This window comes from Solibacillus sp. iso_87 (genome assembly GCF_056173085.1).
Window position 1 is genome coordinate 495,172 of record NZ_CM149656.1, and the last position, 230,686, is coordinate 725,857.

Here is a 230,686-nt window from a genome sequence, read left to right on the forward strand (position 1 = left end):
GAATAATTGCATGGTGATCCGATACTTTAGAATCGTCTACAAACGCTTTAGAAGCTTTAATAGGCTTAGATAATACTTTGTTAGCCAATGAACGATATTCGCCAATAGCACATGCTTTTAAGCGTTCTGGAAGCGTGCTAACGATATCTGAGGATAAATAACGTGAATCCGTACGTGGATAGGTTAATACTTTATGTGATTCATACAGCTTTTGCATGATGTTTAATGTTTCTTTTGCTGAATAGCCGAACATTTTGTTAGCATCACGTTGTAACTCGGTTAAATCATATAAGCCTGGAGAGAATGCTTTCTTGGATTTACTTTCAATATCGATTACTTTAGCATCTTGCTTATCTAATTTATTTATAATCGCATCAATTTTATCCTTTGCGAAGCTACGTGAATTGCAATTTGTATCTTGCCAAGTTAATTTTAATTCTCTTGTTTGTGCTTCAATACCATAATATGTCTGTGCTTTAAAGTTTTTAATTTCATCTTCACGTGCTGCAACCATTGCTACTACTGGAGTCTGAACTCGCCCAGTGTTCAGCTGTGCATTGTATTTGGTAGAGAGCGCACGACTTGAGTTCAGCCCTAAAAACCAGTCAGCTTCGCTACGTGCTACAGCTGCATGATACAAGTCTTCGTACGCTTTGCCCGGTTTTAAATTTGCAAAACCTTCTTTGATTGCTTTATCTGTTACCGATGAAATCCATAAACGTTTAATCGGCTTATTTACTTTTGCACGCTCAATAATCCAACGAGCAACTAGTTCGCCTTCACGGCCGGCGTCTGTCGCAATGATGATTTCATTGACATCATTGCGGGTAAGCTGTGATTTTACCGCATTGAATTGCTTGCTTGTCTGCTTGATTGTTGTTAGTTTCAGACGTTCAGGTAGCATCGGTAAATCAGCTAAATCCCATTTCTTATATTTCTCGTCATAGCTTTCTGGATCTGCCAGTGTTACTAAATGTCCTAATGCCCATGTGACAATATATTTGTCTCCCTCTAAGAATCCATTACCTTTTTTATAGCACTTCAGCACATTCGCAATATCGCGTGCTACAGAAGGTTTTTCTGCTAATACTACACTTTTAACCATATAAACATCCTTTCGAACTTCCTTGTGTTAAATATAGCATATAGCAGTGGTTTTAAAAATTTGTATACCTTAATAAAAGTCTAATCCTGTGATTTATATTGATTAATTAGCAAACATCTAGGGAGGTTATTAATTTAATCTACTCCAACTCTTACCCTTAGGGTTGAATGTATTTTTTTATGATTTCTTTTGAATCTATGTAATTGATTTTTATATTCCAAATATACTCATTATATTCATTTCCAAATTTAATTACTTTGTTCCAAGTTTCTCTAAATGACTCCTTCTCGTCTTTATTAAAATAACAATAAGTTACTTGTGGGTTTATACTTTTTTCCTCTGCAAATCCTAACATAATTGCTCTAAGGATATGATAATCATTTTCTACATTCATCCCAAACATTACAAAATTATTAATAGAATGGCTTTTAAGCTATATGACTCACATAGAGTACTCACATACCCGCGTACGGATTCACGTTATTTATCATCTGATATTGTCAGCACATTGCCGGAGCGTCTTAAAGCATGTGCTGTAGGGGAATATCGTACTTTAGCAAACAAAGTACTAACAAAGCCGATTAAAGCTAACAAATCGTTTGTTGATGATAGTAAGATATCGGATCACCATGCCATTATCCCGACTGAAGAATATGTAAACTTTGCGAACTTCAATGATAAAGAGCGCAAAATTTACGATTTAGTCGTAAAGCGTTTCCTTGCCGTTCTTTTCCCTGCACATGAGTTTGAGCAATTAACGGTTCAAGCCGAAATCGGAAAAGAGAAGTTCATTGCACGCGGTAAAACGGTAATTACCGCCGGGTGGAAAGAAGTGTACTCGAATCGTTTTGATGACGAGGAAACTGCAGAAGATGTAAAGGAACAGCTGTTGCCGCGCCTTGAAAAAGTACAAGTACTGAACGTATCATTGCTAGCCCAAACATCGGGTCAAACAAAACCGCCAGCACGTTTTACAGAGGCGACGATACTAACAGCGATGGAAAATCCTGCGAAATATATGAACACGCAAAATAAAGCACGTGCCGATACTTTAAAATCAACGGGCGGGTTAGGGACTGTTGCGACACGTGCCGATATAATCGATAAACTGTTCAATTCATTCCTTATTGAAAAGCGCGGAAAGGACATTCATATTACGTCAAAAGGCCGCCAGCTGCTGGATTTAGTACCGAATGAACTGAAATCTCCGGAAACGACAGCACAGTGGGAACAAAAGCTTGAGCAAATTGCTAAAGGCAAAGATGTTTTTATTGATGAAATGAAGCAGCATACGAAAGCAATCGTTGCTGATATAAAAAATAGTGATAAAAAGTTCAAGCACGATAATATTTCAACGAAATCCTGCCCTGATTGCGGAAAGCCGATGCTTGAAGTAACCGGGAAAAAAGGCAAAATGCTCGTATGTCAGGACCGTGAGTCTGGTCACCGCAAAAACGTCTCACGCGTAACGAATGCCCGCTGCCCGCAATGTAAGAAAAAGCTGGAGCTGCACGGACAAGGCGATGGCCAGATTTTCGTATGTAAATGCGGTTACCGCGAAAAATTATCCGCATTTGAAGCCCGCCGTAAAAAAGAAGGCGGCGGTAAAGTTGATAAACGCAGTGTTCAAAAATATTTGAAGCAGCAAGAAAAAGAAGCCGAGCCAATTAATAACGCATTTGCAGATTTATTAAAAGGCATGAAGTTTGGTGACTAATCATTTAAATATTTAAATGCAAGATTGGAAAACCGTACTCTAAACAAGTGCGGTTTTCACGTTTTAAAGGGATTATGAAGTTTCTACTATTTAATCAATAAATAGCGTGAGAATGGAATCCATTGAGGTTTCTCCATTCGCAACAGCGTTCACTTTATCAACATATTGCTTATCGATTAAATATTTTAACGGCTGCTCTACTGCATTAAAATATTTGAATGTTTCCCGTGCGATCTCATCCCATTGTTCATAATAGGTTAAATAGTCATTTCCCGTTACTTTTGTTCTTGATGTGCCTTCCTCAGGGATGCACTCAAAATCTTCATCATCACCCAATGTTCCATAATCACATGTTAATTGCTCGCCAGGTTGGATGTCTCTTGCAGCCATTTGAAAATTATAAGCTGTATCAACACAATTTGGATTGAAACTGTGATTCATATATTTCGCGTGATCCCAATGGAGAACATAGATACCGTCAGAATCTAAATACGAATATTTATAGACATCCGCTTTTTGCAAATCACCAAGGCTTTCGATAAATTCCTCTGTCAGCATCAGGTCAAGGTCATCTTTAATCCAGACAATTGTCCCTTTCGGGATTAGTTTTGTTGCAAAGATGCCGACGCCTACCTGCTCACTGACAAACTGAATTTCTGTATCCGGGTGCATCATTTGTTATTCCTCCTTAAAAGTAAACCCATTCAAATGCTATGTTGAGTGGGGGATATGTTATTTCCTTGAAATCATATTGTTTTGATATGTTTATGTTATTACTTTCTATTTGGAATAGGCTTTTGTCTTATTTATAGCGCTATGATGCACGTGAATTTTACTTTGTTTTGCGAATTCCAATTCATTAAAAACCATGTAGAATAATTCCTGTTCTACATGGTTTATTTCATCTATTGCGATTATTGAATTCTCTTTATTCTTTGGTGCAATAATCCATCCGAGCTGTTATTCTCACCATAAACAAAATTCTGCATATAGTAAGCTAAATATTTTCCGTAATTACTTTCCGTCTTCATTAATAACTCATCGACATAATAGGCACCTATAGGAATAGTATCTAAGAGTAAACTTGCGATACCTGCATATATGCCGCACGCTACCTGAAAGTATGTGGCACTCGTGTTGTATTTTTTGAATATATCTTTACTTTTCATCGTGTTATACATATAGATTTCTTTATCTTCGTAAACTAAAAGAACCCCGACAAGATCTTCTCCTTCAACTTCTCCCTCAGCAGGGTCGATTAACGTTTGATTCCAGTTCCAAAGGTCATCCACATCATCTAAATTATTTCGGATTAATTTCGTTGTATGTTCATTGACCCGATAAATAAAGCCCAACTCAAAATCAAATAGTTTTCCTAATGACAGTACTTCTTCATGGGGCATGAGGCATCCGTAAAATTCTCGATCTTTTAACGTAATCTTAAATTCGGTCGCATACACATGATCGTACATGTAGAGTGGAATCTGACCGCGGACAAACATAGGATAGCTTAAAATAGCTTCATCGAGAAAACACTCAACAGACCATGTCGTATATATCGTTTTAGGATCGACAAGGTTTTCGTCTTTATAAAAAGAACTGTCATGCTCAAAAATATAACATGCTAAAGGTGGGGCACTCGTATGATCCTTTAGTAATTTAATCGCCATCCATTGCACGACACCGGGATTCATACCTGAGCCGATAATAGCTCTCGTATTAGTAAAAGCATCTTTCTTTTTTTCGAACCGGGTATACCGTTCGGTAAGCGGAAAACCATATAAGCTTTCGTCTAGATCAACTGCAGTGTTTTCCAAGGCTGAGTTGATATAATAAACGCCAAGCTTATCGCAGCATTCGACCATCTCAATCGTATCAGCCCAGGATACATCAATAACTAGTTTGGTGCTGGTCGACTGTAAATGTTCAGTAAATTGATCAAGGTCATTCAAATCAAATTGAACGGCAATTATTTTATCCTTTAAATTAGGGAACAGTTGATGATAGTAATCCATTGTTTTTTGATTGATATCAATTAAGTAAAGTTTTGAATTAACAATAACTTGATGGATGGGATCATTTTTATCGGCAGCCGAGTGATTTAAAATCGATAAGACCGACTTCGCAACACCCCCCGTACTTCCAAGAATCGTGATTGTATATTCATTTAGTTGGACCACAGCAAAACATCCTTTTCCTGTAATTCCTATAGCGTATGAAATTTTAGTGGTGTGTGCATGTATGAGTAACTAGTTTAAGGGGAATTAATTTTAATTGTCTTCCCCCTAAATGATGAAGCCGTTGCAATCCAGCTTAAAAATGAACCAGCTCTATTGTTTATCATTACTATAAAATGGATATTTGTTTTAAAGAGTACTATTCTTGAACAGAAAAGCATCATTTTCATACAAAGAAATCAAACACTAACAGACCAACAATGTATAAGTGCTTAAACCGAATTGATCAGAGAAAATTACTACATCTTAATAAAAATGTGTACTAAAAATTCAAGTGAGTATAAAATAGGAAAAGTCAGCATTGGGTAATAATGATATATTAAAAAAATATATTGGCAATGGTTTGCGTAGGGAAGTGACTTTATATTTGGGAAGATAAAGAGTTTTTATAGTTGATGGAGTAGGACAATCTACATACCGACTGAAATAAGTTGAAAAAATAGAGGATGTGAAACAATGGATTGGTTTGGCAATATATTGGGTGAAGTAAATACAATATTATATTCATATGTATTAATAATTTTATTAGTAGGGACAGGTATATTTCTAACGTTCAAAACAAAGTTTATTCAATTTCGATTAATTAAAGATATGTTTAAACTTATAACAGAAGCGGCGCCAACAGATAAGTCGGGTAAAAAAGGAATATCTTCTTTCCAGGCTTTTACAATATCTGCGGCTTCACGTATCGGAACAGGTAATATTGCGGGTGTTGCGACGGCAATTGCTCTTGGCGGCCCCGGTGCAATATTTTGGATGTGGATGATTGCGCTCATCGGGGCGGCATCTGCACTAATTGAAAGTACATTAGCGCAAGTATATAAAGTTAAAGATCAAAGTACTGGGTTGTTTCGTGGCGGCCCTGCTTATTATATGGAAAAAGGTTTAAATAAAAGATGGATGGGCATTCTTTTTGCCGTTGTCATTACTATTACTTATGGCTTTATTTTTAATTCCGTCCAGGCAAATACGATTTCCATTGCCTTTGAAGAGAGTTTTGGTGCCAATCGTTTTGTTGTAGGTTTAGTATTGGCTGCTTTAACAGGGATTATTGTTTTCGGTGGGCTAAAAAGAATTGTAAGCTTTACTCAAATAGTTGTTCCTGTTATGGCAATTTTGTATATTGTAATCGCACTTATTGTTGTATTCCTCAATATTTCCGAAATTCCGAGTGTGTTTCTTCTTATCATAAAGTCTGCCTTTGGATTGGAAGAGGCTTTTGCGGGTATGATTGGTGCGGCAATTATGAACGGAATTAAACGCGGATTATTCTCCAATGAAGCAGGGATAGGGTCTGCGCCTAATGCAGCAGCTACTGCAGCTGTTTCCCATCCAGTTAAGCAAGGATTGATTCAAGCTCTTGGTGTATTTATAGACACATTGGTAGTTTGTACTGCAACTGCGGCAATCGTATTATTAGGCGATGCATATCTTCAATCTGATGCAACTTCAGTTAATTTAACGCAAGCCTCTTTAGTTGGAAATTTAGGTGATTGGGCAGGAAGCTTCTTAGCGATCATTGTATTTATGTTTGCCTTTAGTACGGTTATTGGCAATTACTATTATGGTGAATCAAACATTAGTTTTATAAAAGAGTCAAAAATGGGCTTATTAATATTCCGCATATTTGTCGTACTTTTTGTTATGTTTGGTTCAATTGCAAAAGTACAAATTGTATGGGATTTAGCGGATTTATTTATGGCCTTTATGGCAATCATCAACTTAATTGCCATTCTTCAACTTTGGAAAGTAGCCAAACCGGTTGTTAATGATTATTTAAATCAGCGCAAGCAAGGCAAAGATCCAGTCTTCTATAAGAAAAACGTACCTAATATAGGTGAAGTGGAATGCTGGGGAGAAGATGAAGAATTAGAAAGAAAACGTTAAATTAAAGTGGCGCCACGATTAATTGGTTGCGCACGTTACGAAAATATATTGATACTTGAAAAGAACCACCTAATTGTTGATGCTCAACGAATTAGGTGGTTTTCTGAAGAGAGAAAGGTTATATAATCCAAAGAAACATTATTAGATGCGAGTCTAGTTTAACCCGTAAGGCTGTAGACCCTTCGTTTTCACTTGAATACGCCAAACCTCATTTTTTGATGATTCGGTTACGTAGAGGTATCCATCATAAAAAGCTAATTGGTTGCGAATGTTCCTGCATCTTCAGGAAGGCGAATTGTTCCGTATCTAAACCATCGGCGTCAAGCACTACAACTTCTCCAGCTTGGAAATGGGCTACGTACAGATTACCTTCAGCATCTACAGCTAATCCATCCGGACCAATTCCACCTTCAAAACGATCGAAAATAAACGGTGATTCAGGAGAATTTTCAGCATTAACAGAAGGCACAGATAAAATTTGATTTTTATCAAACTCTGAAATATATACACGCTGGCCATTTGCTGAAATTGCGATTCCATTTGGATAAGCAATATTCTATGAGAAGAGGATTGCTTCAGTTTCGCCAGTAGGTAAGTAGAAGACACGACCTGTTGGATGAGTAGCACTAGAACCCATTGGCTCAGTAAAGTAAAGTAAAGTCCGCCTGTTTCATCAAAAACAAGGTCATTTAAACCATTTAAAGGTTTCCTAGCGTAAGAATTGACAACGGTTTTGCGTTCACCAGTAGCGGGATTGTAAAAATAAAGTTCTCCTTTACCATCCGTAATAAATAAGCGACCAACTTTGTGGAACTTTGCCCCAATTGGCATTAATTTATCTTTATCTCCTAATACTGTTTTAACTTTGTCGTCTTTAATAGTTAGGATTTCACCAGTTGTTGGGCTGACTAATCAGATGTTTCCTTTACGATCAAAATTAATACCTTCCATGAATCCACTACCAGTAGCGACCTTTTCCCATTTACTACTCTGATGAATAATTTCAGAAATGTCATGTCTTTCTTCTGCCGGCACTGGTTTTGTTTCATACAATGCCTTTGCACCAGCGAATGTGACCGTTATAAGGGAGAGAACAAGAACCAATATCCATGCAATTGCACCTTTTTTAGACCTCATAAATTAAGCGCTTATATTCTTTGTATCATATCAGTTGTTCACCGGTCTAAATAGCAGAAAAAGTATTCGAATGAAACTAATATAAAGTAGTAATTTTATCTATTTAGAATAGTATTTATTTGTTATACTGAAAATTTGGATTATTATTGATGCGAAAACAATATACTTACTACGTAATAAAGAATTTGATTTAGTAAGCCTGTTTGTTAGATTCCATCTTTATAATGAAATTTGAGAAATAGAATTATCAATTGACTCAAAATATAATTAGAAGGGGGCGACCTTATGCACTCTATACACAAATTAGGGGAAAGTTTTTGGTATATCACTCCAGTATCGTTGACTGACCGTCCGATTTTAGGGGCGGTGGTTGGCAGTAAAAAGACATTAATGATTGATGCAGGTAACTCGGAAGAACATGTGAATTATTTTCTGGAGGAACTTAAAAAAAGGGGGATTTCTGGTCCGGATTTAGTTGTTCTAACGCACTGGCATTGGGACCATATTTTTGGCCTTTCCGCATTATCTGATGCTGTTTCAATTGCGTCTACAGAGACTAAAGCGGAAATGGAGAAGCTTATCCCATTTTCGTGGTCAGATGAAGCAATTGATGCACGAGTAAAGGAAGGCGTAGAAATTGAATTTTGTGCAAAAGCAATTAAGGAAGAATACAAAAATCACCGGAATATTAATATTACTTTGCCGGATATTACAATAGAGAACAGAGCAGAGATAGATCTAGGTGGTGTAACTTGTATCGTACAGCATGTTGGAGGGGACCATGCTGCAGATTCTGTCATTGTATATATAAAAGAAGAGAAGATTCTGTTCCTTGGGGACTGCATTTACCCGAGATTGTATGCCGAAAAAGTACACTATACAATTAGTGAAACTTTACGGGTATTAGATCTATTGGACACATTTGATGCAGAAATTTATATTCCTTCACATCAACATCCAATTTTAAAAGAAGATTTCGATAAAGAAGTTGTTATGCTTAGAACAATTGCGAAATATACAGAGGAATGTAATGGGGATCAGTCGAAAATAGTGAAGAAATACGAAGATTATGTAAAAAGGGAATTTACCGAAGATGAATTGGAAACCATTTCAGATTTTGCAAATGGATTTTAATCGTACACGCGTAGGAGAAATATTTTAAAAAGAACCGCCTAATTGTTGATGGATAACGAATTAGGCGGTTCTTTTTATGGGTACATTAAGAAATGAATCGTAAGTAATTTCTTCTTCTATGTAGCGTATTTAAATTGGCCGTATTTTTAAACAAAAAAATACACCTGCCAAATGCATTGTAAAATATGCTGACACGTGGTAAATTTATATAGATATGCGAAAAATAATATCTATGCGTATATTATCCCTTACTTTAAGTATATATAAAAATTCTTTATTAGTCAACTCTTAAATATTTTCAAGGAGTGAATGTTATGAAAGCAGATTTCCTGAACGAACAAAAGCGATTAAATAGTGTTGTGAACGTAATAAATGATCAAACACTTCAACTGGAATCAGAAACGTTAAAGCTCCGAAATGAAGTAGTAAATACTCGTAAGCATTTTTGGGATGAAATTAAAGTGAATACGGATTCGTTTGATGACTTTTTGGAAACCGTTATTAACTTAAGACAAGAAGCGCAGGCATTAGCTGTTGGTGAAAGTACGCATCATCACGCATCCAAAAGATTAGCTGTCTTGCATCGGATGAAGTCGGTCCCTTATTTTGGACGAATTGATTTTCTTGAAGAAGGTTTTTCAGAGCAGGAGAAAATTTATATTGGAATTTCATCTTTGATGGATGCAAGTGGTGAGGACTTCCTTATTTATGACTGGAGAGCACCGATTTCAAGTGTCTATTATGATTATGAGCCTGGTCCCGCACAGTATACAACGCCTGGGGGCAAGGTTTACGGTGATCTCGAGAAAAAATGGCAATACGTTATTCGTAATGGGAAACTGCAATCTATGTTTGACACAAGTCTCACGATTGGTGATGAAATTTTACAGAAGGTGCTTGGAAAAGGCGCGGATAAGTATATGCAAAGTATCGTAGCAACGATTCAAAAGGATCAAAACCGTATTATTCGCCATGATCAAGGGCGTATGCTCATTGTGCACGGTGCAGCCGGCAGTGGTAAAACTTCTGCTGCATTACAAAGAATCGCATTTCTATTGTATAAATACAGGGATCGTATTAAAGCCGATCAAATTATATTGTTTTCACCAAATGCTATGTTTAATAGCTATGTTTCCAACGTACTTCCGGAGCTTGGGGAAGAAAATATGCAGCAAGTTACATTTCAGGAATATTTGGATCACCGCTTAAGTAAAGATTTTCACTTAGAAAATCCTTTTCACCAATTGGAATATGTGCTGACTGCAGCAAACAGCCCTTCGTATAACGCAAGGATTAAAGGCATTCAATTTAAAGCATCCGTTAAATATGTTGAGGCGATTAAATTATACCGAGAAACTTTGGAAAAATCGGACCTGCTATTTAAGGATATTAAGTTCAGAGGGAAAACGATCATACCAGCTCAGCAATTGTCAGAGAAGTTTTATGGAGAACATATTTCACTGAATTTCCAAAGCAGACTTGAAAAACTGAAAGACTGGCTAATGAATAAAATTAAAGAAATAGAAAAAGTTGAACGTTCTCAGCCATGGGTAGAGGAGGAAATTGAGCTACTAAGCGATGAGACATATCATAAAATTCACAAATATTTAGCGAAGAAAAATGGCTTTGAACGAGAAGAACAGGCAGATTATGAAATGGATCATGATGCGCTTATTCAAGTAGTCGTCCGCCTGAAATTGAAGGCAGTGAGAAAACAAATTCAAACACTCGACTTTATTGATTTAGAAGGCATTTATAAACAGCTTTTTACAGATCCATTATTAATGAAACAGCAATTAAAAGTGGAAGTACCAGATGAGTGGGAAGCGATATGCGAAGACACACTTCAAATAATGGAAGCGGGGACGCTGTATTATGAAGATGCTACACCATTTCTATTTCTGCAGGAATTGATTCAAGGCTTTCAAACGAACCGTTCGATCAAGCACATTCTTATTGATGAAGCGCAGGATTATTCGCCGTTTCAATTTGAATTTCTGAAGCGTTTATTCCCTTCTGCCAAAATGACGGTACTAGGTGACTTTAATCAGGCTATTTTTGCTCATGCAAGTGGAGTAGGAGATTTTCAAATGCTTAACCACCTCTATGGAGAAGAAGAGACGGAAGTTATCAACATGACCCGAAGTTATCGTTCGACGAAGCCGATTATTGAATTTACACGTAGTCTTATTGCAAATGGAGAAAAAATCAGTCCATTTGAGCGTGCTGGTGAGCTGCCGATATTAAACCAAGTGGAAAATCATACACAATTGCACGAGCGCATTATGTCTAACATTTCGAAATTGCAAAGTGAAGGCTATGGCAGTATCGCAGTTATTTGTAAATCAGCAGAAGAAAGTAAGACAGCATTTGAGACGTTATCTAAAATTGATGGAATTAAGCTGATAAAGAGCGGTACAGCGGAATTTGAGCAAGGGGTTGTAGTCATTCCTTCTTATTTAGCGAAGGGGATCGAATTTGAAGCGGTCATCATTTACGACGCATCCGAAAACGTATATGGCGATGAAAGTTTATGCAGAATTTTTTATACAGCCTGCACAAGAGCAATGCATGTGCTGCAACTTTACAGTGTAGGGAAACCGAGTCCTTTTATGCAAAAGGCTTTCAAAGAGAACCTTGTACAACTTGAGTTGAATTCAGACAGCATTAGGTAAACACAGTTGTTTCATTGAAACTTAAAGTAAACGGAGTCCGGGAGTGTACCGGGCTCCGTTTTAATTTTGGGTCTATAATCCATCTTACCTGCTATTTCTTAATAACCGGAATCCACATTTCCCCGTATAACTGACCGTTTTGTTGACCCATTACAACTGCTGCGTTTGGACCTCCTACATAGGCGTAATCTGTTGCTTCTTGTAATACTTGTCCGAAGGCGATCCCTGTAACAGTATTGGCCAGCTCTTCTGCAGTAGAAGCTTCACCTTTAACAACTACGTACTCTCCTTTAGGAAATTGGATGACTCTAGTTGCCTTCGGTAATGTTTCATCAGTCAGAACCCCGGCATAATGCATCATCTTATTATTCACTGCTTCATTCACGATAAAAATATAGTCGTTTGTAGCTACAGCCTTTAATGCATCCAGTCTTCCATCCTCATTGAACGCATGCCAAAAATCGGCCTTTTCTTTATTTATCCCCATATAGTCTGTGTAATCGCTCTTTAGTTCTGTTCCAAAACCTAAAACAACAAAGCTGTCCTTTTCTTCAATCGTGTAATTTGCCATAGTATAAGCCTTCTTTCAATTTTAGTTTAATCAAGATTTGTTTTTTTACTTGATAAGTTTATAATAGCCATAAATCATGTCAAAATATGATACTGTTTTCGGAGGCGCCAATGAAAAAAGTTGAACGGATTAATACAATCATGCGGTATATCAACAACCGTGCCCACTTTACCATTTCTGAAATTATGCAAGAGTTTAATATCTCGCGTTCAACGGCTATACGAGATATTAGAGAAATTGAAGCTATCGGGATGCCGCTTGTCGCTGAAGTTGGAAGAGAAGGGGGTTATAGTGTCCTGCATAATTCTGTGCTCCCCGCTGTTCGCTTTACAGATAATGAGATTAAAGCTCTTTTTATTGCCTTTATGGCAACAAGAAATCAACAACTTCCATATTTAAAAAGTCGTCAGTCGTTAGCTGAGAAACTACTCGGTTTAATTTCAGAAAACCAGCAAGACGACCTTGTGCTATTAAATCAAATATTGCTTTTTGAAGGGACGAACCCTCACAATCCGGATTTGCTGGATTTATCCGATTTACCTGATCCTGTGATAGAAAAGCTTATTCAAACACTTCTGATTGACCGCTATTTAATTATTTCAGTCAAAGAAGGGAAGTTAATAAAAACGTATTCAATTTATCTCTTGCACCTTCATCATAAAAAGGGGAACTGGCTGATAGAAGGCTTTGACGCAGGTGAGGAAAAGAATCGGATTTTTCCTGTCACGCATCTGATCGATGTAAAACCCGACGAGGGGAAAAATAGAATCAGTAAGAAGGAGATTTCGGAAAAGCTTAGTGAACGGAGTAAAGAGAATAACCTTGTACTTGAGCTTGGTCCAAAGGCAATCGCACAGTTCAAAAAATATCATCCTTTAAAACTTTCTATTTCCTATACAAATCCTTACCAAACGACAGCCACTCTAGAGGCTTTTATCAATAATGAAAACAAGGAAGACGTAGTTGAGATAACGAACTGGCTTCTGTTTCTAGGAGCGGATATAACAATTAGAAAATTGCCAGATGAAGTGCTAAAAGGGATACAAGAGAGCGTGTCCGTATATTGCCCATGAAAAACCCACTTAAACCGTATAAGTGGGTTTCATCATTAAATGCTAACTTCAATTCATATCTTTAACATACTGCTCCAAATCAGCGGGAGATTTTAGCTGATTCAGTTCCTTTACGGACTCCGCATCCTCTGATTCATACGAAAAATAAAATTTTGCAGCTCTATCATCCAAATGTTTGAAAATAAATCCATTATAGGAAAGTTTGCGGTCACTTTTCGTCACCTGTTTTTGCAAATCTCCATTAAAGAAGACAATTTCAATGTTGAAGTATTTTAAATTCTGCTCTTTAAAGTGCTGGATCATCTTATAGGCTTTCCCCAGCTGATCGTTTATATTATTGGATGATTCCAGAATAACATTGGCAAAGACAATATTTCCGATACCGTTAGCTTCCTTTTGCAAAATTTCTTCGTACGTGTCGGTATGGTCATATTGTGCTTCGATTTCATCGGGAAACGTCACATTTACCATATAGGAGTAATTTTCAACAGTTCCATAAAGTTCTTCATACAGCAACCCAAATTGCGTGTTCAGTTCATCACGCCAATGCATTTCCAAATACGTATCGTAAAGGGGTTCCATATCCTCACCAACCGAAACCGTAACTTCCAGATCAGGATTCTTCTTTGGATGAGCAATAATATGGTAGTCCCCGAAATCATCGCCCAATGGTTTGGAATAGGTTGATTCATCAATCACAAAGTCTACGCTATACTTTTCTTCAAGAGAAGCTTCAGCGGCATTTTCTGCTTTGAAGCTTATAATCGGGTAGTAAAAATAATCAAAAGAGGCAATCGTGAATATTAAAATAAAGAAGCCTGGAATCGCTAGTAACGCAATCGTTATTATTCGCATCGCTGTTACTCCTAAAACGTATAGCGTGCTACTTGCTCGCCTTCAATAACAAGGCCGTCTATTTCCTGGAAGCCCATTTTTTTATAGATGCGCTTTGCATGCTCATTGTCAGGTTCATAGGAAAGGCTAATCGTTTGATGATGCGGTTCTTTCATTGTTTGAATATCCTCTATAACGAGCTGAACCGCAGCTTTGCCATAACCTTTCCCCTGATATTTTTGGTCGATCATCATTCGGTAAATCCAGTACTCATGGTCATCTTCATCAAGACCATAAAGTGTGAACCCAACCATTTCTTCACCAAAGTAAATCCCTTTCGCATGGAAATTTTCCAGAAAGTTCAGCTGTGCCAGAGACACCGCATTCGTGGCTACAAACTTCACTTGATCCTCCCGTACTTTTAATGAGATCGCTTTTATCCAATTGTCTTTTGTAATTGTTTTTAAATGCAGCATTTCTTATATCCCTCTCCCATGTAAAATGACTTGACGTGCATTGTGCACTAACAATTAATACCATAAAAGGAATTAGAATTAAATGTTGCATATTATCGAATTTAATCCATTTAAAATAAAGTGGAATAACTGCTGAAAGTCCCAAAAATCACTTGTTTAGAGAACTGCGGGTATGTGGATAAGAAGTTTACGATGATTAATCCGTTGTCCAAAACCGGATAGAGGTCGAATAAGAAGCGATCGCCGTACCGGATGGCTGTCAATGCAAGCGGCAATTCGCGCCGGAATACTTCATACCGCCGCATAGCTGTATTAAAATCTTGACATTCTTTGTTAACCATTACATAGGCGTTGTAATATATATAGTACCCATTCGTTTTCCATTCGCCAATTACTTCATCTCTCATATTCTTATTCACTTTGTCCCACGCAAACTGTGTTCCGATTGTTAAAAATAATTCTCCGGTGTCATCAGAATGCGTGAGTGTATGGTGTCTTGAAATAACAGGTTCTGTTGCGGAAACACCATCCCTGTATTCAACGGACAGCCTTTCAGGATTCAATTTGTTCATGTCATTGCTCCAATCTTTTTCTTTATTCATATGCCTTCTTTTTATTGGAGGTGAAGAGGTCGTTACTATGAGTAATTAACGTTTCATCCGAGTATTTCAAATGTCTATATTGCGAAAAATCATGAACATATACTAGGTTAGAGGTCAAACTTAGTAGGGAGGTGAATGATATGCCATTTTTGGGGCAAAATTCTAGAGCGGGGATGTTTCCGCCAAATGGACAACAATTTGGTCCTCCACCGCAAATGGGCAGACAGCAGATGGGAATGCCTCGATCCAATGACTTTTCAAGACCGAGGGAAGCCTTTTATCCGCCATATCCGGTTAATCCTAGACAGGGGCAACAGCAGTTTAATCCTTATCCACAACAGCAGTTCAACCCTTTTCCACAGCAGCAACAACAGCAAGGGTCTCGCTTTAGCGGTCTATCGGATAATTTAAATACAGTGATGGGCCATGTAGGGACATTAACGAATGGAATTAATACAATGAGACAAGTAGGCGCAATGCTGAATCTCTTCAGATAATTAAATATAAAACTCGAAATATCAATTTAGCCTATCAATAGAAAATTATTGATATGCTTTTTTGTTTCTGTAAATAAAAAGACGCTAACCAACGGCTGTTTGCACAGTTGATTAGCATCCTAATTAATTTTTATTATGCTGATGAAGAATTGTTCTCTTTGTACGTTTTTCTCATCCGAATGATGTTCGGGCCGATTTCATTTAATACAATCGCTATGAGGATCAGCACAATTCCGATCCATTGCAAAGGTGTGACCGTTTCGGCCAAAATAATGCTCGCCGATAAAATCGCGACAGGCAGTTCAACAGAAGTTAATATATTCGCCAAACCTCCTGAAATGAGTGGTGCACCGACTGCATAAAACAGTGGCGGCAATACAGCTCCAAACAATGAAACCCCAGCAGCGCTCGTCACCAAGTTTCCTTCAAGGGGAAATACAGCAGGGATGTCCTTCATAAATAGGATAAATACTAAAATCGTTGAACCTGTCACCATTAAAACGGTACGGGTTAATGGATTGACATCAACGGCCACTTTCCCGCTGAAAAAGATAAAGGCAGCATATGTAAAGGCAGATAATATACCCATAACAAACCCTTTAATCGGAAGGCCTTGCATATCGCCAGTTAAAATATTCGATGCGAAAAATACACCGACAAGAATAAGCACAATTGCAAATATAGTAATCGGCGCGGGCTTAATTTTATTGAAAACCCATTCGAACAGAATGCCGATCCAAACGAACTGGAACATTAAAATGATGGCCAGTGAAGCAGGTAAATACTGCATCGCACCATAATAAAAAATACTTGTTAAACCGATAAAACATCCGGTAATCATAATTGGAAGGATGTTCTTTTTAGTCAGCCCCTTCAACCCGCCCCCTTTTAGGAAAGTGATCGACCATAACAGCAGAAAGGAAATGACCATTTGGACAAGATTGATTTGCCCAAGTGAGTAACCGTACCCAAACCCTAATTTAGCGAACACAGGTGTAAAACCAAAGCAACCTGCACCAAGCAGTACAAAGAATACGCCTTTATTTATCTTCATTTCTATAAACCTCCGATAATGCTTGAGAATAACGATTTTATATTAACATATATAACTGGCGGTGGCAGGATTGACGGGATTTGAAGGGAATGAAAAAAATGGGGAAAAACCAAAAGAATGGGTTCTTTTGGTTTTCCTTTCTTTACATTTAAACGTTATATAAAGCGCCGTCAATTGTGAACGAAGAAGAACTTACATAAGAGGCTTCATCTGAGAGTAAGAAAGCAATAACATTTGCTACTTCTTCAGGTTCACCATAGCGTTTCATCGGTACAGCATCATTGTAGGCTGCTTGAGCTGCCTCAGCAGCGCCCGGCGCAACATTTGATTCGATTTTACGCATCATTTGTGTATTGATCACACCTGGATTTACTGTATTTACACGAACATTATACGTTGCTGCTTCTAAAGCGGCTACCTTATTAAGACCCATTACAGCATGTTTAGAGGAATTATATAGTGCCATACTTGGAGAACCAATTAAGCCGGCCACGGATGAAGTATTGACAATAGAACCGGATTTTTGCTCTTTCATCACCGGCAATACATATTTCAAACCGAACAGAACACCTTTTACATTAATGCCATATACAAAGTCGAATTCTTTTTCTGTAATTTCTTCAAGAGGTTTTGCCGGACCTTCAACACCAGCGTTATTCACAAAGCCGTCGATCCGGCCGAATTTCGAGATTGTTTGATCCACATAGTTTTTTACATTGTCTTCTTTTGATACATCTGCTTTTACGATTAAGCTGTTTTCATCTGTAAGTGAGAGTTCTGTTTGAACGGATTTAATCGCGTCTTCGTTTAGATCGACCAATACAACGTTTGCTCTTTCATTAACCAATTTTCTTACAACCTCTTTACCGATACCTCCTGCTGCGCCAGTGACAATGATGATTTTGTTTTCAAATTTCATTTTCTTCATCTCCTATTTCTTTCAAATATTTTTTAAATATTGAATTCCTATAGAAAGTATGGACTTTCTACTATTTCTCAATCGACTAAAAGAAATGAAATTATTGACAACTAAATTTATAATATGGTAAATTTATCTCGAAATAAAGATACTTTAATTTGAAATAAATTACAAGGAAGAGGTAACACAATATGAACTTTGAAGAATTAGTTAAATCTCGACATTCCGCTACGAACTTTATTGAAAATGAACAAATGACAGAAGAGGATTTTAAAAATATATTTGAGCTGACAAAGCTGGCTCCAAGTGCATACAACCTGCAATTTACGAATTACTTAGTTATTACAGATCAAGAGAAGAAGGAAAGAGTAAAAGAATTAAGCTACAACCAATATAAAATCCATACGGCAAGCGGTGTTGTTATTGTTATGGGTAATAAAAACAGCATTGAAATGCCGGAAGTCGAAAAAATCTACAGTCCATTAAAAATGCTGAAGATGATGGATGAAGTCGAATACGATATGACGATGGAATTAATTAAAGGGTATAGTGACGGGTTAAAAAACAATCCGCACGAATTAAATTTAGAACTGATGCGAAATGCAGGGATTCACGCCATGCTCTTTATGATGAGTGCCAAGCATTACGGATTTGATACATGTCCGATGCATGTCCACAATGTTGAGGAATTACGGAAAGAGTTCAATATTCCAAATCATTTAGACCCGGTTATGATGATTACGATTGGGAAAAGCGTAGAGAAAGTGCGCGCACGAGGCTACCGGAAACCGGTCGGTGAATTTGTGAATTTCAATGGATATTAACCAATAAAATTTAGGCGACTGAACATCCAATAAGGGATATTCAGTCGCCTATTATATTTTCCGGTATTCACTCAGGAATCGGATTAATTCCTTCTATTAATTCCTCATGGGGGCGCCCAATTGCGTAGCCTTGTGCATAATGAACGCCAACTGATTGGATGAATTCATATTCTGCCTTTGTTTCAATGCCTTCAGCAATTACTTTTGTTCCCGATTCAACCGCATAATTTAAAATGACTGTTAAAAGCTGCTGCTGTGCTTTATGCTGATCGATATTTTGAATAAGTGAGCGATCCAGTTTAATAAATTCCGGCTTTAAGTAAATTAATGTTTTTAAACTATTGTAGCCTGAACCGACATCATCAACCGCAATCCGATAACCTTGTGACCGGTAGTGGGAAAGGACCCGTGCAAATTCTTCGAAATCTCCGACAGCACTGCGCTCCGTCAGCTCAAATACAACCTGCTCAGGGGAAATATTCAATTTTTCCAGTAAAGCCCTCGTTTCGCCGCTATGATAGTTTTTATCGAGCAAAACATTTGGATGGATATTGATAAACAAAGTGATATCTTTCGTCGTACTGTAATTGAGCAGTTTTTTGTGATAGCGCACGAGTGAAAGATTCCGGCAAAAGCATTCAAACAAAAATACTTTATCCGTTTGCCCAACAAATTCATAGAAAATATCGGCCGTTTGAAAAAGCTTCAGCGCAATAGGGCGGTTCAATGCTTCAAAACCAAATGTCGTATTGTTTCTTACATCATAAATAGGCTGAAAATATGTATTCATTGCCTCCTGTGCAATGATATTCTTCAATGCTATTGACCGGGATAGATGGCGGATCGTTTTGCTCTTTAACAGAAAACGCTGCATCATTTCCTTGAAATCAATTGAATTGTTCGGCTTTGAATTTACGAATGTTTTCATGGAATGCTCCTACCTGTAGTAATGATTCCTAATTTTAAACGAAAATTGTTTCCATACTATAAAGCCAGTGTAAAGATTGTTTTTTTATTATAGGTAATGGGTACTTGAAGTAAAAATAACAGATAGTCCATTTTGTAGATTGAGAGAGCAGAGAAGGTTGGTAGGAAAGTTCTGAATATGAACAATCGGCGAATATCTTCTATATAAAAGGGATATATGTTGGTATATTAATAAAAAATTAATGCAACTTTTACAAAAGGGGTGAAGAAGATGAAGATTAATAGCTTGGCACGAGGCTTTAGTTCAGAGTTAGATGAAAGAAAACGCTCCCAGCTCCGTAAAGAGGCGGGCGAAGCATATAAAAAGCATGCCCAATATACGGATCCAAGTAAAAATCCACTGCTGAAAGTGCTGGAAAACCTTCTTTCCGGTAAAACAGAAAAAGATTTGCTAACACAGGACAATGCCAATCAGACCGAAAATCTTGCAGTGGTAAATGACATCACGTATACACAAACACCAACATTGGATAATGTGCATTTAGCATCAGCTGTCCCTTCATCTCAAGATTTACTTACAGCAGCAAATGTATCAACCTCCATTTTAAACACTCAAAATGAACATACAGAGCAAGTACAATCCGAGGAAGCAATCTCGTTGTCTAACGAAAATCTTTCCTTTACAATACCGGAAAAATTCCAACAAGATTTTGCCCGTAATCCAGACGAGCCAACAGTATTTGGACGAGAGTTGGAAAAGCGTTTATTCCAGCGTTCATTCAATATAGCTGCACAAAAATACAACGCACATATTTCAATGGTGAACAACGGTTACCGTTTGACAGAGGAATCTGTTTTCTCCCAAATTGCATGACACTAAGCCCGCTCATATGGAGTGGGTTTTTTTACATTTAAGAAAATATAAAATTGCATTGAAGCAGCACTTAGCAAATCATTCAGTGGTATAATATTTCCAAAGTTGAGAATATGGAGTGGTCTTTTTGGCGAAGAAGCAAGCAAAAACAAATGCAGTTCGTTTAATTGAGCAGAAAAAAATCGCACATGAAATTTTTGAGTATACGATCAACGACGGGGAAGCGGTTGATGGATTGACCGTTGCCGGCAAAATCGGCCAGCCTGCCCTTCACGTATATAAAACATTGGTCGCGACTGCAGGAAAGGGCAATTACTTTGTTTTCGTCATTCCGGTTGATGCGGAATTGAATTTAAAGGCTGCAGCAAAAGTGGTAGGGCAAAAGAAAATCGAGATGCTCCCTGTAAAGGAGCTGCTTGGCTTAACCGGTTATATTCGCGGAGGCTGTTCGCCGATTGGGATGAAAAAGCTGTTTCCGACAATTATTGAGGAAGCGGCAACTGCACTTGATTATATAATTGTTAGTGCAGGCAAAATCGGGATGCAGATTAAGCTTGCACCGGAAGATTTACAAAGGGCAACGAACGGGCAATTTGCATCGATTGTCTCATCATAGAAAGAAGGATTGTTGTGTCGAAGAAATTTAAATGGCAATGGGGAAGTTTTTTTGTAGGAATGATGATCATGGCGCTTGGTATTACGATGACGATTAAAGGGAATGTTGTCGGAACAGCTCCATGGGATGTTTTCCATATTGGTCTTTACAAGCAAATTGGATTGACGATTGGTTCTTGGTCCATTTTAACGGGTCTGACAATTATTATCGGGACATCGATTTATTTGAAACGCATTCCGAAGCTTGCGACGTTTTTAAATATGCTGTTCATCGGTTCATTTATTGATTTGTTCAACTGGCTCCTGCCAGAGACGAGTATTTTTGTACTGGAACTTGCGTATTTTACAGCCGGATTTTTTGTAATGAGCATTGGCTGTGCACTCTATATTGCGGCAAGTCTTGGCGAAGGTCCGCGTGATACGATTATGATGATTATTGCGAGTAAAGGCTATTCTGTGAAAACAGGGCGTCTCGTAATGGAAGTATTTGCGACAGGTGCCGGATGGCTGCTTGGTGGTCCTGTTGGTTTCGGGACGGTTATTTTAGCGCTAGGCACAGGTTATGTCATTCAGCCTTCACTGTTTTTCTTTAAAAGAAAGCTTGAGGAAATAATCGGAGAGCCGCTTACATAAAATTTTCATTCTCTGTGCTAAAATATAGTGGTAATAGATATCGAAAGGATGAACGCGCATGTCAAACGTATTAAACACCTTTTTAGATGAAAACTTACTGGCACTACAAGCACAAGGTTTATACAACGAAATCGATCCGGTAGAAGGAGCAAACGGTCCGATCATTAAAGTTGGAGGCAAACAGCTTGTAAACCTGTCATCAAACAACTACTTAGGTTTGGCGACGAACGATGAGCTGAAAAAGATTGCTCAGGACACAATCGCCTCATATGGTGTTGGTGCAGGTGCTGTTCGTACAATTAACGGCACGCTCGATCTACACGTAAAACTGGAAGAAACATTAGCGAAATTTAAAGGTACAGAAGCAGCAATTAGCTATCAATCAGGCTTCAATTGTAATATGGCGGCGATTTCTGCTGTTATGGATAAAAATGATGCGATTTTATCGGATGCATTAAACCATGCTTCAATTATTGATGGCTGCCGTTTATCTAAAGCAAAAATTATTCCATTTGCGCATGCGGATATGGATGATTTACGCGCAAAAGCAAAAGACGCAACAGAATCGGGCCTATACAATAAAGTAATGGTCATTACAGATGGTGTTTTCTCGATGGATGGCGATATTGCCAAGCTTCCGGAAATCGTGGAAATCGCAAAAGAATTTGATTTAATCACATATGTAGACGATGCACATGGTTCAGGCGTTACAGGTAAAGGTGCTGGAACAGTGAAGCATTTTGGTCTGCAACACGATATCGACTTCCAAATCGGTACATTGTCAAAAGCAATCGGTGTTGTCGGCGGCTATGTAGCAGGGAAGAAAAATCTGATCGACTGGCTAAAAGTCCGCTCGCGTCCATTTTTATTCTCAACAGCATTACCACCAGGGGATGTTGCGGCGATTACACGCGCGGTAGAGATGATTATGGAATCAACAGAGCTGCATGACAAGCTTTGGGAAAACGGTCAGTATTTAAAAGACGGTCTAGCAAAACTTGGCTTTAATATCGGGGAATCGGAAACACCGATTACACCATGTATTATCGGCGAAGAAAAGCTGACACAACAATTCTCGAAACGCTTGCTTGAAGAAGGTGTGTACGCAAAAGCAATCGTGTTCCCGACAGTACCAAAAGGAACAGGTCGCGTGCGCAATATGCCAACAGCAGCACATACGAAAGAAATGCTCGATGAAGCATTAGCGATTTACGAAAAAGTAGGCCGTGAGTTAGAAGTAATTAAATAAATAACGTAAAGCTCAGCACTGTTTTTAATGGTGCTGAGTTTTTTTGTGTTGCGTTAAGGGTTCAACTTTGGAGCCTTCTATGGCGAATATATTTGGTATTTGGCTAATAAAAAATATAGTTGTCCAATAAATTTCGAAATGGCGATTATATGTACGGAAGTGTCTATTAACTGGGGTAAGATGGCGATTATGCGGTTTAAAGTGACGAATATGCTTTATAAATGGCGATTATCGTTAATAAAATGACAAATATACTTCCCCCATCCAATTCTCAAACTGCTTTTTACAATGAATTGGCGAATAAGCTTAGATTTTTGGCTATTAAAATAAGAAGAATGGCGAATATAAATTTGCCATTCTCCTATACAAAGTTGAAGTGTCTTCATTTTTGACCATCATTCAAATGGCTAAACTCTATTATTTCAAAACCGTCTTCGCAAACAAGCCAAGCTTCGCGACACGCTGTATTGCTTCGCGCAAACGATCTTCCTCGACGAGCAGCCCGACACGAATATAGCCTTCACCATACTCGCCAAACCCATTGCCGGCTGCAACGGCAATATCCGCTCTTTCCAGTAAGAAGTCGGCAAACAGTTCACTCGTATATGGTGCAGGTACAGGCAGCCATGCAAAGAATGAGCCTTTCGGTGCCGTGATTTCCCAGCCGATTTTATGGGCCTCTTCAACGAGTACATTGCGGCGGCGCTCATATAATGCACGCAATTCCTCTACACAAGATTGCTCCTCATTCAGTGCTACTGCTGCTGCATGCTGAATCGCAGGGAACTGGCTGCAAAACAGATGGTCCTGAATAATATTGATCGCTTCAATCATTTTTGCGTTACCAACAGCAAAGCCGATACGCCAGCCTGCCATATTGTACGATTTGGACAATGTATAAAGCTCAATGCCGACTTCTTTTGCACCGGGTGCTTGCAGGAAGCTTGGCGGGTGTTCACCATCAAAGCCTAGTGCCCCGTAAGCGAAGTCATGGGCAACCGCAATGCTATTATCTTTAGCGAACTGTACGGTCTGTTCAAAAAATTCATGTGTTGCGACACCGCCAGTCGGGTTGTTCGGATAGTTTAAATACATCAATTTTGCCCGTTGTTTAATGTCTACGGACAATGTTTTGTAGTCTGGTAAAAAGTGATTTTCCTCTTGAAGCGGCATCGTATCAAACTTTACCTCTGCAAGTGCGACACCGGATAAGTAATCCGGATAACCCGGATCTGGGAGGAGCATATAATCGCCAGGATTCAGGAGTCCAAGCGGAAGTTCGACTAAACCGATTTTCGTTCCGCCAAGAACAGCCACTTCTGTAGCGGGATCAATGTCGACATTATATTCACGTTTATAGAAGTCCGCAGCTGCCTGCTTGAGCTCTGCAATACCACGGAATGGAGAATATTTATGTGTTTGCGGATTATTTGCCGCATTTTGCAGTGCTTCAACAATATGTGCCGGTGTTGGCTGGTCCGGATTTCCCTGACCTAAATTAATCACATCGCGCCCTTCAGCAAGCGCTTCATTTACTTTGTTTACAAGTGCTGCAAAAAACTGTTGGGGTAACTTTTGCAGCTTTTTCGAGAATTCGATCATTCTTTATCACCTCTGAAAAATAGTAAGGTTAATGTTAGTCTAAAACTTCACTTAAGTAAAGTGAAGATTTTGACAACTTGAAGTGAGATGTTACAATGAGTACGAATATGCGAAAATAGATTCGCACGGAATTTTTAAGGCGGTGGCAGTTATGAAAATTGGTTGTATTCAATTAAATGTTGGTTTTGGCAAGGTAGATGAAAACTATGAACGCGCGGAGAAATTTATTCGCGAAGCGGTAGCAGGCGGGGCTGAAATCGTTGTATTACCGGAAATGTGGAATACGGGCTATGCGCTCGAAAAACTGGAAGAGCTGGCAGACGAAAATGGGGAACGTACGAAAGCATTTTTAAGCAGTCTTTCAAAAGAATTGGCGGTACATATTGTAGGTGGATCGGTATCGGTGAAGCGTGATGATAAGTTTTATAATACAATGTACACGTACAATCGCGATGGTGAATTAGTCGGCGAGTACAGTAAAGTGCATTTATTCCGCTTAATGGATGAGCATTTGTATTTGGAATCCGGCAGTGACATGAATCGTTTCGCATTAGGCGATCTTGAAGCAGGCGGAGCGATTTGCTATGATATTCGCTTCCCGGAATGGCTGCGTTCTCATGCGTTGGATGGTGCTAAGGTGCTGTTCGTACCAGCACAATGGCCGACGCCTCGTATCGATCACTGGAAAATATTACTGCAGGCGCGAGCAATTGAAAACCAGTGCTTCGTCGTTGCGGTAAATCGCATTGCCCGTAAAGTGGAAAATTTCAACGGTCAGTCAATGATTATTGGACCATGGGGTGAGATTCTTTGGACAGGTGCAGATGATGAGGAGCTGGCAATTATCGACGTTGATTTTTCAACGGTCGATGAAGTGCGCGGCCGGATCCCTGTATACGAAGATCGCCGTCCGGGTCTTTATGAAAAAGTGATAAAAGAATAAATTTAAGAAGCGCACTAGGGTGATCCCAGTGCGTTTTTTGTTGCTTGCGAAAGGAACCGCCAAATATAAATACTTTTGAGTCCGATTTTGTTTTTTTAGTTAAAATATAGCAGGAGGGGGAGTGCTTATCGGATTTTTGATGTAGATGATTTACTGTTAAATACGGGAGGAGGATTACTTGGCTTCTTTCTTGCTCCTGCTGTGTTAGCCTTATTTCCGTCGAGGCAGAAGATCAATGAAAAAGCAGATGAACTGTTAGCCCATGATAAAGTAAAACCGATGTCTGTGTTATTGGCAGTCATTATTGATTTATTCATTACTAAAATGATCAGCATGATAATTATCAGCTTAACCTATACCAACGTGGTCAGTGTCTTTGTTGTAAATACAGTTGTGTTGTTTGTGTTGTTTTTTGCCGTACCATTGTTTTGGAGGGGAAATACTTTTGGGGCGAAGGTTATGCGATTCCGCTATGAAAGCCGTCTTTCTAAAGCGGAAACAAACAAACGATTGTTTAAACGATTTGTTGGAATTTACGCTATCTACTTTATAACAGGTGTTGCAGGGATTCTGAATAATTTAGCTGTTCCCATGGACGCCCCTTATTACAAAGCATCTGTATTTTTGTCGCTGGGAGCTTGGGGTGTTTATTTTATTTTGACGACTGTGCTTCTCTTTCACATTTTGTTAGTCCTGTTTAGTAAGGGGAAACGTCGTTTCTATTTCGATGAAGCCTCTGATCTATATACAACTAGAAAAAACTAATATAAAACCCGATTTCTTTAATGGAAATCGGGTTTTTCAGATTTAAGCTTGCTGTAAGGTTGGCATAAAACTGTTGTAAGGATGAGCATTTATAGTATACATATCAACAAAATTGATGAGGTGAAGCAAAATGGAACCATTATTAAAAGTAGAAAATATAAAAAAGACATACGGCAAATCAAATGCAGCCTACACGGCATTAGAAAACATTTCATTCGATATTCAGGAGGGAGAGTTTGTAGGGATTATGGGGCCTTCCGGGGCGGGGAAGTCTACTTTGCTTAATTTGCTGGCAACAATTGACTCTCCGACTGAAGGGGAAATATATATGAATAATACGAGTATCCACGATATGAAAGAAGACGTATTAGCAGATTTTAGACGTGAAAATCTCGGCTTCATCTTCCAAGACTATAATTTGTTGGATTCACTCACAGTAAAGGAAAATATACTGTTGCCGCTAGCGATAGCGAAAACGCCAGCTAAACAAATTAATAACTTGGTGACTCGAATTGCCAGTGTATTTGGTATAGGAAATTTAATGGAAAAATATCCGTATCAATTATCTGGAGGGCAAAAGCAAAGAACGGCGGCAGCTAGAGCACTTGTGACGGAACCTGTGATGGTTCTGGCAGACGAGCCAACAGGTGCACTTGATTCCAAGTCAGCGACAGATTTACTGGAAAGCTTAAGTAATTTAAATGAAAACAATAATTCAACGATCCTGATGGTGACACATGATGCATATGCAGCGAGTTTCTGTGGTCGTATTATTTTTATCAAGGATGGTACACTTTCTAAAGAAATTTATCGAAGAGATAAGAGTCGAAAAGCTTTCTTTCAAGAGATTTTGGAAGTCCTTGCAACAATTGGGGGTGAGGTAGATGACGTTATTTAGTCTAGCGAGAAAAAATATTGCACGAAACTTTTCTCAATATTTCTTATACATTGCATCGATGGTTTTTAGTATCGTTATCTACTTTACATTTGTAACATTAAAATATAGCGATACAATTGCCCAAATAACGGATTCCTCCCAAAAATTAGATTCACTGATGAACGGGGCAGCAGTCATCCTACTACTTTTTGTTGCCATATTTATTGCTTATTCAAATTCGTTCTTTATGAAGAAAAGAAAAAAAGAAGTAGCGTTGTATGCATTGCTAGGTGTACGTAACCGCCAAATTGGCTTCATGCTCTTCTTTGAAAATTTATTATTAGGATTGTTTTCATTAGTATTAGGGGTTATTTTTGGATTTCTTTGTTCAAAAGGATTTATGACTATTTTAATCCATTTGATGGGCTATGATGTGATCGCACCTTTTACATTTTCAGATTCGGCAGCCTTGAATACTGCAATAGTGTTTTTGGCGATCTTCTTAGTGACATCAATCCAAGGATATCGCTTAATTTACCAGTTTAAACTAATTGATTTATTCCATGCTTCCAAAGAAGGGGAAGTGATTCCAAAGCCTTCAATGGTGGTAGCTATTTTGGGAGTATTACTAATATCGGTCGGCTATTGGTTGGCGCTTCAAGATATTTTTACTTCCAAAGTGTGGAAAGCAGTCGGTTTTTTAATAATAGCGTTGATTATTTTAACAACAGTTATTGTAGGTACTTTTTTATTGTTCTATAGTGTTACTGGTTTTGTTTTAGCTATGATGAAGAAAAATGAAAAGTGGTTATGGAAAGGTCTTCATTTAATGACGATTTCCCAACTGTTATATCGTATCCGGGGCAATGCACGTACATTGACAGTCATTGCAATATTAAGTGCTACCACTGTAACTGCAGGAGGTGCAGTGTTTGGTCTTTATTACAACATAAACGATCAGGTCGAAACGGCTAATCCGAATACTTTTATGTATGAGACAGATGCAAAAATCAATCAACAAGTCAGCAGTGTGTTGCCTGATGTAAAATACGATGAAAAAATCGAAGCGTTGTCTGTAACCTTTCATACAGAACAGTTAAACTCAGCTTTCAATAATTCCGATAAAAGAATTTATACGATTATCAATGAAAAAACATATAATCGATTAGCAGCAATTCAAAAAAAGGAAAAGATAGATGTTAACAACGCCAATGCTGTGATTTTAGATATTGGGTATGACGAAAGGTTTTCACCTAAATACGAGGGAAAAACAGTTTCAACTGCGAACAACATTATTCTCACATTCCAAAGCTATCAAACACAATCAGTATTAAACTTTGGCACGGCAGGAATTACAGTAGTCGTTTCAAATGAATATTATAAATTGTTAAAAGAAGACGGGGTAGTATTGAACTACCAGGTCATTGGTATAGATAAAGCTTCAACGGAATTATCCGAAAAAGTTGCAAAACATTTACCGGAGGAAGCCCGTTTCTCAAGTGCTCCACAAGACTTGCAAAATGGCATCGAAAGTGTAGGCTCTCTGCTGTTTATCGGGAGTTTCCTTGGCCTAGTGTTTTTAGCGGCAACAGGCAGTATTATTTACTTTAAGGTTTTAACAGAAGCAGAGGAAGATAAGTCCCAATACAATATGCTATATAAAATGGGAGTTAGTCCAAAGGAAATGCGTAAATCCATTGCATCCCAAGTATTTGTCGTCTTTTTTGTTCCGCTGGCAGTAGGGTTATTGCACAGTGCCATTGCTTTAAAAGCTTTCTCTAGTTTACTAATGATAGATTTAGTAAAACCGGTATTGATCTGGATGATTGCCTATACAGCTATCTACGGACTGTATTATCTCTTGACAGTAGCTTCGTACAATCGAATTATTACACAAAATAATAAAACAGAAGGATGATAGAAATGAAGAAATTTTTAATAGTAGTGGGTGTATTGTTTGCATTAGGGGTAGTAAGTATTTTTGCGATTACAAAATTAGACTTTAACCGCATGAACGCTGATAACTATTACTTGCAAATTACGGAGGATGGCATACCGCATGAGGAGAAACTGGATGATGGTTCTGTTATGACTACCTATTCTTATCAACTGGATGCTACAAATGCGGATGGTAAAACAATCCCGCTTGAATTCACAGCACAAAAGAATCTTCGTAAAGACGCTTACTTAAAAATGTTCGTAAAAAAGGAAAATCAAGTGTCGTCATATAATGAAGTGAAGCTAGAAGACATTCCGCAAAAGGCGCAAAAATAATTGAAGTAAAGGAAGGAGGCTGCGACTATTGGAATGGATGGCGAGTGTTCATGCTGACGGTTTTACCTTTCGCACTGCTAAAACACCAGCTGTCGTCTACGCCTTTCGCTACAAGCAAAGCTCCCTACGGGAATGGTGTGATGCCTGAGAATACAGGCTCAGGCAATGCCCGTGGAAAGCGTCCCGGGATGGAAATCAATTCACCTGGGAGCAGAAAAACAGCAATTTTCTCATAAAGAAAATTGCTGTTTTTCGTTTGTTCCCAGACGCTTTTTTTCTATAGAAGTATTGTGATGGTTGTTCCTTTGTTTTCAGAACTCTTCAGGTCAACTGTTCCGTTATGGGCCAAAATAATATCCCGTGCAATCGCCATTCCTAAGCCTGTCCCATGTTTACTAGTAGTATTTGTACCACGATAGTAGCGTTCGAAAACTTGATCTATATCCTTCGAAGGAATGCCTCGACCGTTATCAGTAATTGCGATTTGTGTATGGTATGATGAAAATGGGGATATGCTGCTAGACTTTTCCGGTTGTCCACATTGTGGATAAACACTATCAATTTGTATTTTTACAACGACTTGTTCATCGTTATGCGCAAGTGCATTGTAGATAAAGTTAACAATGGCCCTCTTCCATAATCTTTTATCCACTTTATGCACCGCTTTGTCCACATTAGCCACAAATTCAACATCTCTATCGCTAAATTGTTGATCATTCAAAAGTTCAATCGCTATTTCACGTATAAATGCAACAATATTCACAGCTTCTAAATGCAATGGTAGTTCTTGATTGCGCAAACGCATCGTTAAATTTAGATCATCTAATAAATCACTCATATACTTTGACTGTTTATTAATAACAGTTGTATATTCCTTCAACTCTTGTTGTGTTAAATCGTTGGCATTATCCTGCATCAATTCTGCATATCCGTGAATAGAGGCAAGTGGAGTTTTCATATCATGCGAAACATTGCTAATCCATTCTTCACGCATTTGGTCAAGTTGATTTCGTTCTTTCTCATATTGATCCAGCTTTATCGAGAGTCCATTCATATTGCGAAATACATCTTCATACACACCATTTGGTATCGGCATCTTTTTAAAACGTCTTTCACGCAGCTGTTGGATTCCATCTATTAGAACGTGAAGGGGACCTGTAAGTCTTTTTCCAAAAATAAATCCAACTATTAAGGCGATGATAATATCGACGACTAAAATAAGTAAAAGCAAGATATTAATAGTTTTAAACATTTTTTCATAATCATAAGTGAGTACATAACGTCCTATTTGCTTATTTTTCACTCCAATTAAGTAACTGAAGTTATGGGCCTCTCCAATAAAAACGGTCGTCCCGGCCTCTACTTCCTGATATTTATACGTTTGCACAATTTCAATTGGAGAGTAATCCTTCTGGAGATTTTCAGGGGTATAAAAAGATGCAACTTGTTCCCCATTATTACTCAAAAATTGTATCCAGGCATTCATCTCTCTTAGCTTTTTTAATCCCTCTTCATTGACTGCCGGTTTTTCATTTTTAAGTTCTATATATTGTGAAAAAGTTCGGCTAAAAGTTTCGGTAGAACCTTCACCTGCTTGGGAATTCTTCATTGACTGATAGATAAGCAAGGAGAACAGCAGAATTGTGTTTACAATTCCTACAATTACGACAATTATCACAACAGATCCTAAAAAGCGCCGTGTTAATTTCCACTTCATGTTCCTCACCCTTTGGTATACAGTTTATACCCAAGCCCTTTAACAGTTAATATAAACGAAGGGTTGGAAGGCTCGATCTCGATTTTTTCACGTAAGCGACGGATATGTACCATCACTGTATTATCAGAGCCAAAAAAGTCATCACCCCATACATGCTCAAACAAGGTCTCTTTGCTGAGTATCTGATCAGGATGATGCATAAAACAGCTCATAAGTCCGATTTCTTTTGCTGTGAGTTCGAGCGTTTTTCCATCCTTCTTCAACTCTGTTTCATTAGGGCTAAGCTCAAATGGTCCGATCTTTAAAGGTTTTTTAGGGACCTCTTTTTCTTCTGCAAAACCTGCACGTCTTAACTGTGCCTTCACTCGATAGGCCACCTCTTTCGGGCTGAATGGTTTTGTAATATAATCATCCCCGCCTATTGCTAGCCCCAAAAGCTTATCAATTTCCTCATCTTTAGCCGACAGAAATAAAATGGGAACGTTGGAAACTTCGCGGATTTGTTTGCATAAATCATAGCCTTCTCCATCTGGCAGCATAATATCCAACAATAGAAGTGCAGGATTATAGTACTGAAATTTTGCCCAACCATCTGCCACAGTCCCTGCCGTTACAACATTGACAATACCTTCTTTATGTAAAACTTTCTCTAAGAGACGTGCTAAGTCTTCCTCATCGTCAATGATTAAAATCCACTGTTCACTAGCCATTTTCCCTACCTCCGTAACGGTAATCCTTCTCTCCAGTATTATAGTTTATGGTGTTATTCTTTAGCAAAAGGTAAGATGAGACCACCAAGCGGTATAACAGGTAAAAACGTAAAAACCTGCGAACTACTCGATTCTATTTGAGGATTATCGTTTCTCTTATGAGTAATAAGTGGACCATAGTGAGGATAATCCGTATAAAATTAGGGTTAGTCGATTCGCTAGCGCCGTAAATCCCAAACCGCATTATCCGGCATTCAACGAGTTCGTTCCAAAAGAGGTCATTCAGCGTCGACGATCTGTTACCATTATGTAAACCATATAATAGGAGTTTACATATCAAGCTTAACCTTATATAAAGTTTAGTTTATCCTTATAATAGACAGATTAATTTATGTAAACTATTAAAATTTTTATTTTAAAGGGATAATCATATGATAAGAAAACAAGAAGACCTATACAAGGATTGGTCCACAGATGCCGAAACGGCAAAGACTCGGATCCGCTTAGAGATTTTCCAAGGTATGGTCAATCGCCAAAGCAGGGATTTGGGAAAAGAAAATTATTTTTGCTGGTACAGAGTCTAATACACAATATGGTGGACATCTTGAAGGTGCGCTCTTAGCAGAGGTAAAAGGAAATTTTTATTTTTTATAAAAGGGTAAAATCATATCAATTAAAAAAAGGGATGCATATTATGCCAATTAATTCTTTTGAAAACTATCCGATGAGCTGGAAGCCTTCAATTGTTAAAACTGAAAAGCCTATTTATCAAGCACTTGCAAGGCAATTGGAGAAAGACATACTGAACGGAGTTTTGTTGCCAGGAACAAAACTTCCGCCACAAAGAGAATTGGCGGACTATCTGGATTTAAATCTGAGTACGATTTCAAAAGCTTTTAAAGTATGTGAGTTAAAGGGCTTGTTAAGCGCTTCAGTTGGAATTGGGACGTTCGTCTCTTATGATGCGTTAGCGAATGCCTATTTACTTGAAGATACAAAGCCACAGCATTTAATAGAAATGGGAGCAACACTTCCGGATAATGCTTCCTTCGAGCCATTGTTAATCCAACTGAAAAGTATGCTACAAGAGACAGATTACGAAAAATGGTTTGGATATGGCCGGACAGGCGAAAGTCTTTGGCAAAAGGATGCAGCTATAAAGTTACTCCGAAAAGGTGGATTTGAAACAACTGTTGAACATATTTTATTTGCAAATGGCGCTCAAAATGCAATTGCTGCCACACTAGCAAGTCTCTGTAGGCCTGGTGAACGCATTGGGGTTGATCAGCATACGTACCCAGGCTTAAAAACTGTTGCAGCGATGCTGAATGTACAAATAGTACCGATAAAGTCAGAGAATTATGAAATGAGTCCCATTTCTTTTGAATATGCGTGTAAAAACGAAAATATTAAAGGCATATACTTGATGCCGGATTATCATAATCCGACAGCTTCCATCATGTCGGTCGAGAATCGAAGAAAGATTGCCGGCATTGCCAAAAAGTATAATCAGTTCATTATTGAGGATGGAACTTACCATCTTCTTAATAAAAACCCACTGCCAGCAGTTGCATCATTCGCCCCTGAACAGGTTGTCTATATTGCGGGTTTATCTAAAGCTTTAGCACCAGGATTACGACTAGCCTATGTAGCGGTGCCGAGTCAATATAAGGAGGCAATTTCAAAGGCGCTGTATAATTTAAACATAACAGTTTCCCCTATATTAGCGGAATTGACGGCACGTACGATTGTATCCAACCAATTTGAAGTTTTGATTGAGAATCATCGAAAACAGACCATTCAAAGAAACCAGATTGTAGACCAATATTTGAGTGACTATCAGTGTTTTGGAGTTGAGACGGGAATCTTTCGTTGGCTGCTATTACCAGGCAATATTACTGGTGCAGAATTTGAAACGTTAGCGGAGCAAGAGGGAGTACAAGTATATGCGGCTGAACGTTTTGTAGTTGGAAATAGTTGTCCGGAAAGGGCAGTAAGGATTTCTGTTTGCGCACCAGACACGTCACAGGTGCTTGAACAAGGATTGATTATCCTTAAACGTTTATTAAATGGTCTTACCTAATATTGTTTGCCATACAATTTTTATATTGTATGGCTTTTTTGTGAGTGTTATGATATTCCAAATATTGTAGGAAATTCAATAGTAAAGGTTTTTAGGAAAGCAGGTAGGGATATGGTGAAAAAAGGTCATGTGGAATCGTTGGAAGTACAGACAGATACGCTTAAAAACTACATTCTTTCTCCAGAAAAACAAAAAGAGCTATATAAACGTACATTATTCGTTGTAAGTGTTTCACAAATTTTTGGTGGTGCAGGATTAGCAGCAGGAGTTACGGTGGGGGCGCTTCTTGCACAGCAAATGCTTGGTACAGAAGCCTATGCCGGACTTCCTGCAGCGTTATTTACTTTAGGTTCAGCAGGAGCAGCTTTACTCGTGGGGAGACTTTCGCAATCATCTGGACGTCGGATAGGCCTGGCTACAGGTTTTATGATTGGTGGACTTGGGGCAATAGGGGTCATCATTGCAGCAATGATAAATAGCGTTTTGTTGTTATTTTTATCTTTACTTGTATATGGTTCAGGAACTGCAACTAATTTACAAGCTCGGTATGCAGGAACGGATTTAGCAAATAGTAAACAGAGAGCGACTGCAATTAGTCTTACGATGGTTTTTACAACATTTGGTGCTGTTGCTGGTCCGAATTTAGTAAATGTAATGGGCGATATTGCTCTTTCTATTAGCGTTCCAGCACTTGCTGGACCATTTATTTTAGCAGCAGCAGCATATATTTTAGCAGGTATTGTCCTTTTCTTTATGCTTCGACCAGATCCGTTACTAATTGCAAAAACAATAGAAGAGTCCAACAAAGAACAGCATGAGAAAACACATCCAGCTAATACTGAGCAAGCAGAAAACAAAACAGGCATAATTGTAGGTGCGACAATTATGGTTCTTACTCAAGTTGTAATGGTAGCTATTATGACAATGACACCAGTTCATATGCGACATCATGGACATAGCGTGGGGGAAGTAGGTATTGTTATTGGTTTTCATATAGGTGCCATGTATCTCCCTTCACTGGTTACAGGTATCCTTGTGGATAAACTTGGCCGCACTGCTATGGCGATTGCTTCTGGAACCACGTTGCTTCTGGCGGGTTTAACAGCAGCATTTGCACCAGGAGATTCCATGGTTTTCCTGGTGATTGCACTTTCTTTACTCGGTTTAGGATGGAATTTTGGTTTAATCAGCGGGACTGCACTTATTGTTGATTCAACTACAACTTCTACAAGGGCTAAAACTCAAGGTACGTTGGATGTATTCGTTGCGTTGTCAGGAGCTGCTGGTGGAGCCTTGTCCGGAGTGATTATGGCAGGTTCAAGTTATCTAACTTTATCATTTATTGGCGGGATTCTTTCCTTATTATTAATTCCGATTATGGTATGGTCTCGTAGAAGTCAAGATTAGAATGTATTGTTTATAATAACTCTTTTTTGAGGGGATTTTGCGGAACAAACAATTTTAATCACGGAAGGAGAATACAATAAAAGGCTAGTAAATTTTTGACTGAGGGATGATTTACATTAATAAGGACTTTGAAAAAATATTCAACAGTCTGGCGTAATTCTTGAATTGTACCTTTTTCAGCAATAGGGCCATATTGTTGAATAACATTTTTCTGGTTAGTGATAGAAAAGATGCAGATTTATAACGATAAGAAATTTGCTATACAAGTTTTTATGCAAATTAAAGACCATGCCCAGCAAGTATAAACACCGTTCCATCAACTGTTTGCATCATTTGTATAAAATGCTGCATAACCAATGTCCATAAAAAAATGCACGAAACGTTGAGTTTGAACTGCTCCCTGTCAAGTAGACAGCGGAAATATTAAAAATGACTTACGCGGCTTGAGCTCTGTATTCTAGAGGGCTCAAGCCGTTTAATGTTTCTTGGTAACGTTCATTGTTATAGAACTTGATGTACGTATCAATGGCCTGCTTTAATGCTTCAAACGACTCGAACTTATATAAATAATACTTCTCTACTTTTAAGGTTCCCCAAAATGCTTCAATCGGACCGTTATCGATGCAACGGCCTACTCTAGACATACTGTGAATCATTTCTGATTGATCCATGATCTGCTTAAATTCTTTCGATGTATATTGATAACCACGATCGCTATGTAAAAGAGGGAATTCCTTCTCTTTTAATGTTCGTATAGCGGGTCTTACTGTCTTAAAAACTAGGTCATTATTATTCGAATGTCCCAATACGTAACTCACAATGGACTTATCATAGAGGTCAATAATCGCACTTAAATAAGCCTTTTTCCCACTACCATATTTAAACTCTGTGACGTCTGTACACCACTTCTGATTCGGTTTTTCTGCAGTGAATTCACGTGCTAATACATTTTCAGCCAAGTAATCCGGCTTTACTTTAGGGTACTTTTTCCGGCGACGTCGAATAACCGCCTCCAAACCGCAAATTTGCATCAGGCGATAAATTCGTTTCTTATTCACTTTCTTTAAACCTTCGGTTTTGCGTTTGCGGTTAATCGTCATCGTAATGCGACGATAGCCGTATATGCCATCTACTTGTGTATATAAATGTTGGATAGACTTCACCAGCTGTTTGTTTTCCAGTTCCTGCGCAGTTGGTTGACGATTTAACCATTTGTAGTAAGCTGCTCGGGATACCTTGGCGATTTTACATAATAAAACGATTGATATTTTTTCATTTTTAGCTAGCTCTTGTATTGCTATATAACGGTTTTGAATACGAATTCTACTTAACGACGCCTCCTTTCGATTTCCTCTAACTTTTTTAAAAGTAAATTTTCTGCACGTAATCTTTGATTTTCACGTTCCATCTCTTGAATTTTTAAGCGTAATTCATCCTCTGGTGTTCTTTCTTGTACTGGTTTTGTGCGACCTCGTTGATCTTGAAGTGCTTCTTCACCATTTTGTTCAAATTTACGTACCCATAGGTAGACTTGTTGGTAGGATACCTCATATTGTGCTGCTGTTTCTTGATAATTTTTGTCGTACGCTAGGCAGGCTTTTACAATTTCAATACGTTCTTCTACTGTTGTTTTTCTCCCTTTAGTCATAGTTTGGATCATTCCTTTACCCGTATCATTTAAATTACTATGACTAGTATAGAATTTTAACCAAGTATTGAAAACTGATAAACTACTAATCCCATATTTAGCTAGGATATCGAACTGGGAGTAGTTTCCTGATAAATAATCTTTAATAGCACGTTGTTTCAATTCTTCTGAATATATCTTATTTTTTACAGGACGTATGAGCGCTTCTACTCCACCATATTTATAAATAGCGCGCCAAACTTGTAGGGTTCTCATATTGACTGAAAACATTGTACATACTTTTTGGAGTGTATAGCCTTCTTCTAAATATTGAAGTGCTAATAATTTTATATCTGGTGAAAACGATTTTTTTGACATGAAAAAACTCCCCATTTGATAAACAGATTTTATTTTTTAATCTGTCTACCTAATGGGGAGCATATCAGTTAACAACGTTCGTGCATTTTTATGTGTCCCTAAACTGAAGTGACCCCTAAAAGTTAGACACGGTTATTTCATTTAGGCAGCTTGGGTAAATTGAGTTCGGTATTGCACCGGACTCATTTTTAATTTTGCCTTCATGCGTTTCGTGTTGTAATAATTTATATATTTATCAAGTTCCAATTTAAATTGCTCTACACTTTCAAATTTCTTAAAGTAGAGGAATTCCGACTTCATGATGCCAAAGAAATTCTCCATGACTGAATTATCGTAACAGTTACCTTTACGCGACATACTTTGTACAATGCCTCTTGATTGGAGCTTGTGGCGGTATTGCTTCATTTGATAATGCCAACCTTGATCGGAATGCATTAATAGCTGATGGTCTTCTGGTAAGTGTTCTAACGCCTTTTCTAACATCTCTGAAACTAATGAATAGGTAGGTCTAGAGCCAATTGTATAGGTGATAATTTCTCCGTTAAACAAGTCTAAAACAGGCGATAAATAAAGCTTTTCGCCAAATAATTTAAACTCCGTTATATCCGTTACCCATTTTTCATTTGGTGCTTCTGCAGTGAAATTGCGATTTAAAATATTTGGGGCGATTTCACCAACCGTCCCTTTATACGATTTATATTTTTTCATGCGTACTAAACACTTTAATCCAAGCTCTTTCATGATGCGCTGAACCTTTTTATGATTCACTTTTTGCCCACGATTCTCCAGCTCATCACGAATACGACGGTAGCCGTAACGACCCTCGTGTTCGTCGTAAATCGCTTGAATATCGGCTTTTAAATCAGCGTCTCGATCTGGTCGATTCATCTTCTTCACTAGATTATAATACGTGCTGCGTTTGATTTCTGCGAATGCCACAAGCGCCTTCACCGAGTATTTATGCCTTAATTCATAGATGACCTTTACTTTGTCTTCTTTGGTAATTTTTCCTTGGCTTGAACTAAGGCATTCAACTTTTTTAAATACTCGTTTTCCATGCGTAGACGGTTGATCTCTGCTTGAAGTGCTTCAGGTGAACCTTCTACTGGTGCTTGTTTTGGTTGTTTAGTCGATTCTTTTTTCATGGATAGACGCCCCTTTTTCTTTGGCTGAAGGGCATCTTCTCCTAATCTTTCGAATTGGTTTTTCCAATTCCGTATCGACGAACTAGCTGCTATATTGAAAATCGCTGCCGTTTCGTGTAAGGACGTACCGTGTTCAGTCATATAATTAAGTACGTCTAGTTTAAACGCTTTTGTATAATTTGTATATCGTCTGACAAACACTTCTACGCCGTTATTTTGATATTGTTTTACTAAAGTTAATAAATACCGGTGTGAAATACCAAAATCCGCAGCGACCGTTCTTGAGCTTTCCTTGCCATTTACATATCGTTGAACCGCTGCTAGTTTATCTTCTGGACTCATTCTAGTCATAGAAAAACTGCACCTCCTTGTTAGATGTGTCTAACAAATGGGGTGCAGTTCAAACTTTAATTTGGGAACGTTTATTAGGTTTATTAGGTTTATTAGGTTTATTTTGTATACTTTATAAACCTTTAGTGTTGAAACTTATTTTAAAATTTATCTTATTCAAAAACAGGTTCAATACCTATTTCTTTTAATAAGTATTTTATATGGCTAAGTTTTTCTGCTAAATGTTTTTTAGGGATTAAAATTTCTTCTCTTAATCGTTTAAACATGTTTGGGTTAAATTCAGGAAACCAATCTTCATAATCGATTCCTTCATTTTTTTCAATATTTATTAACACCATATGATAGTTTCGAACATATAAGGAAATTCTTCTTCAATCTGTTCATGATGTTCTAACAATGAATAAACATAATCATTTAAGTGATAAAAACGTATTTGATTCGAGGGATGTGAGCTCCTTTTTTTTCGTTCTTCCCATTCTTTTATTGGCTGAAATACCTGACAATACCCTGTTTCCCAAGTACCTAGCATACAAGTAAATGCAGCGATTGAATATTTTCTAGTTTCAAAATCTGAGTCTCCAAAATATTTAAAATATTCTTCTTGATACCTACCATAATGACCGCTAGCATGAAAATGCCCTATTGCAAAACCTTTCAAGCCACGTTTTGCTTGTTCGATAATGTTATTCGCCATACTCAATCCCCCCATTTATCCGCAAAGGACTTTAACGAATTTTCCGTAATATTTGTTTAGAAACTGTTCATAAGAAATTAAAACATCCCTGTTCAATTAAATAAGAGGTGTTGGTTACCAAAGTGTCATTTGGGAATGTTATTTAACTATGAGATGTATAAGCTATTATCACAAAATCAAACTACGATTTGGTGATTTTCGCCTGTAAAAAACAACATTAATCCCATCAATGAAATTAAGATACCAATATAAAAGGGCCAAGGGTTATCTTCTTTTTCCTTATCAAATGTAAAGTAGGTTAGTATACAAAAAATCAGAGTAATTATGGATAAACCGTATTGCGGGAAAAGGAATGCCAATATACTAAGAACAACCGATATCATACCATACGGATTTTGGATTCGAATATACTTCATTTGTTCCTCAGTTAATTCTATATCTTCGTCTCCCCAAATATTAAATTTTTTCATTTTGTTTAGAAACTCAATTATTTTTTTAAAGATATTCATAATTCTCCTTTAAAATCAATAATAATTCTCATATCTGAAATGATATTAAATAAGTGCATTTTGTTCATAACTAATCTTTCCCTGGAAACCTTATTAACGTTCGTGAAAAGATACTGCATTGTTTGTATTATTCTACCATAAATTATTCGACTATTCTGCCCCGTTGGTTGAAGTAAAACCTTCCCAAACCGAGGATACCACATGAATATGACGAACCCTTATTCCACAATCGGGCGCGTTTCTTCAATATGAAGATCGCGTTTTTCCGTTATAGGGCCATATTGTGGAATAAATCTAAATAATACAAATTTGGATATTTATGTTAAAATTTAAATATGTTTGTGAAGCAATGTACTTAAACTAATGTGGCAGGTTAGTTGAGGATAACAAAAAGGGGAAAAGGAGGAATATTAAAATGATTGAAAATATAAGTCATATTACATTTGTGGTAAAAGACTTAGATAGAACAACAGAATTATATAAAGAATTATTTGAAGCTAAAGAAATAAACTATATTTTTAAATATGGTAGAAATTTCATGGCCATTTCAAACAGGATAGAAGCAGATTGCCATAAGCATTGGGGATTTTGAAAGTTATCGGTAGCGGCACCATAGTAGAGTGGAATGCCAATGATACTTATATTCAAAAAGAAGGTATTAACCACGATTTCGGTGTGTTCAATTCACCTGATGAATTCTTTGAAAAATATCAACAACAATTAACATTTCTAAAAAAATGGATTTATCGGAATATTGGACGTAAACTGATGAATCGTAATGTAGAAAGAATTCGTGCTTAGGTGGATATGTTCCCGTCTACCGATAGTGCCAAAAAACGCAGTGTATATTGGAGAAAAGTAGTAATCACAGTTAATAAGTATCCCACAAAACCAGTTAATAGAAGTTAATCCTTACTCAATTATTGGGCGCAAATCAGCAATAAGGTAGGAGATAATAATTTGACTGATAAGAAACGAAAAATGTTCAAATTTAATCAAGATGATATTTTAGAGATATTAACGGAGCACATTGCCGAAGAAAACGGTTTTGAAACTTGGAAGTTAAAGGCAATATTGTTAGGTTCTCTAGATCAAGATTTAAAACTCATTACAGTTATAGGTGATTTAGATGACGGTGACATAACTGACCTTGATTTGCACGAAATAGACAAGAGTATGGATTATAATGGTTCCCATTCAGAAATGAATGAGAGTTTTTATTTTAACCCTAACGATTATAAGAAATAGGTATTTGCCTTTCTAAACAATAGGGCGCGTTTAAGGAGTGAAAGGGATTTGGATTATCTTGTAATATTCTTTTGTTTTGCTATTACATTACATAATATCGAGGAGGCAATTTGGTTGCCTAAGTGGTCACAGCAGGCTTCAAAGTTTCAAAAATCAGTTACTCCAAGTGAATTTCATTTTGCTGTCATTGTCATAACAATTTTGGCTTATTTATCTGCATTTAGCTATTTATTGATACCAGAATCAGATTTTGCAAAATGGATTTTCATTGGCTTTGTAGGTTCAATGATTTTTAATGCTATTTTCCCACATCTTATTGCAACAGTCCTAATGAAAAGGTATGCACCTGGGCTTTTTACTGGGGTATTACTTAACATTCCGATAAATTCATTAATTATTTATCAAATGTTTGAAGGCGATTTGATTTTATGGAAAGAGTTAATAATTTCAACGTTAGTTATAGGAATTAGTTTATTAGCACTTATTCCATTACTGTTTAAAATCGGTGGAAAAATAGCGCCTTTTACATATATCGATTAAATATTAAGGAGCTTTGAATGATTAGAAAGAGAAAATAAAAGAATATGCCTATAATTACTGTTAAGTTGGCCAAAGGTAGAACATGTGAGCAAAAACAACAATTTGTTGAAGTAATTACAAAAGAAGCAGTAAATAGTTTAAATGTAAAACAAGAATGGGTAACTGTAATATTTGATGAATATGAACGAGAAAATTGGGCTTCGCAACTACATTCACTAAAATTTGGTGACGGTTTCGGCAAAAAGGAATAGAATAAGGATTTCATATTAAAGCAACGGATGCTTTCCTTTAATAACGATCTTCCGCAAAACCAGCTAATAGAAGCTGACCATTATCAATAATAGGGCGCATTTTCAGAGGACGAATGGTACTGCACCCCAAAAGTTAGAGTAAAAAACTACCTTTTGGGGTGAATTTTTATGACTAAATATAATGAAGAATTTAAATTGATGGTGGTTCAAGAATATTTAAGTGGCTCACTAGGATATAGAGCGATAGCGAAAAAATATGGTATCGGTGCTACACCGTTAAGGAAATGGGTACGTGCTTATAAAGCGTTTGGATATAGTGGCCTATCTGTTAAGAAAACGAAGCGGTTTTATTCTGTTCAATTTAAATTAGATGTATTAAGCTATATGAAACGAACAGGTGCTTCCCATCAAGATACCGCGATTCACTTTAACTTGAATGATCCAACTTCAGTTGCAAGTTAGTATCATCGGTTTTTAAAAGAAGGGATAGAGGGCCTGCAAAGAAAACCAAAGGGGCGCCCATCCATGTCTAAGAAACAAAAATTAACAGTGAATAACCAAGAAAAAACAATGGCACTTGAGGAGCAGCTAGAACGCGAAAATGAACTGCTTCGTTTGGAGGTAGCTTATTTAAAAAAGTTGAAGGCTTTTCGGGAGAATCCAGATGCCTTCCTCGAAAAGCACAAGCTGCCATCGCCTTCGAACTTAAACAAGAAGGATTTCGATTAAAAGATATTTTAAAACAAGTGGATATTCCTGAAGCAACGTATCATTATCATATCAAACTGTTGAGGCAAAAAGATCCCGATTTAGAGTGGAAAGCCTTGATTTTAGAGACTTTTGAACAACATAAGGGGCGATATGGCTACCGCCGAATTCATGCGGAATTAAGAGTGCAAGGACACGTAATTAATCATAAAAAGGTACAACGAATTATGAAAAACCTAGGGTTGAAATGTGTAAAATTCATACGTAAATCACGCTATAAATCCTACAAAGGAACAGTTGGAAAAGTCGCTAAAAACCTTTTAAATCGTAGATTCAGAACGCCATATGCCCTTCAAAAATGGTGACTGATGTAAAAGAATTTAAATGTACGGATGATGAAAAATTATATTTAAGTCCAATAATGGACTTATATAATGGTGAAATTATTGGGTTTAGTATGTCAAAACGAACAAGCCTAGATTTTGTTTTATATTCACTTAAACAAGTACTTCCAATCATTCAAAAGCGTGCTGAATATCGGTCAACTATTCACTCAGATCAAGGATGGCATTATCAACATAATACATGGGTGAGAACATTAAGGCAGAACAGGATTTTTCAAAGCATGTCTCGTAAAGCAACATGCTCAGACAATGCGGCCATGGAGAACTTCTTTAGCTTATTAAAACAGGAAATGTATTATGGAGAACAATTAATCTCTTACGAAACATTACAAAAGAAAATAAAAGAGTATATCAATTATTATAATCATGTGCGTATAAAACAAAAATTGGCCGGCATGAGTCCAGTAAATTACCGAAAACATGCCAGCCACTTAGCTGCATAATAAAAACTCTAACTTTAAGGGGTCACTACCTTCTTTAATAAGAAAATCGCGTTTTTCCGTTATGGGCCAGATTGTTGAAGAATGCTTTCATGTATCTTTGAAGAAAATTTAACGATTCCCACTATAATATTATTTTAGTTCAATGTATAATTATGTAATATTTAAAATATTCATTCAAAAGGAAGCGGAGTGATATTATATGAAGTTGGTTTGTGAGTCCGAGAAATTAGATGATTACTTACTTGAAATAAATGAAGTTAATTATTCTCATCCTATAATTAAAGCAAAACTGAAAGAACTTTTTATAGCCACTCAAACGGAGATAGATAAAACAAAAGTAGCTTTTGAATTTGTTCGTGATTCAATATCTCATTCTTGGGATATTCAAGGAAAACGAATTACTTGTAAAGCATCGGAAGTGTTAAAGTATAAAGAAGGAATTTGCTATGCTAAATCAAACCTTTTGGCGTCCCTATTGCGGTCTCAAGGAATACCAACAGGCTTCTGTTATCAGAGATTGATGTTGTTTGACACTCCGGAAAAAGGATATTCGCTTCATGCTTTAAATGCAGTTTATTTAAAATCTCTTAATAAGTGGATACGATTAGATGCCCGTGGAAATAAACTTGGGGTAGATGCACAATTTTCATTAGATGAAGAAAAATTAGCTTTTTCAGTTAATGAGAAATATGATGAGAAGGACTACCCTGTTATTTTTGTAAAGCCGAATTTAAAAACTATAGCTGCTTTAAAAGAGCATACAGATGCATTAGAAATGTATAAACATCATTTGCCTGAAAGCATATAGAATTTCATTAGACAAACTAATTGATGTTGATTGCTATTCAATTATAGGGCGCGTTTATCGAGAAACGCGTCTTTTATATATTACATTAATCGAATAAGAAGAATGTCAATATTGTCAAAAGAACGACAAAAAGAAGAACGTATGTTTTATAATAGTACTAACTACCACTGGAGGTGTAATATTTGAGGCCTGAACTAAAAAGGGAATTGGATGTACAAGATTTTCACAGTTTTTATTGGTTAAAAGAGGAATTACAAACTTTTTGTAGAAAGAACGGGATGAGTGCCTCTGGTTCTAAAATTGAAATTACGGATAGAATAGCAGCATTTCTTCAAACAGGAGAAATACAAAAGCCACTGAAAAAAAGAAAGTCTCCTACAAATGAAGCAATATTAACAGATCTAAATTTAGATACAGTAATAACGGAAAATCACCGTTGTAGTCAAACTGTAAGGGCCTTCCTCAAGTCAGAAATTCCTAAATTTCATTTTTCTACTTATATTCAAAATTATTTTAGAGAAAATGTAGGAAAAACATATCGTGATGTTGTAAATGCATGGTATGAAGAGCAGGAAAGAAAAAAAGACCCGTTGTATAAGAAACAAATAGGCTCACAATTTGAATACAATCAGTTTATCCGAGACTATTTCGCAGATCCAAAAAACAAAGGGAATCATCGAGAAGATGCAATTAAAGCTTGGTATCAAATGAAAAAACTACCGGGTAGCAACAAATACAAAGGCTAAATTACGTACGGTATTATGATATAGCTATTCAGCAAATAATATGATCGTGCGCGATTCTATAAGAAGGATCAGCGCTTGTTTTCCTTTTAGGGCTATTTTAATGAACATAGGAATGTTGCTAAACGGAGGTAACTGAAATGCATAAAAAAAGTATTTTATTCTTATGCCATCTACCTTAATAAATAAGTTCAATTAAAGCAATCGCTTATTCCAAAAACGGGCGCGATTCTTCAATAAGAAGATCGTGTTTTTCCGTTATAAGGCCATATTGTTGAGGAAATCACATATTATATAAAGCAATTCAGATTATGAAGTATTACACTTAACTAACGGTCAGAACAGTGGAAGAATAACTGTTATAATTTAGAGACAGACGATGCTTTGAGAATATTCTAGGGAATAGGAGACCAATAATTAATGAATAAAAAGATAGGTCTATTAGGATTATTGGGGTTATTTTTATTTTTATTCGGTATCTACATATCACAATGGACACTTTTGGGTATAGCGATTGGTATTGGTGGAGGTTATGTTATGGGGCTTAGTTCATTAAAATTATTTAATTAATTATTGAACAAAACCCGCTAAGAGAATCTTATGAGTATTCAACAATCTTGTGCAATTCTATATCAAGGAATTGTGTCTTTTTTAGTTTCCATCTTAATAAATGGTATTACTTATTTGAACCAAAATGTGCAGTACAGAAGGTGCAAGGTGAATAAGTACATCTTGTGTATTAGGGATAAAATAAGGGCACTTACAAGTGCCCGAAAAATATATGGTTATTTACGCTTGTCGTCAATGTCGTTTGTAGTTTTGCCAAATGAAGTAAAAGTTTCATCTACTTCTTTACTGATTTCATCTACTGCTTTATTAATTTCATCAACTACTTTGTCGATTATTTCTGATTGAGGATGATTTTTGTCAATCTTACCGATAATAATATTTTTCCATCGGAAATTTTTTTCCATTACCTTCGCCTCCCAATTAGGAGTATAAAATATAACGCTACGTGAGTTTCAAGGAAATTAATTTCAAAAAGAAATGTTTTTTTCGGAAAGGATTAAGGAGATGGAATTAATCTAGTTACTGAACACTTCGAACATATTATGTTGTAGCTTATTCAACAATCGGGCGCATTCCTAGAAAAAGGGAATCGGCTCCTAGGTGAAGCACTGCATCAAGGGGACATTGTAATTTGGAAAGATGAGAATGACATCATTCAGCATGCTGCTTATTATATTGGAGAAGGGCTCTATTTCAATAAACATGGGCAAACGATGTTTAACCCTTGGAAGATAATTCTAAAAGAGGTACTTTATAAAGAGTGGGAACATCTGACACTTGTGAACTATCGACAATGTAATTAAGCGCTTTTACGGATAAAAAAACAATCAATATAGCGATGCACAGATGGTTAGCTATCAAGTTGCATAAATTGATGGAATACTCTGATAACTATAAGCCCATTACCATTACGGTATTGGGGCTTTTTTTATTTTCCAAAAATTATATGTTGCCAAAATACAAACGTATGTTCTAATATGTATACAAACAAGTGTTCCTGTATAAAATACAGAAAGGGGGAATTCATGTGCCAATAATGAATAAAAATAACTTACAAGTAGTATTAGGAACAGGAGACAAGTATAAAAACTGGTTGCAAAGGCTATTTCCGTCCTGGTGTTATGCAATTTGTAGAATTAGAACCTTTACTTATAGGTCAACGCAAACATATTGGTAATAATGAAAAAATGAAGAGCGATGAAGCTCCAATAACTTTAATTTTCAACAAAGTTGAAAGTTTAGATGTCATGATTAACCAGTTATTAAAATTCGTGAGGTAATGGGAGGAAATCGAGATGCGAGATCAATTAGTTAAAGCCATGCAGCATAACAAAATTGTAAATATGATGTACTTAGCTAAATTTGGCGAGATCACAAAAAGACGTATCAAGATTATCAAAATATCTGGCGATACTTTTCAAGCATACTGTTTTGTAAGAAGAGCTAAACGAACTTTCTTAATAGATAATGTTCTCGCAATTATTCCAGTTGTTAAGAAGGGGCGTGAGGTTGTATGAACTATGAAAGCATGCCCAATCGCAATATCATGTGCATAGACATGAAAAGTTTTTATGCCAGCTGTATAGCTATGCTTGAAGGATTGAATATTTTAAAAGACCCGATTGCAGTTATCGGTAATTTTAATCAACCAGGCAGTGTAGTTCTAGCAGTGTCACCTGCTATGAAAGAACGATTTAAAATAAAAACCGGCAATAGACTTTTTGAAATCCCTAAACACCCAGATATAAAGTTGTTTGAGCCGAAAATGAGTTTTTTTCTCCAAATGTCCATGACAATCACTGAGCTAATTGCCAACTATGTGCCAATTGATGCTATTCATGTTTACAGTGTTGATGAAAGTTTTGTCGATTTAACTGGCACTGAAAAATTATGGGGAACAGCAGAGGAAACGGCAAAAGAAATTCAACGTGCAATCCTTGATCAATTTAATGTGCCAAGCGCTGTTGGTATGGGTCCAAATATGTTAATAGCGAAGCTAGCTCTTGATTTGGAAGCAAAAAAGACCGGCTTTGCAAAATGGACGTATGATGATGTACAAACAAAGTTATGGCGCGTGCATCCTTTATCAGAAATGTGGGGCATCGGAAAACAAATGGAACGTAATCTAAATCATATGGGTATTTACACGGTTGGTGGTCTTGCCAATGCCGATTTAGAATCACTCAAACAGCGTTTTGGAGTTATGGGAAGCCAACTTTTTTATCATGCATGGGGTATAGATTATTCAAAACTTGGCGAACCTTTAGTAAAAAATCCATCGCTAAGCTTCGGTAAAGGCCAAATGCTCATGCGAGATTATCATAATCGTCAGGATATATCAATAGTGCTCCTTGAAATGTGTGAAGATGTGATGAAACGAGCAAGGGATAATGGATTTGTTGGACGTACAATCAGCTTAGGTCTGTCCTATAGTCACAAAGCTATGACCAAAGGGTTTCATCGTTCAAAAACTATTGCGGTACCTACAAATGAAACTCTTGTAATGTATAAAATATGTATTGAGCTGTTAGATGAACATTTTGCAGGAGAGCCAGCTCGGCAGCTCTCTGTTCGTATTTCTAACTTAGAGCGAGAACATAGCATTCAACTAGACCTCTTTGACGAACGTAAGCCACAGCGGCAAATTATCGGTCATACAATGGATGCGATACGTAATCGATTTGGTGCTACATCAATATTACGTGCAGTTTCTTACACAAAAGCTGGTACAGCTATTAAACGAGATCGCTTAGTTGGTGGTCATTTAGCTTAGGAGTGAGTGATTATGATGAACAAAGACAGAGGTGTGATCAAATGGACATCAATGATGCTGCCTGAGCATTTAGAGTTGCTACGAGAATTTAAAAATACAGAATATATAGTTCCACCAAGAGAACTTACCGAATGGGAAATAGACGAATTACAGCAAACAATAGACCACGCGATGAATCAGCAACTAGATGTAAAATTAGATGTGTGGATAGACGGTAAAGTCATATATTTTACAGGGTTAATAAAATCAATCAATTTTAATACAAGTCAACTTATACTAGAAACGCTTCTTAATACAAAACATATTCCTCTACAACTTATTCAATCAGCACAACTGGAAGCTGATTATTATGATTAAAGCTGAAGAAAGACAATTACTACACAAATACTTACTAATAGATCTAGCCGTAAAATCACTACAAATTGATTATCAAAAGGCAGAACAATTTAAGATGAAAGTTGTCTTTCTGCCCTTTATAGATACACTAATAAAGGATTTACGTAAAGAATATATTGAACTTAAAAATCAGCTTGCACAGCAAAGAATAAGGGTGGTAGAGTGGCGAACTGTAGATGAATACTTTAGCGATGTGCAAGTCGCAACTGCAGGGAATGACATAGTGCTCCGTTATGCCAACCAAGCTCTTAAAACCCAAGTTGAAAAATTACTTCTAACCCAAATACACAATTTAAAGCCGAATAAATAAAGCCTTCCACAGATTTTTGTGGAGGGCTTATTTTCAATTAATTTTTAAAGGCGTAATAAAATTACATGGCCAAGATTGGGAATGGAATAACAAAAAAATTCCAAAGTTTTATCGATTTAACCGGAACCGGAAAGTTATGGGGACCGCCTGAAACGGCAAAATACATTCAGCAGCTCGTTTACAATCAATTTGAAATTCCGTGTGCAGTCGGTTTCGGCTCAAATATGCTAATGGCAAAACTGGCGCTCGCTCGACATCGAAGCAAAAAAGACGGTATTTGCAAAATGGACATATAATGATGTACCGGAAAAACTGTGGCCAATCATGCCGCTGTTCAAAAGCGCTTCGGAGTTCTCGGCAATCAAGTTGATCAGCAATTTCAAATGCCGTTGTTTTTCAATACGATATGGATTCACAGAATATTTCACACGTACAAATGTATTGCTCAAAAAGAATATTTTTAACATATTGTTTTTTACAAAAGAACATCCTATAATGAATTTCATGAAAATGTTTGAACGTCAAGTTTTGTGGATGATTCTATGTATTTTCCACAAGGACATTTGTTTTAATAGATGAGAAATAATAGACGGTGTATTCAGCGACTAGAGGCTGAAAATATGTCTTTTAAAGGATAGGGAGGCTTCAGATTGAAGAAAATTATGGTGACCGGTGCTTTAGGTCAAATTGGTTCGGAATTAGTAGAGAAATTACGCCATACGTATGGCACAGATAATGTATTGGCAACAGATATTCGAAAAATTGATCAGCATGAAGGTCCATTTGAAGTATTGGATGTAACAGATGGAAAACGCATGCACACACTTGCCCATGATTTTGGTGCAGACACGATGATACACATGGCTGCATTACTCTCGGCAACAGCAGAAAAAAATCCGGTATTCGCCTGGAATTTAAATATGGGCGGTTTAATGAATGCACTTGAAGTGGCACGTGAACTGGATATGCAGTTTTTCACGCCAAGTTCAATAGGCGCATTCGGTCCTTCTACGCCAAAGGACAATACACCACAAGATACACTGCAACGTCCAACAACGATGTACGGTGTCAATAAAGTAGCAGGTGAGTTATTATGCGATTACTACTACACACGCTTTGGACTGGATACACGCGGTGTCCGTTTCCCGGGGTTGATTTCTTATGTGACGCCACCTGGTGGAGGAACGACGGACTATGCGGTAGATATTTATTATAAAGCTATTGCGGAAGGACGCTACACATCGTATATTGCAGAAGGTACGTATATGGATATGATGTATATGCCAGATGCACTGCAGGCCATTGTTGATTTAATGGAAGCAGACCCGGCAAAGCTTGAGCACCGCAATGCATTTAATATTTCAGCGATGAGCTTTGAGCCGTCTCAAATCGCAGCAGAAATTAAAAAGCATATTCCAAGCTTTACAATGGATTATGAAGTAGACCCGATCCGTCAGGCAATTGCCGACAGCTGGCCAAATGCAATCGACTCATCAGCAGCAATTGAGGAATGGGGCTTTAAAGCAAGCTACGATCTGGAAAAAATGACAGTCGATATGCTGGAAAAACTAAAATTACGACTAGCACAAAACGCGATTTAACTTATAGAAGCGAGTGAAACTCTTGCTGTCGGTAAATTCTTAGAGGCAAAGCTACGTGAAAATGTGAATGAAATTTATCCACAGCTCCAACTATAATTTGAAATGATCGGAACGCTCTGAATAACCGGGCGTTCCTTTTTTATTTTTTTACTAGAATAAAAAGGGAAGATGTGCAAAAATAATGGCAAGTTGATTTCAATTAAAGACGGTGCGGAAATTGCGGATTTTAGTAGCGGACGATGATCATACATTGTGTGAAAACATCGCGAAAATATTGAAGCTCGATTTTTATGTGGTTGATTCCGTATTTGATGGAGCAGAAGCGAAGGATTTAATCGATTACTATCAATATGATCTGCTCGTGCTCGACTGGATGATGCCGCAAGCTTTAGGAATTGAAGTTTGCCGGTATGCACGGAGCAAAGGGTTTGATGGCGGAATTTTAATGCTGACGGCAAAAGATGCAACGGAAAACATTATCGAAGGATTGGATAATGGCGCGGATGACTATATGGTGAAGCCATTTAAAATGGAGGAGCTTCGCGCAAGAGTCCGGGCACTGTTGCGTCGGAAAAACAAAATGGTGGAAGAGGAAATCAGTGTAGGGGCACTGAAGCTTAATAAAAACAAGCGGACCGTATTTATTGAGAATTTCGAAGTAAGCCTGACGAAAAATGAATTTCTGCTGCTCGAATACTTAATTGAAAACAGGGGACAAGTACTGACACATGAACAGATGATCGACTATATTTGGGATATTGATGATAATGCCAATACGAATACGCTGGCTGCGCTCATTCGCCTAGTACGCAAGAAAATCGATATGGAAGATGAGCCGTCCTATATTCAAAGCATTCGCGGACTTGGCTACAAATTGAGGGACAGCAATGTTTAGAAAAATAAAAATGCGCCTCACATGGATGAATGCCATCAGCTACTTTGTTTTTCTTGTGCTGATTTTAACTGTTTTCTATATATCCTTTGCGCATATTTTGAACAAAGTAAATGAAGAAGAGTAAATGAATAACAAAAACGGGAACGCATATTAACTAGCGTTCCCGTTTTTAACTGTATTGCCTTTAAAAAAGCGTTTAATCATCGTCAGGCCAAGATTAAAGAGGAAAATGATCAGCGCAACTCGAAAGAAAGCAACGAAATATTGCCAAACGGTTGTACTTTCAATAAAAAGGTTCGGCATATTATCGACTAATGCGTAAGTAAAATAACCCGCTAGCCCAATAAAAAACAAACCGGCAAAAAAATCCTTTACACTCATCTTTAACCTCCATTTAATATGATGTAATCAAAGGATACCATATAAAGGAAACATAATATATATAGAAGAAGTAGGGTGCAAAGATATGAAAAGAGAAGAGAAGGGGTCCTCCAATTCATCAAGTTGTTGCATCCTCTTAATAAGCGATTAAATCACGGCAGATTTCTTCGTTGCCTGTACAAGCACGTCGATTGTTGCCCAGTCCTGTTCAATGAGTGCCGTAACAATTTTACTGCCGACAATTACTCCATCCGCAATGTCGCCGAAGCTTTTAACATGTTCAGTTGTTGAAATTCCGAAGCCTGCTAACACGGGAATATTGCTCGCTGCTTTCAAGTTTGCAAAATGCCCGGCAAGTTCCGTGGCAAAGCTTGCACGTTCACCGGTAATACCATTTACCGTAACGGCATAGACAAAGCCTTCACTTGCTGCGGCTAACTTTTTGATGCGTTCCGGTGGGCTCATTAATGATACAAGCTGAACTAGTGCAATGCCGTTTTCCTTTAAAGCATCATGCAATAAAACACTTTCTTCAAAAGGCATATCCGGTACAATCAGTCCTTGAACACCACCAAGTTTTGCATCCTCTGCAAATGCTTCAATTCCATAAGCTAAAATCGGGTTTAAGTATGTCATGACAACGAGCGGAATATGGATTTCCTGTGCAAAGCTTTGCAGTTCATCCAGTACTTTTTTCAATGTTACACCGTGAGCAAGTGCACGTTCGCCGGCTTGTTCGATTGTTGGTCCATCCGCTACAGGATCTGTAAATGGAATGCCGACTTCAATTGCGGAAACCCCGATTTGCTGAAGCTTTAATATAGTAGGTTTTAACGTTTCAATCCCGCCATCGCCTGCCATAATATAAGGAACAAATGCTTTATCCCCTGCAGCTAATACGTTTTCAAGCTGTTTTTGCAATGTCATTTCACGCCACCTCCAAGTTTATCCATTAATGTGTGAACATCTTTGTCCCCACGTCCTGATAAGCAAACGACAACAATTTCATCCACAGGTCGGTTCTTGGCAAATTGACTTGCATAGTAAACGGCATGCGCGCTTTCCAATGCAGGCAAAATTCCTTCTGTTTCACATAACAGCTTCACACCTTCAAGAGCCTGTTCATCTGTAACAGAAGGGTAGGCTGCACGACCTGTTTCATGTAAATGGCAGTGTTCTGGTCCAACTCCAGGATAATCAAGTCCCGCTGAAATGGAATGCGCTTCTTGAACAAAACCGTTATCATCCTGTAATAAATACATGAACGCACCGTGAAGGACACCTGTTTTCCCGACATGAATTGCTGCGGCATGTTTGTCTGTATTGACACCTGAACCTGCAGCTTCTACACCATATAATGCGACATCCTGATCTTCCACAAACGGATAGAACATTCCGATTGCATTACTGCCGCCACCGATACAAGCAATAACTGTATCCGGAAGACGTCCTTCCTGCTGTAAAATTTGGGCACGTGTTTCATCCCCGATGACACGTTGGAAATCACGGACAATTGTAGGGAAGGGGTGTGGCCCAAGTGCTGACCCTAAAATGTAATGCGTATCCTCTATATGAGTAACCCAGTGACGCAACGCTTCATTAACCGCATCTTTCAATGTAGCGGAGCCTTTTTCTACGGCAACAACTTTTGTCCCGAGCAGCTCCATACGGAAAACGTTCAATTGCTGCCGGCGCACATCTTCTGCCCCCATGTAAACAATGCATTCCATATCAAGCAATGCACACGCAGTTGCTGTTGCGACACCGTGCTGACCTGCACCTGTTTCAGCAACAATTTTTTTCTTCCCCATACGCTTTGCTAAAAGTGCCTGACCAATCGCATTATTTATTTTATGTGCGCCAGTATGATTTAAATCTTCACGCTTTAAATAGATTTTCGCACCGCCGACTTTTTCCGTTAAACGCTCCGCAAAATAGAGGGGAGTTTCACGTCCGACATATTGCTTTAAATAATAATCAAGTTCTTCCTGAAAAGAGGGATCTTTTTTTGCTTCCTCATATGCAAGCTCCAATTCCTCAAGTGAAGTCATCAATGTCTCGGGCACAAATTGACCGCCGAATCGCCCGAAACGTCCTTTTACTGTCGTCATAAAATCAACTCTCCTTTTGCTGTTTCAATAAAATTCGTAATCGCTGCTGAACTTTTTCGACCATCTACTTCTACACCACTTGAAACATCTACCGCAAATGGCTCGACAAGCATAATCGCAAGTCCAACATTTTCTTCATTTAAACCACCTGCCAAAATGACTTTTTCAAGCGGAATTTTTACCTTATCGAGCAGCATCCAGTCAAAGGACTTTCCGCTCCCTCCACGGAAGTCAGTTCCAGGCGCATCGAACAAATAGTAGTCCACATCATATGTCGCCGCACGTGTCACATCCTCTTCACTACGAATCGAGAACGCTTTAATTGCCGGCAGTCCGATTTCCTGAATATGCTCGGGCGTTTCATCCCCGTGGTACTGGATATAATCGAGTCCGACTTCATTTGCAATTTGCCGAATAGTGGCTGGCTCTTCATTGACAAAAACCCCGACTTTTTTGACCGTACTCGGAATTGCCTTTGCCAGTACCACTGCTTCCTCTACCGTAATGCGTCGTTTACTGGGCGCAAACATAAATCCGATAAAATCAGCACCTGCTTTGACCGCTGTTTCTACATGTTCGATTTCTTTTAAACCGCAAATTTTTACTTTTGTCATCGATTTTCGCCAACCTTTGCTGTTATGTCGATTTGTAGTGCTTTAAGTGAATTTTTGACGTCTTCGCTGCGCATTAATGCTTCGCCGACTAATATTCCTTTTGCGCCAGCATTCGCCACAAACTGTGCATCTTCCGGACCTAAAATTCCGCTTTCACTAATAAATGCTATCGGTAATGGGGGAAGAAGCTGCGCAATTTCAAGTGTCGCTGATAGTGAAACATCGAATGTTTTCAAATTTCGGTTATTCACTCCGATAATGTTTGCTCCAATGGCAAGGGCACGCTTTAATTCATCGGCATCATGTACTTCAACGAGCACTTCTAGCAGTTGTTGTGTCGCATAGGCGTAAAGGGATTTCAGCTGGTCATCTGTTAATGCTGCGACTATCAACAGGACAACCGATGCGCCGGCAGCCTTCGCATAGTCGATCTGCACTTCATGAATGATGAAGTCTTTACATAAAACCGGGATGTTTACAGCATTTGCAACTGCATTTAAATCTGCATAGCTTCCTTTGAAAAATGCGCGTTCTGTCAGTACGGAAATACAAGCAGCACCTGCTTCTTCATATTGTAAAGCTTGCTCAACAGGGTCGACTTCTGTCGCAATATCGCCTTTAGAAGGGGAGGCACGCTTCATTTCCGAAATTACTTGCAATGAATTGGCTGATATCAATGTTTCATATAAAGAAGGACGGACCTTATCAATTTTTAAAAACACAGGCTTTGTCGAAAGCAATTGTGGCAGCTCAGTCTTTTTTTGGTCAATAATACGGTCTAAAATCGTCATTTTACTGGTTCCTCCTGCATTTGTTTTTGGCTATAAGCAACGATATTTTCTAACTTTTCATAAGCGCGTCCGGATAAAATACTGTCCTTTGCCATATCGATACCTTCCTTCATCGTCTCGGCAAGTCCATATGCGAAGAAGCCAATGCCGGCATTTAAAAGAACCGTATCAAAATACACGCTTTGTTTTCCTTTTAGTAAGTCACGCATAATATCCGCATTTTCTGCAGGAGTACCACCACGAATTGCAGAAAGTGGCTGAGCGGCTAAACCGACATCTTCAGCACGTAGTTTAAATGGAATCATGTCTCCGCGGTCTAACAGTACAAAAGTGTTTTCACCATCCAGTGATGCTTCATCCATTCCTTGTGCACCAGATACGACGATTGCACGCTCACGTCCTAACATATGGAGCACTTCCGCATAATCCGTCGTGAAGTTCGGTCGGTTAATGCCGACAAACTGTGTTTTTAGCGGCACAGGGTTTGTTAGGGGACCGACTAAATTAAAAATCGTCGGCTTGCCAATTGCCTGTCGTACTTCACCGATCCGTTTTAATTTCGGATGCATGTTTGGAGCATGTAAGAAGGCGATACCGTGCTGTTTGAGCAATTCGGATGTTTGTTCGATATTTGGCAGAAGCGTAATGCCAAGTGCCTCCAACACATCCGAACTTCCTGAAGCACTCGATACTTTTCGGTTGCCGTGCTTTGCTACTGAAATACCTCCACCTGCCAATACAAACGCGGAAGTCGTACTAATATTGAAGCTTTGAAGTCCATCGCCGCCTGTACCGCAGTTATCAATATAAATGCCTTCGGGTACGTCGACAGCAACTGCATGTGATTTCATAACAGAAGCTAAACCAGCAACTTCATGTGCTGTTTCTCCTTTTGCGCTCATCGCCGTTAAAAATGAGGCGATCTGTTCTTTCGGTGTTTGCTCATTAAAAATAAGCTGTGCCGCCTGCTGCATTTCCTCAAAAACTAAGTGCTCTTTTCGCTCAATCTGTTCAATGTATGGAAGTAAAGACATGTTCATCATCCTTTCAGTAAAGAGTGGAATGGCGCTTCTTCCTCTGCTTCCGAGTGAAGCTGTGCGACATTTCCTTGAATTATTATCGTTTGTTCAGGTGTCGTGAAATCGACCTGACCATTAAAGCCGATATAGCCGATCAAGCCTTGTGCAGGTAATAGCCCTTTCACGACATCGATGGCATGAAGGGGAGGGCTTAATGTACTTGTTGTAACATTTGCAAGATGCTGCACCGAATTTTCTGTACTATAGAGTTCGATTGACGGTGCGTCATTCGTAACGGAAATATTCCCGTTCCTTACTTGCATGTAGTTTGATTTTGATGTGCCGATTACTGTGCAATCATCAAATTCAACATAGTACATATATGGTGCAGTGTGTTCGACGCGCATTTTTCGATAAAGGGAAAGGGCCTCTCCAGTAAATTGTGCGCGATAACGTCCATTTTCCTCTTTTTCGACATGTTGTAATGTATAGGAAAACTGTTCAGGTGTTGGTGTTGTAAACAGCTGTTCAATCAATTGATCAATGTTTGGTTCTACTTGTTCTGCTTCAATATTTGTATGGAAAACAGCGATTTCATCTGTTAAATGATCAAAAATAACGAGTGTATCGTAAACATGAAACTGCAGTTCAGGTAATGGCTTTTGCAATGCGTGAATATATCCAATTCCGCCACCTGTAAACGGATATTCTGTATGTGATGAAATACGCGGCATCACTTGCTTTAATAGTTGGATCAGCTCGCCTTCATATGTGTAGGCTTTATTGGAATGATGGGCATGATCTAAAAGCTGATCATCTGTCCCGATATACGTTTTCCGCGGGTTAACACCGATGAACGAATAGCGTCCATTGCCATCATATTTAGAGGAACTTTCCAATAAAAACTTCCGTTCACCTTGCAGTCGCTGGAAAATAGAAATCGGTGTCAGTAAATCCCCATTTACTTTTTTCATTGATGTGCGAAAATGTTGCTGAACTACCATTTGAAACACTCCTTTTTTGAAATAAACTACGCCTTTACGATTCAGATTATTTAGCAATCTTGTAATTAATTTAAAGCTTTGCTGAATAAAAAAAAACGTCCTCAGCAAAAGAATTAACTTTTGCTGAGGACGATCTGCACCGCGTTGCCACCTCGTTTGAAGCAAACCAAAAAAACCTTGCTTCCACTTAAACCTGATAACGGCAGGATACCGTCCGCCGACTAGCGCCAGCAGCTTTCATAAGGCCCATTCACATTTACCTTTTGGCGTATTTTCACCAGCCATACGCTCTCTGGACAAAACGATAAATGCTACTCTTCTTATTCAACAATTTACTCAACTAAGCTCAACTAAACGAAAACGGTGGTCACGCTCCCGCAACCTGCTACCGTAAATAACATTTGAATTATGCTTTATTCTAACACTGTAAAATGAAATGTCAAACAATTCTAAAATGTTTTCACTAAATAAAAAACCAGCTGACATAAAAAAGTCAGCTGGTGAAAAAATCGATATTAGATTAATTTTTTGAAATCCAATCGTTTATTTAAAGTGTACATAATCGGTGCTCCAACCGCCAATACAACAAATTCGCCAAATGCTACAAACAGCCAAGTTTCCCAGAATGGGAAGCCAAGCACGATATTCAACTGTGCTGCAATGATAAACATTGTAAACGTAAATAGCGTTGTATTAATGATCAGACGAGCCCAAATATTTTTCACAAACTTACAAATGAATATGAAAATTCCCAGTGTAATAATCGTATGTCCGACACCAAATACTAAATCGATTGGACCGATCGAAGACATCAGGAAATTGGAAATAAATACACCTAAAACAACACCTAACATATAGCGCGGATTAAATGCGACTAAATGGTTAAAGATTTCGGCAATACGGAACTGTACTTGCCCAAAGCTAATTGGCGCAACAAGCATTGTGACAGCAATATATAATGCTGCAATAATGGCACTCGCTGCAATAAACTTTACCTTCATATAAAATTCCTCCTAGTTTTTTAACGTGGGATGGTTACGAACCACGCAAAGCAACTGCAATCATAGCAATATTAAAAATAAATGTAAAGATTTATAGGACTTTTTTTTCAATAAAACCTCAAAAAAATTACTAAGTGTAAAAAGTTCAACAAACCGCGTTGCTTAGCGGTTTAAAGTGTATTAACTAAATTCCAAAATAAGGCTCATTACCTAGAATAAATTCAGAACATTCTAAATGTTATTGACTATATAAATATGACGCGGTAATATTATTTCAATACTTCATCCAAATGAAGTTCGGCGCTTTAAATCGATAAAGTTAACTAGGGGGAAATAAGATGAGAAAAAATTTAATGAAGCTGTCCTTTTTACTATTCGGGCTTCTTTTATTATTAGCTGCTTGTGGCGGGGAAGAGAGCGAGACATCTTCGAACGAGACGTCAAATGGCGAGGCTGTAGATACAGCTAAAGCTGATAGCGATAAGACTTTTAAAATCGGAACAACACAAATTGTTGAGCATCCATCATTAGATGCAGCAAAAGAAGGATTTAAAAAAGCAATTGAAGATGCAGGTATTAAAGCAGAATACGTAGACAAATCTGCAAACAACGATAACAGTGCGAACATGACAATCGCCCAGCAGTTAGTCGGGGATAATGTAGATCTGATTTTTGCTAACTCAACACCTTCAGCACAGGCGGCAAAAAGCGCGACTTCTGATATTCCGGTTATCTTTACATCGGTAACGGATGCAGTAGGTGCGGAATTGATCGAGTCAATGGCAACACCTGGTGCTAACGTAACAGGTACGATTGATTTACATCCGGAAACAATGCCGAAAACAGTAGCCTTCCTAAAGGAATTAGGGGCAAAAAATGTAGGGATGGTATATAACGCTGGTGAGCAAAACTCAGTTGCACAAATTGCGGCAGTAAAAGAAATTGCAGCAAAAGAAGGCGTAACGATTGTGGAAGCAGCGGTATCTGCTTCATCTGAAGTACGCCAGGCAGCAGAGTCACTAGTAGGAAAAGTAGATGCATTTTATATTATTACAGATAATACGGTCGTATCGGCACTTGAATCCGTAATCGAGGTAGCAGATGCAAACAAATTACCGCTTATTGTTGGTGAGCTTGATTCAGTAGAGCGCGGCGGTTTAGCAGCATACGGTTTCGAATACTACGATATCGGCTATGAAGCGGGACAAATGGCAGCACAAATTTTATTAGAAGGCAAAACACCTTCAGAAGTTCCAGCAGCGTACCCGGCTAACTTAAAACTAGTAATCAATAAAGCTGCTGCAGAAAACTTAGGCTTGGAAATTAAGCCTGAATGGGAAGCAGAAGTGCAATAGTTCATTTTTATACCAAAAGCAAGTCAGCCTAAACAGGTATAAAATGTTTAGGCTGACTTGCTTAAAACTTTTAAAAAAGTCAGGAGATGATTCGAGATGTTTACAGCTATGTTTGGGTCAGTGGAGCAAGGGATCATCTATGCAATTATGGCACTTGGGGTTTATTTAACATTCCGTGTGCTGGATTTTCCGGATTTAACGGTTGATGGAAGCTTTGTAACGGGGGCAGGTACAGCAGCAATGATGATCGTGCTTGGCTATAACCCGATCCTTGCCACATTGGTCGCAACAGTTGCTGGATTTATTGCTGGATGTATGACTGGGATTTTACACACTAAAGGGAAAATCAATCCTCTGCTTGCAGGGATTTTAATGATGATCGCCCTCTATTCGATTAATCTTCGAATTATGGGATTAAGCTCAGATACCGGTGTAACACGACCAAATATTCCACTATTAAATTCAGAAACAGTTTTTTCGACGTTCGGTTCTTTCTGGTCGAATTTAGGCATTGACTCAGCAATTACGAACCTATTGAAATCAATGGGGTTAGCTTCTGTTCCAGCAACTTGGGGAATTTTAATTTTAATGGTTGTTGTTACGACGATTATTAAACTAGTAGTAGACTGGTTCTTAAAAACAGAAATCGGTCTTGCAATCCGTGCAACAGGTGACAATAAACGAATGATCCGCAGCTTTTCGGCAAATACCGATTCACTAGTCATTTTAGGACTGGGAATTTCAAACGGTATGGTGGCATTATCGGGTGCATTAATTGCCCAGTATACAAAGTTTGCCGATGTCGGATTAGGTATTGGTATGATTGTTGTCGGTTTAGCATCTGTAATTATCGGTGAAGCAATTTTCGGAACAAAGTCGATTGTTCGTGTCACATTTGCAGTTATTGCCGGGGCAATAATTTACCGAATGATTTACGCATTGGCGTTACGTGTAAAATGGCTTGACTCAGGTGATATGAAACTAATTACGGCGGTTATCGTTATTTTAGCGCTAGTAATCCCGCAAATCGTAGGGAAATATAAAGAGAAAAAGAGAAAAGCAAAACGTTTGGAAGAACGTCTCGCATTACAGCAGGCAAAAATAGATATGGAGCAGGGAGGGAAGAGCCTTGCTTAAATTAGATGGCATTAATAAAGTATTTAATGAAGGAACACCCGATGAGAAAATTGCACTGGACAATATTAACTTGCATTTGGCACCAGGTGATTTCGTTACAATTATCGGCAGTAACGGTGCCGGAAAATCGACAATGATGAATATGATTTCAGGAGCATTAACACCAGATTTCGGCTCTGTCGAAATTAACGGCAATGATTTAACCCGCTTGCCAGAATATAAGCGTGCTGTCCATATCGGTCGCGTATTCCAAGATCCGATGGCAGGAACAGCACCAACGATGACAATTGAAGAAAACTTGGCGATTGCCTATTCACGTAACACGAAGCGTTCATTACGATTCGGAGTCGATAAAAAGCGTCGTGAGTTTTTCAAAACGTCATTGGAAAAACTCCATTTGAATTTGGAAAACCGTTTATCGGCTAAAGTCGGATTACTATCAGGCGGGGAACGTCAGGCATTAAGTTTATTAATGGCGACATTTACAAAGCCTTCGATTTTACTGCTTGATGAACATACAGCTGCACTGGATCCATCACGCGCTGAACTTATTACAAAGCTGACAAAAGAGCTTGTCGAGGAAAGCCGACTGACGACACTGATGGTTACGCATAATATGCAGCAGGCCCTCGATTTAGGGAATCGCCTCATTATGATGGATAAAGGGCAAATCATTCTGGAAGTCGGTGAAGACCGTAAACAGGACTTGACGATTCCGGATTTAATGCACGAATTTGAACAAATTCGCGGCGAAAAAATGAATTCAGACCGCGCATTATTAGGATAAATGAAAGTTCCGGACAGATATCGGGCTTCTTTTAATGAGTAAACAATAGCTTGAATTAAAACTTGATTAATTGATTGGAGTGAAGGGGCGAGTGTAGCTGACGATTACGCCTTTCGCTACAAGATTTTCTCTGTGACGAAAGCGTAAGCGACAGTCACAAGCAAGCTTCCTGGGGGATAAGCGTGACGCCTGAGACTAGGAACAAAAGCTAAAAACGCCACGTCCTGTGGCAACGCTTTTGTGACCAACATCGTGTTGGCCTCACGCTCCCGGAAAGCGTCCCCGTAACAGAAATCAATTTTTAGAAGCAAAAGACTCAATTTTCTCTTGGAGAAAATTGAGTCTTTAAATTTTTTAACAATACTATTTACACAAGTAACGCAAACAGCGTACTGTCGTTATTTACTTCTTTATACTCAAAACCGTTTGCACGCATACGTTCAATTAATCCTGCATGGTCTTCGCGGTGTGCAAGCTCAATGCCGACCAATGCTGGACCACTTTCTTTATTGTTCTTCTTCGTATACTCAAATGTTGTAATATCATCGTTCGGCCCAAGCACTTCCGTTAAAAATTGGCGTAATGCTCCTGAACGCTGAGGGAAACTTACAATAAAGTAGTGTAGCAGTCCTTCATAAATTAGCGAGCGCTCTTTTATTTCCTGCATGCGTCCGATATCGTTATTTCCACCAGAAATAATGATGACAACCGATTTTCCGCGAATTTGCTCTGCGTAAAAGTCGAGTGCTGCAACTGACAATGCTCCAGCAGGCTCCGCAATAATTGCATGCTTATTATAAAGATCTAAAATAGTCGTACATACTTTGCCTTCCGGAACGGCGATAATATCATCCAAATAGTGACGGCACACTTCATATGTATCATGTCCAACACATTTAACAGCAGCCCCATCAACGAATTTATCGATCGTATCTAGTGAAACCACTGCTCCGTTTTGGAAAGCAGATTTCATGCTAGCTGCACCGGCTGGCTCAACACCGATAACTTTACTCGAAGGAGATAAGTTTTTAATGTATGAAGAGACACCTGACATTAAGCCGCCACCACCGATACTGCCAAATACATAATCGATCGGTTCTTCGATGTCATTCATAATTTCGACCGCTACTGTACCTTGGCCAGCCATTACGTCTGGATCATCGAATGGATGAATAAAAATGCGGTTCTCCTGTTCACAATAGGCAAGTGCGCTTTCCGCAGAGTCATCAAAAGTATCTCCTGCCAGCACAATTTCAACAAAGCTTCTGCCAAACATCCGTACTTGATCAATCTTTTGTTTCGGTGTTGTTTTCGGCATAAAGATTGTCGCTTTAATTTCCAACTTTGCGCACGCATAGGCAACACCTTGTGCATGGTTGCCAGCACTTGCACAGACGACACCTGAAGCACGAGCCTCAGTTTCGATTTTTTTAATTTTATAATAGGCACCACGTAATTTAAATGAGCGAACATGCTGCAAATCTTCACGCTTAAAGTAAATTTTTGCACCATACTTTTCTGATAAATATTCGTTTAATTGCAGGGGTGTATGTACAACAACGTCTTTTAAAAAATGATGTGCGATTAATACGTTTTCTACTGCAATCGTATTCGGTTGAGTAACTCCCATTTCCATGTAACCTCCGTCATCTGATTAAAGATTATATTATTCTATCATAAATTTATGTCGTAATGGTGTAAAAATTCTGTAAATTATGAAAATTCATCAATACGCCATAATGAAAGCGATTTAATAGAGAAATCTAGCATTTATTCAGACAAGATTTTCTTCAAATTGATAACGCGTACTAAATTTCATTGAAGTGCATATCCATGAGCGGAACAGGTAAAGCTTATGTATGAACCAAGTCGTAAATCACCTCCCAATGTTTAGTTGAAAAACAAAGGGGAAAAATAAATTATTGTGGCAGGACAATTTTGCGGATAGGAAAAAATTATTGGTAACGTCCAAAATTATATTTCAGGAGGAATAGCGATGACTAAAACAGCGATTATTACAGGTGGAGGCAGCGGGTTAGGACAGGCAACTGCAATTCGTATGGCTCAAGAAGGTATTAATATTGCGGTAGTGGATGTCAGTGAAAAAGGAGGAAACGAAACAGTTGAACAAGTAAAAGCACATGGCGTAGATGCTATTTTCATTAAAGCGGATGTATCAAAAGCTGAGGAAGTAAAAAACTATGTGGATGAAACAGTGAAGCATTTTGGTTCGATTGATTACTTCTTTAACAATGCAGGGATTTCCGGCAGCGGTAAATTCTACTTAGATACTACGATTGAGGAAATTGAACAAATTGTCGCCATCAACCTGCTTGGGGCACTTTATGGTGTACGCTATGTGGCGGAAGTAATGCTGAAAAACGGTGGTGGTTCCATTGTGAATACGGCTTCAAGTGCCGGTGTAATTGGACAGGATTCCGTTGTTACATATTCGGCAACGAAACACGGAATTGTCGGTTTAACAAGAAGTATGGTAGCGGAATACGCGAAAGACGGACTGCGCGTGAATGCGATCGCACCAGGGCCGACTGAAACACCAATGGTAAAAGCCTTTTATGAAGCAAATCCGCAAATGAAGGAAAATGCTACAGGCGGAATCCCGCAAAAACGTTTAGGTACACCAGAGGAAGTAGCAGAGCTTGTAACCTTCCTGTTAACTTCAAAAGCAGAGTATATTAATGGGGAAGTTATTCGCATCGACGGCGGCTTCACAAGCACGAAATAATAAAAAATTCCAATGGAGAAGACAAAAATCTTCATAAGAAACGGATATTTTAACGTACAGCGAAAAAACACCATTTTTCTCTCTGGGAGAGAAAAATGGTGTTTTTGGGTTAGGCTCCAGCCCTTTATTGTTTAATTAAAATAAAAGATGCGCAATTGCTGCGATAATTGGAATTGAGATGATTGTACGGACTAAGAAAATCATAAATAAATCCCAAAGCTTTAATGGAAGTTTCGTACCTAAAATCAGTCCGCCCACTTCCGACATGTAGATTAACTGTGTAACCGATACTGTCGCGATGAAGAAGCGTGTCATTTCAGATTCAATGCCGGCACCTAAAACTGAAGGTAACAGCATATCCGCAAAACCGACAATCATCGTTTGTGCAGCTTCACCGGCTTCAGGAATTTGCAGAAGCGCTAAAATCGGCTCAAACGGCATCCCTAGAATACGGAAGAAGCTAGTAAACTCGGCTAACACTAATGCGATTGTTGCGAACGCCATAATAATTGGTGTTACCGCAAACCACATTTCCAGTACATTAATAAATCCGTTTTTAACCATTTTACCTAAGTTACGGTTAGAATCAGCTTTCGATAAAGCATTGTGCAATCCATAGGAGAATACATTATAGCCTTCTTGTACATCTTCACGGTTTGCAGGAACGTGTGAGCCATCAATTAAAGTATCCGCCTTTTGTTTTAACGGATAAATACGAGGCATAATGAATGCTAAAATTAATCCGCAAAGAATGACAGACGCATAAAACTCGATAAAGTAATCACCAATGCCGATTGTTTCAACTACAACTAAACAGAATGTAATCGATACGACCGAGAAAGTTGTCGCGATTGTCGCAGCTTCACGGCCAGTATAATTTTTTTCTTCATATTGCTTGCTTGTAAGCAATACGCCGATTGTGCCATCGCCAACCCAAGAAGCGAGACAGTCAATGGCAGAGCGTCCTGGGATTTTGAATATGGGACGCATAATTTTTACCATCATTGAACCGAAGAACTCGAGTAAACCGAAGTCTGTTAATAAAGGCAACAATAAACCGGCAAATAAAAACAGTACAAACATGAAAGTTACAAGACCGGATGCCGGATCAAGTAGCACACCTGTTGTAACGTCACTTGTTAAACTCTCAGGTCCAATTTGGAAAATGTACATACTTGCAAATACAACTGCAAATACACGCATGATTGTCCAGAACCAGTTTACACGGAATAATGAATCAACGAGTGTACGTTGTTCTTTTTTTTGCGGAATAAACTGCATTACGACAGATCCTGCCGCCGCAATAATAAATACGATGAATGCGAACCAGTGAATGAAGGGCTCCACTTTACCTGCCAAAAAGTTCGCAAGAATCGCAATCGGTACTTTTATGCCGTCTTCTGTACCAATCGGTGTAATAAATAGAAAGACACCAAGTGCAGAAAGGGCAATAAATAGAAACCAAGTATAAGAAGAAAATTTTGTTTTCATATATGATAACCTCTTTGAATGTTAGTTTGAATATTTATACACTATAAAACGTGTTTATTCATTTGTCTACTGTTTTACATAAAGATTAATATTTCTGAAAACTATACCGATTAAAAAATGAATATAATTAGGCACGCGAAAGGTTTAAACGTAATAATCATCATATTTTCGAAGAAATAAGCTAAAATTGAACCGAATAAAAATACAAGAGATGAATAAGAGAAAAAAGGACGCCTGCAAATCCAAAAATATGCAAACGTCCTTGAAATTATAAATATACATTAATCATTGAATGTTACAGTATAAAACCTTTCGTGGCTTAACCAGTTATCTAGTGAGACATCACCGGTATCTACCCGTTTTTCTGCGTCTTGAATCATCCAGGCAGTTTGAGAAGCATGTGCTTTCAAAGCTTTTAACTTATCTGCTTTGACAGACGAGATTTCGATTGTAACATCCGGCTCACCGTTTTTCTCGACTGTGTCATTCGCAAATGCACAAGCTAAAATACGAGGGCGATACTGTTTATCGATACGACGTACTGCTTCGACCACAGCGCGTCCAGTTGCTTCATGATCGGGATGGACAGCAAAGCCAGGTAAAAATGTGAAGATTAGTGATGGATTCAGCTCGACAATCAAATCATTAACGAGCTTGACCATTTTTTCATCGTCTTCAAACTCAACTGTTTTGTCACGTAAACCCATCATACGCAAATCACCGATACCCATTGCCTCACAGGCCTCCACAAGCTCTTTCCGGCGGATTTCGGGCAATGACTCACGCGTTGCGAATGGAGGATTTCCCAAGTTTCGTCCCATCTCGCCTAATGTTAAACAAGCATATGTAACAGGAACTCCCATGTTGTGGTATAAGCGTAATGTACCTGCAACTGAAAATGCTTCATCATCCGGGTGCGGATAAACGACTAAAACGTGACGTTCTTCTTGTAATGTCATATAAGCGACCTCCTTAATAAGCAAATGGCGTTTCGCTGATTTCTAATGCAACCGCCAGCTTTCCAGTATTATCTAAACCAGCCATTAGTAATCGGCCCTGATCGTCCAGTTCAAAATGTGTAATTCCTTGTGCGTAAACCCAGCCATGCGGCATTTTAAGTCCGACACGGTGTGGGGCGTCTCCTACAACTTTTCCTAATTCATAGCGTATTTGTACATTGCGGATAAATGCGCCTGCATTGAAAAAGCCTTCATTGTAATGTGTTGCATAAGAGCCGTTTGTAGTTTCTAGATGAATAAAAACGTCTTTGTTCGCAAAAGAATTAATTAACTCCTGGAGCTCGTTAGTATTTACTTCCTTCATCACTCTTATTAACTCCTTTCGAATCTTTCTATTAATAGTATAGTCAAATATATTCGACTGTGAAACGAAAAAGTCACACAAGAATCGAGTTCTTGTGTGACGTCAAATCAATTACGCCTCAGCGTAATTGCGTCCGGATTCGGCTTTGCGCTGAAGCAAAGACCTCATTACCGAATCTGTGACATCCGCCGGAGGCAAAACTTCTACTTGTAGAAGTTTTATGCATGTAGATAGTTTGGAATTGTTGTAACAGTAATTTCAGGTGCACCGAAACGTGGTTTTGCCCCGTGCATTACTGGTCCAACATGTTCATTTAAAGCCCATCCGTGTTTAATCGCCGCTGAAACGAATTCTTTCGCTTCAATAACCGATTCCTCAACAGAAAGACCATTTGCTAAGTTTGCACAAATACTCGCTGCAAAAGTACAGCCTGCCCCATGATTATAAGTAGAAGAAACTTTTTCTGTTTCTAATAATTTAAATTCTACTCCATTATAGAACAAATCAACGGCTTTATCATGTACTAAGGCTTTTCCACCTTTAATTACAACATTTTTCGCGCCAAGCTCATGGATTTTCACAGCGGCAGCTTGCATTTGCTCGATTGTTTTCGGCGTTGTTGTGCCTGCCAGCTGTCCTGCTTCGAAAAGGTTAGGTGTGACAACTGTTGCATAGGGTAATAAATATTTAATCATTGCTGTCGTGTTGCCAGGGTTCAATACTTCATCTTCGCCTTTGCAGACCATTACAGGATCAATGACGATTTTATCTGTACCGGAAGCTTGAATCGCTTTTGAGGCCGTTTGAATAATTTCTTCAGTTGAAAGCATGCCTGTTTTAATGGCATCGACACCTGTTGAAAGGGCTGTATCGATTTGTTTTTGTAATAATTCTGTCGGTAGTGGTGTGACTGAGTGGCTCCAAGTTTTCGGATCCATTGTCACAACTACTGTCAATGCGACCATTCCGTATGTGCCATGTTCTTGAAAGGCTTTTAAATCGGCCTGCATACCTGCGCCTGCAGAAGTATCAGAACCGGCAATTGTTAAAGTTTTTTTAATTGTCATATAGCATATCTCCTTAAAGTGAAAATTCGAATTATAATTAGGTTAAGTATAACGTCTAGCTGACTATATAAAAATAGTCAGAAAACAAAAAATCTGTAATGCCAGATAAATCACTTGAACTTCTGCAGCAAATTCAATAGGGTTTAAAATGAGGTGGAAATTATGATGGAACAGTTGATGAATAGTTGGAAAGATTTATTGGCTCGAGAAGCAGAGCAGCCGTACTATAAAATTCTTGAAACATTTTTAGAGAGACAATACAAGGAAGAGACAGTTTATCCGCAGCAGGAGAATATTTTCAATGCCCTCCAGTTAACGGATTACGAAAATGTAAAAATAGTCATATTAGGACAAGATCCGTATCATGGTCCGAATCAGGCACATGGATTAAGTTTTTCGGTTGAAAAAGGGCAAAAATTGCCGCCGAGTCTAAAAAATATGATGAAGGAACTGCAGCAGGACATTGGCTGCGAAATCCCGGAACATGGTGACTTAACGTCGTGGGCAAAGCAGGGTGTATTATTATTAAACACCGTTTTAACTGTACAGGCAGGCAAAGCCAATTCCCATAAAGGCCAAGGTTGGGAACAGTTTACGAATGCTATTATTGAACATCTCGCAAAACGTGAACAGCCAATTGTATTTTTATTATGGGGAAAACCGGCGCAAAGTAAACGGATTTTAATTGAACGAATTTCAGATAAACATATTATTTTGCAATCACCACATCCGAGTCCGTTAAGCGCACACCGCGGCTTTTTCGGAAGTAAACCATATTCAAAAGCAAATGAAGCACTCCTGTCTTTAGGTCAACAGCCGATTGAATGGTGCTTAGCGAAGAAATAGGGAAACAAGCTAAACTTTTGCCTAAAAGCATGGTAAAGTATTGATAGAAAGAGAGGGAACGGCAAATGAAAGTAGATTGCTTTAAATGCCAGCATTTTCGTGTGACATGGGATCAGTTTAATCCGCGCGGTTGCACTGCATATGGCTTTAAAACGAAGCAGCTGCCATCTCTCGTTGTAAAACAGTCTTCGGGAATGGACTGCTTAAAATTTGTACCGAAAAATAGAGAAGGTGGGCAAAAGCGATGATTACGTATGAATCGATTGTTAAGCAAATTGAAAAATTGACAACAGAAGCAGCACATGCGTCGACAGAACAACAAGCCCGTGAAAAGCTTGCGGCAATTCGTGCGCTATGTGATGTCGTTTTAGACGAAAAAATCAGTTCGCCAAAACCTGCTTCCATAAATAGCATGAGCACAACGATCTCGTCACCCGTATACACGCAACCGGTCGCAATTCCAACACAAAAGCTCGAAGAAGAAGATGCAAACGGCGACTCATTGTTTGATTTCTAACAGAGAGATACGCCCGTTCGGAATGGAATCCCCCTATTATAGGGATGAAATCTGTAATAGAAAAAGAAAGAGGTAAAAGAAATGAAAAGTTCGATTATATCTGGCGCAATTCACGGTTTTTTAGCAGTTGCCTTAGGCGCCTTTGCAGCACATGCACTGGAAGATATGCTCGATGATTATAGTGCCGGCATTTGGGATACAGCAATCCAGTATCAAATGTTTCATGCAACAGCACTTATTTTGGTCGGTATTTTAATGTCAAAAGCTATTTTCGGTGAAGTGAAGCAGTTAAAAATAGCGACGTTCTGCTTTAATGCAGGTATTATAATCTTCGCGGGAAGCCTAATGGTATTAGCCTTAACAGGTATCGGTGTACTAGGTGCCATTACTCCTATCGGTGGTGTATTCTTTTTAGTGGGCTGGATTATGGTTATAACGGCAGTAGTAAAAAAGGCTCAATAAAATTCGCAGCATATACTTCTTGGAATGGAAGTATATGCTTTTTTTATTATTTTATTAGGAAAATCAAATCTTTTATCTAAATTATTTGAATTTATTGTATAGTTATAAAGTAAGAGAGTAAAGGGGTAAGAAAAATGGACCAATTATTATTAAAGTTAGAAGAAAATTTTGAAGAGATGGTAATTATTCGACGCTATTTACATGAGCATCCGGAACTATCCCATCACGAAGTACATACACCTGCATATATTGCCAATTTCCACCGTGAATTAGGTTTGGAAGTTCGAGAATATGTAGGAGGACGTGGAGTTGTAGCCACATTAAAAGGAGCAAAACCAGGAAAGACGGTAGCTTTACGTGCGGATTTTGATGCATTGGCAATTCAGGAACTAAATGATTTTCCTTATAAATCAAAAAATGATGGAGTAATGCATGCATGCGGCCATGATGGTCATACGGCAACATTACTCATTTTGGCGAAAGCCTTGACAGAAATGCGGGAACATCTATCCGGTAATATCGTGTTTATCCATCAGCATGCAGAAGAGCTTGCTCCAGGTGGGGCAAAGGCGATGATTGAAGATGGCTGTTTAGACGGTGTGGACGTAATTTTCGGAACACATTTATGGGCACCTACCCCTTTAGGAGAAGTGCTTGTACGAGAAGGAGCCATTATGGCGGCGGCAGACCGGTTTGAAATTGTGATCCAAGGAAAGGGGGGACACGGTGCGGAACCACAGCATTCAGTTGACGCAATCGTTGTTGGTGCACACTTTGTCACTCAATTGCAGACAATTATTTCGCGCCGTGTTGCACCACTTGAATCAGGTGTAGTGACGGTCGGGCAATTTGAAGCGGTCAATCCGTTCAATGTCATAGCGGATACAGTAAAAATTCAAGGGACTGTACGTGCCTTTGATGAACAAGTACGAAAACAAATGAAAGAGGAAATCGAATTATTATTGAAAGCGACATGTTTAGGAATGCATGCTGACTATCGTTTTGAATATTTCGATGGATACCCGCCTGTAATCAATCATGTAGCCGAAACACAATTTGTAGCTCAAATAGCAAACGAAACACCAGGTGTTGAAAAGGTTACAGTTTGTCCTCCGTTTATGATAGGGGAAGATTACGGCTACTATATGCAGCATGTGCCAGGAACTTTCTTCTTTACAGGAGCAAAGGATCCGGAGTGGGAAACGGTATATCCGCATCATCATGCCCGGTTTGATTTTGATGAACGGGCAATGCTTATCGCTGCAAAAGTTTTAGGACAGGCAACATTGGAATTTCTTTTAAATGAACAACGAGAAGAGGAATCAACATGAGTGTAGGGAAAAGGTTAAATGCTGCACTAATTATAATGATCATATTAATTATGATTACAGTAGTACTTAACTATATGAGTTTGAAAAATATACAAGGAAATATGGATGAAGCACTCAACTACCGGGTAGAGCAGATTCGTTCCGTAGACAAAATCCGTTTTAATGTCGCGATGCAAGGAATGTATGTGCGGGCACTTGTTTTTGATGGAAAAGAAGAATCTGCCGAAAGCTTTAAGCAGTACAACGAATTACTGGATCAGGAGATTGAATATTTAAGTACACTAGTATCAAGCGATACGATGAAAGAACTGATGGAACAAATCATCAAATACCGGGATGACTTTAATTACGGTTATCTTGATATGATGGATGCTTTCGAACGGGGAGATCAAATACTCGCAAACGGTTTTATTAATACAAAGCTGCGCGCAGCAAGTGATGGAATGTTCGATGCAACAGCTCAAATGGTAGAGTATCAGGAAAATAAGCTCGATGCGATTAATACGAAAACAGATGATTCATTTGCCTTCTCTGTTTTAGTTGCCGGTATTGCTTTAGCGATCAGTGTCCTTATTGGCATACTTGTTATGATATATATACGTAAAACAATTATTTCTCCATTGAATGGTATTGTAAATGAAGCGAATATTATTGCAGCAGGGGATTTATCGCAGCAAGATATTGTAGTGAAGACGAAAGACGAAATTGGCCAGTTAGGCAATGCGTTCAATTTGATGAAAAACAATTTATCGAACCTGATCAAAAATATTCAGGTTAACTCAGAGCAAGTAAATGGCGCAGCACAGGAACTTTCGGCAAGCACCGAAGAAATATCGGCGACGACGGAAGATGTAACGGTGCGCGTAAATGATACAGCTGAAAGAGCACAAATTTCTGCACATGCATCAAATGAAAGTGCCCGTGCAATGGAAGAAACAGCAGCAGGAGTACAACGTATTGCTGAATCAACGCAAAAATTGCTTGGAAATTCGGTTGATGCGACACAGACAGCTAAAGACGGTGGGCAAATTATTTATAATGCCCAACAACAAATGAGTATTATCAGTTCATCAACAAACTCTGTAAATGCCCTAGTGCAAAAACTGGCCCAGCAAACAGAGGAAATTAATAATATATCCCAACTTATCACATCGATTACAGATCAGACGAATTTATTGGCATTAAATGCAGCGATTGAAGCCGCGCGTGCCGGAGAACATGGAAAAGGGTTCGCTGTTGTAGCGGATGAAGTGCGGAAGCTGGCCGAACAATCGAAATCATCCGCCAACTCAATTGTAAACTTAACACTTGAAATTAAAGCAGATACGGAAAATGTGGAACGTGCCGTATCAGATTCCTTAGTTTCTGTAGAAGATGGCGTGAAGATTATTTCAAATGCCGGGGAATCATTTACAACGATTGTAGATGCAGTGACACAAATGTCGATGCAAATTCAGGAAATTTCAGCTACTTCCGAAGAGCTTTCTGCAAGTGCAGAGCAGGTGACAGCATCGGTTAATGAAATTGCCCTAAGTTCAAATGAATCAAGCGGCAATTTGGAGATGATTGCGGCAGCAGTAGAGGAGCAAACCGCTACAATGCATCAAGTAAATGCAGTAGCCGTATCACTAAGCGACAATGCACAAACACTCCAACAGGAAATTCAGCAGTTTAAAGTATAACTATTCAAAACGGTACCTTATATAGGTGCCGTTTTTGCTGTTACACGGTTTTTCTGCAAAAAAAAAGGCGCTTAATGAGGCGCCTTACTTTTATTATGGTTGCTGTGTAAAGTAACTTAATTCTTCATCGAACTCCGCATAGTCAAAGTAAATCATCGGGAACAGGAAGCGATGGTTATTTTTCAAATCGCGTAAAATTACATGGTCTCGGCCGGCTGCTTCTACAACCCCACGAACCGCCCGTGTATTACTTCCAGCTACCGCATTATCAAATGAAAAATAAAACGTACCAGGTTTACCTCTGTTTAATCGTAAAATATTCTCGATATAGGATTCCTCACGTGGAAAGCCTACTCCTTGCATGCCTTGCATAGTTGTAGGCATCGGAACCGTCGCAGGATTCATCTGTTGCATTGGAGACGTCCAATAATAAGTCAATTTTGCATCCTTTCATAAATAAAATTAATATACTGCAGTCATCGGCACAAGAAACAGTAAACGAAGAAATGGCTGCTGTTTCTCTGTCTTCACACTAAGCAGGGCACTTGCATCACCTTCTGCCGCACTGTAACCGAGAAAGAAGGGCGGCATGTAAACCTTTTATTTGAAGTTTAGGCGTTCGATGTGACCTCCTTTTTCGATTTAGTATATGCATAAATAAAAAAAATGAACACCAAAAGCAGTGTTGTTTTTTGACCATACAACATACAATAGGATATCTAGTTTAGTTATATGTAATATATTTCAATGAAATGGGTAAAGATAAAGTAAATAAATGAGAGATTGTTGCCGGTGTTGACGAAAAGCGCGGGAGTGGCACATCATGAAAATAGGGGTTTGGTTAGGCATAATAATTAGCGCATTATTGTCCTATGCGGTTGCAATTTTTTACGAACAGCCGATACATTGGTATTTATTGGTTCTTCTGATCGTCATCGGCTTATTCATTAATACAATTATTATAATTTTAAAAATGCAGGATGATCATACGTGAAAGATGGGTCGAAATAAATCGACTCATCTTTTTACGTTTTAGGGAAAAAATAAACCCGTTCAACCCTGGGTGTTTGGGTAAGGAACGGGTTTATAAGTCATTAAATCGCTAAAAGTTTTTCAAGTTTTTCATTGTCTAGCAAGTTACCAACTAGGAACTCGCCGAATTCGCCGTAGCGTGCTGAAACTTCGTCAAAACGCATTTCGTAAACGATCTTCTTGAATTGAAGCATATCATCAGAGAATAATGTAACGCCCCACTCATGATCATCTAAACCGACAGAACCTGTAATGATTTGTTTGATTTTACCTGCATAGCTGCGGCCGATTAGACCGTGATCATACATCAATTTTTTACGATCTTCCATTGAAAGCATGTACCAGTTGTCATTGCCTTCACGTTTTTTATCCATTGGATAGAAGCATACGTAGTTTGACTTTGGCAGTTCGGGATATAAACGCGCACGAACATGCGGGTTTTGATATGGATCTTCATCTGATTTACCTGCTAAATAGTTCGATAATTCGACTACAGAAACGTAAGAATACGTTGGAATTGTAAAATCGGCAATCGCCAATTTCGCGAATTTTGTTTCGATTTCATTTAGTTCTTCAGGTGTTTCACGTAAAGTCATAATCATGAAATCCGCTTTTTGGCCAATAATTGAGTAAAAAGCATTCGAACCTGTATCTTTATTTAAGTCTTCTAAAAATGCGATAAATTCTTTTGTAGCGGCTTCGCGTTCTTCAGCCGAAACTAATTTCCATGATGCCCAGTCCATTGAGCGGAAATCATGTAATGCGTACCAGCCGTCTAATGTAATTGCTGCTTCATTCATCTGTTTAAACACTCCTTGTAAATGAAAATGATTCACAATTAGTGTAGCATAGTTTCAGGAAAAAATATCATTTCAAAGCTGTAAATTCCGTCAATTCACCAATTTGACATGACTTTAAAATACGGTATGCTAAAGTGAGGAAAAATTAGGCTAGGAGTATAAAATATGAATGATATTTTGCAGCAAACAATGTGGCGTTTTATCGATCAGTCGATCAGCGCGAATAAACGCTCGCCATTGGAGTCCTTTGCGATGGATGATACACTATGCCATCTTGTCGGTCAGAAAATGACCAATTCAACAATACGTACATGGGTCCATCATGACGCAGTAGTTCTCGGAATCCAGGATCACCGATTGCCTTATATTGAGCAAGGAATGGATACATTGAAGAACAGTGGTTATGAGCCGATTGTCCGCAACTCTGGAGGACTGGCGGTCGTATTGGATGCGGGAGTTTTAAATATTTCGATTGTACTAAATGAGGACAAATCGCTAAGTATTAATAATGCGTTTGAAATGATGGTTGCATTGATTCGTCAGTTATTCCCTGAAATTGCAACGAAAATAGAAGCATATGAAATTGTTGGTTCTTATTGTCCAGGTTCATATGATTTAAGTATAGGTGGTCAAAAATTTGCCGGTATTTCACAGCGTCGCATGAAAAACGGGATTGCTGTTCAAATTTATTTATGTGTGGAAGGCAGCGGCAGTGAGCGTGCGGAACTGATTAAACGTTTTTATGAGAATGGTCTGCAAGGCGAGAAAACGAAATTTGAGTATCCGGATATCAAGCCGGAAGTCATGGCTTCACTTCAACAACTGACAGGGCAAAGCGTGACAGTATTCGAAGTGAATGAAAGACTTCGCAATCTATTGAGCCAAAAGAATGGCCAGCTGTTTGAACTGCCATTGCAGCAAGAGGAAATGGAATTGTATAACTACTATTTAGAACGCGTGTTCAAACGCAATGAATCGATGCTAAGTAAATAAGTGAAGAAATAAAAAGAAGGCGAGGTGCTAATATAGCGCTTCGCCTGAATCATTTAACGATGTTTGGGAAATCAAGTTGCCGTTACGCTCCATTTTGAATGTTGGCGTGGCCTCGGTATCTGTTTCTAGTGCTACAAGTCGTCTTGCACGGTTCATAATAGAAACAAACTGCTCGTAATCTTCTTTAATCGCTTTATTCTCTTTTTGCAGTGCTGTCAGCTGTTGCTCGAGTTGATTTTTCTGTTCCGTTAATAGTGATGTCAATTTACGCCATTTCAATAAATCCTGCTCATTTGAATTCGTATGCTGCAGTTGTACTAAGTATGCAATGACGATATCGAGTGATAATGCCGATAATGGAATCGATGTTGGCTGATTTTCATTTGACGGCAGTAAGTATACTGGTGTTGTTCTGCGTTTTGTAGCCGTATTCATCATGCGCATACGTTCTTTGCGTTCCTTTTTCGCCTGTGCCAGATCTTCTTCATAAATGCGTCGGACTACGGCATTCCAGCGGAAACCGCAAGCTGCTGCTGTTCGATTTAGTAAATCTCCAGCTTCTTCAAATGCATTTAATTGTGTACTTCCTTCTTTTACATGGCGCAAAACAGCCTCTGCTAACAGCTCATCATTCTCTTTCACCCATGCATCTTGTCTTGTTTTTGTCATCAAAAACTCCCCCTGATTAATAATAGTTTTGTTGTTGTAAATCTATCATGTCCAAAGGGGAAAACATTTATTCAATATATCGTAAATTGTTGCTAGAATGATGAGAAATATGTTCCTAGCAGAACTTTGACCGGAATTGCTAGGATAATGCTTGAATGAAATAAGTAAAATAAGATACAATAGCAAATAGGTTAAAACAGCGAAAATAGCTCATAGAGAGGTGTTGACACTATGGCAAACTTATTCCACGTTTGCGATGAATGTCAGGCCGTTAATTTAAAGACGTTAATTCCAAAATTAAAAGAAATTGATCCAGAAGCAACGATTGAAATTGGCTGTCATTCATATTGTGGTCCCGGCCGCAAAAAAACATTTACATTTGTAAATAACCGTCCAGTTGCCGCATTAACTGAAGAGGAGTTAATGGTAAAGGTACTCGACAAATTGAAAAAATAACAGCGTAAAAAGGACGCGTTCTGAAATATTTTCAGAACACGTCCTTTTTGCGTTTTCGGCGGATTCATTTCTATTTCAATGACAACTCACTTATAATGATGTTAAGAGATAAGGAGGTGGGCTATGTTGATGACATATGCAAAAACAAAACTGCAAGAGGAAAAAGTTTTTAAAGACCCTGTCCATCGCTATATTCACGTTCGGGATCAAGTCATCTGGGATTTGGTCAAAACAAGAGAATTTCAAAGACTACGCCGTATCAAGCAGCTTGGTACGACGTATTTAGTATTCCACGGAGCTGAACATAGCCGATTCAATCACTCATTAGGAGTTTATGAAATTGTCCGTCGTATTGTGGATGATGTATTTAAAGGAAGAAAAGAATGGGATGAGTCCGAGCGTTTACTCGTATTATGTGCCGCGTTACTGCATGATTTGGGGCACGGTCCGTTCTCCCATGCATTTGAAAATGTATTTGAAACAGACCATGAATATTTTACGCGCCAGATTCTGCTAGGGGAGACAGAGGTAAATGCAGTGCTCCGTCGAGTGGCAGATGACTTCCCTGAAAAAGTTGCGCAAGTGATTGAAAAAACGTATCCCAATGAATTGGTTGTCAGCCTGATTTCCAGTCAGATCGATGCTGACCGTATGGATTACCTCCAGCGCGATGCGTATTATACAGGTGTCAGCTACGGCCATTTTGATATGGAGCGCATCATGCGTGTTATGCGTCCGCGCGATAATGGAGTTGTTATAAAAGAAAGCGGAATGCATGCGGTCGAGCACTACATCATGAGCCGCTACCAAATGTATTTGCAAATATATTTCCACCCGGTATCAAGAAGTGCTGAAGTCGTGCTGAACCATATATTAAAACGGGTGAAAGTGCTGTGCAAAAACGATTATCCATTTAAATATGAGCCGACGCCTTTTATATCTTTTTTCAGAGGGAATGTTACATTGGAAGACTATATTGCACTTGATGAAAGTATCATGCTGGCGTATTTCCAATTTTGGATGAAAGAAGATGATGAGATTTTACGGGATCTATGCCGAAGATTCGTCAACAGGAAACTGTTTCAATATACGAATTTGAATCCTTACAAGCAGCCGGAAGTATATGCACAGCTGCAACGATTATTTTTACAGGCGGGTATTGACCCGGAATATTATTTAGTGCATGATTCTACATCGGATTTACCGTATGACTTTTACCGCCCTGGTATTGAAGGGACGAAAAAGCCGATATACTTGCTTATGCAAGACGGAAAGCAGCGTGAACTATCGGAGGAAAGCCAAATCGTTGAAGCAATTGCCGGTCGCATCAAGGTGGACCATAAAGTGTATTATCCGGAAGAGCTATTTACAGATGAGCGGATCCCGGTCGAATTGCGAGAGGAAATTCAGGAATTATTAAAAACTATATAACGGAAATAAAAGAAAGAAGGTATTTTGTAAGTTTTTACTTATGAGATATCTTTTTATTACTGCTTTATGCAACAGGTTAAGAGTAGAGTGGCGCTTAAAGAGATAACTAGTAACTCTAATGATAAGAGATGATAATGGGAAAGGGAAATAAGGAATAAATCAAAAGACTTATCCCTATTGTTTAATATTGTTTCGCTACTCTCAACAGCATGTTCGTACTATTGTTTCATTATACGAAATGACACATTTGTCCCTTTGTCTAATTGACTTTCAATCTGAAGCCCCTCGCCGAAAAGTTGTTTTAGACGGTGGTTCGTATTTGCTATACCGATCCCTTGTTTATGCTTATACGGTCTTAAAAGAATTTCGTCAATATGAGTGGCCGTCATTCCGATCCCATTATCTTTAATGGAAACTACATCGCAATCTTCATCATTTACTACAGATATCGTAACTTTTCCGCCTTCCATTTTTTTTAATATGCCATGATTTACGGCATTTTCAACGAGCGTCTGAATAGATAAAGGGGGCACAAATATGCCGTGCAATGTCTCCAATTCCCAAGAAACGTCGAGGCGGTCTCCAAATCTTGTGCATTCTATAAAGAGATAGGATCGAACTAGTTCAAGCTCATCTTCTATAGGAATGAGGCTTTTAATGTTATTTACGTTAAAGCTTCTTCGAAGGTAGTTTCCAAACTCGTGCAGCATTTCAACCATATGCAAAGGATTAGATTCACCCAAAGATGCGACTGTGTTTAACGTATTATAAAGGAAATGTGGTTTAATTTGAGCCTGTAAATAAGCTGCTTCTAAACGTAGTTGTTCTTTCATTGCCTTTTTTTGCGCAAGCAGTGTTTGGACGCGGGCCCGTAGCTCAAGGGCATTCGTTGGTTTCGAAACATAGTCATTCGCCCCGGCAAGGAAGCCGGCATAGACATCCGACGGCTGAGTTCTCGCAGTCAACAGTAAGATAGGCAATTCGGCAATAGTATATTGCTCGCGAATGGCCTTACATAATTCATACCCTGACATTTGTGGCATCATCACATCGGAAATAATAAGATCCCAATTTCCGGACTTCATTTTTTTAAGCGCATCTTCACCACTCACGGACGTATAAACATTGTAAAGCTCTCCGAGAATATTGCTAATAACCTTTAAGTTAATCGGATCGTCATCCACAATAAGAATATTGTCTTCGGGATGAATTCTTTGCTCATCAGTCGCTAATTGCTGTTTGTCAAAAATATGATTATTACTAGGTAAAGTAGGCAAAGGATAAGTGACAGATGCGGACATTTCATTTTCAAAAGACATATAGGTACGTTCGACAAGTGGTAAAGTGAAAGTGAAGGTCGTCCCTTTATCAATTTCCGATTGTACTGCAATTGTGCCTTCATGAAGTTCGATTAATTGTTTGGCTATACTTAAACCGAGCCCAATTCCGTCCTGGTTAACCTTTTCAGAACGTTCATATCGAATGAAGATTCGCTTAATGTCATCTTCATTCATACCGATCCCCGTATCGCAAATGAATATCGTAGCCATATTCTCATCGTGACTTGCACTAATTGTGATGCTTCCTTCATTTGTAAATTTGACCGCATTATGGAGCAAATTAAACAAGATTTGGACAAGCCTGCTCTCATCGGCAAAGATAGGTGGGAAAGAGGCAGGAATATCAGATGTAATTTTCAATGTGCTTTTGCTGTCTATGAAATGGATCATATCAATAACACCGGATGTCACACTATGTATATCAAGCGGTCTTTGCTTTAATTGGATGCGTCCTTCTTCCAATTTATTAATATCCAGTAAATCGTTCAATGTAAAGACCATTCGATTGCCAATCTGCAAGAGCAGTTTCAAATTTTCTTTGTTTCTCTCTGATAACTTTGATGTCTCGCTTTCCAAAACCGTATGGGCAATATTCAGTATGCCATGCAATGGATTGCGTAATTCATGGGATGTATTTGCAAGAAAAATATCTTTCTGAATATCTACTTTTACAAGCTTGTCGTATTGTTCATTGTTCAATCTCATCACACTAATATGACGTCTCAGCAACAATAGGACAATTACAATAATGGAAATGATATAATCAAACGGATAAAAGGGAATATTGACAACAAGTGTTTTGGTAGCGGTTCCCCAAGCCCCATTTGACAGGAAGCAAACCAAATAAAAGAGAATAAATAAGCCATCCATATTTCCTTCCGAAATAGCCGATACTGTAGGAACTATCAGTTGAAAAGCAATAAAAATAGCATAAACCATTAATAGTATTTGCATAGAAGTATAGTGTAAAGCAGAAGTTGTCAGCGAGATTGCAGCCAAAGGGATGAACAACACATATAAAGCACTCGAAATTTTCGACTTGATTTTATAAAGCTCATTGACAAATTTAAGCGTTAACAGGAGCAAACCGATTAGAAGCACCATTAGTACTCTGATGTAAAGAGCATTTTCTATAGGAAGATGTAAAAGTACATTATCATCGATTAAAATGAGAAATCCATTTAAAGCGAGCAACAGGCTGACATAAATCAGCTCTTTTTCATATAGCCCTTTCCCGAGGAAATAGATTATTAAAGCATAAAAACTGTGCAGAAAGAAAATAATTCCGACAAGCAGCTGTAATGAATCTGATAAGTTTTCCTCCTTTGCAATAGCCGATTGAAGCCCAAAGTAGACAGAATCTATTAATCCTCCAGAATTGATACTGTCAAAGTTGGATACTTGTATAACTAAATCTATTTCATTGGCATCGGTAGGAAATACAGCTGTCATCGGTCCTTGTATTTTGATTTTTTTTATAGGATGTTTATGAGCTAAGTTTTCTGTATTAATCAGTTCTCCATTCACGTAAATACTTGCATAGGAGCTGAATTCTTTTAACTGAAAGCCATAAATCGCTTCTTTTTGATGAAGAGGGAGCAAGATTTTGAGCCTGTAGGAGCCATAACCTATTGCAGGCTCATTTTGTTCACCCAACTCTTTTTTCCAATTGCCGGGCACCTGTATATACTGTTGTTCGGTTCTTTCGCCAAGTTTATCGTCAATAATAAAAGTCGAAGGATAAAAATCCCACTCGCCATTTAAAAATACAATTTCATCCTCTGTGAGTGTTTCATTACGCAAATCAACAATGCCCATTTTGGCGTTTTGATGTGTAGACGAATTGAAATATAGGAGCCATCCAATTCGTAAAGCAAGTATGCATAAGATGAAGCAACCAACACTTAACACTATTTTTTTCGATTTTTTATCTCTTACAATCAAAGTTTTTCGCCTTTCATTTTATGATCATTTATTTTGAAGGGGTAGTTTGGACCACTTACTATACCAATCATAAAGCTCTTTCCCCACTTCAATCTGCAGTTCATCCATTGCTGTTTCATATTGTCCGTAATAGTAGGAAACAAGTGAATAGTTCCCGATTTTGTCTAATGCTTTGAGTAATGAGTAAACTGTTGCTTCATCATTCGGTTGGACAGTAAAAACATTGATATACCAGTTTACTGCTTGCTGAATATTATTTTGCTGTTCATAATAACAAGCAATTTTTATCGCTCGATCTATGTACAATTGTTCTAAACGGTGGCGTTCTGCTTCTGCCCAGATGTAGCTATATTTTTCCAAATAGGCCCCATTGTATAACGCCATCACCTTTTCGAAAGCTTCGATATTTCCTTCATGCAATTGCGGATATAAATCCAACTGTGCTTCCCATACGATTAAATCAATCGTTATATTATTGAGAGTGAGGGTATAGCCTTCATCGGTACTTTCTATTATTAAATTATTTTTATACGGAGCAAGCGTCTTTCTGATATGGTAGATGAGCGTATACAGACGCGAATAACTTTTTTCCGATAATTCGTCTGGCCAAAGTAATTCCGCCAATTCGGATTTTAATATACTTCTTTCTTTTTTATGTAGCAAATAGAGAAATAGCTCCTTCATCTTAACAGTACGCCATTTTGGACGAATAATGGTTCCGTCTGCGAGTTCAAATTTCAATTCCCCGCTAACATGCACGATAATAGATTCAGCATCTTTTCTGGAAGGTGAAACATGAGAAGAATAAACTGTTTCGAGTCGCTCGCAGGTTTTACGCAAACGATCAATTCGTACGGGTTTTACTAAATAATCAAATGCATTAAGCTCGAATGCCTCAGCAGCATAATTATTATGTGCTGTTACAAAAATGATTTTCAGCACTGGGTTAATTTTTAGTAATTCTGCAGCCAAATCAACACCATGAATACAAGGCATGTCCATATCCAGAAAGACGATATCCATCTGTTTCACCAAATTTTTATTTTGATTTGGATTAAAAGTTTGAAACTTCCCTTCTACAGTAATATTTCCGACCTTTTTTATTATATTTTCCAAGTATTCCAATGCGAGCTGTTCATCATCAATAAGAATTGCTTTCATTCCATTATGACCTCCGCTGGTAAAGATATAATTAATTCTACCTTAAATTAACAAATATAGTCTATTTATATTCATATGTAAAAGAAATCTTGTATATTTGCTGTTGCATTTTTCTATAGATATAATGCCCGCCGTATGTTCCACTAGACCATTGACAAGAATAGGGACTTAAATTCCAATAAGGAGATTTATGAATTCGAATCATTTATGTATTTATGTGCTGATTTGTACAGATTTTGTACAGAGTATCCGCGTAATATCGAGATGGTTGGAAACTTAGAAAGGTAGGGGGGATATAGTAAAAGCATATTATAATTTTTTATTAAAATAAAAAGGAGGCTATACGGGGAATGAGAAAACTGAATATCGCAATATTGACCATATTGCTTGTGTTCCAAACCATTTTAGGTCCGATTGGTTCTTATAATACCGCGTTTGCGAGTGAGCCGGATCCGTCTGTGCCAGCAAGCACTGATACAGATGCTGAAAATGCCAATGCTATAGACGAGATTGTAACGGAAGAACCAGTATCGGAAGAGGAAGTATCTGAGGAGAACCCGACAGACGAGCCAACACCAGGAGATGAAACGTCTGAGGAGAACCCGACAGACGAGCCAACACCAGGAGATGAAACGTCTGAGGAGAACCCGACAGACGAGTCAACACCAGGAGATGAAACATCTGAGGAGAATCCGACAAAAGAACCAACAGCGGGAGAGGGGGAAACTGAAAAACCCGGATTTCCTGTGCCGTTATCTTTAAGTGACATGCAAAGTGATGTAGAACTAAGCTTCGTCAATTTAATTACAGGTGGTTCTACCATTACGAATGCTCAAGAAGCAGAGGGTATCGAACCAATGCTGGGGCAGGAAGTAGAACTAAACTATGCATTTGCTATAGAGGCAACTCAAAAATATGATGTAGGTTCGTCATTTAGTTTTGAATTGCCAAATGCACTATTAAATTTCAACCAAGGCGGCTTGAATGGCAAAGTTATCCTAGAAGATGGGGATATTGAATTCGATTATGCAACGGTAGAAAATACGGTTACCGTTACCTTAACTAATGGAACAATTGAGGATGGTAATAATCTTGATGGCCAGCTTAGATTCAGCGCTTTATTTTCTGAAACAGGAGCACAGGAAGGTTTTGAGCAGGAGCTGGTAATTCCGGTTATCGGTAAAGATTCAGTGACACTTCCTTTTACATTTAAACCACAAATTGACGGGAATAAGCAACCGTTAACAAAGTCTGGAGCTGCTAAAATTACAGATGGAGAGCGTTTTATAGACTGGACTGTTTGGGTGAATGAAGATGGTCACCTTTTAAATAATGCCATTATTGAAGACGCTCTTGGCGAGGGACACGAACTTTCAGGCGACGTAACGATTGAACGTTATCCATTCAATTTGACGGGTCAGTCGTCTGCTGCTGATTACACAGGCAAAGTCGACAGCTTATCAGAGATTAAATTGGATAATGGGTATTATGCTTATAAACTCACATATACAACGAAAGTAACGCGTGTCGCTACAAAGGAAAGGGAAGAATTCAGAAATGCGGTGACATTTTATAATAATGGCTCCACTGTAGCTTCAAAAAATATCCCGGTAAACCATGTATACGGCACGAAGCTCGCTAAGCGGGGGTTAGGTACAGATAAATACGGCGTAAAATGGGAAATTAAATACAACTTCTTCGGTTCTAAATTTGAGAGTAATACGATTACAGATAAAGTAACGGGACCCCATATTATTAAAGCCGATACTGTTAAAGTTTACTCTGTAACAGTAGATACAGCAGGAAATGGGACAAAAGGGGCGTTAGTTAGTCCACAACCATCTCACACTCTTTCTGCTGACGAAAAAACGTTAGATATTAGTTTAGCCTCTCCTAATGGGGAAGCGTATATTATTGAATATGAGACAGAACTTAATGATGAGTTTTATACAGGTCAAGACGGAACTCGAGTAGAGAATACAGTAAGCTATGATGGGGTAAGCGCCAAAGACGGATTCAACATCTCGGAAAATATTTTCCATAAAACTTTAGCTTCGATTGATTATGATAAGAAGGAAATTACTTGGACATTAACAATCAATGCGGAAAAAGCAATGAAGGACGTTGTAATTACCGATACTTTTGCTAAGATTGACGGCAAAACTCGTCAAACTCTTATTGAAGACAGTTTTACAGGTGGCGTATCACCTGATGATATTCAAAAAGATGATGATGGCTATACTGACAGTTTTAAGTTAATACTAGGGAATCTTCCAGAAGGCAAGAAAACAATTACCTATAAAACAAAGTTTGCTATTGATGCAAATGGCGCAACGTATGGAATTTATAAAAATACAGCTGAATTGGGTTGGGAAAGTACAAATCCAGCTAATACAAATTCTTATGCTTTAACAAAGCAAGCACAATACGATCCAGGTACTAGCCCGACTGGTCGAAATGGTTATAAAGAAGGCTCATTTGATCATGTAGAGCAAAAATTCAACTGGAAGCTGGCAGTCAATATTAATAAACAGGAAATTAACGGTGCCATTTTAACAGACATGATTGAAGAAGGCCATAAATTAGTACCTAACACTGTAAAAGTTTATAAACTAAACTTAACAACTGGAGAAAAGGGACAAAAGGGCGAAGAATTAGCAACAGGTCGAACTATTGTTGAAAATGAAAAAGGGTTTACAGTCACATTTACAGAGTCTACACAAGATGCATATATTGTGGAGTATCAGACAGAAGATGAGGACGATATTATTGGCCATAAGAATGCCGGAACTTATGGAAACTCGGCTAAATTTGTTACAGCCGGTCATTCCGGAAAAGAATTCTTATTTGATGCAAAAGCAACAGTCCAGCATGCCAATAAATTAATCAGTAAGGGTTTACCTGCTCAAAACGTTAATGAGGAAACGATTACTTGGACAGTAAAATTGAATGAATCACATTCTTCATTAGGTGATTCGATAACTTTATCAGATAAAATGTCTTCTAACCAAATGATATTAAAAGATAAATTTGAAGTAAGAGAAATCAAAATGGATGCTGCGGGAGCCCATTCTTATGGAGATTGGACATCCGTAACACCTACATTTAATGATGTGGAAAATAGTTTTACTCTTGATTTCGATCTGAATCAAAAAGGTTGGGAAGTACGGTATAAAACATTCTTCACAGGTGGACCGGAGGATGTATTTTCAAACGAGGCTTCGATTACCTATGCAGGTGCTAACGATGAAGCAAAAAATAATGCAAAGCAAGAAAATATTAAGTTTAACTTCAATGATTCTGAAGGCTCGATTTCCGCCAAAAAGGGGGATTTGAAAATTCAGAAAGTCGGTTACAATCCGGTAACGGGTGAAAGGAAGAACCTTGGAGAAGTAGAATTTATTTTATACAACCGTGCAGGAACAGTTGAACTTCAGCGAGGCACAACAAATGAAAATGGGATTGTAGAATTTAACACAGTTCGGTACGGTTATTACAAGTTAGTAGAGAGTACCCTGTTGGATGGCTATAAACCAATCGATTCCCAGGAAATCCGTATTTCAGATACAACGAACTTCAATGAAAATGGCGGGAAGTACTTTGAAGTGATAAATGAAGCTGATGGACCTGCAGCAAGCTGTTCGGTTTTTGAAATTGAAGTGAAAGATATTGACGGTAATTTAATTACAGAAGGTTCAATTACTTTAAAAAACACAAAAACTGATGCCGAAACGACACACACAGTAGGCTCTTCGGGAAAAGTAACATTACCAGAAAGTTTCCCGGCAGGGGAGTATAAAGTTACACACGCAACTGAAGGCGAGCTAAATAATGTTTCGGTTAAATATGATAGAGACTGTAAAGACACAGTTCAACCATTCCCTTCATGTGAACAGTTTACTTTAGTTATTAAGGATGCAAACGGAGATAACCGTACCGATATTTCTAAAATTACTTTAAAGCAAAATAATTCAGCAGTAGCTGAGACAACAGTAAATACAAATGGTCAATTTATATTTGCTTCTAACGTTAAAGATTCTGAAAATGGATTGAAACCAGGTACTTATGATGTATACGAAGATAAGCAGTTCTTAGGGACAGTGGAAATATCGTATAAAGAAATATGTGGTACAGAATTAGAAATAAATTATGCTCCAAAATGCCCGATTTTCACATTGACTGTTAAAGATGCAGATGGAAAACCAGTAAGCGGAAAAACAGTAATTGTAAAATCTGAAGATGGCAGTAAAACAATTCCGGTTACTGGCCCGACTGACAGTGGGGGTAATGTAACACTGAATGATTTGGAGCCAGGTAAATATACCGTTTACGATCCAGACGGTATAACTGAAATAGGCAAATTCACAACAACTACAGATTGCAAAGCAGAAGTGCAACCAAATCCAAGTTGTCCAATATTTGTTTTGACTGTAAAAGATGAAGACGGAAATTTACCTGCAGGGACTGTAGTGATTTTAACGGATTCAACAAATGAATTTGAATCTACAGTTGGCGAAAATGGAGAGATTCAACTAGCTACTACAACTCCATCTGGTAAGTATAAGGTTACAATTAAAGAAACAAATAAAGAATTAGGTGAATTTACTTTAAGTTATACTACAAATTGTGAAGCTACAGTAGAATTACCGAAATCATGTTCTATATTCATCATCACTGTCAAAAATCCAGATGGAACACCAAAGCAAAATGCAGAAGTGATTGTAGAAGATAGCTCTGGTAAAGTAATAGCTTTAACAGTATCAACAACCGATGCAGAAGGTAAAATCCAATTACCAAAAGATCAAGCCCCAGGAATCTATTCGGTTTATGAAGTAAATTCTAATGGAGAAAAAGCTGATAAAATTGGAGATGTAAAAGTAACATATACATCGGATTGTAAAGCTGATGTAATTAAAAATGCTTGTACGAAATACACATTAACAATTAACAACTCTGGTGCACAACCAGTTGGAGCAGATGTAAGAATTGTTATTAAAAAAGCGGATGGTACAGTTGTAGCAAGTTCAGTGACAAACGCAGCAGGTCAAATTGAATACAGTAAGGTTGAGGGTACACTTCAACAAGGTGAAACATACAAAGTATTTAATGGTGCTGGGGTGGAACTAGGCACAATTACTATAAGTTATATTAATGAAATTTGTGGAGCTGTAGTAGAAGTTCCAACGAATTCCTGCCCAATCTTTACTTTAACAGTTCAAGATTTATATGGCATCAAACGTCCAAACATTACAGTGATGATAAAAGATGCAAATGAAAACACAATTGCAACAGGCACAACAGATGCGGATGGGAAAGTAACGGTTCCATATACAGTTGTACCAGGTACGTACAAAGTTTATGAAGGTACAACATTATTAGGGACAATTACAACAATAACTTGTGAAGCGGTATTCAAACCTGTTTATCCAGTGATACCACCATCAGGTGGGGGAGGCGATACACCGCCACCGACAAACCCAAGTGAGCCGGAAAAGCCAGGCACACCACCGACAAACCCAGGTGAGCCGGAAAATCCAGGCACACCACCGACAAAGCCAGGTGAGCCGGAAAAGCCAGGCACACCACCGACAAACCCAGGTGAGCCGGAAAAGCCAGGCACACCACCGACAAGCCCGGGTGAGCCGGAAAAGCCAGGCACACCACCGACAAGCCCGGGTGAGCCGGAAAAGCCAGGCACACCGCCGACAAATACAGGTGAGCCGGAAAAGCCAGGCACATCGCCGACAAATACAGGTGAGCAAGAGAATGTAAGTACACCGCCAACAAACATAGGGAAGCCGACAGAGCAAGTAAAAACTAAAATAGTATCAACTGCAAAGTTACCTCAAACAAATGGTAACTTCAGCACAGCGACAACACTATTTGGTTTAGCATTATTAGCAGCAGCTGCCTTGTTAATAGTACGACGTAAAAAATTATTAAAATAAATGCAAAAACTGACCAACAAGGGTTTTCTGTTGGTCAGTTTTTTTGAGAGAGAAGGAAAACAACACAAACCAAGTAATCTTCGTGATTTGTATTGTTAGTAGTAAGTAGCCATAAAATCAATTACATTAAAGTTCGGTCCAACTATAAATTGAAAAATAATACTAACAATTAAAAAGTGATGAAGAGCCCTCCTATTTTATTGGATACGACTGAACCCATTCACCTTGAACAAGCAATCGCTTTGTTCCGGCTTCAGCACATGTAATTAATGTTAAAAGTACCTTGTCTTCCACATCATCAATTACGTGTACATCCGAATCCTTAATTACTTCAATCGTGGAAATTTTATATTCATGTACAAAATCTTTATCGCTAATGTAGGCAAGATCACCAATTTTTACATGATAGAGCGGCCCGAAAAGGATATCTTTATTTTCAATATAATGACTAGCTAACGCATAATTTCCTATACCTGGTAACTGTTCCGGTTTTAAAGTTCCGGCTCCCAGGGTAATGATTGACTCTGATACACCTTTTCCAATCGGGAGCTCCAAATTAACCGAGGGAATCGCAATGGAACCAATTACTGAGAAGTCTTTCTTATTTAACTGTGCTTTTAGTACGTCTGCAATTTCCAAAGATTGAACAGTTTGAAATTCAAAGTTTGCCTCTTGGACATCATCAACGGAAATGAATTCTTTCTCGACTAATGCTTCACTTCCAGTTGATATAAGTAAATTTTGAAGCGGATAATGAAATGTAAAAGCGAGTCCAAGGACAGCGAATATAACGATAAAAAAAACGGATAAATTATTCTTCATAAGTTTATAACCAAATTTCTTATTTAAATGATAGTTGCAATCAGTTTTAATAGGGCGTAATTAAAAAAGAGAATCCATTTATGATTCTCTTTCAATCCTGCTGAAAAGAATTTCTGATTACTGGTCGCTATAGCGTACGCCACCTTTTGCATAGTGGTTTTTAGACATTTCTTCAATAATGATTGATACATTTTCTACTGGTGCGTCAACTGTTTTAGAAACAGCTTGTGTAACTTCTTCAACGAGCGCGCGTTTTTGTTCATCTGTGCGGCCCTCAATCATTTTAATTGTAACGATTGGCATAAAGTCGCCTCCTAGTTAAAATATAGTGTATAGTATTTATATTAGCGTATTTGGAGGGATTTACAATGGCAAATGAAGAAAAATCGAAACCGAAAATGGGTTTTACGATAATAAAAAATGACCCTACCGATGGGCATAAAGGATTCGGTATTGGTTCACTTTCTTTGGAAAATGTTTCGCCGGTCATTGTCGATGTCGCGGAAGGTACAGCAGTTGTTGACATCGGAGCAATGCATGCGAAAAGTGAAGTAGAGCGCGGCATTAAGTTTACGATGAACCGTGAAGACTCAGCAGGCGGAAAAGATTACTGGCTTGTATGGGTAACGATTGACCATAAAGAGTCAGGTGCTTATTTTGCTGGTGTAACGGCTTGTGAAATGGTCGTGAACCGTGAAAAACGCCGTGGCTACAAAATTTTGGCTGACCATGTGAACAAAATGGATAAATCGATGAAGCGCCACATTATTGTGGATCATATGGATGAGCCATCAAAGAAAATACTGGCTGACTTCCTGAAAAGCCACAATGAAGAAATGTGGAACAACAGTGAAGAGAAATTGAGACAGGATTTAGCATAATACTGCATTCTTTAGTGACTCTATATTTTATAAGAAATATCACACAATTAAGTGAACAATATGTGACATTTCAAAAACTACAAAAATCCGTGGTTGAAACTGGTTCTAAAAGAAAGTAAACTGAATTTAAAGCTTGCGAAATAGTAGGCTAGGACATGTGGGAAATGAAACAGGTTGAGCAGTATGCGGCATTTGAACCTTCCCAAGCCGAATGCCCCATGGTTCTCAACCTTTCATTCACCACAATAGAAAAGCTCTTTCGTGTCACGGACTAGAACCGGATACGAAAGAGCTTTTTTAATTATATTTATTCCCAAAAGTTCCGCAATGCTTCAAAAGGCAATGATTCAAAGAAATTGCCCCATGAATCCTGATTGAAGAGATCAAATGATGCACAAGATTCTTTTGGTACATCTTCGGTCTTCATGTAAATAACACGTTGGCTTGAGCATGATTCGTGCGCCAGTTTACCTGTACGAATATCGACAGTTACAGGCTCTACACCGCTTGGCATTGTAAATGTTTCGTTCGCCTTTCCATCAAGTGCTGTTTCCATAAAATCAATCCACACTTGCTTAGATGCGGCCATATCTGCCTGAACGGATAATGTTTTGCCTTGGTCATAGCCATTCCATACACCCGCAGTTAAGCTCGGTGTGAAGCCGATCATCCATTGGTCACTGTTTGTCGTTCCAGATTTGGCTGCATATGTGTGACTCATACGTGAACGCAATGATAACCCGGTTGCAGGAGAATAATCACTGAATACAGGGTCGAACATACCTGTCATCATTTGCGTTAAAATGAATGCATCCTGTTTGGAAATAACTTGTTCTTTTTCAGGTTTCTTATATTTGTAAACGACTTTTCCTTTTGCATCTGTAATCGACAATACAGTAGTTTGTTGTCGTTTTTCTCCGCCTGCAGCAATGATGTTATAGGCGTTTGTTAAATCATAAAGCGAGTTTTCTGCAGTTCCGAGTGCAATGGACGGTATATCTTTTTCGGAATAGTTAAGTCCGAACCGTTTTTGCACATCTCGGAAAGATCGGTAACCGATGTTTTCCAGTGCTTTCACCGCGTAAATATTATCGGAAATCGCCAATGCCTGTGCCATGGAAAGCTCGTGATCAGCGTATTTTTTATTGACGTTTTGCGGTGTATAAGTTGCTCGTCCACTATCATACGTAAAGGTTGTTTCACTCACATCCAGGAAGGACATCGGATTGAAATCCTTTTCCAGTGCTGCCGCATACAATATCGGCTTGATGGCAGAACCCGGCTGACGGTTACCTAACGCAACACGGTTAAACGAACTTACACTGTAATCACGCCCGCCGACAAGTGCTGTTACAAAACCAGTATCAGCTTCCATACTCACAAAGCCAACTTGCAATTCGCTGTTTGGCATATTCGTTTTGATCGCATTTTCCGCTGCGCGTTGGTGTGCCTGGTTGAGTGTTGTTTGAATCGTCCAGCCACCTTCACTAATACTCAAGTTTTTCTCTTCTAAAATATCGCTTGCTTCTTCCCATACAACATCCAAGAAGTAAGGTGCAATTGATTTTGTCGCAATCCACTCATCGCTTTTCAGGGCAACCTGCTCTGATGTGGCACGAGTTTTTTCGTCGTCTGTAATTTTCCCTTGTTCATTCATTAAACGCAAAATTACTTGCTGGCGATTTGTCGCCTTTTCCAAGTTATTAAGCGGTGAATAATACGTCGGTCCTTTTGGCACGCCCGCAAGCATTGAAGCTTCGGCCAATGTCAGGTCCTTTGCGGATTTGCCGTAGAAGTAACGGCTTGCTGCTTCGGCACCATACATTCCGTGTCCGTAATAAACCGTATTTAAATAGCCTTCTAAAATTTCTTCTTTTGAGTAAAATAACTCCAACCGATATGCAAAAAGGGCTTCGTTTAATTTCCGGTTCCATGTTTTTTCATGGGTTAAATATAGGTTACGTGCATATTGCTGTGTCAGCGTACTGGCACCTTGCACTTTACTTCCGGCTTTAATATCTGCCAAAACGGCACCTGCAATCCGGGAAAAGTCAAAACCGCTATGCTCGAAGAAATCTTTATCTTCTACCGCAACAGTAGCATCAATTAAGTAAGGTGAAATTTCATCAAGGTCTGTCCAGTAACGACGCTCCTTTGTAAAATAGTCACCAATTTGATTATGGTCGCTATCTAAAAAAATTGAAGCTTTCGGAACGGTAAGTGGCGGTGCTCCGGCAACTTGTGCATATATACGTAATGAAAGGAACATAACAGCGAAAAAACATAAAAGGGCAATCATAAAGAGTCCGATTTTTTTTGCGAAATTTTTTCGCTTTTTTCGTTTTTTATATTGCTGTCTTTTCAAGTTTTTCCACCTCATTTCTTATTTAATAGAGAGCAATATAAATTTAATGAATTACAAAAAGTAATGAAAATTCTATTGCACTTTTAATGAAAACAACTATACTTTTTCGTAGCGCATCTTACGAATTTAGTCGTATATGCAGCTATTACAAAAGCAATCCATAATGTCGAATTATGTCAGTTGCACTTAATTATACGAAAATAGCGAAACAAAAGTTTCATATGTTAGATTTAGTATGAGCAATATCTTCTATCGCTATGCATTCTAAATTAAGAAATCGATTTATAATACGCAATTTAAAATAGAGAAAGGTAAAGGTGACTGTAAATGAGATTTGATGAAACTTACGCAGGGAATATGTTTATTAAAAGCCACCAAAACTATGAAGAAAGTAAAGCTGTTTTATACGGCATGCCAATGGACTGGACAGTAAGTTACCGTCCAGGCCAACGTTTTGGTCCGGCCCGAATTCGTGAAGTATCGGTTGGTCTGGAAGAATACAGTTTTTACTTAGACCGTGAGCTGGCAGATGTACCGTTTTTTGATGCGGGCGATATTCCACTGCCATTCGGTAATCCGGAAAAATCATTAACAGAAATTAAGACGTTTGTCCGTCAAGTACTGGCAGACGACAAAGTTCCAGTAGGGATGGGCGGGGAGCATTTAGTATCACTGCCGGTAATGGAAGCTGTATATGAAAAGTACGAAGATTTAGCAATCATCCACTTTGATGCACATACAGATTTACGTACAGATTACGAAGGGGAGCAATACTCACACGCAACACCAATTCGTAAAATTGCGGATACAATCGGACCTGAAAATGTCTACTCATTCGGGATTCGTTCAGGCTTAAAAGAAGAGCTGCAATGGGCTAAAGAAAACGGCATGCACATTTCATTATTTGAAGTATTCGAGCCGTTAAAGCAAGTACTGCCTACATTAAAAGGACGCAATGTTTATGTAACAATCGACATTGACGTATTGGACCCTGCACATGCACCTGGGACAGGCACTGTTGATGCTGGCGGTATTACACCTAAGGAGCTATTAGCATCAATCCATGAGATTGCACGCTCTGAAGTAAATGTTGTTGGCTTTGACCTAGTTGAAGTTGCACCAATTTATGACCACTCAGAAATTACAGTAAATACAGCTGCAAAACTAATTCGCGAAATGATTTTAGGCTGGGTGAAGTAGTAGAGGGCTTAGAAAGTCAGTAATACCAAGGGGGAAGTGGGGTGAAGCTATGAATTAGCCCCACTTGTAGCCCCACTTTGTTGTAAAGAAGTACTAAATACATTAACAGTCTTATCTTCAAGTTCCTTTAAAACATGGCCATAAACTGTATGAATCATTTCGGGTGTATTCCCTAAACGTTCAGCGATTGCTTTAACAGGGATGCCATTATTTAAAAGGATTGTGGCATGAGAATGGCGTAAACCATGCACCGTTGTTTTAGGTAGTTTTGCCATTGCTACCATACGGTTAAAATTAGTGTTTACTCCCGTAGGCGATAAAGGCTCACCAGAGGATAGCGAAAGGAAAATAAAGGTTGATGGTGTTAGTTTTCGACCATGCTTCAAAAGAAGTTGTTTTAAAGCCTTTTGATAAGTCTTTAATTGGGAAATGACTATTTCATCTACTTTAATTGTTCGCTCACTATTTTTTGTCTTTGTAGATCCTATTCCGTGCAATCCACGATGTTTGATAATTTCAATTGTGCGATTATCGAAATCAATATTATTCCATTGGAGGCCCAGCGCTTCACCTTTTCGCATACCCGTATAAGCGAGTAATTGAAAAAGTGTGGAATGTGTAATATCCTCATTTTCTTCCACAGTTTTTAAGAAAACATTCAACTGATCAGGAGATAAAAAATTATTATCACTGATTCCTTCTCTTTTAGTTGGCAGCACAGCTCCAGCTAGTTTATTTCTTAATAAAATTTCCTCTTCAATAGCTGCATTAATGGCTGTTCTCATAATGACATGGAAAGAACGTATTGAGGAAGGTTTATATTTATCGGCTACTTTGTCTAGAAAGAGCCTTTGATAAGTTAGTTTATCGAGTTTACTGAGTTTTACATGGCCAATAAGTGGTTTTAATTGCAGTCTGATAAACGATTCTCTTTGTGTGGCAGTTGCTGGCTTCCACTTTCTTTTATTCATTTCAAACCAAATATCAAGCCATTCTCCTACGGTCATGTTATCATTTTCAATAGATTTTGTTTCACCACGAAGCGTAGCAGCCTTTACTTCCAGAAGGGCTTTTATCGCTTCTTTTTCTGTTTTAAAACCACTCTTTTTCTTCTCTTTACGTTTTCCCACATTGTCATAATACTTATAGCGATACATCCACAATTTTTCGCCTTTTGAAGTTACATAAGAAAATACGTCTTTTTCTTTAGATGATTTTTTATATTGCATTTTTTACATTCCCTTCAACGCTTGGTGGGCATGTTTATAGGGATGAGTTAATTAGAGGATAATATCTAAAGTTTTTAATAATTTTTCTTTCATTTCATCGGTTAATGTTACATTTTTATACTTAATTTCACTTTTCATAATTTCTTCTAATTCTAATTCCGCATTTTGCGAAGAGGCATCCATAGTAATGGTGTGGTTATTTTTTTCAAGTACATACGTTTCTTCATTTTCATATGCCCAAAAATCTTTTACCCACTCTTGTGCAATCCCTCTGATGTAAGCATAGTCCGATAAAAACTCAACTAAATCTGTTTCTTTATAAGTAATTTTATCTTCTTCTATATTCAATTTATTTCCGATTTCTACAAAGTCAGAAGCCTTTATAGCTAACGAGAATAGCAAATTATCGTAGTCGTATTTATCACGTAAATTAGATAAATATTCTTCCATATCTCTTTTGTTTAAATATCCAGCTATTTCTAGTAGTTCGATATAAGGGACGCCTAATTTTTGAGAGATTTTTTCTAATATATCTGCTGAAACATTTCTGTCCCCTAATTCAATTTGAGATAAATAAGTCTGTGACAACCCAATTTCATTAGCTAATTGTTTTAATGTGAGTTTTTTTTCTTTCCTTTTTTTACGTAAAAATTCACCAATGTTCATTAACAGCACTCCCCCTCATAAATAAGAGTATATACCGAAATAACGCAATTTGCAAAATTAAAAAAGATTTATCATTGCAATTTGCGGATTTTAATGTATACTTAAATTAAGTTACGCAATTTGCGTTACTTTTATTCAAGGAAAGAGGTGGTTAGATGATTCCGGCAAAATTGGAATTGGTTATTGATGAAAAATTATATCGTGACCAACTGGAAAAGCGTGCTAATGAAATTGCAAATGAAGCGTTGTTACTAATCGATGTTAAAGGTCTAGCTAAAAAGTTATCGATGAGCGAGCGCTTCATAGAGGATGAGTTTTTACAAGATCCACGCATTAGATTACACGAAGTGAAAAAGAGCCGTAAACGTTGGTACTTTTATAAACCGACTATTGAAACAATTACAGAAATATTAAGAACAGAATGGTAAAAAACTATGTCTTGGTGGGCATGAAAAATAAATGAATGCATTTTTGAAATGAGAGTAGGTGATAAAAATTGGCTATTAAGGATTTACAACAAATTATTCTAGTAAATGAAGATGGGATTCCGGATGAATTAAAACAGCGTAGACAATGGTTGTTATGGCGCGCTATTTACAATAATGAAACAGGTAAATACGATAAATTACCGTTCCAAGTAAATGGGAATCCAGCAAGTTCAACAGATTTTGCAACGTGGAATGACTTTCGAACAGTTTTACAAATTTATAATGAAGGCGATTCAAAAGGTAACAAATATGATGGTATAGGGTTTGTCCTTACTGTATACGATCCATATTTAGTTGTGGATATAGACAACATTGAAGATATTGAAAGATTAGATGATTTGACTGCTGAAATTACTTCTATGTCATACAGCGAACTATCACCATCGGGAAATGGATTGCATATTTGGTTTAAGGCAAAGCACGATAAAGAACGCCATAAAAATAAAGATGCGAAAACAGGTTATGAAGTTTATGAAACAGGGCGCTATATGACGTTTACGGGCGAATCGATTAATGATTTACCTATAAATGAAGGTGGTCCAAAATTAGATGCTTTCTTAGACAAGGTGCTTAAGCGCGAAAAAACTACTCTTCCACAATCTAATAATGGATATACGGGTACTGCAGCACTTCCAGAAGGTGAAATAATTAAACGTGCTTTAGCTAGTAAAAATGGTGAGCGCTTTATGAAATTTATGTTTGGTGGCTGGGAAGGTGATTATAATCAGGATCATTCCAGTGCTGATATGGCATTCCTTAACGATTTATCCTTTTGGTGTAATCGAGACGTTAAAATGATGGATTCTATATTTAGAAAATCTAATTTAATGCGTGATAAATGGGATCGCAATTACAGTGGAGGGGTTTTGTATGGTGAATACCATATTGAAAAAGCTATTGCCGAGTGTCGAGAGACATTTACTTTAGATGAAAAGCCAATAAAACAATTTGAATGGTTTGCTAAAAATCAGAATGGCACTACAAGTTTTTTACATCATGTTTTAGGAAAAACCGTTTTAGCTCAATACCACATTAAACGTTTCCCGGATGCACATGGCGATCTTTATTTCTTTCATCCTAAAAAGGGTGTGTATGAGATTGATGCAAGTGGCCGTTTAGTGAAAGGAATTATTAGGAGCTTTGATGAAACGTTAAAGGCTTCTCAAATTAATGAGGTTTACCGTTTTGTAGAGGAAATGTGTCCTGTGGAAAAGGAAATCAACACAAATTATGTGGCCGTGAGAAATGGATTAATTAATTTCACAACTAAACAGCTGGAGCCATTTAATCCTAATGTTTTCGTCACACAGAAATTCCCTACAAACTATGTACCGGATGCCTATGATTCTTTTATTGATAACACCTTAAAAAAAGTAACAGAAGGCTACGGACCAAGCATTGAAAATTTAAAAGAAATGTTTGCTTGTGTACTATATCCGAAAATTTTAGTTCCAAAAATGTTTTATCTTTATGGGAAATCAGCAGCAAACGGTAAGAGCTCGGTACTAAATATGATTCAACAAACTTTCAATAAAGATGGCGGTAACATTTCAAGTGTTTCACCTCATAAATTAGCAACTAACAATTTCGCAAGTGCTTCAATGTACGGAAAAGCATGCAATATAACTGATGATAACCCAGACTTCGTTATCCAAGATAGCGGTGAACTTAAAAGTATTGTATCTGGTGGATACATTCAAATAGAGAGAAAAGGACGCGATCCATTCAGTGTTAGGATGGCAACTACAATGATTGTTGCTTCTAATCATCTTCCAGGGTTCGATGAACATGGTAATGCAATCAGTAGGCGGCTTTGGATAATTGAATTTAATCATAATTTCACTAAAGACAAAGAATGTCTTTCGGATTTAGATACACAGGAGCTCATTAGTTCACAATCTGCTCGAGAATACGTAATGAAGCTTGCAGTCGAAAAGTTATTTGAAATGCTAGATAACCCGAACGCAAACAAATTAACACCGAACGAAAAATGCCAAAATATCTTAGGTACATTCGAAGAGCAAAATGACATTTGGGCGGATTACTTTTCTGAATATGACATTGAATACTTCAATGATCATTCAGGCGAAAGAGTTATTCAAGATTATCAAGATTGGTGCCGTAGTAACATGGTTCCTCCCTTAGGTTTAAGGAAATACAAAGATTTAGTTGCAACTCGATTGGATTTAGATTGGAAAGACAAGCAATGCATTATTAATGGTGAAAAGAAAACACGTAAAGGATTCAAATCCAAAAGCGCAAGAAATAGCGCAAGTGGTTTTAAGCTAGCAAACCCTTGATATTAAAGGGTTTCCATAGAATCATAGATTATTTCTTGCGATTTTTACCCTCTGGAAAACCTTTATAGTATGTGTGTAATAAAACATGTAACATACACCCTTATATTTTTTATTTAAGTTTAAGCAATAAATATATAAAAACAGCAAGAACGTTGGTATATCAACGTTTATAGGGCAAGAAAAGCGCAAGATTTAAGCAAGAATACAAAATTAATTGCGGAAAGAGGTTTTTGAATTGAAATTCAAAGCAAAGAGATTAACTAAAGCGATTGCAGAAGCAGCTAAACAAAGACGTGTAAAAATGTTTAATGGGTTGGAAGGTTTAGAAATTCAAACTCAAGTACCAATTAATAAAGGTTATCTTTATGAATATGAAAATAACGGCCGCTGTAATTGGGGCCTTTATATACAGGAATGTGTTTTATGTGGAGATCAGCATAAGCATGGAAATGGCGGTAGTGGTGTGTATTCCATTCACTGCATTGTAGAACCAGAAGAAGTTTATCCGTTTGCTTATAACGTTCAGTTGGATATGGATGATGAAGATAACATTAAATTAGCTGAAAAATATGGGGTGAAGTGATATGAACGAAGTACGCTGCACATCATGTGCCAAATTATTATTAAAATCAATTACACCGTATGAAGCATGCAAGGAAGCTGCACACATCGAAATTAAATGTAGTAAATGCAAGTGCGTTAACAAATACAAAACTAAATAATTCAGAAGCTCAAGAAGCTCATTTCATTCTAGCGATAGAGTGCGATGGGCTTCTTTTATTTTATTGTGGACAACAGATAACGAAAGGTGGCCGCTAAAATGCCAGTAAATTTTTTAGAAGATTACGATATTCAAATATTGGAGCGTTATTGGTTCAAGCGAAAAGAATTGGAAGAGGAAGCCAAGCAAGTGGAGAATGGCGAAACGTATGTAAATGAACGCCTAAAACTTGTGAACGCTATGAGGGCCATTTATGAAAGTGAAAGTGAAGAGTATCGCACGCTCATTGACATGTACTTTGTGGAACGAGCCTTTCCAGAAGATATTGCGGACGAGCTGGGGAAAAAACGCAATCAGATTTTAAAGATGAAAAAGAATTTATTAGAACGCTTTGCTGAAAAGATTGGCTGGGTTTACTAAATAAAAAGGCGGTGCAGCTCATTGGCGATTATAGTCACGAAGCCAGAAATTGCGCATTCACCTATAAGGACAAAAGTCAGTGAGTTGCTTTATTGCCTTCAGGTGGATGCACAACGCAACAAGTCAATAGAACGGTTACTCGTTGAAAAGGATATTGCAATTCGTGAAGCGTACAGATTTTCCTTTGGTACACGTTCATATGAAGAAGGTGTACCAGGAAGTACAAGCGATCCATTTCATCATGTGGTCAACATCCTTGCGATTAAAGAGCGTTATGCCAAGCGTATACAGCGCTACAGACTAAAGCATGAACGGTTCCATACAATTGTGGAACATTTACCCATTGAGGATAAGGAAACCTTAATAAGAGCTATGTGTACGGATTTAGAAGTAGATGAGCAAGAAGTAAAGCATGTTATTAGAAAACACCTGAAGTACATTGAATCGGTTTATAAGAAATACGAACAGGATGCGCTAAAACGTAGCATGGAAATATCGGATGAAATAGAAGGTCCTTCTGAATTGATTGTTCCAAAAGTAAATGAAGAAAAACGCTTGAAACGACTTGCTAGGACTAAGAAGATACTACGTTGAACAGGAGATTATAAATGAATAAGAAATCTTTGGAAACCATTTGTACGTGGATGGATATGGCAAATTATCATCAAGAAAGAATAGAAGCTTATCAATCTGTTTTAGAAGCTGACTCGCAATGTTCAGAAGCTATAGAGGTTGCACAAAAAGAAATCAGCCATCAACAAGAAAACTTAAAGGACCTATTCGCTTTGGTACGTTCTCATAAAGGAGTTAAATCATTTTCAAACGTATTGATTCTGAAATATTTTGAAGGATATTCTCTGGATGAAGCAGCCGAGAAATTGGGATTGAATGCTGCAAATATTAAAGGATCACACGCTGAATTTACACGCTATTTTAAAGAGCAACGTTCAGTTGGAAGGTGGTGAGAGCTTATGAACATAAGGAGTGTAGCAAATGAAAGAATATAAAACATTAGAACAGAAGCGTAAATTTTATAACTCATATTCCTGGGTGAAGTTACGCAAACAGGTATACGAACGTGATAAAGAATGTCAACGATGTAAGCGCAATGGTTATGTAACAGTTGATACCAATGAACGTAAAGATAATGGTCGAAAGAAGGTTGCATTAATAGCACATCATATTCAGGAATTGGAGCATCATCCAGAGCTTGCACTTGATATAAACAATATCGAAATGGTTTGTGTTCAGTGTCATGAACAGATCCATGACAGGATGTACAAGTTTAGCGGTAAAAAGAAAAAGAATAAATGGGTGAATGATGAAATGTGGTAGTAAATTACATTCCCCCCGCTCTTAAGGTTCAATCAACCTTTGAAAATCTATAAACCGGCTGTGGACTTAACTACCTAAACTTTTTTATTTTTTTCGCTCCGCATATTAGGGGGTGGAGAAAAGGGAGGGGGGTACCCAACAAAATGTCTCAAAAAAATATAAGAAAGAGGTTAAATCAAATGACAGTTAATCCAAATGAGTTTCTTGTGGAAACTAAAAAAGCACTACAAATTGTAGAGCGAGAGGTTGAAGGAAAAGTTCGGGAATTTTCACCGCATGACAAAGTGAAAGTGTTAGATAAGTTGTTAGAAGAAGTTAAAGACTTCGAACAACATGAAGAGCTGAAGAAAGAGAAATCTTTACTCGAGTTTCAAATTAAAGCTGGAGGGCAATTTCAATTTATTCCTAATGACGTGAAAGAACGTATTGAAGCTAATCGAGAAATTGAAATGGCAGAATTGCATAAGGTAGTTGCTGAAAAGCACGCCAAATTAGCAGAGCATATGCATTTCATTGAAAAAGAAGTGTTACCTCTATTACAAGATCTTAACGTGTTACATCAACAGGAAAATAAAGTGAATGAAATCGATAAATACTTAAACGCTTCATACGGTTATTTATGGAATGGTCAAATACTAACGCACTTCTATCCAACTTTTAACGCTATCTCTTTCTCCAAAGATAGAGAATTAAAAGAAAGAGTTGAACATTTACTAAAAAAATATAAAGGGGTACAACAACTATGAATTATGTGGAAGAATACCAAAATCAAATTGAGCGTTCAAGATCACAAAAGCCCATTGGTTACATTGAATATAAAGCTAGACCGAAAACAAAAAATGCAGAACGCGCTTTTGCAGATTATATAGAAAGAGTTGTTGAAAAAAAAGGTGGTAGCTCTTTTGCAATGCGGTTAATAAGTGCATTTGATCTGGACCGAATGAAACCGAAATTATCCGAAGTGAATTATCAGAAAGCGGGGTTTGATAATCAGCTTGAATTGCATAAGTGGGGCGGTACGGCCGGAGAGAAAGATTTTTATAAAGAGAAAGTTGCATCTAATATCGCAAAAAGATTTCAAGCAGTTCACGAAACAGAAATCGAGGTAACATTTGGAGAGTATGTGGCATATCCACAAGTTAAATTACCTACCTTTGATGATATTCCTGATTTAAGGAAACAACGAAAGGTGGTGAAATAAATGGCGAAAATAATTAAAGTAAACGGAACAATTGTTTCAGACCAACATAAAGAAATTTATGATGAATGGCAAATTGAAAATACAGCACCAAAGGACATTATAAATCAACTACCTAAGAACAGTAGCGAAGCAATCGAAATTCATATTTCTTCTGGTGGTGGCGATGCATATGCAGGTTTTTTAATTTACTCAAAGTTAAAGGACTATAAAGGTAAGAAAACAGTAAAAATTTTAAATATCGCAGCAAGTGCAGCATCAATTATCGCAATGGTTGGCGATGAAATTCTAATTTCACCAGTTGGACAAATTATGATTCATAACGCTTGGACGAATACAACAGGCGATCAGCACGCTATGCGCAAAATGGCAGAGGATTTAGAAGAGTTAGCAGAAAGTCTTGTTAATGCTTATGAGTTACGTACAGGCCAATCACGTGAGCAAATTCAACAATGGATGGATAAGGAAACCTTCTTTTCAGCTCATAAAGCAGTTGAATATGGCTTTGCAGATGAAGTGATGTATTCAGAAAGCCGCACTCAAAATAAAGTTATTGCAGCATGTGTGGGCATGGACGGGCTTTTGAGCGCATCGGTTATTGACGAATATTTTGCAATGAAAACAGAACAACCGAAGCCAAAAACAAAAAATAATGCTAATCGTTTTTTACGATTATTTTAGGAGGAAACCATATTGAAAACAACAAAAGAGCGAGTGATCTCCAAAGAACTAGTTGTGGAAGTCTTATCGGAAAAGCGTTCAAAACAGTTAAATGAAGCATTAAATTTAGCATATCAATCAATCGGTCTAATTGAACAAGCTTTAGATTCATATGTAACAGCAACATCAAACAAACTACATGCAGCACAACATTATGGCCATGTACATGAATGGGCAGATGATACAGAGCGTTTCACATTAGATACAGTAAAGCAATTAAATGAAATTACAAAACGTTTAGTAGATGAAGCTAAAGGTTTAAACGAAAAGTACCCACAATAAATAAAACTTGAATGTGTATAGTCGCACATGACATGAAACAGTCCAAATTTAATTGTCGAAAAGACCTCCATTTTGCGGCTAGTGCATTTAAAAGTGTACTAGCTAGTTTTATATAAAGGATGTGAACATATTTGTGCAAACGTACGAGAAAACAGTAACGATAAACGGTAAACCGATTCATTTCAAACACAGTATACAGACACATGAATTATATTTAGAAACGTTTCACACGGGATTGAAAGCAGATTTAGCTTCATTGTCTCAAATGGATAACATTTATATCGCTGCTACATTCGGGATATATCCTCAAATAGTGTGGGCGTTAGCAAAAACAGCGGATCCAACAATTCCATCGATTGCAACATGGTACAAGCAATTAGGCGGATTAAATATTATGGCAGTGTGTGAAGAGTTAGTACCACTATTTGAATAAAGAGGTGAATATAAAATGGGAAAAAGAGTTATATCAGCAAGTTTAGAATTAAAAGACCAAAGCTTTACATCCACTTTAAAAAAAACCAGCAAAAACTTAACAGACTTTGATCGTCAATCAATAGGAGTTGGAAATACCGTTAAAAATATGTCTAAGAAAGTAGTAAGTGGTTTTGAAATGGTAGGTAAAGCCGCTGCAGGATTGGCAACCGGGGGAATTGCTGCATTAGGCGCAGGGGTAGCGAAGTCCATGCTAGATATTGATAATTCGTTTGCAACGTTACAGGCACAAACGGGTGCATCCGTTGCCGAATTTACAGCGTTGAAAGAATCTGCTATTGAAACATTCAGTAAAGGATATGGGGCTAGTTTAGACGAAGTTACAAGCGCTTTATCACGTGTTAAGCAAAACATGAAAGGTTTAGACGGTAGAGAGATTGGAAACGTCACAACGAAAGCTATGCTACTTGCACAGACTTTCGACAGTGATGTGAATGAGGTCACGCGTGGCGTTAGTAATGCAATGCAAGCATTTGGTGTATCGGCAGACAAGGCATTTGATTTATTCACGGTCGGTGGACAACGAGGTTTAAACTTCTCGAATGAAATGTTTGATAATGTGGCAGAATTTGCCGGCTTATATGGGGCGATGGGCTATAGTGCTGAAGAGTATTTTGGCATCATGGAACGTGGGGCGCAAGCTGGAGTTTATAACCTTTCTTATGTAAATGATCTAATGAAAGAATTCCAGATTATGACCAAGGATGGTTCTAAACGAACGAGTGAAGCAATGGGGGTAATGTCCAAGTCTACTCAAAACGTATGGAAAGAGTTCTTGAAGGGTAACGGAACTGTTTCTGATGTAGCTTCCACAGTGGTAAACGAATTAAAAACAATGGATGACCAGGTAAAAGCCGGTCAATTAGGAGTAGAGCTTTTTGGCGTAAAATGGGAAGACATGGAAGCCGATGCAATCTACGCAATGTTAGGCACAACAGGCGCAATGAAAGAATTTGAAGGGGCTACACAATCCGCAGCAGATGCAGTAGAGGGAACGTTTGGCAACCGTATCAAATCAGCATGGCGCGACCTACAAACAAGTATAGCTCAAAGTGCTTCCGGTGGAGTAGGAAAAGAATTTATGGATAGCCTGGCTTCCACAGCGGAAAGGGCAGTACCAGCGATTACATCCTTTGCAAATAAGGCAATGGAGTTAGGTTTAGTCATTCGGGATAATTGGACACCGATTAAAGAAACGGTTATTGCAGTTGGTGCAGGTGTGGTAGCAATGGGAGTAGCATTCAAAAGCTTATCAATTATTACTTCCGTTACCGCAGCATTAAAAGGCACTACAACAGTTTTAGGCGTTGCCAAAGTCGCTATGCATGGATTGAATGCAGCCATTCGAGCAAATCCAATCGGGGCAGCCGCAACAGCTATAGGGTTATTAGTTGCCGGTGGAGTCCTTTTATATCGCAATTGGGATACTGTAAAAGCGAAAGGCATTGAATTGTGGGCGGTTATAAAAGAAAAGTTTGCCGGAATTAAAGCTTCTGTTTCTGATTTTGTACAGCCGGCCATAAATTGGTTCGGAACACTGAAAACGAAATGGGACAATTTCAAATCAAGTATAACGAGTTTTAAAATGCCTGAATGGGTTTCTACAATTGGAAGCACCGTTTCAAGTGCAGCAAGTAAATTCAAAAACATGTTACCTTCATTCGATGTGGGCACAGATCGTGTGAAAAGCGATATGGTAGCACAGATTCATAAAGATGAAATGATTCTCCCAGCACGTCAAGCGGAAAGAGTTAGACAAGCCGGGGGCAATATCAATAATATTGATAAAGTGATTACGCAGCCGAAACAAACGATTGTACCGGTTAGCGGCAATCAACCTAGCAAAGGCAATGTAAGTATTCATATTGAAAATATCAATGCAAAAGGTGTTACAGCTGGGGAAGTAGTGAAAGAGATCGTTCCACAATTAAAATTAGCGTTATCGAATATGTAGGGGGGAATATTGTGCAAAGATGGGCAGTAGAGCTTGCTTCTACACTTAAAACAATAGCTAAGAAGGAAACACACCATTACGAAGGTTTTGTTGTAGGAAAAGTGATTTCTTCGCCACCTAATATCCGTATCGCTATTGATGAAGCTATTATATTAGATGATTCACATTTAATTGTAGCAGCGAGCGCAAATAATAAGTATGAACGAGAAGTAGAGTATATTCAGACAAATAATACTTCCACTGGGATTATAAAGTTTATTGATACTTTAAAGGTGGGTGATGAAGTAATATTGATTCCAGCAGGGAATGCACAAATGTATGCATTACTTGATCGCGTAGAATCGTAATATTAAAAGCCTTCCACAGATTAGTTGTGGAGGGCTCTTTTTTTAAAATAACTTCGCTACTAAAGCTTTATAAATCTTATCATCAACTTCAATTAAACTTTTTTTACCATCATTAAATTCTATTGCAAGCGTATGGGTTCCTTTTTTCTTAGCAGATAACCCAGCAAGCCATCCAACAGGTCCTAGAATTACACCACCTACAAATGCGCGACCTACAGCACTTACAGCACTTTTGCGCGATTCTTCGTCTATAATTTCGTACTCTTTAACAGTTGTTTTATCTAAAATAAAGGATTTAAAAAAACCAGTTGTTATGGTAACAATTCCGAAAGCTTGTGTAATTAAATTACCTTCATAATCACCAGCGATTACTTTGTTTTTTGCCATTATATATTCCTCCAATATGTTTATTTACCCAAAGTTTACCATATTATCATGGTATTTTTTACATATAAATTAAACAGCTTCGCCAACTTCTCTTAGAATATCTAAAAACAGCGGTGAAAGTTGAATTAAAACATAGCCCAACCCGGCATTCATAATCATGTTCCAAGCTCTTTCGCTATTACCGAACATGAAGAAGAAGCAGGCACCAATCATAATTACGCTTGCAATAGGGAATGAAATGGCTACCATAATTTGAACCATTGGATCTAAAATTGTAGCAAGCGTTTCGAGCGATTTATCTGCAATGAATCCTGTTTGTTGTGGAATGGCATTAACGACTAAAGGTGTATATGCCTCAGTCAGTGTGGAAGGCTCCGGGAATGGTGCGTGTTGTAAAACATTTATCGGTTCGCTAATTGCTGTTGTAGCGACTTCATTCGCACCGTTTAACTTTTGATATGCTACATAACCTGCAGCACCTAATACTGGAATTGATGCTGTTAAAATAACATCCTTTTTAGTTGCGTAACCTTGTTCAGCTCTCATTTTCTCCAAATCCTCAAATCGCTCCGAATAATCCGTAAACTCACTTGCGGGAACAACCTTCGCTTTATTCTTATTGAAGAACATTTAATTTCCTCCTTATTGAATATCGTTTATTGTAAACACCTTAAAATTCAGCCCATTACATGCACTCTCTAACTGCTTTCTGCGGTGTTCTGTAGTCGTTAGCCATACCAATGTTGGGTAATAACCAAACTGCTTTGAAAGGCTTTCTGACAAGGTTTTATAACGCTCTATTTTTGCACGATTTTCTTTCATGTTTTGTAGATGATCCACTTCAAGAAAACAGCGAAATCCATTTATTGAATACATGCTATCGGCAATAACCGTTGTTTTGCCATCCGAAATCTTAACTTCATTTTTCCAGTCTCTCGGACATTTTAAAAACAACCAAAATTGATTCCGCATAACGATATGTTGCACTTGATTGGTTTTCCGTCTTACTTTTGAACATTCTACATAATCACGGCCTAAATTATTTAAGTAATAAATGGTTTCGTTCCGGCCATCTGCAATCGAAGATAAATAATGGGAAAGACTGTTTAATATGCGGTTTGTATTTCGCTTCTTCCCTAAATTGAAGTAATTAGATAATTGATCGCGAGTAAGGAAATCAAATTTCTTCAATAGTAACAGTATCTGTTCGTCTCTCGATGATAACTGTTTCTTCAATGCGTTCCCCTTTCGCAATGATGTGTGGTTGAATAGTATCGTGGATAATTTCAGAAGTAATCAATGGTGTTTGCAATATTTCTCGTTTATCGGCTGTTTGATAAATTGCCCGACCTTTAATCATCGGCAATACTTCTGCACCTTCTGCATCCAGTACAACTCGGGAAGCCACTGACGATTGCACTCTAAAGCATAGCTTTGCATCGGCATTTTGCTTTACCTGGCGAGGAATAACATCACCTACCGGGTATTGTGTAGCCACGACCAACCGAAAGCCCAAACCGGCTCCTAATCGTGCTATTTGTGACATGATTGTTTGGCATTCTTGTTTCAATAATTTTTCGCTACGTGTAACAGCTTCAGTAGCGTTTAATTCACCTACTTCATCTATAACCACAAAATAGCGCTCTTTAATGTTCGCTTGCTGTACATTCTTCTTTCCTAATCGTTTTAATTCACCTTGTATTTCGCGCATTTTCTTATATGCCATTTGCAGAGTGTGAAGGGCTTCTTCTGGCTCGTAGGCAATTGAAATCGTCTGCTTAATGTTTTCATAATCACACAATTCAACGCCACCTTTTAAGTCAATCAAATATAAGTTTGTATGCTTAGGTTCACTTTGGATCAAGCTGCAGATCATTGAATTGATGAAATTGCTTTTTCCGTAACGAGTTGCACCGCCTAATACTAAATGAGGTATTTTTTCAAAGTCATGATATTTGAACTCATTTAATGCCCTTGTTAAACCCACCGGAACTTTCCATCCTTCACCTTTTACAAATGGCACATCTTTTTTTAGCGGTTTGTCATATACGCGCACAATTAACATGCCATCATAAGCCAATTCAATTTCCTTTTGCTCGGTCAATTTAGACTTCCACAATGAATGAAGCTGTGGAATGATTCCATTGTTTATATCTAACTGGCGTAAATCGTTGAATTTAATACGCTGCTTTCTGTTGTTTAACCCATCCTCAAATACTTTCCTTTTCGTTTCATAATCGTGGAATGAACGCCCTAACGGAATACGGTATTTATATTCCCATCCCCATTCATGTTGTTTTTTCTTCACTAATTGCGTTGTCAACGTGTCTTTTCCATCTTTTACATTTAATCCGCTTAACGACATAATCCTTTGAATTTTACCGCTATCGTTTGTCAATCCCTTCTGTTTTGAAAAAGCAGTCATTGCAATTCCACCCATCAACCCAGTTGTTAACAATTCAAATATCACTTTCCCATCCTTTCATAAAAGTTGTAAGCGCCACGGTTCTCTTACATAGTAAGAGTTGCACTTAGTGAGCATTTGTAAATCGGTCTTTCTCATTGATATAACTAATTTTCCGAATACCCACTTAAATCCTCGCGAGGTATTTAAACTGGTAGGCATGTGAGCATACGAGTGAGCATAAAAAAAGTAGTATGGGCAAATTTTATTTAATTTGTTTATACAGTATATGAAGTAGTAAAGAAAAATGTTCATCAATGAATAATTTACTTTATCGTATTAATGTTTATTTGAATTTATTCATACAAATTTTGAAAGGGTGGTTTTATGAAATTTACGGAAACGATCAAAATTCTATTGTTGAAAAAAGGGGCAACACATGCGGATCTTGCGGAAAGCCTGGAAATGACGCCACAAAACTTGTCCTACAGATTAAAGCGAGATGATTTTAAGGTACGCGAATTACAGAAGATTGCAGATTTTTTTGAAATGGATTTAATAGTAGAATTTAAAGAGAAGGAATAAATTTAAAACGCTCCTAACTGTGTAAATGCAGCTGGGAGCGTTATTTTTATTCTTCATTTTTATTGTGTTGGATAATATCCTCAATTTCGCAATTTAAATAACTGCACAATTTATCTAATACAGCCATTGAAACATATTCACCTTTAGTTAATTTTGCCATTGTAGCAGAAGATAATTGCAGTTCCTTCTTTAAGTCCTCGCGAGTTACTTCTTTATCAATCATTGTTTTAAATAATGGCTTGTATTCAAAAGTCATTAGTTACATCCTGCCTTTCTTTTTCTTTATTATAACACCGATGTTTAGAAATCTAAACTTTTTATTTATAATTGTTGACAAATAATTTAGATAAGTTTATTATATGTTTAGAAAGTTAAATAAATACTTTAGTTTTGCGAACAACCATCAAAGGTTAACGGTGAATGGACAAGAAATAAACCGTATTTAGACAAACTAAAAACAATACTGGAGGAATTGAAATGGCAGAGAAAAAAATTGATATTGATGTAGTCGTACTGTTAATGGAATTTGTGGAAATGTTGTCGAAACAGGATGATGAAAAGCGAAAGGATATAGTCGAGTTTTTTGAGAAGGAATCCGGTTTCAAGCTACCAGGAGGAAAAGCAGTATGAAGCAAATTTCTAATGTTGAAGCGAAGAAGGTTGCCCGTGACTTACAAAAAGGATATATGCACTTACTTACACAACAAATAAAGAAAGCAGCTCATTCAGTAGATGATTTTTTCTTTGTGGAAGGTGACGAAGAGGATGAGGAAGTACGGCCATATTTTTACGGCTCACTCGCATTCGGTATAGCAGTAGTCATGTTTGTTTATACGGTGATTTTATAAAAAAAAGGAGGAAGTAACAGTATGAGTTTTAGTGAACCAGATTTAAGAACAAAGTTGATCTATAACGGCACCGTAATTGTCGATGTTACAGCTGATTATGAAGATTCAGTATGGGTCCAGGTTTATGATGTTGAAGATGGAGAGAACGATTTAAAGTATAAAAGTTTTATGTTGGAGCCGGATGAAGTTGATACATTCATTTGTATACTGAATATGTATAAGAACAGGATTTTAAATGGAAGAAAAAAGCGAAATGAGGAATGAAAAATGAAGCAAATTGAAAAATTAATACAAGACATCGATAATAGTTCATACCAGTTAAACGCACAAATGATTCAATTAAATACAATACAAGATGCGATTGCGCAATTAATGACGCGAATTGATGAAATTAAACATAACGGCTGGGACCAGGATAGTGGTCTTGCATTTCTATCTATTGGAGAAATTGAACGCACTGTACGATTGATTGATATGGCTTTCCTTCCGTTAAAAAATGAAATGATGGAATCCGTTGGTGAGTTAAATAAAACCTCTAGTAAAGCTTTCGATATAGTGGTTAGAGAAAATAAAAAAAGCCGATGCGCCAACATCGACTAAAGAAAGATAATTCGTTTATTATTTTAACATGTAAAAAGAGCTTGCTCAACTTGGGTGAGCTTTTTTATTTTGGCCATAAAAAAAGATTGAAGCGTATTAGCTGCAATCCAGATTCATCCGTATAAACATGCCTACCAAGCGTAGAATTTATTACATCAGTTAGCCCCAACGTTGCCCCAATATTGCCCCACTTGAAAGTAATTACATGCAATCTAATGCAAAGTCGGAAAAACTTTAATATCCAATAAACGCTGATATAACAACATTTCTAGACATTTTAATTCCCTTAATGCAAGCACCCCAATTTAGGCTGGGTGAAATAGCAGAGATTTATAAACGTAAATTATAGTAAAACAATGCGGGGCTAACCGCTAATGTTAATTTAAAGGTACTCGACGGAGTACCTTTTTTATATTGAATTTCGGAGGTAGCATGCATCGTTAACTGGGGAGAAATAAAAAAGGTTTGATAAAAAGCAATTGCATTCCATGTGAGAGGATACAGAGCCGAATTAATACAAAAGTTATTTAGCAAATGCTTGAGCATATGCCATGTTACAGTTCAATTTTAATAGGGTAAAGAACGGTATGCTGCTGCCATAACAAGTGATCGGTTAATTTCGTATTTCGAGGCATTCCTTAATAACGAAGCGTATATCGCTTTGATAAAACCCCAAATTATACATAGAGCATTGCATTAATTCGGGGTTCAACTGCCAGTAAAATCGGTCTGGAGGAAACGTGGAAATAGGGCGTTGCAACAGTACGGAGTGAACTTTGCATTTTGTTCGGCTCCACAGCGTGAGTAGCATTACAGAGCCAAGTTAGAAATAGGAGTGTTTATGTTGGAAAAGGGTTATTTTATATTAATTATTTCATTACTAATAAATGTACTGTTGTTAGGAACAGGAAGTTATGTGGTGAAAAATATCGGCGGATTTGAATTTATTAAAACAAAAATGCAGTCAACACCTTCTTCCAAGAAGGATTCCGCCTATTACTTTACGAAAAAAAGCGTCTTTGAACAGTCGACAATTAGTAGTATAGATAAAGTGTTCATTGGTGACAGTATTTCCGATTACGGAGAATTTCAAGAATACTTTCCCGATGAAGTTGTGCTGAATCGAGGAATCCGAAATGATTGGACAGAAGGTGTTTTAAACCGTATACAGGAAGTAGTGGACCGAAATCCGAAAGAGGCGTATTTAATGATCGGTGTCAATGATATCCGTTATGGAACAGAAACCGAAGTATTTAAAAGTAACGTCGAGAAAATCGTGGATTCGTTCGAAGGAAAAGATACAAGGCTCGCTATTCAATCAGTATTACCTGTGAATAACTGGTTATTGGGAAATGAAGTGACAAATGACAAAGTGAAGCGGTTTAATGTTATTTTGCAACAGATTGCGGATGATAAAGGAATTGAGTATATCGATCTCCATTCAAGCTTTATCGATAAAAACGGGCAACTCGATAAGCAATTCACAGTTGATGGGCTTCATTTAAATGGGAAAGGGTACAAAGTTTGGGTAGATATGCTTCGTTCACAATAAATTACTTATATAAAAAAGCTGAACCTCAAGATGAGGTCCAGCTTTTTTTCACGTCGGAATAGGTGTCTTTGCTTTCTTGATTGAAAACCCGCCAAGTAGAATTGTCCCGTTTGGTAGCCATTTTTTTATTAAAATTGAAACAATAATAGGAATGAATATCCCAATCGTTGTGTAACCAATAAGTCCGTACGTGAAATAATCATTTAAAATAATATCTGCAAATATATGCAAATACATAATGGTAAGCGAGTGATTTTCTATTTTCTGCAACCAGTTGAGCGACAGTTTTGCTGCAAGCAACTGGAAGAATCCTACTAGTACGATTGTAAATGATATAGGAATGACCAAATCCAATATCAAATGGTCATACCGTAAAAACTTCATACTCAGTCGATAATCGATGATATTGAACCTGTCAAGTAACAATGCCGTCGCACTCAGAAACAAGGCCGTACCCATCCATTGTTTTGAAATGTCCATCCAAAATTCTTTAAAATAATACCCGATTGCAAAATAGACGATTGCCATCATCGCAACATCGATGTTCCAAATCATTGGAATCGATTGCGCTGCTTCGGAAGGCTTGCCGCTGATGACTCTCATAGCGAAAATGCTCTCAAAATGTGCGATAATATAAAAGAGTCCTAGAATTATAAACTGTTTCACCCGATTGAAGTAGGTTGTCAACCACATGAATAATAAATATGTGAAGAATAAAGTTGTTACAAACCAGAAAACACCATATGCTCCGCGAATAAAACGTCCACCTATCGCAAGTGTCCATAAATCTTTAAGATACCATTCTAAATCCCAATTGCCTGAAAAAATCTCCATTCCATAACGGACTAGTGTAATACTGGCAAGGAAAAATAGGTAAGGAAAGATTAATTGCATGAAACGCTTATAAATTGTCAGCTTTATATCCTTTTTATCTAAAACCTGTTTAAAAAACAAACCGCTTAATATAAAAAATGCCGGCATATGAAACCAATAAATATATTTCGCGAGTGGAAATTCAAGCTCTCCTGGATAATGCCCGATAACGACAAGGATCATTAAGAATCCCTTCGTAATATCCACCCACGTTATCCGTTTTTTGTTCATCAATAACACCTCTAAAAAAAATATGCTGCTATTATATACCCTTTATTAGTGTGAATAGTGGAATGTAACAGTAAAGATATGTAATTGTTATATAAACGGGAAATCACGGTTATAAAGGATTCTTGTGGCGATTGAGATCATAAATTTTATAAAGTGGAAATGAATGGGTAAATAAGAAAAAAGGTGTGTGAAAAGTTACTTCGACTTTTCACACACCTTTTTAATATCGCTGTTTAATTTGATTATAGTGGCAGATCGGAACATTTGCCTGATGTTTTGCTTTCAATAAGGCTTTATTTGAAAAGCGGTAAAGCTCTTTAACAATTTGTCCATTTTGCGGAAATGAGCAGATTCCAATCGCAAGAGTCAGTTTACAGGATGGATAGTTTTCAAAAGTATGCTGCTGTACAGTTTTATTAATTGAATAGGCTAAAGTAATCGCTTCTGCAGGTGCCATTTGTGGCAGCACAACATAAAACTCATCACTATCAATTCGTCCGATGAGCGCATTTTCCGGAAGCTGGTCTTTTATTAGTTGAGAGATTTGTACGAGTATTTCATCGCCGGCTTTATAGTGATACATATAATTCAATTCGCGAAACTGGCGAATATCGATATGAAGCAGTTCAAAATGTATTTTTGCATTCACATAAGACAATAACTTCTGTTCAATCGCGATATTATTAGGCAGTTGTGTAAGCAAATCCGTTTTCTTTAGCGCATAGATTTGTTTAATTTGTTTATTTTTATCGTCAAGCTGCATTAATATTTTTCGGACCGCATAAAAAGTGAAGGTCGAAACAACAAAGAAAAGTATTAAATAGAACAGATTATTTATTTCAAATCGGTCATAAATAAGTAGGATGATAATGTGTTCGATTGTTATGACGAAAAAATAGATCGGTAAATTTTGAAACGTAATGGGACGTTTTAATGCGAAATAGCATGCAACGACGGTCACTACTAACGTATTCAGCATGATAATGAAGGACAATACTGATGTGTACAATAAAACATACCGACTAATTACAATCATAAAACCTGTAATGAAAATTGAAACAGGTCCCCCAAGCAAACCACTGAATAGCACAAAAATAATCCGATTGTTTATTAGCATGCCGTGAGCATACGGAGTAGCCAATGCAGTCAATATAAAGGCGGCACATCCGAATGTCACACCGACGATGATAGACTTATATTTATGGATGAAAGGACTATCTTCATATTGAATGAAAGGCCAGAAAATTAAAATCGTAAAGCAAAACAGAATCGAAAAGTTGATTGTCAGCTCAAGAAACATGGCATCACCCACCTTGGTAATATATCACTACCCGTTATTTTAAATTATTTATATGGAAATAAGAAGATAGTTTTGTTTTTGCCTGCTGTTTTGCTATAACTAAATTTTCAAGAAGCTCCAAAGATGTTTGCCCATTATCTGGATAGGAACTAATTCCTACCGTAACGGAAATATGAAAAGATAAATCTTTGGATACTTCGAACGGCTGTTGGGCAATCATATTAATTAGATTATTGGCCTCTACAATTGCAACAGCAGGAGGCACATCCTTTAAAACGAGAAGAAACTCCTCACCGCCCAATCGGCCAACATAAGCAACATTTTTATTGGCATATTCCATCAAGTGTTGGGCAAGTTGTTTAATAACGAGATTACCTGTAGAAAACCAGACTGCAAATAAATTAAAAGTGTAAACGTAAATAATATACAGAAGTAAGATAATATTTCGATTAACATAATAAGCTCCTTTATACTTTAATCATTACAGTTCTGAACGAAATTACTATTAAAATAGTGGAATTAAATAAAAATCGTTCAAATCAAGTTGATTGAAGGAGTAAGTGCAAAGTTAAGTTCGTTGTTGCTTAAAGATAGTTACTTATCCTATAATAAAAAGGTTATAGAAATATATGTATAGGAGCTGACTGCTATGGCGAACGAGAGCGGGAAAACAGTCAAAATCAAACTAGTTTCCTCAATCATTCCAACCGAGGGCGAGCTTGAACAATATGAAATGTGGCTTGAAGGCAGTTGTGTAGTAAAAGGGAACAGTCATTATTTGCGCTATGAGGAAGTTCAGGAGGATCTACAAATTCAAACGACGATCAAACTCAATGAAGCGAATTCGTTTATTATGCGAAAAGGCGGTGTGAACATGCGTTTGCCTTTAAATCCGGACTTACGCGAGAATGGTCATTATGACAGTCCGTTCGGCTCATTACCTCTTGTTACCAATACACATCAGTTAGCCATTGAAGTAGTACAAAGCGAAAAAGTGTCAGGGCAATTTAAAACACAATATGACCTTATCATAGGTGGCAATTCAGTTGGCCATTACAAATTAGACATTGAATTTACGGAGGTATAACTATGAATGCAGTAGAACAATTACAGCAATCGATTAAAGCGGCATTAAAAGCAGCAATCGATCAAGCAGGCCTAGTAGAAGTGGGCACGAAAATCAACATCCATTTAGAAACACCAAAGGATAAAGCAAACGGGGACTTTGCAACAAATATCGCAATGCAATTAACTAAACTGGCGAAAAAGCCGCCACGTGCAATTGCAGAAGCGATTTTAGAGCATTTAAAGACTGAAGGCACGGATATCGAGAAGGTTGAAATTGCAGGACCAGGTTTCATGAATATTACAGTTCGTAAAGACTTCTTGGCGAGTGTTGTTACAGCAGCATTTGAACAAGGCGAAAACTATGGTCGTTCAACTGCAGGCGCAGGAGAAAAAGTACAGGTCGAGTTCGTTTCAGCTAACCCGACTGGCGACTTGCATTTAGGCCATGCGCGCGGTGCTTCTGTAGGGGATTCATTATGTAATGTATTGGATTTTGCCGGTTTTGACGTATCACGTGAATATTATATTAACGATGCCGGTAACCAAATTAATAACTTAGCGTATTCTTTAGAAGCACGTTATAAGCAAGCATTAGGAATGGATGCAGAAATGCCGGAAGACGGATACCACGGTCCTGATATTATCGGAATTGCCGGTAAGCTTGCTGAAGAATTCGGTGCAACGATTTTGGACAAGTCTGATGAAGAACGCTTTAAATTTTTCCGTGAGCATGGCTTGAAACTGGAATTGGCGAAACTGCAAAATGACCTTAAAAACTTCCGTGTTGAATTTGATGTTTGGTATTCAGAAACATCTTTATATGAAAACGGTAAAATCGATGTAGCATTAGACAAACTAAAAGCAAACGGCCATGTATTTGATGAAGAAGGCGCGACTTGGTTCCGTTCAACAACATTCGGTGACGACAAAGACCGCGTATTAATTAAAAACGATGGTTCATACACATATTTAACACCGGATATTGCTTACCATGAAGATAAATTACGTCGCGGCTTTGATAAGCTGATCAATATTTGGGGTGCTGACCACCACGGCTATATTCCACGTATGAAAGCGGCGATCGAAGCACTTGGCTATGACCGCGGTACATTGGAAGTAGATATTATCCAAATGGTTCAGCTATATAAAAACGGCGAGAAATTCAAGATGAGTAAACGTACAGGTAATGCTGTAACGATGCGTGAATTAGTGGAAGAAGTAGGCTTGGATGCTGTACGTTATTTCTTCGTTAAAACAGCAGGGGATTCACATATGGACTTCGATTTAGACTTAGCGGTATCTCAATCGAACGAAAACCCGGTTTATTATGCACAGTATGCACATGCGCGTATTTCATCAATTTTACGTGCAGCAAACGAGCAAGGTTTCGAAGCATCACTGGAAAACCTGAACTTGCTAGTAGCAGAAAAAGAAGAAGAAGTGCTGAAAAAAGTCGGCGCATTCCCGCAAATCGTGGCAGATGCAGCAAAACACCGCACCCCACACCGTATCGCAAACTATATTCAAGACTTGGCAGCTGCATTCCATAGTTTCTACAATGCAGAAAAAGTATTGAACCAAGATAACAAAGAGCTGACAGAAGCTCGTTTAGCATTAATTACAGCAGTAAAAACTACATTAGCGAATGCACTGAAACTAATCGGCGTAAGCGCACCTGAAAAAATGTAATTCATAATTCAAAAGACATTCTATTTTCTAATTGAAAATGGGGTGTCTTTTTTGTGGTTAAACCCATTGTGTTGTATGTCTATGAAGAGTTTGCGCTTTTTGTTCAAGTTGGGCAGTGGAAAGAAGTACGATTAATTTTTATTAGAACAATGCTGGTGGATATAAGAATAAGTGGTCTTCCGTCAATATTTCGGACAAGCGTTAAGAGACTTTTTTGCTACCGCCCTTCGGTTGCTCTGCTTTTCATCCCTCCATCCCCAGACCTGGGCATAGAGGGATGAAAACCCTGTAAGAGAACTTTAAGAGGCATTTTGACAAACAGACTCCTGTTGATTTCTTTCAAATTGGTTTGGTGATAAATAACCGATTGTTGAATGGCGTCGTCGTTCATTGTAAAAGTTTACGATATATGACTCCACGCTCTTTCTTGCTTCTTTTTTGGATTCGAAACGGTGTCGATAGATCCATTCTTTTTTGATTGTGGCGTGGAAGGATTCAATACACGCATTGTCATAGGGATCTCCTTTACGACTCATGCTAATTTTAATCCCATATTCTTTTAAAGTTCTTGTATAGCTTGCGGCACAATATTGTGCGCCTCGATCTGAATGGTGAACTAATCCCTTTTCGGGTTTTCGAACTGCTAAAGCATGCTTCAAGGCTTGATCTACTAATGTTTCTTCCATATGATCTGCGATGGCCCAGCCGACGATTTTACGAGAATATAAATCCATGATTGACGCAAGATACACCCACCCCTCCAGTGTTCGAATATAAGTTATATCTGCGACCCATACTTTATTTTTCTCTTTAACTTGAAATTGACGTTTGACTAGATTCGGATAAATAAATTGATGGTGATTGGAATCCGTTGTTCGTTGAACAGTCTTCGGGATTATGGCACTTAACCCAAGGTTTCGCATCATATTCGCAATCTTCTTTTGCGAACAGACATAACCTATACTCGCTAAGTCTTGCGCAATCCGAGGGCTACCGTATGTACCAAAACTCCTCGTATACGATTGATGAATCTGATGGGCAATTTCTGTATCGCGTACTTCTTTTTCCGATAGGGGCTGTATCTGTTTTTTACGCCAGTCATAATAACCGCTTTTTGAAACCATCAATACTTTACACATCATCGCAATGCCAAAGTTATTTTTATGCTTTTCAATGAATGCATAAATCACTCGGGGTTTTTCGCGAAGATGTGCATAGCCTTTTTTAGAATTTCATTCTCTTCTTCCAAATCACGTAACTTCTTATCAAACGCTGCCTGCAACTTATCTACTTCGCTAGAAGTAAAGTAACGCGTGACATCCTGATTTTTCGATTCGCGATAATCTTTAATCCATTTGTGAATAGTTGAAGACCCAATTTCAAACTTAAATGCCAGATCCGAAACTTTTGCGCCATCTTCTAAAACAGACTTTAAAATGTATTCTTTTGTTTGTGCGTCTAATCGCTTTCGAGTTTGTTTTTCTTTCATGGGTTCCACGTCCTTTTTTAGTTATCTTAATCTTAAAGTGTCTCTTAAGACGTGTCCATTTTTTATACTAACCTCATAAGCCGCTTGGATATTAGAAAACAGGAGGCTATTTTAGAACAAGTACAACCTATTTTAGAACAAATGAAGTATATATTAGAAAAACGCAACTTTATTAGAACAATAAAATTATATTAGAACTTTTACAAATATATTAGAAACCTGACCCCATATAATTTTTTTCAAGGAGAAACCCCTTAATTACTTCGGAATAGACCAGAAAGATACACAAGTATGTCACCACGCCTAATTCCTATATAAAAACTTGGTAATGCCTATTGACTTCTTAATATTCAGAAAGTAATATTAATTCCAATAGAGTAACTATGTATTGGGATAAACATGAAGGTGGTGCTTTTCATGAGCAAAGAATTATTTATTCAAACAGACGAGCAAAGACAATGGTTGAAAAAGCTCGAAACGATAGCAGATAGTGTGAAACAACATGCACAGCAAACAGATGAAGAAGCAGTCTTCCCGTTTAAAAATTTTAAGAAGCTACGAGATATAGGTTACACGAAAATAACGTTGCCGAAAAATTATGGTGGTGACGGCTTTACTGTATACGATGCAGTGTTATTACACGAGACATTATCGAGCTACTGCGGCAGTACTGGTTTAGCTGCATCGTGGACGTTGCAAAACGTCGGTGAAATTTTTGAAAATCGCTATTGGGATCAACAGAAGCTGGAGTGGTTCGGTGTACAAATTGCCAAAGGTGCCACAGTCAATCGTGCAGTAAGCGAATTTGCGATGGGGAGTCCAGTACGAGGCGGGCGACCAGGAACGACAGCAAAGCGAGATGGCGATTCATACATTATAAGCGGTCGCAAAAATTACACGAGTGGTGCACCGGATTTAGACTACTTTTTAGTATCGGCATGGGTGGAAGAAGACGATCATTTGGGATTCTTCTTAGTACCAAAAACAGCTGCTGGTGTATCGGTTGAAAACACGTGGGATGTTGCATCGATGCGCGGTACAGGAAGCGATGATTTAGTTCTGGAAAATGTCCGGGTAGATGTTTCTAATTTAGTTGAAATTCCTAGTTATTCTACAGGTTTTAAGCTAAATGGCTGGCTGCTGTTAATCCCTGCCACTTATTTAGGAATTGCACAGGCAGCGCGCGATTACGCAGTTGATTTTGCCAACAGTCACTCACCGAACAGTATTCAAGGGACAATTGCCCAATTGCCGAATGTCCAGATGCTGATCGGAGAAATGGATTTAGCATTGACGAAAGCCCGTTTTACCATTTACGGAGTGGCTCGACTTTATAATGATCCGGCGAAAAAGGCTGCCATCATCAATGAAGTGAATATCGCAAAACATGTCGTGACAAATACCGCCATTGAAGTTGTCGATAAGGCGATGCGACTAGTAGGGGCGAAAAGTTTACAACGCTCTAACCCACTACAGCGATATTACCGTGATGTGCGAGCAGGCCTGCACAACCCGCCGATGGATGATATTACGATTAAACGCTTAGCAGAAACCGCGATTGAAAATAATTTAAAAACGAAAGAGGTAAACATATGAAAATCAATAAATTTATTAAACTGGCATCTTTAAGTGTTGCAGCTGCAACAATTTTAGCAGCGTGCGGCAATGACCCGGACTCAAGCTCAGCTAGTACATCATCTTCGAGTAAAGATGGCGTAACAGTTGTTAAAGTAGCGTACGACCAAGCGGGAAAGCCAATGACATTTTTAGATGAAAACGGCAATGCGACAGGATATGACGTAGAAGTAATGAAACTTGTCGACGAAGCATTACCGGATTATGAATTTGAATTCGTTGGTACTACGAACGATGATTTACTAATCGGTGTCGAGCAAGGGAAATATCATGCAGGTGTAAAAAATGCATTCTGGACAGAAGAACGTACACAGAAATACATTTTCCCGCAAGAGTTTTTAGGATTAAGTAGTGCAGGATTAGTACTGAAAAAAGAAAACGAAAACATTAAAAATCTAAGTGACTTTGCTTCAGCGGGCTATACGCTGGCACCTATCGCAGCAAACAATGCCCAATACACAGTCATCGCGGAATACAATGAAGCAAACCCTGACAACCAAGTGAAATTACAAGCAGGTGAAGAGTTCACTGTGGATGTTGTTCAATGGGTAAACGAAGGCCGCGTTGATGGGGGCGTTCAAATCGAAGGAGCATTCACAGGGCAAGTATTAACAGAAGGCGGACCATATTACCACCTAAAAGATGAAGTCGTATACAACGAGTTTGCGGTTATTAAAACATGGCCGTTATTCAATAAAAAACAGCAGGAATTTGCAGACGCGTACGATAAAGCAATTGCAGAAATCAAAGAAACAGATGCTTTACGTGAGCTAAGTAAAGAGTTTTACGGCAAAGACTTATTTGAAGTACTAGAATCAGTAAATCGATAATTCCTTGAAGCTGCTTAAGTTGTTGCTTAAGTAGCTTTTCTTATCAACATTTTAAAAGAAAGGTCGGAGAAATGTGGAGAAATATTTTGATGTGTCGTACATTTGGTCTGCGTTGCCCAATTTATTACCATACTTATGGATTACACTTTATATTGCAGCATTTTCTGTTATTGGCGGGTCTGTTTTTGGTCTACTACTAGCGGCGGCAAAATTGAGCTCCAATAAAATACTTAGGCTTTTAGCAAATGGCTATACGACCGTAATCCGTTGTACACCATCGATTGTTTTACTGTTTCTAGTGTATTACGGCATTCCCGCCTTTGCGGAAGGGGTATTCGGGATTTACTTGCAAAATGTACCGACAGGCGTATTTGTTGTTGTTACATTTAGTCTGCAATTTGCGGCAATGATGTCAGAGGTGATTCGCTCTTCGTATTTGGCGATCGACCGCGGGCAATTTGAAGCGGCCGTCAGTGTAGGATTAACACCGTTTCAAGCTTATCGTCGCATCATTTTCCCGCAGGCGTTTGTTGTTGCTCTTCCAAACTTCGGAAATGGTCTAATTTCAGTTTTACAAGAAGGGGCACTTGCTTACACAATCGGCTTTATCGATATCGTAGGGAAGGCAAACTTAATTATTGCGAACAATTACGGAACACATACTCTTGAGATTTACATCGCATTAGCGGTTATTTATTGGATACTATCCATCTCCATTGAAAAAATCTTTGCCTTGCTTGAAAAAGCATTCAGTAAAGGGAAACAATCGATTAAAATAACGTAGGAGGGGGCTTACAATGGGATTGATCAACTGGCAATTTTTATTTGATACGTTTTTTGTTGCATTAAGTGGTGTTCCAGTAGCGCTTCTCGTTACGGTTGTTTCACTTTTTGTAGCCGTACCATTAGGTTTTTTACTAGCACTTGCACGTGTTTATGAAGTACCGGTCATCAACTTTTTTGCGAAAATCTACATCTCATTTGTCCGCGGTACACCTGTTATTATTCAAATTTTCGTTTTATATGCAACGATTCCCTTGCTGTTAAGTGGGTTGTTTGAGAAATACAATATCGACTATCCAATTTATGAAGTGAATCCGTTATGGTATGCATTTATCATTTTTTCATTTAATACAGCAGCAGTACTAATTGAAGTGTTTCGATCGGCCATACAAACTGTTCCGAAAGGTCAGCTGGAAGCCGCTCAATCAGTTGGACTTACAACAGCACAGGCTTACCGACGTATTATTATTCCACAAGCATTAGTGTCTGCGATGCCGAACCTGTGTACAGCGACGATCAACTTAATTAAAGCAACATCGCTCGGGTATGCGATTTCATTACAGGAAATCACCCTTAAGGCAAAAGTAGAGGCGAACTTTGGATACAATTATTTAGAGGCATATATTGATATTTTCATTGTTTATTTAATTATCTGTATGACGGTTGAATATTTATTTAAATGGTCTGAGAAGCGTTTAAGTCGCTATAAAGCGGTGACAGTTTAAGGAGGAATCGGAATGCTTGAAATTAAAAATATTCATAAAACATTTGGGGAACTCAAAATATTAAAAGGGGTCGATTTAACGATTGATAAAGGGGATGTCGTCGTCATTTTAGGTCCAAGTGGTTCGGGAAAAACGACATTGCTGCGCTGCATTAACTTTTTGGAACGTGCTGAAGAGGGGACCGCAAGTTTCGACAATATTTCGGTTGATTTAAATAAAGCGTCGAAAAAGGATATTTTAGCGATTCGTAAAAAAACTGCATTCGTCTTTCAAAACTACAATCTATTCAATAATAAAACAGCGCTTGAAAATGTAGCTGAAGGGCTTATCATCGGGCGTGGTATAAAAAAAGACGAAGCATATACAATTTCTAAAAAGGCCCTTGATAAAGTGGGCTTATCAGAGAAATATGATTCTTATCCAAGCCAATTGTCAGGTGGCCAACAACAACGTGTTGGCATTGCACGTGCTGTTGCATTAAATCCGGATATTATTTTATTTGATGAGCCAACATCAGCACTCGATCCTGAACTAGTAGGGGAAGTATTAGGTGTGATGAAAGACATCGCAAAAGAAGGGACGACAATGTTAGTCGTTACACATGAAATGTCGTTCGCGCGCGATGTGGCCAACCGTGTCATTTTCATGGACGGCGGGAATGTTATTGAAGAAGGCTCACCACACGAAATTTTCGTGCAGCCAAAAGAAGAACGTACAAAGCAATTCCTGCGCCGCGTACTTCCAGATGACTATACCTACCATATTTAAGGATAATGGGCATCCATTCATAGCTTACGTCAAATTATCTGACACTTTAATAAATCTGCATACATTCCGTTAATCTTCCGTTATAATAAAGGCATAAATTAAATATGGACGATAAAGGTTCTTACTCGTTGGATTGAGTAAGGAGTAAAAGGGAAATCGGTTCAATTCCGATGCGGTCCCGCCACTGTAATTGCTAGTTAAGAGCAACATGCCACTGAAAAAACTTTTCGGGAAGGCGCTCTTTAACGTTCATGCCTAAGCCAGGAGACCTGCCTTTATAATGCCCTGAATTATACCTACGAGGATAGGATATGGCGGATAAATTCTTTTTATTGAATATTATTTGCATATGTAAAGCTTCCTTCGTTTATAAGTAGGGAGCTTTTTATTTTTGTAGAAAATTATACAAAGAGATTTCAGGAGGTTTTTATTATGAAAAAATGGCAACTGCTTTCTTCCGCAGCATTACTTACATTAACATTGGCGGCATGTAATTCGGAAAAAGCTATAGATGAACAATCAACAAAGGGAAGCACAGAAGTAACTGAAACAGCACAATTTCCGGTTACATTAAAAGATGCTTTAGACAAAGAAATTACACTTGAAAAAGCACCGGAACGCATAATTACATTAGCCCCATCGAATACGGAAATTTTATTCGGCCTAGGATTAAACGATGAGATTATTGCTGTGAACGACAACGATACATATCCTGAAGAAGCATTATCAAAAGAATCAGTTGGAGGAATGGAGTTCAATTTAGAGCAAATAATCAGCCTGCAACCCGATTTAGTAGTCGCACATGAATCCGGAATGTACAGCTTCAATGAACAGGCAATTGCGCAGCTTGAAACAGTAGGCATTCCTGTCTTTGTTGTAAAAGATGCGAAAACATTTGAAGAAACATACGAAACAATTGAACAAATTGGACAGCTGACAAATAAAGATCAAGAAGCCGAAGAAATGATTGCCTCTATCAAAGAGGGGATTGAAGAAATTGAAGTGAAAGTAGCCGACCTGGAAGAGAAGTCCGTCTTTGTTGTTGTTGGGACAAATCCAGAACTATATGTTGCTGGACAGGAGACGTTCATTAGTGAAATGCTTGAAGTATTAAATGTAGAAAATGCCGTTCCGGAACTCGGGTGGCCGCAGTACAGCTCGGAGCAATTTGTAAAGAGCAATCCGGATATCATTTTAGTAACATATGAAAACGACTTGGCAGCAATCGAGGAAAATGATGCATATGCAGAAATGGATGCTGTGAAAAACGCCAATGTGAAATTAGTCGATAGCGATACGACAAGTCGACAAGGTCCGCGTATTGTAGAAGGTATTGAATCAATTGGGGAAGCAATTTATCCAGAGGTATTCAATGAATAAAAAATATTCAATCGCCTATGTACTATCGATTGGATTACTTTTAAGCAGTATATGGATCGGCATTTCGTTCGGGTCTGTTAATATTCCGTTTTCGACATTGTGGGATAAAACAACAGATCCGGTTGCATACAGTATTTTGTGGAAAATCCGAATGCCACGCGTCATTTTAGCCGCATTAATCGGGGCTTCTTTAGCAATTGCGGGGGCAGCATTCCAAGGGTTGCTTAAAAACCCTTTGGCAGATCCATACACATTAGGTATTTCATCAGGGGCCTCGGTAGGTGCGGTAATGACAATCTTTTTAGGCATTTCCATACCGGTGCTGGGTGTATTCACATTGCCGGTATTCAGTATGGCTGGAGCTGCATGTACGATGATCATCGTCCTGACATTTGCCAGACTTGTTGACCGCTCGATGAAAATGGAGACGCTGATTTTGACGGGAATTATTTTCAGCTCGTTTTTAGGGTCCTGTATTTCCTTAATGGTCGCACTTACTGGTGAACAGCTACGAGAAATCATCGGCTGGCTTCTAGGAAGTGTATCGATGCGAGGGTGGCCATATGTCCGGATGGTTCTGCCATTTATGGTGCTTGGAACGGCAATTATTTGGCTGACTCGCCGTGAATTGAATGCGATGATTTATGGAGAAGAGCGTGCCCAGTATTTAGGGGTAAATGTTAAGCGCAGCAAGTATATGATATTGGCGGGCGGTTCCATTCTAACAGGAGCGGCTGTTGCTGCATCCGGGACAATTGGATTTGTCGGATTAGTAGTACCGCATATGATTCGCCTGCTAATCGGAGCAGACCATCGACATTTATTGACATTGTCGTTTTTGAACGGTGCAAGCCTGCTCGTCATTTGTGACTTAGTATCGCGAACAATTATTGCTCCTATCGAACTGCCGATTGGTGTTATTACTTCCTTTATTGGAGCACCTGTCTTTGCCTATATTTTCTTCAAGCAACGTAGAAAGGTTGTTGCATAATGTTAAAAGTAAATAATCTATCCGGCGGTTACGGTGGGAAAACGGTTGTGAAAAATATGACGTTTCACATGGAAAAAGGAAGAATTCTCGGGATTCTTGGTCCGAACGGCAGCGGAAAATCGACATTACTGAAACTGATCAGTGGTGTGCTGAAGCCTGAAACAGGTGAAATTTTCATCGAAGAGAAACCGCTTAAAAGCTATGACAACAAGCAATTGGCGAAAAAGATGGCGGTTCTGCCTCAATTAAATGCAAGTGCATTTACGAACAGTGTATATGATGCGGTTTCGTTAGGACGTTACCCCCATCAAAGCGGATTCTTTTCTTCCTGGACCGAAGAAGATGAGACGACAGTTCAGCAGGCAATGGAAAGCACAGGTGTGTCGCAATATAAAAATCAGTATTTGGAGTTTTTATCGGGAGGCGAGCAGCAACGGGTATTTATTGCCCAGGCACTTGCACAAAATTCGGAGTTGCTTCTATTGGATGAACCGACAAACCATTTGGATATCGCCCATCAAAAGCAGATTCTGGATATGATTCGGATGCAAGTTGAGGTGCAGGGGCTGACGGTTGTCTCGATTTTCCATGATATTAACTTGGCATCACTTTATTGTGATGAACTCCTTCTGTTGGAAAATGGTGAAGTACGGGCGTTTGGCGAGCCGCATGAAGTCGTATTGCAAGAACAGATTGCCGATGTGTATCAGGCTCGAATTGCGACATATCCTCACCCGGAGCTGCCAAAACCGCAAATTACGATGCTGCCAACGAATGAAATGGAACGAAAAGCTGCGACAATCCAGATGGACCAGTTTCAAATAACAGAAGACTATATCGAATATCAGGCCCAGGCACCGCTGAAAGTTATTTCTTCTGCTGTACATAATGCCGGCATAGGCTGGTATGACACATTACTAAATCGTTCCATTGCTCCAGAATACGATATTTATAATGTGAAAGAGGAAACGGAGCGATTTTTAAAAGAGCGTAAGTTTTCTCCAACAAATACGGTCGTTATGTTGACTGCAGTGGAAACAAGCTGCGCAGTAATTCGGCATTTCTCGAAAAATAACGTAGAAATCCTAGTCATGGTAACAGCAGGTGTAGGAAACAGTGTCGACGTTACAAAAACATATTTGCGGGAAGAAGAGCCACATGTCGGTACGATTAATACATGGGTAATCATTAATGGGAAGCTGACAGATGAAGCATTTATTCAAGCGATGATTACGGCAACAGAAGCAAAAACGAAAGCATTGGCAGATCAGCAAATAAAAGATTCAGTGACAAATACAATTGCAACAAGTACCGCAACCGACAGTCTATTGATTGCCGCTACCCAACAAGGGGATGAAATGCCGTATGCAGGACCTATTACGGAAATCGGCAAACTAATCGGCCGGGCTGTTTTCGAAGTTACAATAGAAGCAATTAAAAAATATAAACAGCATTATAATAAGTAAAGTATCTTGGAAGAATAAAACTTCCGCTTAAAAAAATTGTGTCATTAGGGAGTTTTCAAAAAGCCTAGAAATAATATTAAATCGAAAGGGTGATTATTGATGAAATTATATACAAAGACAGGCGATACAGGGAAAACGAGCATTATTGGAGGACGTGTCGATAAAGACCATCTGCGCGTTGAAGCATATGGCACAATTGATGAGCTGAATTCATTTATCGGTAAAGCTGTCAGTGAATTGGACCAGGAAAAGTTCAAAGATTTGATTGAAGATTTAACTGCCATTCAACATGAATTATTTGATGGAGGCGGGGACTTGGCGAATGTAATGAAAGAACGTCATTACAAACTTAAGGAAGAACCGATTGCTGTTTTGGAGAAACGTATCGATGCACTTTCCGAAGAAGCACCGCCATTAAAACGTTTCATCTTACCAGGTGGGGCACCGGCAGCTGCTACTCTGCATATCGCCCGCACAGTTGCCCGCCGCGCGGAACGGGAAACTGTATCTTTAATGAAAGAAATTGAAGATGTATCACCAGTTGTACAGAAGTATTTAAACCGATTATCGGATTATTTATTTGCTGCAGCACGTGTCGTAAACTACCGATTATCAATCCAGGATGTCGAATATATCCGGAGTGGCGACGTATTCAAATGAACGAAAAATGCTAGTTAAGGCAATAAAATTGTCTAACTAGCATTTTTTATATTTTGATTTAATTTTCAGAATTAATGACGAAATCTGTTGACTGAATGCTCATTCATAACTACAATGGGTTTATAGATTCATATAGTTTATCGGGGTGAATTGGATAAACAAAGGGGTAAAAACTTCGTATTCCAGGGGGGAAAACAATGAATACATTTATAATTATTAACTGGATTGCATTCATCGCCGTGTTACTTTATGCGCTGGGATTATTCGCATACTTATTAAAAACACGTTATGACTATATTCAACTTGGTCGAAAAGAAGAGTTCAATCATAAATTTTCTGAACGTATAGAAGATATCGTTGAGAAAGTATTTGGTCAATCAAAACTATTAAAAGATAAGAAGATGGGACTTGTACACGTTCTGTTTTTCTACGGATTTTTAATGGTTCAATTTGGGGCTATCGATTTAATCTGGAAAGGGCTCGCACCGGGATCACATCTTCCGCTAGGTGGTCTGTACCCGGTATTTACATTTACACAGGAACTTGTTGTATTAACGATCTTAATCGCGGTAGCGGTTGCATTTTACCGTCGTTATATGGAGAAACTTGCACGTTTAAAGCAAGGTTTTAAAAATGGTTTAGTTTATATGTTTTTAGCTATTTTAATGTTTGCTACATTATTTGGCAATGGCTTTTACTTAATTTGGCATGATCACGGTTTAACAGGATCAGAACCAGTAGCGTCTGCAATTGCCTGGGTATTCCAATGGATGAATCCGACGATTGCTGCTGTCATGTTCTTCGTTATGTGGTGGGCACACTTGTTGGCGTTACTAGCATTCCTTGTTTATATCCCGCAAGGTAAGCACTTCCACTTAATTACATCGATTTTCAACGTTTATTACAACCGTCAAGACCGTATTGGGACATTGCGTCCAATCGATTTTGCCGCATTGGAAGAAGCGGAAGATGAGGAAAGCATGCCGCCGCTTGGAGTCGGAAAAATTCATGATTTCACACAAAAGCAAATGCTTGACTTGTATGCTTGCGTAGAGTGTGGACGTTGTACAAATATGTGTCCGGCAACAGGAACAGGAAAAATGCTGTCACCAATGGACCTGATTGTAAAATTACGTGATCATCTAACATTTACTGGTGCAGTTGAGCTAAAGAAAAAGCCTTGGGTACCATTCTCGTTCTTTAATAATACACAAGGTAACCAACTGGCAATGGCTGCTGGTGCTGAAGGTGCAGTAATTGAAGATATTTACAGTCCGTCATTAATCGGCGATGTTATTACAGAAGAAGAAATCTGGGCTTGTACAACATGCCGTAACTGTGAAGATCAATGTCCGGTAATGAATGAGCATGTTGATAAGATTATCGATTTACGTCGTTATTTAACAATGACAGAAGGTAAAGTGAATCCGGATGCTCAACGCGCAATGACGAACATTGAGCGACAAGGGAATCCATGGGGCTTAAACCGTAAAGAAAAAGAAAACTGGAGAGAGCTTGACGAAACAGTTCACATTCCAACAGTTAAAGAATTGAAAAAATCAGGCGAAGAAATGGAATATTTATTCTGGGTCGGTTCAATGGGTTCATTTGATAACCGCTCACAAAAAATTGCATTGGCATTCGCTAAGCTAATGAACAAAGCAGGCGTGAAGTTTGCAATTTTAGGTAACAAAGAAAAGAACTCAGGGGATACACCGCGCCGATTAGGTAACGAATTCTTGTTCCAGGAGCTTGCAACAGCCAACATTGATGAATTTGAGAAAAATGGTGTGACGAAAATTGTAACGATTGACCCGCACGCATACAATATTTTCAAAAATGAGTATCAGGATTTCGGCTGGAACGGTGAGGTACTTCACCATACAGAATTGCTGTACGATTTGATTCAGGAAGGCCGTTTAACAATGGACCACCGTGTTGATGAAACGATTGTATTCCATGATTCATGTTACTTAGGACGCTATAACGATGTATTCGATCCGCCACGCGAAATTTTAAAAGGGATTGCAGGCGTGAAGCTAGTTGAAATGGCGCGTAATCGTGAAGACGGTATGTGCTGTGGTGCCGGCGGTGGTTTAATGTGGATGGAAGAGCATGTCGGAAACCGTATTAACGTTGCCCGTACAGAGCAGGCAATCGCAACACAGGCATCTGTAATTTCTTCAGGCTGTCCTTACTGTTTAACAATGCTCTCGGATGGAACGAAAGCAATAGAAGTAGAAGATACAGTCGGCACTTACGATATTGCGGAAATTTTAGAGCGTGCGGTATTCGGGACACCGGAAAAAGCGCAAGCTCAACAAGAACAAGAAGAAGTAGTGGAAGAAACAGTTGTAGCACCTGTAGAACCAATTGAAGCTGAGAAACAGGCATCGACTGTTGAATCTTCAACGCTTCCGGAAGAGCAGCAAGTGGCAACAGATGCAACACCGCCAGGAGATGAAAATAACGAACAAAACAAATAATATACGAATTAACGAGAATAAAATTTATAGTCAGTATATTTGAATAATTGTTGCGAATTCAAAAAGGATTTAATACAATGAAAGTAAGCGAAGAAATGAGAGTAGTAAATACTCTCATTTTTTTCTAAATAATGATTGAGCGAGCGTTCAGTCGAATTACTAATAACAGACTGCAAGCGGTGTTTCTATTAGTAAGTGATGGGGATCGTTATTAATAGATTAATAGCCTGCAGCAGAAATTCATATTACTGATGGCGATGTACAAATTCGGATTAATTCAAACAAAGGGGTGTATGGATTGTCGAGAACAGTCATTTTAGACGGCGCACGAACACCATTCGGTAAATTTGGTGGCGCATTAAGTTCATTAACAGCAAGTGATTTAGGCGGAGTTGCAATTAAAGAAGCATTGGCAAAGGCGAATGTAGAAGCTGATGCAGTAAACGAAGTCATTATTGGAACTGTATTGCAGGCAGGGCAAGGGCAAATCCCTTCACGGCAAGCGGCAACAAAAGCGGGAATTCCGTGGAATGTGAAAACAGAAACAATCAACAAAGTATGTGCTTCAGGAATGCGCAGTGTAACACTTGCAGATCAACTCATTCGATTAGGGGACGAAGAGGTGATCGTGGCTGGTGGAATGGAATCGATGTCAAACGCACCGTACTATATGCCAAAAGGGAGATTTGGTTTACGTATGGGAGATGCGAGTTTAGTAGACGGCATGATTTATGACGGTTTGTCTTGTGCCTTCCACCCAAAACAAGTGCATATGGGTATTTACGGCAATGACACAGCGAGCAAGTTTAGGGTTTCGCGTGAACAACAGGATGCATGGGCAGTTCGCAGTCATGAAAAAGCACTTGCGGCAATCGACTCAGGGAAATTTGCAAATGAAATCGTAGCAGTGGAAATTCCACAGCGAAAAGGCGACACACTTCGTATTGAAACGGACGAAGCGCCACGAGCAGGAACAACTTTGGAAACGCTAACAAAATTAAAATCGGCGTTCAGCAGTGATGGCACAATTACAGCCGGAAATGCACCAGGTGTGAATGACGGGGCGTGTGCACTTGTACTGATGAGTGAAGAAAAAGCACAGCAGGAAAATCGTCAACCGCTCGCAACAATTCTTGCACATGCGGAAGTTGGGGTAGCACCGGAAGATTTCCCTCAAACACCGGGACTTGTAATAAATGAGTTGCTTAAAAAGTCTGGTAAAACATTGGCAGACATTGATTTAATAGAAATTAATGAAGCGTTCGCAGCGGTTGCTCTAGTAAGCAATCAAATTAGCGGACTGGATGAGAGTAAAGTAAATGTTAACGGGGGTGCCGTTGCATTAGGCCATCCGATTGGAGCAAGTGGTGCCCGTATTATTTTAACGCTCGCTTATGAACTGAAGCGCCGCGGGGGCGGTTTTGGAATTGCAGCAATTTGTTCAGGCGGCGGTCAAGGGGACGCGGTATTAATTGAAGTTACAAACTAAGGGGATGAAATAAATGGCGATTCAAAAAGTAATGGTCATCGGAGCAGGCCAAATGGGTTCCGGGATCGCGCAAGTTTGTGCGCAGGCAGGCTACGAAGTCATTTTAAATGATATGAAAGATGAGTTTTTCGAACGCGGTTTAAATGCAATCACGAAAAATTTGGCACGTGATGTTGAAAAGGGGCGTAAAACAGAAGAAGAAAAATCGGCTGTGTTAGCTCGTATTACTAAATCATTGACGATTGAAGACGCGAAAAGTGCGGACATTATCATTGAAGCGGCAGTCGAAAACATGGACATTAAACAATCGATTTTCAAGCAGCTAGATGAAATTGCACCTAAGCATGCGATTTTAGCGACGAATACATCAAGTTTACCGATTACTGAAATTGCGGCAGTGACAAAACGTCCGGAGCAAGTAATTGGTATGCACTTTATGAATCCAGTACCGGTCATGAAACTCGTGGAAATTATCCGTGGTTTGGCAACATCTGATGAAGTGTACGAAACGGTTGCAGATATGACAAAGCAACTGGGGAAAACAGGTGTGGAAGTGAATGACTTCCCGGGCTTTATTTCAAATCGTATTTTACTGCCGATGATTAATGAAGCAATCTATGCATTGTATGAAGGGGTAGCGACGAAAGAAGCGATTGATGATGTGATGAAAATGGGGATGAATCATCCGATGGGACCATTAACATTAGCTGATTTTATCGGATTGGATACATGCTTGTCGATTATGGAAATTTTACACGAAGGACTTGGAGACAGTAAGTATCGCCCATGTCCGTTATTACGCAAATATGTGGCAGCCGGCTGGTTAGGCAAAAAGAGCGGTCGAGGATTCTACATATACGAAAGCTGAGGGACTTCTATGAATTTACAATTTACTGATGAGCAGTTGATGATGCGTAACATGGTCCGTGATTTTGCCAAAACCGAAATTGAGCCGTTTATCGAGCAGATGGAGGCGGGCGAGTTCCCGAGGCATTTGCTGACGAAAATGGGTGAGCTTGGGCTGATGGGAATTACGGCACCTGCTGAGTACGGCGGTGCGGAAATGGATTTTACTTCTTATATTATCGCGATCCATGAGCTGTCGAAGGTAAGTGCGGTAATGGGCGTTATTTTGTCAGTCCATACTTCTGTCGGCACAAATCCGATTTTATATTTCGGCAATGAAGACCAAAAGAAAAAATATGTACCGAAGCTGGCAAGCGGAGAATCGATCGGAGCATTTTGTTTAACGGAGCCTAGTGCCGGTAGTGATGCTGGTTCACTGAAAACAAAAGCAGTCCGAGAAGGCGATCATTACGTATTGGACGGGGCAAAAGTGTTCATTACAAATGGCGGGGAAGCCGATGTGTATATCGTTTTTGCTTCTACAAATCCGGAAGCCGGTTCACGCGGGATCTCAGCATTTATTGTAGAAAAAAATACGGCTGGTTTAATAATCGGAAAAGATGAACGAAAAATGGGGCTGCACGGATCACGTACGGTTCAGCTTACATTTGAAAACATGCGAGTGCCTGCAGAGAACCTGCTCGGTCAAGAAGGAGACGGCTTTAAAATTGCCTTGGCCAACTTGGATGTAGGTAGAATCGGAATCGCAGCTCAAAGTTTAGGGATTGCCGAAGCTGCATTGGAAGCGGCAACAGCCTATGCAAAAGAGCGCATCCAGTTCGGAAAACCAATCGTCCAGCAGCAAGGGGTCGGCTTTAAGCTTGCTGATATGGCAACAGCGGTGGAAGCTGCAAAACTGCTCGTTTACAGGGCTGCAAACATGCGCAGTGAAGGACTGTCATGCGGAAAAGAGGCATCAATGGCAAAACTGTTCGCATCTCAAACAGCAATGGACACAGCGATCGAAGCCGTACAAATTTTCGGTGGCTACGGCTACACAGAAGATTATCCAGTAGAACGCTATTTCCGCGACGCAAAAGTAACACAAATTTACGAAGGCACAAGCGAAATCCAACGCATCGTCATTAGTAAGCATGTGATTGGTTGACGTACTTAAAAACATAGTTGATTGAAGTGGAGGTTCGAGTGTTCGTGCTGACGACTAGCGCCTTTCGCTACAAGATTTTCTCTGTGACGAAAGCGTAAGCGGCAGTCACAAGCAAAGCTTCCAGCGGGAAAAGCACGACGCCTGAGACTAGGAACAAAAGCTAAGAACGCCACGTCCTGTGGCAACGCTTTTGTGACCAACATTCGTGTTGGCCTCTTGCCCGCGGAAAGCGTAACCGGAACGGAAATCAACGGGTAATCTAATATAAAGGGGACATGGGGAAATGAACTTTCAATTATCAGAAGAACACCAACAATTACGCGAAATGATTCGCGATTTTGCAATCAATGAAGTAGCACCAACAGCAGAGCACCGCGATGAGCACGAAGAATTTGACCGCGGCATTTTCGATAAAATGGCCGAGCTAGGCTTAACAGGTATTCCTTGGCCGGAAGAATACGGCGGAGCAGGGTTTGACTACTTGGCATACTGTATCGCAGTTGAAGAATTATCACGTGTTTGTGCATCGACAGGGGTAACATTGTCAGCACATACATCACTTGCTGGCTGGCCCATTTTCAAATTCGGTAACGAAGAGCAAAAGCAAAAATACCTTCGTCCAATGGCAGAAGGTAAGAAAATTGGTGCTTACGGCTTAACAGAGCCAGCTTCGGGTTCAGATGCAGGCGGGATGAAAACATATGCCGTAAAAGACGGCGACGACTATATTTTAAATGGTTCGAAAATCTTCATCACAAATGGCGGGGTAGCAGATATTTATGTAGTATTTGCTGTAACTGATCCAGAAGCGAAAAATGGCACGACTGCTTTTATCGTTGAAGCGGACTTCCCAGGATTCTCAGTAGGGAAAAAAGAGAAGAAACTAGGAATTCGTTCATCTCCAACGACAGAGATTATTTTTGACAACTGCCGTGTACCAAAAGAAAACGTACTAGGTGAAGAAGGTCAAGGTTTCATTATCGCGATGAAAACGCTTGATGGCGGCCGTAACGGAATTGCAGCACAAGCGGTTGGGATTGCACAGGGTGCATTGGATGCAGCGGTTGATTATGCAAAAGAGCGTGTTCAATTCGGCAAGCCGATTACTGCAAACCAAGGGATTTCATTCAAGTTAGCGGATATGGCAACAGAAATTGAAGCTTCACGTTTATTGACGTACCAGGCGGCATGGTTGGAATCAAATGACTTACCATACGGAAAAGCATCGGCAATGGCAAAACTGCTTGCGGGTGATACAGCGATGAAAGTAACGACAGAAGCTGTTCAAGTTTACGGTGGCTATGGCTATACGAAAGATTACCCGGTAGAGCGTTATATGCGCGATGCGAAGATTACGCAAATTTATGAAGGTACACAAGAAATCCAACGCCTTGTAATTTCGCGTATGATCACGAAATAGCCTATGGCGAAAAATGATAAGCTGCACGTCCAATCGTCAATAAAAGATGAAAATAAAATAATCGCACGCCGTCAGCAAATTATCGATGCCGGTGTGAAGCTTTTCAAGGAAAAAGGATTCCATCGTGCAACTACAAGGGAACTTGCAAAAGCGGCCGGTTTTTCTATCGGCACTCTATATGAATATATTCGTACGAAAGAAGATGTTTTATTTTTAGTATGTGACAATATCTTCAATGAAGTAACGAAATGCTTAACTGATTTCCCTTCCGATACAGGTACAATCGAAGGCTTGAAACAGGCAATCCGTCAATATTATTTGCTTATTGATCAAATGCCTGAGGAGTTTACGATTATGTATCAAGAAACGAAGTCATTGCAAAAAGCTGCGATGCATTACATTCTTGATAAAGAGCTTGAAATGGTCGCAATTTTTGAACGCATATTAAAGGACTGTGTTGAAGCCGGCAATTTATCGCTGTCTGAAGATGCAATCTATTTAGCGGCAAATCACATCGTCGTGCAAGGGCAAAGTTGGGCATTCCGGAAGTGGGCACTGCAAAAAAGATATACGATCGATCAATATATAAAATTGCAAACAACAATGTTTTTACAAGGCATTATGCAGTTTGAAAATTAGGAAAGGAGAATCGCCATGTAGAGCAACTATTTAAAGAGTTTGCTTCGCATGGTGATTTTCATTATTTCAGCATAACAAAGGGGTTATTAAAATGGGGAAAACTGAAGTATACAAACCAAAAAATCATATTCGCTTTGTCACAGCATCAAGTCTTTTTGATGGGCATGATGCTTCGATTAATATTATGCGTCGAATTTTACAGTCAAGTGGAGCAGAAGTTATTCACTTAGGTCACAACCGTTCCGTTGAGGAAGTGGTGAATGCTGCGATTCAGGAAGATGCGCAAGGGGTGGCACTATCTTCATATCAAGGCGGTCATATCGAATACTTCAAATATATGTACGATTTGCTTCGCGAAAAAGGGGCACCGCACATTAAAATTTACGGTGGCGGCGGTGGTGTAATATTGCCACGCGAAATCAAGGAACTGCATGATTACGGAATTGCCGGTATTTTTTCACCGGAAGATGGGCGTCATTTAGGTTTACAAGGAATGATAAACAAGAAGCTTGAAGGTGCTGATTTTTCAACACTGAAAGGAAATTACAAAGAACTTTTAGAAAAGCTTACAACCGATACACCGGAAATTTTGGCGAATTTAATTACAGCTGCCGAAAATGGCGGGGATGCGGAAATTGAAGAAATGCTGCAGCTTGCAAAAACTAAAAGTTTAAACACACCGGTAGTTGGGATTACAGGTACAGGCGGTGCAGGGAAATCTTCGTTGACAGACGAACTGATCCGCCGATTCCTGCAAGAATTCCCTGATAAGAAACTTGCGATCATTTCAGTCGATCCGACAAAACAAAAAACTGGCGGGGCTTTATTAGGTGACCGTATTCGTATGAACGCCATCTTTAACAACCGCGTTTATATGCGCAGTTTAGCAACGCGCGGTTCCCATACGGAATTATCAAGTTCAATTGGGGATGTACTCGATGTTGTGCGCACCGCAGGATTTGATCTGATCCTTGTTGAAACAAGTGGTATCGGGCAAGGCGATGCCGAGATTACAAAATATACAGACCTATCAATGTATGTAATGACGAGCGAATTCGGTGCCCCGACACAGCTTGAAAAAATCGATATGATCGATTTTGCGGATTTGATTGCGATCAACAAGTTTGAACGAAAAGGCTCTGAAGATGCATTGCGTCAAGTTCAGAAACAATACCAGCGTTCACGTGAGTTATGGGAAGAACCGCTTGATCATATGCCTGTATTCGGGACAATTGCTTCACAGTTCAACGATTTAGGGACGAACTCATTATTTGCTGCACTTGTAGCAAAAATTAATGAGAAATTCGGCTTAGATTGGGAAACTTCGTATGAGCAATTTGTTAAAACACAAAAGCAAAATATTGTTATTCCGAATGACCGTCGATATTATTTGCGCGAAATCTCGGAAACAATCAGAAACTATCATAAGCATGCAGAACAGCAGGCAGCACTTGCGACGAAATGGTATCAGCTTGAAGGAACAAAAGCACTGCTTCCGGAAAGTGAAACAGCATTAATTGCATCGATTGATTCTTTACTGGAAGGCGTTCAAAATGAATTAACTGCGGAATCGAAGCGTATACTAAAAAATTGGAATGCATTAAAAGAAGCTTATGCCGGCGACGAACTTATTACGAAAGTGCGTGATAAGGAGATTAAAACAATTTTACGTACAGAGTCTCTTTCAGGCTTAAAGATTCCGAAAGTCGCGCTGCCGAACTTTAAAGATTACGGCGAAATTTTACGCTGGGTATATAAAGAAAATGTACCAGGTGAATTCCCGTATACAGCAGGTGTTTTCCCGTTCAAACGTGAAGGAGAAGATCCGAAGCGTCAATTTGCGGGTGAAGGAACTCCAGAACGTACGAATAAGCGATTCCATTACTTATCAAAAGATGATGATGCGAAACGTTTATCGACGGCATTTGATTCAGTAACGTTATACGGGGAGGATCCGCATACACGTCCTGATATTTACGGAAAAGTCGGGGAGTCTGGTGTAAGTATCTGTACATTGGATGATATGAAAAAACTTTATGCGGGCTTTGATCTATGTGCACCATCTACATCTGTATCGATGACGATTAATGGACCTGCGCCGATTATTCTGGCAATGTTTATGAATACAGCAATCGATCAGCAAGTACAAAAGCGTGAGCAGGAGCTGGGCCGTACTTTAACGGTGGAAGAATTTACAGAAACGCGTGAACAAACATTGCAAGTGGTTCGCGGTACCGTACAGGCGGATATATTAAAAGAAGATCAAGGACAAAATACATGTATCTTCTCAACTGAATTTGCGCTGCGTATGATGGGCGATATCCAGCAATATTTCATCGATCACAAAGTACGAAACTATTACTCGGTATCCATTTCGGGCTATCATATTGCCGAAGCCGGGGCAAATCCGATTTCACAGCTTGCATTTACATTGGCAAACGGCTTTACGTATGTCGAGTATTACTTAAGCCGCGGTATGAATATCGATGATTTCGCACCGAACTTAAGTTTCTTCTTCTCGAACGGTCTGGACCCTGAGTATACAGTCATCGGTCGTGTAGCCCGCCGCATCTGGGCTGTTGTTATGCGTGAAAAATACGGCGCAAATGACCGCTCGCAAAAACTGAAATATCATATTCAAACATCGGGCCGCAGTCTGCATGCACAGGAAATTGACTTCAATGATATTCGTACAACACTGCAGGCATTAATGGCATTACAGGACAACTGTAATTCACTGCATACGAATGCATACGATGAGGCAATTACAACGCCTACAGAAGAATCGGTACGCCGAGCGATGGCGATTCAAATGATTATTACAAAAGAGCACGGCTTATCGAAAAACGAAAACCCTTTACAAGGGGCATTCATTATCGAAGAGCTTACACAGCTAGTGGAGCAGGCAGTGCTGGAAGAGTTTGACCGAATGAATGATCGCGGCGGGGTACTTGGTGCGATGGAAACACAATATCAGCGCGGAAAAATCCAGGAAGAATCGATGCACTATGAGCGTTTAAAACATTCAGGACAACTGCCGATTATTGGCGTGAACACGTATTTAAACCCGAATCCGCCATCAGAAGAAGCAATCGATAATATGGAAATCGCACGTGCTTCTAAAGAAGAAAAAGATTTACAAATTGCAAACCTGTCAAGCTTTAAAGAAGCGAATGCGGACAATAGCCAAAAAGCGCTTGCTCGATTAAAAGAAGTCGCTAAAACAGGCGGCAATATTTTTGAAGAATTAATGGAAACGGTTAAAGTAGCAAGCCTTGGCCAAATTACTCAGGCGCTATATGAAGTAGGCGGCCAATACCGCCGGAATATGTAAGGCAAGACAGATTTATTGTCGTTGAATAGCAAATAGCAGAAAACAACTTAATAACTAGCCTTATTTACTTAGTTATTAGAAAAAAATACAAAAAAATGAACTTAGAATACCACGAGTGCGGGAATTTTCGTTATACTAGTAAATACATGGACGATCTGATGAAGGAAGGTGCGCAATAGTGCAACAGTATGTACATTATATTTTAATTTTAGCATGCCTAATCGCAACCTTCTTTTTATATAACCGACAACTAGCAGCAATCCCTTTGCTGCTTTTATCCTTTATTTTATTTTATGTTGCCTATAAAAAAGTAACAAATTTAAAAAACAAGAAATGAAACTAGCATAGTGATAGCATGTTTGTATATAATGGGTATTATGCTTATATCCATCCAGTTGGTGTACAAGCAACGACAAGAACGGGTATAAGATCTTCGGCAGATGTTAAGGATTTGGAAGACGAATCCAAACGCAATTACGCCGAGTCGTAATTGATAAATAGACATGTAAGAATGGAAAGGACGTGCACGATTTGAACTTTCGTGGTATGACAGATGAACAATTAGCAGAAGAGTCATTAATCGACTTAGCATACGCACTACTAGAAGATAAAAAACAAGCAATGCCGTTAAATGAATTATTAAAAGGAATTCAAGCATTAAATGGTATTTCAGATGAAGAATTAAAATCCCGTTTAGTGCAATTTTATACAGACTTAAATGTAGAAGGCCGTTTCTTATTAAACCATGAAAATGGCTGGGGTTTACGTGAGTGGTATAAAGTAGAAACAATCGAAGAAGAAACAGCGCCAACAATTAAGACACGTAAGAAGAAAGCAAAAGCTGTTGACGACGAAGATGAAGATGAAATTATCGACCTTGAAGAAGAGGATGTATTATTCGAGGAAGATTACGATGAATTCGTTGACGACGAAGAAGAAGAGGAAGAAGTGGATGAGGACATCGACTTCGTTGAAGAAGATATTGAAGAAATCGATCCTGACATCGATGAAGAATTAATCGATGAAGATGATACATTTATTATCGAGGATGATGAAGAAGAAATAGATGAAGAGTTAGATGAGGAACTAGAAGAAGACGAAAATCTAAAATAAGATTTTCACTTTGGAAATTGAAAGTGCTTGACTTCTAATTCAGTTCCGTATAATCTTTTACTTGGGCTCCTTTAAAAAGGAGATTGACCGTATAAGTTATACGCTCCCCCTGCAAAATAGTGCAGGAGGAGCGTTTTTTATTTTTCAAGCGTTTTTAGTTAGAAAAACATTCCCTTGCATTTAGGAAGCAATAGAGTGTTTTTCTAATTTGTTTTAAAAGAAGGAGGAATTTGTATGACAAAGTATATTTTCGTAACAGGTGGGGTAGTTTCATCACTTGGTAAAGGGATTGTAGCAGCATCTTTAGGTCGTCTATTAAAAAATCGTGGATTGGAAGTAACAATTCAAAAATTTGATCCATATTTAAATATTGATCCAGGTACAATGAGCCCATACCAGCACGGTGAAGTTTTCGTTACAGATGATGGTGCAGAAGCGGACTTAGACTTAGGTCACTATGAGCGTTTCATCGATATTAACCTTGGTAAACACTCAACTGTTACTTCAGGTAAAGTATATCAATCGGTACTGAATAAAGAGCGCCGCGGCGACTACAATGGTGGTACTGTCCAAGTAATTCCTCACGTTACAAATGAAATTAAAGACCGTATTCAACGTGCTGGCCGTGAAACTTCTGCTGATGTTGTAATTACGGAAATTGGCGGTACAGTAGGTGACTTCGAATCACTTTCTTTCCTTGAAGCGATTCGTCAAATGCGCCGTGATTTAGGTCATGAAAATGTTATGTACATCCACTGTACGTTAATGCCTTATATCGCAGCAGCAGGTGAAATGAAAACTAAACCGACACAACACTCTGTAAAAGAGTTACGTTCATTAGGGATTCAGCCAAATATTATCGTTTTACGTACAGAACAACCAGTGCCACAAGACATGAAAGAAAAAATTGCGTTATTCTGTGACGTAAGACCTTCTGATATTATCGAATCACGTGATGCAGAACATTTATATGAAGTGCCATTAAACCTTCATGCACAAGGCTTTGACCAAATCGTTCTTGATCATTTCGGCATTACAGCGCCAAAAGCAGATATGACAGATTGGAAAGAGCTTGTACATTTAGTGAAAAACTTGGAGCACAAAACACGTATCGCTTTAGTAGGTAAATACGTAGAATTGCAAGATGCTTATATTTCAGTTGTAGAAGCGTTAAAACATGCAGGTTATGTATACAATTCAGATATCGAAATCGACTGGATCAATGCTGAGCACGTTACAGCGGAAAATGTTGATGAATTGCTAGGACAAGCAGACGGTATTTTAGTGCCAGGTGGTTTCGGTGACCGTGGTGTTGAAGGGAAAATCGAATCAATCCGTTATGCACGCGAAAATGATGTACCGTTCTTCGGTATTTGCCTAGGTATGCAAATGGCAACTGTAGAATTTGCACGTAATGTTATGGGCTTGGAAGGTGCACATTCAACAGAACTAGACAAAAACACGAAGTACCCAATTATCGATTTCTTACCGGATCAAACAGAAGATACAGATATCGGCGGAACATTACGTCTTGGTTTATATCCATGTAAATTAAAAGAAGGATCTCGTGCACGTGCGGCTTACAATGGTGAAGAGCTAGTATACGAGCGTCACCGTCACCGTTACGAGTTCAACAATGAATTCCGTGAAGCAATGGAAGCGGAAGGTATGGTATTCTCAGGCTTATCTCCTAACAATAAATTAGTAGAAATTGTTGAGTTACCGGAGAAGAAATTCTTTGTGGCTGGCCAGTTCCACCCAGAATTGATTTCACGTCCACAACGTCCACAACCATTATTCCGTGAGTTTGTTGGCGCAGCGTTTAACAATAAAAAGTAATTAGTTTAGCACGTCCTGTTGTAAGGGGCGTGCTTTTTTCTTAAGAATCAATTGATTACATAAAAAGACGACTCTCATTACAATAGGTCATAAGAGTCGTCAATAAATTATGCGAATGGTGATGGGTGGCTGTCCATTAATTCGTCATCCTCTTCATCATCGTCGACGAGCATTTCATCGAATTCCATCTTAATCGCTTCATAAATATATAAAGCTGCAATAAGATGCGGGAATACGATACGTTCGCCGAGCTTTGTAGGATGCGGTAAAATGCCGCCGCGCACTTTCAATGAAATATACGTATAAGCAAGATCACTTAACGGATTATCTTCGCCTGCCACTTCACTTGCGACAGCCGCAAATGGGATGAACTCTGCATGCAGTTGCTGTGCAATTTTTAATGCTCGTTCATCTGTAGCCTGACGCGTAAAAATAATGACACGGTCAGCAGGCAAAAGTTCAACGTTTTCTGTATAGCGTGCAAACTTAGCAAATTTACCTTCGCCAAGCTCTGCATTGATTGCAACAGCTTCCATTTCACCAAATGCCGCAAAGTAAATTGTTCCTTGTCCGATTGCTGCCTGTGCCAATAATCGTGCAGTTTCTTCAATAGATTCTTCCTCAGTTTGCTGAATGCGCTGCAGAAGACCTGTTAATTGCGTAGTTAAAATTTTAGACATATTTACACCTCAAAGTTATTATAAAATTGTGCACATAAAAAAGCAAAAGCACAAACTCTCTCTATAAAAGAGGGGAAATCAATTTAGTAATAGAATGTATCAATATAAATTATTATTATAATGGGGGATCACATTGAAGGGGATACTAATAGTAGATGATCAGCAGGGGATAAGGATGCTTCTGAATGAAGTATTTAAAAAAGAAGGATTCACAACCTATTTAGCGGCAAACGGATTCGATGCAATAAAAATTGCACAGGAAAATACTCTCGATTGCGTTCTGCTGGATATGAAAATACCCGGAATGGACGGACTGGAGATTTTAGCCCGTTTGAAAGAAGATCACCCGGAGCTGCCTGTAATGATGATGACTGCTTATGTGGAACAGCATATGATGGACAGAGCGAATGAATTAGGCGTGATGAAATACTTTACCAAACCTTTTAATATTTTTGAAGTACGTGATGAAGTTAATAAACTAGTAGAAAAGACTGAAAAAATATAAATGAAACAGGCGAGCAGGCAGTAGCGCATACTGTCTGTTTTTGTTATGATTAATCTAAATGTTTTTGTCAATTCATGTGAATTTGCATAGAATAGACGATGAAAAAAATACTTAAAATAAGCATTTTGCGCAAACTATGTTTTTCTAGCAGCAAACTATTTATGTATCTTCGAGGAGGATTTTAATAATGGCATTAGTTTCAATGAAAGAAATGTTAATTAAAGCAAAAGCAGAAGGTTATGCAGTAGGTCAATTCAATATTAACAACCTAGAATGGACACAAGCCATTTTACAAGCAGCAGAAGAAGAAAAATCACCGGTAATTCTAGGTGTTTCTGAAGGTGCCGGAAAATATATGGGCGGTTTCATTGCTGTAGTAAAAATGGTTGAAGGCTTGATGGAAAGCTACAAAACAACTGTTCCAGTAGCAATTCATTTAGATCATGGCTCAAGCTTCGATAAATGTAAAGAAGCAATCGATGCTGGTTTCTCTTCTGTTATGATTGACGCTTCACACCATCCATTCGAAGAAAATATTGAAACAACTAAACAAGTTGTTGACTATGCACATGCAAAAGGTGTATCTGTTGAAGCGGAACTTGGTACTGTAGGCGGCGAGGAAGACGGTGTCATTGGCGGCATTATGTACGCAAACCCGCAGGAATGTAAAGCATTAGTTGAAGCTACAGGTATTGACTGTTTAGCTCCAGCATTAGGTTCTGTTCACGGTCCTTACAAAGGCGAACCAAACTTAGGATTTGCTGAAATGGAAGAAATCTCAACGTTAACAGATGTTCCGTTAGTATTACATGGTGGAACTGGTATTCCAACAAAAGATATTCAACGTTCAATTTCTTTAGGGACAGCAAAAATTAATGTCAACACTGAAAACCAAATCTCGGCTACGAAAGTGATCCGTGAATTTTTAGAAAATGATAAGAAAACATATGATCCACGTAAATATTTAGGTCCGGCTCGTGAAGCGATTAAAGCGACAGTAATCGGTAAAATGCGTGAATTCGGCAGCTCTGGAAAAGCTTAATTGATAGAGTAAAACTTCTTTCACGGAAGTCTTCCCTCTGCCGATACGCTATCAAGGCAGCTAAATTAGTACCTTTTAATGCGGAATAATGAATCCACAAAAGAAAAGTGCACAAAATAAGCGTACTTTTCTTTGTGAACACGTGTTTTTCAACATAAGACATCTCGTTCACAAATTGAGCGAGATGTGTTTTTATAATCAAATGTAAATCGGAGGCTATTATAATGAAATTTTTTATCGATACAGCAAACTTTGACGAAATTAAAGAAGCATACTCTTGGGGGATTCTTTCAGGTGTAACGACAAACCCATCATTAGTTGCAAAAGAATCAGGCGTGAATTTCCACGACCGCTTACGTGAAATTGCTGAGCTAGTAAACGGCTCGGTTTCTGGTGAAGTAATTTCTTTAGACGCTGAAGGAATGATTCGTGAAGGGGAAGAATTGGCAGCAATTCACCCGAATATTACAGTAAAACTTCCAATGACACCGGAAGGATTAAAAGCATGTAAACACTTCTCTGAAAAAGGGATTAAAACGAACGTGACATTAATTTTCTCTGCTAACCAAGCATTGATGGCAGCACGTGCAGGCGCTTCTTATGTATCTCCATTCTTAGGACGTTTAGATGATATTGGTCAAGATGGCGTAGAATTAATCCGTGAAATTGCTGAAATGTTTGCTATCCACGAAATTGACACGGAAATTATTGCCGCATCTATTCGTCACCCGCAACATATTACGCAAGCTGCATTAGCTGGCGCACATATTGCAACAACTCCGTACAAAGTTTTACAGCAACTGTTTAATCATCCATTAACAGACAAAGGAATTGAAGGATTTTTAGCGGATTGGGCAAAGCGTGAAGGGAAATAATAAGAATACCTCACAGCAGTCTACTTTACTGTGAAATTTGTCCAATGTAAGGGAGAACACAAAATGGATGTTTATAAAATACAAGGCGGAAATCGTCTAAAAGGTAAAATAACCGTTAGCGGTGCAAAAAACAGTGCAGTTGCTTTAATTCCTGCATCAATTTTGGCTGATTCTTCCGTTACCATTGGAGGAATTCCAGAGATTTCAGATGCATGGACGTTAAAGGCACTATTAGAAGAAATTGGTGGCGAAGTAACATTTGAAAATGGCAAGATGACGATTGATCCATCTAAAATGGTTGCAATGCCGCTGCCAAACGGTAATGTTAAAAAATTGCGTGCTTCCTATTATATGATGGGTGCCATGCTGGGACGCTTTAAACAAGCGGTAATCGGCATGCCAGGCGGGTGTTTTTTAGGGCCGCGTCCAATTGATCAGCATATTAAAGGGTTTGAAGCTTTGGGAGCAAAAGTAACAAATGAGCATGGTGCAATTTATTTACGCGCAGAAGAACTAATCGGTGCGAAGATTTATCTGGATGTTGCAAGTGTCGGCGCCACAATTAATATTATGCTGGCGGCAGTGCGTGCAAAAGGGAAAACTACAATCGAAAATGCAGCGAAAGAACCTGAAATTATTGATGTTGCAACACTATTAACCAATATGGGTGCAAACATTAAAGGGGCAGGAACGAGCGTTATTCGTATTGAAGGTGTCGATGAGTTAAAAGGTACAAAACATACCATTATACCAGACCGAATTGAAGCAGCTACATTTATGATTATGGCTGCAGCCATTGGTGATGGTGTACTCGTCGATAATGTTATTCCGCTTCACATGGAAGCCGTTACAGCGAAACTTCGCGAAATGGGTGTAAGTGTTGAAGAAAATGAGGAAAGCATCTTCATTTCCAAGCAAACGAAACTGCAGGCAGTGGATGTAAAAACACTTGTCTATCCAGGATTCCCGACTGATGTTCAACAGCCCTTATCTGTATTAATGACACAGGCAGAAGGTACATCGATGATTACAGATACGATTTATTCTGCCCGTTTCAAGCATATAGATGAACTGCGACGTATGAATGCAAAAGCTCGTGTTGAAGGCAATACTGCCATCATTCAAGGACCTGCATCTTTGGAAGGATCCACGGTAACGGCAACAGATTTACGCGCGGGTGCTGCATTAGTATTGGCTGGACTTATCGCAAAAGGTGAAACAGAAATTCACGATATCTACCATATTGAGCGCGGCTATAGTTCATTAATCGAAAAGCTGTGTGCAATCGGTGCAAATATTCGTAAAGAGTCCATTGTCATTAATACAAAGAATAATGCATAAATCTGCTATAATTCGTGATCAGATCCGCGTAATTATGTGAGTATGATAATATATATTAGGGTAATAAAAATATGTTAGTTCATAATACAATTCAAAAAAGCAGTTAATTTAGGCTGTTAAGATCGGTTTTTACCGATTACAGGAGGCAAACACAAAATGGAACGTAGTTTATCAATGGAAGTAGTACGTGTAACAGAAGCAGCAGCGATTGCATCAGCGAAATGGATGGGACGCGGACTTAAAAATGAAGCGGACGACGCAGCAACAACAGCGATGCGTGTTATGTTTGATACAATCCCAATGCATGCGACAGTTGTAATTGGTGAAGGAGAAATGGATGAAGCACCGATGCTTTATATCGGTGAAGAATTAGGGCTTCGAAATGGCGGACCTGAAGTTGATATCGCAGTAGATCCATTAGAAGGTACAAATATCGTAGCAAAAGGTACAAATGGTGCGATGACAGTACTGGCAATTGCAGACCGTGGCAATCTATTAAATGCGCCTGATATGTATATGGATAAAATAGCTGTAGGACCGGAAGCTGCTGGGAAAGTTGATATTAACGCTTCTGTTACGTACAACTTATTGCAAGTGGCAAAAGCAAAAAATAAAGATATTTCCGATGTAGTAGCAACACTTTTAGACCGACCTCGCCATCAGCATATTGTCGATGAAATTCGCGAAGCCGGTGCACGTATTAAATTCATCCAAGACGGTGATGTAGGTGCAGCGATCAACACAGCATTCGATGAGACTGGTATCGATATTATGTTCGGTATGGGTGGTGCCCCAGAAGGCGTTATTGCGGCGGTTGCATTAAAATGTTTAGGTGGCGATTTCCAAGCGAAATTAGTGCCTGAAGATGAAGAACAGCTAGCACGTTGCGTGAAAATGGGAGTCGACGTAGATAAAGTATTAATGATGGAAGACCTAGTAAAAGGCGATGATGCAATTTTTGCGGCGACAGCTGTAACGGATTCTGAGCTTTTACGCGGTGTTCAATATAAAGGTTCCTATGCACTTACACATTCAGTTGTTATGCGTGCAAAAACAGGAACAGTACGTTTTATCGAAGGACGCCACAGCATTGAAAAAAAACCAAAGTATGACCAAATTTAACTTCCCGTATAATGTAAGTAGCCTCAAATAGAAAATGCCCATTTTCAAATTACTTGCACTATAATATAATAAATGCCCAGTGTAAAAACTGGGCATCTTTCAAATAAAGTTTAGTATACTTCTCTTACACAAATTCCTAAACAATCTTTCAATAACTTAAATTTTCAAAATTAAATTTTAATAGACTGGAGAAAACGTATGACAGCATTAACAATTGCTCAATTAGAAAGCATGACATTAAAAGAATTATATGCTTTAGCGAAGCAATACAAATTATCAAATGCTAGTAAGCTAAATAAAAAGGAACTAATTTTTGCAATCTTAAAAACCCGCTCTGAACAAGAAGGTTTCTTCTTCATGGAAGGTGTTTTAGAAATTATTCCTACAGACGGCTTCGGATTCCTGCGCCCGATTAACTACTCTCCTTCAAAAGAGGATATTTACATTTCTGCTTCCCAAATTCGTCGCTTCGATTTACGAAATGGTGATAAAGTTTCAGGTAAAGTTCGTCCACCAAAAGAAAATGAACGTTACTATGGCTTATTGCAAGTTGATGCTGTAAATGGCGAAGACCCTGAAGTTGCAAAAGAACGTGTGCATTTCCCTGCATTAACACCGCTTTACCCGAACCGCCACATCAAATTGGAAACGGTTCCTACAAAACTTTCGACGCGTATTATGGATTTAGTTGCGCCAGTCGGTTTTGGTCAGCGTGGTTTAATTGTTGCACCGCCAAAAGCCGGTAAAACATCTTTATTAAAAGAAATTGCCAATGCTATTACGACAAACCATCCGGAAGCGGAACTGATCGTATTACTTATCGATGAGCGTCCGGAAGAAGTAACGGATATCGAGCGTTCAGTTAATGCAGACGTTGTATCTTCAACGTTTGATGAAGTGCCTGAAAACCATGTAAAAGTAGCGGAAATCGTATTGGAACGTGCACGACGTCTAGTAGAACAAAAACGCGATGTTATTATTTTAATGGACTCGATTACTCGTTTGGCACGTGCCTATAACTTAGTCATCCCGCCAAGCGGCCGTACACTTTCAGGTGGTATTGACCCTGCGGCATTCCACCGTCCGAAACGTTTCTTCGGTTCTGCCCGCAATATTGAAGAGGGCGGTAGTTTAACAATTTTAGCGACTGCTCTAGTTGATACAGGCAGCCGTATGGACGAAGTAATTTATGAAGAATTTAAAGGAACGGGTAACCTTGAACTTCACTTAGACCGCAGCTTGGCTGAACGCCGTATTTTCCCTGCAATCGATATCCGCCGTTCAGGTACACGTAAAGAAGAGCTTCTTATTCCGAAAGACCAGCTTGATAAATTATGGGCAATCCGTAAAACATTCAGCGATTCACATGACTTCGGTGAAAAGTTCTTACGCAAACTACGCACAACGAAAACAAACGAAGAATTCTTTGAAAAGCTAGATACAGATATGAAGAAAGCGACGAACGGTAAAGGGTTGTTATAGATTTTAGAAGATTGAGCCGGAATGGAAATCAAGTTCTTGATATTGTGAGGAACTACATACATTCAATTTCGTAAAATAATATAAAATAGTTGCAACCTTTTTTAAAACTTGCTATACTTCTTTAAGTATGAAACGTGCACATATATAGCTGACCTCAACACATTACGTATGTAGTGACATATTCGGGCTATGTAAGGTGCAGTTCGAAAATACTCTGTTCCGGATGGTTCAGGGCGAGAGGAGAAAACGAATATGAAACAAGGTATCCACCCAGATTACAAAGTAGCAACAGTAACTTGCTCTTGTGGTAACACTTTTGAAACAGGTTCAGTTAAAGAAAAGATCTCAATCGAGTTCTGTAACGAATGTCACCCATTCTATACAGGTCGTCAAAAGTTCGCTTCTGCTGACGGACGTGTTGATCGCTTCAACAAAAAATACGGTATGAAGTAATACCTCTGCCCATTTCCACATTGCTGGAAATGGGTTTTTAATTTGTTTTATTAGAAGAAATTGCGGAGTTATTAGAAAGCTTTTATAGGTTATTCTAAAACGTTTTTTAAAAATCACAACAGATATTAGTAATTGTACATATAATATTAGAAGTTCAAACTTGTATTAGAAGAAATAAAAATATATTAGAAGATATTAGAAACCTTTCGCATATGTTTTTCCAAAGAGAAAGATTCTAATAAATAGAGCACCTTTTGCAATAGACGAATGGCAAAAAACTAGCTAAGATAAAAGAAGTGAAAAGTTGACCTTGAGTTTGATACTCAAGGTTTTTTATTGGTGAAAAATGAACTTGTAATTTTAATTAGAAACGAGGAAAAAGAAATGGCGCAATTATTTTATAAGCATGGGGCGATGAATAGCGGAAAATCGATTGAAATTTTAAAAGTTGCCCACAATTATGAAGAACAAAATAAAGCGGTACTGATTTTTACTTCAGGAATCGATACGCGCGATGAAGTCGGAACGGTTTCAAGCCGAATTGGTTTAAGACGTCCGGCAATTGCGGTTTTTGAAGATACAAACATATACGAAATCGTAGAAAAACACGAAGAAAAATTATATTGTGTACTTGTAGACGAAGTGCAATTTTTATCAAAAGAACATGTTTTGCAGCTGACACAAATTGTCGATGAGCTGAATATTCCCGTTATGGGCTTTGGCTTAAAAAATGACTTCCAGAACGAGCTGTTTGAAGGTAGCCGTTATATGACGATTTACGCGGATAAAATTGAGGAAATGAAAACAATTTGCTGGTTCTGTCATAAGAAAGCGACGATGAACTTACGAGTAGATGAAAATAAAAAACCGGTCCGTACAGGTGATCAAATTCAAATTGGGGGTAATGATAGTTATTACCCTGTTTGCCGCAAATGCCATTCCAATCCGCCACTATAATTTAAAGTGAACGGCACACCAAAACTAAATATATGAATGGCAATGTGTAAATGATATGAAGAAAGTTCAACATAGATGTAGCAACAACCGTAAAATTTCTTTATACTAGTAAAGGTGCATTTTAACGTGACTCGTGAGAAGACGAGTGAAATACAACTAATAATAAAATAACTTTTAGAGGTGAAACATAGATGTTTGATCGTTTACAGGCGGTTGAAGACCGTTACGAAAGATTAAATGAATTACTAAGCGACCCGGATATCGTCAGCGATTCCAATAAGCTTCGCGAATATTCGAAAGAGCAATCCGATATTCAGGAAATGGTAGATGTATACCGTGAATACAAATCGGTTAAAGAGCAACTGGCAGATACACGCGAATTAATGGAAATTGAAAAAGATGCAGATATGCTGGAAATGATGAAGGAAGAGTTTAACGATTTAAATAAACAAGTTCCGGAGTTAGAAGATCGTCTGCGTATTTTATTAATCCCTAAAGACCCGAACGATTCGAAAAACGTAATTATGGAGATCCGCGGAGCTGCTGGTGGTGACGAGGCCAACATTTTTGCAGGTGACCTATTCCGTATGTATACACGCTATGCGGAAACGCAAGGCTGGAAAGTAGACGTAATGGAAGCAACACCAAACCCTGCAGGCGGCTATAAAGAAGTAATCTTCATGATCAACGGTCAAGGTGCCTATTCAAAATTCAAATATGAAAACGGCGCACACCGTGTTCAACGTGTACCTGCGACAGAATCTCAAGGCCGTATCCATACATCAACTGCTACGGTAGCATGTTTACCGGAAGTACATGTAGAAGATGTAGAAATTCATGAAAAAGATATTCGCGTTGATACATTCGCTTCATCTGGTGCGGGTGGTCAGTCAGTAAATACAACGATGTCTGCTGTTCGTATGACCCACTTACCGACAGGCGTAGTCGTTTCGATGCAAGATGAACGTTCACAAATTAAGAACCGTGAAAAAGCGATGAAAATTTTAGTAGCGCGTGTAGCAGACCTGCACCGTCAAGAAGCACAGGCTGAAATCGATGCAACACGTAAGACAGCAGTAGGAACAGGCGACCGTTCTGAACGTATCCGTACTTACAACTATCCACAAAACCGTGTAACAGATCACCGAATTGGTTTAACGATTCAAAAACTTGACCAAATCGTTGAAGGTAAATTGGATGAAATCATCGATGCACTTATTTTAGATGAGCAGGCAACACGCTTATCCAATTTAAACGAAGATGCATAAAACCATTTTTGAGGCCCTGAATGGGGCTTCTTCTTTTTTAGAGGAAAACGGTCGCGAAGGAAATGCCGCACGAATTTTATTGCAGCATATTTTACAGACAAGCTATTCAGGATTAATGATGAAAATGCACGATACTTTACCCGAAGAGCAGCAGCAGCAGTTTGATGCTTTTATTCAAGAGCATGTGAAAGGGCGCCCTGTACAATATATAACGGGTGTAGAAGAATTTTACGGTCGTTCATTTATTGTGGATGAATCGGTTTTGATTCCTCGTCCGGAAACGGAAGAACTAATAGTTGGAACGATTGAAAGAATCCGCAAGTTATTTAGGGACAAGCAACATCTGAAGTTTGCCGACATCGGTACAGGTAGTGGTGCCATTGCCATTACAATGAAAAAGGAATGCCCGCAGCTTGCTGTCACAGCAACGGATCTTTCACCGGCAGCACTTGCAACAGCACAAAAAAATGCTGAGCAGCTGCAAGCAGAAATTGCATTTAAACTCGGGGACTTAACAGAACCGATTGAAAATGAAAAATGGGATGTTGTCCTTTCCAATCCGCCGTATATCGCATATGAGGAAATGGAAGAAATGTCCGATGTTGTTGTTGCGCACGAACCTCATCAGGCATTGTTTGCCGATGAAGAAGGACTCTTGCTTTATCGTAAACTAGCAGAAAATTTACCGGCCATTATGAAGAAGCCGGCATTAATCGGTCTGGAAATCGGTTATACACAAGGTGAAGCCGTAGCGAACTTTTTTAAAAAAAGCTTTCCGAATGCCCATGTATCAGTCGTTCAGGATATAAATAAAAAAGATCGTATTGTTTTTTGTGAGATTAGTGAATAAAAAATAGATTCCTTGTAAACAATGTTTGCAAGGGGGAATGTTTATGTTACATGATTACGATATTCAAGATGAATCCAATCTATTTTTAGCGATTGCTAAATTACTAATAAGTGTTCTATTTTTATATTGTGCTGCTACGTTTATACCTACTTTCGTAGATGAAGTACGCATCGATCAGGGAGAAAGCAGTGACCAGTTAAAATTCCGCGTTATTGCCAATAGTTCGACAAATGCCGACCAGCTGATCAAGTATGAGGTTGTGGAAACAATTCAAACCTATTTGCAAAATACACCTGAATTTTCAGAAGATATCCACAGTGTGGAAAACATGTATCAGGAAATTCAGAAAACTTACCCACAATTAAAAATCACCTATAAGTTTGGGGACAACTTAATCCCGCCGAAATGGGTAGCGGGCCAGTTTTATCCTCAAAAAGAATACTATTCAGTGAATTTCATTATTGGACAAGGTCGAGGCGAAAACTGGTTCTGTGCAGTGTTCCCAACGCTTTGTACAAATAATGAGCCAATGAAAAAAGAACGTCCGACATTTTATGTTGCGGAATGGTGGAACAAATATAAACATAAAAATAATCCACAAAAAGCAGAGAAAGACATGCAAAATGCACTAAGTTACTAACACCTTAGGGATAGTTAAATGAAACATTTAGAGAAAGGAGGAAAAAGTAATGCACACTTTCCAATTAAATGTGGATGAATTTGTGGATAATTCAGAAAATTATACACAGGCTGTGGATTTATTAAATAACGGCGAAATAGTCGCTTTTCCGACAGAAACCGTATATGGCTTAGGTGCTGTTGCGACAAATGAGCAGGCTGTGAAGAAAATATTTGCTGCAAAAGGACGACCTTCAGATAATCCTTTGATTGTTCATATAGGAACGGTGGAAGAAGTATCGCTGTATACAACAAATATTTCGGAAGTTGCCCAAAAATGTATGAATGCTTTTTGGCCAGGTCCATTGACGCTTGTCATGCATGCAAAGCCAAATGTTTTAGCGCCAAGTGTTACGGCAGGATTAGATTCGGTTGGAATTCGTATGCCCGATCATCCAGTAGCACTCGAACTACTTCAATCATTAAAGAAACCATTAGCAGCGCCAAGTGCGAATCGCAGCGGCAAGCCTAGTCCGACGAAAGCCGAACATGTATTTGAAGATTTGCAAAACATTATTCCTTGTATTTTGGATGGAGGGATGACGGGGATCGGGCTTGAATCGACCGTATTGGATGTCACAATGGATACACCTGTTATTTTGCGTCCGGGCGGGGTGACGAAAGAAATGCTTGAAGCGGTAATCGGACCAGTTGTTGAGCCAAGTCTGGAACAGCAGAAAATTGAATCGACACCGAAAGCGCCTGGTATGAAATATACTCACTATGCACCGGAAGCTCCCGTCTATTTAATAGATGCAAATAAGGAAACAATTGAAAAGGCTATTACCGAATTAAAACTGGAACATAAAGTGGCCTTATTGGCACCGGAGAGCTTAAAAGAAATTAATGCCGATTATTATTTTTCATTCGGTAATGCACATGATCTTGAACAAATGAGTGCTTCGCTATACGATGCATTGCGTGCATGCGATAAAACGGATGCCACGATTATTTTAGCGACGGCAACATCAAAAACAGGTGTTGGTACTGCTATTATGAACCGTCTGGAAAAGGCGGCAGGGGGCAAATGGTACTCATTATAAGAATTAAACCACATCTTGCAACATAAGGATGTGGTTTTTGTGTATAAACAAAAGGATATTTCCCGGCCTAAAAGCATAAATTACAACAGCGCTTAGTGGAAGAGGGGAATAGATGCAAGAAGTAGTTGCCGGGATCTTAATGTCGTTCGATGTCGTTGCACTGTATTTAATTGCTACAAATGTTAAGGCGAAATGGTTATTAGCTTTATGGACGGCATTTTTACATATGCTTTTTCCGTTACTCGGTTACCGCTTTGGGGAATGGCTTGCCGTCTATTTAACAAACTGGGCGTCAGGCCTTTCTACACTGTTATTGTTTTTTGTTGGGCTGCAATTACTGCTCTCGAAGAAAGATGAAAGTTTTCCGGCAATGTCACTACCGATAATTGCGATTTTTGCAAGTATTGACACCTTTTCAGTTAGCCTATCTTTTGGTATGCTAAATTTACAAAAATATGTTTTTGTTATTAGTGCCGGCCTATCAACATTTATATTGTCGTATGCTGCATTGGTTATAGCGCAAAAATCGCCAATTTTTAAAAATAATGCATTAAAAAAAGTAGCAGGAATCCTCCTGATTATTATGAGTGTGATGCTACTAAAATGGTAAATTAGAGGGTGTGAGGAACATTAATATTTATTTTATTTGTACAGGCAACACATGTAGAAGTCCTATGGCAGCAGCAATTTTACAAGCAAAAAACTATGAGAATATTACTGTGCGTTCAGCAGGTATTTATGCGCACGAAGGCAGTGACATGTCCCTGAACGCAAAGGAAATATTACACAGGAAAAATATTGCGCAATCGCACCGTTCATCCCAATTTACGGTAGAAGATGCACAATGGGCGGACTTGATTTTAACGATGACGACCGCTCATAAAGAAATGGTCCTTCGTTTAGTAGGTGAAGCGGCACATAAAACGTTTACTTTAAATGAATATGTAGCAATGGAAACAGGGCTTGATATTCAAGATCCATTCGGTGGAAACCTGCAAGTATATGAACAAACGTATAAGCAATTGAACGAAGCAATTAATAAGCTGGAAACTAAATTGAAATTGGAGGATAAAATTTAACATGAACTCTCAGAAAAAGATCTTTAGTTTGCGCCGGAAGCTCATATTGTTTGTCGGGATACTAGCGCTGATTACCTACACTTGCAGTTTTGTATTTATCGAATTTTTACATCCAATGTTTTTTGAATCGACAAGCACAAGCGTATTTCAGATTATTACCTATTTATTAGGAATCTTTTGGTCATGTGCATTAGCAGCTGTATTCGGTTTAGTCATTGTTCGCCCGTTGCAGCAATTGGAGCGCAGTGCAAACCATGTAGCGGAAGGTAAAATCGGACAAGATGTCGAAATGCCAAAAACAAATGATGAAATTCGCTCTGTAGCAGAGGCATTTCAAACAATGGTGTTTAATTTGCGTAAAATGGTAAACGGTATTGAAGACAATTACAAATCAACCGATGAAACGATTTTAAAGCTGTCGGAAGAAAGTATTTCTGTTACGAACAACGCCGAGCAAATTACAAGCAATATTAGCCAAATTTCATTAGGGGCTGAATCTTCGGCAGTTGCCATTCAAGAAACAGTGGAAGCCATTGAAGAAGTTCGTGCATTAGCCGCGGAAGTGAACAATAAAGCATTACATACAGCAAGCCGCTCAAAAAATCTCTTAACAAACTTAACGTCTACAACAGATTCGATTCATGGTGTTGTGAACAGTATTAAAAAAATCGCAACAGATAATGAAAATTCACTAGTAAATATTCGCGAGCTGGAGAAAAATGCCGAGCAGATTGAACGGATTATAAGTTTAGTAGGCGATATTGCAGGACAAACAAACTTACTTGCTTTAAACGCATCAATCGAAGCTGCACGAGCAGGTGAGCATGGTAAAGGCTTTGCGGTTGTTGCAGAGGAGGTCCGTGGTTTGGCGGATGAAAGTGCAAGCGCTGTGCAGGGGATTACAACATTGATCCACACGATGCAGCAAAATGTTTCAGTTGTAGTAAAACAGATGAACGAACAAGTGTCATTTGCGGTAAATGAATCATCACGTGTTTCTGAAACAACGTCAGCAGTTGAAGGTATGACAAAATCCGTGTATGAAATGGCCGATGATGTTGTCCAAATTTCAGAATTAGTCGCACAGCAAATGAAAAATATTGAGCATACGTCACATCAATCACAGGAAGTGGCGGCAATTGCCGAACAAACTTCTGCAAGCGCACAGGAAGTAACATCCGCTTCACTGGAACAGGCCGAAGCGATCAAGCAAGTAGAAGAACTGGCAAGCAATTTAAAACAACAGTCTGCAGAGCTTTATCGAATGATTCAACAATTCGACCGCACACAGTAGATTGGAATATAGTTTTAAAATACCTGATGGATAAACGGCATGTTTATCTGTTGGGTGTTTTTTATTTAAGTGGTGCAGGGGTGCATTTCAATAAAGTTTTCTAATATGGAGGGTCGATTGTATAATAATCGCGGTAAAGTTCTAATAAAATGTCGATCTTCTAATATATTGGGTAATTGTTTTAAAATCCTTCTCTGATTTTCTAATAAAGGTTATATCAAATAAACACTGTCGACCTTCTAATATCTGAAGTAAATGTTCTAATAAATACTGCCAAGCTTATAAAATCAGGAATTTGTTTCAAAAACAAAAGGGCTGGGTATGGTACACTATTGTTTACAATAATTAGTCCTGGGGGGATTTATATTGAACAAGATGAAGTACTGGTTACTGATGGGCGTAGTCGTAGCAGGTCTGGCTGGATGTGGAGACGCAGAGGATACGGATACGTCAGATTCAGTTGACTCAACACCAGCCGAATCCACTGAATCATCAGGAGGAACGGACTCAGCAGAAACTACAGATGTCTCGGCAGGTGAAAAAGTGGCAAATGCCAGCTGTGTAGGATGTCATGGTGGAGATTTAACGGGAGCAATGGGACCGGACTTAACTACCACTTCTTTATCAAAAGAAGAAATTGTTGATGTATTAGTCAATGGTAAAGGTGCAATGCCGCCGGGTACAGCAGACGGTGAAGAAGAAGCGGTAGCCGAATATATTTTATCATTACAATAACTGTTAAAGACCTGCTCCTAATCTGAGCGGTCTTTTTTATTGTAAAAAGCCTTTTTAACTTAACAAATTCATGTAAAGCTGAACATTGACGTAATTAATAATAGAAATATTAGAGAAAAACATTAAAATGTTAACAATAAGTTATGTTTCCTTACTTAATATTCGTCTTTATGCATATATTTTGAAAGTTATTCGGAAAAGACGTGTTAATCTTCCGGAATAAATGGTACACTGATGGTGAATATAATAAGTAAACAAAATCGAGGCAGGAGGGATCTTCGTGAAAATTGCAATTTCTTCGGATCACGGCGGGAATAATTTACGTAAAGAGATTATGTCATTACTTGATGAAATGTCAATCAGTTATGAAGACTTTGGTCCACAAACGGACGAGTCAGTAGATTACCCGGACTATGCACGTCCAGTAGCTGAGCGAGTAGCTGCAGGGGAATTTGACAGAGGGATTTTAATTTGCGGAACAGGCATTGGGATTTCGATTGCTGCAAACAAATTTAAAGGAATTCGTTGTGCACTTGTACATGACGTGTTCTCGGCAAAAGCAACACGTTGTCACAATGACTCAAACGTTTTAGCAATGGGTGAGCGTGTAATCGGTCCAGGGCTGGCACGCGAGATTGTTGCAACTTGGCTGGATACACAGTTTGAAGGCGGTCGTCATATTCGCCGTGTTGAAAAGATTACTGAAATCGAAGAAGGGTAACAAATGGTGATTCAATGACAAACTTACACGATTTGCAAAAAGATTTAGCGCAAGCATTATCCGAATTTGAGCAACAAGTGAAGTTTTCTGAAGGTCAGCTATTTGTCATCGGCTGTTCCACATCGGAAGTAATGGGTGAGAAGATTGGAACAGCTGGTGCACTCGATGTTGCGCAAGTTCTATACAAAGAATTTTCAATATTCGCGCAAAGACATAAAATTCACTTAGTTTTCCAAGGCTGTGAGCATATTAACCGAGCTTTAACACTTGAGGCTGCAGCCGCTAAAATGTACCATTTAGAACCTGTTTCGGTCATTCCTGTCCGTAAAGCAGGTGGCTCCATGTCTGCATATGCTTTTACACAAATGGATGAGCCTGTAGTTGTGGAAACCATCCAAGCACATTACGGGATTGATATCGGTCAAACATTAATCGGCATGCATTTAAAAGCAGTTGCTGTACCTTTACGAACATCTGTTAAGCAATTAGGCAATGCAGTTATTACGTTAGCGACAACACGTCCGAAACTTATCGGTGGAGAACGTGCGCAATATACCGTAACACCTTAACGTTACATATATCATTTAACTAGGAAACTCCGAGCGATTCGGAAGTACATTTAGGGGGATTTGAAAATGGCATTTGAAAAATTGGCAGGACAAGACAAGGCAATTTTAGACGCAATTTTATTAGAGAAAAAACGTCAAAACACAAATATCGAACTAATCGCATCAGAAAACTTCGTATCGGAAGCTGTAATGGAAGCACAAGGTTCATATTTAACAAATAAATATGCAGAAGGTTACCCTGGCAAACGCTATTATGGCGGTTGTGAACACGTGGACGTAGTGGAAAACATTGCGCGTGACCGTGCAAAAGAGTTATTCGGTGCAGCATATGTAAACGTACAGCCACACTCAGGTGCACAAGCGAACATGGCAGTTTACCATACAATTTTAAAACCGGGTGATACAGTACTTGGTATGAACTTATCACACGGTGGTCACTTAACACATGGTTCACCAGTAAACTTCTCAGGTATTCTTTATAATTTCGTAGAGTACGGTGTAACTGAAGATACTAACTTAATAGATTATGAAGATGTTCGCCAAAAAGCATTGGAATCGAAGCCAAAATTAATCGTTGCTGGTGCATCAGCTTATCCTCGTGCAATCGACTTTACAAAGTTCCGTGAAATCGCAGATGAAGTTGGCGCATATTTCATGGTTGATATGGCGCATATTGCCGGCTTAGTAGCGGCAGGCGAGCACCAAAATCCAGTACCGTATGCAGATTTCGTAACGACAACAACTCATAAAACTTTACGTGGTCCTCGTGGCGGTATGATTTTAACTAATGATGAAAAATGGGAAAAAGAATTAAACAAATCAGTATTCCCGGGTATTCAAGGCGGTCCATTAATGCATGTCATCGCTGCTAAAGCAGTATCTTTCGGTGAAGCATTACAACCGGAATTTAAAGCATACGCAAAACAAATTAAAGCAAATGCAGCTGCACTTGCAAAATCTTTAATGGATGAAGGTGTTGAGATCGTATCAGGCGGTACAGACAACCACTTACTTCTATTAAATGTGAAATCTTTAGGGTTAACAGGTAAAGTAGCTGAGCATGTATTGGATGAAGTGGCAATTACAACAAACAAAAACACAATTCCATTCGATACAGAATCACCATTCGTAACTTCAGGTATCCGTGTAGGTACAGCAGCTGTAACTTCTCGCGGTTTCAAAGAAGAAGATGTAATTGAAGTAGGTAAAATTATCGCTTCAGTTCTTAAAAACCATGAAGATGCAGCAGTAAAAGAAGAAGCACGCAAACGTGTTGAAGCTCTTACAGCAAAATATCCTTTATACGCATAATTGAGTTTACGCCTTCTATCTACAATATGAAGATAGAAGGCTTTTTTATTATAAGAAATAACGAATAGATAGGCAGCTACAAGCGAATCCTAATTGAAGATATATTTATTCTATAAAAATGGCGATTTTTAAAACATTCCCGTCATAGTTTTCGTTAACTTTATTTTCTGTTATACTGTTTTAGATAAACAACAGTTAGGAGATGTCAACGTGAGTAAAGTATACGTATTTGACCACCCATTAATCCAACATAAGTTAACTTATATTCGAGATAAAGAAACAGGAACAAAAGAATTCCGGGAGTTAGTTGATGAAGTAGCAACATTAATGGCTTTTGAAATTACTCGGGATTTACCGCTTGAAGAAATTGAAGTGGATACACCTGTTACGAAGGCGAAAGCAAAAGTATTATCAGGGAAGAAAATGGCGATTGTCCCAATTTTACGTGCGGGTATCGGAATGGTAGATGGCGTATTAAAATTAATTCCTGCTGCAAAAGTAGGTCATATTGGTCTTTACCGTGATCCGGAAACATTAAAGCCGGTAGAATATTATGCGAAACTTCCAGCAGATGTGGAAGAGCGTGACTTCATTATTGTTGACCCGATGTTAGCAACGGGTGGTTCAGCTGTAGAAGCGATTAATTCACTGAAAAAGCGCGGCGCAAAAAGTATTAAGTTTATGTGTCTGATCGCAGCTCCAGAAGGTGTGGAAGAAATTCAAAAAAACCACTCAGACGTAGATATTTACATCGCATCTCTAGATGAAAAATTAAATGATCATGGCTATATCGTACCAGGCTTGGGTGATGCCGGGGATCGTTTATTCGGAACAAAATAATAAATAAACGAGACGTCCGTAAGCAGTTGCGGGCGTTTTCTATTAATACGGCAAGTATACTAAACACTTGCAGAGAAAATTAATTATAGATTAGACAAGGAGAAGAATAATGACGAAGAAGTTTAAAGTTATGACGATTTTTGGAACACGTCCGGAAGCAATTAAAATGGCACCTCTTGTACTGGAACTGGAAAAGCATCCGGAACAAATTGAATCGATTGTTACTGTAACGGCCCAGCATCGTCAAATGCTTGACCAAGTGTTGGAAACTTTTGAAATTACACCGGATTATGATTTAAATATTATGAAAGACCGTCAAACATTAGTAGATGTAGCGACGAATGCACTTTTAGGACTTGATCGAGTAATGAAGAAAGCGAAGCCTGATATCGTGTTAGTACATGGTGATACGGCGACAACTTTTGTTGGTAGTCTGGCGGCCTTCTACAATCAAATTGCAATTGGTCATGTTGAAGCAGGACTTCGTACAGGTCAAAAATATTCACCTTATCCTGAAGAGATGAACCGTCAGTTAACAGGTGTAATGGCAGATTTGCATTTTGCACCAACTGAGCAATCTCGTGCAAACCTATTAAAGGAAAATAAACCGGCAGAAGCAATTTTCGTAACAGGTAACACGGCAATTGACGCGTTAAAAACAACAGTCAGTGACCACTACACACATCCGGTTATTGAAAAAATCGGTTCAGACCGCATGATTTTACTAACAGCACACCGTCGTGAGAATCTAGGTGAGCCAATGCGTAATATGTTCCGTGCAATTATGCGTCTGTTGAACGAGCATGAGGATGTTCAAGTTGTTTACCCGGTGCATATGAATCCAGCAGTTCGCGAAGTAGCCAATGAAATTTTAGGGGAAAACCCGCGTGTTCATTTAATTGAACCGTTGGAAGTATTTGATTTCCACAATTTCGCTGCCCGCTCTTATATGATTTTAACGGATTCTGGCGGTGTTCAAGAAGAAGCGCCATCGTTAGGCAAGCCGGTGCTGGTTTTACGTGATACGACAGAGCGTCCTGAAGGGATTGCGGCAGGTACGTTGAAACTTGCGGGAACAGATGAAGAAGTTATTTACAAGATGGCAAAAGAATTATTAGTAAATGATGAAGCTTATGAAGCGATGGCACATGCATCGAATCCGTATGGAGATGGATATGCTTCAGAGCGTATTGTGGAAGCCTTACTGAAATTTGCTCAAAAACAATTAGTAGAAGAAATTATCGAAAAAGCAGAGACTCGATAATCCAAAAAATTACTGAAATTTACTTAAATATGAAATTGGCAACGGGAGATAGCGTTTCCCTCCTGTTGTCAAGTATAAAATTCGTTATTATTGCTGAAAAATTTTTTCTTGGATATGAAAAGTGTAACGTGATGGAAAAAACGCATGAAATAGCGAATTTTAGCGTTAGTGAAAAAACGCAAAAAATATTTATGCATAACTATACACAAATTTGTCAACAATTTGACAAGGAATGTATCTATGTGAAGTTTTTCACCATTACTAATTGACATCAAAAACCCCCTATTGTATGCTTACAAAGGGTAAGAATGATAAGAGTTTCGCCTAGTCAAAAGACGTTGAAACGCTTGTTATATCAAGTTTCTACTAGATTGACAGTTGAAACGAAACTCGTCAATTTGCAACGTTCTATGCGCCTGGATAAAGTCCGTTAAGATTAAGAGACAATTAGAAGTATGAAATGAATGTTCACTATGGAATTTTCCTAAAGTGGAATTATTTACTACTTGTAACGGCCTCTAATTTTGTAGTGCATTTACTACGTTTTAAATTCATTTAATGGTCGATGAACACTTTCTTTACTCGAAAAAAGTTTCAGGAGATTAACTGCCAATGCTAAATTTGCATCACGTTTTTGCAATGCAGAAGAAAGCGTTCTTTTTTTTGCTTGCTGTTTGTACGTTAGGCTGGGGATTTTCGCCATATGATTCTATATTTGCAGGTATAGCCCTAGGTGCGTTCTTTGGTACGTATAATTTTTGGATTTTACTTCGACGTATGGAAAAATTTGACCGTTCCATTAGTGAAGGGACAAAAGTAGCATCTATCGGTACAGCGCTTCGCTTTGGATCAGGTGTTGCCGCAGTCGCAATCGCAATATCGTTGCCACAATATTTTCACTTAATAAGCACGGTCATTGGGCTGATGATTCCGTACATCTTTTTAATAGTAGAAAGAGTAGTACATCATATAAAAAGCCACTAAGGTGCATTTGAAAGAGAGGTGAATGCAAAAATGGATCATACAGCTCCAGAGCTACATTTGGATTTAGGCTTTATGACGCTTACTTTCAACTTATCTACAGTACTAACACTCTTAGTAGCTGCAGTCATCGTATTTATTATCGCGTTTGTTTCAACACGTACACTTGCGTTAAAACCGACTGGTATGCAGAACTTCATGGAATGGATTATGGATTTCGTGAAAAATATTATTAAGAGTAACATGGACTGGAAAACTGGTGGGCGCTTCCACATTCTAGGGATTACATTAATCATGTTCATTGCAGTGTCCAACTTACTTGGTTTACCAATGGGTGGTATTTTGTACGGCAGTGATTTATGGTGGAAATCACCAACAGCCGATCCAGTCGTAACAATGACATTAGCTTCGATGGTTCTAGTATTAACACAGTATTACGGCGTGAAAATGCAAGGTACAGGCGGTTATGCTAAAACATTCTTCCAACCAATGTCGTTTATGTTCCCGTTAAAAGTTATTGAAGAGTTTGCAAATACGTTAACTCTAGGTCTGCGTCTTTACGGTAATATTTACGCCGGTGAGATTTTACTAACGTTACTAACTGGTTTAGCAGTTTCAAGTGCGTTTGGTTTCTTCGGTGCAATTATACCAATGATGGCGTGGATGGGATTCTCGATTTTCATCGGGTTTATCCAAGCTTTCATTTTCACTATGTTAACGATGGTTTACATGGCTCACAAAGTGAGTACAGACCATTAATTATAAGTTTCCGCATTCAATGCAGTGCGGTAATTTGAACCAAAAAAAATTACAACATCCAAGGAGGATATTATCAAATGGTAGGTTCAGTAGGTTTATTAGCAGCAGCAATCGCAATCGGTTTAGCAGCACTAGGTGCAGGTATTGGTAACGGTTTAATCGTTTCAAAAACAGTAGAAGGTATCGCTCGTCAACCAGAAGCACGTGGCGCACTTCAAACTACAATGTTCATCGGGGTAGCGTTAGTAGAAGCATTACCGATCATCGCAGTAGTAATCGCATTCATCGTAATGAACCAATAGTCTTGTCTTTATTAAGATTGTTAAATCATTAAGATTCTTAAATCCAGTGGCGAAGTAGACTTCATTTGAAACCCTTCGCCATTCGTTTTGTGTAAAGAAGATATACCCTTTTTTATTTAATATTAAATATGAACAAAAAGTATGACAAAATATAGATTTTATTCAAGCTCTTGAAGGGAGTGAAACAATCGTGTTTTTAGACTATCTTGTACTAGGTGCAGGTAACACTGGCATTAACTTAGGTGATGCTATTGCTACATTAGTGATTTTCTTAGGTTTAATGGCACTTCTTAAAAAGTTCGCTTGGGGTCCTTTAATGGGTATCATGCGCGAGCGTGAAGAGTTAGTTGCGAGCGGTATCGATGCAGCTGAAAAAGCTAAAAAAGAAACACAAGCACTATTAGAAGAACAAAAGAGCCTACTTAAAGAAGCTCGCACAGAAGCGCAATCAATTATTGAGAACGCTAAAAAGCAAGGCGAAGCAACTCGCGAAGAAATCGTGGTAACTGCACGCGCTGAAGCAAACCGTCTAAAAGAATCTGCTGTTCGTGATATCGAAGCAGAAAGAGAAAAAGCAATCGCTGCTGTACGTGAAGAAGTAGTTTCATTATCAGTACTTGCTGCGTCTAAAGTTCTTGGGAAAGAAATTTCTGAAGCAGACAATAGCGCACTAATTAAAGAAACGATTGCGAAGGCAGGCGAAGCGAAATGAGTCAATCGACTGTAGCAAATCGCTATGCTCAAGCAATTTACGAATTAGCATTAAGCAAAAACCTTCTTGCTGAAGTAGGTGCAGATTTACGTGAGATCAAAACAGTAGTAACTACAAACGAAGAGTTTATGGCTTTACTTACTGCTCCGAAAATTTCTACTGACCGTAAGAAAGAGCTTATCGCTCAAATTTTAACGGGTGCACAGCCAATCGTTGTAAATATGGTTCAATTCTTAATTGAAAAGAAACGTTTAAACGAATTAACAGCTGTAGCAGACCAGTATCAAGCATTATCAGCTGCCGCTCAAGGCACTGCAGATGCAAAAGTTTACTCAACGCGTGAATTAACAGATGGCGAGCGTGCAGAAATTTCTGCTGCTTTCGGCAAGTTAGTCGGCAAAGGGCAACTTAACATTACAAACATTATCGATGCGTCATTAATTGGTGGCGTACGCGTTCAAATCGGCAACTACATTTTCGACAGCACTGTAGCGTCTAAGCTAGAGGACTTAAAACGAGTATTAGTTGGCTAAATCTTAAGAAATGTGAGAGGTGAACATACATGGGCATCAAAGCTGAAGAAATCAGCAGTCTGATTAAACAGCAGATTGAAGGTTATCAATCGGAATTAAAAGTAAGCGAAGTAGGTACAGTTATCACTGTTGGTGACGGTATCGCTCGTGCTCATGGCCTCGACAACGCCATGGCTGGAGAGCTTTTAGAGTTCTCAAACGGTGTTATGGGTATGGCACAAAACCTAGAAGAAGGTAACGTTGGTATCGTAATTTTAGGAGACTACCTAGGCATCAAAGAAGGCGATGAGGTTCGTCGTACAGGTCGTATTATGGAAGTACCAGTTGGTGAAGAACTAATTGGCCGTGTTGTAAACCCACTTGGTATGCCAGTGGATGGATTAGGTCCAATCAACACAACAAAATCTCGTCCAATCGAAAGTCCAGCTTTCGGTGTAATGGCACGTAAATCAGTACATGAGCCATTACAAACAGGTATCAAAGCGATCGACGCTTTAGTACCAATCGGTCGTGGTCAACGTGAGTTAATCATCGGTGACCGTCAAGTTGGTAAAACATCTGTAGCAATCGATACAATCTTAAACCAACAAGGCGAAGATATGATTTGTATCTACGTTGCAATTGGTCAAAAAGAATCAACTGTACGTAACGTAGTTGAAACTTTCCGTAAACACGGTGCATTAGATTACACAATCGTTGTAACTGCTTCTGCATCACAACCAGCTCCATTACTATACCTTGCTCCTTTTGCAGGTGTATCTATGGCAGAAGAATTCATGTTAGATGGTAAGCACGTATTAATCGTGTATGATGACTTAACTAAACAAGCATCAGCATACCGTGAACTTTCACTTCTTCTACGCCGTCCTCCAGGTCGTGAAGCTTACCCTGGTGACGTGTTCTACTTACACAGCCGTCTACTTGAGCGTGCTGCGAAGTTAAACGAAACATACAAAAACGGTTCGATTACAGCGCTTCCATTCGTAGAAACGCAAGCGGGCGATATCTCTGCATATATCCCAACAAACGTAATCTCAATCACAGATGGTCAAATCTTCTTACAATCAGACTTATTCAACTCTGGTGTACGTCCTGCGATCAACGCTGGTTTATCAGTATCACGTGTAGGTGGTTCTGCTCAAATCAAAGCGATGAAAAAAGTAGCTGGTACTTTACGTCTTGACTTAGCAGCATTCCGTGAGTTAGAGTCATTCGCTCAATTCGGTTCTGACTTAGACGCAATCACACTTGCTAAATTAGAGCGTGGTAAACGTACTGTTGAAGTTTTAAAACAAGACTTAAACAAACCACTTAAAGTTGAAAAACAAGTTGCGATCCTTTATGCATTAACTAAAGGTCACTTAGATGATATTCCAGTACAAGACATCGTTCGTTTTGAAAACGAATTCTTAAGCTGGTTAGATACAAACCACACAAATGTTTTAGATCATGTTCGTACAACTAAAGAACTTGCTCCAGACGCAGAGTATGTTGAAGCAATTAATGCGTTCAAAAAGACTTTCGCTAAATCTGAGTAAGAATTGAACGGTTTTTCACGCACATTACTGTAGCGTGAAAAACTGGACAACTCTTTTTTAATAAGAGCTTGATAAAAATCTAAAGGTGGTGAAATACCAGTGGTAAACTTACGCGAAATTAAAGGTCGTATTAACTCTACAAAGTCAACGAAACAAATTACGAAAGCGATGCAGATGGTTTCTTCTTCGAAGTTACGTCGTGCAGAGCAAAATGCTAAGTCTTACGTTCCATACATGGAAAAAATCCAGGACGTAGTAGGCGCAATCGCAACAGGTACTAAAGATAGCGGACATCCAATGTTAACTACTCGTCCTGTTAAGAAAACAGCTTACTTAGTCATCGGTTCTGACCGTGGTTTAGCAGGTGCTTACAACTCAAGCATCTTACGTGAAGTACAAAGCACTATTGATAAACGTCACAAGTCTAAAGATGAGTACGTAGTATTAGTAGTAGGTCGTGTTGTTCGTGATTACTTTGTAAAGCGTGGACACAATGTTATCGCAGATGTCGTTGCTCTACCAGACCAACCATCATTTGCTGATATTAAAGAAATCGCTCGTAATGCTGTTGGTATGTTCATTGATGGTACGTATGATGAACTTTATATGTACTACAATCACTTCGTATCTGCAATTCAAAACGAAGTGACTGTGAAAAAAGTTCTTCCTTTAACTGATATTGCACCTTCTTCAAGCAATGCTTCTTATGAGTTTGAGCCATCAGGCGAAGCTATTTTAGAAGTATTACTTCCACAATATGCGGAAAGCTTAATTTACGGCGCTTTATTAGATGGAAAAGCGAGTGAACATTCAGCGCGTATGACAGCAATGAAAAACGCTACAGACAATGCAAACGATCTTATTGCAGACCTTTCTCTACAATATAACCGTGCACGTCAAGCGGCGATTACACAAGAAATTACAGAAATCGTTGGTGGAGCTGCAGCCTTAGAATAGGCGCGCTCACCAACGTCGTATAAGAATACGATAGGAGGGTACAAAGTAATGAACAAAGGACACGTTCTTCAAGTAATGGGTCCAGTAGTAGACGTAAAGTTTGCTAATGGTCAATTACCAGACATTTATAACGCATTAACAGTTACAATTGAACGTCCTAACGAAGCACCGACTACTCTTGCATTAGAAGTAGCGCTTCACTTAGGTGACGATTCTGTTCGTACAATTGCCATGTCATCTACTGATGGTTTACAACGTGGAGCAGAAGTAACAAACTCAGGAGCACCAATCTCAGTACCAGTTGGTGAAGCTACATTAGGTCGCGTATTTAACGTACTTGGTGAAGTTATCGATTTAGGTGAAGAGATTCCTGCTGATGTTCGTCGTGATTCTATTCACCGCGAAGCTCCAACATTCGATCAATTATCAACTACTGTAGAAATCCTTGAAACAGGTATCAAAGTAGTAGACTTATTAGCACCATACATCAAAGGTGGTAAAATCGGTCTATTCGGTGGTGCCGGCGTAGGTAAAACAGTATTAATCCAAGAATTAATCAACAACATCGCACAAGAGCACGCAGGTATTTCTGTATTCGCGGGTGTAGGTGAGCGTACTCGTGAGGGTAACGACTTATTCTTCGAGATGACAGATTCAGGCGTAATCAAACAAACAGCGATGGTATTCGGTCAAATGAATGAGCCACCTGGAGCACGTATGCGCGTAGCTTTAACTGGTTTAACAATGGCTGAGTTCTTCCGTGATGAGCAAGGTGCAGACGTACTTTTATTCATCGACAACATTTTCCGTTTCACACAAGCAGGTTCTGAGGTTTCTGCCCTATTAGGTCGTATGCCTTCAGCGGTAGGTTACCAACCAACACTTGCTACAGAAATGGGTAAATTACAAGAGCGTATCACATCTACTACAAAAGGTTCTGTAACTTCGATCCAAGCGATTTACGTACCAGCCGATGACTATACTGACCCGGCTCCGGCTACAACTTTCGCCCACTTAGATGCAACAACTAACCTTGAGCGTAAATTATCTGAGATGGGTATCTATCCAGCGGTAGACCCATTAGCTTCGACTTCTCGTGCATTATCACCGGAAATCGTTGGACCAGAACACTATGCAATCGCAACTGGTGTTCAACGTACAATCCAACGTTACCGTGAGTTACAAGATATCATTGCTATCTTAGGTATGGATGAGTTATCTGATGAAGATAAACAAACTGTAGAACGTGCTCGTCGTATCCAGTTCTTCTTATCTCAAAACTTCCACGTAGCGGAGCAATTCACTGGTCAAAAAGGTTCTTATGTACCTGTTAAAGAAACTGTTCGTTCATTCAAGGAAATCCTTGATGGCAAATGGGATCACTTACCAGAAGATGCTTTCCGTCTAGTTGGTTCTATTGATGAAGTAGTAGCGAAAGCTAAAGAAATGGGCGTACAAGTCTAATTAGCTGACGAGGAGGAAAAAATATGAAGACAGTTACAGTCAATATTGTCACTCCCGACGGCTCAGTATACGATTCAGAAGTAACGATGGTAATCGCTAAAACGACTTCAGGTGAAATTGGTGTCTTAGCTGGCCATATTCCTATGGTTGCTCCACTTACAATTGGTTCTGTGAAGCTTAAAAAAGCAGACGGCACTACAGATGTCGCAGCGGTTAGCGGTGGTTTCATTGAAGTTCGCCCTGAAAAAATCTCGATTTTAGCTCCTTCTGCAGAAGTTGCTTCTACGATCGATATTGCCCGTGCTAAAGAAGCTTTAGCTCGTGCTGAAGGTCGCCTTCAAAAGAAACAAGATGACATCGATTTCCAACGCGCGGAATTATCTTTAAAACGTGCGATGAATCGTATCAATGTTCATGAGGGTAATATCTAATGTTTAACAAGCGGGCAGATTCTTTCTGCCTGCTTTTTTTATAGACATGGAAAAGTTATAAGAAGTTTAACAGTCTGGAACACAAATCGCCATCATTAGGGTAAAGTGTTTAAAAGGAGCGGGGAAAATGGATTTATATGTCGAGGCTGGCCAACAAGCAATCGTTAATGTGTTAGCATATATTATATTTATAGGAATTGCCCTTTATGCATTACAGGGACTTAGAATCGAACAATTATTTAAAAAAGGAAAGACTTTTCAAATTCAGCTCTTTTATATTTTGTCGAGTATTGTTATTGGTTCAACTGTTGCGGATTTCTTTTTAAACTTTTTAAGCTGGTCGCAAACGATTCCCTATATTTTTAATTAGTACAGGAAATAGCTTTAGTTTTATTTCTTGTAAAGGGGAATAAACGTTTGTTTTCCACTACAAGAAATAAAAATTTCCTAGGAAATATTAGAGGTTTGTAAAGTTACATGATTTGGGTAGTTATTTAAGGAAGATACTTTTATGTGAAAATTTGTCTATTCACACTAAATTGTTGCGCTGCGTATTATAATTTAATAGCCTTTTTAAACAAATTAGCTTAAAATAGTAATTTGGGTGCTTGAATTAGCGCCCTAATAAATGTAGTATATTTTTGTGTGTAAATTGAGTCAAATGAAGTTTAAAATAATTTAAGTTTAATTGAACTTATTCCTTTATTATATGAGAATTGAATTCGGAGGGACGAATTGTGGAGAGAATTATTGTTACTGGAGGTCAGACGCTAAAAGGCACAGTACGCGTAGAAGGCGCAAAAAATGCTGTATTACCGATTTTGGCTGCTTCTCTATTAGCTTCTAAAGATAAAAATATGATTAAAGATGTACCAAACTTAGCAGATGTCGGTACGATTGGTGAAGTGTTAAAAAGTTTAAATGCGATTGTCGAATATGATGTCGAGAAAAACGAAATGATGATTGATGCCTCTATGAAGCTATCTAGTGAAGCGCAATTTGAGTTTGTAAGTAAAATGCGTGCATCCATTTTAGTAATGGGTTCATTATTAGCACGTAATGGCTATGCACGTGTAGCATTACCGGGCGGCTGTGCAATTGGATCTCGTCCAATCGAACTTCATTTGAAAGGCTTCGAAGCTATGGGTGCAGAGATTTCCTTTGGACATGGTTATGTCGAAGCAAAAGTAAAAGGTGAACTAAAAGGCGCAGAAATCTATTTAGACTTCCCAAGTGTTGGGGCTACTGAAAACATTATGACAGCAGCATCTTTAGCAAAAGGGACGACTATTATTGAAAATGCAGCGAAAGAACCTGAAATAGTAGATTTGGCAAACTTTATTAACGCAATGGGTGGCCGTGTCATTGGTGCCGGGACTGATACGATTCGTATCGAAGGCGTTAAGGAATTAAAAGGTTGCGAACATTATATTATTCCAGACCGCATTGAAGCCGGAACATTTATGATAGCGGCAGCAATTACTCGCGGAGATGTATTAATTGAAAACGCTGTACCAGAGCATATGACAGCACTAACTGCAAAAATGCGTGAAATGGGTGTAGAAGTTATCGAAGAAGATGAAGGCATCCGTGTGCGCGCAAATGACCCGTTAAAAGCGGTTGATATTAAAACGATGCCACACCCAGGTTTCCCAACTGATATGCAATCACAAATGATGGCATTAATGTTAACGGCAAACGGAACAAGTATCATCACTGAAACAGTTTTCGAAAATCGTTTTATGCATGTTGAAGAATTCCGTCGCATGAATGCAGACGCAAAGATCGAAGGGCGTTCTGTATTCATTGAAGGTGGCAAAAAACTTCAAGGTGCCGAAGTATCAGCGACAGATTTACGTGCAGCAGCAGCACTAATTTTAACTGGCCTTGTATCTGAAGGCGTAACACGAGTTACAAAATTACACCATTTAGATCGCGGCTATGTGGATTTCCACAAAAAACTAGCTTCTTTAGGTGCAATGATCGAGCGCATCGATTCAGAAGAAGAAGTGTTACAAGAAATCGTAGTAACAGTTTAATAGCTAGATTCATATAAACATATAAAGCATTCAGGAAGCGAGATTTGGGCTTTCCGGATGCTTTTTTGGTTTTGTAAGGGGGGAGTAGGAGTTGATGAGAATGTAGAATGGTCCATGGAGAAAGTAGAACCTGGCGCTACTAAAGTAGAATGAAGCACTCTATAAGTAGAAAGTTCCGGCAGTAATGGAGAACAAATCACTTCAAAAGTAGAACCCGCCGCTATTAAAGTAGAACATTCCCATTCAAAATTAGAGTTAATGTATATCTCTCACCGTAGAACCCGGTTCCAAATTCCATTCCTCAAATACTAGAAATTCTCTCTCCAAAATGAACTCATATTCTTCTTGTACGCTCATATACTGTCTCATGAAAAAAATTATCATATATTTTATTATTGGCGTCCTATTGTTTTTAGTCCCGTTCACCTTAAAGTCTAAGAAACAAAACCCCATTACTGAACCAACGGAAACTACTTCTTGTCCCTTATTTATTAAAGTGAATAATACTGACGTTCCAATTGAAGATTATTTAATTGGTGTAATTGCAGGGGAAATGCCGGCAAGTTTTCATGTGGAAGCTTTAAAAGCTCAGGCGATCGCCTCCCGGACTTATGTATTGAAGCAGACGGATTATGGGAAAAAGCCGATTCTCACAACGACAGCGCATCAAGTTTACAATGATCAGGAATTAAGAGAAGAAAAATGGAAAACTACTTTTGCCGAAAATGAAGAAAAAATAACAGAAGCCGTCAATCAAACTGCCAACCAAATTCTTACTTATAATGATGAACTGATTACAGCCATGTTTCATGCATCATCCTTTCAATATACCGAGTCCGCGGAAAACTATAGCGGAAATCCGATTCCCTACTTAACAGCAACCACTTCGCCAGAACAATTAAATCAAGAACAGACTACGTTTACATTTGAAGAAATAAATAAAAAACTTAAACAGAATTTCTCGAAGGCTCAGCTTCAAAATGCAAAGCTGCAACGAAACGATACGAACCGCATCGAGCAAATTACGATTCATAAAAAAACATGGTCGGGCAGAGAACTGCGCACACTTTTAAACTTACGCTCCACGAATTTCACATGGGAACCGACAGCAACCGGTATAACAATTAAAACTTATGGTTACGGGCATGGGGTAGGAATGAGCCAGTATGGGGCAAATGCGATGGCACAGGGGGGGATAACGGCGGAAATTATCCTTTCTCACTACTATCCATCGACAACATTAAAATCGATAAATTATTGTAAAAAATAATGTTTAACATTCCAATTTCTTGTACACACTTCCATTTGAGGTGATGAATATGAGAGAAGTTAAACAAAAGCCTTCTCAGAAACCAGTTATGCAAAGACGGTGGTTTTGGCCGGCTGTATACGGTGGTATGGCAGTAATGATTGTGGCAGTTATTTTTAGTTTTAATGCATTGTACGAAAGTCAGAATGAGCAGGAACTGATGGAAGAAGTTTCTGCACCAGCCGACCAGTCGATTGTTCCAACAACAGCGACTGTTACGGAAACTTTGAAGTATCCATTCAAAGAAGAATACTTAAATGAAGTAACGATTTTGCAGGATTTTTATGATGTCTCAAAAGATGAAGCAACACGCGAAAACTCATTGCTGGTATTTAATCAAGTGTTCACAACATCTACAGGGGTCTCTATCGCAATTAACAGCGAGCCTTTCGAAGTTGTTGCTGCAATGAGCGGTGAAGTGACAGAAGTAAAAATGGATGCATTTACGGGCAACAGCATTACTCTTACACATCCAAATGGTATGCAAACACGTTATAACTCCGTGGCAGATATTCTTGTAAAACAAGGCGATCAAGTTTCACAAGGCGATCAGCTAGCTACTTCACAAGAAAATGAATGGAATCCAAACATTGGCGTTCATTTACACTTTGAAGTAATGGAAGATGGTGTACTGGTGGATCCGAACAAATATTTATCCTTTTGATTATTTAGCAAAATGGATGAATACGGATATATTTTTAATAAGTTAACAACGAATCCTGCAATCTACTCCGAATAATTAAGAGCCTACTCACATAAGGTGAAATATTAAGAAGCAAGGCTCTTTAGATTAGAAGTAGAGAGGGAGAGGACGTGCACGAACATATTCGGCAACGCTGCGTTCGTTTGGGTGAACTGTTGGTAGAGACAGGTGAAACCGTGCGTGCACTCGCGAAAATGACGGGATTCTCTAAAAGTACTGTACACAAAGATTTGACAGAGCGGCTAAAACAAGTGAATGAACCACTTGCGCTACAAGTACAACAAGTTTTAACCTATAACAAATCGATTCGCCATTTACGCGGTGGTGAAGCAACACGTAAAAAGTGGATTACAAAGCAACAAGAAAAAAGCATTTAGTCTGTTTCTATAACAACTAAATGCTTTTTTTAGTGAATATTACTTTAGATTATTACCATTTTAAACCATTATAAAGGAAAATCCTTCCCACAATATTGATGTAATTCAACACTGTATATGATAAAATAACTAAGATAGACATATATAGAATCGTATACATGTTCAAATGGGCGGAAGGAGAATAATGAAACATGTTTTCTAAAGATATTGGGATTGATTTAGGTACTGCAAACGTGCTGATTCATTTAAAAGGCAAAGGAATTGTTTTGAATGAGCCATCTGTAGTAGCGATCGATAAAAAGACAAATAAAGTATTGGCAGTCGGTGAAGAGGCACGTCAAATGGTGGGACGTACACCGGGGAATATTATTGCAATTCGTCCATTAAAGGATGGCGTAATTGCTGATTTTGATGTAACAGAAGCGATGTTAAAACATTTTATCAATAAATTGGACGTTAAAGGTTTCTTATCGAAGCCACGCATTTTAATTTGCTGTCCGACAAATATTACATCGGTAGAGCAAAAAGCAATTCGTGAAGCTGCTGAAAAATCAGGCGGCAAAAAAGTTTATTTGGAAGAAGAGCCTAAAGTAGCAGCAATCGGCGCAGGTATGGATATTTTCCAGCCAAGCGGTAATATGGTCGTTGATATCGGTGGAGGTACAACGGATGTAGCAGTATTATCAATGGGTGATATCGTAACGAGCGAATCGATTAAAGTTGCTGGGGATGTATTCGATAATGACATATTGCAATACATAAAGAAAGAATACAAGCTGCTGATCGGCGAACGTACAGCAGAAAATATTAAAACAACAATCGGTACAGTATTCCCTGGTGGACGCGATGATACTATGGATATCCGCGGCCGTGATATGGTTACTGGCTTACCGAGAACAATCGAAATCAATTCAGAAGAGATTGAGCACGCATTGCGTGAATCAGTTAGTATGATTGTACAGGCAGCAAAAGATGTACTGGAAAAAACACCACCTGAATTATCGGCCGACATCATTGATCGTGGCGTTATTCTAACAGGCGGCGGTGCATTACTGCATGGTATTGATCAGCTGTTAATCGAAGAGCTGAAAGTACCTGTGTTTGTTGCAGAAAACCCAATGGACTGTGTGGCAGTCGGGACTGGAATTATGCTGGACAATATTGATCGCGCGGTAAATAAATAAATTATATTACTTATAATTATCAGTTTTTGGCCGATAAATGATAAATACGGCATAATTAGAGGTGAATTGAGTGTTTAAAGGTTTTTATACAGTAGCTACAGGAATGGTTGCACAACAACGTAAAACCGAAATTTTAACGAATAATATGGCCAATGCCAATACACCTGGTTTTAAATCAGATCAAACGACAATTCGTTCTTTTCCGGATATGTTGATGTCGGCAGTGAATTCGACAACAATTCCGACTGAAAACGGATTTACAGTAAAGAATCTTAATCCGGTTGGTGCGGTGAATGCAGGTGTTTATTTACAGGAAACAATGCCAAACCAAGCACAAGGTCAAATTTATTCAACCGGTTTAAATACAGATATCGCACTGATCAATAGTTCAATGCCTGTTGATGAAACATCGGGAAATTCAGGACAAATTTTCTTCCGCTTAGAAAATGAATCCGGGACAGAAAGCTATACACGTAACGGGAATTTCACGCTGGATGGGCAGGGGAACTTAGTAAACCCTCAAGGACTATTCGTATTGGATGCGAATGGGGAACGTCTGCAATTTGATAACGACAATATTCGCATCAGTTCGGACGGGGCAATTTTTGACGAAAATGATGTACAGGTCGGAACATTAGGTGTCGCATTTTCTGAAAACCCGGACGTTCTTGTGAAGCGTGATAATGGGTTATTTAATACATTGGATGGTGTCGATCTACCATCTGCCTATGGACAGGCAAATGTACAGTTTTCGATGCAACAGCAATATTTAGAAGGCTCCAATGTCGATGCCTCTAAAGCAATGACAGATCTCTTAACTGCATACCGTGCATTTGAAGCAAACCAAAAAGTGCTGCAGGCCTACGATAAGAGCATGGAAAAAGCAGTTAATGAAATTGGACGAGTTAATTAATAAGGAATAGCGATTATTTTCATTAGCTGTCGAATTTTCGTATAATTAAGGAGGTGCGGGAAATGTTACGTACAATGGTGAGTGCGACAAATACATTATCTCAACTACAGCATCAGTTAGATACAATCAGTACAAATATCGCAAACAGTAATACAACAGGCTATAAAGCACAGCAGGCAAATTTTACGGAAATGCTGTATCAGCAATTTAATAATGATGAATTAGACCGCACTGTCCGTGATACACCTGTGGGCATTCGTTATGGTGTCGGTGCACAGATCGGATTAATCCAATCGAATCAGACACAGGGCTCACTGCAAGTAACAAACCGCGATTTAGACTTTGCGTTAACAACAAAGAATCAATATTTTAACGTTTTGATGCAAAATGAAGAAGGCGATGTGCGAACTGCATATACTCGTAACGGTAGCTTCTATGTTACACAGACAGAACCTGGCATTCTTTCGCTTGTAAATAGTGATGGATACCAAGTAGCAGATGCAAATGGACAGCCAATTACATTCCCGGATAATGTGACAGGCTTTACGATGGATTCAGACGGTTCGTTAGTGGCAAGGTATGAAAATGGCACACCGCTAAAGTTCCAGCTTGGAATTTCTGAACTGCAAAAACCAAATGTAATGGAAAAACTGCAAGGCGGGACATATATTGGCTTACCGGAAAATCTGGATGCACTTGGCTTCACGCAAGCACAAGTACTGACAGATCTGCAAGGTGCCAATCGTCAAGTGGGTATTCAAAAAGGTGCACTTGAAATGTCGAATGTAGACGTATCAAAAGAGATGACAAATTTAATTCAAGCACAGCGTTCATATCAATTTAATACACGTGCGATTACAATTGCAGATCAAATGCTTGGGTTAATTAACGGTATTCGCTAAACGTGCGACATTGTTAAGGAGAAGTTTTATGACGAATGAGTTAGAAACACAGATGGAGCAAAAAGAGCCTGCAGCCAAAAAGACGAGACGTCGCGTAAAAAACGTTTCGGAGCCGCCAACGGATCAGCCTGTTGGTAAGGTTCGGCTTCGACTGATTCCTATCTGGCTACGAATATTAATCGTAATTCTATTATTTTTAGTAGCAGTAATTGTAGGACTGGTTATTGGCTACAGCGTTATAGGGGACGGCGCAGCATCCGATGTTTTAAAGTGGGAAACATGGCAGCATCTTCTCGATATTATAAATGGTAAAGAGTAGAGGGATTGTCGGGAAAGCCATTTCCGTGCAATCCCTTTACAGCGAATAAGCAAGAGATTTAGTATACTAAATTAAATTGGAGCAAAAAGCCGGCTGAAATTCCAGGTTCTTTCTCCAATAATTGCATCGCTTTACCAGAACATACATAAAAATAAACGATTATCTACATAATATTATAGAGGAAACAAGGGGGATTTTTTAATGTTAAACGCAGAGCAAATTCAAAATATTTTACCACATCGCTATCCATTTTTATTAGTTGATCGCATTCTTGAAATCGAAGAAGGAAAGCGCGCGCTTGGATTGAAAAATGTATCGATCAACGAAGAATTTTTTAACGGGCATTTCCCTGGCTATCCAGTAATGCCTGGTGTCCTAATTGTCGAGGCACTTGCGCAAGTAGGCGGTGTTGCACTATTAAATGCACCAGAATATAAAGGGCGTCTAGTATTTTTAACAGGGATTGATAGTTGCCGTTTCAAGCGTCAAGTCGTACCGGGCGATCAGCTGAAGCTTGAAGTGGAATTTTTGAAATTGCGCGGGCAAATGGGGAAAGGCCGCGGCATTGCGACAGTAGATGGCGAGCTAGTTTGTGAGTGCGAGATTCTATTTGCAATTGGACCTGAACAGCCAAAATAAGGTGATTTGCAATTGGAACTCAAAGATTATAAAATATAAAAGTTGAAGAAAATCTTTAACTTCTTTAAGCAGAAGTCTCCCAATGAGATAAGATAGGTGTGGGACGATTGCCAGTGTTCACCTTTTATGGGTTTTCATTTGCCTGTAAACAATGAGCGAAGTTCGGCTTTAAACGTAGGAGGTTTTAAAATAGATGTATAAACAACTGTCTTCAGGCGTAAAAATTAGTATTACACGATCAATATCGACGTCGTTTGAAGCTTATTTAGCAAGCATTGGTTGGGATGAAGAAAAATTTTCGATGGAAGACTATATGGCAAGCTGGCAAACTTATTTTAAAGAAAATGCCGCTTGGATTGATAAAATACCGGCAGACATTTTACTTAGCCCTGAATTTCATGAAGAAATTGCTAAGAAAATGGATGAAGTCATTGCTAAAATTTTAAATGAAGAGCCAACAGAAAAGCAAAAGAAGGAAATTGCTGAATTACAGAAACAATTAGGCACAAATTACAAATTCGACTGTAAAGCAGAAGCCGCTTATGTTGAACAGCTCTTAAAAGATAAATTGAAATAACCATAATTTTTTGTAGGATAGATCCTTCTTTTCCCGGGCACTCTATGTACGATCACACGAAGTGATTGACTCATGATTGCATATGGGAAAGGAGGGAATTTTTTATGCGAAAATCAGCATTACTTGTCGCACTTTCGCTTGGTTCACTGTTATTTCTCTCAGCGTGTAATACAAATGACAATGCTGGAGATGACAATTTAGGAAACGATGTCGAAAACGGTGCCAACGATGTAATGGACGACACACGTGACGTTATTGATGACACGGTTGATACAGTTGATCCAGACGGCCAAAGTGGTCAAAACGGCAACAACGGGCAAACAAATGAGAGCACGATTGATAACAATCAAGACTCAAATGTCCCTAATGGTTCAAGCGGTCCAAATGGTGAAAATGGCGCAACTGCACCAGGAGCTCCATCGGTAAACCAAGAAGATATTATCGAAGACCGTGCAGACCGAAATGATAAAGACGAAATGGATAACCACTAGTCGAAAGAAGGAATCAGTGTTCACTTAATTGTGGGCACTGGTTTTTTTGTTGGAATGCTAGGGTGGGGCAAGGGATGTTCGCCACTTTATCATGATTAATCGCCAATATTTAAATTTATTATCCAATTTAGTGAAAATCAATTGAGAATAACCAGATGAAAATATTTATTCGCCAGTTTTACGCTGGTATTCGTCAATTAAGAATCGATATTCGCCAATTCTGATAGGATAATCGTCAATATAAAATTTTTATAATCGCCAATTAGAAATATAATCGCCAATTTAATTTTTTATTCGCCTTCTTTGGCCAGGTAAATACTCTGATTTAAAGCCGTAAACTTTTTTGTCCACGTGTTCTTTTCCACTCTGAAATATTTTCAGGAATAATATAATACGTTCCCTTTTTCGTACCATGGCGCTCTAAACCAAGTCGCACTAAAAGTTTAGAAGCAGTTTGTAAACTGTTGATTCCAAAAAACTCACGGAATTGCCGGTTAGAAATTTCTTCACCGATTAAGATTCGATAATGATAAAGCGTTTCAAAAAGAACATCACGACTTTTAGCCCGACAAACATTGCATGTAAACGTTCCGTAATGATAAACCATAAAATTTTTATAATCACACTGTCTACAAAGAACGCCTTTCCTGAATCTATCCAAACTGATGGAGCGACGAGGGGGGAGGGTCTGATAAAGTTGATTCAGTTTGGTAACAATCATATTCATATTTGCATTGGATTTTGCAGTATTACGGTATAAGTTTTCAATAAAGTTTGGAACGCCGCTAATATGAAAAATCGGAAAGTTCTCCAATGACTCATCTAAAATAGCTTGTTGGTTCGCGATGACGACAGCAAAATACACTGGGATAGTGATCTGCCATTTTCGCAGACATTGTTCCAAAAATAGCTGATGACGGTAAACTTGATCAAGGGGGTTTCGGAAGTTTTCACGTTTTTCGTTGTGGATGCGGTAAAATTCATGCTGAGCGGGTTTGTAAAATAAAACACCGGACAGCAGTTTTACTTCAAAAATTACCATAAATATGGCGTCACTAAAATAGCATCCATCTGATGGGAAAAGCCATTTTCGTTCATGCATTCAAAATTGTAGAAGATAAGATGGTCTGTCTTGAAGTAATAATCGGATAGAGTCTGCTTCAACTTCATTTCACCTGCAAATCCAGCCTCCAAGCGATTAAGCTCTTGCTGGATCACACTTGCTTCCATATCATCCGGCAAAATCCGTTTAGCTAATACTTCTATATATAGATGATGCTTCGATTTCTGCATAAACTTCACCTCCACCTTGAATATACAATGCAGGATGAGAATTCACAAATACTTCTAAAACATAAATTTTACAAAGAAAATTGAAATAATTGACCCTTTATAAATGAATTTAAATACCAAAAAACTACTTTCCATCCTCTTCATTATTTTTCTGTAATGAAGGACGATTTCGCATCCCTTGATCAAATGCCTCTAGCAGCTTATCATTTCTCAATCCATCTTCAAGCAGCTGTGCCAATAATAGCTCGGCATATTTTTTGCGCTGAGCTTTTAAACGGCCTTTTATAAGTACCGAAATTTTATCTCCGACTTTTGTAATCGAATGTACGACAACGGCAAATGGGGCAGGCTCATTGTCCGGTAGTGAGATGATGGCACGCGCATCCAGCACTTCACCGGATGTAACAAAGTTTTGAAAAAAATCGTAATATGTATCTGCTGTAAACAATTCTAAAATCCACATTTTATGGCTATTTTCCTGATTAATAATAATACCGTCTGCTAAAGGAATTTCTTTTATTTCATCGTTTAATAATAAATCAAAAGCAAGCATTTTAAAGGTTTTCACTTCTAAATCCCTCCTCAATTTTCTTATGTAAAAGTATAACATACAAAAAATGTGAAACTGACAATTTCAGCAAATTGTAATATTATCTACAAGTCCATTTACATCAGCATTCTCATTAAAATAAATGAAATACCATATAGGCGAAAAAGTATTTTTGAATTAACATTTTAGCCGAAAAATCCAAATTCGTGTTTTGCCAAAAAAGCAAGGTCCGGCTATGCTTTAGTTAATTTCCGAAAGAAAGGAGGTCAATGAATGAATCATGTTGGGCTAGTAGGGCGAACGACGAAAGATTTGGAGCTCAGGCACTTATCTGAAGGAAGGGTACGGGTATACTTTAGCATTGCTACTAACCGTCCTTTCAAAAATAGTGAAGGAAAGGTTGACGCTGACTTTGTGCAATGTGTCGCATGGGGAAGGACCGCTGAATTGATGGCAAAATACTGCGGGAAAGGCTCGCTCGTCGGCATTAAAGGACGTTTACAGTCAAGGACATATGTGAATCGTGTAAACCAGAAAGTATACACGTTGGAAGTCCAAACTGAGGAAGTGCAGTTTTATGCTTTAAAAGCCCCTGGTGAAGCAGGAAATCTCCAGACAACGCCCCCGATTGCCAAAGATTTTGTGCTTCCAGAACAAGAAATCAAACTCGTACACCAACCGTAAACTTTCCCCTCTCCGATAAAAAAATTCCTCAGGAGGTGAAATGCCCAAATCTGCTGTTTGACCGCGCAGTAGTAACCATTCTTTCTCACAATCCTATAACAACTGAATAAAGTAGTGAAGTAAGCATAAAAAAGAGTCTACTTCATGGCGTAATAGTAGACTCTTTCTTATTTATTTTATATTGCCCGTATCAAGAACAAGTAAATCCATCAGTTCCGAATCATCAAGTTCAGTCAACCATTTGCTTGATTGAATTAATTCTTCGGATAGTGCGGATTTCATTGCAATCATTTTATCAATTTTTTCTTCAATCGTCCCAATCGTGACAAACTTATGCACTTGCACAAATTGTGTTTGTCCGATACGGTATGCCCGGTCTGTCGCCTGATTTTCGACTGCCGGATTCCACCAGCGATCAGCATGCAGCACATGTGTAGCTGCTGTTAAGTTAAGACCTGTTCCACCAGCTTTAAGCGACAGTAAAAATACAGGGAATTCACCTGCCTGGAATTGGTCGACTAAATTGTCACGCTGATTTTTTGGCATACTTCCTGTTAAAAACGGTACATCAACATTATAAAGCTCTGCCAAACAATGCTGAATTAAATTACCCATTCCGATATACTGTGTAAAAATTAAGCATTGTTCGCCATTATCGATAATTTCCTTTGTCATTTCAATAATGCGCTTTAGCTTTACAGAACGGGAAACCATTGCATTGGCATCTTCAAAAGGTTCTTTTAAAAAAAGGGCAGGGTGGTTGCACAGCTGTTTTAATTTGTTGAGCATTTTTAAAATACGTCCCTTTTTCTCGAAGCCAGTGAGCTCTTCAAGTGTAGCTAAAGTATCCTGAATATAGCCTTCATAATGTGCTGCCTGCTCAGGTGTAAGGGCACAAAATTCAAGGGATTCCTGTTTGTCAGGCAAATTCAGCTGAAGCTCAGGGTCGCGCTTTGAACGGCGCAGTAGGAACGGACGGATTTTCATACGTAAAACACGTTTATGGGATTCCGACTCTTCACGTTCGATTGGTGTAATAAAGTTTTCGGTAAATCTTGTGAAGCTTCCTAAATAGCCTTTATGAATAAAATCAAAAATAGCCCATAGCTCGGAAAGACGGTTTTCAACAGGTGTACCTGTTAACGCAATATGATGCTCACCTTTTAATTTCCGGATTGCACGGGATTGCAATGTTTGCATATTTTTTATATTCTGTGCCTCATCTAAAGCGACCGTTGCCCAGTCGATAAGCTGTAAGTCATCTGCATCCTGTGTAACTGTACCGTATGTCGAAAGGATTACATGCGGACGCTGTGTTGCGATATAGCTCGTCAAGTCATCACTTTTTAAACGACGGGGCCCGTAATGTGTATAAACTTCCAGATCAGGAGCAAAACGAGTAAGTTCCTTTTGCCAGTTGCCGACAACCGATGTCGGGCACACAATTAATGTAGGTTTATCGATTTGCAGAACTGAAACGGTATGGAGCATATACGTAATTAGCTGAACCGTTTTACCAAGTCCCATATCATCTGCCAGACAGGCACCGAATTTCTGGTCACGCATGAAAACAAGCCATTCAAAACCTTCCTGCTGGTATGGACGCAGCTCGGCATGAAGCTTGGCCGGTACCGCTACTATCGGCAGACCTTTTTTATTTTGCAGCTGTTCGATATACGTCTGCAGTGATTGCTGCATCTCAAATGCAAATAACGGATCATCGCGCTCGGCATCATCTTCCATATCATCTTCTATAGGTGCTGTTAAAGTTTCAGGCAGCTCACGGAACAGCAAATCGCGTACTGTCCAATTTTCTTCTTTTGCCTGTTCCATCAGGTCGCGCATTTCATTGAGCCATTCTGCATCAATGCGGAACCATTCCGTGCCAATACGGACAAACTCACGCTTTTCATCAACGAGTTTCTGGAAGGCTTCGGCGGAAATTTCCTCACCATTCATCGAGAACTGCCATTTGAATGTCAGAATATCGTCCAGTCCAGCAACACTGCGGGCCGACTGGTTATTGGCACTGACACGTACACGCATTTTCGATTGGCGGAGTTCTTTAAGCCACGCCGGTAAAATTACATCAAAGCCTAAAGCCTGTAACTTAGTAAGTTCGAGACGTAAAAATTCACGTACTTCCTGATCATTGAATTGTGTATGAATAAACTGCGCACTTTCAGCATTTAATTGAATTAAATCAACTATTTGATTTTGCAGTTCTTCAATGTCATTAGCAATTGCACTCCATTTCTTCGGCAGTGCATCCAATATCGGCAGTTTCAGTTTTGATGAAGCAGGTGTCCAATGTTTAGCGGCATTCGGACTAATAAGCACCGTTTCCAACAACCAGTTTTCCTCATTTTCTTCTGGTTCGCTTAAACGTAGTGCCACCTTTACACCATCAAATACATGGGAAGTTTGCATCGGCCAGCCGCCATTTTGGAAAAATGGAATCAGTGCAAGCGTATCTTCTTTAGAAAGCCCAGCATCCATCAGTTTTTGTTCAACTGCATGCTGTAAAAGGTCATTGGAAAATGAAAAGCCTTCATCAGTTACAGTTACCTGCTGCCAAAGTTTTGGGTCATTCCAAAGCGGTAAAGTCGTTTGGATTGTTTGAAAGTGATTCACGGTTTCATCATCATAAGCAGCGAAATCCAAAAACGGATGGCGATTTGCAGGTGACAGAACATCAAGTAAATGTGATGCCGATATGATTAAATCGCGCTCTTCCAATGAAGTGTGCAGCCCGTAAAAGCTTTGCTCAAATTTGAAAAAGAGAGAAGGAATCCAATTGGCTGTCGGTAAAATTAAATCATTTTTATTGTACGCAGTAGCGCGGAAATAACCGGGACGCAGCTCTGATAGCTTTATGCGAAAGACTTGTAGAAAGGGTAGCTTCGTATTAAATAAATATTGCATTGTATCTTTGCGCGGTAAACGCAATGTCACCTCCTATTAGCAAAATACATAATCTAGATGAGTAAATTGCTTTTATTTATCTCTTCTTGCAGTGCACGCAAACGTTTATACTGCTGCTGCACGGCTTCAATATATGCTGTAAAATAGTCGAGTTTTCCGGCTTTTTTGGAAGCCGATTTCATGGCACGCCAAATGCGGACTGCCTGCTTATAATTTTGCCGCGATTTCTGCTGAATTTCTTCCATCGCATAAAAATGATAAAGAGGAAGTGCAGTTTCAGGTGACTGTGCAACAACATCTTTTAAACCGCATTGATCTAGATAAGGAATCGATGAAGGATATAGCTGATGCAGCGCTACCCATTGATCTAACCGATTGTGACGCAGTAAATAGTTTGAAAATGACTCAATACCGTATCGGCCGAAAGAAGAGTACAGTGCGAGCTCTTCACTATCACTTAATTGAATTTGACCGTATAAGTGATCGAGCTTACGCGTAAATTTCTGGCGACGTATCGGCAATAAGTTATCCTGCACAAACGTTTGTAAAAAAGGAAGAGCCCTTTTTAAAATAACAGTCGCCTCATCAACAAAGTTTTTCTGTAATGCATATTGGGCTATGTCGATAAACCCTTCTACATTATTTTCACTCATTGTTTCGACTGCTTGTTCCAGTTGTGACGGTGAACTTAATAAAATATAAAAAATGGATTTTACTACATTCAATTCGATATCTGTGTTGCTATCATCGCTTTGTTCCAAAAGAGCCAGTTCATTTTTTAAGCGCTTTTGTTCATTAAATAGCTTTGTCCAAAATTGCAAATACAATGACAGCCGGAACGCTGTTGCTCCTTTTTCGATAAAAAGAATCTTATGGACATTCTTCTGAATTGCATCAAAAAATGGTTCAGTTGCGAACAGCCTTGTTGTTTTACTTAATGTATCAATCGATCGCTGAATGCGGCTTAGCGTATTTTCCAAAAAGAACTGAACATAATGATGACTCAGATCTGTTCTCGTTTTGACTGCATGTAACAGAAAGTGTTTCGAAACGGCGATATCCATAAACAAGTTAAACAGCTCCTGCCATTCCTGCTCATAAGGGCGGTGACGCTGAAGCTTAGTACGAATATTTTCAATTAAGCCGGATAACGTATACGGCTCCAATGGCTGCGGACCTTTAATTGCATAATTAAGCACTTCATCAGCCATCATCTGCCAGTTTTCAGGGCTTCGCTCTGATGCTAACGACTGGAGCGGAACGGATCTTTTAGAACGCCAAATAGAAAGCCATTGCTGCAGTGAAATAAAATACTGCGACAGCTTTAAAATAACGGCAAGTTGATGTCGGCACAGCTCCTTTTTAGGGCAGCTGCAGCTAATCTGCTGTTCCGGAAAATTAATCGTCACTTCTGCTGTATTGACATCCTGGATTTGGCATACAAGTATTTGACTGAATCTTGAATAGTGCGGTGGCTTGATTGCCTGATTACGGACAGAGAACATGGCACGTGTTACCAATTCTGCATCTTCATTTGCTGAAGGGAGAAGCTGTTCTTCAAAGGATTGTAATGTATGTTGAATAAAGTCTTTATGTGCATGGGCAATCTCGGAAAAAGATAAACTCAAAACGGGTTTCCCCTCCCTAATAATTAATTGCATTGGAAATTTTAACTTCAATCAAGGTGAAGGAAGAAAAAAAGTCGTTCCTTCCATTATAATACGAATCCAGACAAATCGGTAATGTGAAGAGACATTGAATAAATTTTTTAAGCGAATAGCACTTTTTAAAAGGTTTGAAATGTGGAAAGTGTGGGGAAACTATAAGCAACAGAGAAATTGATTTAATATTCACGAACACCTGAATGATTGCATCCATATGATAAATGAAATTAGGTCTTATGACTCGGATAAATGCCAACAAAAATAAGTGAAGGAGGAATTCCCATGATACAAGTACAATTTATGAAGCCTTTCTATACAAAAATGACAGGCACGAAATTACGCTTAGTCTTTGCTTATCAGTACTTTTCCATTACAAAAGATGAGGAAGTTTTTCATTTCATCCCGATTGAAGGGAAAGAAATGATCATTGACTTAAACTCACTGCAAGTCGAAAACTTATCGGAAGTTTTTGTATTCCAGCGCGGCAACCGTTTCGTACGTCTCCCGCTGTATCAGCTTTTACTCGTATCAAATGTACACGAGTATTTAATGCCAATTATTGAAAATTTATCAACTAACGTAACACCATTACAAAATGAAACGTCACCGGTATTCGATGAAGAAGTGGAAGGGATTGTTCGGGCTTTAGAAGAAAATAACTTATCCCGTCTAATCGATGAAGCGCTCGAATCACGTGATGAAGCATTATTCCACAATTTGATAGCGGAAAAGGAACGTTTAACTGGAGGCTATGCATCGTGATTGCCCATTTAAACTAAACCCTGTTAGCTGATTATAGCTAATGGGGTTTTTGTTTATTACCGATCATTTCTCACTAATTAGTATAACAATCCTTTTCAAAGGCAAAATTAATAGGAAAGCTTTCATCAAACTGCTTTGAAAAAGAAAAACTATTTCACACAGCGAGCAGAAAGTTGTATACTGTAATGCAGGACTAATTTTCAAGCATTTACAGGCAACCATTTGAACAACCATTCCGTCCTATAAATGAACGGAATTTTAAAACTGTATTAAATGAAGTTATTTAATTTATTGATAACGAGTGCAGGCAAAATGCGTGAAACAAATTATACAATAATCAAACAATGAGATATAGCTTTTTTGAAAGTGAAGGAGAAACGATCATGACAAAATCAATCTGTGTCGTTGGCTTAGGATACATCGGTTTACCAACGGCGGTAATGTTCGCAAATCACGGCGTAAAGGTTCATGGTGTTGATGTGAATCCAGCAGCTGTGAAAAGTATTCAGGATAAACAATTACATATTGAGGAGAACGGCTTACAGGAGCGCCTGAACAAAGCGGTCGATGAAGGCTTTTTAACGGCATCAACAACACCTGTCGTTTCAGATGTGTATATTGTCGCGGTACCGTCACCGATTAATCCGGACAATACAGCGAATTTAGAATATGTTCGTAAAGCAACAGCTTCAATCGTACCTTTCGTGAAAAAGGGCGATTTAGTTATTTTAGAATCAACAGTACCACCGAAAACAGTGGAAAATGTAATGCTGCCTGAATTAGTGAAAACTGGTTTAGAAATCGGGACAGAACTATTTGTTGCCCATTCTCCGGAGCGCGTTATTCCGGGACGAATTTTTGAGGAGCTTGTAAACAATGACCGTATTGTTGGCGGGATTTCGAAAAAATCAGCAGAGCTTACAAAAGAACTTTACGAAACATTTGTAAAAGGTGAGATCCATTTAACAGATGCGACAACAGCAGAATTAGTAAAAGTAATGGAAAATACTTACCGTGACGTGAACATTGCATTTGCGAACGAATTAGCTAAAATGGCAGAAAAATTAGATGTGAACATTTGGGAAGCAATTAAATTTGCGAACTATCATCCACGTGTAAACGTCCATTTCCCGGGACCAGGTGTAGGCGGTCACTGTATCGCGGTCGATCCTTGGTTCTTGGTTGAGCTAGGCGGAGAACAAGCTCAAATCATTCATTTATCACGTAACACGAACGATTCAATGCCAAGCTTCACAGCACAAAAAACACAGGCGATTTTAAACAAAAACGGTATTGCAGGCGCAACAGTTGCTGCATTAGGTTTAGCGTTCAAAGGAAATGTGGATGATATGCGTGAAAGCCCGTCGACAATCGTCATTGATGAGTTGGAGAAACTAGGCTTAACAGTCGTTTCTCATGACCCGCATATTAAGCAAAACAAACATAAAACACAAACACAAAGCATGCAGGAAGCGTTGGAGCAAGCTGATATTTTAGTGTTCCTGACAGATCACAAAGAATTTAAAGAGCTAGATCCGTCAACATTAAATGCGAAAAGCAAAATCGTATTCGATACGAAAAACTGCCTAAACCGCGAAGCATGGGAAAAAGCAGGCTTCCAGTTCCACTTACTTGGGGATGCGAAGAACTAATATTGTAAACTTGGCAGTGCGTCTAAAACGTACTGCCTACTGTTTTTTATCTTCATTCAGCAGGCGGTCAGTACGCCTGCTGAATGAAGATAAGCCCCAGGCGGATGTCACAGATTTTTTAAAGGAAATTTTTGAGTAAACTCAAAAAAATCTGGACGCAATTACGCAAAGGCGTAATTGATTGTTGGAATATAAGAAGGGAAGACTATATATGAAAGAAACCGTACTCGGCATTCAAGTAAATACCGAAAGCTATGATGAATTACTTCCGAAAGTATTTGATCAAATAGAGAAACAGCAAAAATCGTTAATTGTAGCCATTAACCCAGAAAAGATTATTAAAGCAAAAGAAGACCCGGCATTGAAAACACTTCTTAATAACGCAGAGTTTCAAATTCCGGATGGCATCGGGGTTATTTTGGCTTCAAAAATTCAAAAAGGCCAAATTACATCACGCGTAACGGGTGTTGATATGATGATTCGTCTATGTGAAGAAGCAGCACAGCGTAAAAAGCCGATTTTCCTTTATGGCGGGAAGCCGGGAATTGCAGATCAGGCAGCAAATAAATTAAAAGAGCTATATCCATCTATCCAAATTGCCGGTACACAGGACGGCTATGAAAAGAACAACCAAAAAGTCGTAGATAAAATTAATGAAGCGAAGCCGGATTTACTGTTTGTGGCAATGGGGTCTCCAAAGCAGGAAAACTGGATTAATGCAAACCGCGAGCAGCTTCATCCGACGATTTATCAAGGTGTTGGTGGGTCGTTTGACGTATTGGCTGGAAATGTGAAAAGAGCACCGGAAGCTTTCCAAAAAGTAGGGATGGAATGGTTTTACCGTTTAATGAAGGAACCACATAGGATTAAACGCCAAATTGCCTTGCCTTTATTTTTATTGGAAGTAGCACGCGGAACGAAAAACAACAAGTAATCGAAAAAAAATAGTGTAATCTTTGTAATATTTGATTGTTTATTTGTAATGATAATGATACACTAAATTCAGTAGTGAGATTTCCTCTACGATATATATTAAATTTTATCTTTTCCCTGCAAGGAAAAACTCGGTTGGTAGCCCGAGAAAAAGGCTTTAGCATTTAGATGCTAAAGCCTTTTTCTTTTTGTCTTTTTGTCGAATTTTAGCGAACTGGTTCTATTAATTCGTACCGTTCATACATTAACCAGGTAGGAAAAAATTTGGATACATAAATAATAACTATATTACAAAAGTAAAATATTAGTAATATTTGTAATGTTTATATTCCAGTTTAACCCTTGGTATAATTGCATTTTTTATCCAAATTAAACTCTAATTGTTGAAATTAAACCAATAACTACCACAATTTATAACTATATTTAAATAATATATGGAATTTATTGGTGAAGAAAATGTTGTCTTTATGAGTATATGTATGTCATAATTAAAGAAATTTGAAGTTATCTGAATATATTTACGGAATCATATCTTGTAATCTATAAAACAGGTTATTTATGGTTTTATTGGTAAAAAAAGATTGACATAGTAAATGTATACTACTAGAATTTATGTGTAGTTAGTTTTTCTGCACATATTTTGTGTGGGTAACTTAAATTATTATTTTCACTTATGAGGAGGAAATTTTTCAATGGCTAACCAACCAAAGAAATACAAAAAATTCGTAGCAACAGCTGCGACAGCTACATTAGTAGCATCTGCAATCGTACCAGTTGCATCTGCTGCATCACTATCTGACATCTCAGGTAACACACACGAAGAGGCGATCAACGCATTAGTAAGCGATGGCATTATCTCAGGTTACCAAGATGGCACTTTCAAGCCTAACAAAGAATTAACTCGTTCTGACGTAGTTAAATTATTAGGTAAATTCTTAGAAACTAAAGGTTATGAAGCTGCTGCTGACTACAAAACTCGTCCAGCATTCGCTGACTTAACTACAAACACTAACGAAGAATTATTAAAATATGCTTCTTTAGTTAAAGAAGCTGGCGTATTCGTAGGTTCTAACGGTAAACTTTTAGCTGGTGACCCAATCACTCGCGAAAACATGGCGATCACTTTAGTACGTACAGTTAACACTGTTTACGATATCAGCTTAGAAGAGTATGTAGCTACTCAAGATTTCAAAGGTGATGTAACTGATTTAACTCAAGCTAAGGCAGAAGCTCGTACAGCTATTTCTGTATTAGACTTCTACGATATTACAAACCCAGCTGCACCTGCATTCAACCCAAAAGGTAACACAACTCGTGGTCAATTTGCGTCATTCTTACACAAAACAATTAACGCAGACTACACAGCTGCTGGTCAAAAAGATGAAGAAGCTTCATCAGTATTACCAACTGCTATCGCATTTGAAGAAACTTCAATTCAAGGTACTTATGGTACAACAGTAACTTTAAAAGCAAAAGTAACTGTAGCTCAAGGCGAATCTGCAGCTAACATTCCAGTGAAATTTGATATTTTCCACGAGAAATTAGTTAACGATACAACAATCGTTCCTCAAATCACTGATACTGTGAAAACTGACGAAAATGGTGTAGCAACTTATACTTATACTCGTTCTCAAGGTAATACAGATAACGTAAATGCATATGCAACTGGTAAACCAGCATTAAAAGCAGCTGCAAAAGTATACTGGGATACAACATTAGCAATTAAAGATATTACAGAAGGAACAACTTTAGCTAATGGCGAACAAAAAGTTTACCAAGTTACTGGTGAAGAAGATGAATTGGTTTATGTAGCCTTCAAAGAGAACTTAAATGTTGCTCCAGAGAAAGCAGTTCGTGGAGTAGAATTCTTAGGCTTAACTACTACGGGCGATACTTCATCTGCAAGATATGCATATGAATATACTACTGGTGGTTACAAAGTAGGTGTTCTTAAGTTAGATGCTACAGGTAAAGCTAACTTAGTATTAACTGGTGATGATGCATCAGTTACACCAATTGTTTTCGTAAACAACCCAGGTACAAACGCAAAGTATGATGCTACTGCTTTACAAGCTGTAGGTTCAACAGTAACGTTTGCTAAAGAGTCAGTATTTGATTTATCAATTAAAGCTGAAGGCAACCAGACTGCTTCTAGATACTTAAACCTTGATGAAACTGGTGGACGTGACTATGTTGCTACACTTAAAAATAAAGATGGTAAAGTATTAGCTAATTCAGAGCTTTTAGTTACTTTCAAAAATGATACAACAACTGACCGTTCGTTAGTACGTGTGTTTAATGCAGATGGTGAAGCAGCACCGCTAACAACTTCTGATTCAGTAACTTTCCGTATCTTTACAGATAAAGATGGTGTTGCTAAATTCACAGTTTCTCATCCTAATGTAGATGCATTCGTAACGCCAATCGTGTTTATCGATAATGGTACAGGTACAGGTTCTGAACCTGGTAAATTAGATAACAAAGATCTACAAGTAACAGGAGAAATTGCTTACTTCCGTGATACACGTCCTACTGATTACAGAAGTGAATTAGTAGTTACAAACGATGATGATAAGCAAGTTACAACATTTGGTAGCGATACAGTTGCTAAATTTACTTACCAATTATCAGATCAAAATGGTAAAGCACGTGCTTATGGATCTTCTACACCAGTACAATTTACTGTACGTGCAGGTGCGCAACCAGTGCAGGTAGTGCAATTAGATGCAAATGGTGATGTTGTTTTAAATGCAGATAATACACCTGTTGTAGTTGAAACAATTACAGCATATACTTCAAAAACATTAACTGGTCCTTATTCTGTAGGAGCTGGAGGTACTGATGTAACTATCGGATTGAAATCTAATGGTTCAGATGTTCGTGTTACTGCTACACCAACAAACACTGGGTTATCTGGTTTAACATCTGTTACTAAATCAGTTACATTCTTATCAGGTGCAAGTACTTCATACTTCACTATTTCGGATGTAGTGCAAACAAATACTACTTCTAAAGATGCGGCTTCTATTACGTTAACATTTACTGAAGCGGTAGCAGCCACAAGTATTGAAGCGATTAAACAAGGTACACCTGCTACACGTGGTACAGTAACAACTGATGCTGCTAACAACAAAGTTCTATATGTAGGTTTTGGTGCTGATCCTGTATCTGTAGGAGAAACTGTTTCAATTTCTTATAAAGGTAAAGTATACAACTTTGAATATGTTACAAATGCTAACGGCAGAAACGTATTTAGAGCACAATAATAAAATTGATTTATAGTGCTGGAATTTAAATATTTCTGGTTGATAAAAGCGAAATTGCAAAATGCAATTTCGCTTTTTCTCTTATATTATATTGTTATTGCTTTTAGGTTTTAATATAAGAAGCACAAACTACCCCTTTCTTGAGTGCTAAAAAATAAAGATATAAATCTTGGTGTGCAATATATATCTTCTAATTTATTGAGAAGTGTCAGTAGTGATATTACATTAATGGACCACTGATTTAATTTGGTAGTAAGTGACGAATAAAAACCCAATTAACCTATTGGTATTTCTATTAATATAAGGAAAATACATCAAAATTAGTGTATACTAATATATGAATTTTAAAAAATGATTAAAGGATTGTGAGCAATGCATTTATCTGAAAATAGTAGAAGATACATATTACTTGGTATGGTTATTTTTATAGTATTAGGACTGATTGCTTCAAAAGTATTGGCAAGCAAACAAGACGAAAAATTTCTTGAAAAAGATATGATTTATCAGCAGGTTAGTCAACTTTACAATGAAGAAAAATATGATGAGGCTTCTTTATATGTAGATGAAATGCTAAAGAGACAACCGAATTCAGAAATTACGAATTATTTAGGTGGATTAGTCACTGCAAGTATTGGAGAATATCATCAGGCTACTATTTTATTGCAGAAAACATTAGACATTAATCCCTATAAGGCAGAGGATCCAATGTTTATGCTTCAGTTTGGAGAAATTTTATTTTTTGCTGAAAGATACAACGACTCAAAAGTTGTATTAGAAAAATGTCGCGAATGGGGCTGGGTTCCGGAACAGTATCCAACTTATCAAGAACGTATAACAGAATTATTAACTCAAATTGAGAATATAAGGTAGGGAAATATTAAAATGGCTTCATTTTACGAAGAACTTCAAAGATCTGATTCGATAAGTGATGAAAAGGAAAATACCGAATCAAGAGCAAATGTAGATAAATGGATATTTCGATTATTTTTAATCCTAGTTGGGGTAATGCCTTTAATTGTTATGGCGGATATTGTAGAAGTCGTTAGTCCTTTAATTACTAATCTTGATATATTAACCTCAGGTTTAAAAGGCGAATTATTTACAAGTTATAAAGCTTTGTTTTTATTAGTGTTTACTTTGATTATAGCTTTCCTATTTCTAATTAAAGTATTTTTTATGAATGGTTCCTTCAGAAAAACATTTTTAAATTATGTCTTAGGAACTTTTGTTGTAATGATTATTATCTCAACTTTATCATCACCGAACATATCAATCGCTTTAAACGGCCAATATAACCGTTCGGATGGTGCAATAGCTTGGCTATGCTATATTACTTTATTTTTTATAGCATTAAACATTGAATATCCAAAAAATATAGTACGTTTAATCATGTATACAATGCTTCCGTTTGTATTCATTAATTTATATATAATTACAATGAACTTCTTCGGTAAAGATTTACTACAACAAACTTGGCTTCAAAAGTTAGTTACGTTGATGTTACCGGAAGGTGCAGATATTAGTGAAGGTTCAACTCTTATTGGTACCTTAAATCATGGTAACTATATGAGTGGTATGTTTGCTATTATGGCTCTTATGTATTTTGTTTGGGCTGTTTTAGAGAAAAAAACATTAAACAAAATATTAGGACTAGTAGCTGCCATTGCTTCAATGTTTGTAATATTTATGGCTTTATCAACAAGCGGATTCTTGACTGTAGTCTGTATTACACCATTCTTACTATGGATTATGTTTAAGTCTGATAAGAAAATTGTATCAGCAGTATTATTAGGTATTTTCTTAATTTCGTCGGGCACCGGATTACATATGTTAGCTAAAGAAAATTCAAAAGTATGGGATGAAACTTTCGGGTTCTTTGTATCTTCAAATCCATATGATGATAAAATGCTTCAGCCGGTATCGATCTTAAATAATGTACAAAATCCACTGTCAATGATTTTAAATAGTAAAGTATATGCATCAGAACAAGCAGTAGAAATACCAGAATTACCGCAATCAGGAGTAGGTGCTGGTTCAGGACGTGTGTATATTTGGACGTATATTTTAGATTTAGTTAAGGAACGACCAATACAGGGCTATGGTTTAGATTCTTTAATGTATAATTTCCAACATTATAATATTGATGCACGAGCTAATTTAGAAACAGAGGCAGTAATTGTAGATAAACCCCATAACATGTATATTGGTGTTTTGTATGGTACGGGTATTGTAGGGTTTATCGCGTTCCTTGTTTTAGTTTTAACATGTATTTGGGCCTCATTAAAACAAGTTTTTAAGCCGCAAGTTGAAAATATACTAACCACAGTTTTTGCAGTAGGGGTTCTAGCATTTTTCTTTCAGTCAATTTTTAATGACTCACTTGTAGGGATAAACGGAGTATTGTGGGTTATTGCAGGAATAAATATCAAAAAAATAATTCAACAAAATAATCTAAAGTAGGTTTGAAATGAATATTGTAACAAATTATATAAATCAATTTGTAAAGTATTACTATTTATTGACGATTTTGGTAAAAAGGGATATTAAAAAGAAGTATAAAGGATCCGTATTAGGAGTGTTATGGAGCTTATTAAATCCTTTAATACAAGTGGTTTTATTGACTATTATTTTCTCGACATTGTTTAATACCGCTATAGAAAACTTTCCTTTATATGTGATTATTGGTCGACTTATATTTGAATTTTTTTCTGCTGCAACTAATTCAGCTATGTATTCAATAATTGAATCTGCAGATCTATTAAAAAAGGTATATATTCCTAAATATATAATGACATTATCAAGAGTACTATCAAATTATTTTATACTAATAATTACATTAATTGACTTATTAATTATTATGATTGTAACTAAAGCTGAGGTGACGTGGAGCATTTTATTGTTACCAATTTATTTATTTTTACTGCTCTTATTTACAATAGGGATAAGTTATATTTTAGCTACGATAGCTACTTTCTTTAGAGATATCATACATCTTTATTCAGTATTTATTATGATGTTGATGTTTGCATCTGCAATATTTTATCCAGCTGATATTGTACCAGAGAAATATAATTTTGTTTTGCATTGGAATCCTGTATATAGATTTATAGAAGCTTGTAGAGATATTGTAATGGTTGGTAATACTCCAACTATAAGTGATTTAGTTTTTTGCATAATAATATCATTTGGAAGTCTATTTATAGGAACGGTTATTTTCGAAAAAAATCAAGGGAAATTCATAGGTTCTATTTGAGAGGTATATATGGCAAATGAAATTATACAATTAAGTAATGTTTCAATGAAATATAAAGTGTCACGTGAAAGAATTGATACATTTAAGGAGTTCTTTATTAAAGTTATTAAAAGAGAAATTCAATACGTAGAGTTTTCTGCGTTAAGCGAAATTTCTTTATCTATTTATAGAGGCGAAAGAGTGGCTATCATAGGTCATAATGGCGCTGGGAAAAGTACGTTATTAAAATTAATTTCAGGGGTTATTACACCAACCGAAGGCGAAATAAAAGTCCATGGGCAAATTTCCCCTTTACTTGAGTTGGGTGCAGGTTTTGATGATGAGTTTTCAGGATATGAAAACATTTACTTAAATGGTGCAATTCTTGGGAAAAGTAAAAATTTTTTAGATAGTAAGGTAAATGATATTATAAATTTTGCAGATTTAAGAGAATTTATTAATATCCCAATAAAAAATTACTCTTCAGGGATGAGAGCAAAACTTGGGTTTGCAATTGCCTCAGAAATTAATTCTGAAATATTGATAATTGATGAAATACTAGGGGTAGGAGATGAATCATTTAGACAAAAAAGTTCTAAAAAAATAAGAGAATTAATGGGTGAGGGGAGAACAATAATATTAGTTTCCCATGATTTAAATCAAGTTGAAGAAATTGCTGATAGAGTGATTTGGTTAGAGAAAGGTAGAATAAAAAAAATAGGTAATGCTAAAGAAATTTGTAATGAATATAGATTAAAGATGCTAACTGAATAAATGCAATTTTTAAAGATGAGTTTTAAAGGATAGAAGTGAAGGTGAGATATTGAAATTATTAAAAGGATTAAAATATATTCTAAAGAATCCGATAAATTATAAATATTATTTTAGGAAGGGTAGAGAAATTATTGAAATGGAGTTAAGTAAAAAAGAAGTTTTAAAATTACAAGATGAAAATTTGAGATTAAAATTTAATTTAAACTGTGAAAAATTAATTTTGTTTTTAGTTCCAGGGTGGGACGGTGTTAATGGAGGAGTAATGTCAATAAATTCAATAGCTAAAGTTACAAAAGAATTATTTGATATACACCAAAGTGAAGTAATGATTGCGACACTCCCAAAACATCGAATCTTTTCTAAATATACAGGGTTTAGTTCACCATTTGATATTTATAGATTTAATCAAGTTATATCCAATTTAAGGGGTTTAAAAGAACTTCAAATTCATATTCCTGAGAATTTTGTGAATGATTTTATTTGTAATATAAGTGATGATGAAAAAAATTATTTTAAAAAAATGGAAAATCTATCCATTAATGTGATGAATCAAAACATTTGGTATATGCCGTCAAAGGAAGTTTTTAATAAATTAAAACATTATACTCCTGATGTAACAGTGACAGTTGCGCATCAGAAATATTGTACAAAGCAACTTAGGGATAAGTATGAAGTCCCTGTTCACCTTTTTTCAACAAGTAATTTAACTGAATATAAGTATAAATCATACAATAAAAAAGAAAATATATTGCTTACTTCCATTGATAACCATCCTATGAAGGAAATGATTATAACTAAAATTAAAGAAGATTTTCCCGATTTACAAATAAAACAAATTGAAAATATGACTTACGATGAATACAAAACTTGGATTTCAAGAGCTAAATGGATGATTACATTTGGAGAAGGATTGGATGGATATTTTGTTGAGAGCATTCGCTCAGGGGCAATTGCCTTTGCTGTTTACAATCCTGAATTTTTTAGTGAAAGATTTGAAAACTTACCTAATTTATTTGAAAGCTATAATGAAATGTATAGTAGTATTGTGAATAAAATAAGGTATTATGATGATCCAAAGAAATTCAAAGAATTAAACGATGAATTAATTTTATTAGATAAAGCTGAGTATGATGATGAGGAATACAAAGAAAATATAAAAAAGTATTATATGAAAGATTATACTTTAAAGCGACTTCCTAAAAGTGAAATAGAGTATGCTCGGGAAAACCTGCTTAAAAGAGAGCCCTTAGTATCGATCGTGTTGGCGGTATACAATGGAGAGAAGTTTCTAGAAGAACAACTTAATTCTTTAAAAAATTTATCCTATAAAAATGTAGAATTAATAATAAGTGATGATCATTCTACTGATAAGAGTTTGGAAATTATAAAAAAATTCAAACAAAAGTATCCATTGAAATTAGTAAGTAATAAATATAAAAAAGGAGTTAATGGGAATTTCGAGACAGCCCTAGAACATATTAATGGCGAGTATGTTGCGTTTTGTGACCAAGATGATATTTGGTTAGAAAATAAAATAGAATTATTATTACAGAATTTAGATGATTATGACATGATTTTTTCAGCTGTAGAATTAATAGATGAAAAGGGAAATCCACACCCTAATCCAAATTTAAGAAAAGAATATGAAAAAGATCACTCTGATAAAAATTCATTTATTGATTTTATTAGTACAGGTTGGGTTCTGGGCTGTACCACATTGGTAAGAAGAAGTTTGATTGAAAAATCAAAACCATTTCCAGAAAAAGTTTTTTTACATGACTGGTGGATTACTATGTTAGCTATTAAAGAAGGCAATGGTATAAAATTTTTAGATACACCTACTATTAAATATAGACAACATTCTTCTAATACTGCTCAAAATATATTTGCGGATTCAACTTGGTTTAAGAAGAAAGTAGATTTTAATATTCTCTTAAATAATCGTTTTAAAGATAATTTAACTAAATTTGAAAAAATGGCTTTAAGAAGTAATACAAATTATTGTATGGCAAAATTCTTTTTAGTAAATGATTATCGTGGGGAATATAAATTAGTGGATAATTTTATTAACTCAAATACCGATTTATTCGATAGAAAATTCTTGAATAAATTTGTAGAAATTGTTGTCGAAGATACATTGGTTAATTATGGTATAAATAGTCCGGGTGATTTCAGAAAAATTAAGATAAAAACTTTTGTGAAGTTATATATAAAAGGGGCTATACATAACCCAAATAGTCTAATTGAAAATATGTTTTCAAAAACTTATTTTAATTTATTTAAACCATTAATAGTAAACCCATATAGAAAAGTAAGGGGTTATTAAGAAAGTAGAGGAACTTTTTCATGATAAATGTTACAAAACCATTTTTACCTAAATTTGAAGAATACACTGAGTTACTAAAAGAAGTATGGGAACGTGAATGGTTGACCAATCAAGGGCCTTTTTTACAACGTCTTGAAAGAGAACTGTCAGATTTTTTACTTGTTGAAAAAGTTGATTATGTCTCAAATGGTACGATAGCAATTCAATTGGCATTAAGAGCTTTAAATATAAATGAAGGTGAAGTTATCACTACACCTTTTTCTTATGTCGCCACTACATCAGCAATTTTATTGGAGGGATGTAAGCCGGTTTTTGTAGACATTGATAATAGTACCCTTCAAATAAATCCTGACTTAATAGAAGAAAAAATTACGGAAAATACCAAAGCTATTCTGGCTGTACATGTATTTGGGTTACCATGTAATACGGAAAAGTTAGAAAAAATTTCTCGGAAATACAAAATTCCAGTTATTTATGATGGAGCTCACGCCTTTGGTTCAGTATATAAAGGGAAATCCTTATTAAGCTATGGTGATATATCTACATGTTCATTTCATGCCACAAAATTATTTCACACTGTAGAGGGAGGATGTGTGATTGCTAAGGATTCTGTAATTCGTGAAAAAATAGATTTAATTAAAAGATTTGGTCATAATGGCGATGATCATTTATGTTTGGGGACTAATGCTAAAAACTCTGAAATGCATGCAGCAATGGGTCTTCTTAATATAAAATATATAAATAATATTATTCAGCAAAGAAAAGAAATTGCTGGTTGGTACGACCTAAAATTAAGTGAATATGTTCAACGACCAAGTATACCAAAAGATTTTAAATATAATTATGCTTATTATCCAATTATATTGCAAAATGAACTTGAAGTTAGTAAGATTTGTGAAAGTCTCCAAAGACAAAATATTAATCCCAGAAGATATTTTTATCCATCACTTGATGAGATAGACTATGTAAAAAAAGAAATTAGTGATCCAATTTGTGAGGTTTCAAGTGATATGTCAAAAAGAATATTATGTTTACCATTTTATGTCGGATTAAGTTTCGAAGAGGTAGATAAAATTACAGAAATTATTATTAATACATTAACGTTACATCGTTAAATAAAATTAAAAAGGATACAGAAATTAATTATGAAAATAGCAATAATGCAGCCCTATCTATTTGCTTATATAGGTTATTGGCAATTATTAAAAGAAGCAGACACGTTTGTTGTATATGATGATGTAAATTATATAAAAAATGGTTGGATTAATAGAAACTATATTTTATCAAATGGTAATAAAACCTTGATTACTTGGCCCGTAAAAGGATTAAGTTCATTTAAAAAAATATCTGAAATTGAATTATTGGAAAGTAAAACAAAAAATAAAATATTAAGAACAATTAAAGAATCATATAGCAAATCTAAATATTTTACTGATGTTTTTACTATAATTGAGAAAATAATCAATAATCCAGAGAGTAATTTAAGTCTATATTGTCAATTTATGATAAAAGAGATATGCGGTTATTTGGGATTAGATACTGAAATTAAAGTATCGAGTCAACTAGAGTTCAATAAAGAATTAAAGGGTGAAGCAAGAGTTATTGAAGTTTGTAAATCTTTGGGTGCAAATTTTTATATTAATTCAATAGGTGGTAAAGATTTATATTCATATGACAAATTTTTAGATCATGAAATTACTCTTGCTTTTTTAAAGCCTAATTTTAAATCATATGAACAATTAAAAACTAATGACTTTATACCGGGCTTATCAATAATTGATGTATTAATGAATAATTCTATTTCAGAAGTTTTAGAAATTATGGATGATTATGATATTTTAATGAAAGAGGCATAAAATGAAAGAAATAGGTGGTTTTTTCGAATTAGAGGTAGGAAACTCAATTAAGCAATCAAAAATGAAGAACGCGGTAAATAACGGAAGGAACGCCTTAGGCATTATTCTAGAAAAAATTAATCCACAAAAAATCTATGTACCAGATTATATTTGTGGAGTTATTTTTGAGAAACTAAATCAATGTAAAATTAATTATGATACTTATGAAATAGATAAAAATTTTAATCCTATTTTTGATTTTAAAAAACTAGAAAAAGATGAGGCCTTAATTTATGTCAATTACTTTGGTATATCTTCTAAAAATGTGAGAGATATCCTTGAATATCAAAAAAAACAGAATTTTAATTTAATAATTGATTGTTCACAAGCATTTTACTTTGATTTGCCTATGTCGGAAAATTTATATATGTTCAATTCTGCTAGAAAGTTTTTTGGGGTACCTGATGGTTCAATCATTTTGGGAAATCTAGATATAAATTTAAGTAAAAACCCTAAGATTTTATATGACCATTTAATAGAAAGAATTGAATTTGGTCCAGAAAAAGCCTATGAATTATATAAGCAAAATGAAATGTTACATGACAATTCATTGGTTTATGAGATGTCTAATTTCACTAAAAGAATTTTAATGAGTATTGACCATGAATATGTAAAAAATAAAAGAGTAAATAATTTTAATTACTTACATGAAAAATTAAAATTAAAAAATGAGCTTTTACTAGAAATAAATAAAGAAGATATCCCTCTTGTCTACCCCTTACTTAATTATAGAGGGGAAGAATTAAAAGAATATTTAATTTCGCATAAAGTTTTTATCCCTACATATTGGGAGAACACAAAAAAAACACTGGGTAAAGAGTATCTAACAAGAAATTTGGTGGGTATACCTATAGACCAAAGATATAATATAAATGATATGGAGTATATTGTAAAATTAATTGGTGATTTTAGCGGTAATAACTAAGCTATTAATTATAACTTTAAAAGGCAATAAACATTAGTGATGAATATGTTAAACAATTGGTAAGGAGAAAAAAAATTAAATGAAAAAAATAAGGGTCCTTATTTTTCCTGCAGGTGCGGAGAATGCTATAGAAATTTATAAATCAATTAAGCATAATATTAACTTAGAGGTATTTGGTGCTTCTTCAAAATCTGATCATGCATCTTTTTTATATCCCAAAGATAGGTATTTTGAGGGTGATTATAATATTTCAAAAGATAGTTTTTTAAAGGAATTCAATAAGGTGATAATTGAAAATGAAATAGATATTGTTATCCCTACACATGATTCAATTTCATTATTTCTCTCAGAAAATAAAACTTTATTAAATGCAAAAATTTTAACTTCAAATGTTAGAACAGCCAAAATTGCTAGAGAAAAAAAACTCACGTATGATTTATTTAAAAATGAATCTTTTTGTCCTAGATTATTTGAAAATCATTCAAATTTAGATTTCCCTGTTTTAATTAAACCTAATAGAGGTGAAGGGGCCAAAGGTGTCTATAAAATAGAGAATTATAAACAGCTACAATTTCACCTTTCAGAAAATAACGACATGATTGTTATGGAGTATTTACCTGGGGATGAATTCACAGTAGATTGTTTTACAAAGAGTAATGGAGAATTATTATTTGTTGGTCCAAGGACGAGAGAACGGATTAATATGGGAATTTCTTTTAGATCTAGATCTGTTAAATTAACAGAAGAAATAGAGTTTATAGCAAAAAAAATAAACGACTTAGTTTCTCTTAGAGGTGCATGGTTCTTTCAAATTAAGAAAGATAAAGATGGGAAATTTAAAATGTTGGAATTTTCTGTAAGACAAGCTGGCACAATGGCATTATATAGACAATTAGGAGTTAATTTTGCACTACTTAGTATATTTGATTCAATGGGATTTGACGTTATTATTAATAATAATAACAATGAAATTACATTAGATAGGTGTTTATATAATAGATATAAATATAATTTTGATTATGAAAAAGTTTATATTGATTATGATGATACATTAATTATTGATAATAAGATTAATAGTCAACTGATGCAATTTATTTACCAATGTATTAATAATAAAAAAAAAGTTATTTTGATAACTAAACATGCACATAATTTAAAAGAAAATATGAGGCAATTTAGAATTTCAGATAATATATTTGATGATATTATTCATTTAAAGCAATCAGATATAAAATCAGATTTTATAGATAAAGAAAATTCTATATTTATTGATAATTATTTTGCCGAGAGATATTTAATCAAAGAAAAATTGGGTATTCCTGTATTTGATGTTGATGCTGTAGAAAGTCTCTTAGAATAAAATAATCTAATTAGCTTTAATGGTTATTCGAAAGTTAATAACAAAACAACAATAATTTAATGTGGAGGGAAAAAGTGAAAGGTATAATTTTAGCAGGAGGTAGCGGGACACGGCTATATCCATTAACCCGTTCGGTATCTAAACAGTTATTACCGATTTATGATAAACCAATGATTTATTACCCTCTTTCAGTACTAATGTTAGCGGGTATTAAAGAAATTTTAATAATTTCTACACCTGAAGATACGCCACGTTTTGAACAATTACTTGGAAATGGGAAAGAGTTAGGCATTCACATAGAATATGCTATACAACCTTCTCCAGATGGACTTGCGCAGGCATTTATTATTGGTGAAGATTTTATTGGTGAAGATTCGGTAGCATTAATTTTAGGTGATAATATTTTCTATGGACATAAATTTTCAACTATGTTAGAGCGTGCAGCAATTCGTAAATCTGGTGCTACAGTATTCGGATACAATGTCAAAGATCCAGAACGTTTCGGGGTAGTTGAATTTAATGATGAAGGAATTGCAGTTTCTATCGAAGAAAAGCCAGAATATCCGAAATCTACATATGCTGTAACAGGTCTCTATTTCTATGATAATGATGTAGTAGAAATAGCTAAAACAATTAAACCTTCTCTACGTGGTGAACTTGAAATTACCGATGTAAACAAAGTTTATTTAGAACGTGGTAGCCTAAATGTAGAATTATTAGGGCGAGGCTTTGCTTGGTTAGATACAGGCACCCATGAGTCATTATTAGAGGCCTCTACTTTTATTGAAACAATTGAGCGCCGCCAAAGTTTAAAAGTAGCTTGTTTAGAAGAGATAGCATTTCGTAAAGGATATATTTCTAGAAAGCAACTCTTAAATTTAGCAGAGCCTTTAAAGAAAAATAATTACGGTCAATATTTAATCGATTTAGCGAACCGTAAAATGTGAGGCGAACAAAAATGGGTTTCATAAAAACAAAATTGCAAGATGCATATTTATTTGAACCAAGAGTTTTTGGAGATCATCGTGGTTTCTTTATGGAAACATATAATCAGAAAATGTTTGAGGAAGCTGGTTTATCATTTGATTTTATTCAAGATAATCATGCATTGTCAGCGGAAGCAGGAACGTTACGCGGCATGCACTTTCAATTAGAGCCGTATGCGCAAACGAAGCTTGTACGTGTAATTAAAGGTGCAGTCTATGACGTAATTATTGATATTCGTAAAGGATCCCCAACATATGGTCAATGGGAAGGGTTTATTTTATCTGAAGAAAATAAACGTCAATTACTTGTTCCACAAGGTTTTGCGCATGGCTATTGTACATTAACGAAAGATACAGAGTTTGTATATAAGGTAGATAATTATTATTCACCAGAGTGTGATCGTGGATTAGCTTGGAAAGACCCACAATTAAATATTCAATGGCCAACTTCAAATCCGATTCTTTCAGAAAAAGACGAAAATCAACCTCTATTTAAAGATTTAGATTGCCCATTTATTTACAAAAGTGAGGAATAAAATAATGAAAATTTTAGTAACAGGTGGCGCGGGCTTCATCGGTAGTAACTTTGTTAACTACATGGTGCGCACGTATCCAAACTATAATATTCTTAATCTGGATGCACTAACTTATGCAGGGAACTTAGAGAATTTAAAGGAATCGGAAGGTAAAGCAAATTACCGCTTTGTCAAAGGTGATATTACGGACAGAGACCTAGTAAATTCGTTATTTGAAACAGAAAATTTAGATGTAATCGTAAACTTTGCTGCAGAGTCTCACGTTGATCGCAGTATTACAAATCCAGATGTTTTTGTTACAACAAATATTCAAGGTACACAAGTTTTACTTGATGCAGCGCGTAAACATGAAGTGAAAAAATATGTCCAAGTTTCTACGGACGAAGTATATGGTTCATTAGGTGCTGAAGGGTACTTCACTGAAACAACGCCACTTGACCCAAATAGTCCGTACAGTGCAAGTAAAGCGGGTGCAGATATGCTTGTAAAGGCATATCACGAAACGTATGGCTTACCTACTAATATTACACGCTGTTCAAATAACTATGGACCGTTCCATTTCCCAGAGAAGTTAATTCCATTAATGATTATTAATGCGTTAAATGATAAGCCGCTTCCTGTATATGGTGATGGATTAAACGTACGTGATTGGTTACATGTTGAAGATCACTGTCGTGCGATTGATTTAGTATTGCATAAAGGTAAAGTCGGCGAAGTATATAATGTTGGTGGTCACAACGAAAAGACAAATATCGAAGTTGTCAAAGAAATTTTAAAACAGCTTAATAAGCCTGAAACATTAATTAAATATGTAGAAGATCGTTTAGGTCATGATCGTCGCTATGCAATTGACCCTACTAAATTACAATCAGAGCTTGGTTGGGAACCAATTTATAACTTTGAAACTGGTCTTAAAGATACAGTACAATGGTATTTAGATAACAAATCTTGGTGGGAAAATATTATTTCTGGTGATTATCAAAATTATTATGATAAACAATATACAAGCAAATTGGAGAATAAAAAATGAAAATTTTAGTAACAGGTGCTAATGGTCAATTAGGCCAAGAATTAGTTCAACAATTACAACAAGCAAATGTTGAGTTATATGCCTTTACTAAAACTGATTTGGATATTTGCAACTTGAGCACTGTCAAACAAGTTGTCAATGAAATTCAGCCGCATGTTATTATTAATGCGGCTGCGTTTACAAAGGTAGATTTAGCTGAAACAGAGCAGGATTTAGCCTTCGATGTAAATGCTTATGGACAACGAAATTTGGCGGTAGCTGCTGAACAAATCGGAGCTAAAATTTGCTACGTAAGTACAGATTATGTTTTTGATGGTAATGCAACAGAGCCTTATGAAGAGCATGCACTGGTTAATCCGATTGGTGCTTACGGTAAGTCAAAATATGCAGGTGAACAATTAACACAAACGTTAAATTCGAAGTACTTTATTGTTCGTACGGCTTGGGTTTATGGTGAATATGGTCCAAACTTTGTCAAAACAATGCTTCGTCTTGCAAAAGAGCGTGATGAGCTGGGAGTTGTAAGCGATCAAATTGGTTCTCCTACTTATACAGTAGATTTAGCCAAATTCTTAATTGAACTAGTTCAAACAGAAAAGTATGGTATTTACCATTGTACAAATAGTGGGTCTTGTTCTTGGTATGATTTTGCTCAAGCAATTTTTGAAGAGTCAAACATAGAAATAAAGTTAAATCCACTAACAACAGATCAGTATCCAACTCCTGCTAAAAGACCTAATTACTCGGTCTTAAGTGATAGAGCTTTAAAATTAAACGGGTTTCAACCAATTCGTCATTGGCGAGATGGTTTGAAGACATTTTTAAATAATACCAAAAATAACAATCTTTTATAGATTGTTATTTTTATTTGGCTTACAATAGAAGTTGAGGAATTTTAAGGAGATACTTATGAAACCAACTGTTAGTGTTCAAATTGTAACTTTTAATAGTGAGGATGATATTGAAAAATGTTTAAAAGCTGTAAAAAATCAGTCTTATCCTATTCATAGATTGATAGTTATTGATAATAATTCAAATGATAAAACAGTATTAAAAGTTAAAGGTTTTAAAAATATGGAAATAATTGAAAATGTAAGTAACGTTGGATTTGCTAAAGGGCATAATCAAGGAATTACTATGACAAATACCGATTATGTACTTGTGTTGAATCCTGACGTACAACTTCATAAAAATTATATTGAATATATTGTTGAAGCTCTAGAAAATAATTCTGCTGTAGGAATGGCAACTGGGAAACTTTATAGAGATATGGGAAGTCGAATACTGGATAGTACAGGTATTCAAATAAAGAAAAACAGACGAGCGATTGACCGAGGAGCCGGTGAAATTGATACGGGGCAATATGACAGTAAGAACTTAATTTTCGGGGTATCTGGTGCAGCCGCTGTATACAAGAGAGAAATGATTAATAATATATCTATTAATCAGGAATTTTTTGATGAAACTTTTTTTGCCTATAAAGAGGATGTAGATGTCAGTTGGAGAGCACAAATTTTAGGGTGGAAAAGTTTTTTTGTACACCAGGCAATTGCAATGCATGGTAGAGGTTGGAAAGAAGATAAAAAGAGGTCTGAGGTACCTGTATATATTCGTCAGAAATCCTATATTAATCGCTATTTTTATATAGTTAAGAACGATCAATTGTCGTATTACGTGTTACATTTACCATTTATTTTATTTTTTGAGTTGGCTAGTTTCTTTTATACGGTACTAAAAGAAAGAGAGCTACTTTCTTCTTGGAAATTTTACAAACAGCAATGGAAAAGTTTGAAGGAAAAAAGAACTTTCATCATGTCCAATAAAAAGTCATCTAATAAACAAATTTACTCTTTTTTTAAAGGGATATGGTGAAGAAAGGTTTTGAAATGGATTTATCAATTATTATAGTGAATTACAATACAAGAGAATTAACATTACAGTGTATTAGTTCCATTTATGAATCTAATATAGATAATAGCTTCGAAGTTTTTGTGGTGGATAATAATTCATCAGATAACTCTGTTGAAGCTATAAGGCAGCAATTTCCGAATGTTATATTAATAGAAAACACACGAAATGTAGGTTTTTCAAAAGCAAATAATCAAGCGATTAAACAAGCTACGGGTGAATTCGTTTTATTGCTCAATTCTGATACAATTGTAAAAGAAAATACACTTTCTATTATGTTACAATATATGAATGAAAATGAAGACGTAGGGGCGGCAGGGTGTGAAGTGCTACTACCAGATGGGACATTGGATAAGGCTTGTCATCGGGGATTTCCAACACCAAGTGCTTCCTTTTATTATATGACGGGGTTAGCAAAAAAATACTCAAATAACCCTAGATTTAATCTTTATCATAAAAGTTATCTTAATATGAGTGAAATACATGAGATTGATTGTTTGGTAGGGGCTTTTATGATTGTGCGTGCAAAGACAATCCAAAAAGTAGGTATGCTCGATGAAACCTTCTTTATGTATGGTGAAGATATTGATTGGTGCTACCGAATTAAGGAAGCGGGATGGGATATTATTTATAACCCTACTGTATCAATTATTCATTATAAAGGAGCAAGTAGTCGAAAAAAGCCTGCAAAAATTGTTTATGAATTCCACAGAGCAATGTATCTATTTCATAAAAAACATTATGCAAAAAAACATTCTTTTTTTACTAATGCGATAGTTTATACGGGAATTACTGTAAAATTGAGTTTGGAACTTTTAAAAAATAAAGTAAAAAATAATTAACAAAATGTAGGAGATAATATGATTAGAGGAAGAGAACGGTTTTTAACTAAACTATACATGCTTGTCGATTTTCTGATTATACAAGTAGGTTTTTTTGTTGCTTGGTATATTCGATTTTATATTTTAGATGAACAAGGTACAGTGGGTACTTTACCGTTTAATGATTATCTACTTTGGAATGTCGTCTATTCTATAGCTTATTTAGTTATAGCCTTTTTATTAAGGGTATATGTTCCAAAACGGAAAGCTAAGTTTGCAACGGAATTGTTTAAAATTAGTCAAGCACATCTTATTAGTATTTTTGTATTATTAAGCATTTTATTTGTCTTAAAAATTATTGATATATCACGAGGATTTTTAGCTATTTATGTTGTAACGGCCATTGTAATTAGTTTAATTTACAGATTTATGTTAAAACAAATTTTGCGCAATTTGAGGAAGAAAGGCTTTAACCGTCAATTTGTGTTAATTTTAGGCGCTGGTTCGGTCGGAAAAAAATACGTAGAAAATTTATTGAACCATCCGGAATATGGAATGGAAATATTAGGTTTTCTAGATGATTATCGAACTGAAGAAGCGGAATGTGTGCATGCCAGATTTAGAATTCTTGGCAAAGTAGGAGATTTAGCTAAAGTACTAGATGCAAAAATAATTGATGAAGTTGTAATAGCATTGCCGCTTACTGCTTTTTCTAAATATCAAAATATTATTGCAAGTTGTGAAAAGGCAGGAGTAAGGGTAACAATCGTTCCGGACTTTTTTGATATTTTACCGGCAAACCCTCATTTCGAAAAGTTTGGTGAGCTCCCAATTATTAATATACGTGATATTCCTTTAGATGAAGTAGTAAATCGTGTAGTAAAACGGGCTTTTGATATTGCTTTTTCATTAACGGTATTAATTTTAATTTCACCATTGCTATTATTCATCGCTATTGGTATAAAGTTAACTTCACCAGGACCGGTGTTCTTCAAGCAGGAACGAGTTGGTTTGAATAGACGGACATTTATGATGTACAAATTCCGTTCGATGAAAATCATGGACGAATCTGCTTCCGATACACAATGGACAGTGGAGAATGATCCACGTCGTACAAAATTTGGTACGTTTCTCCGTAAAACAAGCTTAGATGAATTTCCACAGTTTTTTAATGTGTTAATAGGCGATATGAGTGTTGTAGGACCGAGACCAGAGCGCCCATATTTTGTTGACCAGTTTAAAGAAGAAGTGCCGAAATATATGATTAAACATCAAGTGAGACCTGGGATTACTGGATGGGCCCAAGTTTGTGGTTTGCGTGGAGATACTTCGATTGAAGAACGCATTAATCATGATATTTACTATATTGAAAATTGGACACAGCTTTTCGATATAAAAATAATCTTTAAGACAGTGGTTAATGGATTTGTAAATAAAAATGCCTACTGACTTGTAAATGGGGGATGAACTTTTGAAAAAAATAAGAAAAGCAATTATCCCAGCAGCAGGTCTAGGAACTAGATTCTTACCGGCTACGAAGGCAATGCCAAAGGAAATGCTTCCAATAGTTGATAAACCTACAATTCAATATATCGTAGAAGAAGCTATTGCAGCTGGAATTGAAGATATCATTATTGTTACAGGTAAAGGGAAACGGGCAATCGAGGATCATTTTGATAATGCGTTGGAGCTTGAAACAACGTTATTCGAAAAAGGGAAACTCGAAATGCTCGAAAAAGTTCAAGAATCCTCGATTGTTGAAATTCACTATATTCGACAAAAGGAACCACTAGGTTTAGGCCATGCGATATGGTGTGCTAGAAAGTTTATTGGTGATGAGCCATTTGCTGTGTTATTAGGAGATGATATTGTAAAAAGTGACGAGCCTTGCTTAAGGCAGTTAATTCATCAATTTGAGCAGACGCTATCCAGTGTAATCGGAGTACAAAAAGTACCAGATGAAGATGTTCATCGGTACGGGATTATTGACCCCGTTAATACAGAAAGTAGATTAATGCAGGTGAATCAATTTGTAGAAAAGCCATCTTTGGAAGATGCACCATCAAATTATGCAATCATTGGTCGTTATATTCTGACACCTGAAATTTTCCGTTATTTAGATGAGAAAAAACAAGGTGCTGGGGGAGAAATTCAATTGACGGATGCAATTGAATCTCTAAATAATATTCAACGTGTTTTTGCTTATGAATTTGAAGGGCGACGCTATGATGTGGGTGAACAATTAGGGTTTATTGAAACAATTATAGACTTCGCATTAGAGCGTGAAGATTTAAGCGAAGGTGTAAAAAAATATATTCTAGAAAAAGCAAAGCAATTGAATGGTGATGTCTTATGATATTAGTTGTCGGTGGGGCAGGATATATTGGCAGTCATTTTGTAAAAGAATTGGTTGATTATCATGATGTGGTAGTTTTAGATAATTTGAGCACGGGCCATCGTTGGGCTGTCGATGAAAAAGCGATATTTGTGCAAGGAGATTTAGGTGATACTCAAGTCGTTCAACAGCTGTTTGACAGTTATCGAATTGATGCAGTACTGCACTTTGCAGCATTTAGTTTAGTAGGGGAATCAGTGCAAGATCCCCTTAAATACTATGAAAATAATGTAGTGGCTACATTCAATTTATTAAAGTTAATGAAAGAAAAAAATATAACTAATTTTATATTTTCATCAACAGCGGCTACATACGGGATTCCAAAAGTGAAATTGATTGATGAACAGACACCAACTAATCCAATTAATCCATATGGTCATTCTAAATTAATGATTGAGCAAATGCTTCAGGACTTTTCGAAGAGCTATGACTTAAACTATGTGATACTTCGATATTTTAATGCAGCTGGAGCAGATGAAAGTGCAAAAATAGGGGAATGTCATTCACCCGAGACTCACTTAATTCCATTAGTATTACAGCACTTATTAGGACAACGTGAATCTATATCGGTTTTTGGTACGGATTACGATACGCCTGACGGTACATGTATTCGAGATTATATACATGTAACGGATATTGCGAAAGCGCATATTTTAGTTCTTAATCAATTATTAGCCGGAAAACAATTAAATGCTATATATAACTTAGGCAATGGTAATGGTTATTCTGTAAAACAAGTAATTGAAATGTGCGAAAAGGTAAGTGGGAAAACAGCGAATGTTCAGTATGTGGAACGTAGAGAAGGAGATCCAGCTAAGCTTATTGCTAATTCTGAAAAGATACATAAAGAAGTCGGATGGAGTGCGCAGCAAGATTTATATAGTATAATAAAAAGTGCCTATAAATGGCATTCAAATATTTCAAAGTAACCAACTCAGATTTGCTCAGAGTTGGTTTTCTCTGTTATATATGTAATAATAGACCTATCTGAATTTACCAGAATTGGAGACTATACAATGATTAAAGAGATTGTAAAAACTACATTATTAAATTGCTCTCTTCAAGAAAGTGATATTTTAAAATATAAAAATCAAGTACAAGATATTCACCATGCTTTACCACAGTTTGAGTTGACTGGTTGGTTAGAAACTCCTATACAACTTCAAGATGATTTACTTAATTCCATTGAGCGGGTAGCTACTGAAATTCGCGCTTGTGCGGATGTACTTGTAGTAATTGGTGTTGGAGGATCCTTTTTAGGTGCACGGGCAATTCAAGAAGCACTAAAGCCTTATTTTGGTTTAGCTGAACATGGAATTGAAGTTGTATATGTAGGCCTCAATATGAGCGGTGCATATATTAAAGAGCTTGTATCTTATTTAGACAAAAAGCAAGTATATGTTAACGTTATTTCAAAATCTGGTGGTACAATGGAACCTGCACTTGCTTTTCGTGTGATGCGTCTTTATATGGAAGAGCGATATGGGGAAAAATCGACAGAACGTATTATCGTTACAACGGATGCAGAAAATGGGATACTAAAGAAAATTGCTGACCAAGCAGGCTATCGTCAATTTGTTATTCCATCAAATATTGGTGGTCGTTATTCTGTATTAACACCAGTAGGGTTACTGCCTGTTGCAGTGGCAGGTGTAGATATTCGCGCTTTAATGGCTGGTGCTAAGCAAGCAGCAGAAGAACTTTCGGAACCGGATTTAGCTAATAACGATGCATATAAATATGCTGTTATGCGTCATATGTTATATGAGCAAGGTTATTCAATTGAATTGCTTGCTTCATTTGAGCCTGGTTTAAATAAATTTCATGAATGGTGGAAACAGTTATTTGGTGAAAGTGAGGGGAAGGAAAAGAAAGGTTTATATCCTTCAACAGTAAATTTTTCAACAGACTTACATTCAATTGGTCAATTTATTCAGGATGGCAGTCCGATCATGTTTGAAACTTTACTTCATTTCCATGAAATAGACGGTGATCTGCACGTACCGTATGATGAGCGGGATGAGGATGGATTGAATTATTTATCCCATCGAACTTTTAATGAAATAAATGCAATTTCAAAACAAGGAACCGCGCTGGCCCATGCAGAAGGCGGCGTTCCGGTAATTCAGTTAGAGCTTCCAAAACTTGATGAATATCATCTGGGCTATTTAATATATTTCTTCATGAAAGCTTGTGCAATGAGCGCCTGCTTATTAGAAGTAAATCCATTTGATCAACCAGGTGTAGAAGCATATAAACGTAAAATGTTAGAGTTATTGAAGGAGAAATAGAAGTATGAGTATAGAAGTCTATAGACAATGGCAGCAACAGGAGCTACCTAACGAATTAGCAGGCGAATTAAAACAGATTGCTCAAGATGATAAAGCTATAGAAGATCATTTCTATCAGTATGTATCTTTTGGAACAGGTGGGATGCGGGGAATCCTAGGCGCAGGTACAAACCGCATGAACATCTATACAATCCGTCGAGTATCAGAGGGCTTGGCGCGCTATATTTCTTCAAATGGAGAAGGAGCGAAAAAACGGGGTGTTGCTATTGCTTACGACACACGTCATTTTTCATATGAATTTGCAGTAGAGACTGCTCGTGTATTAGGAGCACATAACATTACTTCTTATGTTTATAAAGATGCCCGTCCAACACCACAATTATCTTATACAGTTCGTGAATTAAATACTTTTGCAGGTGTTGTTATTACGGCTAGTCACAATCCAAAGCAGTACAATGGTTTTAAAGTATATGGTGAGGACGGTGCGCAACTAGTACCGACTGGGGCAAATGCGATTATCGAGCATATGAACAAAATTAGTGATATTTTTGCGATTGAAGTTGCAGATGTTACTGAGCTTGAACGACAAGGAATGTTTAACTGGATTTTGGAAGATCTTGATGAAAAATTCATGAACAACTTGTTAACTTTAAAAAATAACAATGCCATCGATTATAATATGAAACTTGTATACACACCTTTACACGGGGCAGGACTGGTTCCGGTAGTAGAAGGTTTAAAGCGATTTGGATTTAATGAAGTGCATGTTGTTAAGGATCAAGCCGTACAAGATGGTGCTTTTCCAACAGTTCTGTATCCAAATCCGGAAGAAGCAGCTGCCTTTTCCATGGCAATCGAGCTAGGTAACCAAGTAGGAGCAGACTTATTACTGGCGACCGATCCTGACGCAGATCGTTTAGGGGTAGCGGTACGTAAAGGCAATTCGTATGAGCTTCTTACAGGCAATCAGCTTGGTGCACTTTTATTAAATTATATTTTGCAAACAAAAAAAGAGAACGGTACACTCCCAACTGATGGAGCTATGTTAAAAACGATTGTTACATCTGAGCTAGGCGCTTCTATAGCTGCACATTACGGTGTGAGAACAGTTAATACGTTAACTGGCTTTAAGTATATCGCAGAAAAAATTGCGGAGTTTGAAATGACGAAAGCTCATACATACTTGTTTGGTTATGAGGAAAGCTACGGCTACCTAATAGAGACATTCGTTCGTGATAAAGATGCGGTACAAGTATCTTTAAAAGTTGCAGAAATGGCTGCGTATTATTCGACACAAGGAAAAACATTACTTGATGCTTTGGAAGATTTGTATGAACAATTTGGCTATTATAAAGAAGCCTTAGTCTCCAAAATATTTGAAGGCAAAGACGGTCAAGAACAAATGAAAGCAATTTTGAATAACTACCGCTTAAATATGCCCAATGAAATTGCAGGGGGAACGGTTGTACGTGTTGAGGACTACTTAACAGGTATCGCAACATTACAGGACGGTACTACTGGGCCAATCGACTTGCCGAAAGAAAATGTATTGAAGTTTATTTTAGAGGATAACTCTTGGATTGCGATTCGTCCGTCAGGAACAGAACCGAAATGTAAATTTTATTTTGGAGTCGTGAAGGAATCTAAGGAACAGGCGGAAGAAACGATAGAGAAAATTGTTAAATACTTTTTATGATAGTACAACCATTACAATTTTTTTAATTGTTCTTAATTTATAGCTATAGAAAACAATCGTTTTGTAAGATAAACGATTGTTTTTTTTGTTATAGGGTCTTATTTTTTTATTATATTTTTCTTAAATTATTAACTATCCATTCTTTCTATCGATATATCTATTAAATAATAATAAAAAAGAATTGAGATAAATGGAGTGAAAGCATGAAAAAAATACTATTAATCGGAATAATGCTTGGAATCATATTTGCCTTATCACCATCGAATCTAACAAAGGCCTCTCCGGTAAACAACGAAGAAACGGTCATTATTAAATATCGTTCAGAAGAGAATAAACAGTTAATCATCCAGGAAGCTGATGCTGTCCTAGAAGAGTACGAGCATTTACCAATGATGATGATAAAAGTTTCAAGTGCACAGTTAAAAAGGTTGAGAAGTGAAGGGCTTATTGAATTTTATGAAGAGAACCAACAATTCGCTCTTCAAAATCATTTTAAAGTAGCGAATTTATCTTCCTCTGAATTAACGCGATGGAATTTGAAGGCAATGGATGTGCAAAATGGCTGGAGTCATGGCTATACAGGTAAAGGCGTTAAAATAGCCATTATTGATTCGGGGATATCCAACCATTCGGACCTGACGATTGCGGGTGGCAAATCATTTGTAGGGGAAAGTTATGATGATGATCATGGCCATGGAACACATGTAGCAGGAATTATTGCAGGAAAGCATAATGGAATTGGTGTAGCTGGTGTTGCACCAGATGCTGAAGTTTATGCCGTAAAGGCGATAAAGAGTGATGGGGTCGGTGATGTTCGGGTTGTGTTGCAGGCAATAGACTGGGCAATCGACAATTATATGGACATTATTAATTTAAGCTTTGGAGGTTTGGAATATGCGCAATCTTTGCATGAAGGGATTAAAAAGGCATCTGAACATGGTTTACTGATCGTTGCAGCGAGTGGCAATGAAGGAAATGACAACGGGACGGGAAATACGGTTAATTATCCGGCACGTCATGAGGAAGTAATATCAGTAGCGGCAATTAATCGTTATTTCAAGCGTTCTTCATTTAGCGGTACGGGTGATTCGAATGATTTTGAGCACCAGGAGAAGAAATTTACAGTACCTATTTGAATGGCCAATATGCTACATATAATGGTACATCGATGGCAACACCGCATATTACGGGAATGCTAGCATTGTTAATGGAACAATATCCATATGCAACACCTACTGAATTGCGGGAAGGTTTGCGTTATATTGCCGATGATTTAGGAGATGCTGGTTTCGATGCTTTGTACGGATATGGGCTGCCTAAATTCAGACTTCCGAATGTACAAGTCGTAGAGGAACTTTTGAAAAGTGGACAATCTGCTGAGGCTTTGAATAAAAAAATTGTTACGATGCCTGATTCTATTGAAAAACTGGCATTAAAAAATGAGCGAAATAAAACAGAGCAAGCGATTATTAAAGAGATCGATCAATTATTAGGCACCTTTGAAAAAAACCCTACTGAACAGCATGTGAATGATATTAAAACACTATTAGCGAAAATGGCTGCTACTGATGTAAGAATACAAATGCAAAAAGAAGTCGATGCTGTAATTGAGAGATTACTGGAACCGGCAACAAATGCTGTCACAACCTTTATTAAAAATAAAACAGTCCATAACTATAAAAAGGCAGAGGCAGAACTAAATAAATTGCCTTCTTTAAATAAGAAGAACGATTTAGAAGAAAAGTTAAATGAAGCGCTTCAGGAATTTGCGAAAAAAGCAATTGAAAGTTTGGCACAATATGAAAAGAAACCAACAAAGAATCAATATAGTTATACGAACTTTTCCATTAATAGCTTACCAGAATCAACAATTAAATCAGAGCTTCTCGAAAAGTTAGCAAAGCAAGTACAAGTAGCCGTAAAAATAGCAACGACAAATATTGCAGCATATGAAAAAGTCCAAACATTGAAAAACTATAATAGCGCAACAAAGGCTATTCAATCAGTCTTTGATGAAAAACAGCGTGACCAACTGGAAAAAAGAATTCAGAAAACGGTCAACAATAATTTGACAAAAGCGAAAACACGTGTTGCCAATTATGAGAAGAAAAAAACAAAAGCTAATCGTAAATTGGCTATGAAACTCATTCAAGAGCTGCCAAATGGAAAAGAGAAGGAGCAGTTATTGAAGAGGCTTAAATAAGCTTTCATATTACTAGATAGAGTAACCTAAACTTAAAGCCCCAATTGTACATTTCTGGTATATCGGACCAGCTACTTTGTACAAAAGGGGCTTTTATTAATACTATTCATTTCTCGAATTTAATAATAAAAAAGCTTATGCCTTACTTATCCCGTCACCAACGGACAACTCTCATCAGCCGCCCATTCATTCAACGACCCATCATACACCGCCACATTTTCCTGCCCTAACTTATTCAGCAATAACGCGTTCCAAGTAGCTGCAATTCCGCCACCACAATAGGTAATCACTTTTTTTATTTGGATCTAGTGCACCTAATTTTTCAAAGGTAGCGCGTAATGTTGCATCATCGTTCAGCAAACGCGTTTCAGAGTTTGAATGGGAACCGAAGAACGCGTGCTTGCTTCCCGGGATATGACCAGAGCGCGGATATGTTGTTGTTTCACCACGGAAGTCTGCCTCTGACAAACTGTTGATTAATACAATATTTTCATCCCCTAAAGCTGCTTTTACCTCTTCTTTTGATACGATCAGATGCTCGCGGCGTTCGCCTGGAAATGGCGCAGGCGCATAATTGGATACTCCTGATTCTGTTGGACGACCATCAAGCTTCCACTTGCGGAATCCACCGTCAAGTACGGCAACATTATCAAAACCTTCATATTTCAATTGCCAGCGTAAACGTGCCGACCAGTCGGATGCTAATATATCTACATTTACCAGTGGACCGCGATCATAGATCACTACATATGTTTCATCTGTAATTCCTAAAGGTTCCACCGCTTTAAGAAATTGCTCTCTAGTTGCGATTGTAAATGGTGCCTTTCCTTCGGGATTAGTGAAGTCTTTCAGTAAATCAGCATAAGCTGCTCCGGGAATGTGTTCTTACTTGTAAGATTCGAAGCCGGACCATAGCTCCGGAAACCCTTCTCCTTCAGGAATTTTTAAGAATGTTGATGCATCTATTAAGCGTAAGTTCGGATCTTCCAGACGTGCTTCCAACCAGTCGCCATCCACAACATAAGGAATATTTCTCATCATTATTAATCTCCTTTTCGACTATTCTAAGGTAATTGCTTTTCATAAATACTACCTTATCACAAATTATTAGTGAATTCTAACTAATGTAATTTTTTTGCCAATAGCCAATTATACTCAAAAAAACAATTTTAACATTAATTTACATAGTTTTATGCGCCAATCTGTTAGAATTATTTTGTTAATCGAAATTATAGTAAGGATAATTCTACTATATTTTCGATTGAAAGAATTCCAAAAGCGAAGTGGAGGTATTTTTATAATTATGAGTAAAAGGCAGTCTTCGAAGTATTTTAATGCAATAACAGCAATGGCGGTTGCTGCTTCAGCAGTTGTAGTAGTTGCGCCGACTGTATCGGAAGCGAGTAGTTTTAGTGACGTCAAACCTACTCATCAATTTTATGATGCTATCAAAAGTTTAAGTGAGCGGGGCATTATTAATGGGTTTCAAGATGGTACTTTCAAGCCGGGACAAAACCTGACTCGTGGACAAGCGGCAAAAATCATTGCGGGCGTCCTGCAGCTAGATACTAAAAACGTAACCAATCCAAAATTTAAAGATATTCCAATAACCCACCAGTATTATGGAGCGATTGCAGCTCTGAAGCAGGCGGGGATTATCGATGGTTATGAAGATAGGACATTCCGTCAAGGAGCGAATATTCAGCGTAATCATGCAGCAAAAATTATTGCCAATGCCTTGAATTTAAAAGCTGCAAATGTAAATTCACTTCCTTTCACAGATGTGCGCACAGATTATAAGGAAGCAATCGCTGCTTTATTTGAAAACAATGTAACAACGGGTAAGACTGCTACATTATTTGATGGATCTTCCAATGTAACACGTGGACAAATGGCTGCGTTTATTACACGCGCAGAAGCAGTAAGAAACCAAACGCCACAACCTGCTCAAAGTGTAACATTTAAAGTTGAAAATTATAAAGCATCTGGAATTGTTATTAACGGGTCTACCTATTCATTCCATTCTTCTATATCTTCTATCTTTACTGAAACAAATAAAACCGCTTTAACTGGTGCTACTATTACAGCAACTGTTGAGAACGGAGTCCTGACTAAAATTAATAATGTAACACTAAATAAATCTGGTACAGCTGAATCTCGTGTCGTATTGGATTCAACTGCGACAATCGACTCGTTAACAATTAATGCAGATTATGTAGCGGTAAGGAATGTATCGGTAACGGGTAATGCAACGATCACATCTGCTGTACTGACAGAGGTGGAGTTTGAAGGTGCAAAAATTACGGGGGATTTAATTGTTGATGATCAGGTTGCCGGTTCAATTGCTTCAATGGACAATAAATTTGCTGCAGATGGAAAATCAGGCCCTAAAGTAAAATTAGAAAATTCCCGCGCTGGGAAAGTATATGTGAAGCGTAACGATGTATCCATTGAATCGGATACAGTAATACCTGAAATCACTATAGCGGCCAAGGTTACACTGATTAATCTAGACGGGACGGTTACAAAAGTAACGGTAGAATCCTCAGCAAAACTTGATATTAAAGGGAATGCTACGATCGGTCAATTATTATTAACGACAGCAGTAGAATTGGTGTTAAAAGTTAAAGGAATTGTAAGTACATTATCAGTTAATAATCCAAATGCTCAGATTACCTTAGGTATTGGCTTAAAAATAAATGAATTATCGATTCCTGCAGGTTCAACAGCAGAAAAAATTACTATAAACTATGCTGAGATTGCTTCGCAAATAGTTAAGGTGATTATAGGGAATGTGCCAAGCACGTCAAAACCAAATCCAGGAACACCAAGTACTGGTGGGGGGAGCGGGACACCTACTCCGCCAGTTATTGATAATAAGCTTAACGTAAGAACTATAACGGAACTGAATCAAGCGCTAAAAACAGCGAAACATGGAGACACAATTAAATTGATGACTTCATTAACAGGGGACATTAATTTGACGAGTCTTGTGAATCTTGATTTCAACGGTCATACATTAACCGGAAATGTGACGATTACAGAACCTAAAGCAATGGGTAGCTACTCATTGACGCCAACTGGAACGGGGACGATTGCAGGTGACCTCGTTATTAATGCACCAAATGTAAATATTAATATTGATGGGTTAACAGTTGAAGGCGAGACAGTGATTTACTAAGGCCCAACGGAAAATTCAAAATGACTAGCCAAAAAAACATAAGGAGCTAAACAAATGAAGAATAGTGGACTCAATTACGTTTCCAAAATTGTTTTATCATTTTTACTTGTAATTTCAATGATTTTTCCTCACTTTGCAATTATAAAGGCAGAAACAACAGGTACTATTGGGGTTGGTGAAGCGATCAGTCAGTTTGATGCAGCTTCAGCTAAACCAGATATTACAGTAGAGGGTTATATAGTAGGTTTTGCGAAAAGTGAAACTTCCTATGTAGTGGAAGCGGAAACCGATACGAATATCGCCATTGCCGATACGCCGGGAGAAACCGATGTCACGAAAATGCTTTACATTCAATTACCAAGTTCACCTGCTTCAGTTAGAGCCGAATTTGGTTTGAAAACGAATCCTAGTAATCTCGGCAAAAAAGTAGTAATAACAGGTTCGCTGGAAAAATACTTTGGTAACCATGCAGGATTGAAATCACCAACTTTCATACAGTTTGTCGGGAATGATACACCCGATCCAGAAGAGCCGACACAAGTAGCATCTGTCAAAGCTTCACCGACAGCCGGCGAAGTTTATACAGGAACAAAAGTAACGCTATCAACGGCTACTCCAAATGCAACGATTTATTACACAACGGATGGTTCTGAACCGACGACAGAAAGTACGGTTTATGATGCATCATTAGGTATTGTTATCAATGAAGCAACGACGATTAAAGCATTTGCAACAGCAGCAGACTTGGACGATAGCGAAGTTGCGACATTTGCATATACGATTAAAACAGCGCCGACAGCGATTTCAATTGAAGATGCACGCAATAAAGCAATCGGTGAGGAAGTAATCGTTTCGGGTATTGTCACTGCAAAACTGGAAACAGCGACAGCGCATATTCAGGACGAAACGGGTGCGGCAATTGCAATCTACCCGGCAGACAGTCTTGCAGCAAATGTTGGAGACCTTGTTACCGTTCAAGGTAAAGTTGCGGAATACAGCGGGCTTAAACAGTTAACGAATATTTCTCTTGTTGGCACACCAGCAGCGGCGACTTTACCAGAGCCGCAAGTTATTACAAGTGAAGGAATTGCGGAAGACAATGAATCGCGATTAGTAACGCTGAAAGATGTAGCAATTACCGGGTCTGGCCAAAACTTTACAGGGACAGACTCAGCTGGATCCTTTGCAATTTATGATAAAACAAGAGATTCAGGCTTAGTAAGTGGAAAAACGTACGGAGAAATTACAGGAATTGTTGGACAATTTACAAACCATCAGCTGCTTCCAATCCGTATTGTTGAAGATATAACAAAAGTACAGGATATCCAAGCTTCACATACAGGTGGAGTAACAGCCGGCACGAATATAACACTTTCTACAGTTACAGAAGGTGCGACAATTTATTACACAGTGGATGGTTCGACACCGACAACAGCAAGTACAAAGTATACTGGTGCCATTACTGTTAATGACCCGATGACAATTAAAGCTATTGGTGTAAAAGACGGTTTAACGAACAGCGCGGTTGCAACATTCGTTTACGAAATTATTGATACGGACAAGGCGACGATCAGCGACATTCAAGGTGCAAGTCATACATCGCCATATGTAGGGTTACAAGTGAACGATGTTGAAGGAATCGTTACATTTGTGATTGATTCATCGAACTTCATTATGCAAGAAAATAAAACGTTCGATGGCATAAAATCAACTGCGATTAAAGTGAACAAATCAGCGCACGGTGTGGCGGTAGGAGATGCAGTGAAAGTAACGGGTAATGTAAATGAAGTCGGCGGCAATACGCGTTTAAAAGATACTCAAATTGCGGCCAAATCGGTTGAAAAAACAGGTACGGTTGCTGTTCCTGAAACACTTGTTATCGGTGAAGATTTATTCCCGCCAAACAGAATTATCGATAATGACAGTTTTGCAATTTTTGATCCAAAAGAAGACGGAATCGATTTCTGGGAGTCAATCGAGTACATGCTTGTGTCATTCCCGGACGCAAGAGTGATAGGGCCGATGTATAACAATGATTCACCAATCGTCGTTCCAAAGACTACAAATAATACGTTTAACGTTAACGGCGGCTTAAATATTGCTGCCGATGATTACAATCCTGAAAAAATTATGCTTGAAGGGGTATCAGCGAAAAACTATGAATCAGGCGATCGCTTTAATGATGCGCTGATCGGTTTTGTGGAAAACTTCTCTGACGGCTACCGCCTGAATACGAATAAAGTATTCCCGGAAGTGACAAAGGCTAATATTCAGCAGGAAGTAACACATCTTGAACCAGTAGCGGACAAGCTGAATGTGGCAGCATACAATATCGAAAATTTTTCAAACAACAAAAATAATACATCCGATGAAAAGGCGGCAAAAATTGCTTCAACATTTGTAAACAATATGAAGTCACCGGATATTATTACATTAGTGGAAGTACAGGATAATGACGGTCAAACAGATTCAGGAAATGCCGATGCATCAGAAAGTTACTTGCGATTAATTAACGCAATTAAAGTAGCGGGAGGTCCTCAGTATGACTGGATTGATGTTATGCCGATAAATAATACGAGTGGTGGTGCACCAGGCGGGAATATCCGTGTAGGTTACTTGTACAACCCGGAACGAGTTTCGCTTGTTGACGGTACAATAGGAACAGGTGAGCAGGCGAATGCGTGGACAGAAGCAGGCAGCCTTGCATTGAATCCAGGTTTTGTGAATCCTTCAAAATTTGAAGATACACGTAAACCGATTGCGGCAGAATTTGAATTCCAGGAAGAGCGTATTGTTGTTATTGGTGCACATTTAAATTCCAAAGGCGGAGACGATTCATTATGGGGCCCAACACAGCCACCGGTTTTAGGATCTGAAAAAGAGCGTATAGAGCTTGCACAAGTAATCAATGACTTTATCGATGAAGGACTTGCCAAAGATCCGGACGTTAACATTGTCGTAGCGGGTGATATGAATGATTTTGAATTTACACCGGCTCTTGAAGCATTAAAAGGTGACGTTTTAACAAATATGGTGGACAAGGCACCTGTGGAAGATCGTTTCAGCTACTACTTCCAAGGAAACAACCAAGTGCTGGATCATATTTTAGTTTCTAACAATCTTGCAGAAGTAACGGAGATTGATATGATTCATATTAATGCAAACTTTACTGAAGCACAGGGCCGTGCATCTGACCACGATCCGGTACTAGTCCAAATTGATTTGAAGTCTGGTAAAGAAGAAACACCGGAGCCGATTATTCCGGAAAATGTGTACAATTATAGTAACTATAAAACAGGTAAGCTAATTATGAACCGCCCGAGTATTTCCCTTACATTAGGTGAAAATACAACTATTAAAAACGGTATTGCGGTATTTAGTGAATATGCCGAATTCCACGGGACAGGGTTTGCAGATAAAACTGTAACGATCAGTCCGAAAAAAGGAAATGCGATTATTGATTTTAAAGGAACGAAAATAGGTAAAATTATCATTGAAGGCAACAATGTAAAGGAAATCCGTAATCTGCCACTTGGGGCAAACGTTACGTATGTAAAAGGCGCGGATGAAAAAAATATTGAATTTAAATAATGCATTCACCAAAACGATAATTTAATTAAAAACTCTACATGGCTTTTGCTGTGTAGAGTTTTTTTATAAAGAAGCCAAAGTCGAAATTAACGTAAAAATTTACTACAATTTCGATACACAAGAATGGTACAAAATAATCAAATATATAAAGCAAAATCAAGTTAATTGATAAATCGTTGAACAATGCTATGCTAAATTATACATAGTTCTTTATAGAGTTATAAAATCACTATTTATATGTTTTAATTAATTATTTTCTACTTAAACGAAATATTTAACTTAAAACCGTTCTCTCATGTTAAATTTGCCACTATTTAGATTAGGAGAAATGCATGTTTTCTTTAAATAGATTTTTGAAATTAAAATACTTAATTGTTGCGGTTATTTCTTTGGCCTTTTTTCTTTCTGCGATTGTTAGTGCCTATAGCAGCTACCAAGGAAATGTGAAGTTTATGGAAGAACAAGCGTTGGAAAATAACCGGGTTTATGCTTTGAAGTTGTCTGAAACGATCGACCAATTTGTCGGGGAAACAAATCGGGTTCTGCGTTATAGTGCTTCAGAAATTGGTGAAGATTTTAATAATATGGAAAAGCTGCAGCAAGAGGTTAACCGTCTCTATTCGCAGGAAAGTACATTTAGTTCTGTCGTCGTAGTAGATGCAGATGCGAATATATTGGTCAATGCCCCACAAAACCTCGGTTTAGCCGGTTCTAAAGTGGTGTCAAAAGAGGGTCTAGAAGTACTTAGGAAGCGTAAACCTTATATTACCAACCCATATATGTCACCGACCGGTCGTGAAATCATTCTTCTTTCCGTTCCTGTATTTGACAAAGAAGGCATATTTAAAGGGGTTATAAACGGTACAATTTATTTGCACGAATCGAATATTTTTGAAATGCTTTTAGGTCGACATCCTTATGAAAATGGTTCTTATGTATACGTTGTGGATACAAACGGGAAAATCATTTATCATCCAAATAGAGCGCGACTAGGGGAAAATGTCTCGGAAAATGAAGTTGTTGAGAAACTGCTAAAAGAGGAAAGTGGGGCACAGAAAATTGTCAATTCTCTTGATCAGCCGATGCTTGCGGGGTATAGCGCAACCGAAAGAACGCGTTGGGGAATTGTTATGCAAACGCCGTATGACGAAGCGATAAATGCTGTTGGAAAACAAGTAATGGATGTATTCGAGAGAGGCTTTCCTTTCATTATCATTTCAACTATTTTCGTCTTCATCATTGCAAGCCGCATTGTCCGACCACTTCAAAGTATGGCGGAAATAGCAGGGAACAGTGCAGAGGAGCAGGAGATGAACAAGCTCAAGGACATTCGGGCATGGTATTTTGAAGTATTTAAAATTCGCGAGGCCCTTATCCAAAGTTTTTCAATTTTACATGGGCAAGTGAATACACTTAAAGAAGAATCTTCAACTGACCCATTAACAAAGCTGTTCAATCGCCGCTCTTTTGATAAAGTAATACATTTATGGACCGGACAGCAAAAGCCTTATACCTTAGTTATATTGGATATCGATTATTTTAAAAAAGTCAATGACACCTATGGACACACAGTAGGTGATGAAGTATTACAGTTTTTGGCAAGCGAACTGAAGGAAGTTTTAGACCAGGAGGATATTGCTTGCCGTTATGGCGGTGAAGAATTCGTGCTTCTATTTTCCGAAACTACTGTTGGAGAAGTATATGAACGAGTGGAATCGGTGCGCAAAGAAGTTTCACAAAAAATCAGTCCATCAGGCAATATAATTACCTTCTCTGCAGGAATCGCAAGTTATCCGCTGCACGGGGATCATTCTAAAACAGTAATGGAAAAGGCGGATGCCGCACTATACGAAGCGAAAAAGAATGGGCGGAACCGTGTGGAAGTAACAAATGGATAGTTTAAAAAATCCAGTCTCTCTATTAAGAGGGACTGGATTTATTGATTTAATAGAAATTAATCGTAAAGTAAGGTGCCTTTTTGTTGCTGTACTCCAATCCTACAATTGCATTATTATAGGCAGGCTGCAGCAGGTTGTCGCGATGCCCTTTACTGTTCATAAAGCCTTCGTGCGCATAAATGACATTGTAGTGGCCATATGAAATGTTTTCGCCCCATGTTCTAAGCTCGGACTTGCTCATACCGCCGCTGATCATACGGTCATAAGGTGTTGTTCCTGAAAGACTTGTATGAGAAAAATAGTTGTTATCGATCATATCTTTGCTATGCTTACGTGCAATCGTTGCCCATTGCGGTGAATGTGTAAGCGGATCAACACCTTCAGCAGCACGGGCCTGATTTATAAGTTCGACCATCAGCTGTTCGAAATGCTTTTGGGTATTTGAAATATCTCCATAATAGCCATCTTTGTTCACTTCATAGTCTTTATGGACATAAAGGATGGAGCGAATGACATTCTTTTTATGAATATCATAGAAAAATGTAACGTAATAGTCATCTATTAAATAGAAATTATATTCGTTGGAAGAAGGCGTATTATAGATTACATTTCCACGGCGTACATTCGCATTTTCTGCACCGTATTTCGCTTTTACATCATTTGCATTGCTTTTGCCGATTTGCAGATCTTGTGCACCGAAAAAGCTTTTTCCTTGTTTTGTCATGTACCTTGCAACAATTTTATTGTTATCGACACCTTCTAATTCAAAATCCAGATTTTTTCCTGTCTGCTTCCACGCAAAGTCATATTCACTATTGTACGTTGCTGTAGTAGTTTCAGGTTTTTCAGCAGTAGGAGGTGCTGGTTCGCTGATTACTTCACCAGTCGTTTTATAACTCAGTGCCCGATATAAAAATGTTGCCATTTGCGCACTTGTGACATTATTATTCGGTAAAAACTGATTTTTTTCATTACCGGTTGTAATACCGTGGCTCGCCAAAATATTTACATAGTCATAGTACCAGCTGGATTTTGAGACATCTTTAAAGCTGACCGTCGTACCGCCGTTTAATTTCAGGCTTTCTACTAAAATTTTGGATAGATGCGAGCGCTTTACTGGCTGATCCGGATTAAAATTTCCATATTCGTCTCCATCAAAAATGCCTGATTCATACGCCCAAATAATCTCTTGTGCAAAAGGTGACGAATTCGTTACATCTTTAAACTTCCCGTTGTAAGTACGTACTTTTGGAATGGCTAGGGCCGAATCACTTGAAAGAATCGTTTGGAGAATTTTTGATGCTTCCGCCCGTGAAACAGGTTTGCTGAAATTAAAGTGAGTGCCGGATTTATAATCATACACATTTAAGTTATTTAAATATTGGATGGCTTCCGTATGGGAATTGCGGCTGTTTTCAACATCATAAAAAGTCTTTTTCGCAAAGACGTCATCACTCGCTACAAATAATACAGAAGCGAGCATAGTAGTGGCTATGAAACTTTTTGTTATTCTTTTTTTCATTCGTTTCGACTCCTTTATTAGAACTCTATTATCCGTGTCTTTTATTTTTTTGTCTTTACCCGTACAGATAGGCAACAAAACCCGGTGTTATGTATACAAAATAAAATGGCGGGAATGAAGAGCATATTCCCACCGTTTATTGTGTTATTTAATTAAATACCATAGAGCATCTTTCCATGTCGCATCAACATATGTCCATTCAAAGGTACGTAATGGGTATGGACGGAATGTAGGGGCGAACAGATTTTTTTCGTCGCCGTCAATGAATATTTGCTGTGGTGCGATTGGTGCTGTAAATACCGCGGTGTCTTCTAAATCCTCGTCCTTCACTGTGTCCTCTTTTTTTGAATCTTCGAGTTCCACAGTTCGGATGCGCGGTTTTGTAACTAAGGTTTCCTTTTCAGGGGCTCCTTCTGCGACGTTTTCATCAATCGGCTCGCCATACATGAACTCATCTTGCTCAATTTCCGCTTTATGCTTGAACAGAAGGTCAACCGGTTCTAATCTTGTTTTTCCATCTTCTCCGACTGTATAAATAAGGTTTTCTGAATTGTTTTGATCATATTTTACAAGCCAATCCTCATATACCTGGAAACTGTCATTCGCTTCAAATGTCGTAATTGTCGCATCGGCAAGAGTACCAATCGGCGTTTCCGTTAGTAAATCAGTTGATTCGATGCTTACTTCATAGACCGTATCATCCGGCTTTACTTTATCGTTCTTTTTCATTTCATTGAACGCAATGGAATCACGTGCTGGTATTTGCTGTTTCTCCAGCACATCTCCGTCAAGGATCAGTTCGTCTTCTTTGCCTTCATTCAATACTACTGAAGCCTTTTGACCGATTTCGATTTCTTTCCAGTCTTCATGTTTTACATAGGCAACGAACTTCTTTTCAAGCGATTGAATTTTGAAAATGATTGAATCGCCTTCAAGAACGATATCCTTAATGATTCCGTCAACTGGTGTTGTTAATGAATTATTATTATTTAACTGGGAAATCATACTATCCAAAATGCTGATTTGGCGTTCCGTTTCCGCAATGGAACGTTGGATAATCGCAATACCTTCAGCTGTTGGAGTGCTTTGTTCAATACCCAACTCCAACGTTAAATTAATGTTCCATAATTCATTATCACCAAGGGTTGTCGAATCTGTTGCTGTACTCGGTGAAGAAGAACTGTTTTCAGATTGTAAGTCTGAAACGATTCTTTCCAATTCTGAGAGCTCATTTTCATAAGCATCGCGATCCGTCTCAAGACGTGTAATTTCACGTTCAGCCTCTTCCGGTTTATAAACGGCCAGCTCCGTTAATAGGCTGATACTTTGTCCTTGTGTAACAAGTACTTCACTAATCGATTGTACAGGCGCTGCGATGAAATGCTCCTGCTTCGCAGCAACAACGGCGTCCGTATCCAGAACTTTTTCATGATAATCGGCTACTGCAAACTGCACATTATTAATATAGTAGTTTTTCATAATAATATCGTTGTCTTTTAATAGTAAATAACCATTCACTAAAACGAACAATAAGGCAATTGCGCTAAAAATCTTCACTTTTTTCGTCATACGCATTACAGACCAAGCCACCCTTCAATCCAAGTTAAAACAGGAAGAATGCTATATAGCGCAACAAGCGATGCCAATACAATTTGAATAAGTATTAACTTAAACAGCAAAGCTTTCGGTCGATCTGTCCAATTCGATAAAAATATGTATTGAATCCATACCGCAATTATCGACGCGACTGTTAACTGATTCAGGAAGAACAATAAATAGTCATGATAATATACGTATGCCATCATAGGTGCCAATGAAAACATTGTGAACTGTGTAGAATACCCTGCTATTGCAAAGATGATCACCGTCACCAGTTTTT

General features: G+C 37.9%; 228 protein-coding genes, 4 pseudogenes, 2 riboswitches and 1 other annotated feature (2 of these 235 running past the window's edge). Of the genes and pseudogenes, 167 read left to right on the forward strand and 65 right to left on the reverse strand.

What is annotated here, in order from left to right; translation table 11 throughout:
* Positions 1 to 1,105, reverse strand: the 5' portion of a protein-coding gene (locus tag AC0VXV_RS02495) for a DNA topoisomerase III (protein ID WP_475530196.1). The gene continues 1,085 nt to the left of window position 1, outside the view; 1,105 of the gene's 2,190 nt are visible here — the first part of the coding sequence; it begins with the start codon at positions 1,103 to 1,105; the stop codon falls past the left edge of the window.
* Between the two features lie 430 nt (positions 1,106 to 1,535).
* On the opposite strand from AC0VXV_RS02495, the pseudogene AC0VXV_RS02500 reads away from it, so the two are divergent.
* Positions 1,536 to 2,822 (forward strand): annotated as a pseudogene (locus AC0VXV_RS02500) (DNA topoisomerase); the annotation flags it as partial.
* A gap of 90 nt (positions 2,823 to 2,912) precedes the next feature.
* Here AC0VXV_RS02500 and AC0VXV_RS02505 read toward each other — a convergent pair.
* Both AC0VXV_RS02505 and AC0VXV_RS02510 read right to left on the reverse strand, forming a co-directional pair.
* A complete protein-coding gene (locus AC0VXV_RS02505) occupies positions 2,913 to 3,497 on the reverse strand; it encodes an SET domain-containing protein (RefSeq protein ID WP_475530197.1) in 585 nt (194 codons plus the stop codon).
* A gap of 239 nt (positions 3,498 to 3,736) precedes the next feature.
* Positions 3,737 to 5,002 (reverse strand): S-adenosylmethionine decarboxylase related protein, encoded by a 1,266-nt coding sequence (locus tag AC0VXV_RS02510; RefSeq protein WP_475530198.1) that lies wholly within the window; start codon positions 5,000 to 5,002, stop codon positions 3,737 to 3,739.
* Positions 5,003 to 5,515: 513 nt separating this feature from the next.
* On the opposite strand from AC0VXV_RS02510, the gene AC0VXV_RS02515 reads away from it, so the two are divergent.
* A complete protein-coding gene (locus AC0VXV_RS02515) occupies positions 5,516 to 6,946 on the forward strand; it encodes an alanine/glycine:cation symporter family protein (RefSeq protein ID WP_475530199.1) in 1,431 nt (476 codons plus the stop codon).
* Positions 6,947 to 7,190: 244 nt separating this feature from the next.
* On the opposite strand, the gene AC0VXV_RS02520 is transcribed toward AC0VXV_RS02515, so the two are convergent.
* Positions 7,191 to 7,499, reverse strand: a complete 309-nt coding sequence (locus AC0VXV_RS02520) for an SMP-30/gluconolactonase/LRE family protein (RefSeq protein ID WP_475531390.1) — start codon at positions 7,497 to 7,499, stop codon at positions 7,191 to 7,193.
* 359 nt (positions 7,500 to 7,858) lie between these two features.
* Entirely contained in the window at positions 7,859 to 8,083 is a 225-nt protein-coding gene (locus tag AC0VXV_RS02525) for a hypothetical protein (protein ID WP_475530200.1), read from the reverse strand.
* A gap of 285 nt (positions 8,084 to 8,368) precedes the next feature.
* Here AC0VXV_RS02525 and AC0VXV_RS02530 point away from each other — a divergent pair, with 285 nt between their 5' ends.
* Positions 8,369 to 9,217 (forward strand): MBL fold metallo-hydrolase, encoded by an 849-nt coding sequence (locus tag AC0VXV_RS02530; RefSeq protein WP_475530201.1) that lies wholly within the window; start codon positions 8,369 to 8,371, stop codon positions 9,215 to 9,217.
* 314 nt (positions 9,218 to 9,531) lie between these two features.
* Positions 9,532 to 11,892: an RNA polymerase recycling motor HelD gene (gene helD / locus AC0VXV_RS02535; protein WP_475530202.1), complete on the forward strand. Its 2,361-nt coding sequence runs from the start codon at positions 9,532 to 9,534 to the stop codon at positions 11,890 to 11,892.
* 91 nt (positions 11,893 to 11,983) lie between these two features.
* Here the strand turns inward: helD and AC0VXV_RS02540 are convergent, their stop codons facing one another.
* Complete coding sequence (locus tag AC0VXV_RS02540) at positions 11,984 to 12,463, reverse strand: GyrI-like domain-containing protein (protein ID WP_475530203.1); 480 nt, start codon at positions 12,461 to 12,463, stop codon at positions 11,984 to 11,986.
* A gap of 110 nt (positions 12,464 to 12,573) precedes the next feature.
* On the opposite strand from AC0VXV_RS02540, the gene AC0VXV_RS02545 reads away from it, so the two are divergent.
* Positions 12,574 to 13,536 carry a helix-turn-helix transcriptional regulator gene (locus AC0VXV_RS02545; protein ID WP_475530204.1) on the forward strand — a complete coding sequence of 321 codons (963 nt, stop codon included), beginning with the start codon at positions 12,574 to 12,576 and terminating at the stop codon, positions 13,534 to 13,536.
* 48 nt (positions 13,537 to 13,584) lie between these two features.
* Here AC0VXV_RS02545 and AC0VXV_RS02550 read toward each other — a convergent pair whose 3' ends face one another.
* The 3 genes from AC0VXV_RS02550 to AC0VXV_RS02560 all read right to left on the reverse strand — a co-directional run bounded on the left by AC0VXV_RS02550 (position 13,585) and on the right by AC0VXV_RS02560 (position 15,418).
* A complete protein-coding gene (locus tag AC0VXV_RS02550; RefSeq protein WP_475530205.1) occupies positions 13,585 to 14,391 on the reverse strand; it encodes a murein transglycosylase in 807 nt (268 codons plus the stop codon).
* 11 nt (positions 14,392 to 14,402) lie between these two features.
* Entirely contained in the window at positions 14,403 to 14,846 is a 444-nt protein-coding gene (locus AC0VXV_RS02555) for a GNAT family N-acetyltransferase (RefSeq protein ID WP_475530206.1), read from the reverse strand.
* Positions 14,847 to 14,956: 110 nt separating this feature from the next.
* A complete protein-coding gene (locus tag AC0VXV_RS02560) occupies positions 14,957 to 15,418 on the reverse strand; it encodes a staygreen family protein (protein WP_475530207.1) in 462 nt (153 codons plus the stop codon).
* A 170-nt stretch (positions 15,419 to 15,588) separates the two neighbouring features.
* On the opposite strand from AC0VXV_RS02560, the gene AC0VXV_RS02565 reads away from it, so the two are divergent.
* Positions 15,589 to 15,945: a hypothetical protein gene (locus AC0VXV_RS02565; protein WP_475530208.1), complete on the forward strand. Its 357-nt coding sequence runs from the start codon at positions 15,589 to 15,591 to the stop codon at positions 15,943 to 15,945.
* Positions 15,946 to 16,078: 133 nt separating this feature from the next.
* Here the strand turns inward: AC0VXV_RS02565 and AC0VXV_RS02570 are convergent, their stop codons facing one another.
* Both AC0VXV_RS02570 and AC0VXV_RS02575 read right to left on the reverse strand, forming a co-directional pair.
* Positions 16,079 to 16,999, reverse strand: a complete 921-nt coding sequence (locus AC0VXV_RS02570; RefSeq protein ID WP_475530209.1) for an EamA family transporter — start codon at positions 16,997 to 16,999, stop codon at positions 16,079 to 16,081.
* Positions 17,000 to 17,147: 148 nt separating this feature from the next.
* Positions 17,148 to 17,918 (reverse strand): SDR family NAD(P)-dependent oxidoreductase, encoded by a 771-nt coding sequence (locus AC0VXV_RS02575; protein ID WP_475530210.1) that lies wholly within the window; start codon positions 17,916 to 17,918, stop codon positions 17,148 to 17,150.
* Positions 17,919 to 18,109: 191 nt separating this feature from the next.
* On the opposite strand from AC0VXV_RS02575, the gene AC0VXV_RS02580 reads away from it, so the two are divergent.
* Positions 18,110 to 18,742: a nitroreductase family protein gene (locus AC0VXV_RS02580; protein ID WP_475530211.1), complete on the forward strand. Its 633-nt coding sequence runs from the start codon at positions 18,110 to 18,112 to the stop codon at positions 18,740 to 18,742.
* Positions 18,743 to 18,809: 67 nt separating this feature from the next.
* Here AC0VXV_RS02580 and AC0VXV_RS02585 read toward each other — a convergent pair whose 3' ends face one another.
* Positions 18,810 to 19,670, reverse strand: a complete 861-nt coding sequence (locus AC0VXV_RS02585; RefSeq protein WP_475530212.1) for an EAL domain-containing protein — start codon at positions 19,668 to 19,670, stop codon at positions 18,810 to 18,812.
* Between the two features lie 270 nt (positions 19,671 to 19,940).
* Between AC0VXV_RS02585 and AC0VXV_RS02590 the strand changes: the two genes are divergently transcribed.
* From AC0VXV_RS02590 to AC0VXV_RS02605, 4 genes are all read left to right on the forward strand, one after another.
* On the forward strand, positions 19,941 to 20,543 hold the full coding sequence (locus AC0VXV_RS02590; protein ID WP_475530213.1) for a hypothetical protein: 603 nt from the start codon (positions 19,941 to 19,943) through the stop codon (positions 20,541 to 20,543).
* A gap of 127 nt (positions 20,544 to 20,670) precedes the next feature.
* Positions 20,671 to 21,159: a Cys-tRNA(Pro) deacylase gene (ybaK, locus tag AC0VXV_RS02595; protein ID WP_475530214.1), complete on the forward strand. Its 489-nt coding sequence runs from the start codon at positions 20,671 to 20,673 to the stop codon at positions 21,157 to 21,159.
* 14 nt (positions 21,160 to 21,173) lie between these two features.
* Positions 21,174 to 21,791: a YczE/YyaS/YitT family protein gene (locus tag AC0VXV_RS02600; protein ID WP_340799992.1), complete on the forward strand. Its 618-nt coding sequence runs from the start codon at positions 21,174 to 21,176 to the stop codon at positions 21,789 to 21,791.
* Between the two features lie 58 nt (positions 21,792 to 21,849).
* Complete coding sequence (locus AC0VXV_RS02605; RefSeq protein ID WP_087615726.1) at positions 21,850 to 23,040, forward strand: glycine C-acetyltransferase; 1,191 nt, start codon at positions 21,850 to 21,852, stop codon at positions 23,038 to 23,040.
* A 417-nt stretch (positions 23,041 to 23,457) separates the two neighbouring features.
* On the opposite strand, the gene AC0VXV_RS02610 is transcribed toward AC0VXV_RS02605, so the two are convergent.
* Positions 23,458 to 24,639 (reverse strand): aminotransferase class I/II-fold pyridoxal phosphate-dependent enzyme, encoded by a 1,182-nt coding sequence (locus tag AC0VXV_RS02610; RefSeq protein WP_475531391.1) that lies wholly within the window; start codon positions 24,637 to 24,639, stop codon positions 23,458 to 23,460.
* A gap of 154 nt (positions 24,640 to 24,793) precedes the next feature.
* On the opposite strand from AC0VXV_RS02610, the gene AC0VXV_RS02615 reads away from it, so the two are divergent.
* From AC0VXV_RS02615 to AC0VXV_RS02635, 5 genes are all read left to right on the forward strand, one after another.
* Positions 24,794 to 25,585 (forward strand): carbon-nitrogen family hydrolase, encoded by a 792-nt coding sequence (locus AC0VXV_RS02615; protein WP_475530215.1) that lies wholly within the window; start codon positions 24,794 to 24,796, stop codon positions 25,583 to 25,585.
* A 291-nt stretch (positions 25,586 to 25,876) separates the two neighbouring features.
* Positions 25,877 to 26,350: a hypothetical protein gene (locus AC0VXV_RS02620; protein ID WP_475530216.1), complete on the forward strand. Its 474-nt coding sequence runs from the start codon at positions 25,877 to 25,879 to the stop codon at positions 26,348 to 26,350.
* Between the two features lie 130 nt (positions 26,351 to 26,480).
* Positions 26,481 to 27,248, forward strand: coding sequence for an ABC transporter ATP-binding protein (locus AC0VXV_RS02625; protein WP_475530217.1), 768 nt, complete (start codon positions 26,481 to 26,483; stop codon positions 27,246 to 27,248).
* Positions 27,235 to 29,145 (forward strand): ABC transporter permease, encoded by a 1,911-nt coding sequence (locus tag AC0VXV_RS02630; RefSeq protein WP_475530218.1) that lies wholly within the window; start codon positions 27,235 to 27,237, stop codon positions 29,143 to 29,145. Before AC0VXV_RS02625 ends, AC0VXV_RS02630 begins: the two co-directional genes overlap by 14 nt.
* 5 nt (positions 29,146 to 29,150) lie before the next feature.
* Positions 29,151 to 29,501 carry a YxeA family protein gene (locus AC0VXV_RS02635; RefSeq protein ID WP_475530219.1) on the forward strand — a complete coding sequence of 117 codons (351 nt, stop codon included), beginning with the start codon at positions 29,151 to 29,153 and terminating at the stop codon, positions 29,499 to 29,501.
* 277 nt (positions 29,502 to 29,778) lie between these two features.
* Here AC0VXV_RS02635 and AC0VXV_RS02640 read toward each other — a convergent pair whose 3' ends face one another.
* Both AC0VXV_RS02640 and AC0VXV_RS02645 read right to left on the reverse strand, forming a co-directional pair.
* On the reverse strand, positions 29,779 to 31,218 hold the full coding sequence (locus AC0VXV_RS02640) for a sensor histidine kinase (RefSeq protein WP_475530220.1): 1,440 nt from the start codon (positions 31,216 to 31,218) through the stop codon (positions 29,779 to 29,781).
* 5 nt (positions 31,219 to 31,223) lie between these two features.
* Entirely contained in the window at positions 31,224 to 31,928 is a 705-nt protein-coding gene (locus AC0VXV_RS02645) for a response regulator transcription factor (protein ID WP_475530221.1), read from the reverse strand.
* A 694-nt stretch (positions 31,929 to 32,622) separates the two neighbouring features.
* Between AC0VXV_RS02645 and AC0VXV_RS02650 the strand changes: the two genes are divergently transcribed.
* Positions 32,623 to 34,011 (forward strand): aminotransferase-like domain-containing protein, encoded by a 1,389-nt coding sequence (locus AC0VXV_RS02650; RefSeq protein ID WP_475530222.1) that lies wholly within the window; start codon positions 32,623 to 32,625, stop codon positions 34,009 to 34,011.
* A gap of 111 nt (positions 34,012 to 34,122) precedes the next feature.
* Entirely contained in the window at positions 34,123 to 35,418 is a 1,296-nt protein-coding gene (locus AC0VXV_RS02655) for an MFS transporter (protein ID WP_475530223.1), read from the forward strand.
* A gap of 434 nt (positions 35,419 to 35,852) precedes the next feature.
* Here the strand turns inward: AC0VXV_RS02655 and AC0VXV_RS02660 are convergent.
* The 5 genes from AC0VXV_RS02660 to AC0VXV_RS02680 form a co-directional block, all read right to left on the reverse strand.
* Positions 35,853 to 37,423 (reverse strand): IS3 family transposase gene (locus tag AC0VXV_RS02660; protein WP_475528134.1). Its coding sequence is split into 2 segments (ribosomal slippage): positions 35,853 to 36,787 and positions 36,787 to 37,423, totalling 1,572 coding nucleotides; the frame shifts between segments, so codons are not numbered across the junction.
* Between the two features lie 141 nt (positions 37,424 to 37,564).
* Positions 37,565 to 38,919 (reverse strand): IS3 family transposase gene (locus AC0VXV_RS02665; protein ID WP_475529255.1). Its coding sequence is split into 2 segments (ribosomal slippage): positions 37,565 to 38,466 and positions 38,466 to 38,919, totalling 1,356 coding nucleotides; the frame shifts between segments, so codons are not numbered across the junction.
* A gap of 152 nt (positions 38,920 to 39,071) precedes the next feature.
* Positions 39,072 to 39,257 (reverse strand): hypothetical protein, encoded by a 186-nt coding sequence (locus tag AC0VXV_RS02670; protein ID WP_475530224.1) that lies wholly within the window; start codon positions 39,255 to 39,257, stop codon positions 39,072 to 39,074.
* Positions 39,248 to 39,613, reverse strand: coding sequence for a hypothetical protein (locus AC0VXV_RS02675; protein ID WP_475530225.1), 366 nt, complete (start codon positions 39,611 to 39,613; stop codon positions 39,248 to 39,250). The genes AC0VXV_RS02670 and AC0VXV_RS02675 overlap by 10 nt, the downstream gene beginning before the upstream one ends.
* A 176-nt stretch (positions 39,614 to 39,789) precedes the next feature.
* Positions 39,790 to 40,122 (reverse strand): cell division protein FtsK, encoded by a 333-nt coding sequence (locus AC0VXV_RS02680; protein ID WP_475530226.1) that lies wholly within the window; start codon positions 40,120 to 40,122, stop codon positions 39,790 to 39,792.
* Between the two features lie 415 nt (positions 40,123 to 40,537).
* Here AC0VXV_RS02680 and AC0VXV_RS02685 point away from each other — a divergent pair, with 415 nt between their 5' ends.
* The 12 genes from AC0VXV_RS02685 (at position 40,538) to AC0VXV_RS02740 (ending at position 45,837) form a co-directional block, all read left to right on the forward strand.
* Positions 40,538 to 40,714: a hypothetical protein gene (locus AC0VXV_RS02685; protein ID WP_475530227.1), complete on the forward strand. Its 177-nt coding sequence runs from the start codon at positions 40,538 to 40,540 to the stop codon at positions 40,712 to 40,714.
* Positions 40,711 to 40,923 carry a hypothetical protein gene (locus AC0VXV_RS02690; protein ID WP_475530228.1) on the forward strand — a complete coding sequence of 71 codons (213 nt, stop codon included), beginning with the start codon at positions 40,711 to 40,713 and terminating at the stop codon, positions 40,921 to 40,923. Before AC0VXV_RS02685 ends, AC0VXV_RS02690 begins: the two co-directional genes overlap by 4 nt.
* 159 nt (positions 40,924 to 41,082) lie before the next feature.
* Positions 41,083 to 41,370, forward strand: a complete 288-nt coding sequence (locus AC0VXV_RS02695) for a hypothetical protein (RefSeq protein ID WP_475530229.1) — start codon at positions 41,083 to 41,085, stop codon at positions 41,368 to 41,370.
* Between the two features lie 48 nt (positions 41,371 to 41,418).
* Complete coding sequence (locus tag AC0VXV_RS02700) at positions 41,419 to 41,910, forward strand: HXXEE domain-containing protein (protein WP_475530230.1); 492 nt, start codon at positions 41,419 to 41,421, stop codon at positions 41,908 to 41,910.
* A gap of 44 nt (positions 41,911 to 41,954) precedes the next feature.
* Positions 41,955 to 42,161, forward strand: coding sequence for a tautomerase family protein (locus AC0VXV_RS02705; protein ID WP_475530231.1), 207 nt, complete (start codon positions 41,955 to 41,957; stop codon positions 42,159 to 42,161).
* A gap of 168 nt (positions 42,162 to 42,329) precedes the next feature.
* Entirely contained in the window at positions 42,330 to 42,623 is a 294-nt protein-coding gene (locus AC0VXV_RS02710; protein ID WP_475530232.1) for a transposase, read from the forward strand.
* A 63-nt stretch (positions 42,624 to 42,686) separates the two neighbouring features.
* Complete coding sequence (locus tag AC0VXV_RS02715; protein WP_475530233.1) at positions 42,687 to 42,890, forward strand: hypothetical protein; 204 nt, start codon at positions 42,687 to 42,689, stop codon at positions 42,888 to 42,890.
* Positions 42,891 to 42,907: 17 nt separating this feature from the next.
* Positions 42,908 to 43,234: an IS3 family transposase gene (locus tag AC0VXV_RS02720; protein WP_475530234.1), complete on the forward strand. Its 327-nt coding sequence runs from the start codon at positions 42,908 to 42,910 to the stop codon at positions 43,232 to 43,234.
* Positions 43,228 to 43,716: an IS3 family transposase gene (locus tag AC0VXV_RS02725; protein ID WP_475530235.1), complete on the forward strand. Its 489-nt coding sequence runs from the start codon at positions 43,228 to 43,230 to the stop codon at positions 43,714 to 43,716. The genes AC0VXV_RS02720 and AC0VXV_RS02725 overlap by 7 nt, the downstream gene beginning before the upstream one ends.
* A 199-nt stretch (positions 43,717 to 43,915) precedes the next feature.
* Positions 43,916 to 44,524: a transglutaminase-like domain-containing protein gene (locus AC0VXV_RS02730; protein ID WP_475530236.1), complete on the forward strand. Its 609-nt coding sequence runs from the start codon at positions 43,916 to 43,918 to the stop codon at positions 44,522 to 44,524.
* 182 nt (positions 44,525 to 44,706) lie between these two features.
* Positions 44,707 to 45,270 carry a DUF6434 domain-containing protein gene (locus AC0VXV_RS02735; RefSeq protein ID WP_475530237.1) on the forward strand — a complete coding sequence of 188 codons (564 nt, stop codon included), beginning with the start codon at positions 44,707 to 44,709 and terminating at the stop codon, positions 45,268 to 45,270.
* A gap of 417 nt (positions 45,271 to 45,687) precedes the next feature.
* Positions 45,688 to 45,837 (forward strand): hypothetical protein, encoded by a 150-nt coding sequence (locus tag AC0VXV_RS02740; RefSeq protein WP_475530238.1) that lies wholly within the window; start codon positions 45,688 to 45,690, stop codon positions 45,835 to 45,837.
* A 215-nt stretch (positions 45,838 to 46,052) separates the two neighbouring features.
* Here AC0VXV_RS02740 and AC0VXV_RS02745 read toward each other — a convergent pair whose 3' ends face one another.
* Entirely contained in the window at positions 46,053 to 46,241 is a 189-nt protein-coding gene (locus AC0VXV_RS02745; protein WP_475530239.1) for a hypothetical protein, read from the reverse strand.
* A gap of 891 nt (positions 46,242 to 47,132) precedes the next feature.
* On the opposite strand from AC0VXV_RS02745, the gene AC0VXV_RS02750 reads away from it, so the two are divergent.
* From AC0VXV_RS02750 to AC0VXV_RS02785, 8 genes and pseudogenes are all read left to right on the forward strand, one after another.
* Positions 47,133 to 47,354 (forward strand): transcriptional regulator, encoded by a 222-nt coding sequence (locus AC0VXV_RS02750; protein WP_475530240.1) that lies wholly within the window; start codon positions 47,133 to 47,135, stop codon positions 47,352 to 47,354.
* Positions 47,351 to 48,610, forward strand: a complete 1,260-nt coding sequence (locus AC0VXV_RS02755) for a Y-family DNA polymerase (RefSeq protein ID WP_475530241.1) — start codon at positions 47,351 to 47,353, stop codon at positions 48,608 to 48,610. Before AC0VXV_RS02750 ends, AC0VXV_RS02755 begins: the two co-directional genes overlap by 4 nt.
* A 12-nt stretch (positions 48,611 to 48,622) precedes the next feature.
* A complete protein-coding gene (locus tag AC0VXV_RS02760) occupies positions 48,623 to 48,967 on the forward strand; it encodes a YolD-like family protein (RefSeq protein WP_475530242.1) in 345 nt (114 codons plus the stop codon).
* Positions 48,960 to 49,316 (forward strand): YhjD family protein, encoded by a 357-nt coding sequence (locus AC0VXV_RS02765; protein WP_475530243.1) that lies wholly within the window; start codon positions 48,960 to 48,962, stop codon positions 49,314 to 49,316. The genes AC0VXV_RS02760 and AC0VXV_RS02765 overlap by 8 nt, the downstream gene beginning before the upstream one ends.
* 101 nt (positions 49,317 to 49,417) lie before the next feature.
* Positions 49,418 to 49,649 (forward strand): annotated as a pseudogene (locus AC0VXV_RS02770) (Y-family DNA polymerase); the annotation flags it as partial.
* 317 nt (positions 49,650 to 49,966) lie between these two features.
* Positions 49,967 to 50,917: an L-threonine 3-dehydrogenase gene (locus AC0VXV_RS02775; protein ID WP_475530244.1), complete on the forward strand. Its 951-nt coding sequence runs from the start codon at positions 49,967 to 49,969 to the stop codon at positions 50,915 to 50,917.
* 208 nt (positions 50,918 to 51,125) lie between these two features.
* Positions 51,126 to 51,812: a response regulator transcription factor gene (locus AC0VXV_RS02780; protein WP_475530245.1), complete on the forward strand. Its 687-nt coding sequence runs from the start codon at positions 51,126 to 51,128 to the stop codon at positions 51,810 to 51,812.
* Positions 51,805 to 51,936 carry a hypothetical protein gene (locus AC0VXV_RS02785; RefSeq protein ID WP_475530246.1) on the forward strand — a complete coding sequence of 44 codons (132 nt, stop codon included), beginning with the start codon at positions 51,805 to 51,807 and terminating at the stop codon, positions 51,934 to 51,936. The genes AC0VXV_RS02780 and AC0VXV_RS02785 overlap by 8 nt, the downstream gene beginning before the upstream one ends.
* Before the next feature lie 26 nt (positions 51,937 to 51,962).
* Here AC0VXV_RS02785 and AC0VXV_RS02790 read toward each other — a convergent pair whose 3' ends face one another.
* The 8 genes from AC0VXV_RS02790 to AC0VXV_RS02825 form a co-directional block, all read right to left on the reverse strand.
* On the reverse strand, positions 51,963 to 52,193 hold the full coding sequence (locus AC0VXV_RS02790) for a sulfate permease (protein ID WP_475530247.1): 231 nt from the start codon (positions 52,191 to 52,193) through the stop codon (positions 51,963 to 51,965).
* A 147-nt stretch (positions 52,194 to 52,340) separates the two neighbouring features.
* On the reverse strand, positions 52,341 to 53,120 hold the full coding sequence (gene trpA / locus AC0VXV_RS02795; protein WP_475530248.1) for a tryptophan synthase subunit alpha: 780 nt from the start codon (positions 53,118 to 53,120) through the stop codon (positions 52,341 to 52,343).
* On the reverse strand, positions 53,117 to 54,304 hold the full coding sequence (gene trpB / locus AC0VXV_RS02800) for a tryptophan synthase subunit beta (protein WP_475530249.1): 1,188 nt from the start codon (positions 54,302 to 54,304) through the stop codon (positions 53,117 to 53,119). Before trpB ends, trpA begins: the two co-directional genes overlap by 4 nt.
* A complete protein-coding gene (locus tag AC0VXV_RS02805) occupies positions 54,301 to 54,918 on the reverse strand; it encodes a phosphoribosylanthranilate isomerase (RefSeq protein WP_475530250.1) in 618 nt (205 codons plus the stop codon). The genes trpB and AC0VXV_RS02805 overlap by 4 nt, the downstream gene beginning before the upstream one ends.
* Positions 54,915 to 55,709, reverse strand: a complete 795-nt coding sequence (trpC, locus tag AC0VXV_RS02810; protein ID WP_475530251.1) for an indole-3-glycerol phosphate synthase TrpC — start codon at positions 55,707 to 55,709, stop codon at positions 54,915 to 54,917. Before trpC ends, AC0VXV_RS02805 begins: the two co-directional genes overlap by 4 nt.
* Positions 55,706 to 56,743: an anthranilate phosphoribosyltransferase gene (gene trpD, locus AC0VXV_RS02815; protein ID WP_475530252.1), complete on the reverse strand. Its 1,038-nt coding sequence runs from the start codon at positions 56,741 to 56,743 to the stop codon at positions 55,706 to 55,708. The genes trpC and trpD overlap by 4 nt, the downstream gene beginning before the upstream one ends.
* 5 nt (positions 56,744 to 56,748) lie before the next feature.
* The gene (locus AC0VXV_RS02820; protein ID WP_475530253.1) at positions 56,749 to 57,732 is read right to left on the reverse strand and encodes a metal ABC transporter ATP-binding protein; all 984 of its coding nucleotides are present in this window, start codon (positions 57,730 to 57,732) and stop codon (positions 56,749 to 56,751) included.
* A gap of 122 nt (positions 57,733 to 57,854) precedes the next feature.
* Positions 57,855 to 58,069, reverse strand: a binding site (T-box leader).
* A 178-nt stretch (positions 58,070 to 58,247) separates the two neighbouring features.
* Entirely contained in the window at positions 58,248 to 58,733 is a 486-nt protein-coding gene (locus AC0VXV_RS02825; protein WP_339175063.1) for a QueT transporter family protein, read from the reverse strand.
* 6 nt (positions 58,734 to 58,739) lie between these two features.
* Positions 58,740 to 58,784, reverse strand: a riboswitch (PreQ1 riboswitch).
* A 287-nt stretch (positions 58,785 to 59,071) separates the two neighbouring features.
* Between AC0VXV_RS02825 and AC0VXV_RS02830 the strand changes: the two genes are divergently transcribed.
* From AC0VXV_RS02830 to AC0VXV_RS02840, 3 genes are all read left to right on the forward strand, one after another.
* Positions 59,072 to 60,088: an ABC transporter substrate-binding protein gene (locus tag AC0VXV_RS02830; protein WP_475530254.1), complete on the forward strand. Its 1,017-nt coding sequence runs from the start codon at positions 59,072 to 59,074 to the stop codon at positions 60,086 to 60,088.
* Between the two features lie 96 nt (positions 60,089 to 60,184).
* Positions 60,185 to 61,225, forward strand: a complete 1,041-nt coding sequence (locus tag AC0VXV_RS02835) for an ABC transporter permease (RefSeq protein WP_475530255.1) — start codon at positions 60,185 to 60,187, stop codon at positions 61,223 to 61,225.
* Entirely contained in the window at positions 61,218 to 62,012 is a 795-nt protein-coding gene (locus AC0VXV_RS02840) for an ABC transporter ATP-binding protein (RefSeq protein WP_079524586.1), read from the forward strand. Before AC0VXV_RS02835 ends, AC0VXV_RS02840 begins: the two co-directional genes overlap by 8 nt.
* A 367-nt stretch (positions 62,013 to 62,379) precedes the next feature.
* Here AC0VXV_RS02840 and ilvA read toward each other — a convergent pair whose 3' ends face one another.
* Positions 62,380 to 63,648: a threonine ammonia-lyase IlvA gene (gene ilvA / locus AC0VXV_RS02845; protein ID WP_475530256.1), complete on the reverse strand. Its 1,269-nt coding sequence runs from the start codon at positions 63,646 to 63,648 to the stop codon at positions 62,380 to 62,382.
* A gap of 360 nt (positions 63,649 to 64,008) precedes the next feature.
* Between ilvA and AC0VXV_RS02850 the strand changes: the two genes are divergently transcribed.
* A complete protein-coding gene (locus AC0VXV_RS02850; RefSeq protein ID WP_475530257.1) occupies positions 64,009 to 64,758 on the forward strand; it encodes an SDR family NAD(P)-dependent oxidoreductase in 750 nt (249 codons plus the stop codon).
* Between the two features lie 135 nt (positions 64,759 to 64,893).
* On the opposite strand, the gene AC0VXV_RS02855 is transcribed toward AC0VXV_RS02850, so the two are convergent.
* The 4 genes from AC0VXV_RS02855 to thiD all read right to left on the reverse strand — a co-directional run bounded on the left by AC0VXV_RS02855 (position 64,894) and on the right by thiD (position 68,639).
* Complete coding sequence (locus AC0VXV_RS02855) at positions 64,894 to 66,249, reverse strand: YjiH family protein (RefSeq protein WP_475530258.1); 1,356 nt, start codon at positions 66,247 to 66,249, stop codon at positions 64,894 to 64,896.
* 281 nt (positions 66,250 to 66,530) lie between these two features.
* Positions 66,531 to 67,208: a bacillithiol biosynthesis deacetylase BshB2 gene (gene bshB2, locus AC0VXV_RS02860; protein ID WP_475530259.1), complete on the reverse strand. Its 678-nt coding sequence runs from the start codon at positions 67,206 to 67,208 to the stop codon at positions 66,531 to 66,533.
* Between the two features lie 13 nt (positions 67,209 to 67,221).
* Positions 67,222 to 67,572 carry a YojF family protein gene (locus AC0VXV_RS02865; RefSeq protein ID WP_008404569.1) on the reverse strand — a complete coding sequence of 117 codons (351 nt, stop codon included), beginning with the start codon at positions 67,570 to 67,572 and terminating at the stop codon, positions 67,222 to 67,224.
* Between the two features lie 218 nt (positions 67,573 to 67,790).
* On the reverse strand, positions 67,791 to 68,639 hold the full coding sequence (gene thiD, locus AC0VXV_RS02870) for a bifunctional hydroxymethylpyrimidine kinase/phosphomethylpyrimidine kinase (protein WP_475530260.1): 849 nt from the start codon (positions 68,637 to 68,639) through the stop codon (positions 67,791 to 67,793).
* 162 nt (positions 68,640 to 68,801) lie between these two features.
* Here thiD and AC0VXV_RS02875 point away from each other — a divergent pair, with 162 nt between their 5' ends.
* From AC0VXV_RS02875 to AC0VXV_RS02900, 6 genes are all read left to right on the forward strand, one after another.
* Positions 68,802 to 69,485, forward strand: coding sequence for a uracil-DNA glycosylase (locus AC0VXV_RS02875; protein ID WP_475530261.1), 684 nt, complete (start codon positions 68,802 to 68,804; stop codon positions 69,483 to 69,485).
* 65 nt (positions 69,486 to 69,550) lie between these two features.
* The gene (locus AC0VXV_RS02880) at positions 69,551 to 69,733 is read left to right on the forward strand and encodes a uracil-DNA glycosylase (protein WP_079524592.1); all 183 of its coding nucleotides are present in this window, start codon (positions 69,551 to 69,553) and stop codon (positions 69,731 to 69,733) included.
* Complete coding sequence (locus AC0VXV_RS02885) at positions 69,730 to 70,002, forward strand: YwdI family protein (RefSeq protein WP_475530262.1); 273 nt, start codon at positions 69,730 to 69,732, stop codon at positions 70,000 to 70,002. The genes AC0VXV_RS02880 and AC0VXV_RS02885 overlap by 4 nt, the downstream gene beginning before the upstream one ends.
* 81 nt (positions 70,003 to 70,083) lie before the next feature.
* A complete protein-coding gene (locus AC0VXV_RS02890) occupies positions 70,084 to 70,464 on the forward strand; it encodes a DUF423 domain-containing protein (RefSeq protein ID WP_475530263.1) in 381 nt (126 codons plus the stop codon).
* Between the two features lie 134 nt (positions 70,465 to 70,598).
* Positions 70,599 to 71,795: a M20 family metallopeptidase gene (locus AC0VXV_RS02895; protein ID WP_475530264.1), complete on the forward strand. Its 1,197-nt coding sequence runs from the start codon at positions 70,599 to 70,601 to the stop codon at positions 71,793 to 71,795.
* Complete coding sequence (locus tag AC0VXV_RS02900; RefSeq protein WP_475530265.1) at positions 71,792 to 73,477, forward strand: methyl-accepting chemotaxis protein; 1,686 nt, start codon at positions 71,792 to 71,794, stop codon at positions 73,475 to 73,477. Before AC0VXV_RS02895 ends, AC0VXV_RS02900 begins: the two co-directional genes overlap by 4 nt.
* A 93-nt stretch (positions 73,478 to 73,570) precedes the next feature.
* Here AC0VXV_RS02900 and gerQ read toward each other — a convergent pair whose 3' ends face one another.
* Both gerQ and AC0VXV_RS02910 read right to left on the reverse strand, forming a co-directional pair.
* On the reverse strand, positions 73,571 to 73,891 hold the full coding sequence (gerQ, locus tag AC0VXV_RS02905) for a spore coat protein GerQ (protein WP_079524597.1): 321 nt from the start codon (positions 73,889 to 73,891) through the stop codon (positions 73,571 to 73,573).
* Between the two features lie 48 nt (positions 73,892 to 73,939).
* Positions 73,940 to 74,068 (reverse strand): hypothetical protein, encoded by a 129-nt coding sequence (locus tag AC0VXV_RS02910; protein ID WP_350478526.1) that lies wholly within the window; start codon positions 74,066 to 74,068, stop codon positions 73,940 to 73,942.
* A gap of 232 nt (positions 74,069 to 74,300) precedes the next feature.
* Between AC0VXV_RS02910 and AC0VXV_RS02915 the strand changes: the two genes are divergently transcribed.
* Positions 74,301 to 74,471, forward strand: coding sequence for a hypothetical protein (locus AC0VXV_RS02915; protein ID WP_475530266.1), 171 nt, complete (start codon positions 74,301 to 74,303; stop codon positions 74,469 to 74,471).
* 100 nt (positions 74,472 to 74,571) lie between these two features.
* Here the strand turns inward: AC0VXV_RS02915 and hemQ are convergent, their stop codons facing one another.
* Entirely contained in the window at positions 74,572 to 75,309 is a 738-nt protein-coding gene (hemQ, locus tag AC0VXV_RS02920; RefSeq protein WP_475530267.1) for a hydrogen peroxide-dependent heme synthase, read from the reverse strand.
* 165 nt (positions 75,310 to 75,474) lie between these two features.
* On the opposite strand from hemQ, the gene lipL reads away from it, so the two are divergent.
* Positions 75,475 to 76,302 carry an octanoyl-[GcvH]:protein N-octanoyltransferase gene (gene lipL, locus AC0VXV_RS02925; protein ID WP_475530268.1) on the forward strand — a complete coding sequence of 276 codons (828 nt, stop codon included), beginning with the start codon at positions 75,475 to 75,477 and terminating at the stop codon, positions 76,300 to 76,302.
* 27 nt (positions 76,303 to 76,329) lie between these two features.
* On the opposite strand, the gene AC0VXV_RS02930 is transcribed toward lipL, so the two are convergent.
* A complete protein-coding gene (locus AC0VXV_RS02930; RefSeq protein ID WP_475530269.1) occupies positions 76,330 to 76,971 on the reverse strand; it encodes an RsfA family transcriptional regulator in 642 nt (213 codons plus the stop codon).
* A 231-nt stretch (positions 76,972 to 77,202) separates the two neighbouring features.
* Between AC0VXV_RS02930 and AC0VXV_RS02935 the strand changes: the two genes are divergently transcribed.
* Positions 77,203 to 77,427, forward strand: a complete 225-nt coding sequence (locus tag AC0VXV_RS02935; RefSeq protein WP_008404549.1) for a YuzB family protein — start codon at positions 77,203 to 77,205, stop codon at positions 77,425 to 77,427.
* Positions 77,428 to 77,556: 129 nt separating this feature from the next.
* A complete protein-coding gene (locus AC0VXV_RS02940) occupies positions 77,557 to 78,858 on the forward strand; it encodes an HD domain-containing protein (RefSeq protein ID WP_475531392.1) in 1,302 nt (433 codons plus the stop codon).
* A 218-nt stretch (positions 78,859 to 79,076) separates the two neighbouring features.
* On the opposite strand, the gene AC0VXV_RS02945 is transcribed toward AC0VXV_RS02940, so the two are convergent.
* Positions 79,077 to 82,142, reverse strand: coding sequence for a hybrid sensor histidine kinase/response regulator (locus tag AC0VXV_RS02945; RefSeq protein ID WP_475530270.1), 3,066 nt, complete (start codon positions 82,140 to 82,142; stop codon positions 79,077 to 79,079).
* A gap of 24 nt (positions 82,143 to 82,166) precedes the next feature.
* Positions 82,167 to 83,303, reverse strand: coding sequence for a response regulator (locus AC0VXV_RS02950; protein ID WP_475530271.1), 1,137 nt, complete (start codon positions 83,301 to 83,303; stop codon positions 82,167 to 82,169).
* A gap of 350 nt (positions 83,304 to 83,653) precedes the next feature.
* Here AC0VXV_RS02950 and AC0VXV_RS02955 point away from each other — a divergent pair, with 350 nt between their 5' ends.
* Positions 83,654 to 89,251: a collagen binding domain-containing protein gene (locus AC0VXV_RS02955; RefSeq protein WP_475530272.1), complete on the forward strand. Its 5,598-nt coding sequence runs from the start codon at positions 83,654 to 83,656 to the stop codon at positions 89,249 to 89,251.
* A gap of 192 nt (positions 89,252 to 89,443) precedes the next feature.
* Here the strand turns inward: AC0VXV_RS02955 and AC0VXV_RS02960 are convergent, their stop codons facing one another.
* The gene (locus tag AC0VXV_RS02960) at positions 89,444 to 90,073 is read right to left on the reverse strand and encodes a class A sortase (RefSeq protein ID WP_475530273.1); all 630 of its coding nucleotides are present in this window, start codon (positions 90,071 to 90,073) and stop codon (positions 89,444 to 89,446) included.
* 117 nt (positions 90,074 to 90,190) lie between these two features.
* Positions 90,191 to 90,376, reverse strand: a complete 186-nt coding sequence (locus AC0VXV_RS02965) for a 2-hydroxymuconate tautomerase (protein WP_008404547.1) — start codon at positions 90,374 to 90,376, stop codon at positions 90,191 to 90,193.
* A 65-nt stretch (positions 90,377 to 90,441) separates the two neighbouring features.
* Between AC0VXV_RS02965 and AC0VXV_RS02970 the strand changes: the two genes are divergently transcribed.
* The gene (locus tag AC0VXV_RS02970) at positions 90,442 to 90,954 is read left to right on the forward strand and encodes a YwhD family protein (RefSeq protein WP_475530274.1); all 513 of its coding nucleotides are present in this window, start codon (positions 90,442 to 90,444) and stop codon (positions 90,952 to 90,954) included.
* Between the two features lie 307 nt (positions 90,955 to 91,261).
* Here the strand turns inward: AC0VXV_RS02970 and AC0VXV_RS02975 are convergent, their stop codons facing one another.
* On the reverse strand, positions 91,262 to 93,319 hold the full coding sequence (locus AC0VXV_RS02975) for a transglycosylase domain-containing protein (protein WP_475530275.1): 2,058 nt from the start codon (positions 93,317 to 93,319) through the stop codon (positions 91,262 to 91,264).
* Between the two features lie 327 nt (positions 93,320 to 93,646).
* Between AC0VXV_RS02975 and speB the strand changes: the two genes are divergently transcribed.
* The gene (gene speB, locus AC0VXV_RS02980; RefSeq protein ID WP_475530276.1) at positions 93,647 to 94,519 is read left to right on the forward strand and encodes an agmatinase; all 873 of its coding nucleotides are present in this window, start codon (positions 93,647 to 93,649) and stop codon (positions 94,517 to 94,519) included.
* A gap of 47 nt (positions 94,520 to 94,566) precedes the next feature.
* On the opposite strand, the gene AC0VXV_RS02985 is transcribed toward speB, so the two are convergent.
* Entirely contained in the window at positions 94,567 to 95,748 is a 1,182-nt protein-coding gene (locus AC0VXV_RS02985) for a site-specific integrase (RefSeq protein ID WP_475530277.1), read from the reverse strand.
* A gap of 51 nt (positions 95,749 to 95,799) precedes the next feature.
* Positions 95,800 to 96,414 (reverse strand): helix-turn-helix domain-containing protein, encoded by a 615-nt coding sequence (locus AC0VXV_RS02990; protein WP_475530278.1) that lies wholly within the window; start codon positions 96,412 to 96,414, stop codon positions 95,800 to 95,802.
* A gap of 155 nt (positions 96,415 to 96,569) precedes the next feature.
* On the opposite strand from AC0VXV_RS02990, the gene AC0VXV_RS02995 reads away from it, so the two are divergent.
* The 14 genes from AC0VXV_RS02995 (at position 96,570) to AC0VXV_RS03060 (ending at position 106,671) form a co-directional block, all read left to right on the forward strand.
* Positions 96,570 to 96,842 carry a hypothetical protein gene (locus tag AC0VXV_RS02995; protein WP_475530279.1) on the forward strand — a complete coding sequence of 91 codons (273 nt, stop codon included), beginning with the start codon at positions 96,570 to 96,572 and terminating at the stop codon, positions 96,840 to 96,842.
* Positions 96,843 to 96,910: 68 nt separating this feature from the next.
* Positions 96,911 to 99,202, forward strand: coding sequence for a phage/plasmid primase, P4 family (locus tag AC0VXV_RS03000; RefSeq protein ID WP_475530280.1), 2,292 nt, complete (start codon positions 96,911 to 96,913; stop codon positions 99,200 to 99,202).
* Between the two features lie 235 nt (positions 99,203 to 99,437).
* Positions 99,438 to 99,785, forward strand: a complete 348-nt coding sequence (locus tag AC0VXV_RS03005; RefSeq protein ID WP_475530281.1) for a hypothetical protein — start codon at positions 99,438 to 99,440, stop codon at positions 99,783 to 99,785.
* A 237-nt stretch (positions 99,786 to 100,022) separates the two neighbouring features.
* Positions 100,023 to 100,343: a hypothetical protein gene (locus AC0VXV_RS03010; protein WP_475530282.1), complete on the forward strand. Its 321-nt coding sequence runs from the start codon at positions 100,023 to 100,025 to the stop codon at positions 100,341 to 100,343.
* Between the two features lie 21 nt (positions 100,344 to 100,364).
* The gene (locus AC0VXV_RS03015) at positions 100,365 to 100,937 is read left to right on the forward strand and encodes a hypothetical protein (protein ID WP_475530283.1); all 573 of its coding nucleotides are present in this window, start codon (positions 100,365 to 100,367) and stop codon (positions 100,935 to 100,937) included.
* A gap of 14 nt (positions 100,938 to 100,951) precedes the next feature.
* On the forward strand, positions 100,952 to 101,308 hold the full coding sequence (locus tag AC0VXV_RS03020; RefSeq protein ID WP_475530284.1) for a hypothetical protein: 357 nt from the start codon (positions 100,952 to 100,954) through the stop codon (positions 101,306 to 101,308).
* 28 nt (positions 101,309 to 101,336) lie between these two features.
* Positions 101,337 to 101,678 (forward strand): HNH endonuclease, encoded by a 342-nt coding sequence (locus AC0VXV_RS03025; RefSeq protein ID WP_475530285.1) that lies wholly within the window; start codon positions 101,337 to 101,339, stop codon positions 101,676 to 101,678.
* A 179-nt stretch (positions 101,679 to 101,857) separates the two neighbouring features.
* Positions 101,858 to 102,424, forward strand: a complete 567-nt coding sequence (locus AC0VXV_RS03030) for a hypothetical protein (RefSeq protein WP_475530286.1) — start codon at positions 101,858 to 101,860, stop codon at positions 102,422 to 102,424.
* Positions 102,421 to 102,879: a hypothetical protein gene (locus AC0VXV_RS03035; RefSeq protein WP_475530287.1), complete on the forward strand. Its 459-nt coding sequence runs from the start codon at positions 102,421 to 102,423 to the stop codon at positions 102,877 to 102,879. The genes AC0VXV_RS03030 and AC0VXV_RS03035 overlap by 4 nt, the downstream gene beginning before the upstream one ends.
* A complete protein-coding gene (locus tag AC0VXV_RS03040) occupies positions 102,880 to 103,557 on the forward strand; it encodes a head maturation protease, ClpP-related (RefSeq protein WP_475530288.1) in 678 nt (225 codons plus the stop codon).
* Positions 103,558 to 103,569: 12 nt separating this feature from the next.
* On the forward strand, positions 103,570 to 103,878 hold the full coding sequence (locus tag AC0VXV_RS03045) for a hypothetical protein (protein ID WP_475530289.1): 309 nt from the start codon (positions 103,570 to 103,572) through the stop codon (positions 103,876 to 103,878).
* Between the two features lie 133 nt (positions 103,879 to 104,011).
* Positions 104,012 to 104,311 (forward strand): hypothetical protein, encoded by a 300-nt coding sequence (locus AC0VXV_RS03050; protein WP_475530290.1) that lies wholly within the window; start codon positions 104,012 to 104,014, stop codon positions 104,309 to 104,311.
* A gap of 15 nt (positions 104,312 to 104,326) precedes the next feature.
* Complete coding sequence (locus AC0VXV_RS03055; RefSeq protein ID WP_475530291.1) at positions 104,327 to 106,324, forward strand: phage tail tape measure protein; 1,998 nt, start codon at positions 104,327 to 104,329, stop codon at positions 106,322 to 106,324.
* 11 nt (positions 106,325 to 106,335) lie between these two features.
* Entirely contained in the window at positions 106,336 to 106,671 is a 336-nt protein-coding gene (locus AC0VXV_RS03060; RefSeq protein ID WP_475530292.1) for a DUF2577 family protein, read from the forward strand.
* Between the two features lie 42 nt (positions 106,672 to 106,713).
* On the opposite strand, the gene AC0VXV_RS03065 is transcribed toward AC0VXV_RS03060, so the two are convergent.
* The 4 genes from AC0VXV_RS03065 to AC0VXV_RS03080 all read right to left on the reverse strand — a co-directional run bounded on the left by AC0VXV_RS03065 (position 106,714) and on the right by AC0VXV_RS03080 (position 109,528).
* A complete protein-coding gene (locus AC0VXV_RS03065; RefSeq protein WP_475530293.1) occupies positions 106,714 to 107,058 on the reverse strand; it encodes a hypothetical protein in 345 nt (114 codons plus the stop codon).
* A gap of 69 nt (positions 107,059 to 107,127) precedes the next feature.
* On the reverse strand, positions 107,128 to 107,688 hold the full coding sequence (locus AC0VXV_RS03070) for a hypothetical protein (protein ID WP_475530294.1): 561 nt from the start codon (positions 107,686 to 107,688) through the stop codon (positions 107,128 to 107,130).
* A 12-nt stretch (positions 107,689 to 107,700) separates the two neighbouring features.
* Entirely contained in the window at positions 107,701 to 108,294 is a 594-nt protein-coding gene (locus AC0VXV_RS03075; RefSeq protein ID WP_475530295.1) for a replication-relaxation family protein, read from the reverse strand.
* On the reverse strand, positions 108,236 to 109,528 hold the full coding sequence (locus AC0VXV_RS03080) for an FtsK/SpoIIIE domain-containing protein (protein ID WP_475530296.1): 1,293 nt from the start codon (positions 109,526 to 109,528) through the stop codon (positions 108,236 to 108,238). The genes AC0VXV_RS03075 and AC0VXV_RS03080 overlap by 59 nt, the downstream gene beginning before the upstream one ends.
* A 321-nt stretch (positions 109,529 to 109,849) precedes the next feature.
* On the opposite strand from AC0VXV_RS03080, the gene AC0VXV_RS03085 reads away from it, so the two are divergent.
* A complete protein-coding gene (locus AC0VXV_RS03085; protein ID WP_475530297.1) occupies positions 109,850 to 110,047 on the forward strand; it encodes a hypothetical protein in 198 nt (65 codons plus the stop codon).
* Between the two features lie 46 nt (positions 110,048 to 110,093).
* Here the strand turns inward: AC0VXV_RS03085 and AC0VXV_RS03090 are convergent, their stop codons facing one another.
* Positions 110,094 to 110,303: a helix-turn-helix domain-containing protein gene (locus AC0VXV_RS03090; protein WP_475530298.1), complete on the reverse strand. Its 210-nt coding sequence runs from the start codon at positions 110,301 to 110,303 to the stop codon at positions 110,094 to 110,096.
* Positions 110,304 to 110,524: 221 nt separating this feature from the next.
* Here AC0VXV_RS03090 and AC0VXV_RS03095 point away from each other — a divergent pair, with 221 nt between their 5' ends.
* From AC0VXV_RS03095 to AC0VXV_RS03115, 5 genes are all read left to right on the forward strand, one after another.
* Positions 110,525 to 110,677 carry a hypothetical protein gene (locus AC0VXV_RS03095; protein WP_475530299.1) on the forward strand — a complete coding sequence of 51 codons (153 nt, stop codon included), beginning with the start codon at positions 110,525 to 110,527 and terminating at the stop codon, positions 110,675 to 110,677.
* Positions 110,674 to 110,895, forward strand: coding sequence for a hypothetical protein (locus tag AC0VXV_RS03100; RefSeq protein ID WP_475530300.1), 222 nt, complete (start codon positions 110,674 to 110,676; stop codon positions 110,893 to 110,895). The genes AC0VXV_RS03095 and AC0VXV_RS03100 overlap by 4 nt, the downstream gene beginning before the upstream one ends.
* A gap of 21 nt (positions 110,896 to 110,916) precedes the next feature.
* Positions 110,917 to 111,159: a hypothetical protein gene (locus tag AC0VXV_RS03105; RefSeq protein ID WP_475530301.1), complete on the forward strand. Its 243-nt coding sequence runs from the start codon at positions 110,917 to 110,919 to the stop codon at positions 111,157 to 111,159.
* A 3-nt stretch (positions 111,160 to 111,162) separates the two neighbouring features.
* Positions 111,163 to 111,495: a hypothetical protein gene (locus tag AC0VXV_RS03110; protein ID WP_475530302.1), complete on the forward strand. Its 333-nt coding sequence runs from the start codon at positions 111,163 to 111,165 to the stop codon at positions 111,493 to 111,495.
* 841 nt (positions 111,496 to 112,336) lie between these two features.
* The gene (locus AC0VXV_RS03115) at positions 112,337 to 113,047 is read left to right on the forward strand and encodes a GDSL-type esterase/lipase family protein (RefSeq protein ID WP_475530303.1); all 711 of its coding nucleotides are present in this window, start codon (positions 112,337 to 112,339) and stop codon (positions 113,045 to 113,047) included.
* 48 nt (positions 113,048 to 113,095) lie between these two features.
* On the opposite strand, the gene AC0VXV_RS03120 is transcribed toward AC0VXV_RS03115, so the two are convergent.
* The 3 genes from AC0VXV_RS03120 to AC0VXV_RS03130 all read right to left on the reverse strand — a co-directional run bounded on the left by AC0VXV_RS03120 (position 113,096) and on the right by AC0VXV_RS03130 (position 115,893).
* Positions 113,096 to 114,151: an acyltransferase family protein gene (locus tag AC0VXV_RS03120; protein ID WP_475530304.1), complete on the reverse strand. Its 1,056-nt coding sequence runs from the start codon at positions 114,149 to 114,151 to the stop codon at positions 113,096 to 113,098.
* Positions 114,152 to 114,371: 220 nt separating this feature from the next.
* Positions 114,372 to 115,451: a GGDEF domain-containing protein gene (locus tag AC0VXV_RS03125; RefSeq protein WP_475530305.1), complete on the reverse strand. Its 1,080-nt coding sequence runs from the start codon at positions 115,449 to 115,451 to the stop codon at positions 114,372 to 114,374.
* A 34-nt stretch (positions 115,452 to 115,485) separates the two neighbouring features.
* Positions 115,486 to 115,893 carry a GGDEF domain-containing protein gene (locus AC0VXV_RS03130; RefSeq protein ID WP_475531393.1) on the reverse strand — a complete coding sequence of 136 codons (408 nt, stop codon included), beginning with the start codon at positions 115,891 to 115,893 and terminating at the stop codon, positions 115,486 to 115,488.
* Positions 115,894 to 116,100: 207 nt separating this feature from the next.
* On the opposite strand from AC0VXV_RS03130, the gene AC0VXV_RS03135 reads away from it, so the two are divergent.
* Together AC0VXV_RS03135 and argS are read left to right on the forward strand one after the other, a co-directional pair.
* Positions 116,101 to 116,538, forward strand: a complete 438-nt coding sequence (locus AC0VXV_RS03135) for a YwiB family protein (RefSeq protein WP_475530306.1) — start codon at positions 116,101 to 116,103, stop codon at positions 116,536 to 116,538.
* Positions 116,539 to 116,540: 2 nt separating this feature from the next.
* Positions 116,541 to 118,208, forward strand: coding sequence for an arginine--tRNA ligase (gene argS / locus AC0VXV_RS03140; protein ID WP_475530307.1), 1,668 nt, complete (start codon positions 116,541 to 116,543; stop codon positions 118,206 to 118,208).
* 299 nt (positions 118,209 to 118,507) lie between these two features.
* Here argS and AC0VXV_RS03145 read toward each other — a convergent pair whose 3' ends face one another.
* Both AC0VXV_RS03145 and AC0VXV_RS03150 read right to left on the reverse strand, forming a co-directional pair.
* Complete coding sequence (locus tag AC0VXV_RS03145) at positions 118,508 to 119,398, reverse strand: IS3 family transposase (RefSeq protein ID WP_475530308.1); 891 nt, start codon at positions 119,396 to 119,398, stop codon at positions 118,508 to 118,510.
* The gene (locus tag AC0VXV_RS03150) at positions 119,395 to 119,697 is read right to left on the reverse strand and encodes a transposase (protein ID WP_014822792.1); all 303 of its coding nucleotides are present in this window, start codon (positions 119,695 to 119,697) and stop codon (positions 119,395 to 119,397) included. The genes AC0VXV_RS03145 and AC0VXV_RS03150 overlap by 4 nt, the downstream gene beginning before the upstream one ends.
* A gap of 417 nt (positions 119,698 to 120,114) precedes the next feature.
* On the opposite strand from AC0VXV_RS03150, the gene AC0VXV_RS03155 reads away from it, so the two are divergent.
* The 18 genes from AC0VXV_RS03155 (at position 120,115) to AC0VXV_RS03240 (ending at position 143,269) form a co-directional block, all read left to right on the forward strand.
* The gene (locus AC0VXV_RS03155) at positions 120,115 to 121,293 is read left to right on the forward strand and encodes an acyl-CoA dehydrogenase family protein (protein ID WP_475530309.1); all 1,179 of its coding nucleotides are present in this window, start codon (positions 120,115 to 120,117) and stop codon (positions 121,291 to 121,293) included.
* The gene (locus AC0VXV_RS03160; protein WP_475530310.1) at positions 121,290 to 122,162 is read left to right on the forward strand and encodes a transporter substrate-binding domain-containing protein; all 873 of its coding nucleotides are present in this window, start codon (positions 121,290 to 121,292) and stop codon (positions 122,160 to 122,162) included. The genes AC0VXV_RS03155 and AC0VXV_RS03160 overlap by 4 nt, the downstream gene beginning before the upstream one ends.
* A gap of 73 nt (positions 122,163 to 122,235) precedes the next feature.
* Positions 122,236 to 122,946 carry an amino acid ABC transporter permease gene (locus AC0VXV_RS03165; protein ID WP_475530311.1) on the forward strand — a complete coding sequence of 237 codons (711 nt, stop codon included), beginning with the start codon at positions 122,236 to 122,238 and terminating at the stop codon, positions 122,944 to 122,946.
* A gap of 13 nt (positions 122,947 to 122,959) precedes the next feature.
* Positions 122,960 to 123,670 carry an amino acid ABC transporter permease gene (locus AC0VXV_RS03170; RefSeq protein WP_475530312.1) on the forward strand — a complete coding sequence of 237 codons (711 nt, stop codon included), beginning with the start codon at positions 122,960 to 122,962 and terminating at the stop codon, positions 123,668 to 123,670.
* A 12-nt stretch (positions 123,671 to 123,682) separates the two neighbouring features.
* Entirely contained in the window at positions 123,683 to 124,438 is a 756-nt protein-coding gene (locus tag AC0VXV_RS03175) for an amino acid ABC transporter ATP-binding protein (protein ID WP_475530313.1), read from the forward strand.
* Between the two features lie 98 nt (positions 124,439 to 124,536).
* Positions 124,537 to 124,729, forward strand: a riboswitch (cobalamin riboswitch).
* Positions 124,730 to 124,870: 141 nt separating this feature from the next.
* On the forward strand, positions 124,871 to 125,818 hold the full coding sequence (locus tag AC0VXV_RS03180) for an ABC transporter substrate-binding protein (RefSeq protein WP_475530314.1): 948 nt from the start codon (positions 124,871 to 124,873) through the stop codon (positions 125,816 to 125,818).
* A complete protein-coding gene (locus AC0VXV_RS03185) occupies positions 125,811 to 126,809 on the forward strand; it encodes a FecCD family ABC transporter permease (RefSeq protein ID WP_475530315.1) in 999 nt (332 codons plus the stop codon). The genes AC0VXV_RS03180 and AC0VXV_RS03185 overlap by 8 nt, the downstream gene beginning before the upstream one ends.
* Positions 126,809 to 128,275, forward strand: a complete 1,467-nt coding sequence (locus tag AC0VXV_RS03190; RefSeq protein ID WP_475530316.1) for an adenosylcobinamide amidohydrolase — start codon at positions 126,809 to 126,811, stop codon at positions 128,273 to 128,275. The genes AC0VXV_RS03185 and AC0VXV_RS03190 overlap by 1 nt, the downstream gene beginning before the upstream one ends.
* A 99-nt stretch (positions 128,276 to 128,374) precedes the next feature.
* Positions 128,375 to 128,935, forward strand: coding sequence for a cob(I)yrinic acid a,c-diamide adenosyltransferase (locus AC0VXV_RS03195; RefSeq protein ID WP_475530317.1), 561 nt, complete (start codon positions 128,375 to 128,377; stop codon positions 128,933 to 128,935).
* Positions 128,936 to 129,132: 197 nt separating this feature from the next.
* A complete protein-coding gene (locus AC0VXV_RS03200; protein WP_475530318.1) occupies positions 129,133 to 131,421 on the forward strand; it encodes a (Fe-S)-binding protein in 2,289 nt (762 codons plus the stop codon).
* Positions 131,422 to 131,719: 298 nt separating this feature from the next.
* A complete protein-coding gene (locus tag AC0VXV_RS03205; protein WP_475530319.1) occupies positions 131,720 to 132,910 on the forward strand; it encodes an acetyl-CoA C-acetyltransferase in 1,191 nt (396 codons plus the stop codon).
* A gap of 13 nt (positions 132,911 to 132,923) precedes the next feature.
* Positions 132,924 to 133,778, forward strand: coding sequence for a 3-hydroxybutyryl-CoA dehydrogenase (locus tag AC0VXV_RS03210; protein ID WP_475530320.1), 855 nt, complete (start codon positions 132,924 to 132,926; stop codon positions 133,776 to 133,778).
* A 9-nt stretch (positions 133,779 to 133,787) separates the two neighbouring features.
* Positions 133,788 to 134,924, forward strand: a complete 1,137-nt coding sequence (locus AC0VXV_RS03215) for an acyl-CoA dehydrogenase (RefSeq protein ID WP_475530321.1) — start codon at positions 133,788 to 133,790, stop codon at positions 134,922 to 134,924.
* 283 nt (positions 134,925 to 135,207) lie between these two features.
* The gene (locus tag AC0VXV_RS03220; RefSeq protein WP_475530322.1) at positions 135,208 to 136,344 is read left to right on the forward strand and encodes an acyl-CoA dehydrogenase; all 1,137 of its coding nucleotides are present in this window, start codon (positions 135,208 to 135,210) and stop codon (positions 136,342 to 136,344) included.
* A gap of 3 nt (positions 136,345 to 136,347) precedes the next feature.
* Complete coding sequence (locus AC0VXV_RS03225; RefSeq protein ID WP_079524621.1) at positions 136,348 to 136,983, forward strand: TetR/AcrR family transcriptional regulator; 636 nt, start codon at positions 136,348 to 136,350, stop codon at positions 136,981 to 136,983.
* Between the two features lie 91 nt (positions 136,984 to 137,074).
* Positions 137,075 to 140,317, forward strand: coding sequence for a fused isobutyryl-CoA mutase/GTPase IcmF (icmF, locus tag AC0VXV_RS03230; protein WP_475530323.1), 3,243 nt, complete (start codon positions 137,075 to 137,077; stop codon positions 140,315 to 140,317).
* A gap of 522 nt (positions 140,318 to 140,839) precedes the next feature.
* Complete coding sequence (gene rpoE / locus AC0VXV_RS03235) at positions 140,840 to 141,430, forward strand: DNA-directed RNA polymerase subunit delta (RefSeq protein ID WP_475530324.1); 591 nt, start codon at positions 140,840 to 140,842, stop codon at positions 141,428 to 141,430.
* Between the two features lie 234 nt (positions 141,431 to 141,664).
* Positions 141,665 to 143,269, forward strand: a complete 1,605-nt coding sequence (locus tag AC0VXV_RS03240) for a CTP synthase (protein WP_339175115.1) — start codon at positions 141,665 to 141,667, stop codon at positions 143,267 to 143,269.
* Positions 143,270 to 143,376: 107 nt separating this feature from the next.
* Here AC0VXV_RS03240 and AC0VXV_RS03245 read toward each other — a convergent pair whose 3' ends face one another.
* Complete coding sequence (locus tag AC0VXV_RS03245) at positions 143,377 to 143,949, reverse strand: DUF2529 family protein (protein ID WP_475530325.1); 573 nt, start codon at positions 143,947 to 143,949, stop codon at positions 143,377 to 143,379.
* Positions 143,950 to 144,082: 133 nt separating this feature from the next.
* On the opposite strand from AC0VXV_RS03245, the gene AC0VXV_RS03250 reads away from it, so the two are divergent.
* The 42 genes from AC0VXV_RS03250 to AC0VXV_RS03455 all read left to right on the forward strand — a co-directional run bounded on the left by AC0VXV_RS03250 (position 144,083) and on the right by AC0VXV_RS03455 (position 180,508).
* Positions 144,083 to 144,454, forward strand: a complete 372-nt coding sequence (locus AC0VXV_RS03250) for a response regulator (RefSeq protein ID WP_475530326.1) — start codon at positions 144,083 to 144,085, stop codon at positions 144,452 to 144,454.
* 187 nt (positions 144,455 to 144,641) lie between these two features.
* Positions 144,642 to 145,496, forward strand: a complete 855-nt coding sequence (locus tag AC0VXV_RS03255) for a class II fructose-bisphosphate aldolase (protein WP_079524627.1) — start codon at positions 144,642 to 144,644, stop codon at positions 145,494 to 145,496.
* A 224-nt stretch (positions 145,497 to 145,720) separates the two neighbouring features.
* Positions 145,721 to 146,371, forward strand: a complete 651-nt coding sequence (gene fsa / locus AC0VXV_RS03260; protein WP_079524628.1) for a fructose-6-phosphate aldolase — start codon at positions 145,721 to 145,723, stop codon at positions 146,369 to 146,371.
* Positions 146,372 to 146,434: 63 nt separating this feature from the next.
* Positions 146,435 to 147,712 carry a UDP-N-acetylglucosamine 1-carboxyvinyltransferase gene (locus AC0VXV_RS03265; RefSeq protein WP_339175117.1) on the forward strand — a complete coding sequence of 426 codons (1,278 nt, stop codon included), beginning with the start codon at positions 146,435 to 146,437 and terminating at the stop codon, positions 147,710 to 147,712.
* A gap of 156 nt (positions 147,713 to 147,868) precedes the next feature.
* On the forward strand, positions 147,869 to 148,834 hold the full coding sequence (gene glpX / locus AC0VXV_RS03270) for a class II fructose-bisphosphatase (protein WP_079524630.1): 966 nt from the start codon (positions 147,869 to 147,871) through the stop codon (positions 148,832 to 148,834).
* 198 nt (positions 148,835 to 149,032) lie between these two features.
* The gene (rho, locus tag AC0VXV_RS03275) at positions 149,033 to 150,316 is read left to right on the forward strand and encodes a transcription termination factor Rho (RefSeq protein WP_079524631.1); all 1,284 of its coding nucleotides are present in this window, start codon (positions 149,033 to 149,035) and stop codon (positions 150,314 to 150,316) included.
* A 252-nt stretch (positions 150,317 to 150,568) separates the two neighbouring features.
* Positions 150,569 to 150,769, forward strand: coding sequence for a 50S ribosomal protein L31 (rpmE, locus tag AC0VXV_RS03280; protein ID WP_475530327.1), 201 nt, complete (start codon positions 150,569 to 150,571; stop codon positions 150,767 to 150,769).
* Between the two features lie 384 nt (positions 150,770 to 151,153).
* On the forward strand, positions 151,154 to 151,726 hold the full coding sequence (locus tag AC0VXV_RS03285; RefSeq protein ID WP_350478492.1) for a thymidine kinase: 573 nt from the start codon (positions 151,154 to 151,156) through the stop codon (positions 151,724 to 151,726).
* A gap of 191 nt (positions 151,727 to 151,917) precedes the next feature.
* On the forward strand, positions 151,918 to 152,994 hold the full coding sequence (gene prfA / locus AC0VXV_RS03290) for a peptide chain release factor 1 (protein WP_475530328.1): 1,077 nt from the start codon (positions 151,918 to 151,920) through the stop codon (positions 152,992 to 152,994).
* Positions 152,987 to 153,844, forward strand: coding sequence for a peptide chain release factor N(5)-glutamine methyltransferase (gene prmC, locus AC0VXV_RS03295; protein ID WP_475530329.1), 858 nt, complete (start codon positions 152,987 to 152,989; stop codon positions 153,842 to 153,844). Before prfA ends, prmC begins: the two co-directional genes overlap by 8 nt.
* Positions 153,845 to 153,887: 43 nt before the next feature.
* Positions 153,888 to 154,484: a stage II sporulation protein R gene (locus tag AC0VXV_RS03300; RefSeq protein WP_475530330.1), complete on the forward strand. Its 597-nt coding sequence runs from the start codon at positions 153,888 to 153,890 to the stop codon at positions 154,482 to 154,484.
* A gap of 49 nt (positions 154,485 to 154,533) precedes the next feature.
* Positions 154,534 to 155,565, forward strand: coding sequence for an L-threonylcarbamoyladenylate synthase (locus AC0VXV_RS03305; RefSeq protein WP_475530331.1), 1,032 nt, complete (start codon positions 154,534 to 154,536; stop codon positions 155,563 to 155,565).
* 112 nt (positions 155,566 to 155,677) lie between these two features.
* Positions 155,678 to 156,175, forward strand: a complete 498-nt coding sequence (locus tag AC0VXV_RS03310; RefSeq protein WP_350478487.1) for a manganese efflux pump — start codon at positions 155,678 to 155,680, stop codon at positions 156,173 to 156,175.
* 19 nt (positions 156,176 to 156,194) lie between these two features.
* The gene (locus AC0VXV_RS03315) at positions 156,195 to 156,644 is read left to right on the forward strand and encodes a low molecular weight protein arginine phosphatase (protein ID WP_475531394.1); all 450 of its coding nucleotides are present in this window, start codon (positions 156,195 to 156,197) and stop codon (positions 156,642 to 156,644) included.
* 1 nt (position 156,645) lies between these two features.
* Positions 156,646 to 157,938, forward strand: coding sequence for a methyl-accepting chemotaxis protein (locus tag AC0VXV_RS03320; protein WP_475530332.1), 1,293 nt, complete (start codon positions 156,646 to 156,648; stop codon positions 157,936 to 157,938).
* A 375-nt stretch (positions 157,939 to 158,313) separates the two neighbouring features.
* Positions 158,314 to 158,673: a c-type cytochrome gene (locus AC0VXV_RS03325; protein ID WP_475531395.1), complete on the forward strand. Its 360-nt coding sequence runs from the start codon at positions 158,314 to 158,316 to the stop codon at positions 158,671 to 158,673.
* Between the two features lie 280 nt (positions 158,674 to 158,953).
* Positions 158,954 to 159,394, forward strand: a complete 441-nt coding sequence (gene rpiB / locus AC0VXV_RS03330; protein ID WP_079524641.1) for a ribose 5-phosphate isomerase B — start codon at positions 158,954 to 158,956, stop codon at positions 159,392 to 159,394.
* Positions 159,395 to 159,408: 14 nt separating this feature from the next.
* On the forward strand, positions 159,409 to 159,963 hold the full coding sequence (locus tag AC0VXV_RS03335; protein WP_475530333.1) for a TIGR01440 family protein: 555 nt from the start codon (positions 159,409 to 159,411) through the stop codon (positions 159,961 to 159,963).
* Positions 159,964 to 160,029: 66 nt separating this feature from the next.
* Positions 160,030 to 161,274, forward strand: a complete 1,245-nt coding sequence (glyA, locus tag AC0VXV_RS03340) for a serine hydroxymethyltransferase (protein WP_475530334.1) — start codon at positions 160,030 to 160,032, stop codon at positions 161,272 to 161,274.
* A 210-nt stretch (positions 161,275 to 161,484) separates the two neighbouring features.
* On the forward strand, positions 161,485 to 162,114 hold the full coding sequence (gene upp / locus AC0VXV_RS03345) for a uracil phosphoribosyltransferase (RefSeq protein WP_079524644.1): 630 nt from the start codon (positions 161,485 to 161,487) through the stop codon (positions 162,112 to 162,114).
* A gap of 109 nt (positions 162,115 to 162,223) precedes the next feature.
* Positions 162,224 to 163,378: a non-hydrolyzing UDP-N-acetylglucosamine 2-epimerase gene (gene wecB / locus AC0VXV_RS03350; protein WP_475530335.1), complete on the forward strand. Its 1,155-nt coding sequence runs from the start codon at positions 162,224 to 162,226 to the stop codon at positions 163,376 to 163,378.
* A 612-nt stretch (positions 163,379 to 163,990) separates the two neighbouring features.
* The gene (locus AC0VXV_RS03355) at positions 163,991 to 164,362 is read left to right on the forward strand and encodes an ATP synthase subunit I (RefSeq protein ID WP_475530336.1); all 372 of its coding nucleotides are present in this window, start codon (positions 163,991 to 163,993) and stop codon (positions 164,360 to 164,362) included.
* Between the two features lie 30 nt (positions 164,363 to 164,392).
* Positions 164,393 to 165,118 carry a F0F1 ATP synthase subunit A gene (gene atpB, locus AC0VXV_RS03360; RefSeq protein ID WP_475530337.1) on the forward strand — a complete coding sequence of 242 codons (726 nt, stop codon included), beginning with the start codon at positions 164,393 to 164,395 and terminating at the stop codon, positions 165,116 to 165,118.
* Positions 165,119 to 165,195: 77 nt separating this feature from the next.
* Positions 165,196 to 165,420 carry a F0F1 ATP synthase subunit C gene (gene atpE, locus AC0VXV_RS03365; protein WP_008404451.1) on the forward strand — a complete coding sequence of 75 codons (225 nt, stop codon included), beginning with the start codon at positions 165,196 to 165,198 and terminating at the stop codon, positions 165,418 to 165,420.
* 190 nt (positions 165,421 to 165,610) lie between these two features.
* A complete protein-coding gene (gene atpF, locus AC0VXV_RS03370) occupies positions 165,611 to 166,132 on the forward strand; it encodes a F0F1 ATP synthase subunit B (RefSeq protein ID WP_340800067.1) in 522 nt (173 codons plus the stop codon).
* Positions 166,129 to 166,665, forward strand: a complete 537-nt coding sequence (locus AC0VXV_RS03375) for a F0F1 ATP synthase subunit delta (protein WP_079524649.1) — start codon at positions 166,129 to 166,131, stop codon at positions 166,663 to 166,665. The genes atpF and AC0VXV_RS03375 overlap by 4 nt, the downstream gene beginning before the upstream one ends.
* Before the next feature lie 29 nt (positions 166,666 to 166,694).
* On the forward strand, positions 166,695 to 168,203 hold the full coding sequence (gene atpA / locus AC0VXV_RS03380; RefSeq protein WP_475530338.1) for a F0F1 ATP synthase subunit alpha: 1,509 nt from the start codon (positions 166,695 to 166,697) through the stop codon (positions 168,201 to 168,203).
* A gap of 99 nt (positions 168,204 to 168,302) precedes the next feature.
* Positions 168,303 to 169,160, forward strand: a complete 858-nt coding sequence (gene atpG / locus AC0VXV_RS03385) for an ATP synthase F1 subunit gamma (RefSeq protein WP_339175144.1) — start codon at positions 168,303 to 168,305, stop codon at positions 169,158 to 169,160.
* Between the two features lie 48 nt (positions 169,161 to 169,208).
* Complete coding sequence (atpD, locus tag AC0VXV_RS03390) at positions 169,209 to 170,624, forward strand: F0F1 ATP synthase subunit beta (RefSeq protein WP_079524652.1); 1,416 nt, start codon at positions 169,209 to 169,211, stop codon at positions 170,622 to 170,624.
* Between the two features lie 23 nt (positions 170,625 to 170,647).
* Complete coding sequence (locus AC0VXV_RS03395) at positions 170,648 to 171,055, forward strand: F0F1 ATP synthase subunit epsilon (RefSeq protein WP_475530339.1); 408 nt, start codon at positions 170,648 to 170,650, stop codon at positions 171,053 to 171,055.
* 127 nt (positions 171,056 to 171,182) lie between these two features.
* Entirely contained in the window at positions 171,183 to 171,425 is a 243-nt protein-coding gene (locus AC0VXV_RS03400; RefSeq protein ID WP_475530340.1) for a DUF1146 family protein, read from the forward strand.
* A gap of 367 nt (positions 171,426 to 171,792) precedes the next feature.
* Positions 171,793 to 173,094: a UDP-N-acetylglucosamine 1-carboxyvinyltransferase gene (murA, locus tag AC0VXV_RS03405; RefSeq protein WP_475530341.1), complete on the forward strand. Its 1,302-nt coding sequence runs from the start codon at positions 171,793 to 171,795 to the stop codon at positions 173,092 to 173,094.
* Positions 173,095 to 173,461: 367 nt separating this feature from the next.
* Entirely contained in the window at positions 173,462 to 174,364 is a 903-nt protein-coding gene (gene spoIID / locus AC0VXV_RS03410) for a stage II sporulation protein D (RefSeq protein WP_475530342.1), read from the forward strand.
* A 49-nt stretch (positions 174,365 to 174,413) separates the two neighbouring features.
* The gene (locus AC0VXV_RS03415; RefSeq protein WP_475530343.1) at positions 174,414 to 175,067 is read left to right on the forward strand and encodes a peptidoglycan DD-metalloendopeptidase family protein; all 654 of its coding nucleotides are present in this window, start codon (positions 174,414 to 174,416) and stop codon (positions 175,065 to 175,067) included.
* 149 nt (positions 175,068 to 175,216) lie between these two features.
* Positions 175,217 to 175,483 carry a sporulation transcriptional regulator SpoIIID gene (locus AC0VXV_RS03420; protein ID WP_008404436.1) on the forward strand — a complete coding sequence of 89 codons (267 nt, stop codon included), beginning with the start codon at positions 175,217 to 175,219 and terminating at the stop codon, positions 175,481 to 175,483.
* Positions 175,484 to 175,674: 191 nt separating this feature from the next.
* Positions 175,675 to 176,667, forward strand: a complete 993-nt coding sequence (mreB, locus tag AC0VXV_RS03425) for a rod shape-determining protein (RefSeq protein WP_008404433.1) — start codon at positions 175,675 to 175,677, stop codon at positions 176,665 to 176,667.
* 70 nt (positions 176,668 to 176,737) lie between these two features.
* On the forward strand, positions 176,738 to 177,580 hold the full coding sequence (locus AC0VXV_RS03430) for a flagellar hook-basal body protein (RefSeq protein ID WP_475530344.1): 843 nt from the start codon (positions 176,738 to 176,740) through the stop codon (positions 177,578 to 177,580).
* Positions 177,581 to 177,642: 62 nt separating this feature from the next.
* The gene (locus AC0VXV_RS03435) at positions 177,643 to 178,482 is read left to right on the forward strand and encodes a flagellar hook-basal body protein (RefSeq protein WP_475530345.1); all 840 of its coding nucleotides are present in this window, start codon (positions 177,643 to 177,645) and stop codon (positions 178,480 to 178,482) included.
* A 28-nt stretch (positions 178,483 to 178,510) separates the two neighbouring features.
* Positions 178,511 to 178,801 carry a DNA-directed RNA polymerase subunit beta gene (locus AC0VXV_RS03440; RefSeq protein WP_475530346.1) on the forward strand — a complete coding sequence of 97 codons (291 nt, stop codon included), beginning with the start codon at positions 178,511 to 178,513 and terminating at the stop codon, positions 178,799 to 178,801.
* Between the two features lie 201 nt (positions 178,802 to 179,002).
* Positions 179,003 to 179,440 (forward strand): 3-hydroxyacyl-ACP dehydratase FabZ, encoded by a 438-nt coding sequence (fabZ, locus tag AC0VXV_RS03445; protein WP_475530347.1) that lies wholly within the window; start codon positions 179,003 to 179,005, stop codon positions 179,438 to 179,440.
* 193 nt (positions 179,441 to 179,633) lie between these two features.
* Positions 179,634 to 180,017 carry a hypothetical protein gene (locus AC0VXV_RS03450; RefSeq protein ID WP_475530348.1) on the forward strand — a complete coding sequence of 128 codons (384 nt, stop codon included), beginning with the start codon at positions 179,634 to 179,636 and terminating at the stop codon, positions 180,015 to 180,017.
* A gap of 104 nt (positions 180,018 to 180,121) precedes the next feature.
* Positions 180,122 to 180,508, forward strand: a complete 387-nt coding sequence (locus tag AC0VXV_RS03455) for a hypothetical protein (protein WP_475530349.1) — start codon at positions 180,122 to 180,124, stop codon at positions 180,506 to 180,508.
* A gap of 325 nt (positions 180,509 to 180,833) precedes the next feature.
* Here AC0VXV_RS03455 and AC0VXV_RS03460 read toward each other — a convergent pair whose 3' ends face one another.
* The 3 genes from AC0VXV_RS03460 to AC0VXV_RS03470 form a co-directional block, all read right to left on the reverse strand.
* The gene (locus AC0VXV_RS03460) at positions 180,834 to 181,550 is read right to left on the reverse strand and encodes a nuclease-related domain-containing protein (RefSeq protein WP_475530350.1); all 717 of its coding nucleotides are present in this window, start codon (positions 181,548 to 181,550) and stop codon (positions 180,834 to 180,836) included.
* Complete coding sequence (locus AC0VXV_RS03465; protein ID WP_475530351.1) at positions 181,544 to 181,801, reverse strand: hypothetical protein; 258 nt, start codon at positions 181,799 to 181,801, stop codon at positions 181,544 to 181,546. The genes AC0VXV_RS03460 and AC0VXV_RS03465 overlap by 7 nt, the downstream gene beginning before the upstream one ends.
* 124 nt (positions 181,802 to 181,925) lie before the next feature.
* Positions 181,926 to 182,369 carry a YwpF family protein gene (locus AC0VXV_RS03470; protein WP_475530352.1) on the reverse strand — a complete coding sequence of 148 codons (444 nt, stop codon included), beginning with the start codon at positions 182,367 to 182,369 and terminating at the stop codon, positions 181,926 to 181,928.
* Between the two features lie 255 nt (positions 182,370 to 182,624).
* Between AC0VXV_RS03470 and AC0VXV_RS03475 the strand changes: the two genes are divergently transcribed.
* Positions 182,625 to 183,035 (forward strand): single-stranded DNA-binding protein, encoded by a 411-nt coding sequence (locus AC0VXV_RS03475; RefSeq protein WP_475530353.1) that lies wholly within the window; start codon positions 182,625 to 182,627, stop codon positions 183,033 to 183,035.
* 171 nt (positions 183,036 to 183,206) lie between these two features.
* Here the strand turns inward: AC0VXV_RS03475 and AC0VXV_RS03480 are convergent, their stop codons facing one another.
* Entirely contained in the window at positions 183,207 to 185,984 is a 2,778-nt protein-coding gene (locus AC0VXV_RS03480; RefSeq protein ID WP_475530354.1) for a DEAD/DEAH box helicase, read from the reverse strand.
* 29 nt (positions 185,985 to 186,013) lie between these two features.
* On the reverse strand, positions 186,014 to 187,588 hold the full coding sequence (locus AC0VXV_RS03485; protein ID WP_475530355.1) for an SWIM zinc finger family protein: 1,575 nt from the start codon (positions 187,586 to 187,588) through the stop codon (positions 186,014 to 186,016).
* Between the two features lie 318 nt (positions 187,589 to 187,906).
* On the opposite strand from AC0VXV_RS03485, the gene AC0VXV_RS03490 reads away from it, so the two are divergent.
* The 26 genes and pseudogenes from AC0VXV_RS03490 (at position 187,907) to AC0VXV_RS03615 (ending at position 218,615) form a co-directional block, all read left to right on the forward strand.
* Positions 187,907 to 188,386 (forward strand): IDEAL domain-containing protein, encoded by a 480-nt coding sequence (locus AC0VXV_RS03490; protein ID WP_475530356.1) that lies wholly within the window; start codon positions 187,907 to 187,909, stop codon positions 188,384 to 188,386.
* Between the two features lie 383 nt (positions 188,387 to 188,769).
* Complete coding sequence (locus AC0VXV_RS03495; protein ID WP_475530357.1) at positions 188,770 to 190,038, forward strand: nucleotide sugar dehydrogenase; 1,269 nt, start codon at positions 188,770 to 188,772, stop codon at positions 190,036 to 190,038.
* Positions 190,039 to 190,249: 211 nt separating this feature from the next.
* Complete coding sequence (locus tag AC0VXV_RS03500; RefSeq protein ID WP_475530358.1) at positions 190,250 to 190,972, forward strand: WecB/TagA/CpsF family glycosyltransferase; 723 nt, start codon at positions 190,250 to 190,252, stop codon at positions 190,970 to 190,972.
* A gap of 691 nt (positions 190,973 to 191,663) precedes the next feature.
* On the forward strand, positions 191,664 to 194,237 hold the full coding sequence (locus tag AC0VXV_RS03505) for an S-layer homology domain-containing protein (RefSeq protein WP_475530359.1): 2,574 nt from the start codon (positions 191,664 to 191,666) through the stop codon (positions 194,235 to 194,237).
* A 372-nt stretch (positions 194,238 to 194,609) separates the two neighbouring features.
* Positions 194,610 to 195,107, forward strand: a complete 498-nt coding sequence (locus AC0VXV_RS03510; RefSeq protein WP_475530360.1) for a tetratricopeptide repeat protein — start codon at positions 194,610 to 194,612, stop codon at positions 195,105 to 195,107.
* Positions 195,108 to 195,119: 12 nt separating this feature from the next.
* Positions 195,120 to 196,697: an O-antigen ligase family protein gene (locus tag AC0VXV_RS03515; protein WP_475530361.1), complete on the forward strand. Its 1,578-nt coding sequence runs from the start codon at positions 195,120 to 195,122 to the stop codon at positions 196,695 to 196,697.
* Positions 196,698 to 196,704: 7 nt separating this feature from the next.
* Positions 196,705 to 197,490: an ABC transporter permease gene (locus AC0VXV_RS03520; RefSeq protein WP_475530362.1), complete on the forward strand. Its 786-nt coding sequence runs from the start codon at positions 196,705 to 196,707 to the stop codon at positions 197,488 to 197,490.
* Between the two features lie 147 nt (positions 197,491 to 197,637).
* Positions 197,638 to 198,243 (forward strand): annotated as a pseudogene (locus tag AC0VXV_RS03525) (ABC transporter ATP-binding protein); the annotation flags it as partial.
* A gap of 49 nt (positions 198,244 to 198,292) precedes the next feature.
* Positions 198,293 to 200,569, forward strand: a complete 2,277-nt coding sequence (locus AC0VXV_RS03530) for a glycosyltransferase family 2 protein (protein ID WP_475530363.1) — start codon at positions 198,293 to 198,295, stop codon at positions 200,567 to 200,569.
* Between the two features lie 20 nt (positions 200,570 to 200,589).
* Positions 200,590 to 201,684, forward strand: coding sequence for a DegT/DnrJ/EryC1/StrS family aminotransferase (locus AC0VXV_RS03535; protein WP_475530364.1), 1,095 nt, complete (start codon positions 200,590 to 200,592; stop codon positions 201,682 to 201,684).
* Positions 201,685 to 201,714: 30 nt separating this feature from the next.
* The gene (locus AC0VXV_RS03540) at positions 201,715 to 202,425 is read left to right on the forward strand and encodes a WbqC family protein (protein ID WP_475530365.1); all 711 of its coding nucleotides are present in this window, start codon (positions 201,715 to 201,717) and stop codon (positions 202,423 to 202,425) included.
* A gap of 1 nt (position 202,426) precedes the next feature.
* Positions 202,427 to 203,389, forward strand: a complete 963-nt coding sequence (locus tag AC0VXV_RS03545; protein WP_475530366.1) for a hypothetical protein — start codon at positions 202,427 to 202,429, stop codon at positions 203,387 to 203,389.
* Positions 203,390 to 203,468: 79 nt separating this feature from the next.
* Positions 203,469 to 204,749 carry an ATP-grasp domain-containing protein gene (locus AC0VXV_RS03550; RefSeq protein WP_475530367.1) on the forward strand — a complete coding sequence of 427 codons (1,281 nt, stop codon included), beginning with the start codon at positions 203,469 to 203,471 and terminating at the stop codon, positions 204,747 to 204,749.
* 74 nt (positions 204,750 to 204,823) lie between these two features.
* Positions 204,824 to 205,696 (forward strand): glucose-1-phosphate thymidylyltransferase RfbA, encoded by an 873-nt coding sequence (rfbA, locus tag AC0VXV_RS03555; RefSeq protein ID WP_475530368.1) that lies wholly within the window; start codon positions 204,824 to 204,826, stop codon positions 205,694 to 205,696.
* An 11-nt stretch (positions 205,697 to 205,707) separates the two neighbouring features.
* Complete coding sequence (rfbC, locus tag AC0VXV_RS03560; RefSeq protein WP_475530369.1) at positions 205,708 to 206,271, forward strand: dTDP-4-dehydrorhamnose 3,5-epimerase; 564 nt, start codon at positions 205,708 to 205,710, stop codon at positions 206,269 to 206,271.
* Between the two features lie 4 nt (positions 206,272 to 206,275).
* Positions 206,276 to 207,301, forward strand: coding sequence for a dTDP-glucose 4,6-dehydratase (gene rfbB / locus AC0VXV_RS03565; RefSeq protein WP_475530370.1), 1,026 nt, complete (start codon positions 206,276 to 206,278; stop codon positions 207,299 to 207,301).
* Positions 207,298 to 208,155 (forward strand): dTDP-4-dehydrorhamnose reductase, encoded by an 858-nt coding sequence (rfbD, locus tag AC0VXV_RS03570; RefSeq protein WP_475530371.1) that lies wholly within the window; start codon positions 207,298 to 207,300, stop codon positions 208,153 to 208,155. The genes rfbB and rfbD overlap by 4 nt, the downstream gene beginning before the upstream one ends.
* Positions 208,156 to 208,210: 55 nt before the next feature.
* Positions 208,211 to 209,173 (forward strand): glycosyltransferase family 2 protein, encoded by a 963-nt coding sequence (locus AC0VXV_RS03575; protein WP_475530372.1) that lies wholly within the window; start codon positions 208,211 to 208,213, stop codon positions 209,171 to 209,173.
* A gap of 14 nt (positions 209,174 to 209,187) precedes the next feature.
* Positions 209,188 to 210,051, forward strand: coding sequence for a glycosyltransferase family 2 protein (locus AC0VXV_RS03580; RefSeq protein ID WP_475530373.1), 864 nt, complete (start codon positions 209,188 to 209,190; stop codon positions 210,049 to 210,051).
* 18 nt (positions 210,052 to 210,069) lie between these two features.
* On the forward strand, positions 210,070 to 211,479 hold the full coding sequence (locus tag AC0VXV_RS03585) for an undecaprenyl-phosphate glucose phosphotransferase (protein WP_475530374.1): 1,410 nt from the start codon (positions 210,070 to 210,072) through the stop codon (positions 211,477 to 211,479).
* Between the two features lie 22 nt (positions 211,480 to 211,501).
* Entirely contained in the window at positions 211,502 to 212,386 is an 885-nt protein-coding gene (galU, locus tag AC0VXV_RS03590; protein ID WP_475530375.1) for a UTP--glucose-1-phosphate uridylyltransferase GalU, read from the forward strand.
* The gene (gene galE / locus AC0VXV_RS03595) at positions 212,383 to 213,354 is read left to right on the forward strand and encodes a UDP-glucose 4-epimerase GalE (RefSeq protein WP_475530376.1); all 972 of its coding nucleotides are present in this window, start codon (positions 212,383 to 212,385) and stop codon (positions 213,352 to 213,354) included. Before galU ends, galE begins: the two co-directional genes overlap by 4 nt.
* 87 nt (positions 213,355 to 213,441) lie before the next feature.
* A complete protein-coding gene (locus AC0VXV_RS03600) occupies positions 213,442 to 214,716 on the forward strand; it encodes a glucose-6-phosphate isomerase (RefSeq protein WP_475530377.1) in 1,275 nt (424 codons plus the stop codon).
* A gap of 4 nt (positions 214,717 to 214,720) precedes the next feature.
* Positions 214,721 to 216,412: a phospho-sugar mutase gene (locus AC0VXV_RS03605; RefSeq protein WP_475530378.1), complete on the forward strand. Its 1,692-nt coding sequence runs from the start codon at positions 214,721 to 214,723 to the stop codon at positions 216,410 to 216,412.
* A gap of 203 nt (positions 216,413 to 216,615) precedes the next feature.
* A complete protein-coding gene (locus AC0VXV_RS03610; RefSeq protein WP_475530379.1) occupies positions 216,616 to 217,548 on the forward strand; it encodes a S8 family serine peptidase in 933 nt (310 codons plus the stop codon).
* Positions 217,545 to 218,615, forward strand: a complete 1,071-nt coding sequence (locus tag AC0VXV_RS03615) for a S8 family serine peptidase (RefSeq protein WP_475530380.1) — start codon at positions 217,545 to 217,547, stop codon at positions 218,613 to 218,615. The genes AC0VXV_RS03610 and AC0VXV_RS03615 overlap by 4 nt, the downstream gene beginning before the upstream one ends.
* A gap of 146 nt (positions 218,616 to 218,761) precedes the next feature.
* Here the strand turns inward: AC0VXV_RS03615 and AC0VXV_RS03620 are convergent.
* Positions 218,762 to 219,653: pseudogene (locus tag AC0VXV_RS03620) on the reverse strand (sulfurtransferase).
* Positions 219,654 to 219,918: 265 nt separating this feature from the next.
* Here AC0VXV_RS03620 and AC0VXV_RS03625 point away from each other — a divergent pair.
* From AC0VXV_RS03625 to AC0VXV_RS03635, 3 genes are all read left to right on the forward strand, one after another.
* The gene (locus AC0VXV_RS03625; RefSeq protein ID WP_475530381.1) at positions 219,919 to 221,796 is read left to right on the forward strand and encodes an S-layer homology domain-containing protein; all 1,878 of its coding nucleotides are present in this window, start codon (positions 219,919 to 219,921) and stop codon (positions 221,794 to 221,796) included.
* A gap of 54 nt (positions 221,797 to 221,850) precedes the next feature.
* Entirely contained in the window at positions 221,851 to 225,387 is a 3,537-nt protein-coding gene (locus AC0VXV_RS03630; RefSeq protein ID WP_475530382.1) for a chitobiase/beta-hexosaminidase C-terminal domain-containing protein, read from the forward strand.
* Between the two features lie 332 nt (positions 225,388 to 225,719).
* On the forward strand, positions 225,720 to 227,285 hold the full coding sequence (locus AC0VXV_RS03635; protein ID WP_475530383.1) for a sensor domain-containing diguanylate cyclase: 1,566 nt from the start codon (positions 225,720 to 225,722) through the stop codon (positions 227,283 to 227,285).
* 46 nt (positions 227,286 to 227,331) lie between these two features.
* Here AC0VXV_RS03635 and AC0VXV_RS03640 read toward each other — a convergent pair whose 3' ends face one another.
* The 3 genes from AC0VXV_RS03640 to AC0VXV_RS03650 form a co-directional block, all read right to left on the reverse strand.
* Positions 227,332 to 228,807 (reverse strand): S-layer homology domain-containing protein, encoded by a 1,476-nt coding sequence (locus tag AC0VXV_RS03640; protein ID WP_475530384.1) that lies wholly within the window; start codon positions 228,805 to 228,807, stop codon positions 227,332 to 227,334.
* 144 nt (positions 228,808 to 228,951) lie between these two features.
* A complete protein-coding gene (locus tag AC0VXV_RS03645; RefSeq protein ID WP_475530385.1) occupies positions 228,952 to 230,382 on the reverse strand; it encodes an HlyD family secretion protein in 1,431 nt (476 codons plus the stop codon).
* Positions 230,382 to 230,686 carry the end of an amino acid transporter gene (locus AC0VXV_RS03650; protein ID WP_475530386.1) on the reverse strand. It continues 376 nt past the right edge of the window, so the window shows 305 of its 681 coding nt (coding positions 377-681); its start codon lies off the right edge, out of view; it ends in the stop codon at positions 230,382 to 230,384. Before AC0VXV_RS03650 ends, AC0VXV_RS03645 begins: the two co-directional genes overlap by 1 nt.

Excerpts from the sequence above, each read along its gene's own strand:
- AC0VXV_RS02715 (WP_475530233.1), top strand. The coding sequence starts at position 42,687 with ATGTCTAAGAAACAAAAATTAACAGTGAATAACCAAGAAAAAACAATG.
- AC0VXV_RS02625 (WP_475530217.1), top strand. The coding sequence starts at position 26,481 with ATGGAACCATTATTAAAAGTAGAAAATATAAAAAAGACATACGGCAAA.
- rfbD (WP_475530371.1), top strand. The coding sequence starts at position 207,298 with ATGAAAATTTTAGTAACAGGTGCTAATGGTCAATTAGGCCAAGAATTA.
- AC0VXV_RS02525 (WP_475530200.1), bottom strand. The coding sequence starts at position 8,083 with ATGAGGTCTAAAAAAGGTGCAATTGCATGGATATTGGTTCTTGTTCTC.
- rho (WP_079524631.1), top strand. The coding sequence starts at position 149,033 with ATGACAGCATTAACAATTGCTCAATTAGAAAGCATGACATTAAAAGAA.
- AC0VXV_RS03100 (WP_475530300.1), top strand. The coding sequence starts at position 110,674 with ATGAAGCAAATTTCTAATGTTGAAGCGAAGAAGGTTGCCCGTGACTTA.
- AC0VXV_RS03030 (WP_475530286.1), top strand. The coding sequence starts at position 101,858 with ATGACAGTTAATCCAAATGAGTTTCTTGTGGAAACTAAAAAAGCACTA.
- glpX (WP_079524630.1), top strand. The coding sequence starts at position 147,869 with ATGGAACGTAGTTTATCAATGGAAGTAGTACGTGTAACAGAAGCAGCA.
- AC0VXV_RS02865 (WP_008404569.1), bottom strand. The coding sequence starts at position 67,572 with ATGAAGGAAGTAAATACTAACGAGCTCCAGGAGTTAATTAATTCTTTT.
- AC0VXV_RS03150 (WP_014822792.1), bottom strand. The coding sequence starts at position 119,697 with ATGAAAGAAAAACAAACTCGAAAGCGATTAGACGCACAAACAAAAGAA.
- AC0VXV_RS03645 (WP_475530385.1), bottom strand. The coding sequence starts at position 230,382 with ATGCGTATGACGAAAAAAGTGAAGATTTTTAGCGCAATTGCCTTATTG.
- AC0VXV_RS03090 (WP_475530298.1), bottom strand. The coding sequence starts at position 110,303 with ATGACTTTTGAATACAAGCCATTATTTAAAACAATGATTGATAAAGAA.
- AC0VXV_RS02705 (WP_475530231.1), top strand. The coding sequence starts at position 41,955 with ATGCCTATAATTACTGTTAAGTTGGCCAAAGGTAGAACATGTGAGCAA.
- AC0VXV_RS02935 (WP_008404549.1), top strand. The coding sequence starts at position 77,203 with ATGGCAAACTTATTCCACGTTTGCGATGAATGTCAGGCCGTTAATTTA.
- AC0VXV_RS03120 (WP_475530304.1), bottom strand. The coding sequence starts at position 114,151 with ATGAACAAAAAACGGATAACGTGGGTGGATATTACGAAGGGATTCTTA.
- AC0VXV_RS02635 (WP_475530219.1), top strand. The coding sequence starts at position 29,151 with ATGAAGAAATTTTTAATAGTAGTGGGTGTATTGTTTGCATTAGGGGTA.
- AC0VXV_RS03215 (WP_475530321.1), top strand. The coding sequence starts at position 133,788 with ATGAATTTACAATTTACTGATGAGCAGTTGATGATGCGTAACATGGTC.
- AC0VXV_RS03460 (WP_475530350.1), bottom strand. The coding sequence starts at position 181,550 with ATGGTAATTTTTGAAGTAAAACTGCTGTCCGGTGTTTTATTTTACAAA.
- fabZ (WP_475530347.1), top strand. The coding sequence starts at position 179,003 with ATGTTAAACGCAGAGCAAATTCAAAATATTTTACCACATCGCTATCCA.
- AC0VXV_RS03095 (WP_475530299.1), top strand. The coding sequence starts at position 110,525 with ATGGCAGAGAAAAAAATTGATATTGATGTAGTCGTACTGTTAATGGAA.
- AC0VXV_RS02850 (WP_475530257.1), top strand. The coding sequence starts at position 64,009 with ATGACTAAAACAGCGATTATTACAGGTGGAGGCAGCGGGTTAGGACAG.
- AC0VXV_RS03085 (WP_475530297.1), top strand. The coding sequence starts at position 109,850 with ATGAAATTTACGGAAACGATCAAAATTCTATTGTTGAAAAAAGGGGCA.
- AC0VXV_RS03135 (WP_475530306.1), top strand. The coding sequence starts at position 116,101 with ATGGCGAACGAGAGCGGGAAAACAGTCAAAATCAAACTAGTTTCCTCA.
- AC0VXV_RS03125 (WP_475530305.1), bottom strand. The coding sequence starts at position 115,451 with ATGTTTCTTGAGCTGACAATCAACTTTTCGATTCTGTTTTGCTTTACG.
- AC0VXV_RS02830 (WP_475530254.1), top strand. The coding sequence starts at position 59,072 with ATGAGAAAAAATTTAATGAAGCTGTCCTTTTTACTATTCGGGCTTCTT.
- AC0VXV_RS03200 (WP_475530318.1), top strand. The coding sequence starts at position 129,133 with ATGAATACATTTATAATTATTAACTGGATTGCATTCATCGCCGTGTTA.
- AC0VXV_RS03240 (WP_339175115.1), top strand. The coding sequence starts at position 141,665 with ATGACAAAGTATATTTTCGTAACAGGTGGGGTAGTTTCATCACTTGGT.
- AC0VXV_RS02760 (WP_475530242.1), top strand. The coding sequence starts at position 48,623 with ATGATGAACAAAGACAGAGGTGTGATCAAATGGACATCAATGATGCTG.
- AC0VXV_RS03195 (WP_475530317.1), top strand. The coding sequence starts at position 128,375 with ATGAAATTATATACAAAGACAGGCGATACAGGGAAAACGAGCATTATT.
- AC0VXV_RS02585 (WP_475530212.1), bottom strand. The coding sequence starts at position 19,670 with ATGAAAACATTCGTAAATTCAAAGCCGAACAATTCAATTGATTTCAAG.
- icmF (WP_475530323.1), top strand. The coding sequence starts at position 137,075 with ATGGGGAAAACTGAAGTATACAAACCAAAAAATCATATTCGCTTTGTC.
- AC0VXV_RS03600 (WP_475530377.1), top strand. The coding sequence starts at position 213,442 with ATGATTAAAGAGATTGTAAAAACTACATTATTAAATTGCTCTCTTCAA.
- AC0VXV_RS02950 (WP_475530271.1), bottom strand. The coding sequence starts at position 83,303 with ATGAAAGCAATTCTTATTGATGATGAACAGCTCGCATTGGAATACTTG.
- AC0VXV_RS02725 (WP_475530235.1), top strand. The coding sequence starts at position 43,228 with ATGGTGACTGATGTAAAAGAATTTAAATGTACGGATGATGAAAAATTA.
- AC0VXV_RS02990 (WP_475530278.1), bottom strand. The coding sequence starts at position 96,414 with ATGAACATTGGTGAATTTTTACGTAAAAAAAGGAAAGAAAAAAAACTC.
- AC0VXV_RS03465 (WP_475530351.1), bottom strand. The coding sequence starts at position 181,801 with ATGCAGAAATCGAAGCATCATCTATATATAGAAGTATTAGCTAAACGG.
- AC0VXV_RS02540 (WP_475530203.1), bottom strand. The coding sequence starts at position 12,463 with ATGGCAAATTACACGATTGAAGAAAAGGACAGCTTTGTTGTTTTAGGT.
- spoIID (WP_475530342.1), top strand. The coding sequence starts at position 173,462 with ATGAAAAAAATTATCATATATTTTATTATTGGCGTCCTATTGTTTTTA.
- AC0VXV_RS02825 (WP_339175063.1), bottom strand. The coding sequence starts at position 58,733 with ATGAAGGTAAAGTTTATTGCAGCGAGTGCCATTATTGCAGCATTATAT.
- AC0VXV_RS02680 (WP_475530226.1), bottom strand. The coding sequence starts at position 40,122 with ATGAATATCTTTAAAAAAATAATTGAGTTTCTAAACAAAATGAAAAAA.
- AC0VXV_RS02745 (WP_475530239.1), bottom strand. The coding sequence starts at position 46,241 with ATGGAAAAAAATTTCCGATGGAAAAATATTATTATCGGTAAGATTGAC.
- AC0VXV_RS02605 (WP_087615726.1), top strand. The coding sequence starts at position 21,850 with ATGTCAAACGTATTAAACACCTTTTTAGATGAAAACTTACTGGCACTA.
- AC0VXV_RS02670 (WP_475530224.1), bottom strand. The coding sequence starts at position 39,257 with ATGGTGTTAATAAATATTGAAAAAAATGAAGGAATCGATTATGAAGAT.
- AC0VXV_RS03300 (WP_475530330.1), top strand. The coding sequence starts at position 153,888 with ATGTTACATGATTACGATATTCAAGATGAATCCAATCTATTTTTAGCG.
- AC0VXV_RS03225 (WP_079524621.1), top strand. The coding sequence starts at position 136,348 with ATGGCGAAAAATGATAAGCTGCACGTCCAATCGTCAATAAAAGATGAA.
- AC0VXV_RS03455 (WP_475530349.1), top strand. The coding sequence starts at position 180,122 with ATGCGAAAATCAGCATTACTTGTCGCACTTTCGCTTGGTTCACTGTTA.
- AC0VXV_RS02645 (WP_475530221.1), bottom strand. The coding sequence starts at position 31,928 with ATGGCTAGTGAACAGTGGATTTTAATCATTGACGATGAGGAAGACTTA.
- atpA (WP_475530338.1), top strand. The coding sequence starts at position 166,695 with ATGGGCATCAAAGCTGAAGAAATCAGCAGTCTGATTAAACAGCAGATT.
- rfbB (WP_475530370.1), top strand. The coding sequence starts at position 206,276 with ATGAAAATTTTAGTAACAGGTGGCGCGGGCTTCATCGGTAGTAACTTT.
- AC0VXV_RS03355 (WP_475530336.1), top strand. The coding sequence starts at position 163,991 with ATGCTAAATTTGCATCACGTTTTTGCAATGCAGAAGAAAGCGTTCTTT.
- AC0VXV_RS02755 (WP_475530241.1), top strand. The coding sequence starts at position 47,351 with ATGAACTATGAAAGCATGCCCAATCGCAATATCATGTGCATAGACATG.
- AC0VXV_RS03305 (WP_475530331.1), top strand. The coding sequence starts at position 154,534 with ATGCACACTTTCCAATTAAATGTGGATGAATTTGTGGATAATTCAGAA.
- AC0VXV_RS02555 (WP_475530206.1), bottom strand. The coding sequence starts at position 14,846 with ATGCTGCATTTAAAAACAATTACAAAAGACAATTGGATAAAAGCGATC.
- AC0VXV_RS03320 (WP_475530332.1), top strand. The coding sequence starts at position 156,646 with ATGAACTCTCAGAAAAAGATCTTTAGTTTGCGCCGGAAGCTCATATTG.
- gerQ (WP_079524597.1), bottom strand. The coding sequence starts at position 73,891 with ATGCAACAGATGAATCCTGCGACGGTTCCGATGCCTACAACTATGCAA.
- AC0VXV_RS02580 (WP_475530211.1), top strand. The coding sequence starts at position 18,110 with ATGAACTTTGAAGAATTAGTTAAATCTCGACATTCCGCTACGAACTTT.
- thiD (WP_475530260.1), bottom strand. The coding sequence starts at position 68,639 with ATGACAATTAAAAAAACTTTAACAATTGCCGGTTCTGATACTTCTGCA.
- AC0VXV_RS03255 (WP_079524627.1), top strand. The coding sequence starts at position 144,642 with ATGGCATTAGTTTCAATGAAAGAAATGTTAATTAAAGCAAAAGCAGAA.
- AC0VXV_RS03065 (WP_475530293.1), bottom strand. The coding sequence starts at position 107,058 with ATGGCAAAAAACAAAGTAATCGCTGGTGATTATGAAGGTAATTTAATT.
- AC0VXV_RS02880 (WP_079524592.1), top strand. The coding sequence starts at position 69,551 with ATGAAAGTAGATTGCTTTAAATGCCAGCATTTTCGTGTGACATGGGAT.
- trpD (WP_475530252.1), bottom strand. The coding sequence starts at position 56,743 with ATGTCTTTACTTCCATACATTGAACAGATTGAGCGAAAAGAGCACTTA.
- AC0VXV_RS03610 (WP_475530379.1), top strand. The coding sequence starts at position 216,616 with ATGAAAAAAATACTATTAATCGGAATAATGCTTGGAATCATATTTGCC.
- hemQ (WP_475530267.1), bottom strand. The coding sequence starts at position 75,309 with ATGAATGAAGCAGCAATTACATTAGACGGCTGGTACGCATTACATGAT.
- AC0VXV_RS03105 (WP_475530301.1), top strand. The coding sequence starts at position 110,917 with ATGAGTTTTAGTGAACCAGATTTAAGAACAAAGTTGATCTATAACGGC.
- AC0VXV_RS02615 (WP_475530215.1), top strand. The coding sequence starts at position 24,794 with ATGAAAATTGGTTGTATTCAATTAAATGTTGGTTTTGGCAAGGTAGAT.
- AC0VXV_RS03190 (WP_475530316.1), top strand. The coding sequence starts at position 126,809 with ATGTTAAAAGTAAATAATCTATCCGGCGGTTACGGTGGGAAAACGGTT.
- AC0VXV_RS03160 (WP_475530310.1), top strand. The coding sequence starts at position 121,290 with ATGAAAATCAATAAATTTATTAAACTGGCATCTTTAAGTGTTGCAGCT.
- AC0VXV_RS02750 (WP_475530240.1), top strand. The coding sequence starts at position 47,133 with ATGCGAGATCAATTAGTTAAAGCCATGCAGCATAACAAAATTGTAAAT.
- AC0VXV_RS03025 (WP_475530285.1), top strand. The coding sequence starts at position 101,337 with ATGAAAGAATATAAAACATTAGAACAGAAGCGTAAATTTTATAACTCA.
- AC0VXV_RS02910 (WP_350478526.1), bottom strand. The coding sequence starts at position 74,068 with ATGCCGCCCTTCTTTCTCGGTTACAGTGCGGCAGAAGGTGATGCAAGT.
- atpE (WP_008404451.1), top strand. The coding sequence starts at position 165,196 with ATGGTAGGTTCAGTAGGTTTATTAGCAGCAGCAATCGCAATCGGTTTA.
- AC0VXV_RS03325 (WP_475531395.1), top strand. The coding sequence starts at position 158,314 with ATGAAGTACTGGTTACTGATGGGCGTAGTCGTAGCAGGTCTGGCTGGA.
- AC0VXV_RS02835 (WP_475530255.1), top strand. The coding sequence starts at position 60,185 with ATGTTTACAGCTATGTTTGGGTCAGTGGAGCAAGGGATCATCTATGCA.
- ilvA (WP_475530256.1), bottom strand. The coding sequence starts at position 63,648 with ATGGAAATGGGAGTTACTCAACCGAATACGATTGCAGTAGAAAACGTA.
- AC0VXV_RS03180 (WP_475530314.1), top strand. The coding sequence starts at position 124,871 with ATGAAAAAATGGCAACTGCTTTCTTCCGCAGCATTACTTACATTAACA.
- AC0VXV_RS02590 (WP_475530213.1), top strand. The coding sequence starts at position 19,941 with ATGAAGATTAATAGCTTGGCACGAGGCTTTAGTTCAGAGTTAGATGAA.
- AC0VXV_RS03110 (WP_475530302.1), top strand. The coding sequence starts at position 111,163 with ATGAAGCAAATTGAAAAATTAATACAAGACATCGATAATAGTTCATAC.
- AC0VXV_RS02930 (WP_475530269.1), bottom strand. The coding sequence starts at position 76,971 with ATGACAAAAACAAGACAAGATGCATGGGTGAAAGAGAATGATGAGCTG.
- prfA (WP_475530328.1), top strand. The coding sequence starts at position 151,918 with ATGTTTGATCGTTTACAGGCGGTTGAAGACCGTTACGAAAGATTAAAT.
- AC0VXV_RS03435 (WP_475530345.1), top strand. The coding sequence starts at position 177,643 with ATGTTACGTACAATGGTGAGTGCGACAAATACATTATCTCAACTACAG.
- AC0VXV_RS02940 (WP_475531392.1), top strand. The coding sequence starts at position 77,557 with ATGACATATGCAAAAACAAAACTGCAAGAGGAAAAAGTTTTTAAAGAC.
- AC0VXV_RS03220 (WP_475530322.1), top strand. The coding sequence starts at position 135,208 with ATGAACTTTCAATTATCAGAAGAACACCAACAATTACGCGAAATGATT.
- AC0VXV_RS03495 (WP_475530357.1), top strand. The coding sequence starts at position 188,770 with ATGACAAAATCAATCTGTGTCGTTGGCTTAGGATACATCGGTTTACCA.
- AC0VXV_RS03635 (WP_475530383.1), top strand. The coding sequence starts at position 225,720 with ATGTTTTCTTTAAATAGATTTTTGAAATTAAAATACTTAATTGTTGCG.
- AC0VXV_RS02740 (WP_475530238.1), top strand. The coding sequence starts at position 45,688 with ATGAATAAAAAGATAGGTCTATTAGGATTATTGGGGTTATTTTTATTT.
- AC0VXV_RS03175 (WP_475530313.1), top strand. The coding sequence starts at position 123,683 with ATGCTTGAAATTAAAAATATTCATAAAACATTTGGGGAACTCAAAATA.
- AC0VXV_RS02685 (WP_475530227.1), top strand. The coding sequence starts at position 40,538 with ATGATTGAAAATATAAGTCATATTACATTTGTGGTAAAAGACTTAGAT.
- bshB2 (WP_475530259.1), bottom strand. The coding sequence starts at position 67,208 with ATGACATTACAAGAAGAACGTCACGTTTTAGTCGTTTATCCGCACCCG.
- rfbC (WP_475530369.1), top strand. The coding sequence starts at position 205,708 with ATGGGTTTCATAAAAACAAAATTGCAAGATGCATATTTATTTGAACCA.
- AC0VXV_RS02790 (WP_475530247.1), bottom strand. The coding sequence starts at position 52,193 with ATGAGTGTAAAGGATTTTTTTGCCGGTTTGTTTTTTATTGGGCTAGCG.
- AC0VXV_RS02640 (WP_475530220.1), bottom strand. The coding sequence starts at position 31,218 with ATGAAGTGGAAATTAACACGGCGCTTTTTAGGATCTGTTGTGATAATT.
- AC0VXV_RS02545 (WP_475530204.1), top strand. The coding sequence starts at position 12,574 with ATGAAAAAAGTTGAACGGATTAATACAATCATGCGGTATATCAACAAC.
- atpB (WP_475530337.1), top strand. The coding sequence starts at position 164,393 with ATGGATCATACAGCTCCAGAGCTACATTTGGATTTAGGCTTTATGACG.
- AC0VXV_RS03070 (WP_475530294.1), bottom strand. The coding sequence starts at position 107,688 with ATGTTCTTCAATAAGAATAAAGCGAAGGTTGTTCCCGCAAGTGAGTTT.
- AC0VXV_RS02885 (WP_475530262.1), top strand. The coding sequence starts at position 69,730 with ATGATTACGTATGAATCGATTGTTAAGCAAATTGAAAAATTGACAACA.
- AC0VXV_RS03115 (WP_475530303.1), top strand. The coding sequence starts at position 112,337 with ATGTTGGAAAAGGGTTATTTTATATTAATTATTTCATTACTAATAAAT.
- atpD (WP_079524652.1), top strand. The coding sequence starts at position 169,209 with ATGAACAAAGGACACGTTCTTCAAGTAATGGGTCCAGTAGTAGACGTA.
- AC0VXV_RS02970 (WP_475530274.1), top strand. The coding sequence starts at position 90,442 with ATGGCAAATGAAGAAAAATCGAAACCGAAAATGGGTTTTACGATAATA.
- AC0VXV_RS03265 (WP_339175117.1), top strand. The coding sequence starts at position 146,435 with ATGGATGTTTATAAAATACAAGGCGGAAATCGTCTAAAAGGTAAAATA.
- AC0VXV_RS02565 (WP_475530208.1), top strand. The coding sequence starts at position 15,589 with ATGCCATTTTTGGGGCAAAATTCTAGAGCGGGGATGTTTCCGCCAAAT.
- AC0VXV_RS03510 (WP_475530360.1), top strand. The coding sequence starts at position 194,610 with ATGCATTTATCTGAAAATAGTAGAAGATACATATTACTTGGTATGGTT.
- argS (WP_475530307.1), top strand. The coding sequence starts at position 116,541 with ATGAATGCAGTAGAACAATTACAGCAATCGATTAAAGCGGCATTAAAA.
- AC0VXV_RS02875 (WP_475530261.1), top strand. The coding sequence starts at position 68,802 with ATGATGGAACAGTTGATGAATAGTTGGAAAGATTTATTGGCTCGAGAA.
- glyA (WP_475530334.1), top strand. The coding sequence starts at position 160,030 with ATGGCATTTGAAAAATTGGCAGGACAAGACAAGGCAATTTTAGACGCA.
- AC0VXV_RS02985 (WP_475530277.1), bottom strand. The coding sequence starts at position 95,748 with ATGCAATATAAAAAATCATCTAAAGAAAAAGACGTATTTTCTTATGTA.
- AC0VXV_RS03245 (WP_475530325.1), bottom strand. The coding sequence starts at position 143,949 with ATGTCTAAAATTTTAACTACGCAATTAACAGGTCTTCTGCAGCGCATT.
- AC0VXV_RS02960 (WP_475530273.1), bottom strand. The coding sequence starts at position 90,073 with ATGAAGAATAATTTATCCGTTTTTTTTATCGTTATATTCGCTGTCCTT.
- AC0VXV_RS02650 (WP_475530222.1), top strand. The coding sequence starts at position 32,623 with ATGCCAATTAATTCTTTTGAAAACTATCCGATGAGCTGGAAGCCTTCA.
- AC0VXV_RS03505 (WP_475530359.1), top strand. The coding sequence starts at position 191,664 with ATGGCTAACCAACCAAAGAAATACAAAAAATTCGTAGCAACAGCTGCG.
- AC0VXV_RS03035 (WP_475530287.1), top strand. The coding sequence starts at position 102,421 with ATGAATTATGTGGAAGAATACCAAAATCAAATTGAGCGTTCAAGATCA.
- AC0VXV_RS03040 (WP_475530288.1), top strand. The coding sequence starts at position 102,880 with ATGGCGAAAATAATTAAAGTAAACGGAACAATTGTTTCAGACCAACAT.
- AC0VXV_RS03310 (WP_350478487.1), top strand. The coding sequence starts at position 155,678 with ATGCAAGAAGTAGTTGCCGGGATCTTAATGTCGTTCGATGTCGTTGCA.
- AC0VXV_RS02710 (WP_475530232.1), top strand. The coding sequence starts at position 42,330 with ATGACTAAATATAATGAAGAATTTAAATTGATGGTGGTTCAAGAATAT.
- AC0VXV_RS03535 (WP_475530364.1), top strand. The coding sequence starts at position 200,590 with ATGATAAATGTTACAAAACCATTTTTACCTAAATTTGAAGAATACACT.
- AC0VXV_RS03540 (WP_475530365.1), top strand. The coding sequence starts at position 201,715 with ATGAAAATAGCAATAATGCAGCCCTATCTATTTGCTTATATAGGTTAT.
- AC0VXV_RS02515 (WP_475530199.1), top strand. The coding sequence starts at position 5,516 with ATGGATTGGTTTGGCAATATATTGGGTGAAGTAAATACAATATTATAT.
- AC0VXV_RS03155 (WP_475530309.1), top strand. The coding sequence starts at position 120,115 with ATGAGCAAAGAATTATTTATTCAAACAGACGAGCAAAGACAATGGTTG.
- AC0VXV_RS02570 (WP_475530209.1), bottom strand. The coding sequence starts at position 16,999 with ATGAAGATAAATAAAGGCGTATTCTTTGTACTGCTTGGTGCAGGTTGC.
- AC0VXV_RS03450 (WP_475530348.1), top strand. The coding sequence starts at position 179,634 with ATGTATAAACAACTGTCTTCAGGCGTAAAAATTAGTATTACACGATCA.
- AC0VXV_RS02900 (WP_475530265.1), top strand. The coding sequence starts at position 71,792 with ATGAGTGTAGGGAAAAGGTTAAATGCTGCACTAATTATAATGATCATA.
- AC0VXV_RS03285 (WP_350478492.1), top strand. The coding sequence starts at position 151,154 with ATGGCGCAATTATTTTATAAGCATGGGGCGATGAATAGCGGAAAATCG.
- AC0VXV_RS03545 (WP_475530366.1), top strand. The coding sequence starts at position 202,427 with ATGAAAGAAATAGGTGGTTTTTTCGAATTAGAGGTAGGAAACTCAATT.
- AC0VXV_RS03625 (WP_475530381.1), top strand. The coding sequence starts at position 219,919 with ATGAGTAAAAGGCAGTCTTCGAAGTATTTTAATGCAATAACAGCAATG.
- AC0VXV_RS03575 (WP_475530372.1), top strand. The coding sequence starts at position 208,211 with ATGAAACCAACTGTTAGTGTTCAAATTGTAACTTTTAATAGTGAGGAT.
- AC0VXV_RS03500 (WP_475530358.1), top strand. The coding sequence starts at position 190,250 with ATGAAAGAAACCGTACTCGGCATTCAAGTAAATACCGAAAGCTATGAT.
- AC0VXV_RS03415 (WP_475530343.1), top strand. The coding sequence starts at position 174,414 with ATGAGAGAAGTTAAACAAAAGCCTTCTCAGAAACCAGTTATGCAAAGA.
- AC0VXV_RS03185 (WP_475530315.1), top strand. The coding sequence starts at position 125,811 with ATGAATAAAAAATATTCAATCGCCTATGTACTATCGATTGGATTACTT.
- AC0VXV_RS02805 (WP_475530250.1), bottom strand. The coding sequence starts at position 54,918 with ATGACAAAAGTAAAAATTTGCGGTTTAAAAGAAATCGAACATGTAGAA.
- AC0VXV_RS03335 (WP_475530333.1), top strand. The coding sequence starts at position 159,409 with ATGACAAACTTACACGATTTGCAAAAAGATTTAGCGCAAGCATTATCC.
- AC0VXV_RS03515 (WP_475530361.1), top strand. The coding sequence starts at position 195,120 with ATGGCTTCATTTTACGAAGAACTTCAAAGATCTGATTCGATAAGTGAT.
- AC0VXV_RS02765 (WP_475530243.1), top strand. The coding sequence starts at position 48,960 with ATGATTAAAGCTGAAGAAAGACAATTACTACACAAATACTTACTAATA.
- lipL (WP_475530268.1), top strand. The coding sequence starts at position 75,475 with ATGAATGATATTTTGCAGCAAACAATGTGGCGTTTTATCGATCAGTCG.
- AC0VXV_RS02855 (WP_475530258.1), bottom strand. The coding sequence starts at position 66,249 with ATGAAAACAAAATTTTCTTCTTATACTTGGTTTCTATTTATTGCCCTT.
- AC0VXV_RS02995 (WP_475530279.1), top strand. The coding sequence starts at position 96,570 with ATGATTCCGGCAAAATTGGAATTGGTTATTGATGAAAAATTATATCGT.
- AC0VXV_RS02550 (WP_475530205.1), bottom strand. The coding sequence starts at position 14,391 with ATGCGAATAATAACGATTGCGTTACTAGCGATTCCAGGCTTCTTTATT.
- AC0VXV_RS03055 (WP_475530291.1), top strand. The coding sequence starts at position 104,327 with ATGGGAAAAAGAGTTATATCAGCAAGTTTAGAATTAAAAGACCAAAGC.
- AC0VXV_RS02530 (WP_475530201.1), top strand. The coding sequence starts at position 8,369 with ATGCACTCTATACACAAATTAGGGGAAAGTTTTTGGTATATCACTCCA.
- trpA (WP_475530248.1), bottom strand. The coding sequence starts at position 53,120 with ATGACATTGCAAAAACAGCTTGAAAACGTATTAGCTGCAGGGGATAAA.
- AC0VXV_RS02895 (WP_475530264.1), top strand. The coding sequence starts at position 70,599 with ATGGACCAATTATTATTAAAGTTAGAAGAAAATTTTGAAGAGATGGTA.
- AC0VXV_RS02630 (WP_475530218.1), top strand. The coding sequence starts at position 27,235 with ATGACGTTATTTAGTCTAGCGAGAAAAAATATTGCACGAAACTTTTCT.
- AC0VXV_RS02915 (WP_475530266.1), top strand. The coding sequence starts at position 74,301 with ATGAAAATAGGGGTTTGGTTAGGCATAATAATTAGCGCATTATTGTCC.
- AC0VXV_RS03170 (WP_475530312.1), top strand. The coding sequence starts at position 122,960 with ATGGGATTGATCAACTGGCAATTTTTATTTGATACGTTTTTTGTTGCA.
- rpmE (WP_475530327.1), top strand. The coding sequence starts at position 150,569 with ATGAAACAAGGTATCCACCCAGATTACAAAGTAGCAACAGTAACTTGC.
- AC0VXV_RS03490 (WP_475530356.1), top strand. The coding sequence starts at position 187,907 with ATGATACAAGTACAATTTATGAAGCCTTTCTATACAAAAATGACAGGC.
- AC0VXV_RS02890 (WP_475530263.1), top strand. The coding sequence starts at position 70,084 with ATGAAAAGTTCGATTATATCTGGCGCAATTCACGGTTTTTTAGCAGTT.
- AC0VXV_RS03210 (WP_475530320.1), top strand. The coding sequence starts at position 132,924 with ATGGCGATTCAAAAAGTAATGGTCATCGGAGCAGGCCAAATGGGTTCC.
- speB (WP_475530276.1), top strand. The coding sequence starts at position 93,647 with ATGAGATTTGATGAAACTTACGCAGGGAATATGTTTATTAAAAGCCAC.
- galE (WP_475530376.1), top strand. The coding sequence starts at position 212,383 with ATGATATTAGTTGTCGGTGGGGCAGGATATATTGGCAGTCATTTTGTA.
- AC0VXV_RS03400 (WP_475530340.1), top strand. The coding sequence starts at position 171,183 with ATGGATTTATATGTCGAGGCTGGCCAACAAGCAATCGTTAATGTGTTA.
- trpC (WP_475530251.1), bottom strand. The coding sequence starts at position 55,709 with ATGACGATTTTAGACCGTATTATTGACCAAAAAAAGACTGAGCTGCCA.
- helD (WP_475530202.1), top strand. The coding sequence starts at position 9,532 with ATGAAAGCAGATTTCCTGAACGAACAAAAGCGATTAAATAGTGTTGTG.
- fsa (WP_079524628.1), top strand. The coding sequence starts at position 145,721 with ATGAAATTTTTTATCGATACAGCAAACTTTGACGAAATTAAAGAAGCA.
- AC0VXV_RS03375 (WP_079524649.1), top strand. The coding sequence starts at position 166,129 with ATGAGTCAATCGACTGTAGCAAATCGCTATGCTCAAGCAATTTACGAA.
- AC0VXV_RS02785 (WP_475530246.1), top strand. The coding sequence starts at position 51,805 with ATGTTTAGAAAAATAAAAATGCGCCTCACATGGATGAATGCCATCAGC.
- AC0VXV_RS03010 (WP_475530282.1), top strand. The coding sequence starts at position 100,023 with ATGCCAGTAAATTTTTTAGAAGATTACGATATTCAAATATTGGAGCGT.
- trpB (WP_475530249.1), bottom strand. The coding sequence starts at position 54,304 with ATGACGACAGTAAAAGGACGTTTCGGGCGATTCGGCGGTCAATTTGTG.
- AC0VXV_RS02655 (WP_475530223.1), top strand. The coding sequence starts at position 34,123 with ATGGTGAAAAAAGGTCATGTGGAATCGTTGGAAGTACAGACAGATACG.
- AC0VXV_RS03020 (WP_475530284.1), top strand. The coding sequence starts at position 100,952 with ATGAATAAGAAATCTTTGGAAACCATTTGTACGTGGATGGATATGGCA.
- prmC (WP_475530329.1), top strand. The coding sequence starts at position 152,987 with ATGCATAAAACCATTTTTGAGGCCCTGAATGGGGCTTCTTCTTTTTTA.
- AC0VXV_RS03475 (WP_475530353.1), top strand. The coding sequence starts at position 182,625 with ATGAATCATGTTGGGCTAGTAGGGCGAACGACGAAAGATTTGGAGCTC.
- AC0VXV_RS02965 (WP_008404547.1), bottom strand. The coding sequence starts at position 90,376 with ATGCCAATCGTTACAATTAAAATGATTGAGGGCCGCACAGATGAACAA.
- AC0VXV_RS03440 (WP_475530346.1), top strand. The coding sequence starts at position 178,511 with ATGACGAATGAGTTAGAAACACAGATGGAGCAAAAAGAGCCTGCAGCC.
- AC0VXV_RS03395 (WP_475530339.1), top strand. The coding sequence starts at position 170,648 with ATGAAGACAGTTACAGTCAATATTGTCACTCCCGACGGCTCAGTATAC.
- AC0VXV_RS02675 (WP_475530225.1), bottom strand. The coding sequence starts at position 39,613 with ATGGCGAATAACATTATCGAACAAGCAAAACGTGGCTTGAAAGGTTTT.
- AC0VXV_RS03640 (WP_475530384.1), bottom strand. The coding sequence starts at position 228,807 with ATGAAAAAAAGAATAACAAAAAGTTTCATAGCCACTACTATGCTCGCT.
- AC0VXV_RS02575 (WP_475530210.1), bottom strand. The coding sequence starts at position 17,918 with ATGAAATTTGAAAACAAAATCATCATTGTCACTGGCGCAGCAGGAGGT.
- AC0VXV_RS02730 (WP_475530236.1), top strand. The coding sequence starts at position 43,916 with ATGAAGTTGGTTTGTGAGTCCGAGAAATTAGATGATTACTTACTTGAA.
- wecB (WP_475530335.1), top strand. The coding sequence starts at position 162,224 with ATGACGAAGAAGTTTAAAGTTATGACGATTTTTGGAACACGTCCGGAA.
- AC0VXV_RS03585 (WP_475530374.1), top strand. The coding sequence starts at position 210,070 with ATGATTAGAGGAAGAGAACGGTTTTTAACTAAACTATACATGCTTGTC.
- AC0VXV_RS02560 (WP_475530207.1), bottom strand. The coding sequence starts at position 15,418 with ATGAACAAATTGAATCCTGAAAGGCTGTCCGTTGAATACAGGGATGGT.
- AC0VXV_RS02820 (WP_475530253.1), bottom strand. The coding sequence starts at position 57,732 with ATGGTAGTTCAGCAACATTTTCGCACATCAATGAAAAAAGTAAATGGG.
- AC0VXV_RS03520 (WP_475530362.1), top strand. The coding sequence starts at position 196,705 with ATGAATATTGTAACAAATTATATAAATCAATTTGTAAAGTATTACTAT.
- AC0VXV_RS03630 (WP_475530382.1), top strand. The coding sequence starts at position 221,851 with ATGAAGAATAGTGGACTCAATTACGTTTCCAAAATTGTTTTATCATTT.
- AC0VXV_RS03550 (WP_475530367.1), top strand. The coding sequence starts at position 203,469 with ATGAAAAAAATAAGGGTCCTTATTTTTCCTGCAGGTGCGGAGAATGCT.
- AC0VXV_RS03605 (WP_475530378.1), top strand. The coding sequence starts at position 214,721 with ATGAGTATAGAAGTCTATAGACAATGGCAGCAACAGGAGCTACCTAAC.
- AC0VXV_RS02955 (WP_475530272.1), top strand. The coding sequence starts at position 83,654 with ATGAGAAAACTGAATATCGCAATATTGACCATATTGCTTGTGTTCCAA.
- AC0VXV_RS02505 (WP_475530197.1), bottom strand. The coding sequence starts at position 3,497 with ATGATGCACCCGGATACAGAAATTCAGTTTGTCAGTGAGCAGGTAGGC.
- mreB (WP_008404433.1), top strand. The coding sequence starts at position 175,675 with ATGTTTTCTAAAGATATTGGGATTGATTTAGGTACTGCAAACGTGCTG.
- AC0VXV_RS03580 (WP_475530373.1), top strand. The coding sequence starts at position 209,188 with ATGGATTTATCAATTATTATAGTGAATTACAATACAAGAGAATTAACA.